The 229,184-nt window shown below is 72.2% G+C and carries 199 protein-coding genes, 1 tRNA gene, 4 pseudogenes and 1 riboswitch (1 of these 205 running past the window's edge); of the genes and pseudogenes, 76 read left to right on the forward strand and 128 right to left on the reverse strand.

Annotation, left to right across the window (positions count from 1 at the left end):
• Positions 1-143: 143 nt before the first annotated feature.
• The 5 genes from ACFYMU_RS12305 to ACFYMU_RS12325 all read right to left on the reverse strand — a co-directional run bounded on the left by ACFYMU_RS12305 (position 144) and on the right by ACFYMU_RS12325 (position 6,830).
• Positions 144-983: a carbohydrate ABC transporter permease gene (locus ACFYMU_RS12305; RefSeq protein WP_388371837.1), complete on the reverse strand. Its 840-nt coding sequence runs from the start codon at positions 981-983 to the stop codon at positions 144-146.
• A complete protein-coding gene (locus ACFYMU_RS12310) occupies positions 980-2,341 on the reverse strand; it encodes an ABC transporter permease subunit (RefSeq protein ID WP_388371839.1) in 1,362 nt (453 codons plus the stop codon). The genes ACFYMU_RS12305 and ACFYMU_RS12310 overlap by 4 nt, the downstream gene beginning before the upstream one ends.
• 6 nt (positions 2,342-2,347) lie before the next feature.
• Complete coding sequence (locus tag ACFYMU_RS12315) at positions 2,348-3,676, reverse strand: ABC transporter substrate-binding protein (protein WP_388371840.1); 1,329 nt, start codon at positions 3,674-3,676, stop codon at positions 2,348-2,350.
• 50 nt (positions 3,677-3,726) lie between these two features.
• On the reverse strand, positions 3,727-5,373 hold the full coding sequence (locus ACFYMU_RS12320) for a glycoside hydrolase family 13 protein (RefSeq protein ID WP_388371842.1): 1,647 nt from the start codon (positions 5,371-5,373) through the stop codon (positions 3,727-3,729).
• Positions 5,374-5,558: 185 nt separating this feature from the next.
• The gene (locus ACFYMU_RS12325; protein WP_388371843.1) at positions 5,559-6,830 is read right to left on the reverse strand and encodes an ABC transporter substrate-binding protein; all 1,272 of its coding nucleotides are present in this window, start codon (positions 6,828-6,830) and stop codon (positions 5,559-5,561) included.
• 122 nt (positions 6,831-6,952) lie between these two features.
• On the opposite strand from ACFYMU_RS12325, the gene ACFYMU_RS12330 reads away from it, so the two are divergent.
• The 3 genes from ACFYMU_RS12330 to ACFYMU_RS12340 all read left to right on the forward strand — a co-directional run bounded on the left by ACFYMU_RS12330 (position 6,953) and on the right by ACFYMU_RS12340 (position 10,840).
• On the forward strand, positions 6,953-7,468 hold the full coding sequence (locus ACFYMU_RS12330; RefSeq protein WP_388371844.1) for a PadR family transcriptional regulator: 516 nt from the start codon (positions 6,953-6,955) through the stop codon (positions 7,466-7,468).
• Entirely contained in the window at positions 7,465-8,214 is a 750-nt protein-coding gene (locus ACFYMU_RS12335) for an ABC transporter ATP-binding protein (RefSeq protein ID WP_388371845.1), read from the forward strand. Before ACFYMU_RS12330 ends, ACFYMU_RS12335 begins: the two co-directional genes overlap by 4 nt.
• 343 nt (positions 8,215-8,557) lie before the next feature.
• Positions 8,558-10,840: an ABC transporter permease gene (locus ACFYMU_RS12340; RefSeq protein WP_388371847.1), complete on the forward strand. Its 2,283-nt coding sequence runs from the start codon at positions 8,558-8,560 to the stop codon at positions 10,838-10,840.
• 169 nt (positions 10,841-11,009) lie between these two features.
• Here the strand turns inward: ACFYMU_RS12340 and pgi are convergent, their stop codons facing one another.
• The 11 genes from pgi to uvrC form a co-directional block, all read right to left on the reverse strand.
• Positions 11,010-12,659 (reverse strand): glucose-6-phosphate isomerase, encoded by a 1,650-nt coding sequence (pgi, locus tag ACFYMU_RS12345; RefSeq protein WP_388371848.1) that lies wholly within the window; start codon positions 12,657-12,659, stop codon positions 11,010-11,012.
• A 554-nt stretch (positions 12,660-13,213) separates the two neighbouring features.
• On the reverse strand, positions 13,214-13,549 hold the full coding sequence (locus ACFYMU_RS12350; protein WP_079083975.1) for an RNA polymerase-binding protein RbpA: 336 nt from the start codon (positions 13,547-13,549) through the stop codon (positions 13,214-13,216).
• Positions 13,550-13,762: 213 nt separating this feature from the next.
• Positions 13,763-13,999 (reverse strand): preprotein translocase subunit SecG, encoded by a 237-nt coding sequence (gene secG / locus ACFYMU_RS12355; RefSeq protein ID WP_388371851.1) that lies wholly within the window; start codon positions 13,997-13,999, stop codon positions 13,763-13,765.
• 120 nt (positions 14,000-14,119) lie between these two features.
• Positions 14,120-14,896, reverse strand: coding sequence for a triose-phosphate isomerase (tpiA, locus tag ACFYMU_RS12360; RefSeq protein WP_388371853.1), 777 nt, complete (start codon positions 14,894-14,896; stop codon positions 14,120-14,122).
• A gap of 6 nt (positions 14,897-14,902) precedes the next feature.
• Positions 14,903-16,114, reverse strand: coding sequence for a phosphoglycerate kinase (locus ACFYMU_RS12365; RefSeq protein ID WP_388371855.1), 1,212 nt, complete (start codon positions 16,112-16,114; stop codon positions 14,903-14,905).
• 153 nt (positions 16,115-16,267) lie between these two features.
• Positions 16,268-17,275: a type I glyceraldehyde-3-phosphate dehydrogenase gene (gene gap / locus ACFYMU_RS12370; RefSeq protein WP_388371857.1), complete on the reverse strand. Its 1,008-nt coding sequence runs from the start codon at positions 17,273-17,275 to the stop codon at positions 16,268-16,270.
• Positions 17,276-17,501: 226 nt separating this feature from the next.
• Complete coding sequence (locus ACFYMU_RS12375; protein ID WP_388371859.1) at positions 17,502-20,465, reverse strand: M14 family zinc carboxypeptidase; 2,964 nt, start codon at positions 20,463-20,465, stop codon at positions 17,502-17,504.
• 148 nt (positions 20,466-20,613) lie between these two features.
• The gene (whiA, locus tag ACFYMU_RS12380) at positions 20,614-21,603 is read right to left on the reverse strand and encodes a DNA-binding protein WhiA (protein WP_381083360.1); all 990 of its coding nucleotides are present in this window, start codon (positions 21,601-21,603) and stop codon (positions 20,614-20,616) included.
• Positions 21,594-22,637, reverse strand: coding sequence for a uridine diphosphate-N-acetylglucosamine-binding protein YvcK (gene yvcK, locus ACFYMU_RS12385; RefSeq protein ID WP_388371861.1), 1,044 nt, complete (start codon positions 22,635-22,637; stop codon positions 21,594-21,596). Before yvcK ends, whiA begins: the two co-directional genes overlap by 10 nt.
• The gene (gene rapZ, locus ACFYMU_RS12390; RefSeq protein ID WP_388371863.1) at positions 22,634-23,647 is read right to left on the reverse strand and encodes an RNase adapter RapZ; all 1,014 of its coding nucleotides are present in this window, start codon (positions 23,645-23,647) and stop codon (positions 22,634-22,636) included. The genes yvcK and rapZ overlap by 4 nt, the downstream gene beginning before the upstream one ends.
• Positions 23,644-25,677 (reverse strand): excinuclease ABC subunit UvrC, encoded by a 2,034-nt coding sequence (uvrC, locus tag ACFYMU_RS12395; RefSeq protein WP_388371865.1) that lies wholly within the window; start codon positions 25,675-25,677, stop codon positions 23,644-23,646. Before uvrC ends, rapZ begins: the two co-directional genes overlap by 4 nt.
• Positions 25,678-26,201: 524 nt before the next feature.
• On the opposite strand from uvrC, the gene ACFYMU_RS12400 reads away from it, so the two are divergent.
• A complete protein-coding gene (locus tag ACFYMU_RS12400) occupies positions 26,202-27,149 on the forward strand; it encodes a hypothetical protein (protein WP_388371867.1) in 948 nt (315 codons plus the stop codon).
• Between the two features lie 18 nt (positions 27,150-27,167).
• Here the strand turns inward: ACFYMU_RS12400 and ACFYMU_RS12405 are convergent, their stop codons facing one another.
• A complete protein-coding gene (locus ACFYMU_RS12405) occupies positions 27,168-27,593 on the reverse strand; it encodes a Rieske (2Fe-2S) protein (protein ID WP_388371869.1) in 426 nt (141 codons plus the stop codon).
• A gap of 192 nt (positions 27,594-27,785) precedes the next feature.
• Here ACFYMU_RS12405 and ACFYMU_RS12410 point away from each other — a divergent pair, with 192 nt between their 5' ends.
• Both ACFYMU_RS12410 and ACFYMU_RS12415 read left to right on the forward strand, forming a co-directional pair.
• Positions 27,786-28,901: a LacI family DNA-binding transcriptional regulator gene (locus tag ACFYMU_RS12410; RefSeq protein WP_388371871.1), complete on the forward strand. Its 1,116-nt coding sequence runs from the start codon at positions 27,786-27,788 to the stop codon at positions 28,899-28,901.
• On the forward strand, positions 28,898-29,809 hold the full coding sequence (locus ACFYMU_RS12415) for a carbohydrate kinase (protein ID WP_388371872.1): 912 nt from the start codon (positions 28,898-28,900) through the stop codon (positions 29,807-29,809). The genes ACFYMU_RS12410 and ACFYMU_RS12415 overlap by 4 nt, the downstream gene beginning before the upstream one ends.
• A 109-nt stretch (positions 29,810-29,918) precedes the next feature.
• Here the strand turns inward: ACFYMU_RS12415 and uvrA are convergent, their stop codons facing one another.
• Positions 29,919-32,957 (reverse strand): excinuclease ABC subunit UvrA, encoded by a 3,039-nt coding sequence (gene uvrA / locus ACFYMU_RS12420; RefSeq protein ID WP_388371874.1) that lies wholly within the window; start codon positions 32,955-32,957, stop codon positions 29,919-29,921.
• Between the two features lie 222 nt (positions 32,958-33,179).
• Between uvrA and ACFYMU_RS12425 the strand changes: the two genes are divergently transcribed.
• From ACFYMU_RS12425 to ACFYMU_RS12435, 3 genes are all read left to right on the forward strand, one after another.
• Positions 33,180-33,866: a maleylpyruvate isomerase family mycothiol-dependent enzyme gene (locus ACFYMU_RS12425; protein ID WP_388371876.1), complete on the forward strand. Its 687-nt coding sequence runs from the start codon at positions 33,180-33,182 to the stop codon at positions 33,864-33,866.
• 43 nt (positions 33,867-33,909) lie between these two features.
• A complete protein-coding gene (locus tag ACFYMU_RS12430) occupies positions 33,910-34,563 on the forward strand; it encodes an MBL fold metallo-hydrolase (RefSeq protein ID WP_388371878.1) in 654 nt (217 codons plus the stop codon).
• A gap of 140 nt (positions 34,564-34,703) precedes the next feature.
• A complete protein-coding gene (locus tag ACFYMU_RS12435; RefSeq protein ID WP_388371880.1) occupies positions 34,704-35,663 on the forward strand; it encodes an SDR family oxidoreductase in 960 nt (319 codons plus the stop codon).
• On the opposite strand, the gene ACFYMU_RS12440 is transcribed toward ACFYMU_RS12435, so the two are convergent.
• Entirely contained in the window at positions 35,654-35,905 is a 252-nt protein-coding gene (locus ACFYMU_RS12440) for a WYL domain-containing protein (RefSeq protein ID WP_388371882.1), read from the reverse strand. The two genes, ACFYMU_RS12435 and ACFYMU_RS12440, sit on opposite strands and share 10 nt — an antisense overlap.
• A 173-nt stretch (positions 35,906-36,078) precedes the next feature.
• Between ACFYMU_RS12440 and ACFYMU_RS12445 the strand changes: the two are divergent.
• Positions 36,079-36,402, forward strand: a pseudogene (locus tag ACFYMU_RS12445) (recombinase family protein); the annotation flags it as partial.
• Between the two features lie 89 nt (positions 36,403-36,491).
• Here ACFYMU_RS12445 and aroQ read toward each other — a convergent pair.
• On the reverse strand, positions 36,492-36,965 hold the full coding sequence (gene aroQ / locus ACFYMU_RS12450) for a type II 3-dehydroquinate dehydratase (protein WP_388371884.1): 474 nt from the start codon (positions 36,963-36,965) through the stop codon (positions 36,492-36,494).
• Between the two features lie 100 nt (positions 36,966-37,065).
• Here aroQ and ACFYMU_RS12455 point away from each other — a divergent pair, with 100 nt between their 5' ends.
• Both ACFYMU_RS12455 and ACFYMU_RS12460 read left to right on the forward strand, forming a co-directional pair.
• On the forward strand, positions 37,066-37,218 hold the full coding sequence (locus tag ACFYMU_RS12455) for a hypothetical protein (RefSeq protein WP_388371886.1): 153 nt from the start codon (positions 37,066-37,068) through the stop codon (positions 37,216-37,218).
• A gap of 124 nt (positions 37,219-37,342) precedes the next feature.
• Entirely contained in the window at positions 37,343-38,617 is a 1,275-nt protein-coding gene (locus ACFYMU_RS12460) for an MFS transporter (RefSeq protein WP_388371888.1), read from the forward strand.
• A gap of 27 nt (positions 38,618-38,644) precedes the next feature.
• On the opposite strand, the gene ACFYMU_RS12465 is transcribed toward ACFYMU_RS12460, so the two are convergent.
• The 6 genes from ACFYMU_RS12465 to ACFYMU_RS12490 form a co-directional block, all read right to left on the reverse strand.
• The gene (locus tag ACFYMU_RS12465; RefSeq protein ID WP_388371890.1) at positions 38,645-39,751 is read right to left on the reverse strand and encodes a calcium:proton antiporter; all 1,107 of its coding nucleotides are present in this window, start codon (positions 39,749-39,751) and stop codon (positions 38,645-38,647) included.
• A gap of 124 nt (positions 39,752-39,875) precedes the next feature.
• Positions 39,876-40,934, reverse strand: coding sequence for a TerC family protein (locus ACFYMU_RS12470; protein WP_388371892.1), 1,059 nt, complete (start codon positions 40,932-40,934; stop codon positions 39,876-39,878).
• Positions 40,935-41,216: 282 nt separating this feature from the next.
• Positions 41,217-43,181: a TerD family protein gene (locus tag ACFYMU_RS12475; protein WP_388371894.1), complete on the reverse strand. Its 1,965-nt coding sequence runs from the start codon at positions 43,179-43,181 to the stop codon at positions 41,217-41,219.
• A 46-nt stretch (positions 43,182-43,227) separates the two neighbouring features.
• Positions 43,228-43,806 carry a TerD family protein gene (locus ACFYMU_RS12480; RefSeq protein ID WP_388371896.1) on the reverse strand — a complete coding sequence of 193 codons (579 nt, stop codon included), beginning with the start codon at positions 43,804-43,806 and terminating at the stop codon, positions 43,228-43,230.
• A 159-nt stretch (positions 43,807-43,965) separates the two neighbouring features.
• Positions 43,966-46,104 carry an excinuclease ABC subunit UvrB gene (gene uvrB / locus ACFYMU_RS12485; RefSeq protein WP_388371898.1) on the reverse strand — a complete coding sequence of 713 codons (2,139 nt, stop codon included), beginning with the start codon at positions 46,102-46,104 and terminating at the stop codon, positions 43,966-43,968.
• Between the two features lie 40 nt (positions 46,105-46,144).
• Positions 46,145-46,999: an MHYT domain-containing protein gene (locus ACFYMU_RS12490; RefSeq protein WP_388371900.1), complete on the reverse strand. Its 855-nt coding sequence runs from the start codon at positions 46,997-46,999 to the stop codon at positions 46,145-46,147.
• A gap of 276 nt (positions 47,000-47,275) precedes the next feature.
• Between ACFYMU_RS12490 and ACFYMU_RS12495 the strand changes: the two genes are divergently transcribed.
• Positions 47,276-48,148 carry a glycerophosphodiester phosphodiesterase gene (locus tag ACFYMU_RS12495; protein ID WP_388371901.1) on the forward strand — a complete coding sequence of 291 codons (873 nt, stop codon included), beginning with the start codon at positions 47,276-47,278 and terminating at the stop codon, positions 48,146-48,148.
• A 170-nt stretch (positions 48,149-48,318) separates the two neighbouring features.
• Positions 48,319-48,873: a methylated-DNA--[protein]-cysteine S-methyltransferase gene (locus tag ACFYMU_RS12500; RefSeq protein WP_388371903.1), complete on the forward strand. Its 555-nt coding sequence runs from the start codon at positions 48,319-48,321 to the stop codon at positions 48,871-48,873.
• 14 nt (positions 48,874-48,887) lie between these two features.
• On the opposite strand, the gene ACFYMU_RS12505 is transcribed toward ACFYMU_RS12500, so the two are convergent.
• Positions 48,888-49,316 (reverse strand): VOC family protein, encoded by a 429-nt coding sequence (locus ACFYMU_RS12505; RefSeq protein WP_388371904.1) that lies wholly within the window; start codon positions 49,314-49,316, stop codon positions 48,888-48,890.
• Between the two features lie 97 nt (positions 49,317-49,413).
• Between ACFYMU_RS12505 and ACFYMU_RS12510 the strand changes: the two genes are divergently transcribed.
• The 3 genes from ACFYMU_RS12510 to corA all read left to right on the forward strand — a co-directional run bounded on the left by ACFYMU_RS12510 (position 49,414) and on the right by corA (position 52,525).
• Positions 49,414-50,319 carry a pseudouridine-5'-phosphate glycosidase gene (locus tag ACFYMU_RS12510; RefSeq protein ID WP_388371906.1) on the forward strand — a complete coding sequence of 302 codons (906 nt, stop codon included), beginning with the start codon at positions 49,414-49,416 and terminating at the stop codon, positions 50,317-50,319.
• The gene (locus ACFYMU_RS12515) at positions 50,316-51,206 is read left to right on the forward strand and encodes a carbohydrate kinase family protein (protein WP_388371908.1); all 891 of its coding nucleotides are present in this window, start codon (positions 50,316-50,318) and stop codon (positions 51,204-51,206) included. The genes ACFYMU_RS12510 and ACFYMU_RS12515 overlap by 4 nt, the downstream gene beginning before the upstream one ends.
• A gap of 191 nt (positions 51,207-51,397) precedes the next feature.
• A complete protein-coding gene (gene corA, locus ACFYMU_RS12520) occupies positions 51,398-52,525 on the forward strand; it encodes a magnesium/cobalt transporter CorA (protein ID WP_388371910.1) in 1,128 nt (375 codons plus the stop codon).
• Between the two features lie 61 nt (positions 52,526-52,586).
• Here the strand turns inward: corA and ACFYMU_RS12525 are convergent, their stop codons facing one another.
• The 3 genes from ACFYMU_RS12525 to ACFYMU_RS12535 form a co-directional block, all read right to left on the reverse strand.
• Complete coding sequence (locus tag ACFYMU_RS12525; protein WP_388371912.1) at positions 52,587-53,015, reverse strand: CBS domain-containing protein; 429 nt, start codon at positions 53,013-53,015, stop codon at positions 52,587-52,589.
• A gap of 126 nt (positions 53,016-53,141) precedes the next feature.
• Positions 53,142-53,582 carry a PPOX class F420-dependent oxidoreductase gene (locus ACFYMU_RS12530; protein WP_388371914.1) on the reverse strand — a complete coding sequence of 147 codons (441 nt, stop codon included), beginning with the start codon at positions 53,580-53,582 and terminating at the stop codon, positions 53,142-53,144.
• Positions 53,583-53,642: 60 nt separating this feature from the next.
• Entirely contained in the window at positions 53,643-54,284 is a 642-nt protein-coding gene (locus tag ACFYMU_RS12535) for a uridine kinase (protein WP_388371916.1), read from the reverse strand.
• Between the two features lie 333 nt (positions 54,285-54,617).
• Here ACFYMU_RS12535 and ACFYMU_RS12540 point away from each other — a divergent pair, with 333 nt between their 5' ends.
• Positions 54,618-55,097: a DUF1772 domain-containing protein gene (locus ACFYMU_RS12540; protein ID WP_388371917.1), complete on the forward strand. Its 480-nt coding sequence runs from the start codon at positions 54,618-54,620 to the stop codon at positions 55,095-55,097.
• Between the two features lie 103 nt (positions 55,098-55,200).
• Complete coding sequence (locus tag ACFYMU_RS12545; protein WP_388371918.1) at positions 55,201-56,691, forward strand: glutamate synthase subunit beta; 1,491 nt, start codon at positions 55,201-55,203, stop codon at positions 56,689-56,691.
• 256 nt (positions 56,692-56,947) lie between these two features.
• Here ACFYMU_RS12545 and ACFYMU_RS12550 read toward each other — a convergent pair whose 3' ends face one another.
• A complete protein-coding gene (locus tag ACFYMU_RS12550) occupies positions 56,948-57,202 on the reverse strand; it encodes a DUF397 domain-containing protein (protein ID WP_388371920.1) in 255 nt (84 codons plus the stop codon).
• Positions 57,203-58,063 (reverse strand): helix-turn-helix domain-containing protein, encoded by an 861-nt coding sequence (locus tag ACFYMU_RS12555; protein WP_388371922.1) that lies wholly within the window; start codon positions 58,061-58,063, stop codon positions 57,203-57,205.
• A gap of 263 nt (positions 58,064-58,326) precedes the next feature.
• On the opposite strand from ACFYMU_RS12555, the gene ACFYMU_RS12560 reads away from it, so the two are divergent.
• Entirely contained in the window at positions 58,327-59,055 is a 729-nt protein-coding gene (locus ACFYMU_RS12560) for an ATP-binding protein (protein WP_388371923.1), read from the forward strand.
• Complete coding sequence (locus ACFYMU_RS12565) at positions 59,046-59,504, forward strand: hypothetical protein (RefSeq protein ID WP_388371925.1); 459 nt, start codon at positions 59,046-59,048, stop codon at positions 59,502-59,504. The genes ACFYMU_RS12560 and ACFYMU_RS12565 overlap by 10 nt, the downstream gene beginning before the upstream one ends.
• 217 nt (positions 59,505-59,721) lie before the next feature.
• On the opposite strand, the gene ACFYMU_RS12570 is transcribed toward ACFYMU_RS12565, so the two are convergent.
• The 8 genes from ACFYMU_RS12570 to ACFYMU_RS12605 all read right to left on the reverse strand — a co-directional run bounded on the left by ACFYMU_RS12570 (position 59,722) and on the right by ACFYMU_RS12605 (position 66,073).
• Positions 59,722-59,895 carry a hypothetical protein gene (locus ACFYMU_RS12570; RefSeq protein WP_388371927.1) on the reverse strand — a complete coding sequence of 58 codons (174 nt, stop codon included), beginning with the start codon at positions 59,893-59,895 and terminating at the stop codon, positions 59,722-59,724.
• Positions 59,896-60,098: 203 nt separating this feature from the next.
• Positions 60,099-60,698, reverse strand: a complete 600-nt coding sequence (locus ACFYMU_RS12575; RefSeq protein WP_388371929.1) for a TetR/AcrR family transcriptional regulator — start codon at positions 60,696-60,698, stop codon at positions 60,099-60,101.
• Positions 60,699-60,726: 28 nt separating this feature from the next.
• Positions 60,727-61,446 carry an ABC transporter ATP-binding protein gene (locus tag ACFYMU_RS12580; protein WP_388371930.1) on the reverse strand — a complete coding sequence of 240 codons (720 nt, stop codon included), beginning with the start codon at positions 61,444-61,446 and terminating at the stop codon, positions 60,727-60,729.
• Positions 61,443-62,567, reverse strand: a complete 1,125-nt coding sequence (locus tag ACFYMU_RS12585) for an ABC transporter permease (RefSeq protein ID WP_388371932.1) — start codon at positions 62,565-62,567, stop codon at positions 61,443-61,445. The genes ACFYMU_RS12580 and ACFYMU_RS12585 overlap by 4 nt, the downstream gene beginning before the upstream one ends.
• Positions 62,568-62,587: 20 nt before the next feature.
• Positions 62,588-62,899 (reverse strand): antibiotic biosynthesis monooxygenase family protein, encoded by a 312-nt coding sequence (locus ACFYMU_RS12590; protein WP_388371934.1) that lies wholly within the window; start codon positions 62,897-62,899, stop codon positions 62,588-62,590.
• A 120-nt stretch (positions 62,900-63,019) separates the two neighbouring features.
• A complete protein-coding gene (locus tag ACFYMU_RS12595; RefSeq protein ID WP_388371936.1) occupies positions 63,020-64,414 on the reverse strand; it encodes an amidohydrolase in 1,395 nt (464 codons plus the stop codon).
• A 53-nt stretch (positions 64,415-64,467) separates the two neighbouring features.
• Positions 64,468-65,250 (reverse strand): nucleotidyltransferase domain-containing protein, encoded by a 783-nt coding sequence (locus ACFYMU_RS12600; protein WP_388371937.1) that lies wholly within the window; start codon positions 65,248-65,250, stop codon positions 64,468-64,470.
• A gap of 121 nt (positions 65,251-65,371) precedes the next feature.
• Entirely contained in the window at positions 65,372-66,073 is a 702-nt protein-coding gene (locus ACFYMU_RS12605; protein ID WP_388371939.1) for a uracil-DNA glycosylase, read from the reverse strand.
• A 339-nt stretch (positions 66,074-66,412) separates the two neighbouring features.
• On the opposite strand from ACFYMU_RS12605, the gene ACFYMU_RS12610 reads away from it, so the two are divergent.
• The gene (locus tag ACFYMU_RS12610) at positions 66,413-67,051 is read left to right on the forward strand and encodes an RNA-binding S4 domain-containing protein (RefSeq protein WP_388372233.1); all 639 of its coding nucleotides are present in this window, start codon (positions 66,413-66,415) and stop codon (positions 67,049-67,051) included.
• Between the two features lie 67 nt (positions 67,052-67,118).
• Here ACFYMU_RS12610 and ACFYMU_RS12615 read toward each other — a convergent pair whose 3' ends face one another.
• From ACFYMU_RS12615 to ACFYMU_RS12625, 3 genes are all read right to left on the reverse strand, one after another.
• Entirely contained in the window at positions 67,119-67,565 is a 447-nt protein-coding gene (locus tag ACFYMU_RS12615; RefSeq protein ID WP_388371941.1) for a DoxX family protein, read from the reverse strand.
• 135 nt (positions 67,566-67,700) lie between these two features.
• Positions 67,701-68,381 carry a class I SAM-dependent methyltransferase gene (locus tag ACFYMU_RS12620; protein WP_388371943.1) on the reverse strand — a complete coding sequence of 227 codons (681 nt, stop codon included), beginning with the start codon at positions 68,379-68,381 and terminating at the stop codon, positions 67,701-67,703.
• Between the two features lie 137 nt (positions 68,382-68,518).
• Complete coding sequence (locus ACFYMU_RS12625) at positions 68,519-69,505, reverse strand: acyltransferase domain-containing protein (RefSeq protein ID WP_388371945.1); 987 nt, start codon at positions 69,503-69,505, stop codon at positions 68,519-68,521.
• 111 nt (positions 69,506-69,616) lie between these two features.
• Between ACFYMU_RS12625 and ACFYMU_RS12630 the strand changes: the two genes are divergently transcribed.
• Positions 69,617-69,886 (forward strand): DUF6343 family protein, encoded by a 270-nt coding sequence (locus ACFYMU_RS12630; RefSeq protein ID WP_388371947.1) that lies wholly within the window; start codon positions 69,617-69,619, stop codon positions 69,884-69,886.
• 54 nt (positions 69,887-69,940) lie between these two features.
• Here the strand turns inward: ACFYMU_RS12630 and ACFYMU_RS12635 are convergent, their stop codons facing one another.
• From ACFYMU_RS12635 to rpsA, 5 genes and pseudogenes are all read right to left on the reverse strand, one after another.
• A complete protein-coding gene (locus tag ACFYMU_RS12635; RefSeq protein WP_388371949.1) occupies positions 69,941-70,324 on the reverse strand; it encodes a tetratricopeptide repeat protein in 384 nt (127 codons plus the stop codon).
• A gap of 50 nt (positions 70,325-70,374) precedes the next feature.
• Positions 70,375-70,983, reverse strand: a complete 609-nt coding sequence (gene coaE, locus ACFYMU_RS12640) for a dephospho-CoA kinase (RefSeq protein ID WP_388371951.1) — start codon at positions 70,981-70,983, stop codon at positions 70,375-70,377.
• A 91-nt stretch (positions 70,984-71,074) separates the two neighbouring features.
• Positions 71,075-72,013 carry a PAC2 family protein gene (locus tag ACFYMU_RS12645; RefSeq protein WP_388371953.1) on the reverse strand — a complete coding sequence of 313 codons (939 nt, stop codon included), beginning with the start codon at positions 72,011-72,013 and terminating at the stop codon, positions 71,075-71,077.
• 217 nt (positions 72,014-72,230) lie between these two features.
• Positions 72,231-72,402: pseudogene (locus ACFYMU_RS12650) on the reverse strand (amino acid oxidase); the annotation flags it as partial.
• A gap of 212 nt (positions 72,403-72,614) precedes the next feature.
• Positions 72,615-74,105, reverse strand: coding sequence for a 30S ribosomal protein S1 (gene rpsA, locus ACFYMU_RS12655; protein WP_388371955.1), 1,491 nt, complete (start codon positions 74,103-74,105; stop codon positions 72,615-72,617).
• Positions 74,106-74,454: 349 nt separating this feature from the next.
• On the opposite strand from rpsA, the gene ACFYMU_RS12660 reads away from it, so the two are divergent.
• Together ACFYMU_RS12660 and hrpB are read left to right on the forward strand one after the other, a co-directional pair.
• Positions 74,455-75,315: a class I SAM-dependent methyltransferase gene (locus tag ACFYMU_RS12660; protein ID WP_388371957.1), complete on the forward strand. Its 861-nt coding sequence runs from the start codon at positions 74,455-74,457 to the stop codon at positions 75,313-75,315.
• 175 nt (positions 75,316-75,490) lie between these two features.
• Positions 75,491-77,998, forward strand: coding sequence for an ATP-dependent helicase HrpB (hrpB, locus tag ACFYMU_RS12665; protein ID WP_388371958.1), 2,508 nt, complete (start codon positions 75,491-75,493; stop codon positions 77,996-77,998).
• Here the strand turns inward: hrpB and ACFYMU_RS12670 are convergent.
• The 3 genes from ACFYMU_RS12670 to ACFYMU_RS12680 form a co-directional block, all read right to left on the reverse strand.
• Positions 77,988-78,980, reverse strand: coding sequence for a DUF3068 domain-containing protein (locus ACFYMU_RS12670; protein ID WP_388371960.1), 993 nt, complete (start codon positions 78,978-78,980; stop codon positions 77,988-77,990). The two genes, hrpB and ACFYMU_RS12670, sit on opposite strands and share 11 nt — an antisense overlap.
• Positions 78,981-79,050: 70 nt before the next feature.
• Entirely contained in the window at positions 79,051-79,185 is a 135-nt protein-coding gene (locus tag ACFYMU_RS12675; RefSeq protein ID WP_388372235.1) for an SPW_0924 family protein, read from the reverse strand.
• Positions 79,186-79,354: 169 nt separating this feature from the next.
• Entirely contained in the window at positions 79,355-81,073 is a 1,719-nt protein-coding gene (locus ACFYMU_RS12680) for a lytic transglycosylase domain-containing protein (RefSeq protein ID WP_388371962.1), read from the reverse strand.
• Between the two features lie 270 nt (positions 81,074-81,343).
• Between ACFYMU_RS12680 and ACFYMU_RS12685 the strand changes: the two genes are divergently transcribed.
• Complete coding sequence (locus ACFYMU_RS12685; RefSeq protein WP_388371964.1) at positions 81,344-82,201, forward strand: DUF4184 family protein; 858 nt, start codon at positions 81,344-81,346, stop codon at positions 82,199-82,201.
• Positions 82,202-82,352: 151 nt separating this feature from the next.
• Here ACFYMU_RS12685 and polA read toward each other — a convergent pair whose 3' ends face one another.
• Positions 82,353-85,079 (reverse strand): DNA polymerase I, encoded by a 2,727-nt coding sequence (gene polA / locus ACFYMU_RS12690; protein ID WP_388371965.1) that lies wholly within the window; start codon positions 85,077-85,079, stop codon positions 82,353-82,355.
• 134 nt (positions 85,080-85,213) lie between these two features.
• On the opposite strand from polA, the gene ACFYMU_RS12695 reads away from it, so the two are divergent.
• The 8 genes from ACFYMU_RS12695 to ACFYMU_RS12730 all read left to right on the forward strand — a co-directional run bounded on the left by ACFYMU_RS12695 (position 85,214) and on the right by ACFYMU_RS12730 (position 94,803).
• A complete protein-coding gene (locus ACFYMU_RS12695) occupies positions 85,214-87,493 on the forward strand; it encodes an FdhF/YdeP family oxidoreductase (protein WP_388371967.1) in 2,280 nt (759 codons plus the stop codon).
• 53 nt (positions 87,494-87,546) lie between these two features.
• Positions 87,547-88,035 carry a PaaI family thioesterase gene (locus tag ACFYMU_RS12700; RefSeq protein ID WP_388371968.1) on the forward strand — a complete coding sequence of 163 codons (489 nt, stop codon included), beginning with the start codon at positions 87,547-87,549 and terminating at the stop codon, positions 88,033-88,035.
• Positions 88,036-88,217: 182 nt separating this feature from the next.
• Positions 88,218-89,009, forward strand: coding sequence for a hypothetical protein (locus ACFYMU_RS12705; protein ID WP_388371970.1), 792 nt, complete (start codon positions 88,218-88,220; stop codon positions 89,007-89,009).
• Between the two features lie 112 nt (positions 89,010-89,121).
• Positions 89,122-90,345, forward strand: coding sequence for a branched-chain amino acid ABC transporter substrate-binding protein (locus ACFYMU_RS12710; RefSeq protein ID WP_388372237.1), 1,224 nt, complete (start codon positions 89,122-89,124; stop codon positions 90,343-90,345).
• A 129-nt stretch (positions 90,346-90,474) separates the two neighbouring features.
• Complete coding sequence (locus ACFYMU_RS12715) at positions 90,475-91,401, forward strand: branched-chain amino acid ABC transporter permease (protein WP_388371971.1); 927 nt, start codon at positions 90,475-90,477, stop codon at positions 91,399-91,401.
• A gap of 5 nt (positions 91,402-91,406) precedes the next feature.
• The gene (locus ACFYMU_RS12720) at positions 91,407-93,212 is read left to right on the forward strand and encodes a branched-chain amino acid ABC transporter permease (RefSeq protein WP_388371973.1); all 1,806 of its coding nucleotides are present in this window, start codon (positions 91,407-91,409) and stop codon (positions 93,210-93,212) included.
• Positions 93,213-93,220: 8 nt separating this feature from the next.
• Positions 93,221-94,090 carry an ABC transporter ATP-binding protein gene (locus ACFYMU_RS12725; protein WP_388372239.1) on the forward strand — a complete coding sequence of 290 codons (870 nt, stop codon included), beginning with the start codon at positions 93,221-93,223 and terminating at the stop codon, positions 94,088-94,090.
• Positions 94,087-94,803: an ABC transporter ATP-binding protein gene (locus ACFYMU_RS12730; RefSeq protein ID WP_388371974.1), complete on the forward strand. Its 717-nt coding sequence runs from the start codon at positions 94,087-94,089 to the stop codon at positions 94,801-94,803. The genes ACFYMU_RS12725 and ACFYMU_RS12730 overlap by 4 nt, the downstream gene beginning before the upstream one ends.
• Before the next feature lie 89 nt (positions 94,804-94,892).
• Here the strand turns inward: ACFYMU_RS12730 and ACFYMU_RS12735 are convergent, their stop codons facing one another.
• On the reverse strand, positions 94,893-95,543 hold the full coding sequence (locus ACFYMU_RS12735) for an ANTAR domain-containing response regulator (RefSeq protein WP_388371976.1): 651 nt from the start codon (positions 95,541-95,543) through the stop codon (positions 94,893-94,895).
• A gap of 99 nt (positions 95,544-95,642) precedes the next feature.
• On the opposite strand from ACFYMU_RS12735, the gene ACFYMU_RS12740 reads away from it, so the two are divergent.
• Positions 95,643-95,725 (forward strand) — tRNA-Leu (locus ACFYMU_RS12740).
• Between the two features lie 56 nt (positions 95,726-95,781).
• Here the strand turns inward: ACFYMU_RS12740 and pyk are convergent.
• Both pyk and ACFYMU_RS12750 read right to left on the reverse strand, forming a co-directional pair.
• Entirely contained in the window at positions 95,782-97,218 is a 1,437-nt protein-coding gene (gene pyk, locus ACFYMU_RS12745) for a pyruvate kinase (RefSeq protein ID WP_388371977.1), read from the reverse strand.
• A gap of 226 nt (positions 97,219-97,444) precedes the next feature.
• Positions 97,445-98,161 carry an SIMPL domain-containing protein gene (locus tag ACFYMU_RS12750; RefSeq protein ID WP_388371979.1) on the reverse strand — a complete coding sequence of 239 codons (717 nt, stop codon included), beginning with the start codon at positions 98,159-98,161 and terminating at the stop codon, positions 97,445-97,447.
• Positions 98,162-98,299: 138 nt separating this feature from the next.
• On the opposite strand from ACFYMU_RS12750, the gene ACFYMU_RS12755 reads away from it, so the two are divergent.
• Positions 98,300-100,105, forward strand: coding sequence for a bifunctional metallophosphatase/5'-nucleotidase (locus ACFYMU_RS12755; protein WP_388371981.1), 1,806 nt, complete (start codon positions 98,300-98,302; stop codon positions 100,103-100,105).
• 77 nt (positions 100,106-100,182) lie between these two features.
• Here ACFYMU_RS12755 and ACFYMU_RS12760 read toward each other — a convergent pair whose 3' ends face one another.
• The 5 genes from ACFYMU_RS12760 to ACFYMU_RS12780 all read right to left on the reverse strand — a co-directional run bounded on the left by ACFYMU_RS12760 (position 100,183) and on the right by ACFYMU_RS12780 (position 107,536).
• The gene (locus ACFYMU_RS12760) at positions 100,183-101,592 is read right to left on the reverse strand and encodes a lysine N(6)-hydroxylase/L-ornithine N(5)-oxygenase family protein (RefSeq protein ID WP_388371983.1); all 1,410 of its coding nucleotides are present in this window, start codon (positions 101,590-101,592) and stop codon (positions 100,183-100,185) included.
• The gene (locus ACFYMU_RS12765) at positions 101,589-102,944 is read right to left on the reverse strand and encodes a pyridoxal phosphate-dependent decarboxylase family protein (RefSeq protein WP_388371985.1); all 1,356 of its coding nucleotides are present in this window, start codon (positions 102,942-102,944) and stop codon (positions 101,589-101,591) included. Before ACFYMU_RS12765 ends, ACFYMU_RS12760 begins: the two co-directional genes overlap by 4 nt.
• A gap of 337 nt (positions 102,945-103,281) precedes the next feature.
• Positions 103,282-105,786 carry an aminopeptidase N gene (gene pepN, locus ACFYMU_RS12770; RefSeq protein WP_388371987.1) on the reverse strand — a complete coding sequence of 835 codons (2,505 nt, stop codon included), beginning with the start codon at positions 105,784-105,786 and terminating at the stop codon, positions 103,282-103,284.
• Positions 105,787-106,038: 252 nt separating this feature from the next.
• Positions 106,039-106,389 (reverse strand): chorismate mutase, encoded by a 351-nt coding sequence (locus ACFYMU_RS12775; protein ID WP_388371988.1) that lies wholly within the window; start codon positions 106,387-106,389, stop codon positions 106,039-106,041.
• Positions 106,390-106,765: 376 nt separating this feature from the next.
• Entirely contained in the window at positions 106,766-107,536 is a 771-nt protein-coding gene (locus ACFYMU_RS12780; protein WP_388372240.1) for a S1 family peptidase, read from the reverse strand.
• Between the two features lie 238 nt (positions 107,537-107,774).
• Between ACFYMU_RS12780 and ACFYMU_RS12785 the strand changes: the two genes are divergently transcribed.
• Positions 107,775-108,671 carry a hypothetical protein gene (locus ACFYMU_RS12785; RefSeq protein WP_388372242.1) on the forward strand — a complete coding sequence of 299 codons (897 nt, stop codon included), beginning with the start codon at positions 107,775-107,777 and terminating at the stop codon, positions 108,669-108,671.
• A gap of 263 nt (positions 108,672-108,934) precedes the next feature.
• On the opposite strand, the gene ACFYMU_RS12790 is transcribed toward ACFYMU_RS12785, so the two are convergent.
• On the reverse strand, positions 108,935-109,843 hold the full coding sequence (locus tag ACFYMU_RS12790) for an SDR family oxidoreductase (RefSeq protein ID WP_388371990.1): 909 nt from the start codon (positions 109,841-109,843) through the stop codon (positions 108,935-108,937).
• Positions 109,844-109,956: 113 nt separating this feature from the next.
• Positions 109,957-110,691 carry an SDR family oxidoreductase gene (locus ACFYMU_RS12795; RefSeq protein ID WP_388372243.1) on the reverse strand — a complete coding sequence of 245 codons (735 nt, stop codon included), beginning with the start codon at positions 110,689-110,691 and terminating at the stop codon, positions 109,957-109,959.
• A 160-nt stretch (positions 110,692-110,851) separates the two neighbouring features.
• Here ACFYMU_RS12795 and ACFYMU_RS12800 point away from each other — a divergent pair, with 160 nt between their 5' ends.
• Genes ACFYMU_RS12800 through ACFYMU_RS12815 form a run of 4 tightly spaced genes read left to right on the forward strand, consistent with a single transcriptional unit; the run spans position 110,852 to position 114,332 of the window.
• Positions 110,852-111,595, forward strand: a complete 744-nt coding sequence (locus ACFYMU_RS12800) for an enoyl-CoA hydratase family protein (protein WP_388371992.1) — start codon at positions 110,852-110,854, stop codon at positions 111,593-111,595.
• The gene (locus ACFYMU_RS12805) at positions 111,596-112,522 is read left to right on the forward strand and encodes a CoA transferase subunit A (protein ID WP_388371994.1); all 927 of its coding nucleotides are present in this window, start codon (positions 111,596-111,598) and stop codon (positions 112,520-112,522) included.
• Positions 112,519-113,274, forward strand: coding sequence for a CoA-transferase subunit beta (locus ACFYMU_RS12810; protein ID WP_388371996.1), 756 nt, complete (start codon positions 112,519-112,521; stop codon positions 113,272-113,274). The genes ACFYMU_RS12805 and ACFYMU_RS12810 overlap by 4 nt, the downstream gene beginning before the upstream one ends.
• On the forward strand, positions 113,274-114,332 hold the full coding sequence (locus ACFYMU_RS12815; protein ID WP_388371998.1) for an NAD(P)H-dependent flavin oxidoreductase: 1,059 nt from the start codon (positions 113,274-113,276) through the stop codon (positions 114,330-114,332). The genes ACFYMU_RS12810 and ACFYMU_RS12815 overlap by 1 nt, the downstream gene beginning before the upstream one ends.
• On the opposite strand, the gene ACFYMU_RS12820 is transcribed toward ACFYMU_RS12815, so the two are convergent.
• The 3 genes from ACFYMU_RS12820 to ACFYMU_RS12830 are packed head-to-tail and all read right to left on the reverse strand — an operon-like array spanning position 114,316 to position 116,929.
• Positions 114,316-115,473, reverse strand: a complete 1,158-nt coding sequence (locus ACFYMU_RS12820) for an acetyl-CoA C-acetyltransferase (RefSeq protein WP_388372000.1) — start codon at positions 115,471-115,473, stop codon at positions 114,316-114,318. The genes ACFYMU_RS12815 and ACFYMU_RS12820 overlap by 17 nt on opposite strands.
• A 10-nt stretch (positions 115,474-115,483) precedes the next feature.
• Entirely contained in the window at positions 115,484-116,122 is a 639-nt protein-coding gene (locus tag ACFYMU_RS12825) for a TetR/AcrR family transcriptional regulator (RefSeq protein WP_388372002.1), read from the reverse strand.
• Between the two features lie 15 nt (positions 116,123-116,137).
• Positions 116,138-116,929, reverse strand: coding sequence for an SDR family oxidoreductase (locus ACFYMU_RS12830; protein ID WP_388372004.1), 792 nt, complete (start codon positions 116,927-116,929; stop codon positions 116,138-116,140).
• Between the two features lie 47 nt (positions 116,930-116,976).
• On the opposite strand from ACFYMU_RS12830, the gene ACFYMU_RS12835 reads away from it, so the two are divergent.
• Positions 116,977-118,116, forward strand: coding sequence for an acyl-CoA dehydrogenase family protein (locus ACFYMU_RS12835; RefSeq protein ID WP_388372006.1), 1,140 nt, complete (start codon positions 116,977-116,979; stop codon positions 118,114-118,116).
• Positions 118,116-119,072 carry an acyl-CoA dehydrogenase family protein gene (locus ACFYMU_RS12840; RefSeq protein ID WP_388372008.1) on the forward strand — a complete coding sequence of 319 codons (957 nt, stop codon included), beginning with the start codon at positions 118,116-118,118 and terminating at the stop codon, positions 119,070-119,072. The genes ACFYMU_RS12835 and ACFYMU_RS12840 overlap by 1 nt, the downstream gene beginning before the upstream one ends.
• 28 nt (positions 119,073-119,100) lie before the next feature.
• Here the strand turns inward: ACFYMU_RS12840 and ACFYMU_RS12845 are convergent, their stop codons facing one another.
• From ACFYMU_RS12845 to ACFYMU_RS12860, 4 genes are all read right to left on the reverse strand, one after another.
• Positions 119,101-119,826, reverse strand: coding sequence for a VWA domain-containing protein (locus ACFYMU_RS12845; protein ID WP_388372010.1), 726 nt, complete (start codon positions 119,824-119,826; stop codon positions 119,101-119,103).
• 237 nt (positions 119,827-120,063) lie between these two features.
• The gene (locus ACFYMU_RS12850) at positions 120,064-121,527 is read right to left on the reverse strand and encodes a glutamate synthase subunit beta (RefSeq protein WP_388372012.1); all 1,464 of its coding nucleotides are present in this window, start codon (positions 121,525-121,527) and stop codon (positions 120,064-120,066) included.
• The gene (gltB, locus tag ACFYMU_RS12855; RefSeq protein ID WP_388372013.1) at positions 121,520-126,112 is read right to left on the reverse strand and encodes a glutamate synthase large subunit; all 4,593 of its coding nucleotides are present in this window, start codon (positions 126,110-126,112) and stop codon (positions 121,520-121,522) included. The genes ACFYMU_RS12850 and gltB overlap by 8 nt, the downstream gene beginning before the upstream one ends.
• 374 nt (positions 126,113-126,486) lie before the next feature.
• Complete coding sequence (locus ACFYMU_RS12860; RefSeq protein WP_388372015.1) at positions 126,487-127,218, reverse strand: VIT1/CCC1 transporter family protein; 732 nt, start codon at positions 127,216-127,218, stop codon at positions 126,487-126,489.
• Between the two features lie 272 nt (positions 127,219-127,490).
• Between ACFYMU_RS12860 and ACFYMU_RS12865 the strand changes: the two genes are divergently transcribed.
• From ACFYMU_RS12865 to ACFYMU_RS12890, 6 genes are read left to right on the forward strand one after another with little or no spacing between them, the layout of a single operon-like run.
• On the forward strand, positions 127,491-128,729 hold the full coding sequence (locus ACFYMU_RS12865) for an ADP-ribosylglycohydrolase family protein (protein ID WP_388372017.1): 1,239 nt from the start codon (positions 127,491-127,493) through the stop codon (positions 128,727-128,729).
• Entirely contained in the window at positions 128,690-129,856 is a 1,167-nt protein-coding gene (locus tag ACFYMU_RS12870) for an ADP-ribosylglycohydrolase family protein (protein WP_388372019.1), read from the forward strand. The genes ACFYMU_RS12865 and ACFYMU_RS12870 overlap by 40 nt, the downstream gene beginning before the upstream one ends.
• A gap of 7 nt (positions 129,857-129,863) precedes the next feature.
• Positions 129,864-131,180: an ADP-ribosylglycohydrolase family protein gene (locus ACFYMU_RS12875; RefSeq protein ID WP_388372021.1), complete on the forward strand. Its 1,317-nt coding sequence runs from the start codon at positions 129,864-129,866 to the stop codon at positions 131,178-131,180.
• 1 nt (position 131,181) lies between these two features.
• Positions 131,182-132,570: an ADP-ribosylglycohydrolase family protein gene (locus tag ACFYMU_RS12880; protein ID WP_388372023.1), complete on the forward strand. Its 1,389-nt coding sequence runs from the start codon at positions 131,182-131,184 to the stop codon at positions 132,568-132,570.
• Positions 132,567-133,757, forward strand: a complete 1,191-nt coding sequence (locus ACFYMU_RS12885; RefSeq protein WP_388372024.1) for a CaiB/BaiF CoA transferase family protein — start codon at positions 132,567-132,569, stop codon at positions 133,755-133,757. The genes ACFYMU_RS12880 and ACFYMU_RS12885 overlap by 4 nt, the downstream gene beginning before the upstream one ends.
• Positions 133,754-134,602 (forward strand): HpcH/HpaI aldolase/citrate lyase family protein, encoded by an 849-nt coding sequence (locus ACFYMU_RS12890; protein ID WP_388372026.1) that lies wholly within the window; start codon positions 133,754-133,756, stop codon positions 134,600-134,602. Before ACFYMU_RS12885 ends, ACFYMU_RS12890 begins: the two co-directional genes overlap by 4 nt.
• Positions 134,603-135,099: 497 nt before the next feature.
• Here the strand turns inward: ACFYMU_RS12890 and lgt are convergent.
• The 11 genes and pseudogenes from lgt to hisI all read right to left on the reverse strand — a co-directional run.
• Positions 135,100-135,916, reverse strand: a pseudogene (gene lgt / locus ACFYMU_RS12895) (prolipoprotein diacylglyceryl transferase); the annotation flags it as partial.
• Between the two features lie 112 nt (positions 135,917-136,028).
• Entirely contained in the window at positions 136,029-136,808 is a 780-nt protein-coding gene (locus ACFYMU_RS12900) for a DsbA family protein (protein WP_388372028.1), read from the reverse strand.
• Positions 136,809-136,904: 96 nt separating this feature from the next.
• Positions 136,905-137,720, reverse strand: coding sequence for a tryptophan synthase subunit alpha (trpA, locus tag ACFYMU_RS12905; RefSeq protein WP_388372030.1), 816 nt, complete (start codon positions 137,718-137,720; stop codon positions 136,905-136,907).
• Positions 137,717-139,003 carry a tryptophan synthase subunit beta gene (gene trpB, locus ACFYMU_RS12910; RefSeq protein ID WP_388372032.1) on the reverse strand — a complete coding sequence of 429 codons (1,287 nt, stop codon included), beginning with the start codon at positions 139,001-139,003 and terminating at the stop codon, positions 137,717-137,719. The genes trpA and trpB overlap by 4 nt, the downstream gene beginning before the upstream one ends.
• A gap of 188 nt (positions 139,004-139,191) precedes the next feature.
• Entirely contained in the window at positions 139,192-139,386 is a 195-nt protein-coding gene (gene trpM / locus ACFYMU_RS12915; RefSeq protein ID WP_388372244.1) for a tryptophan biosynthesis modulator TrpM, read from the reverse strand.
• A gap of 25 nt (positions 139,387-139,411) precedes the next feature.
• The gene (trpC, locus tag ACFYMU_RS12920) at positions 139,412-140,221 is read right to left on the reverse strand and encodes an indole-3-glycerol phosphate synthase TrpC (RefSeq protein WP_388372034.1); all 810 of its coding nucleotides are present in this window, start codon (positions 140,219-140,221) and stop codon (positions 139,412-139,414) included.
• Between the two features lie 222 nt (positions 140,222-140,443).
• On the reverse strand, positions 140,444-140,893 hold the full coding sequence (locus ACFYMU_RS12925) for a DUF2752 domain-containing protein (protein WP_388372036.1): 450 nt from the start codon (positions 140,891-140,893) through the stop codon (positions 140,444-140,446).
• A gap of 111 nt (positions 140,894-141,004) precedes the next feature.
• Positions 141,005-141,244 carry an HGxxPAAW family protein gene (locus tag ACFYMU_RS12930; RefSeq protein WP_388372037.1) on the reverse strand — a complete coding sequence of 80 codons (240 nt, stop codon included), beginning with the start codon at positions 141,242-141,244 and terminating at the stop codon, positions 141,005-141,007.
• 113 nt (positions 141,245-141,357) lie between these two features.
• Positions 141,358-141,996, reverse strand: a complete 639-nt coding sequence (locus ACFYMU_RS12935) for a TIGR02234 family membrane protein (protein WP_388372039.1) — start codon at positions 141,994-141,996, stop codon at positions 141,358-141,360.
• A gap of 62 nt (positions 141,997-142,058) precedes the next feature.
• Positions 142,059-143,546 carry an anthranilate synthase component I gene (locus tag ACFYMU_RS12940; RefSeq protein ID WP_388372041.1) on the reverse strand — a complete coding sequence of 496 codons (1,488 nt, stop codon included), beginning with the start codon at positions 143,544-143,546 and terminating at the stop codon, positions 142,059-142,061.
• Positions 143,547-143,557: 11 nt separating this feature from the next.
• Positions 143,558-143,959 (reverse strand): phosphoribosyl-AMP cyclohydrolase, encoded by a 402-nt coding sequence (gene hisI / locus ACFYMU_RS12945; RefSeq protein ID WP_388372043.1) that lies wholly within the window; start codon positions 143,957-143,959, stop codon positions 143,558-143,560.
• An 82-nt stretch (positions 143,960-144,041) separates the two neighbouring features.
• Between hisI and ACFYMU_RS12950 the strand changes: the two genes are divergently transcribed.
• Positions 144,042-144,677 carry a TIGR03085 family metal-binding protein gene (locus tag ACFYMU_RS12950; RefSeq protein ID WP_388372045.1) on the forward strand — a complete coding sequence of 212 codons (636 nt, stop codon included), beginning with the start codon at positions 144,042-144,044 and terminating at the stop codon, positions 144,675-144,677.
• A gap of 9 nt (positions 144,678-144,686) precedes the next feature.
• Here ACFYMU_RS12950 and ACFYMU_RS12955 read toward each other — a convergent pair whose 3' ends face one another.
• The 10 genes from ACFYMU_RS12955 to hisD form a co-directional block, all read right to left on the reverse strand.
• Positions 144,687-145,937 carry an MFS transporter gene (locus tag ACFYMU_RS12955; RefSeq protein ID WP_388372046.1) on the reverse strand — a complete coding sequence of 417 codons (1,251 nt, stop codon included), beginning with the start codon at positions 145,935-145,937 and terminating at the stop codon, positions 144,687-144,689.
• A gap of 14 nt (positions 145,938-145,951) precedes the next feature.
• The gene (locus ACFYMU_RS12960; RefSeq protein ID WP_388372048.1) at positions 145,952-146,539 is read right to left on the reverse strand and encodes an ArsR/SmtB family transcription factor; all 588 of its coding nucleotides are present in this window, start codon (positions 146,537-146,539) and stop codon (positions 145,952-145,954) included.
• Between the two features lie 130 nt (positions 146,540-146,669).
• Complete coding sequence (gene hisF, locus ACFYMU_RS12965; RefSeq protein WP_388372050.1) at positions 146,670-147,425, reverse strand: imidazole glycerol phosphate synthase subunit HisF; 756 nt, start codon at positions 147,423-147,425, stop codon at positions 146,670-146,672.
• Positions 147,426-147,530: 105 nt separating this feature from the next.
• Entirely contained in the window at positions 147,531-147,923 is a 393-nt protein-coding gene (locus ACFYMU_RS12970) for a RidA family protein (RefSeq protein WP_388372052.1), read from the reverse strand.
• Positions 147,920-148,645 (reverse strand): bifunctional 1-(5-phosphoribosyl)-5-((5-phosphoribosylamino)methylideneamino)imidazole-4-carboxamide isomerase/phosphoribosylanthranilate isomerase PriA, encoded by a 726-nt coding sequence (gene priA, locus ACFYMU_RS12975; RefSeq protein WP_388372054.1) that lies wholly within the window; start codon positions 148,643-148,645, stop codon positions 147,920-147,922. The genes ACFYMU_RS12970 and priA overlap by 4 nt, the downstream gene beginning before the upstream one ends.
• Before the next feature lie 3 nt (positions 148,646-148,648).
• Positions 148,649-149,296, reverse strand: a complete 648-nt coding sequence (gene hisH / locus ACFYMU_RS12980; RefSeq protein WP_388372055.1) for an imidazole glycerol phosphate synthase subunit HisH — start codon at positions 149,294-149,296, stop codon at positions 148,649-148,651.
• The gene (locus ACFYMU_RS12985; protein WP_388372057.1) at positions 149,287-149,451 is read right to left on the reverse strand and encodes a hypothetical protein; all 165 of its coding nucleotides are present in this window, start codon (positions 149,449-149,451) and stop codon (positions 149,287-149,289) included. Before ACFYMU_RS12985 ends, hisH begins: the two co-directional genes overlap by 10 nt.
• 4 nt (positions 149,452-149,455) lie before the next feature.
• The gene (gene hisB / locus ACFYMU_RS12990) at positions 149,456-150,049 is read right to left on the reverse strand and encodes an imidazoleglycerol-phosphate dehydratase HisB (protein ID WP_388372059.1); all 594 of its coding nucleotides are present in this window, start codon (positions 150,047-150,049) and stop codon (positions 149,456-149,458) included.
• Positions 150,046-151,152, reverse strand: coding sequence for a histidinol-phosphate transaminase (locus ACFYMU_RS12995; protein WP_388372060.1), 1,107 nt, complete (start codon positions 151,150-151,152; stop codon positions 150,046-150,048). The genes hisB and ACFYMU_RS12995 overlap by 4 nt, the downstream gene beginning before the upstream one ends.
• Entirely contained in the window at positions 151,149-152,474 is a 1,326-nt protein-coding gene (gene hisD / locus ACFYMU_RS13000) for a histidinol dehydrogenase (protein WP_388372062.1), read from the reverse strand. Before hisD ends, ACFYMU_RS12995 begins: the two co-directional genes overlap by 4 nt.
• Before the next feature lie 817 nt (positions 152,475-153,291).
• Here hisD and ACFYMU_RS13005 point away from each other — a divergent pair.
• The 4 genes from ACFYMU_RS13005 (at position 153,292) to ybaK (ending at position 157,447) form a co-directional block, all read left to right on the forward strand.
• Complete coding sequence (locus tag ACFYMU_RS13005; protein WP_388372064.1) at positions 153,292-154,872, forward strand: oxidoreductase; 1,581 nt, start codon at positions 153,292-153,294, stop codon at positions 154,870-154,872.
• A gap of 139 nt (positions 154,873-155,011) precedes the next feature.
• Positions 155,012-156,169, forward strand: coding sequence for a hypothetical protein (locus ACFYMU_RS13010; protein ID WP_388372066.1), 1,158 nt, complete (start codon positions 155,012-155,014; stop codon positions 156,167-156,169).
• 11 nt (positions 156,170-156,180) lie between these two features.
• Positions 156,181-156,921 carry an LON peptidase substrate-binding domain-containing protein gene (locus tag ACFYMU_RS13015; RefSeq protein ID WP_388372068.1) on the forward strand — a complete coding sequence of 247 codons (741 nt, stop codon included), beginning with the start codon at positions 156,181-156,183 and terminating at the stop codon, positions 156,919-156,921.
• A 25-nt stretch (positions 156,922-156,946) separates the two neighbouring features.
• Complete coding sequence (gene ybaK, locus ACFYMU_RS13020; protein WP_388372069.1) at positions 156,947-157,447, forward strand: Cys-tRNA(Pro) deacylase; 501 nt, start codon at positions 156,947-156,949, stop codon at positions 157,445-157,447.
• 371 nt (positions 157,448-157,818) lie between these two features.
• On the opposite strand, the gene ACFYMU_RS13025 is transcribed toward ybaK, so the two are convergent.
• From ACFYMU_RS13025 to ACFYMU_RS13040, 4 genes are all read right to left on the reverse strand, one after another.
• Positions 157,819-158,508 carry an AAA family ATPase gene (locus tag ACFYMU_RS13025; protein WP_388372070.1) on the reverse strand — a complete coding sequence of 230 codons (690 nt, stop codon included), beginning with the start codon at positions 158,506-158,508 and terminating at the stop codon, positions 157,819-157,821.
• A 34-nt stretch (positions 158,509-158,542) separates the two neighbouring features.
• Positions 158,543-159,361: an ABC transporter permease gene (locus ACFYMU_RS13030; RefSeq protein WP_388372071.1), complete on the reverse strand. Its 819-nt coding sequence runs from the start codon at positions 159,359-159,361 to the stop codon at positions 158,543-158,545.
• 91 nt (positions 159,362-159,452) lie between these two features.
• The gene (locus ACFYMU_RS13035; protein ID WP_388372072.1) at positions 159,453-160,472 is read right to left on the reverse strand and encodes an ABC transporter ATP-binding protein; all 1,020 of its coding nucleotides are present in this window, start codon (positions 160,470-160,472) and stop codon (positions 159,453-159,455) included.
• 156 nt (positions 160,473-160,628) lie between these two features.
• A complete protein-coding gene (locus ACFYMU_RS13040; protein ID WP_388372074.1) occupies positions 160,629-161,840 on the reverse strand; it encodes an NYN domain-containing protein in 1,212 nt (403 codons plus the stop codon).
• Between the two features lie 224 nt (positions 161,841-162,064).
• On the opposite strand from ACFYMU_RS13040, the gene ACFYMU_RS13045 reads away from it, so the two are divergent.
• Positions 162,065-162,262 (forward strand): hypothetical protein, encoded by a 198-nt coding sequence (locus tag ACFYMU_RS13045; RefSeq protein WP_388372076.1) that lies wholly within the window; start codon positions 162,065-162,067, stop codon positions 162,260-162,262.
• A gap of 70 nt (positions 162,263-162,332) precedes the next feature.
• Here ACFYMU_RS13045 and dnaE read toward each other — a convergent pair whose 3' ends face one another.
• Positions 162,333-165,869, reverse strand: coding sequence for a DNA polymerase III subunit alpha (dnaE, locus tag ACFYMU_RS13050; RefSeq protein ID WP_388372078.1), 3,537 nt, complete (start codon positions 165,867-165,869; stop codon positions 162,333-162,335).
• A gap of 375 nt (positions 165,870-166,244) precedes the next feature.
• Here dnaE and ACFYMU_RS13055 point away from each other — a divergent pair, with 375 nt between their 5' ends.
• The 4 genes from ACFYMU_RS13055 to ACFYMU_RS13070 all read left to right on the forward strand — a co-directional run bounded on the left by ACFYMU_RS13055 (position 166,245) and on the right by ACFYMU_RS13070 (position 171,000).
• Positions 166,245-167,570, forward strand: a complete 1,326-nt coding sequence (locus tag ACFYMU_RS13055) for a DUF2252 domain-containing protein (protein WP_388372080.1) — start codon at positions 166,245-166,247, stop codon at positions 167,568-167,570.
• Positions 167,571-167,661: 91 nt separating this feature from the next.
• On the forward strand, positions 167,662-168,348 hold the full coding sequence (locus tag ACFYMU_RS13060) for a hypothetical protein (protein WP_388372082.1): 687 nt from the start codon (positions 167,662-167,664) through the stop codon (positions 168,346-168,348).
• Between the two features lie 74 nt (positions 168,349-168,422).
• A complete protein-coding gene (locus ACFYMU_RS13065) occupies positions 168,423-169,235 on the forward strand; it encodes a thioredoxin domain-containing protein (protein WP_388372083.1) in 813 nt (270 codons plus the stop codon).
• 103 nt (positions 169,236-169,338) lie between these two features.
• Entirely contained in the window at positions 169,339-171,000 is a 1,662-nt protein-coding gene (locus ACFYMU_RS13070) for an alkaline phosphatase D family protein (protein WP_388372085.1), read from the forward strand.
• A gap of 7 nt (positions 171,001-171,007) precedes the next feature.
• Here ACFYMU_RS13070 and ACFYMU_RS13075 read toward each other — a convergent pair whose 3' ends face one another.
• The gene (locus ACFYMU_RS13075) at positions 171,008-171,577 is read right to left on the reverse strand and encodes a dienelactone hydrolase family protein (RefSeq protein WP_388372087.1); all 570 of its coding nucleotides are present in this window, start codon (positions 171,575-171,577) and stop codon (positions 171,008-171,010) included.
• 105 nt (positions 171,578-171,682) lie between these two features.
• On the opposite strand from ACFYMU_RS13075, the gene ACFYMU_RS13080 reads away from it, so the two are divergent.
• Positions 171,683-172,792: a mechanosensitive ion channel family protein gene (locus ACFYMU_RS13080; protein WP_388372089.1), complete on the forward strand. Its 1,110-nt coding sequence runs from the start codon at positions 171,683-171,685 to the stop codon at positions 172,790-172,792.
• Positions 172,793-172,805: 13 nt separating this feature from the next.
• Here the strand turns inward: ACFYMU_RS13080 and ACFYMU_RS13085 are convergent.
• The 5 genes and pseudogenes from ACFYMU_RS13085 to ACFYMU_RS13105 all read right to left on the reverse strand — a co-directional run.
• A pseudogene (locus ACFYMU_RS13085) lies at positions 172,806-173,543 on the reverse strand (SDR family NAD(P)-dependent oxidoreductase); the annotation flags it as partial.
• A gap of 74 nt (positions 173,544-173,617) precedes the next feature.
• Complete coding sequence (locus ACFYMU_RS13090; RefSeq protein ID WP_388372090.1) at positions 173,618-174,085, reverse strand: GNAT family N-acetyltransferase; 468 nt, start codon at positions 174,083-174,085, stop codon at positions 173,618-173,620.
• Positions 174,082-175,026 carry an RluA family pseudouridine synthase gene (locus ACFYMU_RS13095; protein WP_388372092.1) on the reverse strand — a complete coding sequence of 315 codons (945 nt, stop codon included), beginning with the start codon at positions 175,024-175,026 and terminating at the stop codon, positions 174,082-174,084. Before ACFYMU_RS13095 ends, ACFYMU_RS13090 begins: the two co-directional genes overlap by 4 nt.
• Positions 175,027-175,076: 50 nt before the next feature.
• On the reverse strand, positions 175,077-175,697 hold the full coding sequence (gene lspA, locus ACFYMU_RS13100) for a signal peptidase II (protein WP_388372093.1): 621 nt from the start codon (positions 175,695-175,697) through the stop codon (positions 175,077-175,079).
• A gap of 78 nt (positions 175,698-175,775) precedes the next feature.
• Positions 175,776-177,197 (reverse strand): TraR/DksA C4-type zinc finger protein, encoded by a 1,422-nt coding sequence (locus tag ACFYMU_RS13105; RefSeq protein WP_388372095.1) that lies wholly within the window; start codon positions 177,195-177,197, stop codon positions 175,776-175,778.
• Between the two features lie 601 nt (positions 177,198-177,798).
• Here ACFYMU_RS13105 and ileS point away from each other — a divergent pair.
• Positions 177,799-180,930, forward strand: a complete 3,132-nt coding sequence (gene ileS, locus ACFYMU_RS13110; RefSeq protein WP_388372097.1) for an isoleucine--tRNA ligase — start codon at positions 177,799-177,801, stop codon at positions 180,928-180,930.
• Between the two features lie 196 nt (positions 180,931-181,126).
• Here ileS and ACFYMU_RS13115 read toward each other — a convergent pair whose 3' ends face one another.
• The 16 genes from ACFYMU_RS13115 to rsmH form a co-directional block, all read right to left on the reverse strand.
• Positions 181,127-182,353, reverse strand: coding sequence for a DivIVA domain-containing protein (locus tag ACFYMU_RS13115; protein WP_388372099.1), 1,227 nt, complete (start codon positions 182,351-182,353; stop codon positions 181,127-181,129).
• A gap of 52 nt (positions 182,354-182,405) precedes the next feature.
• Positions 182,406-182,696 (reverse strand): YggT family protein, encoded by a 291-nt coding sequence (locus ACFYMU_RS13120; protein WP_388372101.1) that lies wholly within the window; start codon positions 182,694-182,696, stop codon positions 182,406-182,408.
• 50 nt (positions 182,697-182,746) lie between these two features.
• Positions 182,747-183,388: a cell division protein SepF gene (locus tag ACFYMU_RS13125; RefSeq protein WP_388372103.1), complete on the reverse strand. Its 642-nt coding sequence runs from the start codon at positions 183,386-183,388 to the stop codon at positions 182,747-182,749.
• Positions 183,389-183,517: 129 nt separating this feature from the next.
• A complete protein-coding gene (locus ACFYMU_RS13130; RefSeq protein ID WP_388372105.1) occupies positions 183,518-184,237 on the reverse strand; it encodes a YggS family pyridoxal phosphate-dependent enzyme in 720 nt (239 codons plus the stop codon).
• Positions 184,238-184,243: 6 nt separating this feature from the next.
• On the reverse strand, positions 184,244-184,972 hold the full coding sequence (gene pgeF, locus ACFYMU_RS13135) for a peptidoglycan editing factor PgeF (protein WP_388372107.1): 729 nt from the start codon (positions 184,970-184,972) through the stop codon (positions 184,244-184,246).
• Positions 184,969-186,156, reverse strand: coding sequence for a cell division protein FtsZ (ftsZ, locus tag ACFYMU_RS13140; protein WP_388372108.1), 1,188 nt, complete (start codon positions 186,154-186,156; stop codon positions 184,969-184,971). Before ftsZ ends, pgeF begins: the two co-directional genes overlap by 4 nt.
• A gap of 279 nt (positions 186,157-186,435) precedes the next feature.
• Positions 186,436-187,221, reverse strand: a complete 786-nt coding sequence (locus ACFYMU_RS13145) for a cell division protein FtsQ/DivIB (RefSeq protein ID WP_388372110.1) — start codon at positions 187,219-187,221, stop codon at positions 186,436-186,438.
• A gap of 134 nt (positions 187,222-187,355) precedes the next feature.
• Positions 187,356-188,450, reverse strand: coding sequence for an undecaprenyldiphospho-muramoylpentapeptide beta-N-acetylglucosaminyltransferase (murG, locus tag ACFYMU_RS13150; RefSeq protein WP_388372112.1), 1,095 nt, complete (start codon positions 188,448-188,450; stop codon positions 187,356-187,358).
• Between the two features lie 6 nt (positions 188,451-188,456).
• Entirely contained in the window at positions 188,457-189,806 is a 1,350-nt protein-coding gene (gene ftsW, locus ACFYMU_RS13155; protein WP_388372114.1) for a putative lipid II flippase FtsW, read from the reverse strand.
• Positions 189,807-189,941: 135 nt separating this feature from the next.
• Positions 189,942-191,366 carry a UDP-N-acetylmuramoyl-L-alanine--D-glutamate ligase gene (gene murD, locus ACFYMU_RS13160; protein WP_388372115.1) on the reverse strand — a complete coding sequence of 475 codons (1,425 nt, stop codon included), beginning with the start codon at positions 191,364-191,366 and terminating at the stop codon, positions 189,942-189,944.
• Positions 191,348-192,421: a phospho-N-acetylmuramoyl-pentapeptide-transferase gene (gene mraY / locus ACFYMU_RS13165; RefSeq protein ID WP_388372117.1), complete on the reverse strand. Its 1,074-nt coding sequence runs from the start codon at positions 192,419-192,421 to the stop codon at positions 191,348-191,350. Before mraY ends, murD begins: the two co-directional genes overlap by 19 nt.
• Positions 192,418-193,848 carry a UDP-N-acetylmuramoyl-tripeptide--D-alanyl-D-alanine ligase gene (gene murF / locus ACFYMU_RS13170; protein WP_388372119.1) on the reverse strand — a complete coding sequence of 477 codons (1,431 nt, stop codon included), beginning with the start codon at positions 193,846-193,848 and terminating at the stop codon, positions 192,418-192,420. Before murF ends, mraY begins: the two co-directional genes overlap by 4 nt.
• Positions 193,849-193,852: 4 nt before the next feature.
• Entirely contained in the window at positions 193,853-195,559 is a 1,707-nt protein-coding gene (locus ACFYMU_RS13175; RefSeq protein ID WP_388372121.1) for a UDP-N-acetylmuramoyl-L-alanyl-D-glutamate--2,6-diaminopimelate ligase, read from the reverse strand.
• Between the two features lie 36 nt (positions 195,560-195,595).
• A complete protein-coding gene (locus tag ACFYMU_RS13180; protein ID WP_388372122.1) occupies positions 195,596-197,548 on the reverse strand; it encodes a peptidoglycan D,D-transpeptidase FtsI family protein in 1,953 nt (650 codons plus the stop codon).
• Between the two features lie 5 nt (positions 197,549-197,553).
• Positions 197,554-198,225 (reverse strand): septum formation initiator family protein, encoded by a 672-nt coding sequence (locus ACFYMU_RS13185; RefSeq protein WP_388372124.1) that lies wholly within the window; start codon positions 198,223-198,225, stop codon positions 197,554-197,556.
• A 158-nt stretch (positions 198,226-198,383) separates the two neighbouring features.
• Positions 198,384-199,379 carry a 16S rRNA (cytosine(1402)-N(4))-methyltransferase RsmH gene (rsmH, locus tag ACFYMU_RS13190; protein ID WP_388372125.1) on the reverse strand — a complete coding sequence of 332 codons (996 nt, stop codon included), beginning with the start codon at positions 199,377-199,379 and terminating at the stop codon, positions 198,384-198,386.
• A gap of 445 nt (positions 199,380-199,824) precedes the next feature.
• Here rsmH and ACFYMU_RS13195 point away from each other — a divergent pair, with 445 nt between their 5' ends.
• The 4 genes from ACFYMU_RS13195 to ACFYMU_RS13210 all read left to right on the forward strand — a co-directional run bounded on the left by ACFYMU_RS13195 (position 199,825) and on the right by ACFYMU_RS13210 (position 205,526).
• Positions 199,825-200,370 carry a beta-class carbonic anhydrase gene (locus ACFYMU_RS13195; protein ID WP_388372126.1) on the forward strand — a complete coding sequence of 182 codons (546 nt, stop codon included), beginning with the start codon at positions 199,825-199,827 and terminating at the stop codon, positions 200,368-200,370.
• 271 nt (positions 200,371-200,641) lie between these two features.
• Positions 200,642-201,670, forward strand: a complete 1,029-nt coding sequence (locus tag ACFYMU_RS13200; protein WP_388372127.1) for an AAA family ATPase — start codon at positions 200,642-200,644, stop codon at positions 201,668-201,670.
• Entirely contained in the window at positions 201,670-203,028 is a 1,359-nt protein-coding gene (locus ACFYMU_RS13205; protein ID WP_388372128.1) for a DUF58 domain-containing protein, read from the forward strand. Before ACFYMU_RS13200 ends, ACFYMU_RS13205 begins: the two co-directional genes overlap by 1 nt.
• Positions 203,025-205,526 (forward strand): DUF3488 and DUF4129 domain-containing transglutaminase family protein, encoded by a 2,502-nt coding sequence (locus tag ACFYMU_RS13210; protein WP_388372129.1) that lies wholly within the window; start codon positions 203,025-203,027, stop codon positions 205,524-205,526. Before ACFYMU_RS13205 ends, ACFYMU_RS13210 begins: the two co-directional genes overlap by 4 nt.
• A 246-nt stretch (positions 205,527-205,772) precedes the next feature.
• Here ACFYMU_RS13210 and ACFYMU_RS13215 read toward each other — a convergent pair whose 3' ends face one another.
• From ACFYMU_RS13215 to ACFYMU_RS13225, 3 genes are all read right to left on the reverse strand, one after another.
• Positions 205,773-206,156: a DUF3040 domain-containing protein gene (locus tag ACFYMU_RS13215; protein ID WP_388372130.1), complete on the reverse strand. Its 384-nt coding sequence runs from the start codon at positions 206,154-206,156 to the stop codon at positions 205,773-205,775.
• A 275-nt stretch (positions 206,157-206,431) separates the two neighbouring features.
• A complete protein-coding gene (locus tag ACFYMU_RS13220) occupies positions 206,432-207,256 on the reverse strand; it encodes a methyltransferase (RefSeq protein WP_388372132.1) in 825 nt (274 codons plus the stop codon).
• A 244-nt stretch (positions 207,257-207,500) separates the two neighbouring features.
• Positions 207,501-208,085 (reverse strand): SAV_6107 family HEPN domain-containing protein, encoded by a 585-nt coding sequence (locus ACFYMU_RS13225; protein ID WP_388372134.1) that lies wholly within the window; start codon positions 208,083-208,085, stop codon positions 207,501-207,503.
• A 247-nt stretch (positions 208,086-208,332) separates the two neighbouring features.
• On the opposite strand from ACFYMU_RS13225, the gene ACFYMU_RS13230 reads away from it, so the two are divergent.
• The 4 genes from ACFYMU_RS13230 to ACFYMU_RS13245 all read left to right on the forward strand — a co-directional run bounded on the left by ACFYMU_RS13230 (position 208,333) and on the right by ACFYMU_RS13245 (position 213,904).
• Positions 208,333-209,193: an ATP-binding cassette domain-containing protein gene (locus tag ACFYMU_RS13230; RefSeq protein ID WP_388372136.1), complete on the forward strand. Its 861-nt coding sequence runs from the start codon at positions 208,333-208,335 to the stop codon at positions 209,191-209,193.
• Entirely contained in the window at positions 209,165-211,249 is a 2,085-nt protein-coding gene (locus ACFYMU_RS13235; protein ID WP_388372138.1) for a YhgE/Pip family protein, read from the forward strand. Before ACFYMU_RS13230 ends, ACFYMU_RS13235 begins: the two co-directional genes overlap by 29 nt.
• 56 nt (positions 211,250-211,305) lie before the next feature.
• The gene (locus ACFYMU_RS13240; RefSeq protein ID WP_388372140.1) at positions 211,306-211,938 is read left to right on the forward strand and encodes a TetR/AcrR family transcriptional regulator; all 633 of its coding nucleotides are present in this window, start codon (positions 211,306-211,308) and stop codon (positions 211,936-211,938) included.
• 454 nt (positions 211,939-212,392) lie between these two features.
• A complete protein-coding gene (locus ACFYMU_RS13245) occupies positions 212,393-213,904 on the forward strand; it encodes a phytoene desaturase family protein (RefSeq protein ID WP_388372142.1) in 1,512 nt (503 codons plus the stop codon).
• 46 nt (positions 213,905-213,950) lie between these two features.
• On the opposite strand, the gene ACFYMU_RS13250 is transcribed toward ACFYMU_RS13245, so the two are convergent.
• The 5 genes from ACFYMU_RS13250 to ACFYMU_RS13270 form a co-directional block, all read right to left on the reverse strand.
• The gene (locus tag ACFYMU_RS13250; protein ID WP_388372144.1) at positions 213,951-214,910 is read right to left on the reverse strand and encodes a hypothetical protein; all 960 of its coding nucleotides are present in this window, start codon (positions 214,908-214,910) and stop codon (positions 213,951-213,953) included.
• 56 nt (positions 214,911-214,966) lie between these two features.
• The gene (metF, locus tag ACFYMU_RS13255) at positions 214,967-215,890 is read right to left on the reverse strand and encodes a methylenetetrahydrofolate reductase [NAD(P)H] (protein ID WP_388372146.1); all 924 of its coding nucleotides are present in this window, start codon (positions 215,888-215,890) and stop codon (positions 214,967-214,969) included.
• 131 nt (positions 215,891-216,021) lie between these two features.
• Entirely contained in the window at positions 216,022-216,681 is a 660-nt protein-coding gene (gene thiE / locus ACFYMU_RS13260) for a thiamine phosphate synthase (RefSeq protein ID WP_388372148.1), read from the reverse strand.
• Between the two features lie 105 nt (positions 216,682-216,786).
• The gene (locus ACFYMU_RS13265; protein ID WP_388372150.1) at positions 216,787-217,152 is read right to left on the reverse strand and encodes an Rv2175c family DNA-binding protein; all 366 of its coding nucleotides are present in this window, start codon (positions 217,150-217,152) and stop codon (positions 216,787-216,789) included.
• Between the two features lie 98 nt (positions 217,153-217,250).
• The gene (locus tag ACFYMU_RS13270; protein ID WP_388372152.1) at positions 217,251-218,477 is read right to left on the reverse strand and encodes an NAD(P)/FAD-dependent oxidoreductase; all 1,227 of its coding nucleotides are present in this window, start codon (positions 218,475-218,477) and stop codon (positions 217,251-217,253) included.
• A gap of 137 nt (positions 218,478-218,614) precedes the next feature.
• Positions 218,615-218,727: riboswitch (TPP riboswitch) on the forward strand.
• On the opposite strand from ACFYMU_RS13270, the gene thiO reads away from it, so the two are divergent.
• From thiO to ACFYMU_RS13295, 5 genes are all read left to right on the forward strand, one after another.
• The gene (gene thiO / locus ACFYMU_RS13275) at positions 218,725-219,903 is read left to right on the forward strand and encodes a glycine oxidase ThiO (RefSeq protein WP_388372153.1); all 1,179 of its coding nucleotides are present in this window, start codon (positions 218,725-218,727) and stop codon (positions 219,901-219,903) included. (Overlaps the previous riboswitch by 3 nt.)
• Positions 219,900-220,100, forward strand: a complete 201-nt coding sequence (gene thiS / locus ACFYMU_RS13280) for a sulfur carrier protein ThiS (protein ID WP_388372155.1) — start codon at positions 219,900-219,902, stop codon at positions 220,098-220,100. Before thiO ends, thiS begins: the two co-directional genes overlap by 4 nt.
• 3 nt (positions 220,101-220,103) lie before the next feature.
• Positions 220,104-220,898: a thiazole synthase gene (locus ACFYMU_RS13285; RefSeq protein ID WP_388372157.1), complete on the forward strand. Its 795-nt coding sequence runs from the start codon at positions 220,104-220,106 to the stop codon at positions 220,896-220,898.
• A 186-nt stretch (positions 220,899-221,084) separates the two neighbouring features.
• On the forward strand, positions 221,085-222,998 hold the full coding sequence (pknB, locus tag ACFYMU_RS13290; protein WP_388372159.1) for a Stk1 family PASTA domain-containing Ser/Thr kinase: 1,914 nt from the start codon (positions 221,085-221,087) through the stop codon (positions 222,996-222,998).
• A 60-nt stretch (positions 222,999-223,058) separates the two neighbouring features.
• Positions 223,059-224,000, forward strand: coding sequence for a deoxyribonuclease IV (locus ACFYMU_RS13295; protein ID WP_388372161.1), 942 nt, complete (start codon positions 223,059-223,061; stop codon positions 223,998-224,000).
• A gap of 18 nt (positions 224,001-224,018) precedes the next feature.
• Here the strand turns inward: ACFYMU_RS13295 and ACFYMU_RS13300 are convergent, their stop codons facing one another.
• Complete coding sequence (locus tag ACFYMU_RS13300; RefSeq protein WP_388372163.1) at positions 224,019-224,651, reverse strand: sulfite oxidase-like oxidoreductase; 633 nt, start codon at positions 224,649-224,651, stop codon at positions 224,019-224,021.
• A gap of 153 nt (positions 224,652-224,804) precedes the next feature.
• On the opposite strand from ACFYMU_RS13300, the gene bfr reads away from it, so the two are divergent.
• The gene (bfr, locus tag ACFYMU_RS13305; RefSeq protein ID WP_388372165.1) at positions 224,805-225,290 is read left to right on the forward strand and encodes a bacterioferritin; all 486 of its coding nucleotides are present in this window, start codon (positions 224,805-224,807) and stop codon (positions 225,288-225,290) included.
• Positions 225,291-225,416: 126 nt separating this feature from the next.
• Here bfr and ACFYMU_RS13310 read toward each other — a convergent pair whose 3' ends face one another.
• Both ACFYMU_RS13310 and ACFYMU_RS13315 read right to left on the reverse strand, forming a co-directional pair.
• Positions 225,417-225,677 carry a bacterioferritin-associated ferredoxin gene (locus tag ACFYMU_RS13310; protein ID WP_388372167.1) on the reverse strand — a complete coding sequence of 87 codons (261 nt, stop codon included), beginning with the start codon at positions 225,675-225,677 and terminating at the stop codon, positions 225,417-225,419.
• A 162-nt stretch (positions 225,678-225,839) separates the two neighbouring features.
• A complete protein-coding gene (locus tag ACFYMU_RS13315; RefSeq protein ID WP_388372169.1) occupies positions 225,840-227,192 on the reverse strand; it encodes a class II 3-deoxy-7-phosphoheptulonate synthase in 1,353 nt (450 codons plus the stop codon).
• A gap of 276 nt (positions 227,193-227,468) precedes the next feature.
• On the opposite strand from ACFYMU_RS13315, the gene ACFYMU_RS13320 reads away from it, so the two are divergent.
• A protein-coding gene (locus ACFYMU_RS13320) for an anthranilate synthase family protein (protein WP_388372171.1) crosses the window boundary here: on the forward strand, positions 227,469-229,184 show its 5' portion. The gene runs 231 nt beyond the window's last position; only the first 1,716 of its 1,947 coding nucleotides appear in the window; it begins with the start codon at positions 227,469-227,471; its stop codon lies off the right edge, out of view.

Raw genomic sequence — 229,184 nt, forward strand, 5'->3', positions numbered from 1 at the left:
CGGCACAGTGGTCGGCTCCCTCGCCGGCCTGCTGATCTACACCCTGTCGCGGGCGCTCGGAGCGTAGTGGGGTGGGGGGGGGGGGGGGGGGGGGCGGCGCGCGCCCCCCCCCCCCCCCCCCCCCCCCCCCCCCCACGACGGGGTCACTTCACCGATCCGGCCATGACCCCCTGGACGAAGTGCCGCTGGAACGCGAAGAACACCACCACCGGCACGATCAGCGACAGGAACGCCCCGGGCGCCAGCACATCGATGTTGCTGCCGAACTGCCTGATCTGGGACTGCAGCTCCACGGTCAGCGGCTGCGAGGAACTGTCGGCGAACAGCAGCGCCACCAGCATGTCGTTCCACACCCACAGGAACTGGAAGATGGCGAGGCTGGCGATGGCGGGCCGTCCCACGGGCAGCACCAGCTGGACGAAGATGCGCCACTCGCTCCCGCCGTCCATCCGCGCCGCCTCCAGCATCTCCCGCGGCATCTCCGCGAAGTAGTTGCGCAGCAGGAAGACGGCGAAGGGCAGACCGTACGCCACGTGGAAGAGCACGACACCGGGGATCGTGCCGAACAGCCCGAGCTGCCCGAAGAGTTTGGCGACCGGCAGCAGCCCGATCTGCACGGGTACCACCAGCAGGGCCACCACCAGCAGGAAGATCGGCTCGCGCGCCGGGAAGTCCAGCCACGCGAAGGCGTATCCGGCGAGGGCCGCGATGACGACGACGAGCACCGTCGCCGGCACCGAGATCAGCACGGTGTTCCAGAACGCCTGGGTGATCCCCGCGTTCTTCAGTAGCGCCGAGTAGTTGTCGAAGGACAGCTGCCCGGGACTGGCCAGCGCCGTCCACCAGCCGCCCTTGGCGGTGTCCTGGGTGGAGCGCAGCGAGGACAGGAACAGCCCCGCCAGCGGCGTGAGCCAGACCAGGCCGATCACCACGAGGAAGGCCTGTACCACCCCGTTGCCCAGACCGCGCCTGACCGCGTTCATCGCTGACTCCTTCGGAAACGGCGGACGTTGAAGGCCATCGCGGGGATCACCAGCAGCAGGAGCAGCACGCCGAGGGCGCTGCCGAGCCCCTGGTTGTTCCCACCGCCGAAGGACACCAGCCACATCTGCGTGGCGAGCACGGTGGCGTCCTCCTGCACCGGCCCGGGCGCGATGATGTAGACGAGGTCGAAGACCTTCATCACGTTGATCACCAGCGTCACGAACACCACGGTCAGCACGGGTGCCAGCAGCGGCACGGTGATCCGCCGGAAGATCTGCCACTCGTTGGCGCCGTCCATCCGTGCCGCCTCCAGGGCGTCCCGCGGCAGGGTGGACAGCCCGGCGCCGATGAGCACCATCGCGAAGCCGGTCCAGATCCACAGGTACGCCCCGATGACGGCCGGGGTGACCAGTGTCGGCCCGAGCCAGGAGATGCCCTGGTAGGGCGGCGCGAAGTTCGACGCCGGGAGCTGCACCGTGTACGCCCCGGAGCCGAGTTGCCCGAAGCGGAAGGAGCCGTCGGACGCGGTCGCCGTGCGCGCGACGGTGCGCCCGTCGCGGACCGCCTCGACCTTCATCCCCGGCAGCCCGCTCTCCCGCCGGTCGACCTTCCCCTGCCGCCCTCCACCGCCGGGCGCGAAGTCCAGGTAGACCACACCGCGCAGTTCACCGGCGGCGGCGTGGCGTCCGGCCGCCGCGTAGGCGGGCTCGGCGCCCGCGGGCAGGTCCTTGGGCAGGACGCCGACGAGCCCGAGGGTCACGGTGTCGCCCGGCGACACGGTGGCGCTCGTCCGGTACGAGCCGTCCCCGGCCCGGGTGAGGCCCTGGCCGTCACGGGCCCGTGCGGCCGGGTACGACGACGTGCCGGTGAAGGCGTCGTGGACGGAGACCGCGGCGGCGTTGAGCACGCCCTTGTCCGGGTCCTCGTCGTAGGCGAGCCGGAAGATGATGCCGGCGGCGAGGAAGGACACCGCCATCGGCATGAACAGCAGCAGTTTGAACGCCGTGGCCCAGCGGACCTTCTCCACCAGGACGGCCAGGACCAGGCCCAGGCCGGTCAGCAGCGTCGGAGCGACGACCACCCAGATGGTGGTGTTGCGGATGGCCTTGAGCGTCGTGGGGTCACGGAACATCTCCGTGTAGTTGTCGCCCCCCACGAAGCGGGTGCCGGACGCGTCGAAGAAGCTGCGGCCGATCGAGAACAGCACCGGGTAGACGACGAGGGCGCCGAGCAGGAGCAGCGCGGGGAAGACGAACAGCAGGGCGATCAACCGCCCGCGCCGCCGCAGGCGCCGCGAGCGGGCGGCGAGTGCGACGGGCGGTGGACTCGCCTCTTTCACGAGCGTGGTGGCGGTCACGGCAGGTCAGCCCTGGTACGCCTTGGCCGCCGCGGCCTCGAGCTTCGCCGCGGTCGCCTGCGGGTCGGACGGGTCGCGCAGGAAGTCCTGCAGCAGCTTCCACTCGCCCGCGCCCTTGGTGCCGCCGAAGGCCGCCGGCGCCTGGTCGGACATGTCGAAGCGGACCGAGTCGCCCGCCGTGACGAGGGACTTGGCGGTCGCACGGGTGACGTCGTCGCCGTAGGAGGAGAGGTCGAGGTGCTTGTTCGGGGACAGGAAGCCGCCCGCCTTCGCCCACACGGCCGCGGCCTCGGGGGTCGCGAGGTACTCCAGGAGCTTCATGCCGGCCTTGGCGTTCTTGCCGTCCTTGAGGACGACCGCCGCGTCGCCGCCGCTGACCACGGGTGCGGTGCCGCCGTCGACCGCGGGGAACGGGAAGAAGTTCGCGTCCTTCCCGATGCTCTTGGCGAACTGGTCATGGGCGACCCCGGCGACGAAGTCGCCCTCGTAGACCATGCCGGCCTCCGGCTTGGGCCCGAAGACCTTCTCGACGGAGCCGGGGAAGTCGGTGTTGAGGGCCTCCTTCTGGCCACCCGCGATCAGCTGCTTGTCCTTGAAGAGCTTGCCGAGCGTGCCGAGCGCCTTGACCACGCTCGCGTCGGTCCACTTCAGCTTGTGCGTGGCGAGGGCGTCGTACTTCTCGGGTCCGGCCTGGGAGAGGTAGACGTTCTCGAACCAGTCGGTGAGCGTCCAGCCGTCCTGCCCGGCGACGGAGAAGGCGGCGAGGCCCGAGTCGGAGACCGTGTGCCCGGCCTTCAGCATGTCGTCGTACGTCGTCGGAGGCTTGACGCCGGCCTGCGTGAGGGCGTCGGGGCTGTACCAGACGGTCGACTTGTGGGCGGCCTTGAAGTACAGGCCGTAGAGGGTGCCGTCGACGCTGCCGTACGTCTTCCACACGCTCGCGTAGTCGGCGTCCACGGTCTTCCGGGCGGTCGGGGACAGCGGGGTGAGCCAGCCCTTCTTCGCGAACTGCTGGAGCACGCCGACCTGCGGAACCATCACGACGTCGGGGGCGTTGCCGCCCTCGATCTTGCTGCCGACGACGGTGGAGACGTTGTCGCCGGTGGAGACGAACTGGGTCTTGGCGCCGGTCTTCTCGGCGAAGGCGTCCAGCACCTTCTGGAAGTTCTTCTGCTCACTGCCGGACCAGACACCGGCCACGGTGACCGTCTGGCCGCTGAGCGCCTTGTCCCCGCCGCCGGCGGAGACCGGGCCGCTGCCGCCGCAGGCGGTCGCCCCGAGTGCCAGGGCGAGGGTGGTGCAGCCGGTGAGCAGGGTGGTACGTCGTCTCATCATCGTTGATGTCCCTTCGGGTTGGGGAGGTGACGGGGAGGGAGGTGACGGGATCAGAGGCCGGTGCCGTCGCTGATCCACCAGGCGGCCGTGGAGCCTGGGAGCACTCCGGCCGGGCAGGGTCCGCTGGACAGCAGGGGCGTGCCGGCGACCGGCGCGGGCGTGGGCGCGGTGGTGAAGTTGACGGCGCAGACGAGGTCGTCGCCGCGGACGAAGGCGAGGACACCGGGCGGGGTGTCCAGCCAGCGCAGCGTGCCTTCTCCCAACTGATCCAGCGCGGCACGCAGTTGGAGGCCGTCGCGGTAGAGATGCCAGAAGGAGCGGGTGTCGGCCAGGGCGCGGTCGGTGGCGTGCTCGGCGAACCACTCCGGCTGCGGCAGCCACGGCTTGGCGCCCTCGGCACCGGAGGTGAAGCCGAACGGGGAGGCCGTGCCCGACCACGGCAGCGGCACCCGGCAGCCGTCGCGGATGCGGGCGCGGCTGCCGGTGCGGCGGAAGATCGGGTCGGTGAGCACGTCGTCGGGCAGGTCGACGACCTCGGGCAGGCCCAGTTCCTCGCCCTGGTAGATGTAGGCGGCCCCGGGCAGCGCCAGCATCAGCAGCGCGGCGGCGCGGGCGCGGGCGGCGCCGAGGCCGCTGCCGCCGGTCGTGGGCTCGCCGTAGCGGGTGACGGTGCGGACCTGGTCGTGGTTGTTGAGGACCCAGGTGACCGTGGAGCCGGTGCCGGCTATGTCCTGCATCGCCTCGGAGATGACCTTGCGGAAGGCGTCGGCGTTCCAGGGGGCGCTGAGCAGGTCGAAGAAGAACGCCTGGTGCAGTTCGTCGGGCCGGACGTACCGCGCGTGTTCCCGGGCGGTCGGCACGGAGACCTCGCCGACCAGGAGGCGCTCGCGGCCGTCGCCCGCCGAGTACTCCTCGCACACCGCCCGCCAGTGCCGCCACACCTCGTGCACCTCGGGCTGGTTCCAGGCGAGCGGGTTGACGGAGTCGCGGGTGCGGGCGTCGGCCTCGGGGTCCGGGGAGTCGGGCAGCGCGGGGTGCTTGAAGAGGCCGGCGGCGACATCGATGCGGAAGCCGTCCACGCCCCGCTCGAGCCAGAAGCGGAGCACATGGTCGAAGTGGTCGGCGACGTCGGGGGTGCGCCAGTTCCAGTCGGGCTGCTCGGGCGTGAACATGTGCAGGTACCACTGGCCGGGGCGGCCGTCCGCCTCGGTGACGCGGCTCCAGGCCGGTCCGCCGAACATGGCGTGCCAGTTGTTGGGCGGCTCGGAGCCGTCCGGGCCGCGGCCGTCGGCGAAGTGGAAGCGGGCCCGGGCGGGGCTGCCGGGGGCGGCGGCGAGGGCTTCGCGGAACCACGGGTGCTCGTGGGAGCAGTGGTTGGGGACGATGTCGAGCAGCACCCTGACGCCGAGCCGCCGGGCGGCCGCCACGAGCAGGTCGAACTCGGCGAGGTCGCCGAAGACGGGGTCGACGCCGCAGTAGTCGGCCACGTCGTAGCCGTGGTCGTGCTGCGGCGAGGGGTAGAAGGGGCTCAGCCAGATCCCGTCGACGCCGAGCTTCTTGAGATACGGGAGTCCGGCCCGGACTCCGGCCAGATCACCGATGCCGTCGCCGGTGCTGTCCAGGAAGCTGCGGACGTACACCTGGTAGATCACTGCGTCGCGCCACCAGCGGTGGGTGCGGATGCGCTTGAGACTCACCCCGTCGACCTGTCTGTGCGTGCTTACGGTTATGCATGCATGTTAAGTAGGCGTGACATTGGAGTGTCAATGAAAAGCGGTAAACTACTGGACAGTTGACCTTACAAATGCGGACGTATCGGCTTACTTCGAAGCGAAGAGAGACGTCCGCGTTACCTAACAAGTAACTAGGAGAGGGGTGACGGTCAGCGGTGGGAGATCGACGCGAGCTCGCGCGCCAGCCGGCGCACCGCCGACTCGGGCGTCTCGTGCCCGGTCAGCGCGTCGTGCATGACCGCCTGCACCGCCAGGCTGACCTGGTCGTAGCGCGGGCTCTTCGGACGCGGGGCGGCCGCGCGGACGCTCGCCCGCAGCGTCGGCAGATACGGGAACTCCCGCACCAGCTCGGGGTCGTCGTACAGCGCGGCCCGTACGGGCGGCAGCGCGCCGCGGGTGAGCACCTGGCGCTGGACGCGCTCGCTGGTGAGGTACGCGATCAGCCGCGCGGCCGAATCGGGGTGCCGCGCGTGGGTGTTGACGGCCAGATTGGAGCCGCCCAGGACACTGGTCCCCGGCCCGCTGGGGCCCGGCAGCGGCACGGCGCCGACCTTGCCGGCGACCGCGGATCCCCTGGCGGAGGCGACGACGTACGCATAGGGCCAGTTGCGCAGGAAGAGCAGATGGCCGTCCTGGAACGCCTGCTTGGACTCCTCCTCCTTGTACGTCAGCGCCGCCTTGGGTATCCAGCCCTCGCGCACACCCCGGGCGAGGAACCCGATGCCCTCGCGGGCCGCCGCCGAGTTCACCGTGACGCGTTCGCCCTCGTCGCCGAGGATCGTGCCGCCCGCCGAGTACACCGCCTCCGCCGCGTTGACGGTGAGGCCCTCGTACGGCAGGAACTGGCCCGCGTAGCCGTCGAGTCCGTACTTCGGGGCGATGGTTCTCGCGTCCCGCTCCAGTTCGGCCCAGGTGCGCGGTGGCCGCACGCCCTCCTCGGCGAGGATGTCCTTGCGGTAGAGCAGCAGACCGGCGTTGGTCACGTACGGCACGGCGTACAGCCGGCCGTCGTAGGTCGCCGTGCCCACGACCGGCGGCAGGAAGCTCGCCAGCGGGAAGCGGTCGCGCGGCAGCGGCCGGATCCAGCCCGCCGCCGCGAACTCGGAGGTCCACGCGACGTCGATGTTGAGGACGTCGAAGCGGCCGCGGTCCCCGCCCCGGAGATCGGTGGTCATCTGCGCGTGGGTCTCGTCGGCCGAGTCCGGGAGCTCGACGAGGGTGACGCGCTCGCCGGGATGGGTGCGGTTCCAGCCTTCCAGCAGCGGGCCGAGGTAGCCGGTGAGGTCGCCCGCGGTCGCCAGGGTGAGCGGGCCACGGCCGTGCGCGGCCCCCTCGTCGGCCCGGGCGCCCGGGGTGATGTAACCGGTCATGACCACAGCAAGGACAAGAAGGCCCCTACCGGCGGCGCGCATCCACCGCATAGGTTCCTCCCTGTACACCGGCACCGGGCACCCTCGCCCGAGTCAGGGCCATGTATACCTGTTAGGTATGGGCGATACTAGGGCCTGGAGCACATGACGAGCACGCGAGGAGGACAGCACGAGTGCGCCTGGCTCTCCTGGCTCTCCTCTCGCGCGGCCCGGCCCACGGCTACGAGCTCAAGCAGGACCTTGAGCAACTGCTGGGCTCCGCGTACCCTCAGCCCAACGTCGGCCAGATCTACGTCACCCTCGGCCGTCTGGAGAAGTCCGGACTGATCGAGGGCGAGGAGATCGAGCAGTCCAGCCGACCCAACAAGAAGATCTACCACCTCACCGACGCCGGGCGGGAGGCGCTGCGCGCCTGGTTCGAGGAGACGGCGGACGAGCCCCGGGTGCGCGACGAGTTCTTCATGAAGCTGGCCCTCGCCCCGCAGACCGGTCTCGCCGACCAGATCGCCCTGATCAACAAGCAGCGGCGCCAATACCTCACCACCATGCGCAACCTGTCGAGACTGGCCGCCGCCGAAGACCGCGACAACCGGATCGCCCACCTGCTGATCGAGGGCGCGATGCTGCATCTGCAGGCCGACCTCGACTGGCTGGAGCGGTGCCAGGAGGAACTGGAGGAGCTGGAGTGAGCGACAGCCCCGCTCCTCTGCTGCGGGCCGAGGGCCTCGTCAAGACCCACTACGGCGAGGGCGCGCCGGCGCACGCCGTGCGCGGCGTCGATCTGCGCGTGCGGCAGGGCGAGTTCGTGGCCGTCACCGGCCCGTCGGGGGCCGGAAAGTCGACGCTGCTGCACCTGCTGGGCGGGCTGCAGCGGCCGGACCGCGGCAGCATCTGGCTCGACGGCGAGTGCACCGACTCCTACACCGAGGCGCGCTGGGCCGTGGAGCGCAGGAAGCGCATCGGGATCGTCTTCCAGTTCTTCAACCTGGTGTCCAACCTGTCGGTCGCGGACAACGTCGAACTGCCGGCACTGCTCGCCGGCCGGTCGCCCAGGCAGGCGCGGTCCGAGCGGCAGGAGCTGCTGGCCGAGCTGGGCCTCGAGGGCAAACAGCGCGGCATGCCGGGCGAGCTGTCCGGCGGCGAGCAGCAGCGGGTGGCGCTGGCCCGGGCCCTGGTGAACCATCCGCCGCTGCTGCTCGCCGACGAGCCCGCGGGCAGCCTCGACAGCAAGGGCACCCGCGAGGTGATGCGGCTGCTCTCGCGCTTCCACCAGCGCGGCCAGACCATCCTGCTGGTCACCCACGACGCCCGGCTGGCGAGCGCCGCGGACCGGGTGATCAGCTTCTTCGACGGCCGCATCGCCGACGACGCGGAGCTGGACGGCACGCCGTCGCGGCGTCCGGGGATCTCGGGTGTGCTGGAGCTGAAGGACTGACTGCGGTGGACGACCAGCTGCCGAGGGACGGCCGTGCGGGGCGGCCGGCACACGCGCCGGGCCCCCGCCGCGCCCCGCACGGGCCCAGGCCCTGTCGTCACATTCCCGTCTGCCGTGCGACGCCATGCACGCTCCCCCAAGCTCTTCGAGCAGGGGGCACCCCCACTCGCCGCCCCTGGCCCGGACCCAAGTACATCCAGTACGTGGGTCAGAGCCCGGCACGCCGAGAGCACGCTCCCCCACTCTCGGCTCCGCTCGAGCGGGGGGACCCCCACGACGCCGCGCGGCCCGCCCTTCGGGCGGACGACGCGAATGTGACGACAGGGCCGAGGGGCTGAGGCCGGTGCGAGCCACCCTGCGCTGGGCGCACTCCGATCTGCGGACGCACCGCGGCGAGGCGCTGTTCCTCGTGCTCGCCACCGCCGGCGTCGTCGCCTCGCTCCTGCTGGCCACGGCCCTGTTCGGCTATGCGACCAACCCCTGGCAGCGGATCTTCACGCAGGCACACGGCGCCCATGTCTGGATCCACACCGCCCCCTCGGCCGACGCCCGCCGGCTCACAGTCCTGGACGGCGTCGAGGCCGTCACCGGCCCGTACCCCACCGAGTCCACCACGGTCGTCTCACGGGGCACCCGCGCCTCCGTCGAACTGCGCGGCACCCCCCGGCTGCCCTCCGTGGGCCGCCCGCTGCTCACCTCCGGCCGCTGGCTCGACCCCGCCCACCCCGACGGCGTGGTGCTGGAGAGCCGCCTCGCCCGGGCGCTGCTGGCCGAGCCCGGTGACACGCTCACCCTGCCCGGCACGACCCGGACCCTGACCGTCCTCGGCATCGCCGACAGCGCCGAACCCCGCTACAGCCCCGGGGAGGAGCCGGGGCTCGTCTGGGCGCCGCCGTCCGCCGTGCGCAACCCCGGCGGCCAGGTGACCGGGCTGCGCCTGACCGACCCCGGTGACACGGACTACGCCGTCCAGCGGGCCGTCACCGTGCTGGGCGCCGGCGCGGTCGACGAGGTCTCCACCTGGCGGCAGGCCCGGTCCGAGGCGCAGGGCGACAACCGGCTGCTGGGCCAGGTACTGGGCCTGTTCGGCCTGGGCTCGCTGATCGCCGCCGGGTTCGCGGTGCACGGGGCGATCGGCACCCGCATCCGCGGCCATCTGCGGGACATCTCGGTGCTGAAGGCGATCGGCTTCACACCCGGCCAGGTCGTACGGATCTTCCTGCTCCAGCACGTGGCCTACGCGCTGCTGGGCGCGCTGGCCGCCGCGGCCCTGACCCAGGGCCTGGGCCGGAGGATCCCGGGCCGGCTCGGCGACGCGATCGGTGTGTGGCAGGGGCTGCCCGACCACACGGTGGCGCTGTTCACGGTGCCGGTGGGAGCCGTGCTGTTCATCGCCGCGACCACGGGGCTGGCGGCCTGGCGGGCGGGGCGGGTGCCTCCGGTGCCGGTGCCGCGGCCCGCGGCACCGGCCGGCGGGCGGCTGTCGGGCGTGGCGCGCAGGGCCCTCGGACTGCGGCTGCCGCCCGCGCTGGTCCTGGGCTGGCACCAGGCGTTCACGCGTCGTCCCCGGTCGCTGGCCACGATCGCCCGGCTGGCGCTGCCGCTGCTGCTGATGGTGGTGGCGATGAGCGCGTGGACCACCATCGACCGCTTCCACAGCAGCCCCGAGCAGGTCGGTCTCCCGGCCGCCCTCACCGTGCGCCCCGACGGCGGTCTCGGGGACACGGCGGCCCGTTCCCTGCTGAACGGCAGCTCGCAGGTCGCCACGGCCTACCCGGGGGTGGAGGTCGCGGCCCTCGTGCCGGGCCAGACGGCCACCATCGCCCTGCGCGGCCTGGGCACCCGGCAGGACCCCTACCCCTACGCCCTGGCCGACGGGCGCCCCCCGCGGGGTCCCGACGAGGCGGTGGCCGGCCAGGGTCTGCTCGACCTGCTGCAGGTGCGCGTCGGCGACTGGGTGCGGATGACGGTGGGCGACCAGCCGCAGATCCTGCACATCGTGGGCCGCAGCATCGAGCCGGAGAACGCCGGGCGGGTCATCTCCACCTCGCTCGACACCCTCCGCGACAACGACCCGCGGCTGCGTCCCACCCTCTACCAGCTCCGGCTCCGACCGGGCGCCGATCCGCACGAGGTCGCCGGCCGGCTGGCCGCGGCCGCCCACGGGCGCCTGGACGTGCATCCGGTGGTGAATCCGGCGGACGGGCTGTCGCCGCTGCGAGGAGTCGTCGCCGGGCTGATCGCCGTCCTCGCGCTCATCGGGCTGATCGAGCTGCTGACCGCGATCGGCGGCACCGTCCGCGAGGGCGAGCGGGACCTGCTCGCCCTGAAGGCGATCGGCCTCTCCCCGCGGCAGATCACCGCGATCACCGTCACGTCCACCGCCTGCACCGCGCTGGCCTCGGTCGCCGTCGGCACGGCGCTCGGGATCCCGCTCGCCCACTGGCTGATCGACGCCCAGGGCCGCTCCAGCGGGATCGGTGCGGGGCTGGCCCAGGGGCCGTCCCCGGTGCTGCTCCTGTTGTTCGGTGCGGCCGCCGTGCTGGGCGCGGCCGCCCTGGCCGCCCTGCCCGCGGCCCGCGCGGCACGACGGCGGCTCGCGGACACCCTGAGCGCGGTGGCCTGAGCGCGGTGGCCCGAGCGCGGGGGCCCGACCCCGATGGCCCGAGCCCGGTGGCCCGAGCCCGGTGGCCCGAGCCCGGTGGCCCGAGCGGTGATCCGGCGGCCTTGGACCGCCGTCCGCCCGCGTCGAGGCGGACGGCCCCGCGCCGCCCGCCCCCCGTGCCGCGTGACCGCTAACGACCGCGCAGGGCGCGGTACTTGGCGACGAGCGCCTTGGTGGATTCGTCGAGGCCCGGGATGTCGGCGCCGTCGGTCAGCGCGGGCTCGACCCGCTTGGCGAGGACCTTGCCGAGCTCCACGCCCCACTGGTCGAAGGAGTCGATGTGCCAGATCGCGCCCTGGACGAACACCTTGTGCTCGTACAGGGCGATGAGCTGGCCGAGGACCGACGGGGTCAGCTCGGTGGCCAGGATCGTCGTCGTCGGGTGGTCGCCCTTGAACGTCTTGTGCGCCACCAGTTCCTCAGGCACCCCCTCGGCACGCACCTCGTCCGGGGTCCTGCCGAAGGCCAGCGCCTGGGTCTGGGCGAAGAAGTTGGCCATCAGCAGGTCGTGCTGGGCGACCAGTCCGGGGGCGAGGCCGGCGACCGGTTCCGCGAAGCCGATGAAGTCGGCCGGGATCAGCTTGGTGCCCTGGTGGAGCAACTGGTAGTAGGCGTGCTGCCCGTTGGTGCCGGGCGTGCCCCACACCACCGGGCCCGTCTGCCAGTCCACCGGCTGCCCGTCGCGGTCCACGGACTTGCCGTTGGACTCCATGTCCAACTGCTGGAGATAGGCGGTGAACTTGGACAGGTAGTGCGAGTACGGCAGCACCGCGTGCGACTGGGCGCCGAGGAAATTGCCGTACCAGACACCCAGCAGGCCCAGCAGCAGCGGCACATTGGACCCGGCGGGCGCGGTACGGAAGTGCTCGTCGACGATGCGGAAGCCCTCGAGCATCTCCCGGAAACGCTCCGGCCCGACGGCGATCATCAGGGACAGGCCGATCGCCGAGTCGTAGGAGTAGCGGCCGCCGACCCAGTCCCAGAACTCGAACATGTTGTCCGGGTCGATGCCGAACTCGGCGACCTTCCCGGCGTTCGTCGACAGCGCCACGAAGTGCCGGGCGACCGCCTTCTCCTCGCCGAGCCCCTCCACCAGCCAGGAACGGGCCGAGGCCGCGTTCGTGATCGTCTCGACGGTGGTGAAGGTCTTGGACGCCACGACGAACAACGTCTGCGCCGGGTCCAGGTCCCGGATCGCCTCGTGCAGGTCCGCGCCGTCCACGTTGGAGACGAACCGGACGTCCAGCGAGCGGTCGGTCCAGGCGCGCAGCGCCTCGTAGGCCATCGCCGGGCCCAGGTCCGAGCCGCCGATGCCGATGTTGACCACCGTGCGGATCCGCCTGCCGGTGTGCCCCGTCCACCCGCCCGAGCGGACCTTGTCCGCGAAGGCGGCCATCTTGTCGAGCACCGCGTGCACCCGCGGCACCACGTTCTCACCGTCCACCTCCACCACCGCCCCCCGCGGGGCGCGCAGCGCGGTGTGCAGGACCGCACGGCCCTCGGTCGTATTGATCCTCTCGCCGCGGAACATGGCATCGCGCAACCCGAACACATCCGCTGCGGTGGCCAGCTCGCGCAGCAGCCGCAGCGTCTCGTCGGTGACCAGGTGCTTGGAGTAGTCGACGTGGAGGTCCCCGACCTGGAGGACGTACCCGCTGCCGCGCCCGGGGTCAGCCGCGAACAGGTCGCGCAGGTGCACCTCGCCGAGTTCCTCGCGGTGCTCGGCCAGAGCGATCCACTCGGGCGTCCGGTCGAGCCTGGTACGGCTGTCTGCGTTCATCTCGGACTTCAGCCTTCTTCCTCGCTGTACTGCTGCGTACCTCGCCCCGCTGCCGACTCAACCTAGTTGATCAGGGCGTGGGGCGACCCGTCGTCGCGCCGTCCCGCGGCGCACCCACAGGTACGTACGTCAGGTGGACGGTGGTCAACGAGGTGGACGGCGAGTACGAAGAGGACGGCCGTCAGCAGCGTGGGCACCTTCAGCCCGTACGTCCGCGCACGCGGGCGCGCGCACGCCCACAGCCTCGATCGTCGCCACGGCTCCCCCCTCACGATGCGCGATGCGCACACCGTGAGAGGCAGCACCGACCAGCGGCGCGAAGGCGACCGCCACCGGGCCCAGGAAGCAGCTCCGGCCGGCCACCCTTCGGTGCCCGGCCGGACCACGATGTCTAGTGCTGTGGCCGGGAAGGTTTGCCGGAAGCTCGCGGCGTCCGGTGCGGTGCATCGCAAGGCGGAGTGTCGCCCGCGTACTGGATGTACGCGGGCGATGCGACAACGCGGCGAGGTGCCGTGCCGGGCGTCGCGAGCCGGTGAACCTTCCCGGTCACAGCACTAGATCTCGCCCCGCAGCTTGGCGAGCGCCTCGGCGAGGATCGCCTCGCCGTCCGCGTCGCTGCGCCGCTCCCGCACATAGGCGAGGTGCGTCTTGTAGGGCTCGGTGCGCGGCGGGTCGGGCGGGTTGTCTTGGTCCTGTCCGGCCGGAAAGCCGCAGCGCGGGCAGTCCCAGGTGTCGGGAACCTGCGCGTCGCTGGCGAAGCTCGGCTGCGTCTCGTGCCCGTTGGAGCACCAGAAGGAGACGCGCAGACGCGGCGCGGACTCGCCGCGCTCGGCCTCGCCCATCGGCCCCGCCCCGACCCGGCTTCCTCGGATCGCGTTGCCACTTGCCACGGTCGTAACTCCCTGCGTGATGGTGCCGCGAAGCGAGTCGGCGTTTCGCTTCGCTGCGAGCGCCTCAGTCTACGTAAGGCCCAACGCGCGTCCAGTGATGGGAGTTACCCCCGCCCCAGGACGCACGCCCCATGATAGGCCGCGTCCGAAGACCCGCACCGAACATGGGGCGTTACGTACTCAATGTGACGTTTGCCGGATGAACGGCAGACGCTAATTGTTGATCTTCATCAGGATGCCGAGCACCACGATGCACGCGAACCAGAGCAGAGCGATCACGATGGTGATCCGGTCGAGGTTGCGCTCGGCGACTGAGGAGCCGCCGACGGAGGACTGCATGCCGCCACCGAACATGTCGGAGAGGCCGCCGCCCTTCCCCTTGTGCATCAGCACCAGCAGCATCAGCAGCAGGCTGAAGACGATCAGGGCGATCGAGAACCCCAAAACCACGGCTGGACCAACTTCCTCGGAGTCGGATGGACGACGGGGCCGGACCTCTTGTTGAAACCTCACGTTCCACGGCTGAGTCCCGGCCCCGCAAGAGTACGACGGATCGCGCCTACGGCACACTCACTGATCGCGGAAGCGGACGATCCTGACGAACTCGTCCGCATCCAGCGAGGCGCCGCCGACCAGGGCACCGTCGATGTCCGGCTTCGCCATGATCTCGGCGACGTTGCCGCCCTTCACCGAGCCGCCGTACTGGATCCGGACCTTGTCGGCCACGTCCTGCGTGTACAGCTCGGCGATCTTGCCGCGGACGGCCGCGCAGACCTCCTGCGCGTCGTCGGCGCCGCAGACCTTGCCGGTACCGATGGCCCAGACGGGCTCGTACGCGATCACGATCGACTCGACCTGCTCGGCCGGCAGGTCCTTCAGACCGCCCTCGACCTGGGCGAGCGTGTGCGTGACGTGGTTGCCCGCGTCGCGGACCTCCAGCTCCTCGCCCACGCACATGATCGGGGTCAGACCGTGCTTGAAGGCGGCCTTGACCTTGGCGTTCACCAGGTCGTCGGTCTCCTGGTGGTACTGCCGTCGCTCGGAGTGGCCGATCACCACGTAGGTGCACTTCAGCTTGGCCAGCATCGGGCCGGAGACCTCGCCGGTGTAGGCGCCGGAGTCGTGCGCCGAGATGTCCTGGGCGCCGTACTTGATCCTCAGCTTGTCGCCCTCGACCACGGTCTGCACGGAGCGCAGGTCGGTGAACGGCGGCAGGACGGCGACCTCGACGGCCTCGTAGTCCTTGTCCGCCAGGGCGAAGGCGAGCTTCTGGACGTGTGCGATGGCCTCGAGGTGGTTGAGGTTCATCTTCCAGTTGCCCGCCATCAGCGGCATGCGGGTGCTCATCGAGCTTCAGTCCTCCAGTGCGGCGAGGCCGGGGAGCGTCTTGCCCTCGAGGTACTCGAGGGAGGCGCCGCCGCCGGTCGAGATGTGGCCGAATGCCGACTCGTCGAAGCCCAGGATGCGGACGGCAGCGGCGGAGTCGCCGCCACCGACCACGGTGTAGCCCGGGGATTCGACGAGCGCCTGGGCGACGGCCTTGGTGCCCTCGGCGTAGTCGGGGTGCTCAAAGACGCCCATGGGGCCGTTCCAGAAGACGGTGGCCGCGTCGGCGAGCTTCGAGGCGTACAGCTTGCGGGTCTCCGGACCGATGTCCAGGCCCTCCTGGTCGGCAGGAATGGAGTCCGCGGCCACCACCGTCGGGTGGGCCGGGGCCTTCGTCTTCAGGTCCGGGAAGTCGGTCGCGACCAGCGCGTCGACGGGCAGCACCAGCTCGACGCCGGTCTTCTCGGCCCGCGCGATGTACTCGGTGACGGCCGGGAGCTGGTCCTCCTGGAGGAGGGACTTGCCGACCTCGTAGCCCTTGGCCTTCAGGAAGGTGTAGGCCATGCCGCCGCCGATGAGCAGCCGGTCCGCCTTGCCGAGCAGCTCGTCGATGACGGCCAGCTTGTCGGAGACCTTGGCGCCGCCCAGCGCGACGACATACGGCCGCCGGACGTCGTCGGTGAGCTTCTTCAGGACGCCGACCTCGGTGGCGATGAGGTAGCCGGCGTAGTGCGGCAGACGGGCCGGGAGGTCGTACACAGAAGCGTGCTTGCGGTGCACGGCGCCGAAGCCGTCGCCCACGTACACGTCGGCGAGGCCGGCGAGCCGGTCGGCGAACTCACCGCGCTCGGCGTCGTCCTTGGCGGTCTCGCCGGGGTTGAAGCGCAGGTTCTCGATGACCGCGACCTGGCCGGGCCGCAGGCCGTCCACGGCGTCGTGGGCGGCGGGGCCGACGGTGTCCTGGGCGAACGCCACGGGCGCGCCCAGCAGTTCGCCGAGGCGCTCGGCGGCGGGCCGCAGCGAGAAGGCCGGGTCCGGGGCGCCCTTGGGGCGGCCCAGGTGCGAGGCGACGACCACCCTGGCGCCCGCGTCGCAGAGGGCCTTCACCGTGGGCAGGACGGCGCGGATGCGGCCGTCGTCGGTGATGGCGCCCTCGGCCAGCGGGACGTTCAGGTCGGCGCGGACGAAGACCCGCTTGGTGTCCACTCCTTCGGAGAGGAGTTCGTCGATCGTCTTCATAAGGGGTTACTCCTGGGGAAGGGCTCTTGATCGTACGAGGGCCGATCGATCGGCACGCGAGCCGGGGGCTCGCCGTACGCGAGTCAGGGCCCGGGCGGCGCGACGCTGCGCTGCCCGAGCCCTGTTCTCACATCGATGTGCCTGTTGCGGTGATCAGAGCTGGTTGCCGACGAAGACCGTCAGGTCGACGAGGCGGTTGGAGTAGCCCCACTCGTTGTCGTACCAGCCGATGACCTTCACGTTCTTGCCCTCCTGGACCATGGTCAGGGAGGAGTCGAAGGTGCAGGACGCGGGGGCGTTCACGATGTCCGAGGACACGATCGGGTCCTCGGTGTAGTCCAGGAGGCCCTTGAGCTCGCCCTCGGCGGCCTTCTGGAAGGCGGCGTTGACCTCTTCCTTGGTGACCTCACGGCCGAGCTCGACGACCAGGTCGGTGACCGAGCCGGTCGGGACCGGCACGCGCATGGCGATGCCGTCCAACTTGCCCTTGAGCTGCGGCAGCACCAGCGCGGTGGCCTTCGCGGCGCCGGTCGTGGTCGGGATGATGTTCTCGGCGGCGGCACGCGCCCGGCGCAGGTCCTTGTGCGGGAAGTCCAGGATGCGCTGGTCGTTCGTGTACGCGTGCACCGTGGTCATCAGGCCCTTGACGATGCCGAAGTTCTCGTCGAGCACCTTCGCCATCGGCGCCACGCAGTTGGTGGTGCAGGAGGCGTTGGAGATGACGTGGTGGTTCGCCGGGTCGTACTGGTCCTGGTTGACGCCCATGACGATGGTGACGTCCTCGTCCTTGGCCGGAGCCGAGATGATGACCTTCTTCGCACCGCCGGCGAGGTGCTTGGCGGCGTCGGCCTTCTTCGTGAAGATGCCCGTCGACTCGATGACGATGTCGACGCCCAGCTCACCCCAGGGGATGTCGGAGGGGTTGCGCTCGGAGAGGACCTTGATGGTCTTGCCGTCGACGGTGATCGTGTCGGCGGTGTGGGAGACCTCCTGCTTGAGGCGGCCAAGGATCGTGTCGTACTTCAGCAGGTGAGCGGTGGTCGCGGTGTCACCGAGGTCGTTGACAGCCACGATCTCGATGTCTGCACCCTGTTCCAGCAGCGCGCGGAAGTAGTTACGCCCGATACGGCCGAAGCCGTTGATGCCTACGCGGATCGTCACGAACCGATCTCCTCGTTGGTACGCCGGCTGTCGACGCCGGCGAGCTGGATGTGATGTCCCCGACCGCCTACGACCCTACCCCGCTGAGGCCCGCGAAGTGACATCCGTACGGCCCGTACCCGGCAGGGCGGCCCGTACCCGTCGGTAGAGGTACGGACCGCCCGGGTCCAACGGCCCCATCACTCCTTCCGGCGACAGGGGACCATCTGCGGTTGACCACCCACGGTCAGCCGCCGAGTGCGGCGAGCGCCTTCCGGACCAGCGTCGACCGGTCGGCCGCCGAGGCGACCTGCTCCAGGCCGAAGCCCAGCAGCACGGTGCGTTTCGTGGTGACCGCCCCGTACGTCGTGAACAACTCGCTTGTGCGTGCCCAGTCCTTGAGGACGGCCGGGCTGCCCGCGGGCGGTCCGGCCACGCTCCAGGCACCCAGGGACGCCTCGAAGCCCTCGGTCTCGGTGGCCGTGCCGCCGACGACGAGCGAGGCGTCGTCGACCAGCAGGCCATGGCCTCCGGTACTCGGGTCGGTGATGTAGCTCAGCGAGACCTCGACCGTCCTGCCCGCGTAGGCGCTCAGATCGAAGTTCACCTGCTGCCAGCCGTCCGAGGCGCCGGTGAGGCTGTGCCACGCGCCGGTGGTGCCGGTCGCGGCGCAGCCGCTCGCCGCCACGGTCAGATAGTGCTTGAGCCAGGGGTGTTCGCCCACGAGGAACCCGGCCTCGCAGTCCGTCGGCACGGCGTCCCGGGTGGCGCCGCCGGCCTCCGGCAGCGTCGTCCAGTCGTCGCCCCCGGCCGTGTGGGCCTCCACCAGGGCGTGGTCGTAGCCCGGCTCGGTGTCCCACAGCAGCTGCGTGCGCAGCATGGGCTTGTCCGCCGCGCTCACCCGGGTGAGGTCGATGGTGCGGGTGAGCCGTTTGTAGGCGTTGTCGGTGTGCGAGGCCGCGGCCATGTACGAGCCCGCGTAGGGTTCGTACGGGTTGGCCGTCCCGGTGAACCGTCCCGCCCCCGCGCTCGCGAACTGGGGGTACGTGCCGACGGCCAGCTCGTCCGAGGTGACCCCGTACGAGCCCGCCCTGTCCAGCGGATCGCCGGGCGCGTCGGTCAGCGCCGCGCTCACGCCGTCGAGCCGGCCCGAGCCGCTGAAGCCGGTGGCCCCCGGGGTCGACGTGCGCGAGTAGGCGCCCAGGTAGTACTGGCTGAAGTCGTCCGAGGGGGTGCCGTCGCCGAGGTCGACGCTGCCGCCTGCCTGCTCACCCGCCTCGATCAACCTGCCGCCCTCGTTGAGGAAGGCGCGCAACTGGAGCTGGGTGGCGTTGCCGGGACCGTTCGCGCCCGAGTAGTGGACGACGGTCCTGAAGTGGTCGAGCACGCCGAGCGCGTCGGGCGCGCCCCGGGTGGCGACGTCCCAGACGACGGGCCTGCGGCCGGCCGCCTTCAGCGCGTCGGCGTAGGTCTGCGCCCGGGTGGCCTCGGCGCCCTCCTCGGCGACCACCAGGGTGTCGGCCGCGGGCCGCTCGGCGACGGTGTAGGTGAAGTGCCCGCTGGAGGTCCGCCCGCCGCTGCGGGTGCGGCCCGTGAACCACACCTCCACCCTGTCACCCGGACGGGCTCCCTCGACCGCGGCCCGGTACTCGTCGAAGTAGAGGTTGTCGCCGCCGCCGTAGGTCGTGCCGCCCTTCCAGGGCCTGAGCGTCCGCTCCTCGACGCGGCCGCCGTTGACCCGGTACCGGAGCCTCTTGTGGCGCACCGACCTGCGCGCGACGGCCGAGACCTCCTGGTCCGCGCCGCGCGCCCACGACGTCGGGAACGCGGCAGGGGTGAAGTCCGGCGCGTCGATGCCGACCGAGGAGGACGGCCGGTCGGGGTGGGAGGCCGTCTCGGCGACGGACAGGGCGAACGGAATGTTCTTCTCGAACTCCCGCTTGATCAGCTGCTCGTCGTCGGGGAAGTTGAAGATCGACCGGCAGTCGTCCGCGTTCCAGGCGTCGTCGGGGTCACTGTCCGAGGCGGTCTCGCAGGTCGACATCTCGGGCGTGAACATCGCCATGCCGTTGACGTTCGAGGCGTGGCCGTCGGCCTCGCCGTTGGTGGTGTACAGCTCCGAGGAGACCTGGGAGTGGTAACCCGGAACGGCCGGACGGTCGGGGGTGCCGGCGAGCGCCTTGTAGAGCACGTCGTCCGGGGTCGGCGTGGCGACCTGCCAGCCGACGCCGTAGAGGAGGAGTTCGGCGGCGGAGTGGTAGTTGATGCCGTAGGCGAACCCGATGCGTTTCTCGAAGCCGTCGAGCGCCCGGGTCTCCGGCTCGGACTCCGGGCTCGGCCCCCGATACGTCTCGCTGGTGGGGAGGGGGGACGAACCCTCGTCGTCGTAGCCCCACTTGTAGGCGAAGTTGCGGTTGAGGTCGACGCCGTCGCCGACGGTGATGGCGCCGTCGCCGTCGACGTCGCGCAGGTTCTTGCGCCACAGACGCGTGTCGGAGTCCTTGAAGGTGTAGTCGTAGCCGTCGGGGTTCGCGGAGAGGACGAACCACAGCTCGGTCGAGTCGACGATCTTCCTGATGCGCTTGTCGGTGGCGTAGTGGTCCAGGTAGTGGTGCATCAGCCGGCGGGTCATCTCCGGCGTGATCCATTCGCGCGCGTGCTGGTTGGACACGTACAGCACGGAGGGCTTGGAGCCGTCCCCGGACGTCCGCGCGTTCCTGGTCAGTTTGAGCGCGAGGATGTCCTGGCCGTCGACGGTCCTGCCGATGGAGACGACCTTGGTGAGGCCCGGGTGGGCCCTGCCGGTCCGGACGATCTCCTCCTTCAGGCCGCCCTTTCCGCCGTACGGACGGAACACTCCCTCGGCGGCGTTCGTGACCCGTGCCGCGGCCCTGTCCGACAGGGTGTGCTCGGTGAGGGTGACGCCCTGCTTCCGGAGCCTCTTGGCCTGCGCTCCGGTCAGATAGACCTCGACGGCGGTCCGGCCGCGCCCGGCGACCTGCGCGCCGAGTTCGGCGGCGTCCTGTCCGGCCTCCCACAGCAGGGGTAACTGCTTGCGGGTGACCTCGGCACGGAAGACCTTGACCTCCGTGTCCCTGTCCGCGGCAGGCCGGGTGCCACCACCCGTCTGCGCCTGGGCGGCGGGCAGCGAGCCCGCCCCGCCGAGCAGGAGCGCGCCGACAGCGAGGACCGATCTCACTCTGTGTCTCATGAACCCCCCTAGCGGAGATTCGCCACGACGGCGAACAAATGCCAGGTTCATGACGGTTCATGATCGAGTCAAGGTGGCCCGACGGGCGGCACAACGCCGGTGCGATGCTCCATATGGGCGCCGGCACCGGCGTATTGAGTGGTCGTCATCACCCCGCCAGGTTGTCGGCCATCTCCTCCGTGAGGTTGGACTCCGTGCCCGGGATGCCGAGGTCCGCGGCGCGCTTGTCCGCCATCGCCAGCAGGCGGCGGATGCGGCCCGCGACCGCGTCCTTGGTCAGCGGCGGGTCGGCGAGGGCGCCCAGCTCCTCCAGGGATGCCTGCTTGTGCTCCATCCGCAGGCGCCCCGCCGCCGCGAGGTGCTCGGGCACCTCGTCGCCGAGAATCTCCAGGGCGCGGGCCACCCGCGCGCCGGCGGCGACGGCCGCCCGCGCGGAGCGGCGCAGGTTGGCGTCGTCGAAATTGGCGAGGCGGTTGGCCGTGGCGCGGACCTCGCGGCGCATCCGCCGCTCCTCCCAGGCCAGCACGGACTCGTGCGCGCCGAGACGGGTGAGCAGGGCACCGATCGCGTCCCCGTCCCGTACCACCACCCGGTCCACACCCCGCACCTCGCGCGCCTTCGCCGCGATCGACAGGCGGCGGGCGGCCCCGACGAGGGCGAGCGCCGCCTCCGGGCCCGGGCAGGTCACCTCCAGGGAGGAGGAGCGGCCCGGCTCCGTCAGCGAGCCGTGCGCGAGGAACGCGCCGCGCCAGGCCGCCTCGGCGTCGCAGGTGGCCCCCGAGACCACCTGCGGCGGCAGGCCGCGGATCGGGCGGCCCCGCCCGTCGACGAGGCCCGTCTGGCGGGCCAGCTGGTCACCGCCCGCGACCACGCGCACCACATAGCGCGAGCCGCGGCGCAGACCGCCGGGCGCCATCACGATCAGCTCGGACCCGTGCCCGAAGATCTCCAGGATGTCCCGCTTGAGACGCCGCGCCGCCATCGCCGTGTCCAGTTCCGCCTCGATCACGATGCGGCCGCTCACCAGGTGCAGCCCGCCCGCGAACCGCAGGATCGCCGAGACCTCCGACTTTCTGCAGCAGGTCCGGGTGACGGGTAGCCGGGAGATCTCGTCCTTCACCGCTGCCGTCATCGCCATGGGCCGATCCTTCCATGCATCCGAAAAATACGGTCGTACGCGGCGGCCAACAGCTCCGGGTCGTGCCGCGGGGTTCCGTCGGTGCGGGCCACCGGCGCCAGCTCGACCGCGGCGCCGAACCGCTGGGCGGCCTCCTTGAGCAAGGCGCGATCGGGCACGGCGGCCTCGTCGGCCAGCACCACGTCCAGGGCGAGTTTAGGGGCGTGTCGCCCCAAAACCTCCAAATGACGCTGCGGGGAGAAGCCGTCGGTCTCTCCGGGCTGCGGGGCGAGGTTCAGGGAGAGTACCCGGCGTGCCTTCGTCTCCGTGAGCGCGTCCAGCAGTTCGGGCACGAGCAGGTGCGGAATGACCGAGGAGAACCAGGACCCCGGGCCGAGCACCACCCAGTCGGCGTCCAGGACCGCGGCGACGGCCTCGGGGACGGCGGGCGGGTCGCTGGGCACCAGGTGGACCGACTGCACCTCGCCGGGGGTGAGGGCGACCGTCGCCTGCCCCCGTACCGTGCCGATCTCGTCCGGGTGCTCCGGGTCATGGCCCTTGACGAGGGCCTGGAGCTCCAGGGGGACGGCGGACATGGGCAGGACGCGGCCGTGGGCGCCCAGGAGCCTGCCGACCAGATCGAGGGCCTGCACATGGTCGCCGAGCTGCTCCCACAGGGCCACGATCAGCAGATTGCCGACCGCATGGTCGTGCAGGTCGCCCTGGGACTGGAAGCGGTGCTGGATGACCCGGGACCAGGTCTGGCCCCAGTCGTCGTCCCCGCACAGCGCGGCCAGCGCCTTGCGCAGGTCGCCGGGCGGGAGCACGCCCAGTTCGTCGCGCAGCCGGCCGCTGGAGCCTCCGTCGTCGGCGACGGTGACGACCGCGGTGAGGTCGCCGGTGATCCGGCGCAGCGCGGCGAGCGAGGCGGACAGGCCCATCCCGCCCCCGAGGGCGACCACCTTCGGCTGGGCTCCGCGGCGCCGCGCCCGGCCGCCGCGTCCGTCGGACACCGCCCGGCGCAGCCTGCTCAGCCGCAGAGTACGTCCGGTCACTCGCGCCCCATGTCCCGGTGCACGACCACGGTCTCCACACCCTCGGCGGCCAGGCGGGCGGCGAGCTTCTCGGACATGGCGACGGAGCGGTGCTTGCCGCCGGTGCAGCCCACCGCGATGGTCACATAGCGCTTGCCCTCGCGGCGGTAGCCCGCGGCGACGAGCTGGAGCAGTTCGGCGTAGCGGTCGAGGAACTCCTTGGCGCCCGGCTGGTTGAAGACGTACGCCGCGACCTCGTCGTTGAGCCCGGTGTAGGGGCGCAGCTCCGGGACCCAGTGCGGGTTCGGCAGGAAGCGCATGTCCACGACGAGGTCGGCGTCGACGGGGAGGCCGTACTTGAAGCCGAAGGACATGACGGTGGCCCTCAGCTCCGGCTCCTCCTCGCCGGCGAACTGGGCGTCCATCTTGGCGCGCAGCTCGTGCACGTTGAGGCTGGAGGTGTCGATGACGAGGTCGGCGTCGCCGCGCAGCTCGCGCAGCAGTTCGCGCTCGGCGGCGATGCCGTCGACGATGCGGCCGTCGCCCTGGAGCGGGTGCGGCCGGCGGACGGACTCGAAACGGCGCACCAGGGCCTCGTCGGAGGACTCCAGGAAGACGATCCGCCGGGTGACGTTCTTCGCCTCCAGATCGGCCAGGGACTCCCGGAGGTTGTCGAAGAAGCGCCGGCCGCGGACGTCGACGACGACCGCGATCCGGGCGACGTTGCCCTGGGAGCGCGCGCCCAGCTCCACCATGGTGGGGATCAGGGCGGGCGGCAGGTTGTCGACGACGAACCAGCCGAGGTCCTCCAGGCACTTCGCGGCCGTCGAACGGCCGGCACCGGACATGCCGGAGATGATCACCAGCTCGGGGATGGCCGCCTCGGGGACCCCGGCTGTTTCGATACCCGTACTCACCTGTGCTCCGTCTTCCCGGACCGCCTCCCGGTGCGCCCGGTCCTGGCCCGTCTCCGCGCCGGAGGGCCCCTCCTGCGCCGGGCGTTCTTCCGCGTGCTGGTCGTGCTCTGTCATGGCTCCTGCCCCCGTCGTTCGTCCGGGGCCCCCGCGGACACGGACTCCCCGGGGAAACCCGCCGTCGTCACGGGTTCCTCTTCTTCCATGATCTCTCCAGTCGCCGTGTTCACGGCGGGGGCGGCCGGGGCCGCCCGGGCGAGGGCCACGGCAATCGTCTCGGCCGTCTTGCGGCCGATGCCGGGCACCTCCTGAATCTGGTCGACGGTCGCGGACCGCAGCTTCCTCACCGAGCCGAAGTGCTTGATCAACGCCTGTTTGCGGGTGTCACCGAGTCCCGGCACCTCGTCCAGCGGGCTGGACCTCAGGCGCCTGGCCCGCTTGGTGCGCTGATAGGTGATCGCGAAGCGGTGGGCCTCGTCCCGGACGCGCTGCAGCAGGTAGAGGCCCTCGCTGGTGCGGGGCAGCACCACCGGGTCGTCCTCGCCCGGCAGCCAGACCTCCTCCAGGCGCTTGGCGAGGCCGCAGACGGCGATGTCGTCGATGCCGAGCTCGTCCAGGGCCCGTCGGGCGGCCGTGACCTGCGGCTGCCCGCCGTCGACGACGACGAGCTGCGGCGGGTAGGCGAACCGCTTCGGCCGTCCGTCGTCCTCCGCGGGCTGCTCGCCGTCGGCCCACTCCCCCGTCCTCTCCTTCTCGGCGAGGTAGCGCCTGAAGCGGCGGGTGATCACCTCGTGCATGGACCGGACGTCGTCCTGGCCCTCGAAGCCCTTGATCTGGAAGCGGCGGTACTCGCTCTTGCGCTGCAGCCCGTCCTCGAAGACGACCATGGAGGCCACGACGTCCTCACCCTGGAGGTGTGAGATGTCGTAGCACTCGATCCTGAGCGGGGCGCTGTCCAGGTCGAGGGCCTCCGCGATCTCCTCCAGGGCACGCGAGCGGGTGGTCAGGTCGGAGGCGCGCTTGGTCTTGTGGAGCGCGAGCGCCTGCTGGGCGTTGCGCTGCACCGTCTCCATCAGGGCCTTCTTGTCGCCGCGCTGCGGGATGCGCAGCGACACGTTCGCCCCGCGGCGGCCGGTGAGCCAGTCCTGGACGGGTTCTATGGGGTCGGGCAGCGCCGGTACGAGGACCTCCTTGGGCACGGAGTCGCCCGTCTCCTCGCCGTACAGCTGCTGGAGGGCGTGCTCGACGAGGGCGGCGGTGGTGACGTCCTCCACCTTGTCCGTGACCCAGCCGCGCTGGCCGCGCACGCGTCCGCCCCGCACGTGGAAGATCTGCACGGCCGCCTCCAGCTCGTCCTCGGCGACGGCGACGAGGTCGGCGTCCGTCGCGTCGGTGAGGACGACCGCGTTCTTCTCCATGGCCTTCTTCAGCGCCTCGATGTCGTCGCGCAGGCGGGCGGCCCGCTCGTACTCCATCTCCTCGGCCGCCTCCATCATCCGCCGCTCGAGACGGCGGAGGTAGGTGCCGGTGCGGCCCGCCATGAAGTCGCAGAACTCCTCGGCCAGTTCGCGGTGGTCCTCGGGCGGGATCCGGCCGACACAGGGCGCGGAGCACTTGTCGATGTAACCGAGCAGGCAGGGGCGGCCGGTACGCGCGGCGTTCTTGAAGACGCCGGCCGAGCAGGTGCGCACCGGGAAGACCCGCAGCAGCAGGTCGACCGTGTCGCGGATGGCCCAGGCGTGCCCGTACGGCCCGAAGTAGCGCACGCCCTTGCGCTTCTGGCCGCGCATCACCTGGACGCGCGGGAACTCCTCGTTCATCGTCACCGCGAGGTACGGGTAGCTCTTGTCGTCGCGGTACTTGACGTTGAACCGGGGGTCGAACTCCTTGATCCAGGTGTACTCCAGCTGCAGGGCCTCGACCTCCGTGGACACGACCGTCCACTCCACGGACGCGGCGGTGGTGACCATGGTGCGGGTGCGCGGGTGGAGGTTCGCCAGGTCCTGGAAGTAGTTCGCCAGGCGCTGGCGCAGGCTCTTCGCCTTTCCGACGTAGATCACCCGACGGTGCTCGTCCCGGAACCTGTAGACCCCGGGCGAGTCCGGGATCTCTCCCGGCCTGGGGCGGTAGCTGGAGGGGTCGGCCATGTCTCACACCCTACTGTCGGGAACCGACAGCGCGGCGCGTGCGCGGACACGGCCCGGCGGGGTCCACGGGAGAGGACGAAGGCGGCGTGGGCCGCGGGCCGCGGGCCGACCGGGCCGGGCGGACAGGCGGACAGGCCGGGCAGGGCGGGGCGGGGCGGGCAGGCCGGGCGATCGGGCAGGGCAGGGTGGACGGGGCCGGCAGGGCGGACGGGCCCGGCAGGCCGGCGCCCGACGAGCGGCGTTCGGCGGCGTTCGGCGGCGGGCGTCGCGCACGACCGTGCCCGTACGGCTCCGCGCGCGGTCGTGGGCCGGTGGCCCGCGGCGGCGATCACCGGGCGTGAAGTCAGGAGGTTGGGCACCAGGTGTTGTCCGGGCTTGGTCAACACGCTTCAATGCGGTGGAACTTCGGGCCGTGACCGGCGAGGTTCGTTTGTGAACGACCCCGTACCCCCCTCGACCGAACCGGAGACACCCTGTACCAACGGTCTGACCAGCCGTCGCGAAGATCACAGAAAGGCCCCTGTATGCGGCACGGCACACAGCATGCGGACGTCGTCCCCGCGGAACTGGAGGAGGCGCTGCGCGGCGGCCCCTTCCATGTCGCGCTGCGCGCCGCCATCGCCGCCCGCGGTCTGCCGCTGCAGCGTGTGCAGCACCATCTGTCGCGGTACGGGGTGAGGGTCGGTGTGACGAGCCTGAGCTACTGGCAGCAGGGTGCGCGCCGCCCGCAGCGGCCGGAGTCCCTGCGCGCCGTACGCGCCCTGGAGGAGATCCTCCAGCTTCCGGACGAATCCCTCATCCGGCTGCTCGCCAGGGCCGACGAGCATCCTGGATCCGACCGTCCCCCGGGCCGCTCGTACCGCTCCCTGGTGGAGGCGTCGGGGGTGCTGGAACAGCTCCTCGCCGAGTTGGGGGCCGGGCTCGACGGTGGACTGCACACGATCGGCCACCACGAGCAGGTCCGTATCGGGGCGCGCCGCGAGCTGCTGGCTCACGAGTCGCACCACATTGTGCGCGCGCACAGGGACGGCGTGGACCGCTATGTGGCCGTCCACCACGGTGATCCGGGGTGCGTCCCGGAGCGGATCACCGTGCACGCGACGGAGAACTGCCGCACGGGGCGCGTGCGGTGGCACCACGAGACCGGCATCCTGGTCGCCGAACTCCTCTTCGACACATGGTTGCGCACCGGAGACACCTTCCTCTTCCGCTACGGCTTCGAGGACGGCACCGCGGGCGCGTCGTGCGAGTACGTCCGCGGGTTCGGCTTCGCGGGCGGCCAGTACGCGCTCCAGGTGCGCTTCGACGCGAACGCGCTGCCGATGCGCTGCCACCGGTTCACCCAGCACTCCGCGGCCGCCCCGCGCAGTGGCCGGCAGGAGCTGGCGCTGAGCGGGCAGCACCGCTCGGTGCACCTGGTGGAGCCGCGCGTGCGGTCGGGGATCGTCGGGATCGGCTGGGAGTGGGAGTGAGAGGACCCCGCGGAACCGTCAGACCGCCGGAGGGCCCGCCACGATCCTGCCGTCCTTCACCTCGACGGACAGCTCCTGCAGCGGCGCGACGGCCGGAGACTGCGTGACCTTGCCCGTGGCGGCGTCGAACCGGCTGCCGTGACAGGGGCAGACGAGTGTCGTGCCCGAGAGCTTGTTGATGGCGCACCCGGCGTGCGTGCAGAGCGAGCTGTACGCCTTCAGGGAACCGTCCTCGGCGCGGCTGACCACGATGTTCTGGTCCTGGTACAGCTTCGCGCCGCCCTTGGGGACCTCGCTCTCCGTCCCCAGCGTGACCGGCGCGGTGGGCGTGGCGGGCCTCGTGCCGCCTCCCGGCGAACAGGCCGCGACGCCCAGCGCGGCGACCGGGGTGACAGCCGCCCCGCGAAGGATGGTACGACGGGTCGCTGAGGGGCGGGTGGACATGAGATCTCCACAGGTCAGAGCCGTGCTCGCCGCCACGGCGGGCACGTAGCACGATACCGGCGCCGGTCGTTGGCCCTTCGGCCGGGGTGGGGACGGGGAGCTCGCGCAGGCGCGTAAACGCTTGCGCAAGCGTTTACGCGCCGCCCCGGCATGAGATACGGTCCCGGCCGGGAGACCCCAGGGGGAGACGCGATGGCAACCATGGCCGATGTCGCACGGAGCGCCGGTGTGTCCGTCGCGACCGTCTCGCACGTGCTGAACGACACCCGCCCGGTGCTGCCCCGCACCCGGCAGGCGGTGCTCGACGCCGTCGACGCACTGGGCTACACACCGAACACCCTCGCCCGTTCCCTGGTGACCTCCCGCACCCGGTCCATCGGGCTCGCGGTGTCGGCGATCAGCAATCCGTACTTCACGGAGATCCTCCAGGGTGTCGAGGCCGGCGCCCTGGAACACGGCTACGGCCTGCTCATCGCCGATCCGCACGACGACCCGGAGCACGAGCGCAAGGTGGCCCGGCTGCTGCACGAGCGCCGCGTCGACGGCATGATCGTCGCCCCCTCCGCGGATCCGCGCGGACTCCTCGCCCAGCTCGGGCGGCACGGCGTACCGACCGTGTTCCTCGACCGCCTGGTGGACGGCGCGGTCACCGGCGCGGCGACCGGCGCGCCCCCACGGCGGACGCCGCCGCACGACGGGGCCGAGCGGGACGCCGGCCCCGGCGCCGGCTTCCGCTTCGACCAGGTCTGCGCGGAGAACGCCGAGCCCATGGCCGGCCTGGTCACACATCTCGCCGGTCTGGGGCACGGGCGCATCGGCCTTGTCGCGGGTCTGCCCGGGCTCAGCACCACCACCGAGCGGATCAGCGGCTACCGGCGCGGCCTGGCGGCCGCCGGTCTCCCCTACGACGAGCGGCTGGTGTCCCGTGGGGACTCCGCGACGCCGGGCGCCGAACGCGCCACCGCCGCCCTGCTGGATCTCGCGGCACCGCCCACGGCCCTGGTCACCGCCAACAACGCGATGACCATCGGCGCGCTGCGCGCCCTGCGCGACCGCGGGCTGTCCGTGCCGGACGACCTGGCGCTGTGCTGCTTCGACGACTTCGCGTGGGCAGATCTCTTCTCGCCCCGGCTCACCGCGATCTCCCAGCCGAGCAGGGAGATCGGTGCCCGGGCCGTGCGGCTCCTCCTGGAGCGGCTGGAGGCACCGGACCGTCCCTCCCGCACCGTGCGGCTCCCCTGCGCCTTCGTCCACCGCACCTCCTGCGGTTGTCCCGACACCCCCTCCCGGAAGGGAACCGCCTCGTGATCGTCGTCGCCGGTGAGGCCCTGATCGACCTGGTGCCGCAGGGCACGGGTGCCCTCGCACCGTTGAGGCCGGCGCTCGGCGGCGGCCCGTACAACACCGCCGTCGCGCTGGGCCGTCTCGGCTCCCCGACGGCGTTCTGCTCCCGCGCCTCCCACGACGCCTTCGGAGAGGCCCTGCTCGACGGCCTGCGCGAGGCCGGGGTGGACGTCTCGACCGTGCAGCGCGGCACCGAGCCCACCACGCTGGCGGTCGCGACGATCGACGAGAACGGCTCGGCCGCGTACTCCTTCTACGTCCAGGGCACCGCCGACCGGTTGTTCACGGCACCGGAGCGCCTGCCGCGGGGCACCCGCGCGGTGTCCTTCGGCACCTGCTCGCTCGTCCTCGAACCGGGGGCGAGCGCCTACGAGAAGCTGATGCGCGACGCCGCCGCACAGGGCGTGTTCACCGCGCTCGACCCGAACGTCCGCCCGGGGCTGATCCCGGACGCCGACGCCTACCGGGCCCGTTTCAAGAGCTGGCTGCCGTCGGTGTCGCTGCTCAAGCTCTCCGCGGAGGACGCGGAGTGGCTGGGCGGCACGCCGCGTGAGTGGCTGGCTTCCGGTCCCTCGGCCGTCGTGATCACCCATGGCGGCGACGGACTCACGGCCGTCACCCGCGACGGAGCGGAGTACTCGGTGCCGGGGGTGCGGGTCGACGTCGTGGACACCATCGGCGCGGGCGACACCGTCAACGCGGCCCTGCTGCACGGCCTGGCCTCCCGCGACGCGCTCTCCCCGGCGGCGCTGGCCGGCCTGGGCGCCGACGGCTGGGAGGAACTGCTGCACTTCGCGGCCCGGGCCGCGGCGATCACCTGCTCCCGCGCCGGCGCGGAGCCGCCGTACGCGTCCGAGCTCGGGGACCGGTAGCCGGCCCGTCGCCCGGGCGGGGCGGCCGACCGTGCGACGGGCCGCGCCCCGCGGGGGCTTCCCGCGGGGCGCAGCCCGTCCGGTCTTCCGGCCCCGTCCGGGCCGTGGGTCATGCCTTGCGGGCCCGCGTCGCCTTCTTCGCCGGGGCCGCCTTCTTGGTGACGCCGGCCGCCTTCCGGGTCGCGGTGGTGTCCGCGTCCTTCACCGTCCTGGCCGTCGCCGTCCTCTTCGCCCTCGACACGGCCGGGACCGTCCTGGCGGCCGTCGCCTTGCGCGGGGTCGTCACCGAGGCCGCGTCGCTGATGCGGTCGGCGTCGAGGATCTCGCGCAGGAACTTGCCGGTGTGGCTGGCCGGAACCCCGGCCACCTCCTCCGGTGTGCCCTCGGCGACCACGAGGCCGCCGCCCGCCCCGCCCTCGGGTCCCATGTCGACGATCCAGTCGGCGGTCTTGATGACGTCGAGGTTGTGCTCGATGACGATGACCGTGTTGCCCTTGTCCACCAGTCCGCCGAGGACCTGGAGCAGCTTGCTGATGTCTTCGAAGTGCAGACCGGTGGTCGGCTCGTCCAGAACGTAGACCGTGCGCCCGGTGGAGCGCTTCTGCAGTTCGCTGGCGAGCTTCACGCGCTGGGCCTCGCCGCCGGACAGGGTGGTCGCGGACTGGCCGAGCCGGACGTAGCCGAGACCGACGTCGTTCAGGGTCCTCAGGTGGCGGGCGATCGCGGGGACGGCCTCGAAGAAGTGGAGGGCCTCCTCGATCGGCATGTTCAGGACGTCGGCGATCGACTTGCCCTTGTAGTGGACCTCCAGGGTCTCCCGGTTGTAGCGGGCACCGTGGCAGACCTCGCACGGGACGTACACGTCCGGGAGGAAGTTCATCTCGATCTTGATGGTGCCGTCGCCCGCGCAGTTCTCGCAGCGGCCGCCCTTGACGTTGAAGGAGAAGCGGCCGGGCTGGTAGCCGCGGACCTTCGCCTCGGTGGTCTCGGCGAACAGTTTGCGGATGTGGTCGAAGACACCGGTGTACGTCGCCGGGTTCGACCGCGGGGTGCGGCCGATGGGCGACTGGTCGACGTGCACGACCTTGTCGACGAGGTCGTCGCCGTCCACCCGCGTGTGCCGCCCGGGGACGTTGCGCGCGCCGTTCAGTTCGCGGGCCAGGTGCGTGTACAGGATGTCGTTGACCAGCGTCGACTTTCCGGAACCGGACACGCCGGTGACCGCCGTGAACACGCCCAGCGGGAACGACACGTCGATGTCCTGGAGGTTGTTCTCCCGGGCACCGCGCACCGTGAGCCGACGGGACGGGTCGTGCGGGCGCCGGATGTCGGGCAGCGGGATCGACTTCCTGCCCGACAGGTACTGCCCGGTCTGCGACTCCTCGTTGGCGAGCAGGTCCTTCAGGGAGCCGCTGTGCACCACCTTGCCGCCGTGCTCGCCCGCCCCCGGGCCGATGTCGACGACCCAGTCGGCGACCTTGATGGTGTCCTCGTCGTGCTCGACGACGATGAGGGTGTTGCCCATGTCGCGCAGCCGGACCAGGGTCTCGATCAGCCGGTGGTTGTCGCGCTGGTGCAGGCCGATGGACGGCTCGTCGAGAACGTACAGGACGCCGACGAGTCCGGAGCCGATCTGGGTGGCCAGGCGGATGCGCTGGGCCTCGCCACCGGAGAGCGTGCCGGCCGCGCGGTTCAGCGACAGGTAGTCCAGGCCGACGTCGACCAGGAACCGCAGTCGTTCGTTGACCTCCTTCAGGACCCGCTCGGCGATCTTCTTGTCGCGGGCGTCGAGCCTCAGCTCGCCCAGGAAGTCCGCGCAGTCGCTGATGGACATCGCGGAGACCTCGGCGATCGACCTGCCCATGATCGTGACCGCGAGGACGACCGGCTTGAGGCGGGTGCCCTCACAGCTGGGGCAGGGCACCTCGCGCATGTAGCCCTCGAAGCGCTCACGGCTGGCGTCGCTCTCGGCCTCGCTGTGTCGGCGCCTCACGAAGGGGACGGCGCCTTCGAAGGGCGTCGTGTACACGCGTTCGCGCCCGTACCGGTTGCGGTACCGGACCTCGATCTGTGTCTTGTGGCCGTGGAGCAGGGCCTTCCTGGCGCGCTGCGGCAGGCCCGCGAAGGGGATGTCCGTCCGGAATCCCAGCGCGTCCGCGAGAGCACCGACGAGCCGGCCGAAGTAGTCCTTGGTGTGCCCGTGCGACCAGGGGTGGATGGCGCCCTCGTCGAGGGTCTTCTCCTCGTCCGGGACGATCAGCTCGGGATCGACCTCCATGCGTGTGCCGATGCCGGTGCACTCGGGGCAGGCGCCGAAGGGCGAGTTGAAGGAGAAGGAGCGGGGCTCCAGTTCCTCGAAGGACAGGTCGTCGTACGGGCAGTACAGGTGCTCCGAGTACATCCGCTCGCGCTCGGGGTCGTCCTCCGCGAGATCGACGAAGTCGAGCACGACCATGCCGCCGGACAGACCGAGGGCGGTCTCGACGGAGTCGGTGAGCCGGCGCTTGGCGGAGTCCTTCACCGTGAGGCGGTCGACGACCACCTCGATGGTGTGCTTCTCCTGCTTCTTCAACGTGGGCGGGCTGGACAGCTGGATCGTCTCGCCGTCCACACGTGCCCGGCTGTACCCCTTGGTCTGGAGGTCGGCGAAGAGGTCGACGAACTCTCCCTTGCGCTCGCGCACCAGCGGCGACAGCACCTGGAACCGGCTTCCCTCGGGCAGTTCCAGGACCCGGTCGACGATCGCCTGCGGCGACTGGCGCGAGATCGGGCGGCCGCATTCGGGGCAGTGCGGCTTGCCGATGCGCGCGAAGAGCAGACGCAGGTAGTCGTAGACCTCGGTGATCGTGCCGACCGTCGAGCGCGGATTGCGCGAGGTCGACTTCTGGTCGATGGAGACCGCCGGCGAGAGGCCCTCGATGAAGTCGACGTCCGGCTTGTCCATCTGGCCGAGGAACTGCCGGGCGTACGAGGACAGCGACTCCACGTAACGCCGCTGGCCCTCGGCGAAGATCGTGTCGAAGGCCAGCGAGGACTTGCCCGACCCCGACAGGCCCGTGAACACGATGAGCGAGTCACGCGGCAGGTCGAGCGAGACATTCTTGAGGTTGTGCTCGCGCGCGCCACGGACGATGAGACGGTCGGCCACGCCGGTCCGCACCTTTCTTGAGAGAAGCGACAGGGGCGGGGCCCCCGTCATTGCCAGACTAGGGGGAGCCACTGACAACGCCGGTCGGATTCCACGGTTCACAACAATCCCGGGCCATCCAGCATGCCCGACGCCACACTTGACCATATAGCACGTGCATTCGATTCGCGGGCCCGGTCAGCCACCTTCACCCGAAGGAGTGGCGAGGTTAGGGTCGGACCCATGATTGATCACGCGCACGACCTGGCGTCTGTACGCGACGCTACCGAGCGGCTGCTCAACGCAGTCGCTCTCCTGGACAACGCCGCCGTGGCCGAGCCGTCACGGCTGCCCGGCTGGACCCGCGGCCACGTCCTGGCCCACCTCGCCCGCAACGCCGACGCACTCGTGAACGTCCTGGAGGGGCGTCCGATGTACGCGTCGGCGCAGGCCCGGGACGCCGACATCGAGCGGGACGCCCCGCGCCCCCCGGCCGTCCAGCTGGCCGACCTGCGCGAGAGCGCGGCCCGGTTCCAGAAGGCGGGCGAGGCACCGGCGGACTGGTCGCGCACGGTCGAGCTGCGCAACGGCGTCACCGACTCCGCGGCCCGGGTGCCGTTCCGGAGGTGGATCGAGGTCGAACTGCACCATGTCGACCTCGGGGTCGGCTACGAGCTGGAGGACCTGCCGGCCGAGTTCGTGGAGCGGGAGATCGACTTCCTGGCCGAGCGGTTCGGCGGGCACAAGGAGGTGCCCTCGACGGCGCTGGAGGCCGGCGGCCGGGTCTGGACGACCGGTGGCGGCGCCGAGGGCGGGCCGGTCTCCGTCCGCGGTCCCGCACCGGACCTGCTCGGCTGGCTCTCCGGCCGCCGGGACGGATCCGAGTTGAGCGTCGAGGGCGGAAAGCTGCCGGCGCTTCCCCCGCTGTAGCTCCCGGACGGCCGTGCCCCCTGCCCCGCTATAGGCTGCCGCCATGACGTACAGCGGAGCGGTGAAGGTCGGCGGCCCCGCCGATGTGCACGAGCTGCAGGACCTGATGATCACGAAGATCGCGGTCGGCCCCATGGACAACAACTGCTATCTGTTGCGCTGCCGGGCCACCGACGAGCAACTGCTGATCGACGCGGCCAACGACGCGCACACCCTGCTCGGCATGATCGGTGACGACGGCATCGCGTCCGTCGTCACCACCCATCGGCACGGCGACCACTGGCAGGCGCTCGCCGAGGTCGTGGCGGCCACGGGCGCGCGTACCCACGCCGGGCGCCACGACGCCGAAGGCATCCCCGTACCGACCGATGTCCTCGTCGACGACGGCGACACGATCCGCGTGGGGCGCGTGGAGCTCACCGCGCGCCACCTCGTGGGTCACACACCGGGCTCGATCGCCCTCGTCTACGACGACCCGCACGGACATCCGCACGTCTTCACCGGGGACTGCCTCTTCCCGGGCGGTCCTGGACGGACGACACGGCCGGAGGATTTCAACTCCTTGATGGACGGCCTGGAGACCAAGGTATTCGACGTCCTGCCCGATGAGACCTGGGTCTACCCCGGCCACGGCAATGACACCACCCTCGGCACTGAGCGGCCCCACCTCGCGGAGTGGCGAGCACGAGGCTGGTGACCGCCCGACGACGACTGCTTCTGTAGGCACCCGATCTTCTCGATGTCCGCCCAGGAGAAGCCTTCGCGGCGGTACCGGTTCCGCTGCTTGACGAGAAAATGGTGACGCAGGCTGTCACCTTTGGCGTGCACCGTGGCGACATGGACAAGGACTTCAACACCCAGCACGTCGGCCGGGTAGGCTCGCTGGCCGGCCGGACGGCGCTCGTCGCCGGAGCCACCCGCGGTGCCGGACGGGCCCTCGCCGTCGAACTCGGCCGCGCCGGCGCCACCGTCTACGTCACCGGTCGCACCACCCGCGAGCGCGCCAGCGAGGTCGGCCGGACCACGGAGACCATCGACGAGACCGCTGAGCTGGTCACGGCGGTCGGCGGTACCGGCATCGCCGTCCCCACCGATCATCTGGACGCGGACCAGGTACGCGTCCTCGTCGAGCGGATCGACTGCGAACAGGGGCGACTCGACATCCTCGTCAACGACCTCTGGGGCGGCGAGCACCTGCTCGTCGACTCCGTCTTCGGCAAGAAGAGCTGGGAGACACCGCTCGCGGACGGCCTTCGCATCCTGGAACTCGGGGTGCGCTCACACGTGATCACCGCGGCACTCGCTCTCCCGCTGCTGATCCGCTCGGACGCGCCGCTGCACGTGGAGGTCACCGACGGCACGGCGGTCTCCAACCGCCGTTACCGCGAGAACCTCTACTACGACCTCGCCAAGAACGCCCCGATCCGGATCGCCTTCGGGTTGGGCGAGGAACTGGCCGAGTACGGGGGCACAGCGGTCGCCGTCACACCGGGCTTCCTGCGCTCGGAACAGATGCTCAGCCATTTCGGCGTGACCGAGGAGAACTGGCGCGACGCCGTCGCCCAGGAACCGGACTTCGCGATCGCCGAGTCGCCGTACTACCTCGCCCGCGCGGTCGCTGCGCTCGCCACCGACCCGGGCCGGGCGGCCCGCTGGAACGGGAAGTCCGCCTCCAGTGCGGAGCTTGCCAGGACCTACGGGGTACGGGATGTGGACGGTAGCCGGCCGGACGCCTGGGGGTACTTCGAGGACGTCAGGTATGGCGGGAAGGACGGCTCGCCGGACGACTACCGCTGATCCACCGACTCCGCGCCGTACAGGGTGGCGAGGCCCCGCGCGTGCTCGCGGAAGCGGGCGCGCAGGCCCTCCGGGGCCAGCACCTCCGCGTCCGCGCCGAGCCCGGTCGGCCGGGCGAAGGCGACGTCCTCCGACTCCGCCGGCAGGTCGAGCGTGACGCGCCCGGCGGCGTCCGGCGCGGTCGCGGACGCCAGCGCCTCGCCGCCCCCGGCCGCGTCCGCCACATCTGGCAGGCCGAGCAAGCCGCACTCGGTCGGGCGCACGGTGACGGTCGTGCGCAGCAGTGTCCGGGCGAACCCGGCGGCGTGGTCCTGCGGCGGCGTGCCCTCCCGGCCCGGTCGCGCGGGGCCAGCTCGACAGTGCGGTCGGCCCACACGGCAGTGCGGTCGGCCCACACGGCGCGGGCCAGGCCCGGGTGTCGACGGGCGGGCAGAAGCTCGAACGGCAGATCGATGCCTTCGCCGCCGCCGAATGCCGGAAGATCTTCGCTGACAAGAAGTCCGGCAAGACCGACCTGCGCCCGGAGCTGAAGGCGTGCCACGCCTTCCTCGAGGCCGGCGACACCCTCGTCGTCCCGAGCCTGGACCGCTACGGCCGCAGCCTCCAGGACCTCATCACCATGGTCGCCGCCCGGCGCGAGCGCGGCATCGGCTTCACCTCGCTGCACGAGAGCCTCGACACCACCACCCCCGGCGGCCGGCTCGTCTTCCACGTCTTCGCCGCCCTGGCGGAGTTCATCCGCGAACTCATCGTCCAGGGCACCCGCGAGGGCCTGGCCGCCGCCCGCGCCCGCGGCCGTGCGCCCGCGCCCGGCGCGCGCTCCCGGGGTCACACGTCCGTCCGCCTCGCCCCCGCCAGCGTCGCGACCCGCTCCACGGCGAACACGTACCCCTGTACCCCGCACCCCGCGATGACGCCGTCGGCGCGCAGGGAGACATACGAGTGGTGCCGGAACTGTTCGCGCTGGTGGATGTTGGAGATGTGGACCTCCACCACGGGTAGCCCGTCACAGGTGTTGAGCGCATCGAGGATCGCGACGGACGTGTGCGAGTAGGCGGCCGGGTTGATGACGATCCCGGCGTGGTTCAGCCGCGCCTCCTGGATCCACTCCACCAGTTCGCCCTCGTGGTTGGACTGCCGGAAGTCGACTGTGCCTCCGTACGCGGCCGCCGTCTTCACGCACAGGGCCTCGACGTCCGCCAGGGTGTCGGAGCCGTAGATCTCCGGCTGACGCTGCCCCAGGAGATTCAGATTGGGGCCGTTCAGGATCATGATCGGGGCGTCGGCGAGGGTACGGGGCACGGTTCCTCCGGTCCTTTCAGGTCTGCCGGCCCAGCAAGGACCGCTGCTCGGCCCCCGGTCTATCACGATGCGTGGGACGGGCGCCCCGTGCCCTCCGGCCATGGCGCAACGGACGTACCCGCCCGAGCCGGTGCCCGGCGACCGGGTCGCCGCCGTCTCGCCGTGCCGGGGCCGGGGCGCGTCGCACGGCGCACCGGCGGGAGGCACCGTACGCGTGGACGGTGCCGCCCGGCGCATCACCGTGACCTCCTGACCCGGCTGCCGCACCGGGCGCACTCACACCGAGCGAGCCGAGCCACCGCACGCCCCCGTAACACCCGATCACGGTGGGTAGTTGACGCGGCATGCACGACGTACGCAGAGTAAAGGGCCCGAGCATGCTCCGGCTCGCGACCGCCTCGCTCGCGGGGACGGCCGTCGAGTTCTACGACTTCTTCGTCTACGGGACCGCGGCCGCCCTGGTCCTCGGCCCCCTGTTCTTCCCGACGTTCTCGCCCTTGGCGGGCACGCTGGCAGCGTTCGGGACCTTCGGTGCCGGCTTCCTGGCGCGCCCGCTCGGCTCGGTGCTGTTCGGTCACATCGGGGACCGGCGCGGCCGACGCCCGGTCCTCCTCGTCTCCCTGTTGCTCACCGGAACCGCGACCGTGGCGGTCGGCTGCCTCCCGACGTACGGCTCCATCGGTACGGCCGCTCCCGTCCTCCTCCTCGTTCTGCGCTTTCTGCAGGGACTGGGGCTCGGCGGGGAGTGGGGCGGGGCCGTGCTGCTGACCACGGAGCACGCGCCGGCCGGGCGGCGCGTCTTGTGGTCCAGCTTTCCGCAGGTCGGCCCGTCGCTGGGATTCCTCCTGGCCAACGGCGTGATGCTGGGGCTGTCGGCCACGCTGTCGGACGCGCAGTTCGCCTCCTGGGGGTGGCGGATCCCGTTCTGGGCGGCGGGTGTCCTCGCCGGGGCGGGCCTGTGGCTGCGCCGTTCGCTCTCCGAGAGTCCGCTCTTCCTCGAGATCGACGACCACGCGCGCGTGCCGCTCGCCGAGGTCGTACGCGACCACTGGCGGCTCGTCCTGCTGACGGCCGGCGCGCTCGCGGTCGGGTATGCGGTCTTCTACACCGTGACGACCTGGTCCCTGGCGTACGCGACGGAACGGCTCGGGGTGAGCCGCACGGTCATGCTGGTGTGCGTCATGGCCACCGTCCTGGTGCAGGGCCTCCTGACCCCGCTGCTGGCGCTCGCGGGTGACCGCTACGGGCGGCGGCCGCTGTGCCTGGCGGGCTGCGCCGGTGTGACCCTGTGGATGTTCCCCATGGTCGCTCTTCTGTCGACGGGTGTGCCGCTGCTGATCTTCCTGGGCTTCCTGGGGGCGATGGCGTCCTTCATCACGATGTTCGCGGTGATCGCCGCGTATCTGCCGGAGCTGTACGAGCCCCGGGTGCGCTGTACGGGCGCCGCGGTGGGCTACAACCTCGGCGGGGTGCTCGGCGGCGCGCTCACTCCGGTCGTGGCCACCGCACTGGCCGAGCACGGAGGCAGGGTCCCTTGGGGCGTCGGCGCCTATCTGACGGGGCTGGCCCTGCTCAGCCTCGGATGCTTCGCGCTGCTGCCGGAGACCCGCCCGCTGCCGGTGGCGGCGGTGGCGGAACCGGCTCCCGGGTGAGGGGGCGGTGCGCGGCACGGCGGGTGGCTACGGGTTGACCGCCAGTTCCAGGTACGCCACGAACACCACCAGATGGACGCCTCCTTGGAGCGGTGTGGCCCGGCCCGGTACCACCGTCAGGGAGCTCACGGCCACGGTCAGCGCGAGCAGCACCATGTGGACGGGGCCGAGGCCGAGCACGAGGGGACCGGAGAGCCATACGGTCGCCACGGCGACGGCGGGGATGGTCAGGCCGATGCTGGCCATCGCGGAGCCGAGGGCGAGGTTGAGGCTCGTCTGGACCCGGTCGCGGCCCGCCGAGCGCAGCGCGGCGATGGTCTCGGGCAGCAGCACGAGCAGCGCGATGACGACACCGACGACAGCCTGCGGCATCCCCGCCGCCGCAACACCGGACTCGATCGTGGGCGACACGCCCTTGGCGAGTCCCACGACCCCGACGAGAGCGAGGGCGAGCAGGCCCAGGCTGAGGGCCGCGGCCCGGGAGGAGGGCGCGTCGGCGTGGCTGTCCGCGCGGATCACCTCGCCCTGCCGGGTGATCGGAAGGAAGTAGTCGCGGTGGCGCACGGTCTGGGTCGCCACGAACACGGCGTACAGGACGAGCGAGGAGAACGCGGCGATGGTGAGCTGGGCCGTGGAGAACTCCGGGCCTGGCTTGCTCGTCGTGAAGGTGGGCAGCACCAGGCTGAGGGTGGCCAGGGTCGCGACGGTGGCCAGCGCGGCACCGGTCCCCTCCGGGTTGAAGAGCGCGGTTCCGTGGCGCAGCGAGGTCACCAGGAGACTCAGGCCCACGACGCCGTTGCAGGTGATCATCACGGCGGCGAAGACGGTGTCGCGGGCCAGGGTCGCGCTCTTGTCGCCGCCGTCCGCCATCAGGGCGACGATGAGGGCGACCTCGATGATCGTGACGGCGACGGCGAGAACGAGGGAACCGAAGGGCTCGCCGACCCGGTGCGCGATCACTTCCGCATGATGGACCGCGGCCAGCACGGATCCGGCGAGGACCAGCGTCATCAGGGCGACCACCGCTCCGGGCATGTCGCGGCCCCAGGTGAAGGCCAGCAGCACCACCGCGGCCACCGGCAGGACGGTCACTGCCGTCCACCGCGTCGCGAGTGACCGGCCCCGGACGATCATGCAGTGATCGTCGCAGAATCGCCTGAGCCGCGCATGCCAGGGGCGTACGTCCCGCGGATCGCGACCGCGCACGCCCGCGAACCGCGGTGCCGCACCGTTGGGCGACGGGCCCGTCGGGCGCTCGTCACTCGTGTGAGCCGCTCACGCATCCCGTCGACCTGGCTCCGACACGGTCATGTGGCGGCGCTGTCCCAGGCCTTCGGCCTCCGCCGGCGACGGCCTCCCCCGGCGACTCTTCGGCCCGCTGTTTCCTGGAGGCGATCAGGCTGGTGATCGTCGTGACGGTCAGGACGCTGCATATCACGCCGAGGGAGACCGGGACGGAGATCTCGGGAACGTGGACCCCGGATTCGTGCAGCGCGTGCAGCACCAGCTTGACGCCGATGAAGCCGAGGATGACCGACAGACCGTAGGAGAGATGGACCAGCCGCTGGAGCAGGCCGCCGATGAGGAAGTACAGCTGCCTCAGGCCCATGAGCGCGAACGCGTTGGCCGTGAAGACGATGTACGGGTCCTGGGTGAGGCCGAAGATCGCAGGGATGGAGTCGAGGGCGAAGAGGACGTCGGTGGTACCGATGGCCAGCATCACGACCAGCATGGGCGTCATGACGCGCTTGCCGTTGTCCCGTATCCACAGCTTGGTGCCGTGGTACCGGTCGGCGACCGCGAAGCGCCGCTCGACGGCTTTCAGGAGCTTGTTCTCCTCGTACTCCTCGTCCTCCCCGCTGGTCCTGGCCTCCTGGACGAGCTTCCACGCGGTCCAGATCAGGAACGCGCCGAAGAGGTAGAAGACCCAGGAGAAGCTCGCGATGATCGCGGCACCCGCGGCGATGAACACGGCCCGCAGGACCAGGGCTATGAGCACACCCACGAGGAGCACTCGCTGCTGGTACCGCGAGGGCACCGCGAACTTTGCCATGATCAGGACGAAGACGAAGAGGTTGTCGACGCTGAGCGACTTCTCGGTGATGAAGCCGGCGAAGAACTCTCCGGCGGGCTGCCCGCCGCCGAAGACGAGCAGGCCGACCCCGAACAGCGCGGCGAGGGCGATCCAGACGATCGTCCAGATGCCGGCTTCCTTGATCGAGACGTCGTGCGGCTTGCGGCCGATGAAGAAGTCGACCGCGATCAGGGCGACAAGGCCCAGGACAGTCAGGACCCACAGGGTCGGAGAAACGTTCATTGCGCCTCCGGCAGTACGTCAGTCATGGCATGTCAGCGTCGCTACCGGAGGTCTCTTCCGCCCGCCGCCGCCGGGCGCGTCACGCGCCGTGCGCCTGCGAGCCGGCGCCCCGGGATCCGGACGGATCCGTATTGACGGGTACGCCGCAGGCAGATCGGGAGTACTCCCCTCCGTGGGAAAGAGACTACCCGAACACCAAGGAAAGGTAAAGAAATAGGTAAAGTAACAGTCAAACCCCCTGGTCAAAACCTCTTTACTTACAATTGACGTTAAGGGATGACATCAGTGGTCCCAGGAGCGGCGGGCCTGGGCCACCTGGTTAAGGACGTGCTCCAGCACCTGGCTCCCCTGCGGGACACGTGGTGGCTCGTACGTCCAGGCATGGCCGACCCAGGGGTCCGCGAGATGGTCGTCGGGCACGGGGGTGAGCCGCAGGAGTGAGCGCCAGAGCGGGTCGAGCAGCGGTCCGTAGGCGGCCGCGTCCTCCCGGTCGGCGACCATCATCAAGTGGACGCCGACTGCCGGGCCCTCGTCCGCGAGATAGCGCAACTGGTTCACCGCCCGGTCGTCGAAACCGTGCGGGAAGTCGTTGACGACCAGCAGGTGCTCGGCCGTGTCGAGGCCGGGCGGCAGGGAGTCCGACGCGCCGCCGCGCACCGCCATCTGCACCAGGTCGACCCGTTGGGCGAGCCGGGTCAGCACATCCGCCACGCCCGCGGCACCGGTGGCGGGCGGCGCGGCGAGCACCCCGGACCGCACCAGGGGCGCGAGCGCCGAGCTGCCCGATCCGGCCGGGTCGATGACGTGCACCGTGAACTCGCCGGGCGGATAGACCGCGAGCAGTCGTGCCGCGTGTGTCACCGCAGTCTCCATCGCGAGCCGGCGCAGATCACCGGAATCGGCGACGGGGTCGAGGGATCCGGAGCGGCCGCTGTCGATCCACAGCCCGCGCTCCAGCGGCAGCCGGACCAGCATGGGGATGCGCAGGCTCTCGCTCTCGGGCAGGTGGAGGTCGCCGAGGCGCACCGCCATGGGGATCTCCATCGGCACCCGGTAGCCGTGCCAGACCGGGTTGTCCCAGCCCGCGAACGCCGGAGGCAGCGCGGGCTCGACGACGCCGGACTCGGCGATGAGCTGGGTGAGATCACGGTCCAGGGCGGCCCGGGCCTGGTTGACGAGGTCGGTGTGCTTGGCCTGAGCCGCCTCCCGTACGGGGTCGCCCTGCCCCCCGAGGCGGCTGCGCGGGTCGGACAGTACCCGGTCCAGCTCCTGCTCCATGCGCGCGTCGGCGAAGTCGACGGCGCTGCGGTACGCGGCCGCCGTGCGCGCAAGGTCCTCGAACATGCCCCACACCTGGTTGTACAGCCGCTCCTCCATGGACCAGCCGGTCGCGTCGCCCGCCACGGGCTGGGCGGGCTGCCCGGGCGGGGCAGGCGGTGCGACGGGCGGGGGCGGGGGCGGCGTGGTGGTCTGCCGACCCGGGTGGGTGTAGTTGACCGGGCCGCCGGAAGCGGGCTGCGGGACGGGGTCCGGAGAGCCGGTGACGTCGTACGGAGATCCCTGCTGCGGTACGTCGGGCGCGCCCTGCTGCGGGGGGACCGCACCGGAGCCGCCCGGGGGTGCCGCCGGGGCGGCCGTCTGACGCGTGCGGTCGCTCTCCGGCAGACGCGGTGGGGGTGGTGCCACCGAGCGAGCGAGGCCCTGGGTCACCGCCTCGTTGATGCCGGCCGCGAGCTGCCGGGCCTCGGGCAGGCCCTGGTCGGTCAACAGCGCGGCGAGCCCGCCCGCGTACCCCTGGCCGACCGCGCGGACCTTCCACCCGCCCTGCCGGCGGTAGAGCTCCAGTGCGATCACGGCGGACTCGGCGTCCAGACCCGTGACGGTGTAGCTCGCGACCTCGGAGCCGTCGAGACCGGTGACCGCGACGAAGGGGGCGGCGAGGGCTCCGAACCGCACCGGGCCGCCGATGCCCGTCGGCAGCGCGAGCAGCACGGTGACGCAGTGCACGCTCTCCGGAAGGGCGTCCAGGTCGAAGGCGAGGCGATGGTCGGCCGCCGCCTGCTTGGAGACCTCGAGACCGGGCAGCGTGGGCGCGCCCGGGTGGGCCACCCAGTCGACGCCGCGCACCTTGCCCTGCGCGTCGCTGAGTGTGGCCCCGGCCACGATCGGCTTGCCGGCCGACACCCGTACCTCAAGTCGGACCTGGGGCAGCGGATGGTTCTGCCCCCGGACCAGCTCGGCCGTCATCGCTTCGTCCCCCTACGTCGCTTCGTGTGCCCCGGTGTTCGGCCGCCTACAGGTGCGGCAGGATCGTCGGCATCAGGTCCTGGAAGGTGCGGCCGTTGGCCGGAGTGCCGAGGGCGGTCATCGCCCAGCCCGTGCCCGAGCGGTGCACCTTCGCCATGATCTGCGCCGTGTACGCGCCGCCGCCCGCCAGCGTGTAGCGGGCCAGCTCCTGGCCGTTGGTCTCGTCGACGAGGCGGCAGAACGCGTTCTGCACCTCCTGGAACGTCTGGCCCGTGAACGAGTTCACGGTGAAGACGATCTGGTCGATGTGGACCGGGACGCGCTGCAGGTCGACGAGGATCGCCTCGTCGTCGCCGCCCTGGCCCACGCCGCCGACGAGGTTGTCACCGGTGTGGCGCACGGAACCGTCGTCGCTGACGAGGTGACGGAAGAACACCACGTCCACCGGCTGCTTGTCCGCGAACAGCACCGCGGACGCGTCGAGGTCGATCTCCCGGGTGCGTGAGCCGAACAGCCCGCGCCGGGGAGCGGCCTGCCAGCCGAGCCCCATGCGCACCGCGGTCAGCGTGCCCCCGTCGTTCTTCTGCAGACTGATGGCCTGACCCTTGGTCAAGTTGACGGTCACGCGCTGGTCCTCTCTCGATCTGTCCCCTGTTGGCCGCGGACTCCGCGGATGTCAGAACCCTACGGTTCGGCACTGACAGAGCCGAACCCCGGGCCGTGCTTTGTGTCGGTCTTGCAACACACTGCGCAGCCACCGGGGTCCGGGACGGGCGGGCCGATGTCAGGCCAGGCCCGCCTCCCTCATCTGTCGCAGTTCCTTCTTCATCTCGGAGACCTCGTCGCGCAGCCGGGCCGCGATCTCGAACTGCAGGTCCGCGGCGGCGGCCCGCATCCGTTCGGTCAGTTCCTCGATCTGCTCGGCGAGTTCGGCCGCGGGGCGGTCGGTGGGCACCGTCTCCTTGGCCTTGCCCTTGGCGGACTTGGCGCCCTTGGCCGCCTGGCTGCCGAGCGCGGGGACGGGGCTCCTGGTGGCCCGGCCGTCCTTCCCCTTGCGGTAGCCCGTGCCGAGCAGCTGCTCCGTGTCGACGTCCTCGCGGGCGATCTGCGCCACGATGTCGTTGATCTTCTTCCGCAGCGGCTGCGGGTCGATGCCACGCGCCGTGTTGTAGGCGATCTGCTTCTCCCGGCGGCGGTTCGTCTCCTCGATGGCCTTCTCCATCGCCGGGGTGATCTTGTCGGCGTACATGTGGACCTGACCGGAGACGTTGCGCGCGGCCCGGCCGATGGTCTGGATGAGCGAGGTGCCCGAGCGCAGGAAGCCCTCCTTGTCGGCGTCCAGGATCGCCACCAGGGAGACCTCGGGCAGGTCGAGGCCCTCCCGGAGGAGGTTGATGCCGACCAGCACGTCGAACTCGCCGGACCTCAGCTCGCGCAGCAGCTCGACGCGGCGCAGGGTGTCCACGTCGCTGTGCAGATACCGCACCTGGATGCCGAGTTCGAGGAAGTAGTCGGTGAGGTCCTCGGCCATCTTCTTGGTGAGCGTCGTGACCAGGACGCGCTCGTCCTTCTCGGTGCGCTTACGGATCTCGTGCACCAGGTCGTCGATCTGGCCCTCGGTGGGCTTGACCACGACCTCGGGGTCGACGAGGCCGGTGGGACGGATGATCTGCTCGACGAATCCGTCCGCACGCGAGAGCTCGTACTTGCCGGGAGTCGCCGACAGGTACACGGTCTGTCCGATGCGCTCCTGGAACTCCTCCCACTTCAGGGGCCGGTTGTCCAGGGCGGACGGGAGCCGGAAGCCGTGCTCGACGAGGGTGCGCTTGCGGGAGGCGTCTCCCTCGTACATGGCACCGATCTGCGGAACGGTGTTGTGCGACTCGTCGATGACGAGCAGGAAGTCGTCCGGGAAGTAGTCCAGCAGCGTGTTGGGCGGGGAACCGGGCTCACGCGCGTCGAAGTGCATCGAGTAGTTCTCCACGCCGGAGCAGGTGCCGATCTGGCGGAGCATCTCGATGTCGTACGTCGTGCGCATGCGCAGTCGCTGCGCCTCCAGGAGCTTGCCCTGCTTCTCCAGCTCTGCCAGCCGCTCCTCGAGCTCCTTCTCGATGCCGTTGACGGCCCGCTCCATGCGCTCGGGCCCCGCGATGTAGTGGGAGGCGGGGAAGACGTACAGCTGTCGGTCGTCGCTGATGACCTCGCCGGTGAGCGGGTGGAGGGTGGAGAGGGCCTCGATCTCGTCGCCGAACATCTCGATCCGGACGGCCAGCTCCTCGTACACCGGGAAGATCTCGATGGTGTCGCCGCGCACGCGGAAGGTGCCGCGCGCGAACGCCATGTCGTTGCGCGTGTACTGGATGTCGACGAAGCGGCGCAGCAGCTCGTCGCGGTCGATCTCGTCGCCGACCCTGAGGGTGACCATGCGGTCCACGTACTCCTGGGGCGTACCGAGGCCGTAGATGCAGGAGACCGACGCGACGACGATGACGTCGCGTCGGGTGAGCAAGGAGTTGGTCGCGGAGTGGCGCAGGCGCTCCACCTCCTCGTTGATCGAGGAGTCCTTCTCGATGTACGTGTCCGACTGCGGGACGTACGCCTCCGGCTGGTAGTAGTCGTAGTACGAGACGAAGTACTCGACCGCGTTGTTCGGCAGGAGCTCCCGGAACTCGTTGGCCAGCTGGGCGGCCAGCGTCTTGTTCGGCGCCATCACCAGGGTGGGGCGCTGGAGCCTCTCGATCATCCACGCGGTGGTGGCGGACTTGCCGGTGCCGGTCGCGCCCAGCAGGACGACGTTCTTCTCACCTGCGCGGATGCGCTTCTCCAGCTCGGCGATGGCCGCGGGCTGGTCACCGCTGGGCTGGTAGGGGCTGACGACCTCGAAGGGTGCCACCGTGCGTTCGATCTGGGAAACGGGCCGCATGCCATCCACCGTACGACCCCGCACTGACAACGGGGCCCGGTCACCGGCTCTGCGGGCTGCGGGAGCTCCCCTGGCCGGCGCGGGGCAGGGGGCTCCGGCCGGCGCGGGCGGCCTCGGGATGGGCCGGGACCCCGGGCTTGCGCTCCGCCGGGACCCGGCTGGATCTGCCCATGACCATCAACGGGTCGAACAGCACGACGACGCCGGCCAGGCACAGGAAGACGAGCGGGCCGATCATCATCGGGGCGAGCAGGGCCGCGGACGATTCACCGGCAGGGGGACCGGCCGCCCCGTGCAGATGGACACGGAGAGCCGCCATGCCCGTGTAGTGCATGCCGGTGACCCCGAATCCCAGGATCAGGCTCGCGCCGACGCTCCACAGGAGTCCACGGACCCGTCCGGCCGCCCAGAGGGCCGCGGTCGCGGCGACGACCGCTATGACGACGGAGGCGGCGACGGTGAGGGTGTTGTACCGGAGCACACCGTTGAGGCGCATCCCGGCCATGCCCAGGTAGTGCATGGTGGCGATGCCCAGGCCGGTGATCGTGCCTCCGGTGAAGAGCGCCACCCCGGTCGCTCCCCGATAGCCCACGATGAAGACGCCGAGGCCGACCATGACGATGCCGAGGGCGAGGCTCGCGAAGGTGATCGCCTTGTCGTAGTGGACGGGGGTCTCCTTGACGGTGAACCCCATCATCGCGATGAAGTGCATGGTCCATATGCCGGACCCGATCGCGGCGGATCCCAGGGCCAGCCAGCCGGCCCTCCAGGAGTGGACGGCGAGCATCGATCTCGTGGTGCAGCGCAGCCCGAGCGCGCCGCCGAGGCAGGCCATGAGGTACGCCACCACCGGTGTGACGAGGCCGTAGCTGAAGCCGTCGACGGTGCCCTGCATACGCGGCTGCCCTTCCCACCCTGAAGCGTCCCTGAACTTCGGAAATGTCACCGTCCTCAGGACCGTGACGACGGTCAGGACTGCAGCAGAGCGTATGACCCCCACCGGAACGATCGAACGATTATCCGGCAAAGAATCACGGCGCTGCCGCACTTGTGCCGCGCCTGTGAGCAGTTTCGGGCAACTCCCGTCAATCTGTGGCCTTCTCGCATGCACGCCATGTTTACTCTCTGCTGCCAGAATGGCGCTTTGTGTAGTCGACCGCGAGGAGTAGGTATGCACGTGCGCGTTGCCGCCGCCACGACCGTCGCGCTCTTCGGGCTCGGCGTCGCCATACTGCCCGCCGGGCAGGCCGGTGCGACCGTCGGTGACCGCCTGGTCGTCGTCTGCCACCGCGGCGCCTCGGCGTACGCCCCCGAGAACACCCTGGCCGCCATCGACCGGGCGTCCGCCCTCGGCTTCGACTGGGTGGAGAACGACGTGCAGCGCACCAAGGACGGGCGCCTCGTCGTCATCCACGACGCCACGCTGGACCGCACGACCAACGTCGAGCAGGTGTTCCCGAACCGGGCGCCCTGGAGGGTGAAGGACTTCACCGCCGGGGAGATCGCCCGCCTGGACGCGGGCAGCTGGTTCGGCCCCGGATACGCGGGCGTGCATGTGCCGACGTTGAAGCAGTACATGGACCGCGTGTCGCACAACCGTCAGAAGCTGGTGCTGGAGGTCAAGAACCCGCAGCTGTATCCGGGGATCGAGCGCCAGATCCTCGGGCTGCTGGGCACGGAAGGCTGGCTCGACCGCGGCCACCTCGGAAACCGCCTGATTGTCCAGAGCTTCAGCGCGGACAGCGTGCGGACCGTGCACGAGCTGAGGCCGGGGATCAGAACCGCGTACCTGGGCACCCCACCGGTGGCGGAGCTGCCGTCGTACGCGCGGTTCGCCGACCAGATCAATTCGGCCCACGCGCCGCTCTCCGCCGGCTACGTCTCCGCGGTCCACACGTTCCAGGGACCGCATGCCAAGCCGATGAAGGTCTTCGCCTGGACCGTCAACCGCGCGGAGGACGCCCGCCGCGTGGCCGGCTTCGGCGTGGACGGCATCATCACGAACGTGCCCGACGTGGTCCGGCGAGCGGTGAGCGGCTCCTGAGCGGCCGGGGACCGAGTGTGCCGAGGCGCGCCCCGGGCCGCCGCCCGGTGCGGGGCCGGTCGCCCGGTCCGCTGCCGGTCGGGGCGCCCGGCCCCCGCCGGCCCGCGGCCCGGAGCGTGGGCCCGTGCCTGGCCCGGTGCGTTGTCAGTGGTGCGCCGTACGGTGGGCGCATGGACAGTCATGGGCAGAGCGAGCAGCAGGTGGCGTGGACCGTCGTCGTCACGGACATCGGTCCGCTGCTGCTGGCCGCGACGCGGGACGGCCTGGTGAACGTGGTGTTCCACGCGACGGACGCCGTGCGTGACAAGGCGCTGGACAGGCTCGCGGCCCGGCTCGGCGCCCGTCCGGTGGAGGATCCGGACTCCCCGCTCCTCGCGGAGGCGATACGCCAGGTGGCGGCATACTTCGCGGGTGAGCGCCACGACTTCGAGCTTCCCCTCGACTGGTCCCTGATCACCGGCTTCAACCGTCAGGTGCTGCGCGAGCTGGCGTCGGGCGTGCCGTTCGGGACGGTGGTGGGGTACGGCGACCTGGCCGGACGGGTCGGCCAGCCCGGCGCGGCCCAGGCCGTGGGAATGGCGATGGGCTCGAACCCGCTGCCGGTGGTCGTGCCGTGCCACCGCGTGGTCGAGAGCGACGGCGGCATCGGCGGTTTCGGCGGCGGGCTGGAGACCAAGCGGAAGCTGCTCGCGCTGGAAGGAGTGCTGCCGGAGCCGCTGTTCTGAGTGGCTCCGGGGAGCTACTCGTAGTGACGTGCCTCGAAGACGTTCCCGTCCGGGTCGCGGAAGTAGAAACTGCGCCGTGCCGCGCCCCGGGCACCGAAGGCGTCGTACGAGTAGTCCGAGACGGGTACGGACCGCTCCTCCAGGCGTGCTCTCAGTGCCTCGAAATCGACCCCCCTCAGGGAGAGGCATACGTGGTTGACCGGATGACCCGCGCTCTCGGCGGCCCCCGGCACCATCGTCATACGCTCCGCGAGGGAGAACGGGGCGAGGTCGAAGACGGTCTCGTCATTGAGCCGTACGGAGGGGAACGACACCTTTCCCGCGGCGAATTCGTCGAGCCTCAGCGGCTCCAGCCCGACCGCCTCCTCGTAGAAGCCTGCGGCAGCGACCGGGTCCCGGACCCAGAGGACGACGTGGTCGAGGCGTGGGGAGTTGTCCGTCATGCTCCCAGGCTGGTGCGGGGGACGTCGCCCCGCAAGGGTTTGACCGGACGCGTCGCCCGCCAGAGATGAGGGAGGGCCGACAGACAGGAGGCAGCGCGTGCTGGTGGTGTCCGAAGAGGTGCGGGAGGCGCTCGAAGAGCGCCGCCCGGTGGTGGCTCTGGAGTCGACGATCATCGCGCACGGGCTGCCGCGTCCGCGCAACTTCCAGGTGGCCCTGGAACTGGAGGGCGCCGTACGGCAGGAGGGTGCCGTACCGGCGACGATCGCCGTGCTGGACGGCCGGGCCCATGTCGGGCTGGACAAGGAGCAGGTGGAGAGGGTCGCGAACGAGGACGGTATCCGCAAGCTGGGGCACCGTGATCTGCCGCTCGCGGTGGCGACGGGGGCGAGCGGGGCGACGACCGTGTCCGCGACGGCGCTGCTGGCCTCCCTCGCGGGCGTAAGGGTGTTCGCGACGGGCGGGCTCGGCGGGGTCCACCGGGAGTGGACGGTGAGTCAGGACGAGTCCGCCGACCTGGGCCTGCTGGCACGGACCAGGATCACGGTGGTGTGCGCGGGCGTGAAGTCGATCCTGGACGTGCCGGCGACGCTGCAGCGCCTGGAGACCCTGGGCGTGGCGGTGGCCGGATACCGCACGGCGCGCTTTCCGGGCTTCTACCTCGCCGACTCCGGGCATCCGGTCGACTGGACGCTGGGGTCGCCGGGACAGGTCGCACAGGTCATGCGCGCCCAGGACGCGCTGCACGGTCCGGAGTCGGCGCTCATCGTCGCGAATCCGGTCCCGGAGGACGAGCAGCTCGATCCGGAGCTCCACGCACGCGTGCTCACCGACGCGCTGGCCGCCTGCCGGGAAGCCGGTGTCACCGGTCAGGCGGTCACACCGTTCCTGCTCGACCATCTGGTCCGGCACACCGACGGGGCCTCGTTGAGGGCCAATCTGGCGGCTGTCCGCGGCAATGTGCGGCTGGCGGCGCGGATCGCGGTGGCCTGGGCAGAGGCGTGAGCGGCGCACTGCTCGTCGTCGGGGACGTCGTCACGGATGTCGTCGCCCGCCATCTGGGGCCGCTGGCGGCGGGCACGGACACGGCCGCCGTCGTCCGGACGCTGCCCGGTGGCGCGGGTGCGAACGTGGCCTGCTGGGCGGCCCAAGGGGGCTGCCCGGACGTGCGGCTGCTGGGACGCGTCGGGTCCGAGGCGGCCGCCTGGCACGAGCGGGAGCTGACGGCGGCGGGGGTCACGGCACGGCTCGTCGTCGACGCGGAGGCGCCCACGGGGACGGTGATCTGCCTGGTGGACGCGGGCGCCGCGGCGGAGCGGACCTTCCTGACGGACAGCGGTGCGTCGCTGCGGCTGGCCCCCGGCGACTGGTCCGACACGCTGCTCGACGGCGTCGCACGCCTGCATCTGTCCGGCTATCTCTTCTTCTCCGAACCGAGCCGGGCGCTTGTCACGGTGGCCGTCGAGGCCGCCCGTGCACGCGCGGTGCCGGTGAGTGTGGACCCGGCATCGGCGGGATTCCTCGCCGAGTTGGGCGTCGACCGGTTCCTGGCCTTCGCCGACGGCATCGACGTCCTGCTGCCCAGCCGGGACGAGGCGCATCTGCTGACCGGGCTGCCCGACCCGGCGGACGCCGCGGCCAAGTTGAGTCGCCACGTTCCGCTGGTGGTGGTCAAGCAGGGCGCGGAGGGGGCGCTGGTGGCCGTGTCGGGGGAGGTCAAGGCACGTATCCCCGCGGTTGCCGCCGTTCCGCGGGACACGACGGGCGCGGGCGACGCGTTCACCGGAGCGTTCCTGGCGGCGCTGCTCGCAGGGGCAGGGCCGGAGGAGGCCGCGGCGGCCGGGTGCAGGGCTGGGGCCAGGGCGGTGCAGAAGGTGGGAGGGAGGCCGTGACAGGCGGGTGGGACGCGATGATGCCGGGACGCGCCATGCGTGATGCGCGGCATCGCGCTCGCTCCGCCGAACTCCAGAACCAGAACGGACCATTCCCTGTCCACAGGCTTCTCCGGCGATCGGCGCCGACTGGCAGACTGGCTCGCGAAGGCGCGGTGCTGCGCGAGGGAGATGCAGGCGGGGAGCTCCAGATGTCCATGGCAGGGAATCTGCGGAAGGTCACGGGCCTCAGCAAGGTCGGCGGCTTCCGCAAGGTGGCACGGCTGGCGCGGCGTCGTCCGCGCGTCGATCTGAGTCACCCCGCCCGGTCGCCGCTGGGCTCCGCGGTGGTCAACTGCGTGACGTACAAGGACGGCGTGCGTGTCCCCGGCAGTGGCGATCTGTTCGAGACCGTCGAGCGGATCCGCAGGAGCGACCACGGTTTCGTCTGGCTCGGGCTGCACGAACCGACGGTCGAGGAGTTCGCGGGCGTGGCCGAGCTGTTCGACCTGCACCCGCTGGCGGTCGAGGACGCGGTCGAGGCCCATCAGCGCCCGAAGCTGGAGCGGTACGGGGACACGCTGTTCGCGGTCTTCAAGACGGTGTGTTACGTGGAGCACCAGGAACTGACCTCGACGAGCGAGGTGGTGGACACCGGGGAGATCATGGTGTTCGTCGGACCCGCCTTCGTCATCACGGTCCGGCACGGCCGGCACGGTTCACTCGGCCCGCTGCGCGAAGAGCTGGAGACCGATCCGGACCAGCTCGCCAAGGGTCCCGGTGCGGTCCTGCATGCCGTCGCGGACCAAGTGGTGGACGAGTATCTGAACGTCATCGACGCGGTTCAGGAAGACATCGACCGTGTCGAGACCGAGGTGTTCGCGGAGAGCGGCGCGCGGGCCGATCCCGGGCGCATCTACCAGCTCAAGCGTGAGCTGCTGGAGCTGAGGCGGGCCGTGGCTCCGCTGGACCGTCCCGTCCAGGAGCTGGCCACCCGGCCGATCCGCGTGATCGACCCGGAGATACAGGCGTACTTCCGGGACGTCTCCGACCATCTGCTGCGCGTCACCGAGCAGATAGCCGCCTCGGACGAGCTGCTCAACTCGATCCTGCAGGCGCATCTCGCACAGGTCAGCGTCGCGCAGAACGAGGACATGCGCAGGATCACGGCCTGGGCCGCGCTGATCGCGGTGCCGACCATGGTCACCGGCATGTACGGCATGAACTTCACCTTCATGCCGGAGTTGCGCTGGAGGTTCGGCTATCCGATGGTCCTGGTCGTGATCGTCGTCGCCTGCGTCGTCCTGTACCGGGCGTTCAAGCGCAACGGCTGGCTGTGATTCCGGCGCGCTCCTCGCCCGGTGCATCCGGCCGGACGAGGAGCGGCGGCGAACGGGCCGGTCAGTGTGACGGGCTCCGCGCGTAGACGGTCTCGACCCATGTGGCGAGTTGGTCGTCCGTCAGGTGCTGGGCGAGGTCCGACTCGCTGATCATGCCGACGAGACGCTTGTTCTCGATGACGGGAAGCCGACGGATCTGGTGCTCCTCCATCTCGTGGAGTACGTCGCTGATGTCGGCGTCGGCGTTGATCCAGCGCGGCGTTCCCTTCGCCATCTGGCCCGCTGTCACGCGTGCGGGGTCGTGCCCCATGGCCACGCAGCCGACGACGATGTCGCGGTCGGTGAGGATGCCGCAGAGCCGTTCGTTCTCGTCGCTGATGGGCAGCGCTCCGACGTTGAGTTCGCGCATCAGCTGTGCAGCGCGGTCCAGGGTCTCGTGGGCGGGGATCCACTGGGCACCACGATGCATGATGTCTCCGGCGGTGGTCATGAAGTACCTCCCGATGCCGGACGGCCGGCGCGGCACGGGACGCACCGCATGTCCCGGCGTCCTCAATTCTCGCCGGGTCCCCGGGGAAACGCACCCGGAACGCCGTGATCGCGACCGCGTCCGCGCTCAGGCCGAGAAACGCACGATCTTCCGCGGGACGACACGGACGATCACCCGGACCTCCTCGTCCTTCTCCGCAGGAGGGTCGATGCCCAGGTACTTGTGCGAGAGCTCGTGCGGGAGGCGTTTGTCCGGGTCGGGCAGGATCTCGGCGACGCCGCGGATCTCGACCGAGGTGTAGGGGTTGGCCAGGTCGAAGACGGAGAGGCTGACGCGGGGGTCGTGGCGCAGGTTGCGCACCTTCTGACGGCGGTCGGTCGAGGAGAAGAGGACGGCGTCGCCCTCGCGCTTGATCCAGACCACGGAGTTCTGCGGGGCGCCGTCCGGACCCAGGGTGGCGACTCCGGCGAAGTTCTTGGCGTCGAGGAGGGCACGGACCGAGTCGTCGAAGGACACCGGGGAGGCGGGGGGCTCTCCGGGGCCGGAAGGACTGGAGGAGGGCTTCATGGGATCATCGTAGTTGTATGCATGCGCATGTAAAGCGATATGGGGGAACCGGATCCGCAATCAGCCGGTCCATGCCGGGTGGCGCGGGTCGTCCGCGCGGACGACCACGTCGGCGGCGGCGCCCGGGTCCGTCTCCGCCTCGTAGCGCTCGAAGGCGGGGAGGGTCCAGCGCTCGGGCTCGGGGGTGCGGCGGCGGAGCGCGCCGGGCGAGAGGAGTACGTGGACGGTCAGGTCGAAGGGGAACCAGTGCCGAAGAAGGAGGGAACCATGGAGCAACAGGACTGCGCCGGCCGGGAGTCGGACGTACGGGCTGCGGGTGGCACGGTCGGTGGCCGGGTCCCACAGGTCGGGCAGGACACGGCCGTCGCCACCGGGCTCGAGAGGGCCGAAGACCTCGCGCCACAGGGCCCCGGTGTCGAGCCAGCCGTCGTAGTAGGAATCGGGGTCCCGGTGTCCGTGCTCCAGGCGGAGGGACGCGGGTCGCAGGAAGCCCTCCGTACCCACGACGAGCGAGGGCCGGCCGCGCATCCGCAACGCGTCGGACACACGGTGGGCGAGGTCGCCGGGCCGGGCGGCCGGGGCACCGTCGAACGCGATGCGCGGCCAGGGGCTGCCGTCGACCGGCTTCACGTCGAGCAGGCGGTCGGCGAGGAGGTCCCCGAGCCGTTCCCAGGTGATCGCTTGGAGTCGCACAGTGCCCATGATGCCGCGCCGCCGGGGGCGGGACCCCGGCCCGGCGGCCGCCGCACCCGACCCACCGCACGCCTTCCGCCCACCGCGGCCCCCGGGCCCGTCGCGATCACCCGATCCCTCGCGGTCGCCGCGGTCGCCGCGGTCGCCGCGGTCGCCGCGGTCGCCGCGGTCGCCGCGGTCGCCGCGGTCGCCGCGGTCGGCGCGGTTCGGGCCTGGTGGACGCTCGCGCATGCAGCCGCGCCGGCCGCGCATGGTCACCGATCCGATACCGGGCTTCACTTGTGGTGACAGGCCGGAGCGGGCAGTATCTCCGGGTTCCGGGGGATCGATGCGGGAGTCGACGTGATCGATGGGCCGTACTTCGCGCTGACCGTGCTGGGGGTGCTCGGCACCGGGCTGGCGGCGGGGGTGTTCTGCGGGTTCTCGACGTTCGTGATGAAGGGGCTCGGTTCGCTGCCGCCGGCCCAGGGTGTGGCCGCGATGAACGCGATCAACAGGGCCGCCGTGTCACCGGCGTTCATGATCGTGTTCGTGGGGTCGGCCGTGGTCTGCGCCGTCCTGGCCGTGGTGACGTTCGTGCTGTGGCCCGACGACGGCACGGTGGAGCTGCTGACGGGCAGCGCCCTGTATCTGATCGGCGGGTTCGGCGTGACGGCGGTCGCGAACGTGCCCCGCAACGAGGCGCTCCTGAGAATGGATCCCGGGTCCCCGGAGGCGGCAGTGTACTGGCGCACCTATCTGAGCGAGTGGACCCTGTGGAACCACGTCCGCACGGTCGCGTCGGCCGGAGCGGCGGTGTCCTACGCTCTCGCTCTCGGTTAGGCCCGAGGCCCGAGCCCTGCCCGGGTGACGAGGGCGCAACCGGTGCGAAGGCGTCGTATCGTGGCACGAGACGGTCCCGTATGCGTACGCAAGGGGGACGGCCATGGCCGATCCCAAGGGTTTCCTGACCACGCCCCGGGAGGAATGGCCCCGCAGGCCCGTCGAGGAGCGGGTGCGGGACTGGAACGAGGTGTACGTCCCGGGTGCGCTGCTGCCCCTCATCAGCAGGCAGGCGAATCGCTGCATGGACTGCGGGATTCCCTTCTGCCACGAAGCCTGCCCGCTCGGGAATCTCATCCCCGAGTGGAACGACCTGGTCTCGCGCGAGGACTGGCGGGCGGCGAGCGACCGGCTGCACGCCACGAACAACTTCCCCGAGTTCACCGGGCGGTTGTGTCCGGCGCCGTGCGAGGCGGGGTGTGTGCTCGCCATCAACCAGCCCGCGGTCACCATCAAGAATGTGGAGGTGGCCATCGCGGACCGCGCCTGGGAGGAGGGGTTCGCGCCGCCGTGCCCACCGGAGCGGTTGTCGGGACGGACGGTCGCGGTGGTCGGTTCGGGACCCGCCGGCCTCGCTTGTGCCCAGCAGCTCACGCGGGCCGGGCACACGGTGGCGGTGTACGAGCGGGCGGACCGCGCCGGGGGGCTGCTGCGGTACGGGATACCGGCCTTCAAGATGGAGAAGCGGCATCTCGACCGGCGGCTGGAGCAGATGCGTGCCGAGGGGACGAAGTTCCGTACGTCGACGGCCGTGGGGAAGGAGATCGGGGCGGCCGAGTTGCGGGCGCGGTACGACGCCGTGGTGATCGCGACCGGCGCCACCGCCTGGCGGGAACTGGAGGTGCCCGGACGGGAGTTGGCCGGGATCCATCAAGCGATGGAGTATCTGCCGCTGGCCGACCGGGTGTGCGAGGGGGACCTCGAGGTCTCGCCGCTGTCGGCGGCGGGCAAGCGTGTCGTGATCGTGGGCGGCGGTGACACGGGCGCGGACTGCCTGGGTACGGCGGTGCGCGAGGGCGCTGCGTCCGTGACCCAGCTCGACATCTATCCGCAGCCGGAGCCGCAGCGGAACGAGGACACCGAGCCGTGGCCGACGTATCCGAAGATCTACCGGTTGTCCGCGGCGCACGAGGAGGCCCGAGATCTGCGGTCGGCGGACGCGGCGGACGCGGACGCGCGGCTCTTCGCCGCGTCCACGCTCCGCTTCACGGGAGATGCCGACGGGCATGTGCGGGCACTGCACCTGGTCGCGGTGGACGAGCGGCGGCGTCCGCTGCCGGGCAGCGGACGCACGCTCCGCGCCGATGTCGTGCTGCTCGCGCTGGGCTTCGCCGGGCCCGACCGGGAGGACGGGCTCATCGAACAGCTCGGGCTCGCGCTCGACGAGCGCGGCAGGATCGCGCGGGACCCGGACTTCGCGACCAACGTGCCCGAGGTGTACGCCGCGGGGGACGCCGCGCGCGGGCAGTCGCTGATCGTCTGGGCGATCGCCGAGGGGCGGGCCGTCGCGGCGGCGGTGGACCGGCGGCTGACGGGCGGTGCGTCGCGCCTGCCGGCGCCGATCGGTCCGTACGACCGGCCGATGGCGGTGTAGCGGGCTCGGCGGGCCGCCGGTGACCGTCGGTGCGGGAAGTGCCGTACGCCGTTGTGGGGCAGTTGCCCTCCCCGCCGGGGTACCGGTCGTCCATGCGGGCGGGGTCGGGTCGGCTGGTGTCGATGGCCGCGGTGTCCCGGGCGGGGTCCTGCCCGGTCATGAGGAACTCCGTGCGGGTGCAGGGGAATCAGTGCTCAAGTGAATGCCAAGTTAGCGGTGGGAATATCAGTTCGCGCGGGCCGTGCAGGGCAGCGCGTCAGGAGAGAAGGAAGTCCGCCTCCCCGGCCTTGGCCCCCTCGATGAACGCGGTCATCTCGTCGGAGGTGTAGATCAGCGCGGGCCCGTCCGGGTCGGTGGACTGGCGGACGGCTATCCGGCCGTCGGCGAGCTTCATCGCCTCCAGGCAGTTGCCGCCGTTGCCTCCGCTCCACGGCTTGTGCCAGCCGTCGCTGCCCAGTTCGCGGGCGGGCATGCCGTTGTAGACGCGCTTGCGCGGCGTGATGCGTTCCATTCACAGCTCCTTGCGGAGATCCTGGAGGATCTCCTTCGTGCGTTGTGCCGTGGCGGCCTGAGCCGCCATGCGGTCCATGACCTCGAGGTGGGTCGCCACCTCGGAACGCGCGTCCAGGTAGACGGCACCGGTCAGGTACTCGCTGTAGACCATGTCCGGCAGTTCTGACATGGCAAATCGGAACAGCACGAAGGGCCCGTACGTGCCGGGGTGCGGGCCCGAGGAGAACTCGAGCACCTGCAGCGTCACATGGGGCAGCTTCGTGATCTCCAGCAGCCTGTCGACCTGAGCGCGCATGACGTCCGGGCCGATGACGGGACGGCGCAGCGCGGTCTCGTCCATCACGACCCAGATATGGGGTGCGTCGTCACGCGTGAGGAGCTCCTGGCGCTGCATGCGCAACGCCACGTGGCCCTCGATGTCCTCGGGTCTTGTCTGCCCGACGGCGCCTGATCTCAGGACGCCTCGGGCATACTCCTCGGTCTGCATGATGCCGGGCACGAAGTGGGGTTCGTACTGGCGGATGAGTGCGGCCGCACCCTCCAGGCTGACGTACATCGAGAACCAGCCCGGCAGGATGTCGTGGAACCGCTGCCACCAGCCCGGCCGGTTGGCCTCCTCCGCCAACTGGACGAAGGCCTCGGCCTCCTCGTCGCCCACCCCGTACGCCTTGAGCAGCAACTGGAGGTACGGGATCTTGAGACCGACCTCCGCGGTCTCCATACGGCGAACGGTGGCGGGTGCGACGCGGAGGATGGCCGCGGCCTCCTCCCTCTTGAGGCCCGCACGCTCGCGCAGGTCCGACAGGCGCCGCCCGAGGACCACCTGACCCACCGTCGGCGCCGATCGCGGCTCGCTCACCTCACACCCCCTCCGGTCCTCACGTGTTCCCGGCACCCTGGGGGCGCCGTTCCCAGCCCTCTTCTCACCGCCTCCGCACCCCGGTTCGCTGCGGTCCCGCGAGGGCTTTGCGCGAACGCGGGGCTTCACGGCCCCTACTTGAGACCTCAACTGCCGTCGTCGGGCGCATTGTTGCGAGCAGTGTGCCACGGTCTTCCACGGAGTCACACCACACTCTGCATTTTTCAGAGTGGCCCTTGCCAAGTGTTCACGCCAGGGAGATAGTGGCAAGCGTGATTCCGTCCGCGCCATTAGGAACAGACGCCGCCGAGGACCGGCTCGCGCCGGCCCGTGGCCCAGGGTCGCGCCCCGGCGCGGCCGCCGAGCGCCGGTTCCGCTTCGAACTGGCCGCGCACCCGCGCTCCGTCGCACGGGCCCGCCGGCTGACGCGTGCCCGGCTGTCCGGCTGGGAGGTGTGCGAGGACACGTGCGACACGGCCGCCTTGGTGGTGTCCGAACTGGTCACCAATGCGATCGTGCACACCGCCGGGGAGTATGTGGTCTGCGAACTGCACGACGAGGACGGCCTGGTGCGCATAGCCGTGCGCGACGAGGGCTGCGCTCCGGGCGAGCCGCGCCCTGCCTCGCAGCGCCCCGAGGAGGAGCACGGAAGGGGACTGCTCCTCGTCTCGTCCCTGTGCCGGGCGTGGGGGGCGCAGGAGGCCGGCCCCGGGCTCGTGGTCTGGGCCGAGCTGGCCCGGGAGGCCGAGCAGCCGGCGTCCGGCGAACGGCCTTGCGCCGCGCAGCCGTCCCGGGACCTGTCGTGTTCCGGCGACAGGACCCGGGCGACCGAGGACACCGCAGCGCGGTCCGACCTCGGCTGGAGCGCGAAGAAACCGCCGGCGGGCGGAGGGGCCCGCTCGGACCTGGGCTGGAGTGCCAGGAAGCCTCCGGCGGGCAACCGTGGTTCCGGGGTGGAGACGCCCCGCGGAACGGGGACCGCATGGGTGTGAGGGGTACGCAGGCCGCAGGCCCCGGAACCGTGCGGGTCCTGACCCTGGACTCGCTGGCCCGCCTCCGGCGGGCGCAGCGGAGGTCCGCGGCGGTGCCCAGGCGCCTGTCCCTGCCCGAGGACATGACGGTGCCGCTCGGCTGCGACGCGGTGGCCGTGCCCGCCCGCTACGGTCCCCTGCTGCTGCCCCGGCTGCCACGGGTGGGCTGCGTGTACGCCGACCCGGCCGACTGGTGGTGGATCGTGCCGTCGGACTCCGACGTCGCACTGGAGTGGCCGGCGCCCGCGCGGTACGCCACGGGAGCGCTCGTCCCGCACATGCCGGGCGCCCCCGGGCTCATCCACCGGCCGGACGACACCGTCCCCTACACCCCGCCGATCCCCCTCTACCTGGCGCTGTGCCGCCTCACCGGCACGACGCCGACGTGGTCGCGCCCGCTCAGCGCATGACGGCGGGGCCGTCCGTCCGACGCGCGCGACCGCGCGTGCGCCCCGCGCTTCCCCAGATCGGGGCACTGGCGGACTCGGGCCGGCGGTGATCCTCGTCACGCACCGGCCGGCGTCGGCACGCCACCCCCAACCGGTGCGCGTCCTGGCCCGGGAGCGCCTCGTCGAGTCCGGCACCCGAGCAGAGGACCACGGAGAACGGCGGAGCCCGGCGGACGGCTCACTCGGTGGCGTCGGCTCCCCGGACGATCACCAAGAACGCGTCGGTCGCGAGGTCCATGACGACCTCGGCGGGCTGCCCCTCCAAGCGGCGCGCCTGCGCGAACTCCTCCGCCGGCCAGGAGCCGCGCGGCCCGCCGGCGGGAAAGCGCGCCAGCACCGTTCGCCCGTTCACCCTGTGCCTCCTTGCGCCGTCGCTCCCGGTCCGCCGACCGGTTCCTGATCGGCTCGTAGAGTTAAACGCCTCCCCCCGGGTGAACGGCTCGTGACGTGACGGTACTGAGACGTATTCGACACCGGCTGTGCGCCCCGGGCCGGCCCCGGTCGGGCGAAGGCTCTCAGGCCCTCCCGGGCGACCGCTCGGCAGCGGGCGTGCCGTCAGCCGCCGGCCGGACTGGCGGCCTCGGACCCGATGCCGTGGTGGATCAGATCGAGGGTGCGGTCGATGACGTCGGCGGGCCGGGCGCCCTGCTCGACGGCGCCCATGGCGGCCTGGAGGAGGCCGCCGATCAGCCGCGCGGTCAGTTCGGGATCCGCCGGGTTCCTCTCGGCGATCGCGGTCAGGAGGGGGGCGGCGTGCTCCCGGTGGAGTTCGTGGACGCGGTTGCGGCACTCGGGGGGCAGATCGGCCTGCATCAGAGCGGTGGCCGGCCGGTGCAATCCTGTGGCGGCGAGGCGCAGTTCGGCGGTGATGTAGGCGTCGATGCGCGCGAGCGGGTCCTCGATCCCGTCGAGGGCCTTGCCGACGGCGGCATCGGCCTCGGTGAAGGAGTCCTCGACGATGGCGGCGATGAGCGCCGCGCCGGACGGGAAGTACTGGTAGAAACTGGAGCGGGCGAGACCGGCGCGGGCGCCGACCGCCGCCGGTGTGACACCGGCGGCGCCCTGCTCGACGAGGATGTCGACGGCGGCCCGGACCAGCGCGGCACGTTGCCGGGCGCGGTGCTCGGCGACGGTGGCGGCGCTGATCTTGGGCATCGTGCGGCACTCCTTACGGGGAAACGGTTCAGCTCAGACGGCCGTCACGGAGGGTCAGGACCCGGTCGGCCGCGTCCATTATCTCGGTGTCGTGGGTGACCATGACCGTCGCGGTGCGGTGGGCTCGGGTCTGCTCGGCGAGCAGGTCGACGACGCCCCTGGCGCGGGCCCGGTCGAGCGCGGAGGTCGGCTCGTCGACGAGCAGGACGGCCGGTGCCGGCATCAGGGCGCGGGCCAGCCCGACGCGCTGGCGCTCGCCTCCGGAGAGCTGGTGCGGACGGTGACCGGCGCGTTCGGCCATCCCCACCGCGGCCAGGAGTTCGTCCGCCCGCGCGCGGGCCGCCGCGTCGAGGCGCCCGCCGAGGTGCGCCGGGAGCAGCAGTTGCTCTCGGGCGGTGAGCGAGGCGAGGAGATTGGCGTGCTGGAAGACGTACCCGATGTGGCGGCGCCGGTGGGCGGTGCGCTGCTTCTCCTTGAGCGTGGTCAGATCGGCTCCGGCGACGTGGACCCGGCCCCGGGTGGGGACCTGGAGTCCGCCGGTGACGGCCAGCAGGGTCGACTTGCCGGAGCCCGAGGGACCGACCACGGCCACGAACTCGCCGGGCTGCACCTCCAGGGTGACCTCGTCGAGGGCGGTGACCTGCTGATCGCCGCTGCCCAGGATGACGGTGACGTCGGCCAGTTGCAGCGCAGCGGTCCCGCCGGGGTCCGGTTCGGTGCTGACGGTGTCGGTTGCGGGCGTGTTCATCGGTGTGCTCCGAGCGCGGTCAGGGCTTCGACGCGGGTGATGCGGCGTACGGCGACGGCGGCGCCGGCGAGGCCGAGGACGATGAGCAGGGCGGCCGCGGCGGCGACCTGCGGGGCGCGCAGGGAGAACGGCGCGGAGCCGCTCATGGCGCTGCCCAGGGCCACGCCCACCGCGGTGCCGGCGGCGGTCGCGACGACGAGGACGACGGCGGCCTGGGTCAGTGCGTCGCGCAGGATGTACCCGGTGCTGCCCCCGATCGCCTTCAGCAGGGCGATCTCCTGGCCCCGCTGGATGGTCCAGACCGTGAAGAACGAGCCCACGACCAGGGCGGAGATGGCGTAGAGGAAGCCGCGGATCAGGGTCATGGTGCTGGACTCGGCGGCATACCCAGGAGAGGCGTTGTAGGTGCCGGCCTTGTCCACGGTGTGGGTGCCGAGCCGGCGGTCGATCGCCTGGATGTCCGCACCGGGGGCCAGTTGCAGCGCCACCGTGGTCGCCTGCCGGGTGGCCGCTTCCGGAAGGGGGCCGGAGAGCCCGTAGTGGAGCCGCTGCCACAGGGGCAGGGGCGCGTAGACGACGCCGACGTGTCCGAAGGAGGCGTGGCCGACGGTGCCGACGACGGTCAGGGGGGTGCCCGCCTGCCCGGCTATCAGCCGGTCGCCGATCTTGACGCCTTCCTTGGCGGTCTCCTGGCTGATGAGGATGCCGTCGGCGCGGGCGGTCAGCGGCTTGCCGGTCAGCGGGGAGGGCGCCAGGAATCCGTCCGGCTCCACACCGAAGACCGCGAGGTCCAGTTGCTTGGCGCCGTCCGGGTCGCCGGCCGTCCGGGCGTGGACGAGCTGGTTGCCGAAGGGCTCGGCCCGGGTGACGCCGCGCTGGGTCGCCCATGTCCGCCATGTGCGTGCGGTGACGGTGGAACGGGAGAACAGTTCACCGGTGGCGGACTTGTCGAACGCCATGTGTGTCACCGGGAGCGTGCGCAGCCCGGAGACTCCGGCGTCGGCCAGGCCGCTGGCCAGACCCGAGAGGATCACCCCCAGCACGGCGATCAACGCGACGACGGCACCGACGAGGGCGAAACGACCGCGGGCGAACCGCAGGTCGCGCAGAGCGAGGAACATCGAATCACTCCGTCTTCGGCTCAGGCGCCGACGGCAGCGACGGTGTCGAACGCCTCGACCACGCCGGACGCGCCCTGGCCGGCTCCGCCGGATGCCCCGCCGTGCGCCGCACGGAAGGACTCCGACTCCCTCCAGGCCACGAAGGCGTCCTCCGACGTGAACTCCATGACCGCGACATACGGGGTACCGGCCGTGCGCGGGCGCAGCAGCCGTGCGCCGACGAGGCCCACCACGCCGTGCAGCGTCTGGTCCATGCTCCGGGTGAAACGCTCCTCGAACGCCGCCGCCCCTTCGGCCGGGACGTCGATCCGGTTCATCACCGTGTACACCACGGGTAACCACCACCTCATGACTCGCAGCCGCCGACATCTTGCCGACGGTGGTGTCAGCATCATAGACCGTTTTCCAGACACCCCTGTCGGCAAGATGGCTCCCGGCCGGCGCCGGGGCGCTCAGGTGTCGTACTCCTGGATCCGCGTGCCGTGGCCGCGGTCGACGAGCGCGGGCAGCCGCTGCCCCAGCTCCCGCACGGTGGCCGGGACGTCGATGGTCAGCAGCTCGCGGTCGCGCATGAGGACGCGTCCGTCGACGACGGTGGTGCGGACGTCCGCCGCGCGGGCGCTGTGCACGAGGGTGGCGGCGAGGTCGTGGACGGGCTGGGTGTGCGGTCCGGTGAGGTCGACCAGCACGATGTCCGCGCGGTGTCCCGGCGCGATGCTGCCGATGCGCCCGCCGAGCCCGACGGCTCGGGCGCTCTGCAGCGTGGCATGGTGCAGCGCCTGACGTGACGTCAGCCAACGGGGGTCGCCCTCGGCGGACTTCTGTGCCAGCGAGGTCAGCGCCATGGACTCCCAGACGTCCAGCGAGTTGTTGGAGGCGGCGCCGTCCGTGGCGAGTCCCACCGGGACACCGAGCTCGCGCAGGGCCCGTACCGGGGTCGTGGTCGGCCAGGCGAACTTGAGGTAGCCACGGGGCGCGGTCGCCACGGCCACGTGCCCGGCCGCCCGTTCCAGCACGGGCAGGTCCCGCTCGACGATGCCGGTGCCGTGCGCGAGGAGCACGTCCGTGTCGAGGAGTCCGGCGGCCTCCAGGACCTCGATCGGTGTACGGCCGTGCCGGGCCAGGCTGGTGTCGGTCTGTTCGCGGTTCTCGGCGGCGTGGATGTGCACCGGCAGGCCGTGCTCGCGGGCGAGCGCGGCGGTGGCGGCCAGGTCCGCGTCGTGCACGGTGTACGGGGCGTGCGGGGCGAGCGCGGTGGTGATGCGGCCGCCGGCGGCGCCCCGATGGCGCAGCGCGAACTCCAGTGATCTCTCGCGCCCTTGCGGCCCCTGCGACGAGAAGTACGCCTGGCCCAGGTGGGCGCGCAGTCCGCTGTCGGCCACCACGGCGGCGACGGCGTCCATGGCGAAGTAGTGGTCGGCGAAGCAGGTGACGCCCCCGAGGATCATCTCCGCGCAGGCGAGCCGGGCCCCCAGTGCCACGTCCCCGGCGGTGAGGTTGGCCTCCATGGGCCAGATGTGGTCGTTGAACCACTCCCCCACGGGCAGGTCCTCGGCGATCCCGCGCAGGGCGACCATCGGGGAGTGGGTGTGGCAGTTGATCAGTCCGGGCAGCGCCACCTGACCGTGTGCGTCGATGCGTTCGGCCGCGGGACGGTCCCGGACGTCCGCGGCAGGCGTCACCGATTCCACGGCCCCGTCCCGCACGACGATCGCGGCGTTCTCCGCGAAGCCGATCGCTTCGTGGTCGTCGTGCACGAGGACGGTGCAGCCGCTGATGACGAGGTCGGCGGGAGCGGGCGGCGGGTCGGGGGGAGCAGGTGGCGGGTCGGCGGGGGTCGGCGTCATGCACCTCACCGTACGATGCCCGCCGGCGCCGACGGACGGATCCTTTCGACGGATCACCGGCCGCCGGTCTCCCGCGCGCAGGCGAGGACGTTCCCGAAGAGCTCCTCTCCCGACACCAGGGCCCGGGCGAGCGTGTCCGGGTCGGCGCTCAGCCCCGCCACGATCGCATCGGTCTCCCGCAGCCCGGCCCGCTCCAGCAGTCTCTTCTCGTTCGTCACCCATTCCCCGCGTGCCGCCAGCACCGCGTGTCCGGTCTGCACGGCCGCGGTGGCGAGGGCGCCGGCGACCTCGGTGAGGCGGGACTTCGGGGCGTGGTTGGCCCTGGCGTAGTCGAGCGTGGCGCGGGCCGTTCCCCACCAGCGTTCGGCCGCCGAGGCGCGCAGCTTTTGCGGGTACGCCTCCGGGCGCGGGAGCACGCCCCGCAGCGTGCGGTTGACCGCCAGCTCGGCGACGAGCAGGTAGCTGGGGATGCCGGCGAGATGGAAGAGCAGCGGCTCCACGTGGAAGCGGCCCTCCTCGGCCTCCGCGAGCAGACGTTCCACGACGTCGAGATCGCGGTAGTGGACGTCCACCCTTCGGCCCTGGACGGTCAGCCAGGCACCGCCGTTGAACACGCCGCCGCCCCAGCCGCCGATCTCGGAGACCTCGCCGGGCCAGCCGACGGCCCGGAGGTCGGCGGGGTCGAAGGCCGGCCCCCGGTAGTAGACGGCGAGGTCCCAGTCGCTGTCCGGGCGGTGGGTGCCCTCGGCCCGGGAGCCGCCCAGAGCGACGGCCCCCACCCCGGGGAGGGCGGCGAGGCGGTCGGCCACCCCGTCCAGGAACGCCTCGTCGTTCATCGTGATCCACCGTCCTTCCATCCGCCCCCGGTGACGGTGTGCACGATCCCGCCGGCGTCATGGTGTGTGCGAACGCTCCCACCGTAGCCCGCGGGCGCCTGCGCGTCGCCGGGGTTCTGCGCTACGGCTCGACCGGCAGCGCCGCCGCCTCGGCCGCCGTGCGCAGCACGTCCCGGAGCATCGCGGGGGTGAGCCGCCCCGTGAAGGTGTTGCGCTGGCTGACATGGAAGCAGCCGAACAGCTCCAGCCCGTCCAGTGTCGCCCGGGCCCCGTGCCCGAACGCGGGCCGCGGCCGGGGCACCGTCCGGCCCGCCTCGGCGAGCGCGGTCAGCACGGACTGCCAGCCGAACGCGCCCAGCGCGACCACCGACCGCAGGGACGGCCACAGCAGCCGAAGCTCCTGCACGAGCCACGGCCTGCAGGTGTCCCGCTCCAGGGGCGTCGGCTTGTTGGCGGGCGGGGCGCAGTGCACGGGCGAGGTGACGCGCACGCCGCACAGTTCGAGGCCGTCGTCCCGTGCCACCGAGTCGGGCTGCGATGCCAGTCCCACGGCGTGCAGGGCCGCGTACAGCACATCACCGGACCGGTCCCCGGTGAACATCCGCCCGGTTCGGTTGCCGCCGTGGGCCGCGGGCGCCAGACCGACGACGAGCAGCCTGGCGTCGGGCGGCCCGAAGCCCGGCACCGGCCGCCCCCAGTAGGTCCAGTCGGCGAACGCGGCGCGCTTGGTACGGGCCACCTCCTCGCGCCATGCGACCAGGCGCGGGCAGGCCCGGCATCCGGTGATCCGCTCGTCCAGCGCGGCGAGGCTGCTGCCGTCCATGGCTCCACGGTACGTCCCGCGTCGCAGTCCTCGGTGGGGTCGCGCGCCCAGGGGTCCGGGCCGGCCGGCTCCGAGGGCGAGGGGCCTGTTCGGGGCGCAGGCGGGGAACTCGGAACAGGCCCTAAGGTCGGAGGCATGGCTGCTGAAGCTGCGAACGAGGACAAGACGGCCGGGGCCGGCGGGACCCGGGCGACCGCGACGGGCCGGGGGGCCGGAGCGCACCGGGGCGGGGAGACGGATCGCCGGGAGGCCGGCGCGGGCGGCGAGGGACGCGGGACGGGCGCGGGCGGCGAGGAACGGGAGACCGGCGCACGTGGCACGGTCGGCCCGCAGGCCGGCATCCCGCGGAGCGGCGGGCCCGCGTCCGAGGACACCGAGACCGCCGAGCCCGGGGCGGAGGACGCGAAGATCGCCGCCGCTGCGGCAGCCGCGGCGGCGGCCGGGCCGTCGAACGGCGAGAGCGTGCGCATCGACAGCTGGATCTGGGCCGTGCGGCTGGTGAAGACGCGCTCGATCGGCGCCACCGCGTGCCGGGGCGGGCATGTGCGGGTGAACGGCGAGCGTGTGAAGCCCGCGTACTCCGTGCGGGTCGGGGACGAGGTGCGGCTGCGGCACGAGGGCCGGGAGCGGGTCGTCGTGGTCAAGCGGCTGATCCGCAAGCGGGTGGGGGCTCCCGTGGCCGTTCAGTGCTACATCGACAACAGCCCGCCCCCGCCGCCCCGCGAGGCCGTGGCCCCGGCGGGCATCCGCGATCGCGGCCTGGGCCGCCCCACCAAGCGGGACCGCCGTGAGATGGAGCGTCTCCGCGGTCTGGGAGCGGCCCCGGGCAGCCCGTCCGGTGGCCTCGGTGGCGGCCACGGCGCTCCCTCGGGGCCGACGGGCCAGGGCCGTTCGGGCGGGCAGGGACGGCCGGGAAGGCAGGGGCGGCCGGGAGGGCGGGGCCGGTCGGACGGCCGGAACGGTCCCGGCGGGTTCTGACCGCGGGCGGCCGCAACCAGGCCGGGGCGGGAGACCGGGCGCCGGAGCGCCGGGCCCCGGTGCCCGGCTATGCCCGGCGGCGCAGCAGGCGCACCAGGTCGGCGGTGCGGTGCCGTCGGGCCCACGCGATCACGGCCAGCGGAACGATGAGGATCAGCGGGGTCGCCGCGTACTGACCGTCGAAGACGGTGAGCTGGACGACGAACGCGCCCACCATCAGCGCGGACAGCGCCACCGCCGCGACCGACGCCAGCAGCGGGATCACCAGCGCGACGGCGCCGGCCAGTTCGAGCGCGCCGATGGTGTACATCCCCGCGCTCCCCCAGCCGATCTTGTCGAAGGACTCGGCGGCGGACGGGTTCGCGATCAGTTTGGGCAGTGCGCTGGCGACGCCGTAGAAGAGTGCGAGGACGATCTGCAGGGCGCGCAGCCAGATCTCGGCTCGCCGGCCGCGGCTGTGGCCGTGGGGCACCGACGGCGTGGCGGGGGTGATGCGCGGGGTGGTCTCGGACATGGGGCTCTCCTGGGGGAAGCAGGTGCTCGGTGCTGTCACAGAGGCAGACCCGCCGGCACGCCTCGACTCATCGCCTGCGCGCCGTTTTCTTTCCACGGGTTCGCCCGCCCCGGGGTCCCTGCCCCGCCGGCGCGATCACGTTCGCGGCACCGCCCTCACCCAGATCCGGTCCTCCGTGAGATACCGGTCCACCACGAGCCCGGCCTCCGCGAGCGCCTCCTCGAACTCTTCCCTGCTCAGCGCTCGGGACAGGAACGTCTGCGTCCAGGTCGCGTCCGGGAACTCGTACTCGACGTGCACCGAGTCGACCCCGTCCCCCACCGGTTCCCCGGACAGGATCCGTATCGTGAGGCCGCTCGGGTCGACCCGCTCGCGCGGTACGTTCGTGTGGTAGTCCTCCCCCTCGCGCTGGATCAGCACGCACCCGCCGTCCGCCACGTGCCGGGCGCACGCCCGCAGCAGGCCCCGCCGCACCTCGATGTCCCCCGCGTGCACGAGGAACGACGCGAGCATCACCACGTCGAACGTCTCACCGAGGTCGAGGACCTCGATCGGGCTGCATATCGTGCGTGCCCCGCGCACGTGCTCCAGCATCTCCGGCGACTCGTCCACCGCCGTGACCGTGAAGCCGCGCTCCAGCAGTGGGCGGGTCATCCGCCCGACCCCGCTGCCCAGCTCCAGAATGCGCGCGCCGGCGGGCACGGCCGCGGCGACGATGTCCGGCTCGTCCCCGACCGGTAGCCGCGTGTACAGCTCGACCGCGCAGCCGTCGGGCGTGATGGGGCCGGGCCCCGTCCCCTCGTGTCCTTCTCGCATGTTCGGGCTCATGTCCGTCCAACGGGCCGCCCGCAGCGCTCCGTTCCCCCTCCGTACTCACCCGATGGGGTGAAAACCGCAGGGAGGAGGGCACGCGGGGAACGGTCACGCGGAGGAACGGTCACGCGGGGGAACGGTCACAGCGCGAACCAGCCGTGTCCTCCGTACCAGTGCCCGCCCGCGCGCAGATGGTCCACCACGGCCCGCTCGACACCGCTCCGCCGGGGCAGCTCCGCCACCGCCAGATCCGGGTCGCCGAAGACGAACCCGACCGGTGCCCCGTCGTCGGGGGTGGTCTCCACATGGGCGAGTTCGAAGCGGTCCTGGAAGCGGATGATGTTGGAGTCGGCCGGCAGGTACCGCCTCAGCTGCGGATCCAGCAGCCAGGAGTGGCAGACGGCGATCTCGTGGCGCTCACCGGGATAGTGCCGGGCGAAGAACTCCCGGGCCAGCGCCAGGGACCGCTCGCAGGCGGACGGCGACAGCGGGCCCCGGAAGTCGGGAATGTGCAGGCTCAGACAGGCGTCACCGGGTCCCGACCCGTGGCCCGCGGCGGCGACCGCCCGCCCGGTGCGCCGCCCCAGCCGAGCGCGCTGGAACTGCAGCCGCCCCAGCTGGAACAGCTCCCCGTGGAACGGCAGCGCGATCCACCAGGGGAACAGCAGCCCAGGGGTGCCGCACCGCCGGCGGTGCACCGCGACGTGCCGTCCGAGATCGGCGAGCGTGCGCCGGGACACCGCGTCGGACACTCCGCGCTCCCGGTGGTAGGCGCGCACGTGCGGCAGCGCCGCGACGAAGAGGTACACGTGGAAGAGCCGCCCGAGCTCCCCCGCCGACTCGGGGAACGGCGGCGGCTCCCAGCTCCGTCCGATCTCCCCCATGTCCCGCACGAAGCGGGTGAGGCACCGCGCCAGCAGCGTCATCGCCTCGGTGTCCCGCCCCAACCGGGCGCGCAGCGCGACGAGCTCGTTGATGTCCTCGTGGGGCACGGACAGGTCGAGCAGGACGTCGGGGAGCTCGTCCGCGTCGGGCAGGACGGCCTCCGCGGGCGCCTCCCCCTCGCTCTCGAGGTCCCTCAGCCATGCGGCGACCCTCGCGTCCGCCCGCAGCGCCTCCAGCAGCACCCTCGCCTCCCCCGTGGGTCCGGCCGCCGCCCTGTGTGCGGTGCACGGATCCCGTCGCCGTGTCGTGGTGAACCTGCACCCCGAAGAGTACGTTTGCCCGTAGGAGCGGTGATGGCGATGCGCACCGGCAGTGAACCGACGACCGCGCGCAGTGCCCTGCGGGCGCGGATGTGGCTGAGCGTGTGGGGACTGCTCTGGGCGGCCTTCGGAACGGTCGTGTTCTCGCTCGTCGGACGGCCCGGCTGGGCCGCGGCGTGCGGCGTGCTGTGGCTGGTCGTCGCCACGGACATGACCATGATCGTGCGGCATCTCCGTCAGGGCCCCCACTGGCAGCCGGGCCCCGACATCCCGCCGTACCCGCCGCCGGATCGCCGCCCCTAGTCCTGGTCGGGACACGTGTGCGTGTGCGGCACCCAGCCGTGGCCCGGGCACGGCCTACCGGGCGTCGAAGCGCGCCGCCTTCAGGTACCGGGGATTCGGATCGAGCGCGGCGGCCAGCCGGAAGTGCCGTCTGGCCTGCTCCGGCCGCGCCTGGCGCTCGTAGGTGCGGCCCAGCGCGAAGTGCGCGAAGGCGTTGTCCGGCTCGCGCTCCAGCACGATGCTGAACTCCAGTTCCGCGGGACGCAGTTGCGCCGCGGCGAAGAAGGCACGCGCGCGCAGCAGCCGCGCGGCCGTGTTCTCGGGGTGGGCCGCTATCACTCCGTCGAGCAGTTTCACCGCACCCCGCGGGTCTCGTGCGGCGAGCAGCTGCTCCGCGGCACGGAAGTCGATGACATGCGTCTCCGGCGTACGTCCGGTCGAATCGCTGGTCTCGGCCACGGCAGAGTCCTTCCCTTGCTGCGGGGATTCAACGCCCCCGGCCGCCACCGCTATTCCTGTGCCCGGTGGGCTCTTCGCGCGAGATCCGCCCATACGTCCCTCACGCGCCGCTCCAACTGCTCCAAGGGCACGTCGTTGTCGATGACGATGTCCGCGATCGCCAGGCGCTTCTCGCGTGCCGCCTGCGCGGCCATGCGCGCGCGTGCGTCCTCCTCGGTCATACCGCGCAGGCGGACGAGCCGGTCGAGCCGGGTGGCGGGGCTCGCGTCGACGACGACCACGACGTCGTAGAGGGGGGCGAGTCCGTTCTCGGCGAGCAGGGGGACGTCGTGGACGACCACCGCGTCCTCGGCCGCGGCGGATTCCAGTTCACGGGAGCGGGCGCCCACCAGGGGGTGCACGATCGCGTTCAGGGTGGCGAGCTTCCCGGGGTCGGAGAAGACCAGGGAGCCCAGCCTGGGGCGGTCGAGGCTGCCGTCCGGCGCGAGGACGTCCTCCCCGAAGGCCTCGACGACCGCCGCGAGCCCGGCTGTTCCGGGCGCGACGACCTCGCGCGCGATGCGGTCCGCGTCGATCAGCACGGCTCCGCACTCCACGAGCAGCCGTGACACCTCGCTCTTGCCGGCACCGATACCGCCGGTCAGGCCCACCTTCAGCATGACGGGAAGCCTACGGCCTGCCACCGGCACCGCGGCAGGCCGTGCGTCAGGCGGACCGCTCGCCCGGCCCGGGCGAGCGGTCCTCGGGCGGTCAGCCCTCGCCCTCGCGTTCCGCCAGGAAGCGCTCGAATTCCTGCCCGATCTCGTCCGCGGACGGGATCTCGAGGGGCTCGGCGAGCATGTTGCCCCGCGTCTCGGCGCCCGCGGCGGCGTCGTACTGGTGCTCCAGACCCTGCACGAGCGCCACGAGTTCCTCGTCGCCCTCCCTGATCTGCCGGTCGATCTCCGTCTGTGTGCGGTACGCCTGCGTGCGCAGCGCGTGCGCGGCGTCCGGCAGCACCAGTCCCGTGGCGGCCGTGACGGCCTCCAGGACCGTCAGCGCGGCGTCCGGGTACGCGGAGCGGGCGATGTAGTGCGGGACGTGCGCGGCGACGCCCAGGACGTCGTGTCCGGCCTCCATGAGCCGGTACTCGACCAGGGCCTCGGCGCTGCCGGGGACCTGCGCCTCCTCGAAGGGGCTGCGGTGCCCGGGAACGAGGTCGCTGCGGTTGCCGTGCGGGGTGAGGCCCACCGGGCGGGTGTGGGGCACGCCCATCGGGATGCCGTGGAAGTTCACGGCCAGGCGGACGCCGAGCCGCTCCACGATCTGCCGGACGGCCACGGCGAAGCGCTCCCACTCCACGTCCGGCTCGGGGCCGGACAGCAGCAGGAAGGGCGCCCCCGTGGCGTCCTGGACCACGCGTACGTCGAGGCTGGGCTCCTCGTAGCCGGTCCAGCGGTCGCGCCGGAAGGTGAGCAGGGGGCGCCGGGCGCGGTAGTCCACGAGCCGGTCGTGGTCGAAGCGGGCCACGACCTGCTGGGGAAGTGCGTCGAGGAGCCGGTCCACGATCTGGTCGCCGGTCTCGCCTGCGTCGATGTATCCGTCGAAGTGGTAGAGCATGACAAGGCCGGCCGACTCCTGGGCGAGCGCCATGTCGACGACGGCCAGGCCCTTCGGCTCCCATGCGTACAAACCCTGCGGATCAAGCACTGTGACCGCTCCTCCTCGTGTCCGTACTGCTCAACAGGCCCCGGACCGCGGGCATTCCCCGCCGCGCCCCGCGCGCAGGACCGATGCCACGCTCGGCCCGGCGGGCGGTGCACCGATGCCTACGACGCCGGCACGCGCGCGTGGAGCGCGGTCACCGCCTTACGGGCGGAGGCGAACGCGCCGTGCTGCCAGGCGTCGGTCGGCACGTCGCCAGGGGGATACCGCCCCCGATGACGACGACCTTCGCTGCGGCGCGGCCGGTGAGCGTGAAGTCGCTCGGCTTCGGTGCGCGGAAAGGCGGTTCGCGCCGGGCCGCCTCGTCGGCGGGGGCGAGGCCGAGCGCGGGGAAGCCTGTCAACTGCCTGTTGCGCACCGCCCGTTGTTCGCATGTCGCCCGTGTTTCCCTCCCCGCACACCAGGGTGCGGGCAGCCGCCTCGACGCCCCTCCGGCGCGCACCACGGCACCACGGCACCACCGCCCGGGACACGACTGCGGGCCCGCACCCCGAAGGGTGCGGGCCCGCAGTCATCGGCTCACACAGCGGCGGTGAGACTCCCGGAGGGAGACCTCAGCTCGCGATGAGGCTCCCGGCGGGGGACCTCAGCTCTGGCCGCCGGCCAGCTTCTCGCGCAGGGCCGCCAGGGCCTCGTCCGAGGCGAGCGCACCGGAGTTGTCGCCACCCTCGGAGGAGTACGAACCGCCGGACGCGGCCGGAGCGGCGGCCTCGCCACCCTCGGCGGCCGCGGCGGCGTCCGCCTCGCGGGACTTGATGACCTGCTGCTGGTGCTGCTCGAAGCGGGTCTGCGCCTCGGCGTACTGGTGCTCCCACTCCTCGCGCTGCTTCTCGTAGCCCGGCAGCCAGTCGTTGGTCTCCGGGTCGAAGCCCTCGGGGTAGATGTAGTTGCCCTGGTCGTCGTAGGACGCGGCCATGCCGTACAGGGTCGGGTCGAACTCGACCGAGGCCGGGTCGGCACCGAAGGACTCGTTGGCCTGCTTCAGGGACAGCGAGATCCGGCGACGCTCCAGGTCGATGTCGATGACCTTGACGAAGATCTCGTCGTTGACCTGGACGACCTGCTCCGGGATCTCCACGTGGCGCTCGGCCAGCTCGGAGATGTGGACCAGACCCTCGATGCCCTCGTCCACGCGGACGAACGCACCGAACGGCACGAGCTTGGTGACCTTGCCCGGCACGACCTGACCGATCTGGTGGGTGCGCGCGAACTGCTGCCACGGGTCTTCCTGGGTCGCCTTCAGCGACAGGGAGACGCGCTCGCGGTCCATGTCGACGTCGAGGACCTCGACGGTGACCTCCTGGCCGACCTCGACGACCTCGGAGGGGTGGTCGATGTGCTTCCAGGACAGCTCGGAGACGTGGACCAGACCGTCGACGCCACCCAGGTCCACGAAGGCACCGAAGTTGACGATCGAGGAGACCACACCGGAGCGGACCTGACCCTTCTGCAGGGTCGTGAGGAACGTCTGGCGGACCTCGGACTGGGTCTGCTCCAGCCAGGCACGGCGGGACAGGACCACGTTGTTGCGGTTCTTGTCCAGCTCGATGATCTTGGCCTCGAGCTCCTTGCCGACGTACGGCTGAAGGTCGCGGACGCGGCGCATCTCGACGAGGGAGGCCGGAAGGAAGCCACGGAGGCCGATGTCGAGGATGAGACCACCCTTGACGACCTCGATGACGGTACCGGTGACGATGCCGTCCTCTTCCTTGATCTTCTCGATCGTGCCCCAGGCACGCTCGTACTGGGCGCGCTTCTTCGAGAGGATCAGGCGGCCTTCCTTGTCCTCCTTCTGGAGGACGAGGGCCTCGATCTCGTCGCCGACGGCAACGACCTCGTTCGGGTCGACGTCGTGCTTGATCGAGAGCTCGCGGCTCGGGATGACACCTTCGGTCTTGTAACCGATGTCGAGCAGGACCTCGTCCCGGTCGACCTTCACGATGACGCCGTCGACGATGTCGCCGTCGTTGAAGTACTTGATCGTCTCGTCGATCGCCGCGAGGAAGGCTTCCTCGTTACCGATGTCGTTGACCGCTACCTGCGGGGTGGTGGCGGTGGTCTCGGTGCTGCTCGTCATGTGGGAAAGGGCTCCGGTACGGACATTGAAGTCGTAGGCACTGCTTACGCCGGGAGCCCGTTTCGCTCTGCAGAAGCCGGACAGCCAAGGAAGCGCCACTTTGGGACACCGTGCCCGATGGCGCCTCGACAACCGAGGGGACATACAACAGATGCGAGCGCAGCCTGCTACGTCTGAGGTGCGCAGGCCCGCAGCGCAACTTGTAGCATACGGGGGCAGCCGGACAGGGTCAATGCGCGAAGAGGCACAGCAGGGGCGGATCGCCGCATTCCCGGCACAAGACCTTACGCGGCACCACCCGTTCACCGGACAACGGTACGGGGCGGCGCCGGTCCGCGACACCTGTTCCGTGACACCGCCGAGACGGTTCGGACGGAAGATTACGACGAGGGAGCCGATCATCCAAGAGCCCGAACAGTTCGAACCGGAAGCCACCCGGCGTCCGGCCGACGTCACGGAGAGTTCCCGGGCCAGCCGGGGATGGTGGGACCGGAACGCGGACGAGTACCAGACCGAGCACGGCACGTTCCTCGGGGACGACCGCTTCGTATGGTGCCCCGAGGGCCTCGACGAGGTCGAGGCCGAACTGCTCGGCCCGCCGGAGGAGCTCAAGGGCAAGGACGTGCTGGAGATCGGCGCCGGCGCGGCGCAGTGCTCGCGCTGGCTGGCCGGCCAGGGAGCCCGCCCGGTGGCCCTGGACCTCTCCCACCGGCAGCTCCAGCACGCGCTCCGCATCGGCGGTGCGTTCCCCCTGGTCCAGGCCGACGCCGGTGCGCTGCCCTTCCCGGACGGCTCCTTCGACCTGGCGTGTTCCGCGTACGGGGCGCTGCCGTTCGTCGCCGACCCGGTCCTGGTGCTGCGGGAGGTGCACCGGGTGCTGCGGCCGGGGGGCCGCTTCGTGTTCTCGGTGACGCATCCCGTCAGGTGGGCCTTCCCGGACGAGCCGGGGCCCGAGGGGCTGTCGGTGTCCGCCTCCTACTTCGACCGCACGCCCTACGTCGAGCAGGACGAGCGGGGCGGGGCCGTCTACGTCGAACACCACCGGACGCTCGGCGACCGGGTCCGGGACATCGTGGCGTCGGGTTTCCGGCTCGTGGACCTGGTCGAGCCGGAATGGCCCGACTGGAACACGTCGGAGTGGGGCGGGTGGTCACCCCTGCGCGGCGGGCTGATCCCGGGCACGGCGATCTTCGTGTGCGAGCGGGACTGAGACGGATGCGAGCGGGCTGAGACGGACGGCCGCACGCGGGCCCGGGCGGTGACGGCCGCACACAGGGGCGAGACGGTGCACGGCCGCACACGGGCCGGAGCGGTGCACGCCCGCACACGGGGGCGAGGCGGTCGCGGCGGGCCGGCGGCCGGGGGGCGCCTGGAACACTGGTGCGGTGATCCGCCACGACGACCTCGGCCGCCTTCCCGTCCGCACCGCCGTCCCCGCTCTCCGGAGCGCCCTGGACGAGCGGGGTGTCGCGGTGCTGTGCGCGCCGCCCGGTACCGGCAAGACCACGCTCGTGCCGCTGGTCCTCGCCGGACTCGTCGGCGGCGGACCGGCACGGCGTGTGGTGGTCGCCGAGCCGCGCCGGATCGCCGCGCGGGCCGCGGCGCGCCGGATGGCGTGGCTGCTCGGGGAGAGGCCGGGCGGCAGCGTCGGGTACACCGTGCGCGGCGAGCGGGTGACCGGGCCCCACGCGCGCGTGGAGGTCGTCACGACGGGTGTGCTGCTGCAGCGCCTCCAGCGGGACCAGGAGCTGACGGCCGTCGACGTGGTCGTGCTCGACGAGTGCCACGAGCGGCACCTGGACGCCGACACGGTCGCCGCCTTCCTCCTCGACGTGCGGGAGACCCTGCGGCCGGAGCTGCGGCTGGTGGCGGCCTCCGCGACGACGGACGCCGACGGCTGGGCGCGGCTGCTGGGCGGGGCACCGGTCGTCGAGGCGGACGGCGTCCCGCACCCCGTCGAGGTGGTGTGGGCGCCGCCCGCCCGTCCCCTGCGGCCGCCCCACGGGTTGCGGGTGGACCCGGCGCTGCCGGCGCATGTGGCGGCGGTGGTGCGGCGGGCCCTGGCCGAGTGCGAGGGGGACGTGCTGTGCTTCCTGCCCGGGGTCGGGGAGATCGCCCGGGTGGCGGAGCGGCTCGGGGACCTGGGCGGCGTCGAGGTGCTCCAGGTGCACGGGCGGGCGTCGGCGGCCGCGCAGGACGCGGTGCTGTCCCCCGCCGCCGCGCGGCGCGTGGTGCTGTCGACGGCCGTCGCGGAGTCGTCGCTGACCGTGCCCGGGGTACGGGTGGTCGTCGACTCCGGGCTGGCACGCGAGCCGCGGGTGGATCATGCGCGGGGGCTGAGCGCCCTGACGACGGTACGGGCCTCGCAGGCGACGGGGCGGCAGCGCGCGGGCCGGGCCGGTCGTGAGGCGCCGGGCCGGGTGTACCGCTGCTGGTCCGAGGCGGAGGACTCCCGGCTGCCCCGCTTCCCGGCGCCGGAGATCCGGCTGGCCGATCTGACGGCGTTCGCCCTGCAGGCGGCGTGCTGGGGCGACCCGGACGCGTCCGGCCTTGCGCTCCTGGACGCGCCGCCGGGCGGGGCGATGGCGGCGGCGCGGTCGGTGCTGACGGCGATCGGTGCGGTGGACGCGGCGGGCCGTGCCACCGGGCGGGGCACGCGGATGGCCCGGCTCGGCCTGCATCCACGGCTGGCCCGGGCGCTGCTGGACGCGGCCCCCGAGGTCGGCACCGAGCGGGCCGCCGAGGTGGTCGCCCTGCTCAGCGAGGAGCCGCCGCGGGAGTACGGGGACGATCTGGCGGCGGCGTGGCGGGCGGCCCGGCGCGGGGGCGACGCGTACGCGGCCCGCTGGCGGCAGGAGGTGCGACGGCTGCGGACGGCGGGCGGCCCGTCCCGCGACGCGGTGGGGGGCCTCCGGGCCCCGGACGACCAGGTCGCGGGGCTCGTCGCCGCCCTGGCCTTCCCCGAGCGGCTGGCGCGGGCCGACGGGGGTTCGTACCTCATGGTGAACGGCACCCGCGCCGAACCGGGGGCCGGGTCGGGCCTGCGCGGCGCGTCCTGGCTCGCCGTCGCGGTCGCCGACCGGCCCGTCGGGGCGGGGCACGCGCGCGTGCGGCTCGCGGCGACCGTGGACGAGGGCGTGGCACGCCGGGCCGGCGCGGCGCTGCACTCCGAGGCGGACGAGGTCCGCTGGAGCGGAGGGGACGTCGTGGCCCGGCGCGTGGAACGGCTCGGGGCCGTGGAGCTGGCGGTGCGGCCGCTGCGGGCTCCCGCGCCCGCACGCATGCGGGAGGCGCTTCTCGACGGGCTGCGGCAGGAGGGGTTCGGGTTGCTGCGGTGGTCCCCTGAGACCCGCGTGCTGCGTCAGCGCCTGGCCTTTCTCCGGCTGCGTCTGGGCGAGCCGTGGCCGGACGTCTCCGACGACGCGCTGCACGCACGCGTGGACGGATGGCTGGAGCCCGAGCTGAGCCGCGCCCGGCGGCGCGCCGATCTCGCACGGATCGACGCCGGAGAGGCCCTGAGCCGGCTGCTTCCCTGGGCCTCCGGGGACGCCGTCCGCCTCGACGGACTCGCCCCCGAGCGGATCACCGTGCCCAGCGGGTCCAGGATCCGGATCGACTACGCCGACCCCGAGCGGCCCGTCCTCGCCGTCAAGCTCCAGGAGATGTTCGGGCTCCAGGAGTCACCCCGCGTCGCCGGTGTGCCCGTCCTGGTGCATCTGCTCTCTCCCGCCGGACGGCCGGCCGCCGTCACGGCCGATCTCGCGTCCTTCTGGCGGGACGGCTACCGGGCCGTGCGGGCCGAGCTGCGGGGCCGGTACCCCAAGCACCCCTGGCCCGAGGACCCGGCCGGCGCGGAGCCGACCCGGCACACCGCCGCGCGCCTCAGGCGGTGACCGGCTCCGGCTCCACGGCATCGGCGGGTGCCGGATCGCCGGGACGGCGGCCGCGTGCCTCCAGCCAGAGGGACAGGGACAGCAGGCAGGCGCCCAGCACGAGGAAGCCCCACGGGAGGTAGGACGTCAGCATGAGGATCAGCAGGCGGTTGTGCTCGACGAGCGCGACCGTCGACCGGATGTAGTCCTCGCGCATCTTCACGTGTCCGGCGAACGCCGTGACCCGGTCGCGGTCCCCCAGGAGGGTGCCGCCGCGCAGCTCCTCCTTGTGGATCTCCTCGCCGTAGACGGGCGCGCCGGTCACGGGTTCGACCCAGAACCTGCGGACCGTGGTGTACCAGCGGGTGGTGCCCGTCCTGGCGACCGACTCGGGGGTGATGCCCTGGACGGGCATGGTCCTGGGGAAGGGGACCTTGGTCCAGGGCACGGTCTGCTCGAAGTAGTAGACCTTCACACCGCGGAAGGTCCGTGTGCCCCGGTAGTGGATCGGGGACGTGGTGCGCGTCTGCGCGTCGAAGTACTCGTAGTCCCTCTTCTGCGTCAGGAACGGCCACTTGAACTCGATGCCGGCGCGGCGGACCGGGTCGCCGTCGACCATCTCGCCGGTGGCGTGGACGGGGTCCTGGCTGTGGGCGTCGAAGATGTAGCGCTCGGGGATGCGGGAGACCATCTTGCCGTCCGGCCCCTGGACGTAGGACAGGCCGTCCCAGACGACGACGTCCCGGCCGGCCGTCTTCTCGATCTTCTCCGATGCCTCCACGTCGCCCTTGAGGGTCTGCACGATGGTGACCCCGGGGACCGTGCGTGCCTTCATGGTGCCGTAGTCGAGCAGGGTGGCGTCCTTCGCCTCCAGGACCACCGCCTGGTACTGGTTCGCGGGGATCTTGGCCAGGCGCGGGAAGGCGTACCAGCGCAGCAGCGGGGACAGCGCCGTGAAGAACACGGCGAAGGCGAGCAGGATCAGGCTGGCCTTGCGGCGCATCTCGGCGTCCTCCCTGTGCGTACGGTACGAATGCCCGGCCCCCTGCGGCGCGTCTTCCGGACCTGGTGGGTCACGGATGGCTGGGGACCGTCGTCAGCAGCGGTTTCGGGGAGGTCGTGCCGGACGGTGAGCCCATGGCCGTCATGGTGAACACCAGGGCGAGCGCCACCGCGAGACCGATCGCGGCTGCGACGAGGGCGCGCATACGGGCCTCCCCGGGCCGGAGCCAATGCATCTGATACATCGTCAGGTCCGGCACCGTAGCAACGGGCGCGCGAGATGAGAACACGTCGTACGCACAGTCGCACACACGACGGCGGCGCCCCTCCGGCGTGGAGGGGCGCCGCCGTCGTGTGCGGGCGGGTGGACAGGGCCTAGGAGGTGGAGCCCGCCGAGGGTGCGGGTGACGGCGTGGTGGTGGCCGCGGCCACCGTCAGTTCGACCGTCAGGGTGGCGCCGCCCGCGGTGCTGACACGCAGCAGGAACGTGCCCGTCGCGTCGTCGGCGTACAGCTTCGGGAGCTTCAGCAGCCCGTCGGCGTCGGTCGTCAGGCCCGTGAGGGTGCGCACGGTCTTGCCGTCGGCGTCCTTGAAGTAGGGGCCCTTGTCGTTCTCGGTCGGATCGTCGGCCGACTTGACGAGGGTCGCCGTGGCCGCGACGCCGTCCGCGACGGCGCCCTTGTACGTCGCCTTCACCTCGACCTGGTCGGCGAACTCACCGCCCGGAGTGCAGGTCAGCGGGGTGTCACCGGTGCGCGCGAGGGCGTCGGCCCGGCGCTCGGTGACGGTCGCCGTGTAGGCGACGCCGCTGACCGTACGGCCCACCACGAGGGCGCGGACCGTGAAGGTGCCGGTCTTCTCGCCGGCGACGAGCGCGGGCGCGGTCGCCTTGCCCGTGCTGTCGGTGACGACCGCCGCCACCTTCTCGCCGCCGGTGAAGGCGGCGTCCGTGTCGCCGCTGATCACGAATCGGACGCGGACCTTCGGCACGACCTTGCCGGCCTCGGTCACGGCCTTCACCACGATGTCGTGGTCGAACGTGTCACCCGCCATGGCCGAGAGCCTGCCGGTGCCGCCGTCCGCCAGGTGGTCCACGGTGTCGGTGCCGGTGGGGGGCGGCGTCGGCGGTTTGGTGGGCTTGTCGGGCGAGGACGGGGGCGGGCTCGGCTCGGCGGGTCCGCCGGTGCCGGGCTTCGCGGGCTTCCTCGGCGGCCGGGTGGGCCGGGGTTCCGGGACGGAGGTGTCGTCGCTGCGGTGCGAGGGCAGCGCGCCCGTGCCGTCCGGGATCGAGTGGGAGCCCTTGCGGTAGTACTCGTACCAGGACAGAACGGTGTTCAGGTACGCCTGCGAGTTGTTGTAGCCCAGGACGGCCGCGTTCATGTCGGCCTGGACCGACAGGTCGCGGCCCGCGCGGCACAGGTAGTGGGCGGCGGCGAGGGCCGCGTCGTAGACGTTGTTGGGGTCCTTGATGCCGTCGCCGTTGCCGTCGCGGCCCGCCCAGGACCAGGTCGAGGGGATGAACTGCATGGGGCCGACCGCTCGGTCGTGGGTGCTGTCGCCGTCGTAGGCACCGTGGTCGGTGTCCTTGATGTCGGCGAAGCCGTTGCCGTCGAGGACCGGGCCGAGGATCTTCGAGTAGGTCGTGCCGTTCGCGTCGACCCGCCCGCCACGGGCCTGGCCGGACTCCACCTTGCCGATGGCGGCGAGCAGTTCCCAGGGCAGGTTGCAGCCCGGCTTGGACTGCCGGATCTCGGCCGCGGCCTTCTTGTAGGCGTCGAGGACGGTGGCGGGTATGCCGCCCTCACCGGGGGCGCCGGTGGTGGGGCCCGTGCTCGCACGGGGCGGGTCGGTGGGGCTGTTGAGCGGGGGGAGATCGGTGTAGTAGCCGCCGTTTCCGGTGGCGGTGTCCTCGCCGCCCCCGCCCGTGCCGTTGTCGTCGGCGCCGGGCGTGGCCTCCGCGCCGGTGGTCCGTCTGCCCTGGTCGTCGGTGGTCACTCCCGGAGCCTGGGACGCGGCCAGAGCCGCGACCGCAGCCGCGGCCACCGCTGTGGTTGCCGCCCCCTTGCGCAGCCTCCTGCCGAAATGCGCCGCCATTGAGCGAATCCCTCCCGTCGACGACCCTGCGTGTGCGGTTGTGCTGTGCTCTCCGTCCGGCCGTTCCCGGCGCGGCGACCAAGTGACCCTACGACAACTTCCGTTGGCCGGGCACCCGCGGGTGCCCGGTTTTCACCAGGTGGCCATGTGGCCTTGGCCGGGACGTGGAGCCGAATGGAGCGCCTCACCCTTTTCCTGCGTCCCTCATACTGAGACGTCTGTGATCGCCGGGCGGTTGTACCCGGTCAGTTTCCGCCGCGGGGGGCCGACTTGCCGTTCACTCTCAGTCATGCCGCAGCCGTGCTCCCGGCCGTACGCCGGGACGGGTCGGGCCGCGGGCGACTGGTGCCCGCGGTCCTCGTCGCGGGTTCGTTCGCGCCCGACATGACCTACTTCGCGGCGAGCGTGGTGTCCGGGGCGATGGAGTTCGGCACGGTCACGCACTCCTTCGCCGGGGTGTTCACGGTCGATGTGCTCATCGCGTGGGCCCTGGCCGGGGCGTGGCTGGTGCTGCGGGAGCCGCTGGTGGCGCTGGTGCCGCGAGCGGTGCGGGGGCGGGTCGCGGTCCTGGTGCGCTGTGGCGCACCGCGGCGACGGCTCTCGCCTTCGCTGGCCGTCCGATGGTACGTCTCGGCGGCGCTGGGCGCGCTGACGCATGTCGTGTGGGACGCGTTCACACATCACGACCGCTGGGGGATGCGGCTGTTCCCCGTGCTGGGGCGGGAGTTCGCCGGCGCGCCGCTGTTCTGGTACCTGCAGTACGGGAGTTCGGCCGGGGCGGCCGTGGGGATCGCGGTGTTCGTGACGCTCGCACTGCGGCGGACACCGGCCGGCTCGACCGGGGCGCCGGGGGTGCCGGTGCTGTCGCGGGCCGACCGGTGGCTGGCGGGCGCGGTGATCGCCGGATGTGCGGTGGTGGGGGCGGTGCAGCGGGCGTCGCGCTGGTGGGAGTACTGGGGTGCGACCGCGAAGCCGTGGGAACTGATCCCGACGGTGTGCTTCGGCTCGGGCGCGGGTCTCGTCGTCGGGCTGGCGCTGTACTCGGCCGGGGTCAGGGGGTGGCGTCCGACCACGGCCGGCCATGACCGGGCGGACACCGAACCACGTCGGCCGGTGCCTCGCCGCTGACCCGCCACCCCCGCTGACCGCTCAGGCGGCGCGCCCCCGGAGGACACCGCTGTCGTGCCCTCCCGCCCCGATCCGTGTCGTCCGGGGCCCGCCACCGAGCGCCTGTCCGGAGCGGGCCGGAAGGCGACGGCGGCCTGACGGTGCGGAGGCCCTAGTGCGCCGCCGATTCCCAGTCCTCGCCGGCGCCCACCGAGACGTCCAGCGGTGCCCTGAGGCGGACGGCGTCCGCCATCTCGCGGCGGACCACGTCCTCCGTCCTCTCGCGCTCGCCCGGGGCGATCTCCAGGACGATCTCGTCATGGACCTGGAGGAGGATGCGGGACCTGAGGCCGGCCTCGCGCAGGGCCCGGTCCACGTGCAGCATGGCGATCTTGACGATGTCCGCTGCCGTGCCCTGGATCGGTGCGTTCAACGCCATGCGTTCCGCCATCTCGCGGCGCTGGCGGTTGTCGCTGTTGAGGTCGGGCAGGTAGCGGCGGCGGCCGAAGAGGGTCTCCGTGTACCCCGTCGCCCTCGCCTCGTCCACCACGCGGCGCAGATAGTCCCGTACTCCGCCGAACCGCTCGAAGTACGTGTCCATCAGGGCACGGGCCTCCACCGCCTCGATGTTCAGCTGCTGGGACAGGCCGAACGCCGACAGGCCGTACGCCAGTCCGTACGACATGGCCTTGATCTTGCGCCGCATCTCCGCGTCGACCGCAGAGCGCCCGACGCCGAACACCTGGGAGGCGACCGTGGTGTGCAGGTCCTCGCCGGAGGTGAACGCCTCGATCAGGCCGTCGTCCTCCGACAGGTGTGCCATCACCCGCAGTTCGATCTGGCTGTAGTCGGCCGTCATCAGGGATTCGAAGCCGTCGCCCACCACGAAGCCGCGCCGGATCGCCCTGCCCTCGTCCGTCCGCACCGGGATGTTCTGCAGGTTCGGGTCCGTCGACGACAGTCGGCCGGTCGCCGCGACCGTCTGGTTGAACGTGGTGTGGATCCGGCCGTCCGCGGCGATCGTCTTGATCAGGCCCTCGACCGTGACCCGCAGCTTCGCCTGCTCCCGGTGGCGCAGCATGATCACCGGCAGCTCGTTGTCCGTCTGGGTCGCCAGCCACGCCAGCGCGTCGGCGTCCGTCGTGTAACCCGTCTTGGTCTTCTTCGTCCTGGGCAGGCCCAGCTCGCCGAAGAGGACCTCCTGGAGCTGCTTGGGCGAGCCCAGGTTGAACTCGTGCCCGGCCGCCGCGTACGCCTCCTTCACCGCCTGCTGGACGGCGCCCGCGAACATCTGCTCCATGGCCTCCAGATGCGCCCGGTCCGCCGCGATGCCGTGCCGCTCCATGCGGGCGAGCAGCGCGGAGACGGGCAGCTCCATGTCACGCAGCAGGTCCGCCGCGCCGACCTCCCGCAGCCTCTCCTCGAACGCCTGGCCGAGGTCGAGGATGGTGCGGGCCTGGATCATCAGCGCCTCGGACTCGGCGCCCTCGTCCGTCCCGAAGGCGAGCTGCCCGTCGGCCGTGGCCGCCGGCGCCAGCTCCCGGCCCAGGTACTCCAGCGACAGCGTGTCCAGTGCGAAGGTGCGCCGGCCCGGCTTGACCAGGTACGCGGCCAGTGCCGTGTCCATGGTCACGCCCTCGACGGACCAGCCGTGCTCGGGGAAGACCCGCATCGCGCCCTTGGCGTTGTGCAGCACCTTCGGCCTGGCGGGATCGGCGAGCCACTCCGTGAACGCCCTCTCGTCCGCCTCGTCCAGCTGCGTCGGGTCGAACCAGGCCGCCGCCCCGTCGGCCGCGGCGAGCGCCACCTCGGCGACCGCGCCCGTGCCCAGCGCCCATGCGTCGACCGTGGCCAGGCCCAGGACCTGCAGGCCGTGCTCGGCGAGCCACGGCTTCAGTTCGCCGGCGCCCAGCACCGCCCCGTCCAGCTCGACGCCGTCGAGCACCGGACCCGCCGTCTCGGCCTCCTCCGTGCCCGGGTCGACGGCCATCAGCCGCTCCCGCAGCGACGGATTGCGGATCTCCAGGGTGTCCAGGACCACCGCGACGGCCTTGCGGTCGTAGGCCGCGCGCTCGAGGTCCGTCACCGTCCTCGGCAGCTCGACGGTGCGCACCAGTTCCGTCAGCCGGCGGTTCATCTTCACCGACTCCAGGTGGTCGCGCAGGTTCTGCCCGGCCTTGCCCTTCACCTCGTCGACGCGCTCCACCAGGTCCGCGAACGAACCGAACTGGTTGATCCACTTCGCGGCCGTCTTCTCCCCCACCCCGGGGATGCCCGGCAGGTTGTCCGAGGGGTCGCCGCGCAGCGCCGCGAAGTCCGGGTACTGCGCCGGCGTCAGCCCGTACTTCTCGAGGACCTTCTCCGGGGTGAAGCGGGTCAGCTCCGAGACGCCCTTCGTCGGGTACAGCACCGTCGTGTTCTCGGTGACCAGTTGGAAGGAGTCGCGGTCCCCGGTGACGATCAGCACCTCGAAGCCCTCGGCCTCGGCCTGGGTGGCGAGCGTGGCGATGACGTCGTCGGCCTCGAACCCCTCGACCGCGAAGCGCGGGGCGTGCATGGCGTCCAACAGCTCGCCGATCAGCTCCACCTGGCCCTTGAACTCGTCCGGGGCCTTCGAGCGGTTCGCCTTGTACTCCGTGAACTCCTCGGAGCGCCAGGTCCGGCGCGAGACGTCGAACGCCACCGCGAAGTGCGTGGGCGCCTCGTCGCGCAGCGTGTTCGCCAGCATCGACGCGAAGCCGTAGATCGCGTTCGTCGGCTGGCCCGTCGCGGTCGTGAAATTCTCCGCGGGCAGCGCGAAGAACGCGCGGTACGCCAGTGAGTGCCCGTCCATGAGCATCAGCCGGGGACGGCCGCCGCCTGAGGTCTGCTCGGTCTTCTTCGATGCTGTCTCTGCCACGCCCCCGATCCTGCCACGCCCCACTGACAGCGGGAGCCGCCCGCGAGCGGCGGGACCGGGCGGGGGGCATCGACGGTGGCCCGTGCGAGGATCGGAGACGCAGCTCACACGTGCACGCGAAGGGGAGAGCCGACATGGCCAGCAAGCCGCCCAAGGGTGACCCGGTCCAGGACGCTCCGCAGGTCGCCGAACCCCGGCACGCGGCCGCGGGCCTGCCCGCCGTCGGGCACACCCTGCGCGTCGCCCGGCAGCAGATGGGCGTGCGCCGTACCGCGCTCACCCTCCTGCGCGTCAATCAGAAGGACGGCTTCGACTGCCCGGGCTGCGCCTGGCCCGAGCCCGAGCACCGGCACACGGCGGAGTTCTGTGAGAACGGCGCGAAGGCGGTCGCCGAGGAGGCCACCCTGCGCCGGGTCACCCCCGAGTTCTTCGCCGCGCACCCCGTGGCCGATCTCGCCACCCGCAGCGGCTACTGGCTCGGCCAGCAGGGCCGTCTGACCCGTCCCATGCACCTCCCGGAGGGCGGCACGCACTACGAGCCCGTCACCTGGGAGCGCGCCTTCGACATCATCGCCGAGGAGATCGCCGCGCTCGGTTCCCCCGACGAGGCGGTCTTCTACACCTCGGGCCGCACGAGCAACGAGGCGGCGTTCCTCTACCAGCTCTTCGCCCGCGAGCTGGGCACCAACAACCTGCCCGACTGCTCGAACATGTGCCACGAGTCCTCCGGCTCCGCGCTCTCCGAGACGATCGGCGTCGGCAAGGGCAGCGTCCTCCTGGAGGACCTCCACAAGGCGGACCTGATCATCGTGGCCGGGCAGAACCCGGGCACCAACCACCCGCGCATGCTGGCGGCCCTGGAGAAGGCCAAGGGGAACGGCGCGAAGATCATCAGTGTCAACCCGCTGCCCGAGGCGGGCCTGGAGCGCTTCAAGAACCCGCAGACCCCCCGGGGCATGCTCAAGGGCGCGGCCCTGACCGACCTGTTCCTGCAGATCCGCCTCGGCGGGGACCAGGCCCTCTTCCGTCTCCTGAACAAGCTGGTCCTCGAGACGGAGGGCGCGGTCGACGAGGAGTTCGTGCGCGAGCACACGCACGGCTTCGAGGAGTTCGCCGAGGCGGCCCGCGCCGCCGACTGGGACGAGACCCTCGCCGCGACGGGACTCACCCGCGCGCGGATCGAGGAGGCCCTCGGCATGGTCCTGGCCTCCCGCCGCACCATCGTGTGCTGGGCCATGGGCCTCACCCAGCACAAGCACTCCGTCCCCACGATCCGCGAAGTCGTCAACTTCCTCCTGCTGCGCGGCGACATCGGCCGCCCCGGCGCGGGCGTGTGCCCCGTGCGCGGTCACTCGAACGTGCAGGGCGACCGCACCATGGGCATCGTCGAGCGCCCCGCGCCCGCGTTCCTGGACGCCCTGGAGAAGGAGTTCGGGTTCGCGCCGCCGCGCGAGCACGGCTACGACGTCGTACGGGCCATCCGCGCCCTGCGCGACGGCGAGGCGAAGGTCTTCTTCGCGATGGGCGGCAACTTCGTGTCCGCCTCCCCCGACACCGAGGTGACCGAGGCCGCCATGCGCCGCGCCCGCCTCACCGTGCACGTCTCGACCAAGCTGAACCGCTCGCACGCGGTCACCGGCGCGCGTGCCCTGATCCTGCCCACCCTCGGCCGCACCGAGCGCGACCTCCAGGGCGGCGGCGAGCAGTTCGTGACGGTCGAGGACTCCATGGGCATGGTGCACGCCTCACGGGGCCGGCTGGAGCCCGCGAGCCCCCACCTGCTGTCCGAGCCGGCCATCGTGTGCCGTCTGGCCCGCCGCGTGCTCGGCGCGGGCAGCACGGTGCCCTGGGAAGAGTTCGAGAAGGACTACGCGACCGTCCGCGACCGCATCGCACGGGTGGTCCCCGGCTTCGAGGACTTCAACGCGCGCGTGGCCCGCCCCGGCGGCTTCGCGCTCCCTCACGCCCCCCGGGACGAGCGCCGCTTCCCGACGGCCACCGGCAAGGCCAACTTCACGGCGGCCCCCGTGGAGTACCCGAAGCTGCCGGAGGGCCGGCTGCTGCTGCAGACCCTGCGCTCGCACGACCAGTACAACACCACGATCTACGGCCTGGACGACCGCTACCGCGGCATCAGGAACGGCCGCCGCGTCGTCCTCGTCCACCCCGAGGACGCCCGCGCGCTGAACGTCGCGGACGGCTCGTACGTCGACCTGGTCAGCGAGTGGCACGACGGCGTCGAGCGCCGGGCGCCCGGCTTCCGTGTCGTGCACTACCCCACCGCCCGCGGCTGCGCCGCCGCCTACTACCCCGAGACCAACGTCCTGGTCCCGCTCGACGCCACCGCCGAGACCAGCAACACCCCCGCCAGCAAGTCCGTCGTGGTCCGCCTGGAACAATCGGCCACCGACTGAGCGTTTGCTCAGCGACCAGCCGAGTGACCGATCATATGAACGGAGCCGTACCCATGGGCGAGCAGCACACCGTGAAGTTCCCGCAGGACGTCGTCGACGAGTACGCCGCGCTCGGTGTCGACCTGCCCGCTCTGTTCTCCGCCGGGCACCTCGGCACCCGCATGGGCGTCCAGATCGTCGAGGCGTCCGCGGACCGGGTCGTCGGCACCATGCCGGTGGAGGGCAACACCCAGCCGTACGGGCTGCTGCACGGCGGTGCCTCCGCCGTCCTCGCCGAGACCCTCGGCTCCGTCGGCACCATGCTGCACGGCGGCAGCTCCAAGATCGCCGTCGGGGTCGACCTGAACTGCACCCACCACCGCGGGGTGCGCTCGGGCCTGGTCACCGGTGTCGCCACACCCGTCCACCGAGGGCGCTCGACCGCGACGTACGAGATCGTGATCACCGGCGAGGACGGCAAGCGGGTGTGCACCGCCCGCCTCACCTGCCTGCTGCGGGACGTGCGGCCGGGCGACGCGGAGCAGGTCCCGGCGACGGACTGACCCCTGAAGGGTGACCGAGCACCCAGGCCCCCACCGGCCCCCTGCCCCGGTCACCCTCCGAAGCACTCCCCCCTCCCCCGGCCCGCACCCGGCCCCGCGCGAGCCCCCTCGACTCCCCCCGCGTCACTCCCACTTCCCGGGCGGGCCCGGCACCCCTACCGTTGCCCCATGAGGCCCCGGCCATGAGCGGCGTCGGACCGGTCGAACCCGTCGAATCGGCCGAACCCGAGCCCGGTCACGATGTCATCGGCAGCGACCCGCCCCGCCTGTCCGACCGCTGGACGCGGCTGCCGGCACGTACCCGCGCCGCCGTCCTGGGCGCCGCCGCCCTGGCCGTCACGGGCGCCCTCCTGTTCCTGTCCGCACCGCCCGTCACACCGCCCCCGCGGCCGGACCTGCCGCCGGAGCTGCCGCCCTGGCCCGTGAACGTGACCCGGTTCAGCTACGCGGGGGTCGCCCGCCGTGCCACCGCCGCCTCCCCCACCGGCACCTTCCGCTTCGACATCTCCGTCCGCGGCGGCTCGCCCGTGACCGTCTCCGACATCAGGGCCGGGTTGACCGGACTCCGCGCCCGGGCCACACCGGGTCCGTCCGTCAGCGTGCCCGCAGGGACCACCCGCCGCATCGGGCTGGAGATAGCCGTGGCGGACTGCGCCGGGCTGTCGCTGGATCCGGACCTCCCTTTCCTGGATGTAACGCTGCGTAACACGCGCGCAATGCAACAGCACAGTTTCATCTTCGGCGGCGCCTTCTCCCGCGACCTTTCGGAGCTCCTCCACACGGTCTGCGGCGCGTCCGGACGCCGGGCCCGCCCATGGCCGACGGGAAGTGCGCGTTCTCAGACTGCGGATCACAGGAAAATTCCGCCAGGCCGTCTGGGAACCGCCCTCCCCGATACCCACCAACCGGCACGTCATAACAAGAAAGTCACAAGCCAGCGCTCGGCGATGCCCATCCTGTCAGACCGGGCTTAGAGTCACGGCCAGTCACCGCTCCATCGGGAGTTCGGTACCAGCGCGGCACTCGCGCCGCCCCACAGGACGGCGGCCACGCCTGCGGAAAGGACTGATTGTGCGACAGCGTTCTATGGTGATCCTCACCTCAGTGCTCACCACCGGAGCTCTGACCCTCACCGCGTGCGGCTCCCGCGACAACGACAGCGACAAGGGCGGCGACAGCGGCTCCACCACGATCACCATCGGTGTGGACGCCCCGCTCTCGGGCGAGAACTCGACCACGGGCCTCGGCATCCAGTACGGCGTCCAGATCGCCGTCGACGACGCCAACAAGAAGAACACCGTTCCCGGCGTCAAATTCGCGGTCAAGGCCCTGGACGACAAGGCCCAGCCCGCCAACGGCCAGCAGAACGCCACGGCCCTGGTCGGCGACAAGACCGTCGTCGGTGCCGTCGGCCCGCTGAACTCCGGCGTCGCCCAGTCGATGCAGCAGGTGTTCGCGTCCGCCAACATGGTCCAGATCTCGCCGTCGAACACCAACCCGACGCTGACCCAGGGCAAGGACTGGCAGACCAAGAAGACGCGTCCCTACAAGACGTACTTCCGCACCGCCACCACCGACGCACTCCAGGGTGGCTTCGCCGCCGACTACGCCTACAACGGCCTCAAGAAGAAGAAGGCCTTCGTCGTCGACGACAAGCAGACCTACGGCGCCGGCCTCGCCAAGATCTTCAACGACACGTTCAAGAAGGTCGGGGGCAAGATCGCCGGTACCGACCACGTCAACACCGGCGACAAGGACTTCGGCTCCCTCGTCACCAAGATCAAGAACTCGGGCGCCGACATCCTGTACTACGGCGGCCAGTACGACGAGTCCGAGCTGATCACCAAGCAGCTCAAGGACGCGGGCGTCAAGATCCCGCTGATGGGCGGTGACGGCATGTACGCCACCACCTACATCCAGACCGCCGGCAAGGCGGCCGAGGGCGACCTCGCCACCGCCGTCGGTGTCCCCGTCGACACCCTGCCCGCCGCCAAGACCTTCGTCGAGACGTACAAGGCCAAGGGCTACAAGGGCGACTACGGCGCCTACGGCGCCTACGCCTACGACGCCGCCACCGCCATCATCAACGCGGTCAAGGCCGCCAAGGAGGCCAACGGCGGCAAGCTGCCCAGCGGCAACGACCTGCGTGCCAAGGTCGTCGAGGGCGTCCAGAAGATCGACTTCGAGGGCATCTCCGGCCACATCTCGTTCGACGAGTTCGGCGACACGACCAACAAGCAGCTCACCGTCTACCAGGTCGAGAAGGGCGCCTGGAAGGCCGTGAAGACCGGCACGTACAACGCCAGCTGACCTTTCACCCCAGCAGTGCACCGACGGGCCGCGCGGAAGGAGGACCCCGACCGCGCGGCCCGTCTCCTTACATCCCGTCCTGCACATGACAGTGCACAACACGACCACCAGTGACATGGAGGCCATGCGGTGAACACCCTGCCGCAGCAGCTGGCCAACGGGCTGCTCCTAGGCTCGATGTACGGGCTGATCGCCATCGGCTACACGATGGTGTACGGCATCGTCCAGCTCATCAACTTCGCACACGGCGAGATCTTCATGACCGGGGCCTTCGGCGCGCTCACGGTCTCCTTGATCCTGCCCTCCGGCACTCCGATGTGGGCCCTCGTCCCCCTGATGCTGATAGGCGGTGGCATCGTTGCCATCCTCATCGCCGTGGGAGCCGAACGGTTCGCCTACCGGCCACTTCGCGGAGCCCCGAGGCTGGCGCCACTCATCACCGCCATCGGTCTCTCCCTGGCTCTCCAGGAAGTCGTCCGCAACTTCTACCCCCAGGCGGACCGCGCCCGCCCCTTCCCCGGTCTCGACACCACGCACGACCTCGGCTCCGTCACCATCAAGGACGCCGACATCTTCCTGATCATCGCGGCCGCGGTCTGCATGGCGGCACTCGCCGTGTTCGTCCGCCGCAGCCGCACCGGCCGTGCCATGCAGGCCACCGCCCAGGACCCCGACACGGCACAGCTCATGGGCATCGACACCAACCGCATCATCGTCGTCGCCTTCGCCATCGGCGGCTTCTTCGCCGCCGTCGCCGCGGTCGCCTACGGCCTCAAGTACGGCAGCATCGAGTACCGCATGGGCTTCCTCATGGGCCTCAAGGCGTTCACCGCGGCCGTCCTCGGCGGCATCGGCAACATCTACGGCGCCATGCTCGGCGGCGTCGTCCTCGGCATCGCCGAGACCCTGGCCTCCGCCTACATCACCAACATCCCCGGTATGCAACAGCTCGGCGGCTCCAGCTGGGCCAATGTGTGGGCCTTCTGTCTCCTCATCCTCGTACTGCTGCTGCGGCCCCAGGGCCTCCTCGGCGAGCGCGTCGCGGACAGGGCGTGATCACCATGACCGACACGAAAACCCCGGAGATCCCCGAGACGCCCGTGGCCACCGGACGCGGCCTCGTCCCGATGCCGTCCGCCGCCGCCCGCGCCCTCACCCTCGTCGGCGGCATAGGCACCACGGCCTCCGCCTTCCTCGCCTGGACCTGGACCGCCGACTTCCCCGGCGACCTCACCGTCTACGGCTACCCGGGCGGCCTGCAGTGGCTGACCTTCACCGCCGGCATCCTCGTCGCCCTCTTCGCCCTCGCCGGCCACGGCGTCAAGGGCCTCGGCTGGCTCGTCCCGGCCGGCAACAACGCCCCCGCGGTGCTCACCGCCCTCGGCGCCTTCGGCACCACCTGGTTCACCGTCATCGCCATCGCCGCCAAACTCGGCGGACTGGTCAACCTCGAACCAGGCGGCTACGTCGCCGCCGTCGCCTCCCTCCTCGCCCTCCTCGGCGCCCTCGCCCTCCCCCAGCCCGGAGCCGGCGAAGAGTCCGCCAAGGACACCCTGCGCGCGTCCGTCGCGAAGCCCGACCGCATCCCGCCGGCCGCCGCCACCGCCCCCTGGATCCAGCGCGCCGTCGTCACCGCCGTCACCGCCATCGGCCTGTTCGCCTTCGCCTACGGCATCGACACCGAGTACGGTGAGCTCTTCATCGGCTACCTCGTCGTCGTCGTCTTCGCCGTCTGGGCGGCGCACACCGCCGGCCTGCTCGACCGCTTCTCGCACATCGTCGCCGGCAACCGCAGCTTCACCCTCGCGATGGGCTTCGTCGCCGCCATCGCCTTCCCCCTCACCCAGACCGACGACCACTACGCCAACATCGGCGTCAACATCCTGATCTTCGGAACGGTCGCCCTCGGCCTCAACATCGTCGTCGGCCTCGCGGGCCTCCTCGACCTCGGCTACGTCGCCTTCCTCGGCGTCGGCGCGTACACCGCGGCCCTGGTCTCCGGCTCCGAGTTCTCCCGCTTCTCCGGCGTCCAGTTCCCCTTCTGGGCCGCCGCCCTCTCCGGCGCCGCCGCGTCCCTCGTCTTCGGCGTCCTCATCGGCGCCCCGACCCTGCGACTGCGCGGCGACTACCTCGCCATCGTCACCCTCGGCTTCGGAGAGATCTTCCGCATCGCCGTCAAGAACATGGACGGCGACTCCGGCCCGAACATCACCAACGGCCCCAACGGCATCCCCTCCATCCCGGACCTGAAGCTCTTCGGGTTCGACTTCGGGCAGGCGCACGACCTGGGCAGCTTCACCATCGGCCGGTTCGCGAACTACTACCTGCTGATGGTCCTCGTCATGGCCATCGTCGTCCTCGTCTACACCCGCGCCACCGACTCCCGCATCGGCCGCTCCTGGATCGCCATCCGCGAGGACGAGACCGCCGCCACCGCCATGGGCATCAACGGCTTCCGGGTCAAGCTCATCGCCTTCGCCCTCGGCGCCTCCCTGGCCGGTCTGGCGGGCACCGTCAGCGCCCACGTCACCTACAGCGTGGTCCCCGACCCCTACCAGTTCGCGGGATCCACGCCCCCCAACTCGGCCTTCATCTTGGCCGCTGTCGTCCTCGGCGGCATGGGCACCGTCGCGGGCCCGCTGCTGGGCGCCGCCCTGCTGTACCTGATCCCGGAGAAGCTGGTCTTCCTCCAGGACAAGTCGCTCCTCGCCTTCGGCGTCGCCCTGGTCCTGCTGATGCGCTTCCGGCCGGAGGGCATCATCGCCAACCGCCGCCGCCAGCTCGAATTCCACGAGACCGGCCAACTCGACGTACCAGCACAAGAAACACTCGCCGACGAACCGGCCGTCACCAAGGCGGGGGCGTGACCACCACCATGACCACACCAGTACTCGAAGCCCGCGCCGTCACCATGCGCTTCGGCGGTCTCACCGCCGTACGCTCCGTCGACTTCACCGTCAACAGCGGCGAGATCGTCGGCCTCATCGGCCCCAACGGCGCCGGCAAGACCACCTTCTTCAACTGCCTCACCGGCCTGTACATACCGACCGAAGGCACCGTCTCGTACAAGGGCACGGTCCTGCCGCCCAAGCCCCACCTCGTCACCCAGGCCGGCATCGCCCGCACCTTCCAGAACATCCGGCTCTTCGCCAACATGACCGTCCTGGAGAACGTCCTCGTCGGACGCCACACACGGACGAAGGAGGGCCTCTGGTCCGCCCTGCTGCGCGGCCCCGGCTTCAGGAAGGCCGAGCGGGAGTCCGAGGAGCGGGCCATGGAACTCCTCGACTTCGTCGGGCTCGCCCCCAAGCGCGACCACCTCGCGCGCAACCTCCCCTACGGCGAACAGCGCAAGCTGGAGATCGCCCGGGCACTGGCGAGCGAGCCGGGACTCCTCCTGCTGGACGAACCCACCGCCGGCATGAACCCCCAGGAGACCCGCGCCACCGAGGAGCTCGTCTTCGCCATCCGCGACAAGGGCATCGCCGTCCTCGTCATCGAGCACGACATGCGCTTCATCTTCAACCTCTGCGACCGCGTCGCCGTCCTCGTCCAAGGCGAAAAACTCGTCGAGGGCACCTCCGAGGTCGTCCAGGCCGACGAACGCGTCGTGGCCGCCTACCTCGGCACCCCCTTCGAAGGCGAACCCGGAGAAGAGGAGGCCGCCGAGGTCGCGGCGGCCGAAGCCGTCGCCGAGGCGCCCGCAGACAGCACCACCGGCAGCACCAAGGGAGAGACCCAGTGACCGCACTGCTCGAGGTCGAAGACCTCAGGGTGGCCTACGGCAAGATCGAAGCCGTCAAGGGCATCTCCTTCACCGTCGAGGCCGGCCAGGTCGTCACCCTCATCGGCACCAACGGCGCCGGCAAGACGACGACCCTGCGCACCCTGTCGGGCCTGCTCAAGCCCACCGGCGGCAAGATCGTCTTCGATGGCAAGCCGCTCGCCAGCGTCCCCGCGCACAAGATCGTCGCCCTCGGACTCGCCCACTCCCCCGAGGGCCGGCACATCTTCCCCCGTCTGACGATCGCGGAGAACCTCCATCTCGGCGCCTTCCTGCGCAAGGACAAGGAAGGCATCGAGAAGGACATCCAGCGCGCCTACGAGCTCTTCCCGATCCTGGGCGAGCGCCGCAAGCAGGCCGCGGGCACCCTCTCGGGCGGCGAGCAGCAGATGCTGGCCATGGGCCGTGCCCTGATGTCCCAGCCCAAGCTGCTCATGCTCGACGAGCCCTCCATGGGCCTCTCGCCGATCATGATGCAGAAGATCATGGCGACCATCGCCGAACTGAAGTCCCAGGGCACCACCATCCTGCTGGTGGAGCAGAACGCCCAGGCGGCCCTGTCGCTCGCCGACCAGGGCCATGTGATGGAGGTCGGGAACATCGTCCTGTCGGGCTCCGGACAGGACCTGCTGCACGACGAATCCGTGCGGAAGGCGTACCTCGGCGAGGACTGAGCGACTCCTCGCGGCGCCGCCGTACACATCGAGGCCCGCACCCCGGCGTCAGGGGGGTGCGGGCCTCGTCGTACGCGCCGTCGCGGGCGTCAGTCCTTCGCGGCCTTCTTCTCCTCGGCGTCCTGGATGACGGCCTCGGCGACCTGCTGCATCGACATGCGGCGGTCCATGGACGTCTTCTGGATCCAGCGGAAGGCGGCCGGCTCCGTCAGCCCGTACTCGGTCTGCAGGACCGACTTCGCCCGGTCGACCAGCTTGCGGGTCTCCAGCCGCTGGGAGAGGTCGGCGACCTCCTTCTCCAGCGTCTTCAGCTCGTTGAACCGCGAGACGGCCATCTCGATCGCCGGTACGACGTCGCTCTTGCTGAACGGCTTCACGAGATACGCCATGGCACCGGCGTCACGCGCCCGCTCGACGAGGTCGCGCTGCGAGAAGGCGGTCAGCATCAGCACCGGGGCGATGCTCTCCTCCGCGATCTTCTCGGCGGCGGAGATGCCGTCGAGCTTGGGCATCTTCACATCCAGGATCACCAGGTCGGGCCGGTGCTCACGGGCCAGCTCGACGGCCTGCTCGCCGTCCCCGGCCTCACCGACGACGTGGTAGCCCTCCTCCTCGAGCATCTCTTTGAGGTCGAGCCGGATGAGTGCCTCGTCCTCGGCGATGACGACACGGGTCGTCAGCGGAGGCACGTGCGACTTGTCGTCGTCGGCGACGGGCTGGGGCGACTCGGGGGAGGTCACGGGGGCTCCTCGGTACGGGCCGGGCAGGTAGTGCTGCTCATGCAGCCTACCCAGAGGCGGTGAGCGGCGGTGACCCGGTACACTCACGGCAGTGCTGTGGCCGGGTTGGTGGAATGGCATACACGGATGTCTCAAACACATCTGCCCGAGAGGGCTTGCGGGTTCGAATCCCGCACCCGGCACCGTTGATCGAGGAACGCCCCCGGCATGAGGGGATCGCGGGAAGGGCCACGCCCCCCTACCTGGGCCCGTCCTCCTCGCCGATGCGGTGCACCCTCACCATGTTCGTCGAGCCCGACACCCCGGGCGGCGAGCCCGCCGTGATCACCACGATGTCGCCCTTCCGGCAGCGGCCGTACTTGAGCAGCAGCTCGTCCACCTGGTCGACCATCGCGTCCGTGGAGTCGACGTGCGGGCCCAGGAACGTCTCCACGCCCCAGGTGAGGTTGAGCTGGGAGCGGGTGGCCGGAGCGGGGGTGAAGGCCAGGAGGGGGATCGGGGAGCGGTAGCGGGACAGCCGGCGGGCGGTGTCGCCGGACTGGGTGAAGGCGACGAGGAACTTCGCGCCGAGGAAGTCGCCCATCTCGGCGGCCGCGCGGGCGACCGCGCCGCCCTGGGTGCGTGGCTTGCTGCTCTCCGTCAGCGGGGGCAGGCCCTTGGCGAGGATGTCCTCCTCCGCCGCTTCCACGATGCGGGCCATCGTCCTGACCGTCTCGGTGGCGTACTTGCCGACGCTGGTCTCGCCCGACAGCATGACCGCGTCCGTACCGTCGATCACCGCGTTGGCCACGTCCGACGCCTCGGCCCTCGTCGGGCGGGAGTTGTCGACCATGGAGTCGAGCATCTGGGTGGCGACGATGACGGGCTTGGCGTTGCGCTTGGCGAGCTTGACGGCACGCTTCTGGACGATGGGCACCTGTTCGAGGGGCATTTCGACGCCCAGGTCGCCGCGGGCGACCATGATGCCGTCGAAGGCGGCCACGATGTCGTCGATGTTCTCGACGGCCTGGGGCTTCTCGACCTTGGCGATGACGGGGAGGCGGCGGCCTTCCTCGTCCATGATGCGGTGGACATCCGTGATGTCCCGGCCGCTGCGGACGAAGGAGAGGGCGATGACGTCGAAGCCGGTGCGCAGGGCCCAGCGGAGGTCGTCCTGGTCCTTCTTGGAGAGAGCGGGGACGGAGACGGCGACGCCGGGGAGGTTGAGGCCCTTGTGGTCGGAGACCATGCCGCCTTCGACGACGGTGGTGCGGACGCGGGGGCCGTCGACGGAGGTGACTTCGAGGGCGACCTTGCCGTCGTCGACGAGGACGCGCTCACCGGGGGTGACGTCGGCGGCCAGTCCGGCGTAGGTGGTTCCGCAGCTGTGGCGGTCGCCTTCGACGCCTTCCTCGACGCTGATCGTGAAGGTGTCGCCGCGTTCAAGGAGTACCGGGCCTTCGGCGAACCGGCCGAGTCGGATCTTCGGACCCTGAAGGTCGGCGAGGATTCCGACGCTGCGGCCGGTCTCGTCGGCGGCCTTCCGCACGCGCTGGTAGCGCTCCTCGTGTTCGGCGTAGCTGCCGTGGCTGAGATTGAAGCGGGCGACGTCCATTCCGGCTTCGACCAGTGCCTTGATCTGCTCGTACGAGTCGGTGGCGGGTCCCAGGGTACAGACGATCTTTGCTCGGCGCATGGTTCGAGCCTAGGGCTTACCCGCGGGTAGAGAATTGGTCGGGCGTGACTACTCAACAACCTTTAGGTGAAGCGTTATTGACAAGTGTTGAATTGTGCGGCGGTCCGCTCCGATGAGCATTCCGGGAATGGCCGCGGGAATTCCCCGGCGCGCCATCCTGCCCCTTCCGGCCCGCCCGACCGCGGTCTTCCCGGGGCACGCCCCGCACCGTGGTGGCTCCGGGTGACTACAGCCGCGGGGGCGCCATGGTGAAGCGGGCGTTGACGCGGGCGTAGACGTGCTGGCGCTCGGGTTCGAGGTCGAGGGGGGCGGCCTCCTCGGGGGCCGCGGCGCCGTACGCCATGGACCGCATGGCGGGGGCGGGGGCGAACGGGACGGGGCGGGCGTCCTCGGCACCGACGTCGGCGAGTTCGACGAGGGCGGTGAGGGTGGTGTCGAGGGCCTCGGCGTACTCACGGGCGCGCTGCACCGCCTCGCGTACCGCTTGCTGACGGGCCGTGCGGTGGACGGGCGAGTCGGGGCGCAGGGACCACCAGGGGCCGTCGACCCGGGTGAGTTCGAGGTCGGCGAGGCGGGTGGCGAGTTCGCCGAGCGCGGTGAAGTCGGTGAGTTCGGCGGTGAGGTGCACGCGGCCGTGGTAGGCGCGGACGCGTTCGCCGCGGCCGTGCCTGGTCAGCTCGGGGCTGAGGGAGAAGGCTCCGGTCTCCAGCTTCTCGACCGCCTGCCCGTAGGACTTGATGAGCTCGAGGGCCGCGGCGTTGCGGCGTGTGAGGTCGTCGAGCGCGGTGCGGCGGTCCGTGCCGCGGGCGCTGACGGTGACGCCGATGCGGGCGATCTCGGGGTCGGCCTCGAGGTGGGCCTCTCCGCGGACGGCGATGCGGGGTGCGTCGGGCGTGCCGTAGGGGACGGATGCCGGCGCGGCCGGCGCGGGGCTGGAGTTCATACGCCCCACTCTGTCACCGATGCTCCGCCCGGGTGCACGGACCGGTCATCAGATCGCAACCTCCCGGGTCTGTTGCGCCTCGTCATGAACAAGCCAGAATCTACGCGCGTCATGACCGTTTCCCGAGGAGTCGCAGACATGCCGTTGAACCGCCGGAAGTTCCTGAAGAGATCCGCCGCGACCGGGGCGGGGGTGGCGCTGACGGGCGCCGCGACGGCTCCGGCGGCCCATGCGGCGGCGGCCGCCCCGTCGGGCGGACGACGCAAGCGGTACTCCTTGACGGTGATGGGCACGACGGACCTGCACGGGCACGTCTTCAACTGGGACTACTTCAAGGACGCGGAGTACACGGACAAGGCGGGCAACGCCCAGGGGCTGTCGCGGATCGCGACCCTGGTCGAACAGGTCAGGCAGGAGAAGGGCCGCTGCAACACCCTGCTGCTGGACGCGGGCGACACGATCCAGGGCACCCCGCTGGCGTACTACTACGCGAAGGTCGACCCGATCACCGCCGAGGGCGGTCCGGTGCATCCGATGGCCCAGGCGATGAACGCGATCGGGTACGACGCGGTGGCGCTCGGGAACCACGAGTTCAACTACGGCATCGAGACGCTGCGCGCGTTCGAGAAGCAGTGCCGCTTCCCGTTGCTCGGCGCGAACGCGCTGGACGCGAAGACGTCGAAGCCCGCCTTCCCGCCGTACGTCATGAAGCGGTTCCGGGTCCCGGGCGCCCCGCCGGTGAAGGTGGCGGTGCTGGGTCTGACCAACCCGGGCATCGCGATCTGGGACAAGGCCTATGTGCAGGGCCGGCTGACGTTCCCGGGCCTGGAGGAGCAGGCGGCGAAGTGGGTGCCGAAGCTCCGGTCGATGGGCGCGGACGTGGTGGTGGTGTCGGCGCACTCGGGCGCGTCGGGCACGTCGTCCTACGGGGACCAGGTGCCGTACGTGGAGAACGCGGCGGCCAACGTGGCCAGGCTGGTTCCGGGCATCGACGCGATCCTCGTCGGGCATGCGCACGTGGAGATCCCGGAGCTGAAGGTCACCAACGAGCAGACGGGCCGGACCGTGGTGCTGTCCGAGCCGCTGTGCTACGCGGAGCGGCTGACGCTGTTCGACATCGAGTTGGTGTTCGAGAAGGGCAGGTGGGAGGTCGAGTCGGTCGCGGCGTCCCTGCGCAACTCCAACACCGTCGCCGACGACCCGGAGATCACCAGGCTGCTGTCCGACGAGCACGCGGCCGTGGTGGCGTACGTGAACCAGGTCGTGGGCACGGCGACGCAGACGCTGACGACGGTCGACGCGCGCTACAAGGACGCCCCGATCATCGACCTGATCACCAGGGTGCAGGAGGACGTGGTCAGGGCCGCGCTGGCGGGCACGGAGTACGCGTCGCTGCCGGTGATCGCGCAGGCGTCGCCGTTCTCGCGGACGTCCGAGATCCCGGCCGGGGACGTGACGATCCGGGATCTGTCGAGTCTGTACGTCTACGACAACACCCTGGTCGCCAAGCTGCTGACGGGCGCCCAGGTGCGGGCGTACCTGGAGTACTCGGCGGCGTACTACGTGCAGACGGCGGCGGACGCCGCGGTCGACGTGGACAAGATCACCAACGCCGACAACCGTCCCGACTACAACTACGACTACGTGTCGGGCCTCCGGTACGAGATCGACATCGCGCAGCCGGCGGGCTCGCGGATCAGGAACCTGACGTTCAACGGCGCGGCGCTGGACGACGCGCAGCAGTTCGTGCTCGCGGTGAACAACTACCGCGCGAACGGCGGTGGCGCCTTCCCCCATGTCGCGACGGCGCGGGAGGTGTGGTCGGAGTCGACGGAGATCCGGACCCGGATCGCGGAGTGGGTGACGGCGAAGAAGGTCCTGGATCCGCAGGACTTCGCGTCGGTGGACTGGCAGCTGACCCGGAACGGCACACCGGTGTTCTAGGGGCGCGGGCCGGGTGGAGCCGCGGGCGACGGCGCCCCGTGAGGGCGCCGTCGCTGCCGAGCGGTTCCGGGGGTCGCTCAGCGTCCGTCGGCGAGCGGGGCGAGGGGCTCGGCCCGCCGGGCGGAGGGGATCTGGGCCGGTTCCTGGAGGCCGAAGGTCGTGAAGGCGGTTCGCCGGGGCAGCGGATACGGGTCCTTGCCGGTCAGCGAGTTGAGAATGGTGGCGCTGCGCCAGGCGGCGAGCCCGAGGTCGGGCGTGCCGACGCCATGGGTGTGGAGCTCCGCGTTCTGGACGTACACCGAGCCGGTGACCGCGCGGTCGAGGACCATGCGGAACTGGCCGTCGATGCGGGGACGTCCGCCGGTGTCGCGGCTGAGGTGGCGGTCGAGCCCGGCGAGGATGCGGTCCAGGGGGCGCTCGCGGTAGCCGGTGGCCAGCACGACGGCGTTGGTGGTGAGGCGCGAGCGGGTGCCCTGCTGGACGTGCTCCAGGTGCAGTTCGACCATGGTGGTGGCGACGCGTCCGGCGGTGCGGACGTGGACGCCGGGGGTGAGCACGGCGTCGGGCCAGCCGCCGTGGAGGCTGCGCCGGTAGAGCTCGTCGTGGACGGCCGCGATGGTGTCGGTGTCGATGCCCTTGTGGAGCTGCCACTGGGCGCAGATGAGGCGGTCGCGCACGGGCTCGGCAAGGCCGTGGAAGTAGCGGGTGTAGTCGGGGGTGAAGTGCTCCAGGCCGAGCTTGGAGTACTCCATGGGGGCGAACGCCTCGGTGCGGGCGAGCCAGTGGATCCGCTCCCGGCCGGCGGGGCGGTGGCGCAGGAGGTCGAGGAAGACCTCGGCACCCGACTGGCCCGCGCCGATGACGGTGATGTGCTCGGCGGCGAGGAACGCCTCGCGGTGCCGGAGGTAGTCCGCGGCGTGGATGACGGGCACGCCGGGGGCCTCGACCAGGGGTTCCAGGGTTTCGGGCACGTACGGTGCGGTGCCGACGCCCACCACGATGTTGCGCGCGCAGGTGCGGCCGGTCGAGGTGCCCGCGCCGTCCTCGCCGAGGAGCAGGAAGTCCACCTCGAAGACCTCGCGTGCGGGGTTCCAGCGGACGGCGTCGACCTGGTGGCCGAAGTGGAGTCCGGGGAGGTTGCCGGCGACCCAGCGGCAGTAGGCGTCGTACTCGGCGCGCTGGATGTGGAAGCGCTCGGCGAAGTAGAAGGGGAAGAGGCGGTCGCGTGCCTTGAGGTAGCCGAGGAAGGACCACGGGCTGGTCGGGTCGGCGAGGGTCACCAGGTCGGCGAGGAAGGGCACCTGGAGGGTGGTGCCGTCGATGAGCAGGCCCGGGTGCCAGTCGAATCCGGGGCGCTGCTCGTAGAAGGCGGTGTCGAGTTCGGCCAGGGGGTGGGCGAGGGCGGCGAGGGAGAGGTTGAACGGGCCGATGCCGATGCCGACCAGGTCGCGGGGGCTTTCGGGCTCGTGGTGTCGGGGGTGGGTCATCGGGGCGTGCTTCCTTCCACCAGGTTCAGGAGCGCGGCCAGGTCGCCGGGCCGGGTGTGGGGGTTGAGGAGGGTGGCCTTCAGCCAGAGGCGGCCGTCGAGCCGGGCGCGGCCGAGGACGGCACGGCCGTCGTGCAGCAGGGTGCGGCGGACAGTGGCGACGGTCTCGTCGGACGCCGCCGCGGGCCGGAACAGGACGGTGCTGAGGGTGGGCCGGGCGTGGAGTTCGAAGGCGGGGTGCGCCAGGACGAGGTCGGCGAACTCCTGTGCGCGGGCGCAGACCTGGTCGACGAGGGAGCCGAGTCCGGTGCGCCCGAGGGCCTTGAGGGTGACGGCGATCTTGAGGATGTCGGGACGGCGGGTGGTGCGCAGGGAGCGTCCGAGGAGGTCGGGGAGGCCGGCTTCGGTGTCGTCGTCGGCGTTGAGGTAGTCGGCGCGGTGCCGCAGGACGTCCAGGTCGTGGGGGTCGTGGACGGCGAGGAGGCCGGCGGCGACGGGCTGCCAGCCGAGTTTGTGCAGGTCGAGGGTGACGGTGTGGGCGCGGTCCAGGCCGGTGAGCAGGGCGCGGTGTCGCTCGCTGAAGAGGAGCCCGCCTCCGTAGGCCGCGTCGATGTGGAGGCGGGCGCCGTGGCGGGCGCTGAGATCGGCGATGTCGGGCAGCGGGTCGATGAGCCCGGCGTCGGTGGTGCCGGCGGTGGCGGCGACGAGGAGGGGGCCGGTGAGGCCGGCGAGGGCGGTGGCCAGGGCCGCGGGGTCGAGCATGCCGCAGGGGGCGGCGACGACGACGGGTTCGGGCAGGCCGAGGAGCCAGGCGGCACGCGTCAGGGAGTGGTGGGCGTTGGATCCGCAGACGAGCCGGACACCGCCGAGGGCCTCGCGGGCGAGGAGGAGGGCGAGCTGGTTGGACTCCGTGCCGCCGGTGGTGACGAGGGCGTCGGCGGCGCCGGCCTCGGCGGCCAGGGCCCGGGTGACGAGCGCCTCGAGTTCCGAGGCGGCGGGCGCCTGGTCCCAGGAGTCGAGGGAGGGGTTGAGGGCGCAGGCGGCGAGGTCGGCGGCGGTGGCGACGGCGAGGGGCGGGCAGTGCAGATGGGCGGCGCACAGCGGGTCGGCGGGGTCGGCGGAGCCCTCGGCGAGGACGTGCACGAGGATTCGAAGGGCCTCCGGGTCGCCCTCCGGCGGCAGGACGTCGCCGACGGTGGCGCGCACCCGTGCGGCGACCGCCTCGGGCCCGCCTGCGGGCAGCGGGCCGCCGCGTGCCCGTGTGCCCTCCCGCAGGGCGTGGAGGACGGTGTCCAGCAACGGCCTCAGCGCGACGGGGCCTTCGGGTCCGGAGGCGAGGGGCGGCAGGCTCATGGGACGTCCTCCAGGCGCTCGGCGGGCGAGTCGGGCCTGCGCACGAGGGTCCGGCCCGCCCGATGGGGACAACGATCCGACCCGGATGGGGGTACTGCCGGGGGACGGAATGGCGTGCGCTGTGGTAAGGACGCCCTGACGCCCTGGGAGCGTGCTGTGACTGCGGCACCGCCTGGGAGCGGTTTTCCGACGACGAGTGACCCGGTCCTGGGGCACCACGGTTCCCCCGCCGTCGGCCGGAGTCCCTCGCCGAGCTGCTCCTCCAGTCGCTGCGTCTCGGGGCGATCGGCCGACCGGCCCGGCCGTCGGCCCGGGCCGGTCGGCCGATTCCCGAACCTCACACGGCAGCCTCGCGGATGCGCAGGGCGCGCGCCAGGTCGTCGAGTTCGTCGACGAGCGTACGGTGCAGGGCCGGGGTGAGGTCCGCCTCGCGCAGGCACCGCTCGCCCCGGCGCAGGGTGTCCTCGGAGACTGGGTGGCGGGGGAAGGCCCAGCGGCCGGCGGCGATGGCGATGGCGGGGCCTCGTCGGGCGGCGACCGCGGGTGCGTCGGTCCAGTAGCGGTCGGCGTACGTGCCGAGCAGGTCGGCCTGTTCGGGCTGCCAGAAGCCCTGGGCGGTGGCGGTGAACAGGTAGTTGGAGAGGTCGTCGGTGGCGAACATCGCCTCCCAGGCGCGCCGTTTGGCGTCCGCGTCCGGCAGGGCGGCGCGACAGCGGGCGGCGCCCTCCCGGCCGGTGGCGCTCGGGTCGCGGTCGAGTTCCTCGGCGATGGTGGACTCGTCGACGGCACCGAGGACGGCGAGCCGGCCGAGGACGCGCCAGCGCAGCCCGGGGTCGAGTTCGGGTCCGCCGGGCACGGTGCCGTCGGCGAGCCAGGCGGCGATGGTGTCCGGGTGGGCGGCGGCGTCGATGAAGTGGCGTACGGCCGTCAGCCGCAGGCCGGGGTGCGAACCGTCCTCGGTGCGGCGGATGAGGTCCCGGCACAGGCTGGTGAGGGTGGTGAGCGCGGCGGGCCGGTCGGCCGCGGGCAGATAGCGGTCGGCGACGTGGACGGAGCCGAAGGCGAGGACGCCTTCGGCGAGGGCCAGGTCGGTCTCGTGCGGCAGATGGGCGCGCGCGGTCTCCAGGTAGGCGGCGGCGGGGAGGTGGCCGTCGCGCACGGCGTCGCGCAGGGCGTTCCAGACGACGGCCCGGGTGAGCGGTTCGGGCAGTCCTGACAGGGACTCCCGCAGGGTCTCGAAGGACTCGGAGTCGAAGCGGACCTTGGCGTAGGTGAGGTCGCCGTCGTTGAGCAGGAGCAGGGCGGGGCGTTTGCCGAGGGGCTGCGGCGCGCTCTGCGGGACGTCCAGGGCGAGGCGCTCGCGCAGGGTGAGGCCGCCGTTGCCGGCGAGGTCCTGGTCGTAGAGGCCGACGGCGATGCGGTGCGGGCGGCTGCCGTGGTGGTCGACGGCCAGGGAGCAGGTGCCCTCGGCATGCGTGAGCCGGGGGGTGAGGATGTCGACGCCGCTGGTGCGCAGCCAGGCGTCGGCCCAGGCGTGCACGTCGCGTTCGGTGGCGCTCGCGAGGGAGTCGATGAAGTCGGCCAGGGAGGCGTTGCCGAAGCGGTGGCGGGCGATGTGGGTGTTGATGCCGGCGAGGAAGTCCTTCTCGCCGAGCCAGGCGACCAGCTGCCGCAGCGCGGAGGCACCCTTGGCGTAGGAGATGCCGTCGAAGTTGAGGAGCGCGGAGGCGGTGTCGTCGACGGCTTCCGGGGCCACGGGGTGGGTGGAGGGGCGCTGGTCGGCGTCGTACCCCCAGGGCTTGCGGGCGACGCCGAAGTGGATCCACGTGTCGGTGAAGCGGGTGGCTTCGGTGAGGGTCTGGTAGCCCATGTACTCGGCGAAGGACTCGTTCAGCCAGATGTCGTCCCACCAGCGCAGGGTGACGAGGTCGCCGAACCACATGTGGGCCATCTCGTGGGCGATGACCATGGCGCGGGTCTGCCGCTCGGTGTCGGTGACGGCGGAGCGGTAGACCAAGTCGTCGCGGAAGGTGACGAGCCCGGGGTTCTCCATGGCGCCGGCGTTGAACTCGGGGACGAACGCCTGGTCGTAGGAGTCGAAGGGGTAGGGCTCCTCGAACTTCTCGTGGTAGCGGTCGTAGCACTGGCGGGTGATCTCGAAGAGTTCGTCCGCGTCGGTGTCGAGGTGGGGGGCGAGGGAGCGGCGGCAGTGGATGCCGAAGGGCAGCCCACGGTGTTCGGTGCGCACGGAGTGCCAGGGTCCGGCGGCGACGGCGACCAGGTAGGTGGAGATGAGGGGGGTGGTGGCGGCCCGCCAGGTGCCGTCCCCGTCATGTGCGGTGGTGCCGTTGGCGAGGACGCTCCATCCGTCGGGCGCGGTGACCGCGAGGTCGAAGACGGCCTTGAGGTCGGGCTGGTCGAAGGCGGCGAAGACGCGCTGGACGTCGTCCAGGAACAGCTGGGTGTAGACGTAGGTCTCGCCGTCGGTGGGGTCGGTGAAGCGGTGCATGCCCTCGCCGGTGCGCGAGTAGCGCATGAGGGCGTCGACGCGCAGTTCGTGCTCGCCCGCGGGGAGGTCCTTCAGCGGCAGCCGGTTCTCGACGAGGGTCCCGGGGTCCAGGGGCTGTCCGTCGAGGGTGGCGGAGCGCAGTTCGGCAGGCTTGAGCTCGACGAAGGTGTCCGCGCCGTCGTGGTCCGGGCGCACCGTGAAGCGGATGACGGTACGGGAGTCGAAGGTCTCCTCGCCACGGGTCAGGTCGAGTGCGATCTCGTAGCGGTGGACGTCGAGGAGCCTGGCACGGGTCTGCGCTTCGTCGCGCGTCAGTACGGACATGAGGGACATGCTGCCCGATGCCGAGGACAGCGCACAGGGGCGGTCCGGTACACGTTCTATGTCCGCCTTCAAGGGCGCACGCGCGGGAACAGGGCGCTGGTCACGCGCCCCCGTGCGCCCGCTCATCCGGGTGACGCACCGCCTCGCGGAGCCGGCGGCCGACGCCGGTGCCGGCCTCGCACGCCCGGCGCGCACGGGCTCGTGCCGCGGCATCGCGTGCCCGGCCGGCCCGGTCCATCGTGATCGGACGATCCCCGCCGGTCACTCCCCCGGAGCGGCGGCGGTGCCCGTGACGTTCTCGGCGATGCGTTCGTGGTGGCGGATGACCTCGGCGACGATGAAGTTCAGGAGTTTCTCCGCGAACGCCGGGTCGAGTTTGGCGCTCTCGGCGAGCCGACGCAGCCGGGCGATCTGGGCGGCCTCCCGCGCCGGGTCGGCGGGCGGCAGTTGGTGCGCCGCCTTGAGGTGGCCGACCTGCTGGGTGCACTTGAAGCGTTCGGCGAGCATGTGGACGACGGCGGCGTCGATGTTGTCGATGCTGTCGCGGAGCCGGGCGAGTTCGGCGCGCACGGCCGGGTCGACTTCGCCGTTGGCGGTGTGGCGGGTGGTCATGGGCGACCAGCCTACGGGGCGGGCGGGACCTCGATCGCCGTCGCCTCGGTGCCCGATCGTGCCCGCACGGTGCGCGGACCACCGCCGGCACGCGGATCCCCGGGCATGCCGTGCGGCCCTCGGGGCCCCTGCGGAGGTGCCTTGCGGGTGCGCGCCCCTGCCGGGCGCCACGCGATCGACTGCCGGGCGCCGCACGGCCGACTGCACGGCGCCACACGGTCGGCCGCACGGCGCCACGGGGGATGCCTGCCAGGCGCCGCCCGGTCGAGTGGCGACGCGGCGGCGGGCCGGCACGCGAGGGTCGTCGGGAGGGCGCCCGCGGCCGGGGCGGGCCGCGGGCGCCCCCTTGCTCACGAGGGGTGTGCGCAGGGTGCGGTCAGAGGCTCGAGGCGGCCGCGGCTATGTCGGACGCGAACGTGGAGACCTCGGTGTAGACACCCGGGTAGTCGGGCCGGGCGCAGCCCTGGCCCCAGCTGACGATGCCGACCTGGATGTAGGCGCCCGTGTCGTCCTTGCGGAACATGGGCCCGCCGGAGTCGCCCTGGCAGGTGTCGACGCCGCCCTGCGGGAAGCCGGCGCAGATCTCCTCGCCCGGCACCAGATCGCTGCCGTACGCCTGCTCGCAGGTGGCGTCGTCGACGAAGGGGACCGTGGCCTTGAGCAGGTAACGCTGCTGGCCGCCGCCCTCGCGGGCCGCGCCCCAGCCGGCGACGGTGAAGTCGCCGCTGTTGTACGCGGTGGTGTCGGCGATCTTCAGGGTGGGCAGGTCGATGGGCCGGGCGAGCTTGATCAGGGCCCAGTCCCTGCCCGTGCCGTTGTAGCCGGGGGCCTGCAGCACCTTGGTCGACTTCACCTTGATCGCGCTGCTGCTCTGGAGGTCGACGACGCCCGCCGTGGCGGTGATCGACGTGTTGGAACCGGATCCGCTCACACAGTGCGCGGCGGTCAGGACGATGTCCTTGGCGTACAGGGCACCGCCGCAGCCCATGGAGAGCCGGACCATGAACGGGAACTCGCCCTGCGCGGCCCGCGTCCCGCCGACGACGGGCTGGGGAGCCGCATGGGCGGACAGGGGCTGGAGGGAGACGGCGGCGAGCGCGACGGCGACCGTCGCGAAGGCTCTGTCGAGGCGGCCGATCTTCTTCAGGAGCTTCAACGTGCTTCCTTCCGTGGGGGGTTGACCGCATGGCGGCAGCACACGAAGAGCATTGATGACATGCTCCCGCCAAGGTTGTGCAAATTATTTGAACAGCTGAGCGGGACGACAAGAAGCTCTTTCCGGCCACACGGACGGCGGCGCGACATCCTCGTGCGCGCATGCCCGCCACCAGCAGGAAGCGCGCCTACAGTGGAAGGCAGTGCTGGCGTTCTCAGGGGGTGCGGCCGTGGCGAACGGCGGACCGGTGGAGCACGGCTATCCGCACCTGGAGACGGTACGGGCGGCCATCACCGCGCTGTACAAACGGCTCTCGTACGACACCGTCCACACCTTCTCGACCAGCGTGAGCCCCGCCGACGTCGCCTTCTGCGACCAGGACGACCTGCACCTGGGCGCACAGCGCGTGGCGCGCGAGCTGGTGCGGCACTTCCGGCTGCCCGATGCCCGGGTCATCGTCAGCTTCCGCGAGATGACGCACGCGGCGAACGTCGAACTGGCCGCGGGTCCGGAATACTTCGTGGAGCTCAACGACCGGTTCCGCACCCACCGCCGGGACATCGGTGCGGCCCTCGCGCACGAGGTGATGCACGTCTACCTGCACCGTCTCGGCCTGTCCTTCCCCGGCACCCGTGACAACGAGATCCTCACCGACACGGCGACGACCTACCTGGGCGCCGGCTGGCTCCTCCTCGACGCCTTCCGCGAGGACGGGATGTCGTCGCAGAAGCTCGGCTATCTCACCCCCGAGGAGTTCGGCTACGTCCTCGCCAAGCGGGCACTGCTGTTCGGCGAGGACCCCGCCGTCTGGTTCACCAGCCCGCAGGCGTACACGGCGTACACCAAGGGTCTGGCGCAGGCCCGCCACGACGAGCAGCAGCCGCCGCTGACCGCCGCCGGCTGGGCGGGCCGCCGCCGCTACGCCAAGGACCGCCGCTACGCCCAGGACCACCCCTCCGCCGGACCGAATCCGGGAGTCCCGTACTCCTTCGCCCCCTCCGGTCACGGCCCGCTGCGCGTGTCGTTCCCGTGCCCGACCTGCCGGCAGCGCATCAGGGTGCCGGTGCAGGGGCGGGTGCGGGCACGCTGCGCGCTGTGCCGGACGGTGCTGGAGTGCGACACATGAGGCGCAGCACGCCAAACCGCGCGGGGAGCAGGCCCGGAGCGGACGGCCCGGGCCCCGCTCCCCGCGCGGCACTCGACCCCCGCTCCCCGCGGGCACTCGACCCCCGCGCGCCGACCCCAGCCGAACAGGTCGGCGTCGGTGAGCACACCGCCCGCCGGCGGCCCGATCCCGGAGGCGAACCCGGCGCCGGCGCCGCACAGGGTGACGCGTTCCGTCTCACCGGGTGACGCGCCGACCGGAGGGGTCCCGGGCACCCGTGGCGGCTACCGCGTCCCGTACACCGCCCCCGGAGCCTCGGCCTCCGCCAGCAGCTTCCGTGCCGTCTCCCCCGCCTCGGCCGGGCTCCAGCGCGCTCCCTTGTCGGCGGTCGGGCCCGGCCGCCACCCCTCCATGACGGTGATCCGGCCGCCCTCGGCCTCGAAGACCCGCCCGGTGACCCCGTCGCTCGCGGCGGAGCCGAGCCAGACGACCAGGGGCGAGACGTTCTCGGGGGCCATCGCGTCGAAACCGGCGTCCGGCGCGGCCATCTCCTCGGCGAACGTGCGCTCCGTCATCCGGGTGCGGGCAGCGGGCGCGACGGCGTTGACCTGGACGCCGTAGCGCCCGAGTTCCGCCGCCGCGACCAGCGTCAGCGCGACGATCCCGGCCTTGGCCGCGCTGTAGTTCCCCTGCCCCACCGAGCCCAGCAGTCCCGCCCCGCTGCTGGTGTTGACGACACGGGCGCGGGGGGTGCGTCCCGCCTTCGCCTCGGCCCGCCAGTGCGCCGCCGCGTGCCGCAGCGTCAGGAAGTGGCCCTTGAGGTGGACCCGCAGCACGGCGTCCCAGGCGTCCTCGTCGAGGTTGACCAGCATCCGGTCGCGCAGGAAACCGGCGTTGTTGACGAGGGCGTCGAGGCGCCCGTACGTCTCCAGGGCCGTCTCCACGAGGGAGGCGGCCCCCGCCTCCGTCGCGATGTCGCCGCCGTGGGCGACCGCCTCTCCGCCGGCCGCGCGGATCTCGTCGGCGGCCCGGCCGGCCGGGCTGTCCGCGCCGGGCGTGCCGTCGAGACCGACCCCGAGGTCGTTGACGACGACCTTCGCGCCCTCGGCGGCGAACGCGAGCGCGTGGGCACGGCCCAGACCACGGCCCGCACCGGTCACGATCACTACCCGGCCCTCGGCGATACCCGTCACTTCCGTCCCCTTGTCGTCGTGTCGATGGATCGATCTACCGATGTGCGTGCGCCCATCTCCGTGCGATGCGCCTGCCTCCGTGCGACGCGCCTGCCTCCGTGCGGTGCGCCGCCTCATGGACGCCGGTTGACGGTCGCCGCGTCGAGGAACGCCGGGCGTTCCCCTCCCCCGTGGACGAGCAGGCTCGCGCCGGTGATGTACGCGGCCTCGTCCGAGGCGAGGAAGACGGCGGCCTCTCCGACGTCGGACGGCTCGGCGAGCCGCCCGAGCGGCACCGTGCGGGAGACGGCCGCGATGCCGTCCTCGCCCCCGTAGTGGAGGTGGGACAGCTCGGTGCGGACCATCCCGACGACCAGCGTGTTGACCCGCACCCGCGGCGCCCACTCCACCGCCATGGAGCGGGCGAGGCTCTCCAGCCCGGCCTTGGCCGCCCCGTACGCGGCCGTGCCCGGTGAGGGCCGGCCGCCGCTGACGCTCCCGATCATCACGACCGCCCCGCCGGCACGCCTGAGGTGGGGGTACGCCGCGAGGGACACGGTGAGCGGGGCGAGGAGGTTGAGCTCGACGACCCGGGCGTGCCGTTCGGGCGCGGCGTCGGCGAGGAGCCGGTACGGGGCGCCGCCCGCGTTGTTGACCAGCACGTCGACGCGGGGCAGCGCATCGAAGAAGTCCCGTACGGCGGTGGCGTCGCAGACGTCGAGCGCGACGAACCGTGTGCCGGGCAGCGGGACTCGGGGAGGGCGGCGGGCGCACACCACGACCTCCGCACCGGCCGCGGCGAACGCCCGGGCGATCCCGGCCCCGACGCCGCGGGTGCCGCCGGTGACGACGGCGGTCCTGCCGTGCAGGCCGCGGGAGCTCCCGCCGGGAGCTCCGCGCGACGGCCCGTCGCCCGATGCCGGGGACGGAACGGCTGAGTCGTCCACAGGGCCTCCCGCCGGAATGCGATGGCTGCTAGCGTCGAATCGCGCCTAACAAACGTTTGGTGGAAAGGTAGCTGATGTGCCCATGGGTGTCTCCACCTCGTGCCCGGAAAAAGGGATCGCCGTCGTCACGGTCGCCTTCCCGCCGGTGAACGCACTGCCGGTGGGCGGCTGGTTCGCCCTGGCCGACGCCGTGCGGTCGGCGGGCCGCGACCGGGAGGTCCGCTGTGTGGTGCTGACCGCGGAGGGGCGCGGTTTCAACGCGGGCGTGGACATCAAGGAGATACAGGCCCGGGGCAGCGAGGCGCTCATCGGGGCCAACCGCGGATGCTTCGAGGCGTTCGCGGCGGTCTACGAGTGCGAGGTGCCGGTCGTGGCGGCCGTGCACGGCTTCTGCCTGGGCGGCGGGATAGGACTGGCCGGCAACGCGGACGCGATCGTGGCGAGCGAGGACGCCGTCTTCGGGCTGCCCGAGCTGGACCGCGGCGCCCTGGGCGCGGCCACGCACCTGGCGCGGCTGGTCCCCCCGCACCTGATGCGCGCCCTGTACTACACCGCGCGGACGGCGACGGCGGCCGAACTGCACGCGCACGGCTCGGTGTGGCGGGTCGTGCCGCGGGAGGGGCTGCGCGCGGCCGCCCTGGAGCTGGCCCGGGAGATCGCCGCCAAGGACGGCGAGCTGCTCCGGCTCGCCAAGGCCGCCATCAACGGCATCGACCCGGTCGACGTGCGCCGCAGTTACCGCTTCGAGCAGGGCTTCACCTTCGAGGCGAACCTGAGCGGCGTGGCCGACCGCGTCCGGGACACCTTCGGGACGGAGGAGGCATAGATGGGGGACAAGACGATGACCGCCGAGGAGGTCGTCTCCCGGCTGGAGAGCGGCATGACCCTCGGCATCGGCGGCTGGGGCTCGCGCCGCAAACCGATGGCGCTGGTGCGGGCGCTGCTCCGCTCGGGGATCACCGATCTGACGGTCGTCTCCTACGGCGGCCCGGACGTCGGCATGCTGGCGGCCGCCGGGCGGATCCGCACCCTGGTCGCCGCCTTCACGACCCTCGACACGATCCCGCTGGAGCCGCATGTCCGGGCGGCACGTGAGAGCGGCGCGTTCGAACTGGTGGAGATCGACGAGGCGATGTTCATGTGGGGGCTGCACGCGGCGGCCAACCGGCTGCCGTTCCTGCCGGTGCGGGCGGGCGTCGGCTCGGATGTGATGCGGGTCAACCCCGGCCTGCGGACGGTCACCTCGCCGTACGAGGACGGGGGGCCGTTCGCCCGCCCGGCCCGGCCCGGCACGCCCGGGGATGCCGTCGGTGCGGGCGCGGGCGGGCCCGGAGGCCGCGAGGAGTTCGTCGCCATGCCCGCGCTGCGGCTGGATGCGGCCCTGGTCCATGTCCACCGCGCCGACCGGCTGGGCAACGGCCAGTGTCTGGGCCCGGATCCCTACTTCGACGACCTGTTCTGCGAGGCCGCCGACGCCGCGTACGTCTCGTGCGAGCGGATCGTGGACACCGCGGAGCTGACGAAGGAGGCGGCGCCGCACACCCTGCTCGTCAAGCGGCACACCGTGACCGGCGTCGTGGAGACGCCGAACGGCGCGCACTTCACCTCCTGCGCACCCGACCACGACCGGGACGAGCCGTTCCAGAAGCACTACGCGACCACGGCGTGGCCCCGGTTCGCCGAGCGGTTCCTCGCCGGGGACGAACAGGCGTATCAGTCGGCCGTCCGGGCCTGGCACAAGGAGCGGTCATGAGCGGAGCGACCCGCGCCGAGTACTGCGTGATCGCCTGTGCCGAGGCGTGGCGCGGCGCGGGGGAGATCCTGGCCAGCCCCATGGGCCCGGTCCCGTCCGTCGGGGCGCGCCTCGCCCGGCACACCTTCTCCCCGGACCTGCTGCTCACCGACGGCGAGGCGATGCTCGTGGGCCTCGACGGCACGGTGGAGGGCTGGCTGCCGTACCGACAGCATCTGGCCCTCGTCACCGGCGGCCGGCGGCACGTGATGATGGGCGCGAGCCAGATCGACCGCTTCGGCAACCAGAACATCTCGTGCATCGGCGACTGGGCACGGCCCCGGCGGCAGTTGCTCGGGGTGCGCGGGGCACCGGTCAACACCTTGAACCACCCGACCAGTTACTGGATACCGCGGCACTCGCGGCGGGTGTTCGTCGAGCGGGTCGACATGGTGTGCGGGGTGGGGTACGACCGGGCGGCCCGGCACCCTGCCACCGCCCGCTTCCACTGCATCCCGCGCGTGGTGTCCGACCTCGGAGTCTTCGACTTCGCCACCCCCGACCGGTCGATGCGGCTGGCCTCGCTGCACCCCGGGGTGACGGTGCAGGAGGTGCGCGAGGCGACGGGCTTCGAGCTGACGGTGCCGCAGGAGGTGCCGTACACGCGGGAGCCCACGCCGGAGGAGCTGCGGCTGATCCGCGAGGTGATCGATCCGCAGGCCGTACGGGAGCGCGAGGTTCCCGGTCGGGCCGCGGGGGACGGAGGACGCTGATGGACACCGCGCTCACCCGGCTCGTCGGCATCCGGCATCCGGTCGTCCAGACGGGCATGGGCTGGGTGGCCGGGCCGCGCCTGGTCTCCGCCACGGCGAACGCGGGCGCGCTGGGCGTCCTGGCCTCCGCGACCATGACGCCCGACCGGTTGCGGGACGCGATACGGGAGGTCCGCTCGCGTACGGACGCGCCGTTCGGGGTGAATCTGCGCGCGGACGCCTCGGACGCGGCCGACCGGGTGCGGATCCTCGTCGAGGAGGGGGTGCGGGTGGCGTCCTTCGCGCTGGCCCCCTCGCGTGAGCTGATCGCCGAGTTGAAGGCGGCGGGCGTGATCGTGGTCCCCTCCGTGGGCGCCCGGCGGCATGCGGAGAAGGTGGCCGCCTGGGGTGCGGACGCGGTGATCGTGCAGGGCGGCGAGGGCGGCGGCCACACCGGCGAGGTGGCGACGACCGTGCTGCTGCCGCAGGTGGTGGACGCGGTGGACATCCCGGTGGTGGCAGCCGGCGGTTTCCACGACGGACGGGGGCTGGTCGCGGCGCTGGCCTACGGGGCGTCGGGGGTGGCGATGGGCACGCGATTCCTGCTGACGTCGGACTCGACGGTCCCGGACGCGGTGAAGGCGAGGTATCTGGCCGCGACCGTGAAGGACGTCACGGTGACGACGGCGGTCGACGGCCTGCCCCACCGTATGCTGCGCACGCCGCTCGTCGACGCACTGGAGCGAGCGGGCCGAGCGCGGGCGCTGCTGCATGCGGTGCGCCGGGCGTCCGGCTTCCGGAAGCTGTCGGGCCTGACGTGGCGGAGGGTGATCCGCGACGGTCTGGCGCTGAAGCACGGCAAGGAGCTGACCTGGAGCCAGGTCCTGCTGGCCGCGAACACGCCGATGCTGCTCAGGGCCGCCATGGTGGAGGGGCGGACGGATCTCGGGGTGATGGCGTCCGGGCAGGTCGCCGGGGTGATCGACGACCTGCCCTCGTGCGCGGAGCTGGTGGGGCGGATCATGGCGGAGGCGGAGGAGGCACTGGCGGCGCTGGAATCCCTCAGAGCCGCTCGATGATCGTCACGTTCGCCTGGCCGCCGCCCTCGCACATCGTCTGCAGTCCGTAGCGGCCTCCGGTGCGCTCCAGTTCGTGCAGCAGGGTGGTCATCAGTTTGGCGCCCGTCGCGCCCAGGGGGTGGCCGAGGGCGATGGCGCCGCCGTTGACGTTGACCCTCTCCGGGTCGGCACCCGTCTCCTTCAGCCAGGCGAGGACGACCGGGGCGAACGCCTCGTTGATCTCGACGAGGTCGATGTCGTCGATGGTGAGGCCGGTCTTCTTCAGCGCGTGCGCGGTGGCGGGGATCGGCGCCGACAGCATGCGGATGGGGTCCTCGCCGCGCACCGAGAGATGGTGGACCCGGGCGCGCGGCGTCAGTCCGTGTTCCCGTACCGCCCGCTCCGAGGCCAGCAGCAGGGCCGCCGCACCGTCGGAGACCTGCGAGGAGCAGGCGGCGGTGATGGTGCCGCCGTCGAGGACCGGCTTCAGCGCGGCCATCTTCTCCGGCGAGGTGTCGCGGCGCGGGCCCTCGTCGACCGTGACGTCCCGGTGGGCGACGATCTCACGCTCGAAGCGGCCCTCGTCGATCGCCCTCAGGGCCCGCCGGTGGGAGCGCAGCGCGAACTCCTCCTGGTCGCGCCGGCTGATGCCCCACTTGGCGGCGATCAGTTCGGCACCGTGGAACTGGTTGACGGGCCGGTCGCCGTAGCGGGCGCGCCACCCCTCGCTGCCCGCGAACGGCCCCTGGGCGAGCCCCAGCGGTTCGGCGGCCTGGCGGGAGGCGAAGGCGATGGGGATCTGCGACATGTTCTGGACACCGCCCGCGACCACCAGGTCCTGAGTGCCGGAGAGCACGGCCTGCGCCGCGAAGTGCACGGCCTGCTGCGAGGAGCCGCACTGACGGTCCACCGTCACGCCCGGCACCTCCTCGGGCAGCCCGGCCGCCAGCCAGCAGGTGCGGGCGATGTCGCCGGCCTGCGGCCCCACCGTGTCCAGGCAGCCGAAGACGACGTCCTCCACGGCGGCCGGGTCGATGCCGGAGCGCGCCACCAGGGCCCTCAGCACATGCGCCCCCAGGTCGGCCGGATGCACCCCGCTCAGGCCACCACCGCGCCGCCCGACGGGCGTGCGGACCGCTTCGACGACGTATGCCTCGGCCATGGTCAACTCCTCACACGGGACGGCTGTTCGGATGTGGCGGGGTACGCACGGCGATTCCGTCGAGCACCATCGACAGGTACTGCCGGGCGATCTCCTCCGGGCTGTGCTGTCCGCCGGGCCGGTACCAGGACGCCGCGACCCACACGGTGTCGCGCACGAACCGGTAGGTGAGCCGGACGTCGAGGTCGGAGCGGAACACCCGGTCGGCGACCCCGCGCTCCAGCGTGGACAGCCAGGTCTTCTCGAACCTGCGCTGCGACGCGGCGAGGAACGCGAACCGTTCCTGCGCCGCCAGATGCTTGGACTCCTTCTGGTAGATCGCGACGGCCGCGCGGTGCCGGTCGATCTCCCGGAAGGACTCGGTGACCAGCGCCTCGAGCGTCTCCCGCGGACCGAGTTCGGCCTCCAGGACGGTGTCGTAGCCGCTCCACAGCTCGTCCAGGAACGTGCGCAGGATCTCCTCCAGCATCGACTCCTTGGAGTCGAAGTGGTAGTAGAGGCTGCCCGCGAGCATCCCGGCGTGGTCCGCGATCGTGCGGACGGTGGTGGCGTTGTAGCCCTGGTCGGCGAACACCTCGGCGGCGGTGTCGAGGAGTTCACGGCGGCGGGCGGGCGCGGCGGTCACCTGGGGCTTCTTCTTGGTCGGCACGGGTCCATTGTGGTCCTAGGCGTGCTGGCTGCTGACGGGGACCACCTCACCGGTCATGTACGAGGAGTAGCCGGACGCCAGGAAGACGATCACGTTGGCGACCTCCCACGGCTGTGCGTAGCGCCCGAACGCCTCCCGCGCGGTCAGCTCCTCCAGGAGTTCGGGAGTCGTCACCTTGACGAGGTGCGGGTGCATGGCGAGGCTCGGCGCGACGGCGTTCACCCGCACCCCGTACGGGGCCGCCTCGATCGCCGCGCACCGGGTCAGGGCCATCACGCCGGCCTTCGCGGCGGCGTAGTGGGCCTGGCCGGCCTGGGCGCGCCAGCCGATCACCGAGGCGTTGTTGACGATCACACCGCCGCCCGTCCCCTTCATCTTCATCGCGCGCAGGGCCGCGCGCGTGCACCGGAACGTGCCGTTCAGGGTCACGTCCAGCACCGTCGACCATTGCTCGTCGGTCATGTCGACGAGCGGGGCCGTGCCGCCGAGGCCGGCGTTGTTCACGACGATGTCGAGGCGCCCGTGCTCCCGGACGGCCGTGTCGAACAGGGTCCGCACCTGGCTCTCGTCGGTGACGTCGCAGGGGACCGCCGCCACCGCGCCCTCGAACCGGCGGCCCAGCTCCGCCTCGTACTCCTTGAGCCGGCGCACATGGGTGTCGCTGATCACCACCCGCGCGCCCTCCTCCAGGAACCGGCGCGCGGTGGCTCCTCCGATCCCCGCCCCGGCCGCCGCGGTGATGACGGCGGTGCGGCCCTCCAGCAGCCCGTGGCCGGCGACGTACGACGGACTCTCGACGTCTGTCATGGGTCCACGCTAACCTACCAAACACTTGTTAGGGAAGGACGGTGACCGTGGACCTCACCCACTCCCCCGCCGACGAGGACTTCCGCGCGCAGGCCCGGGCCTGGCTCTCCGCCCACGTGCCCGCCGTCCCGCTGCCCTCCCTGGAGACCGAGGAGGGCTTCGCGGCGCACCGCGCGTGGGAGGCCGAACTCGCCGCGGACCGCTGGTCGGTGGTGTCCTGGCCGGCCGCGTACGGCGGACGGGACGCGGGGCTGGTGCGATGGCTGATCTTCGAGGAGGAGTACTACGCGGCGGGCGCGCCGGGCCGCGTCAGCCAGAACGGCATCAGTCTGCTGGCGCCGACCCTCCTCGAGCACGGGACTCCGGAGCAGCGGACGCGCGTCCTGCCGCCGATGGCGTCGGGCGAGGTGGTCTGGGCGCAGGCGTGGTCCGAGCCGGAGGCGGGCTCGGACCTGGCGTCGCTGACGTCGAAGGCGGTGCGCACGGACGGCGGGTGGCTGCTGCGCGGCCAGAAGACGTGGTCGTCGCGGGCGGCGTTCGCGGATCGCGCGTTCGGGCTGTTCCGCAGCGACCCGGCGGCGCCCAGGCCGCACCAGGGCCTCACCTACCTCATGTTCGACCTGCGCGCGCCTGGGGTCACGGTCCGGCCGATCGGCCGTCTCGACGGCAAGCCGGCCTTCGCCGAGCTGTTCCTGGACGACGTCTTCGTGCCCGACGAGGACGTGATCGGCGAGCCGGGCCGGGGCTGGCGGATCGCCATGTCGACGGCGGGCAACGAACGCGGGCTGACGCTGCGCTCCCCCGGCCGTTTCCTGGCCGCCGCCGACCGGCTGGTCGAGCTGTGGCACGCGCGCGGCTGCCCCGGGGAGGCGGGCGACCGGGTGGCCGACGCGGTGATCGGGGCCCGGGCGTACCAGCTGTTCACCTACGCGGGCGCGTCCCGCTTCCTCGACGGCGGGTCCCTCGGTCCGGAGTCCAGCATGAACAAGGTGTTCTGGTCCCAGTACGACATCGCGCTGCACGAGACGGCGCTCGAACTGCTGGCCGCGGAGGGCGAGGCCGCCGACACCGACTGGGCGGAGGGCTACGTCTTCTCCCTCGCGGGCCCCATCTACGCCGGCACCAACGAGATCCAGCGCGACATCATCGCCGAGCGCCTGCTCGGCCTGCCGAAGGGCCGACGCTGATGCGTTTCCTGCTCACGGACGAACAGCGCGCCTTCGCCCGCTCGCTGGACGGCCTGCTGACCGCCGCGGACACACCGGCGGTCGTACGGTCGTGGGGGGCCGGCGACCACACCGCCGGGCGGGCCCTGTGGTCCCGGCTCGGCGAGGCGGGCGTCTTCGCGCTGGCGGTCCCCGAGGCGTACGGGGGGATGGGCCCGCTGCCCGTGGAACTCGCCGTGGCCTTCGTGGAGCTGGGCCGCCACGCGGTGCCGGGCCCGGTGGTGGAGACGGTGCTCGCCGCGGCCCTGCTCGCGGAGGCGCCCGATCAGGCCGAGCGGCTGCTGCCCGGGGTGGCCGCGGGCCGGACGATGGTCACGGTCGGCGCGCCGTACGCGCTCGACGGTGACGCGGCCGACGCCGTACTCGCCCTCGCCGACGGGGAGGTGCGGCTCTCCCCCGGCTGCCGGCCGGGGCCCAGACCCTCGCTGGACCCGGCCCGCAGGCTCGCCACTCCGCTCCCCGGCGGTGAGCTCCTGTCCCCCGGTGTCCCGCCCGGCGCCCTCGACCGGGCCCGTCTGGCCACCGCCGCCCAGGCACTGGGCGTCGGTCTCGCCCTGCTGGACCGAACCGTCGCCTACGTCAAGCAGCGGGTCCAGTTCGGGGTCCCCATAGGCTCGTTCCAGGCGGTCGGGCATCGGCTGGCCGACGCGAAGACCGCCCTGGAGTTCGCGCGGCCGCTGCTCTTCGGCGCCGCCCTGTCGATGAGCCCGCAGGACGTGGCCGCCGCCAAGGTCACGGCCTGCGAGGCGGCGTACGCCACCGCCCGGACCGCACTCCAGTTGCACGGGGCGATCGGCTACACCGCCGAGTACGACCTGTCCCTGTGGCTGACCAAGTCCCGTGCCCTGCTCGCCGCGTGGGGCACGCCCGCGCAGTGCCGTGCAGCCGTCCTCGCCGGTGTCGGCTCCGGCCCGTGAGGGCGCGCCGCCCGTCCGTCCCGCCGGCTCACCCCGGTGCCGCGATCCCCTGCGCCCGCGCCGCCGCGAGCCACTGCGGGAACTCGCCCACCAGACGGTCGTACAACGCGTCGTCGGACGCCTCCCGCGGGTCCGCACCCGCATGGAAGAAACCGGCGTTGTCGACGACGCGCTGATGCGGCACGGCCAGTTCGTCCAGCCTGCGCAGGAAGTCGAACTGCTTGCCGGTGGGGTCCCCGAACCCTATGAACTGCCAGAACATGGGCAGCCGGGCCGCCTTGCACAGATAGCGCTCCGCGGCGAGCTTGTTGACGGGGCCGCCGTCGGTCTGGAAGACGACGAGCGCCGGTTCCCTGGACCCGCTGTCGAGGTAGTGGTCGATGACGGCGTCCATGGCCAGGTGGTAGCTGGTCCTGCCCATGTGCCCGAGCCCGGCCACGATCCGGTCGATCCGGCCCCGGTGGTCGGCCAGGGAGATGTCGGTGACCGCGTCGACGTCCGTGGAGAAGAAGACGACGGGCACGCTCCCGTCGTCGTCGAGGTGTGCGGACAGCCCGAGCACGCGGTCGGCGAGTGCCTGCACACTGCCGTCCCTGTAGTACGGCTTCATGGACCCCGAGTAGTCGACCACCAGGTAGACGGCGGCTCGCTGCCCGCCCAGACCGTGCTTGCGCAGTGACACCCCGGCGCTCTTGTAGAGGTCGACGAGCGTGGGCGCGGCCTCCTCCACCTCGGCGAGGCTGATGGCGGCCATGGGACTCCCTTCGCGCACGGGGACGGGGACGGGGACGGGTGCCGAGGCTACGCCACCGCCCTCCCGCGGCGCGGGGCGCCCGGGCCCCGGTGGGTCCGGCCCCGGCCCGGACGTGCGACGGCGCCCACCCCGTCGTCCGGCAGGGGACGTCGGGGCGGGCGCCGTCCGTGTTCCGTACGCCGTTGGACGGGACGCGGATGAGTGACCGTCAGGTCACACCTGGGGGCCGTCAGACCGTCAGACCGTCAGCGAGCGGTCCGTCGGGCGGATCGGGGCCGGCAGGTCGCTGGCACCCGTGAGGTGGCGGTCGACGCCGCGCGCCGCCGAGCGGCCCTCGGCGATCGCCCACACGATGAGCGACTGGCCGCGGCCCGCGTCACCGGCCACGAACACGCCCGGGAGGTTGGTCTGGAAGTCGGCGTCGCGCGCGATGTTGCCGCGCTCGTCCAGCTCCAGGCCGAACTGCTCCACCAGGCCGTTGTCCTGGTCGGTGCCGGTGAAGCCCATCGCCAGCGTCACCAGCTGCGCGGGGATCTTCCGCTCCGTGCCCGGCTTCTGCGTCAGCCTGCCGTCCACGAACTCGACCTCGATCAGATGCAGCCACTGCACGTTGCCGTCCTCGTCGCCCTCGAAGTGGGTCGTCGAGACGGAGTAGACCCGCTCGCCGCCCTCCTCGTGCGCGGAGGTGACCTTGTAGAGCATCGGGAAGGTCGGCCACGGCTGGGAGACCGGGTTCCGCTCGTCGCCCGGGCGGGGCATGATCTCCAGCTGTGTGACGGAGGCCGCACCCTGCCGGTGGGCCGTGCCCACGCAGTCCGCGCCCGTGTCACCGCCGCCGATCACGACCACGTGCTTGCCCTCGGCCGAGATCGGCGAGGTGATGTAGTCGCCCTCCTGGACCTTGTTGGCCAGGGGCAGGTACTCCATGGCCTGGTACACGCCCGTGAGCTCGCGGCCGGGCACCTGCAGGTCACGGGCGGTCGTGGCGCCCGCCGCGATCACCACCGCGTCGTACCGCTTGCGCAGGTCCGTCGCCTTGAGGTCACGGCCGATCTCGACGCCCGTGCGGAAGCGGGTGCCCTCCGCGCGCATCTGCTCGATACGGCGGTTGATGTGCCGCTTCTCCATCTTGAACTCGGGGATGCCGTAGCGCAGCAGGCCGCCGATGCGGTCCGCGCGCTCGTACACCGCGACCGTGTGGCCGGCCCGGGTCAGCTGCTGGGCGGCGGCCAGACCCGCGGGCCCGGAGCCGATGACGGCCACGGTCTTGCCCGACAGGCGCTCGGGGATCTGCGGCTTCACGGTGCCGCCGTCCCACGCCTTGTCGATGATCGAGACCTCGACGTTCTTGATGGTGACCGGCGGCTGGTTGATGCCGAGCACGCACGCCGACTCGCACGGGGCGGGGCACAGCCGGCCCGTGAACTCCGGGAAGTTGTTCGTGGCGTGCAGCCGCTCCGACGCCTCGGCCCAGTCCTCGCGGTACGCGTAGTCGTTCCACTCGGGGATCAGGTTCCCCAGCGGACAGCCGTTGTGGCAGAACGGGATGCCGCAGTCCATGCACCGGCTGGCCTGCGTGCTGATGATCGGCAGCAGCGAGCCGGGAACGTAGACCTCGTTCCAGTCCTTGAGGCGCTCGTCCACCGGACGGGACGTGGCGACCTCACGGCCGTGCGTCAGGAAGCCCTTGGGATCAGCCATTGGTCGCCGCCTCCATCATCTTCTCGGTGATCTCGGCCTCGGAGAGACCGGCTCGCTCGGCGGCGTCCTTGGCGGCGAGCACTGCCTTGTACGTGCTGGGGATGATCTTGCTGAAGCGCTCGACGGCGACGGACCAGTCGGCGAGGAGCTTCCCGGCGACCGTGGAGCCGGTCTCCTCCGCGTGGCGGCGCACCACGTCGTGCAGCCACTGCCGGTCGGCGTCGTCGAGGGCTTCGACGGCGCCGAGGTTGCCGGCGTTGACGTTGTCGCGGTTCAGGTCGATGACGTAGGCGACCCCGCCCGACATGCCGGCCGCGAAGTTGCGGCCGGTCTCGCCGAGAACGACCGCCCGGCCGCCGGTCATGTACTCGCAGCCGTGGTCGCCCACGCCCTCCGAGACCACGAGCGCACCGGAGTTGCGGACGCAGAACCGCTCACCGGTACGGCCGCGCAGGAACAGCTCGCCGCCGGTCGCGCCGTAGGCGAGGGTGTTGCCGGCGATCGTGGAGTACTCGGCGAGGTGGTCGGCCGCACGGTCGGGCCGTACGATCACGCGGCCGCCGGACAGGCCCTTGCCGACGTAGTCGTTGGCGTCGCCCTCCAGGCGCAGCGTGACACCGCGCGGCAGGAACGCGCCGAAGGACTGGCCCGCCGAGCCGGTGAAGGTGATGTCGATGGTGTCGTCGGGCAGGCCCGCGCCACCGAACTTCTTCGTCACCTCGTGGCCGAGCATGGTGCCGACCGTGCGGTTGATGTTGCGGATGGCGACCTGGGCGCGCACCGGCTGGGCCTCGTCGGCCGAGTCCGCGGCGAGGGCGTCGGCGGCGAGCTTGATCAGCTCGTTGTCGAGCGCCTTCTCCAGGCCGTGGTCCTGCGCGACGAACTGGTGGCGCACGGCGCCCTCGGGCAGCTCGGGCACGTGGAACAGCGGCTCCAGGTCCAGGCCCTGCGCCTTCCAGTGGCTGACGGCCCGTGTCACGTCGAGGACCTCGGCACGGCCGACGGCCTCCTCGATGGAGCGGAAGCCCAGCTCCGCGAGCAGCTCGCGGACCTCCTGCGCGATGAACTCGAAGAAGTTCACGATGAACTCGGGCCTGCCGGAGAAGCGCTCGCGCAGCACCGGGTTCTGGGTGGCGATACCGACCGGGCAGGTGTCCAGGTGGCAGACGCGCATCATGACGCAGCCGGAGACGACGAGCGGCGCGGTCGCGAAACCGAACTCCTCGGCGCCGAGCAGCGCGGCGATGACCACGTCGCGGCCGGTCTTGAGCTGACCGTCGGTCTGCACGACGATGCGGTCGCGCAGGCCGTTGAGCAGCAGCGTCTGCTGGGTCTCGGCGAGGCCGAGCTCCCAGGGGCCGCCGGCGTGCTTCAGCGACGTCAGCGGGGAGGCGCCCGTACCGCCGTCGTGACCCGAGATCAGGACCACGTCCGCGTGCGCCTTGGAGACACCCGCGGCGACCGTGCCGACGCCGACCTCCGACACCAGCTTCACGTGGATCCGCGCCTGCGGATTCGCGTTCTTCAGGTCGTGGATCAGCTGGGCCAGGTCCTCGATGGAGTAGATGTCGTGGTGCGGCGGCGGCGAGATCAGCCCGACGCCCGGCGTCGAGTGACGGGTCTTGGCCACCCACGGGTACACCTTGTGGCCGGGCAGCTGACCGCCCTCGCCGGGCTTGGCGCCCTGGGCCATCTTGATCTGGATGTCGTCCGCGTTGACCAGGTACTCGGAGGTCACGCCGAAGCGCCCGGAGGCCACCTGCTTGATCGCGGAGCGGCGCGCCGGGTCGTACAGGCGCTCCGGGTCCTCGCCGCCCTCACCGGTGTTGGACTTGGCGCCCAGCCGGTTCATGGCGATGGCGAGCGTCTCGTGCGCCTCCTTGGAGATGGAGCCGTACGACATGGCGCCCGTGGAGAAGCGCTTGACGATCTCGGAGACCGGCTCGACCTCGTCGACGGGGATCGGCGTCCGGTCGGACTGGAGGCCGAACAGGCCGCGCAGCGTCATCAGACGCTCGGACTGCTCGTTCACCCGGTCCGTGTACTTCTTGAAGACGTCGTAGCGGGCCGTGCGCGTGGAGTGCTGGAGGCGGAAGATCGTCTCCGGGTCGAACAGGTGCGGCTCGCCCTCGCGGCGCCACTGGTACTCGCCGCCGATCTCCAGCGCGCGGTGTGCGGGAGCGATGCCGGAGGCGGGGTACGCCTTGGCGTGCCGGGCGGCGACCTCCTTGGCGACGACGTCGATGCCGACGCCGCCGATCTTGGTGGCCGTGCCGTTGAAGTACTTCTCGACGAAGGCGTCGTCGAGGCCGACGGCCTCGAAGACCTGGGCGCCGCGGTAGGAGGCGACGGTCGAGATGCCCATCTTGGACATGACCTTCAGGACGCCCTTGCCGAGGGCGTAGATCAGGTTGCGGAGGGCCTTCTCGGGCTCGACGTCCGGCAGGAACGTTCCGGCCCGGACCAGGTCCTCGACGGACTCCATCGCCAGGTACGGGTTCACGGCCGCGGCGCCGTAGCCGATGAGCAGGGCGACGTGGTGGACCTCGCGGACGTCGCCGGCCTCGACCAGCAGGCCCACCTGCGTGCGCTGCTTGGTGCGGATGAGGTGGTGGTGGACGGCCGCGGTGAGCAGCAGCGACGGGATCGGCGCGTGCTCGGCGTCCGAGTGGCGGTCCGAGAGGACGATCAGGCGGGCGCCGTTGTCGATCGCGGCGTCGGCCTCGGCGCAGATCTCCTCGATGCGTGCCGCGAGGGCGTCACCGCCGCCGCTGACCCGGTACAGGCCGGACAGCGTGGCGGCCTTCATGCCCGGCATGTCGCCGTCGGCGTTGATGTGGATGAGCTTGGCCAGCTCGTCGTTGTCGATCACCGGGAAGGGCAGCACGACGCTGCGGCAGGAGGCCGCGGTCGGCTCCAGCAGGTTGCCCTGCGGGCCCAGCGACGAACGCAGGGAGGTGACCAGCTCCTCGCGGATCGCGTCCAGCGGCGGGTTGGTGACCTGTGCGAACAGCTGGGTGAAGTAGTCGAAGAGCAGACGCGGACGCTCGCTCAGCGCGGCGATCGGCGAGTCGGTGCCCATCGAGCCGATCGGCTCGGCGCCCGTCTTGGCCATCGGCGCGAGGATGACGCGCAGCTCCTCCTCGGTGTAGCCGAAGGTCTGCTGACGGCGGGTGACGGAGGCGTGGGTGTGCACGATGTGCTCGCGCTCGGGCAGGTCGCCCAGCTCGATCTCGCCGGCCTCCAGCCACTCCTGGTACGGCTGCTCGGCGGCGAGGGTCGCCTTGATCTCGTCGTCCTCGATGATGCGGTGCTCGGCGGTGTCCACGAGGAACATGCGGCCGGGCTGCAGACGGCCCTTGCGGACCACCTTGGCGGGGTCGATGTCGAGGACGCCGACCTCGGAGGCGAGGACGACGAGGCCGTCCTCGGTGACCCAGTAGCGGCCCGGGCGCAGACCGTTGCGGTCGAGCACCGCGCCGACCTGGACGCCGTCGGTGAAGGTGACGCAGGCCGGGCCGTCCCAGGGCTCCATCAGCGTGGAGTGGAACTCGTAGAAGGCGCGCCGGGCCGGGTCCATGGCGTCGTGGTTCTCCCACGCCTCCGGGATCATCATCAGCACGGAGTGCGGGAGAGAGCGGCCGCCGAGGTGCAGCAGTTCGAGCACCTCGTCGAAGGAGGCGGAGTCGGACGCGTCGGGCGTGCAGATCGGGAAGATCCGCTCCAGGTTCTCCTGGGCACCGAACAGGTCGGAGACCAGCTGGGACTCGCGGGCGCGCATCCAGTTGCGGTTGCCCTTGACGGTGTTGATCTCACCGTTGTGCGCGACGAAGCGGTACGGGTGGGCGAGCGGCCAGCTCGGGAAGGTGTTCGTGGAGAAGCGCGAGTGGACCAGGGCGATCGCGGTGGCGAAACGGCGGTCGGACAGGTCCGGGAAGAAGGGCTCCAGCTGGCCGGTGGTCAGCATGCCCTTGTAGACGATGGTGCGCGCGGACAGCGACGGGAAGTAGACGCCGGCCTCGCGCTCGGCGCGCTTGCGCAGCACGAACGCCGTGCGGTCGAGCTCGATGCCCCTGCCGGCGCCGGTCACGAAGAGCTGGCGGAAGACGGGCATCGTGGCGCGGGCGGTCGCGCCGAGCAGCTCGGGGGCGACGGGTACCTCGCGCCAGCCGAGGACGGTCAGGCCCTCCTCCGCGGCGATCGCGTCGATCCGGGCGACGGCCTCGGCGGTGCCGTCCTCGGGCAGGAAGGCGATACCGACGGCGTACGCGCCCGCCTCGGGCAGTTCGAATCCGGCCACCTCGCGGAAGAAGGCGTCGGGGACCTGGGCGAGAATGCCCGCGCCGTCGCCCGAGTCGGGCTCGGAGCCGGTGGCACCGCGGTGCTCCAGGTTGGTCAGAACCGTCAGCGCCTGCTCGACCAGCGCATGGCTCGCCTCACCGGTGAGGGTGGCCACAAAGCCGACGCCACAGGCGTCGTGCTCGTTGCGGGGGTCGTACATACCCTGCGCAGCAGGGCGAGCATCCATGAATGACCAGTTCTGGCCATTCTCGGAGTGCTGGGACGGCTGGCGCGGTGTACGCATCGGCTCTCCCGTCGTCGTCGTGGCATGTGCAAGTGCCGAGGGACGACGTTGGCCCTCTGCGCAAAATTTCGTGCAGGTTACATGATGGAGCGATTCTCGTGAACCGGATAACTCGTTCCAGCATGCGGACATCGCCGGGGCGTGGTAGGGATGTCACGCGGGACGGCGATGGGATCAAGGCGGCATGAACGGACAGATCGGTGTCCGTCGACCCGGGTGCGGTGGACGTCGTCGCCCACCGCGACAGTGTGCGGCGCAGGCGTCATTGCCTGCGGCGCGTACGGCTCATGCCCAGTGGTCATGCGGTCGAAACCGCCGAGTAACAACTACTTGTGCGGTCCCTCGCACCGGTAGAACACACGTGGCAGTGCTTGTCATCCTACGGCGGTACCGAACAAAGTACCCAGGACGTACGTCACACCCGCCGCGGCACCGCCCAGGGCCAGCTGCCGCAGACCGCTGAACCACCAGGTGCGCGCCGTCACCTTGGCCACGACCGCGCCGCACGCGAACAGCCCGATCAGGGCGACCAGCAGGGCCGGCCACAGGGCCTGGGCGCCGAGCAGGTACGGCAGGACCGGCAGGATGGCGCCGAGCGCGAACGCCCCGAAGCTGGAGACCGCCGCGACCATCGGGGAGGGCAGTTCGCCGGGGTCGACGCCGAGCTCCTCGCGTGCGTGTATCTCCAGCGCCTGCTCGGGGTCGTGGGAGAGCTGCTTGGCGACCTCACGGGCCAGTTCCGGGTCCACGCCGCGCGCCTCGTAGAGCGCCGCCAGCTCCTCCTCCTCGTCCTCGGGGTGCTTCCTGAGCTCCCGGCGTTCCACTTCGAGCTCCGCCTCGACGAGCTCGCGCTGCGAGGCGACGGAGGTGTACTCGCCGGCGGCCATGGAGAAGGCCCCGGCGGCCAGTCCCGCGAGCCCCGTGATGATGATGGTCTCCCGGCTGACGGCTCCGCCGGCGACGCCCGTGATCAGGGCCAGGTTGGAGACCAGCCCGTCCATTGCGCCGAAGACGGCCGGGCGCAGCCAGCCACCGTTCACATCACGGTGCGTGTGGTTGTCGCGATGCGCCTCGTGCAGTGTCGCTTCGGTGTCGATGATGGCCATGGCCGGCCCCCCAGGGTGCTTGATTGGACTGTTTCCACTTTTCGACGGATACCAAAGTACGCCGGGATTTTCTGGCCCGCCAGCAAGGAAAGGCTGGGCTAACCTGCGCGTTTGTCCGTGGAGGCCCACTCGTGAGGGTACCGGTATCCCGGCGTCGGACGGGTGATGCTGTGGTCTCGCAGGCTCTGAGGGACCGCTCCGGTGGGACAGATCCGCACAGGGGCTCCGTTCGCCCCGGGACGAGGGGGGTGCCCTGAGAGGAGTGGCACCGCATGGGTTCCGTCGCCCGCATTCCCCCGGCCCCCGCACCCGATGACGTCACCGGCCTGCGCGAACGGGCGCGCGGCGCGCTGCTCGGCCTCGCCGTCGGGGACGCGATGGGTGCGCCCGCCGAGAACATGAAGCCGTCGGAGATCCGCGCCCGCTGGGGCCGCATCACGGGCTACGTGGCCGAACAGCCCTCCGGCACGGACGACACCGAGTACGCGATCTTCTCGGGGCTGCTGCTGGCCAGGCACGGCTCGGCACTCACCGTCGCGCACGTCGAGTCGGCCTGGCACGAGTGGATCGCGGACCGCGACGAGGGGCCCTTCCGCGGGGCGGGGTTCAGCGAGCGGGGCACGCTGGAGAACCTCCGGCGGGGCCTTGCGGCGCCCATCTCGGCCCAGCACCGGCACGCCTGGAGCGACGGCCTGGCCATGCGCGCGGCCCCCTTCGGCGTCTTCGCCGCGGGGCGTCCGGCGGAGGCGGCCCGGCTGGTGGCGATCGACGGCTCGGTGAGCCACGAGGGGGAGGGCATCTACGGGGGTCAGGCCGTCGCGGCCGGGGTCGCGGCGGCGATGGCCGGCGCGCCGACGAGCACCGTGGTCGCCTCGGCCCTCGCGGTCGTCCCCGAGGACTCGTGGACGGCCCGCTCCCTGCGCCGCGCGGTGGCGGTGGCCCACCGCGGGGCCCGGGCCGTCCGCTCCGCGGTGGTGATCGGCGGCTATCCCTGGACGGACCTGGCCCCCGAGGCGGTGGCCCTGGCCTTCGGCGCGTACGCGGCGGCGGACGGCGACTTCCCCGAGTCGGTGCTCACGGCGGTCAACATGGGCCGCGACGCCGACACCACGGCCGCGGTCGCGGGGGCCCTGGCCGGTGCGACGCGCGGTGTCTCGGCGGTCCCGGCCGAGTGGGCTGCGGCGATCGGCCCGGCGCGCGGTCGCTGCCTGCCGTCCATGGAGGGGCACCACGTGCTGGACGTGGCGGAGCTGCTGACGCCGGGCGAGGGCGGGAAGTGGGGGGCGGGGATCGCCGTGGTGTGGGGGGCGGGGAGCACCGGGGTGGGGGGCGCGGGGAACACCGGAGTGGGGGGCGCCGGGGTGAGGGGCGCCGTGGGGCGCGGCCGCCCCGTGGAGCACGGTGAGCCGGCACGGCGCGGGCAGGGCCCTCCCGCGCGGGGCGGTGGCCGGAGGAGTCCGGGGCCCGCCGGGTGCTCGCCGGTGGGCGGCAGGGAGCAGGCGGGACCGTGAACGCGTCCGCCGGCCCACGGCGTGTCGAAGGGCTCCTGCTCGGGCTCGCCGCGGGCGACGCCGCCGGGTGGCCCGCGGCCCGGCACCGGGCCGCCCGGATGCCCGAGTGGACGCGACGGCTGACCCGGGAACTGGACACCTTCGCCGAGCAGAACGCGACCACCACCCTGCCCGTGCCGATCGCGCTCAACCAGCCGCCGGAACCGCTCAGGCTGGGGCCGTCGGACGACGCCGAGTGGGCGGCGTTCGCGGCGGAGGCCGTACTGCGGGCCGGGGACGACAGCGCGCTCGGCGACCTCGGACGGCAGCGTCGGATGCGCGCGGCCATCGATCTGTCCTGGAACGCCGTGGCCAGTGAGGTCGCCGCCGCGGCCGACCGCGCGCCCGAGGTCGAGTCGGCACTCCTGCCGCTGCGCGCCCGTATCTCCGTGCGCGCGGGACTCGGCAACCTCGCCGCCGGTCTGCGCCCGCCCGCCACCGGTCACGACAACCCGCACTACTTCGACGACGCGGCCTGCGTGCGGGCCTGCGTCCTCGCGGTGGCGCATCCGGGCGATCCCCGAAGCGCCGCGGAACTGGCGGAGTTCGACGCCCGCTACACGCAGGACGGCGACGGGGTGCACGGCGCGCGCGCCATGGCCGCGGCCCTGTCGCTCGCCCTGTCCGGGGAGGCCGTGGACACCTGCGTGGCGGCCGCCCTGGCGGAACTGCCGGAGTCCACCGAGATCGGCCGCAACGCCCGGCACGCGCTGCTGCTGGCCCGCGACGGCGACGGAACGTTCTCCGTCGTGCCGCTGCTGGAGCACCAGATCGTGGACCACGTCTACAGCTACGGCATCGCGGCGGCGGAGACCGTCCCGGTGGCGCTCGCGCTGGCGACGGCGGCGCGCGGCCGGATCGCGGAGGCGGTTCCCGCCGCGGCCTGCCTGTCACGGGTCGCCGACTCGGCCCCGGCGCTGACGGGCGCTCTCACGGGCGCCCTGGGCGGCGGCGAGGCGATCCCGCCCGCCTGGCGCGACGCCTGCCGCACCCTCTCGGGCTGCGCCCTGCCCCGCCTGACCGGCACCGACCTCGTACACCTCGCCGAACTCCTGGAGGCTACGGAACTTGCCGCTCCAGGTGGATGATTCGGGCATGACGCCCACTCCTGACGAGACGCCCTCTCCCGGCGAGACGCACACTTCCGGTGATACGCGTACATACATCGAGACGCACACTTCACACGAAACGCGTCTTTCCGGTGAGGCGCGCGCTTCCGCCGAGGCGTACGCTCCCGGCGACGCGCACCTGTCCGGCGCGACGCCGCCACCCGGCGCGACGCCCACGCTCGACGAACGCATCACCGGCGCCCTCGTCGGCGCCGCCGTCGGCGACGCCCTCGGCGGCCCCGTCGAGGGCCGCTCCCCCGAGGAGATCGTCGAGCGGCACGGCGGCCGCGTGCACGGGATCGTCGGCCCCTGGCACGGCGACGCCTGGCGCACCGCCCGCCCCATCGCCCCGTACCACAAGGGCGACGGCCACGTCACCGACGACACGTTGATGACCCATGCGCTGGTCCGCGTGTACGCGGCCGTCCGCGACCATCTCGACGCCTACGCGATCGCCGAGCACCTGGTCCCCGACCTGATGGCCAACCCCCGCTGGATTCCCGAACTGGAGGCGGAGGCGATCCCCCTCCAGCGGGTCTTTCTCGCGGAGAAGTGGCTGGTGGCCCGGCTGCACTACGGCCACGCCGACCCCCGCGAGGCCGGTGTCGGCAACATCGTCAACTGCGGTGCCACGATGTACATGGCGCCGGTCGGCCTGGTCAACGCGGCCCATCCGGCGGGCGCGTACGCCGAGGCGCTGGACGTCGCGGGCGCGCACCAGTCGTCGTACGGCAGGGAGGCCGCGGGCGTCTTCGCGGCGGCGGTCGCCGCGGCCTGCGCCCCCGGCGCGAGCCCCGACTCGATCGTGGCGGCGTGCCTGTCCCTGGCCGAGGACGGGACGCGGGCGGCCATCGAGACGGTCTGCGAGACGGCCTCCCGCTACTCGGACTTCGAGTCGGCGCTGCGCCCGCTGCGGGAGGCGGTGGCGCCCTACGACACGGTGGGCCCCGACTACCGGTCGCCGTCCCTGGGGGCCCGGCGCCCGTCCCGGCTGCACACCATCGAGGAACTCCCCGTGGCGCTGGGCATGGTGGTGGTGGCCCGCGGCGACTACCGCCACGCGGTGCTCGGTTCGGTGAACTACGGACGGGACTGCGACTCCATCGCGACGATGGCGGGCGCCATCACGGGAGCGCTGGGCTCGGAGGTCCCCTCGTACTGGGCGAAGACGGTCGCCGAGGCGAGCCGCCTCGACCTGCACGCACCGGCACGGACGCTCGGGGAGGTCGCGCGGGAGATCTTCGCCCGGGACGTGCGCCGCCGCCGCGCCCACGAGGCGGCGTTCACCGGGATCGGGGGCTGAGGTGCTCCGACTGACCTGGGTGCAGCCGGAGGACCTGCTCGGCCACGAACTGCGCCAGGCGGAACAGGACGGCCGGGAGCCGTCGGCGATCGCGGCGCGGTGGACGGCGGCGGGCGGCCCGCCGGCGCCGGACCGCGCCGGGGCGTCACCGGCGCCGGTGTCCCCGTACCTGCGGCTGCTGGCCCAGGACCTGCTGGACGAACTGGCCGATCTGCCGAGCCGTCTGACGGAGCGTGAACCGACGGACCTGGAGCGTGTCAAGGCGCTGTGCCCCGACTGGCCGGCCCGCGGACCCGCCCCGGGGGCCGCGGACCCCTCTCGTGCGTCCGGGACCCCGGCCGAGGCGCGTCTGGAGGCCGCCTGGCTCGGCCGGGCCGCCGGCTGCGTCCTCGGCAAACCCGTCGAGAAGCTCCCCCTGGACGGCATCCGCCGGCTCGCGCGGTCCGTCGGCAACTGGCCGCTGAGGACCTGGTTCACGGCGCGCGGGGTGCCCCCGGAACTGACGGCGGCGTACCCCTGGAACCGCCGCTCCGCGGCGACCTCCCTCGCCGAGAACATCGACGGCACACCCGAGGACGACGACCTCAACTACCCACTGCTGAACCTGCTGTTGCTCCAGCGCCACGGCAGGGGCTTCAGCACCGCCGACGTGGCACGGCTCTGGCTCGACGAGCTCCCCGCCGGCCGCACCTTCACCGCCGAACGCGTCGCCTACCGCAATCTCCTCTCCGGCGTCGAACCCCCGCGCACCGCCCGCCACCGCAACCCGTTCCGCGAGTGGATCGGCGCCCTGATCCGCGCCGACGTGCACGGCTGGACGAATCCCGGCGACCCGGCAGCCGCGGCCGAACAGGCCCATCGCGACGCGGCCCTCACCCATACCGCGAACGGCGTCTACGCGGCGATGTTCACGGCCGCCACCATCGCCGAAGCGGCCACCGGCGCCCACGACGTCCACCACTGTCTGCGCACCGGCCTCTCCGTCGTCCCGCCCGGATCCCGGCTCGCCCGCGCCGTGCGCCATGCGATCCGGCTCGCCCGCCGCACGGAGGACTTCGACCCGGTCGTCGACGAACTCCACGCCGCGCACCACGCTCACCACTGGGTCCACGCGGTCCCCAACACCGCGCTGATCGCGGCGGCCCTCACCCATGCCGACGGCGACTTCACGGGCTCCATCTGCCGTGCGGTGGCCGGGGGCTGGGACACCGACTCGGCCGGCGCGACGGCCGGCAGCATCGCGGGGCTGCTGGCCGGACACCCCCGGGCGCTGCCCGACCGCTGGACGACCCCGCTCAAGAACCGGCTGGCCACGTCCGTCGGCGACTTCAACGGCATCGGTTTCGACACCTTGGCCCACCTCACCCACCGGGAAGCCCTTCGCTCATGACCCCTCCCCTCACCGGTCTGCGTGTCCTCGATCTCGCGACCCTCTTCGCCGGTCCCCTCGCCGCCACACTGCTCGGTGACTTCGGCGCCGAAGTCATCAAGGTCGAACATCCGGCCCGGCCCGACCCCTCGCGCGGGCACGGCCCGGCGAAGAACGGGGTGGGCCTGTGGTGGAAGCTGCTGGGCCGCAACAAGCGCGCGATGACACTGGACCTGTCGAGGCCCGGCGGCCGCACGACGCTGCTGCGTCTCGCCGCGGGCGCCGACGTGGTCATCGAGAACTTCCGCCCGGGCACCCTGGAGAAGTGGGGCCTGGGCTGGGAGGAACTGTCGGCCGCCAACCCGCGTCTGGTGCTGGCCCGGGTGACCGCCTTCGGGCAGTTCGGCCCGTACGCGCACCGCCCCGGCTTCGGGACGCTCGCCGAGGCGATGAGCGGGTTCGCCGCGATCACCGGGGAGCCGGACGCGCCCCCGACGCTCCCGCCGTTCGGGCTGGCCGACTCGATCGCGGGCCTGGCCACGGCATACGCGGTCATGACGGCCCTCGCGGCCCGTGACCGCACCGGCGCGGGCCAGGTGGTGGACATGGCGATCATCGAACCGATCCTCACGGTCCTCGGTCCGCAGCCGACCTGGTACGACCAGCTGGGCCATGTGCAGCCGCGCACCGGCAACCGCTCCCAGAACAACGCCCCGCGCAACACCTACCGCACCGCGGACGGCCACTGGGTCGCCGTCTCCACCTCCGCGCAGTCCGTCGCCGAGCGGCTGATGCGCCTGGTCGGCCGCCCGGACCTGGTCGACGAGCCGTGGTTCGCGACGGGGACCGGGCGCGCCCGGCACGCGGACGTGCTCGACGCGGCGGTCGGCGGGTGGATCGCCCGCCGCACCCGCGCCGAGGTCCTGGAGGTGTTCGAGAAGGCGGAGGCCGCGGTGGCTCCGGTGCAGGACGTACGGGACGTGATGACCGACCCGCAGTACGCGGCCCTGGAGACGATCACCACGATCCCCGACGACCCCGAACTGGGCCGGCTGCGCATGCAGAACGTCCTCTTCCGTCTCTCGGCCACACCCGGCACGATCCGCTGGGCGGGCCGTCCGCACGGAGCCGACACGGCGGCGATCCTGACCGAGCTCGGGCTGACGGGCGCGGAGATCGCCGCGCTCGAGGCGGAGGGGGCCCTGTGACCGCGCGAGGGGCCGCCTTCCCTCCCCTCACCCTGCTGTACGCGCCCGGGGACCGCCCGGAGGTGGTCGGCAAGGCCCTGGTGTCCGGTGCGGACGTGGTGCTGATCGACCTGGAGGACGCGGTCGCCCCCGACCGCAAGGAGTACGCGCGGACGGCGACCGCGGAACGGCTCTCGCAGCGCCCTCCGGTGCCGGTGCACGTCCGGGTGAACGCACTGGACAGTCCCTGGGCGGAGGCGGACCTCGCGGCCCTGACGGCCCTGCCGGGACTGTCCGGGCTGCGCCTGCCGAAGGTGACGTCTCCGTCGGACGTGGTCCGCGTCGCGGAGCGGGCCGTCCCGGCGCGGGGCGGCGTGGTCCCCCTCTACGCCCTCCTGGAGACCGCCCTGGGCGTGGAGCGGGCGTTCGCGATCGCCTCGGCGCATCCGGCCGTCCGGGGCATCGCTCTGGGGGAGGCGGACCTGCGGGCGGACCTGGGCGTGCGGGGGGACGCGGGTCTCGACTGGTCGCGGTCGCGCGTGGTGGTGGCGGCGCGCGCGGCGGCGCTGCCTCCGCCTGCGCAGTCGATCCACCCGGACATCCGCGACCTGGAGGGCCTGGCGGCCTCCTGCGCCCATGGCCGCACCCTGGGCTTCCTGGGCCGGGCCGCCATCCATCCCCGTCAGCTGCCCGTCATCGAGCGGGCCTACGCGCCCTCCGCGCGGGAGATCTCCCGCGCGGAGGAGATCCTAAAGGCCGCGGCCAGGGAGCGGGGCGCCCAGGCCCTCCCCGACGGGCGGTTCGTCGACACGGCGGTGGTGCGGGAGGCCCAGCTGACGCTGTCCCTGGCCCGACGGCGGCGATGAGCGCCCGGCCTGCGCGGCCAGGGGTTCTTCCCCGGTCAGGTGCGTGCGGTCTCAGAGCCCGCACACAGGCTCTCAGGCCCTCTTGGCCGACTCGGCCTCGTCCTGTGCGGACCCGACCGCCTCCGTCTCGGCGGCCTCGGTGACCTCCGCGGCCTCGACCGGCTCAGCGGTACCGGCAGCGTCAGCGGTTTCGGCGGCGGCATCGGTCCCGGTGGTTCCGACGGCATCGGCGGCTGCGGCGGCCGCGGCGGCCGCGGCGGTCTTGCCGGAGTCGGCGGCTTCCGCGGCCTCTGTGGTCTGCCCGGCCTCCGTGGTCTGCCCGGCCTCCGTGGTGTCCGTGGCCTTGGGAGCGGCCGCGGTCTTCGGAGCGGCCGAGGCCTTCACGGACGCCTGCTTCTCGTCCGCGGCCCGGGACGTCGGCGTCTGCTCCTGCTCGACCGCCTCGCCGTCCACCGCCTCGGCAGCGGAGGCGTCGGCGTCGCCGGCCGGGGCATCGGAGTCGCCCGGTTCGACCACTGCCTCCCGGCCGGGCCGCAGCCGGGCCGACACCACGATGTAGATCACGGCGAGCAGGAACACCCCGAGCGCGGTCCAGTCGTTCAGCCGCAGACCGAGGATGTGGTGCGCGTCGTCGACCCGCATGTACTCGATCCAGCCGCGGCCCACGCAGTACGCCGCGACGTACAGCGCGAACGCCCGCCCGTGCCCCAGCGCGAAGCGGCGGTCCGCCCAGATCACCAGCAGCGCGACACCGATGCACCACAGCGATTCGTACAGGAACGTCGGGTGGTAGTAGCCCGGCACCCGCCCGTCGGCCGAGGAGGTGATGTGCAGCGCCCACGGGACATCCGTCGCCCGTCCGTACAGCTCCTGGTTGAACCAGTTGCCCCAGCGGCCGATCGCCTGGGCGAAGGCGATGCCGGGCGCGACGGCGTCGGCGTACGCGGGCAGCGGGATGCCGCGGCGACGGCAGCCGATCCACGCGCCGACCGCCCCGAGCGCCACCGCGCCCCAGATGCCGAGCCCGCCCTGCCAGATCTTGAAGGCGTCCACCCAGTCACGGCCCTCGCTGAAGTACAGCTCGTAGTCCGTGATCACGTGGTAGAGCCGCCCGCCGACGAGGCCGAACGGCACCGCCCAGACAGCGATGTCGGCCACCGTGCCGGCTCGACCGCCCCGGGCGATCCAGCGCTTGTTGCCGAGCCACACGGCCACGAAGACACCGATGATGATGCAGAACGCGTAGCCGCGCAGCGGGATGGGGCCGAGATGCAGCACCCCGCGCGACGGGCTGGGAATGTAGGCAAGTTCCATGGCAGGACCGACGCTACCGTGCCGGGCATGCACGGTGGCAACCCACCTGGCTACGGCTCCATAACGTACGCTGCCCCGCGCCCCTGGGCCGGGGCACCGCTCGGCGCGCGCCTCAGCGCTTGCTGGCCTCCTCCACCAACAGCTTCAGTCTCGCCGGTGTCATGGTCCGGTCGGTGTAGATGTTCTTGCCGCCGAGCAGCACGGTCGGCGTGCCGGGGAAGCCTCCGCTCTGGAACGCGGCGTTCGACTTCACCACCCAGCTGTTGTGCTTGCCGTCCTGGACGCACTTCTGGAACGCGGGCGTGTCCAGACCGGGCACCTTGCCCGCCAGGGCGATGAGCCTGTCGTCGCTCCCGAAGGCGTCCTGGGTCTCCTTGGGCTGGTTCCGGTACAGCGTGTCGTGGTAGCTCACGAACTTGCCGGCGTCCTGGGCGCACGCCGCCGCGTTGGCCGCGCGGCGGGAGCCGCTGCCGCCCATGTTTCCGTCGATGAGCGTGACCAGGTGGTACTCGACCTTGAGCTTTCCGGCGTCGACCAGCTGGTGGATCGTCGGGCGGTAGGTGGCCTCGAACACCTGGCAGGCCGGGCAGCGGAAGTCCTCCCACACCGTGAGGGTCGACTTGGCGGAGTCCCGGCCGACGGGGATCGCGAGGCCGTCCTTGCCCACCGCTCCGGAGGGCGCCACGGCGGGCCCTGCGGAGTCGCTCTCCTTGCCGCCCTTGCCGGCGTTCGCCGCAAGGACGCCCACCACCGTCGCCAGGGCCAGGACGCAGACGACCGAGGCGCCCACGATCAGCGCCCGGCGGCGCTTGTCCGCGGCCCGCTGCTTCTCTCGCTCGATCGCCATCCGCTCACGGGCGGTGCGCTTTCCGTCACGGTTCTTCTCGCTCACATCCGGCAGAACGAACCGGGGAGACGCAGCGCGCCTCCCCGGCTCCAGGTCCACCCCTTCGAGTGAGCGGATGGCCCTCCGGCCGCCTCCGCCGCGTCAGCCGGCCCGGCGCACGCCTTCGGCCAGGTCGCCCGCCAGGGCCCGCACGGCCGCCAGGGCCGCCGCCTCGTCCTCGGCGTCCAGGATCCGCTTCACGAACGCCGAACCCACGATGACGCCGTCGGCGAACCCGGCCACCTGAGCCGCCTGCCCGGCATCGGAGACGCCGAGACCGACGCAGACCGGCAGCTCGGTGGTCGCCCGGGTACGGCGGACCAGGTCCTGGGCCTGCGCGCCGACGCTCTCACGGGTGCCGGTGACGCCCATGAGCGAGGCCGCGTAGACGAAGCCGGAACCCGCCGCGGTGATCTCGGCGAGCCGCTCGTCCCTGCTGCTCGGCGCGACCACGAAGACCGTGGCGAGCCCGTGCTTCTCGGCGTGCTCCCGCCACAGGGCCGACTCCTGCACGGGCAGGTCCGGCAGGATGCAGCCGGCGCCGCCCGCCTCGGCCAGCTCGGCGGTGAAGCGCTCCACGCCGTAGCGGTCGATCGGGTTCCAGTACGTCATCACGAGCACCGGCTTGCCGGTCGCCGCGTACGCCTCGCGGACCGTGCGCATGACGTCGGCGATCTTGACGCCGCCGCGCAGGGCGATGTCGTCGGCGGTCTGGATGACGGGCCCGTCGAGCACCGGGTCGCTGTGCGGCAGGCCCACCTCGACGACGTCGGCGCCGCCGTCGAAGACCGCCTTGATCGCCGCGATGCCGCCGTCGACGGTCGGGAAGCCGGCCGGCAGATAGGCGATGAGCGCGGACCGTCCCTCCGCCTTCGCGGCGGCGAGGGTGTCGGACAGCAGCTGGATGTTTCCGCTCACTTGACGTCCCCCTCGATCTCCGCGGTGTCGCTGTCGGCGTCCGCGGCGACGGACGCGTCGGTGTCGTACAGGCCGAAGTAGCGGGCGGCCGTGTCCATGTCCTTGTCGCCACGGCCGGACAGGTTGACCACGATCAGCCCGTCCTTCCCCAGCTCCCTGCCGACCTCCAGGGCACCGGCGAGCGCGTGGGCGCTCTCGATGGCCGGGATGATGCCCTCGGTGCGGGACAGCAGGCGCAGGGCCTGCATCGCCGCGTCGTCGGTGACGGCGCGGTACTCGCCGCGGCCGCTGTCCTTGAGGTAGGCGTGCTCGGGGCCGATCCCCGGATAGTCGAGACCCGCCGAGATCGAGTAGGGCTCGGTGATCTGGCCCTCCTCGTCCTGGAGCACATAGGACCGGGAGCCGTGCAGGATGCCCGGCTCGCCGGCGCTGAGGGTCGCGGCGTGTTCGCCGGTCCCGATGCCGTGGCCGGCGGGCTCGCAGCCGATGAGGCGCACGGACGGGTCGGGGATGAACGCGTGGAAGAGCCCGATGGCGTTGGAGCCGCCGCCCACGCAGGCGACGGCGGCGTCGGGCAGGCGCCCGGCGCGCTCCAGGAGCTGCCTCCGGGCCTCCACCCCGATGACCCGGTGGAAGTCGCGGACCATGGCGGGGAAGGGGTGGGGACCGGCGACGGTGCCGAAGAGGTAGTGGGTGTGGTCGACGTTGGCGACCCAGTCGCGGAACGCCTCGTTGATGGCGTCCTTCAGGGTGCGCGAGCCGGACTTCACGGCGATGACCTCGGCGCCGAGCATCCGCATGCGGGCCACGTTGAGTGCCTGGCGCCGGGTGTCGATCTCACCCATGTAGATGGTGCAGTCCAGGCCGAACAGGGCGCAGGCGGTCGCCGTCGCGACGCCGTGCTGGCCGGCGCCGGTCTCCGCGATCACCCGGGTCTTGCCCATGCGCCTGGTGAGCAGGGCCTGGCCGAGCACATTGTTGATCTTGTGGGACCCGGTGTGGTTGAGGTCCTCGCGCTTGAGGAACATCCGGGCACCACCGGCGTGTTCGGCGAACCGCGGCACCTCGGTGAGGGCGCTGGGCCGGCCGGTGTAGTTGACGAGCAGGTCGTCGAGCTCGCGGGCGAACTCGGGGTCGGCCTTCGCCTTGTCGTACTCGACGGCGACCTCGTCCACGGCGGCGACGAGGGCCTCCGGGATGAACTTTCCGCCGTAGGCGCCGAAGTAGCCCTCGGCACTGGGGACCCGGCCCTCGGGGTCGGGAATGAAGAACTCGCTGGGCATGCGGTTACCTCGCAGGGGCGTGCTGCCCCGGATCGGTCGGACGGGAGTCACGTGGGTGGCGTGCGCGCGTCGTCCCCCGCGGCCGCCGCCGTCCGCCGCCCGGCGTCACCGGGAGGCGGGAGGAGGCGGCGGGGCGGTCCGGCCGTGTGGCGGACGGCGTCCGGCTCAGAGCCCGTGCACACGGGCTCTCAGGCCGGTCGCGGACGACCGGCGCGCACGCATGAGCGCCATCGCATGCCGTTCACCTGACCCGGCTCGTCACCGATGACGTACCGCACCCGTCGCCCGTGCACGCGCCGCGCGGGCGCCCGGCAGCCGCGCGGCCGGCACCCGCGGGCGAGGCGGGCATACGGATCCCTGGTCGCCACGGTGATCAGAAGCATCATCAGCGCCAACCCTACCGGGGTGTCAGCCCCGCCCGTGCCGCAGCGCCGGGTGCGCACCCGCCGCCACCAGGTCGGCGACCGCCGTCCTCGGATCGCGCCCGGTCACCAGCGACTCGCCCACGAGCACCGCGTCGGCGCCCGCGTTGGCGTACGCGATCAGGTCGTGCGGCCCGCGGACGCCGGACTCGGCGACCTTCAGGATCCCCGCGGGGACCTCGGGGGCGACCCGCTCGAACGTGGAGCGGTCGACCTCCAGGGTCTTGAGGTTGCGTGCGTTGACGCCGATCACCTTCGCGCCGGCGTCCACGGCCCGCTCGACCTCCTCCTCGTCGTGCACCTCGACGAGCGGCGTGAGCCCGATGGACTCGGCGCGCTCGATGAGGGATTCGAGGGCGGGCTGGTCGAGGGCGGCGACGATCAGCAGCGCGAGGTCGGCGCCGTACACCCGCGCCTCCCACAGCTGGTAGGAGGTGACGATGAAGTCCTTGCGCAGCACCGGGATGTCGACCCGGGCCCGCACGGCCTCCAGGTCGGCCAGCGAGCCGCCGAAGCGGCGCTGCTCGGTGAGCACGGAGATGACGGCGGCGCCGCCCGCCTCGTAGTCCGCCGCGAGACCCGCCGGGTCGGCGATCGCGGCGAGCGCTCCCTTGGACGGGCTGGACCGCTTCACCTCGCAGATCACCTTGACGCCGTCACCGCGCAGGGCGGCGAGGCCGTCCCTGGCCGCGGGTGCCTTCGCCGCGCGCTCCTTGAGCTCGTCGAGGCTGACGCGCGCCTGCCGCTCCGCGAGGTCGGCACGGACTCCGTCGATGATCTCGTCGAGCACACTCACGCGAGCGGCCCCCTTCCTGGCGGTTGACGCTTCAAGCGGCTCAACCGGGTTGAGCCTCGGCCCACCGGGGCCGCTGGACGGACGAAACCGATGGTCACTGTGATGGTATCCGGAGGAAGGCGTAGCCCTCGCATCCGGTTGACGCCGGTCCCTGCCCCGCCCTCGAACCAGCTTCGCACGGCTCGGGCGAAAGGGGCTCTTTACTGGACGTTCACCAGTTGATCAAGGATGCAGCCAGCCACCGAACGGCAGGTTCCGGACAACCGTGAAGACCAGCAGCAATGCTCCCAGGCTCCACAGGTGCACCGGCCTCGGGTCGACCCGCAGCGGCCGTCCCCGCACCGCACGGATCACCCACACGGCCCACAGCACGGCGAAGACCGGATAGCCGACGGCGGCCAGGGCGTTGTCCTGGAGCGCCGTCAGGAGGTCTCCGTGCACGAAGGCGTGCGCACTGCGCAGTCCGCCGCAGCCGGGGCAGTACACGCCGGTGAGGCGCAGCAGCGGACAGACCGGGTAGTGCCCGGGTTCGTTCGGGTCCACGGCCCCGACGTACACGAAGGCCGCGACGACACTCGTGAGCACCCCGGCGGGGACGGCGGCGCGCCGGAGCGCGGCGGCCGGCCCGGGGCCGCCGCGGGCCGCGGTCGCAGGGGCGGATTCGGCGTTCACACTCGCATTCTGCCCGTCCCGCGCCCGGTACGCCCACCGCACCCGGACACGCGAGAGGCGGCCCCCGCGCTCAGGGCGGGGGCCGCCTCTCGTGCACAGACCGCGGAGGGCTCAGCGCTCCGTCGCGCTCGCCGGCTGGGGCGCCGAGTGCACCGGCGTCTTCGGCTGGCCGAGGCCCATCTGCCGCATGATGCCGCCGACGACGGCGCCGGCGCCGCACAGCGCGATGCCCGCCCAGAAGCCGACGGGCTGGTTCATCACGGTGAAAGCGCCCGCGACGCAGAAACCGATGAAGGCGATGATGACGCCGGTCCAGGCGGCCGGGGTGTGACCGTGGCTGCTGCCCGCCATGACTTGCTCCTCGTTAGCTGAATGTGCTCGTGTGAGTCGGACGCTCGGCGACCATTGTCGCGTACCCGCGCGTCCGAGGTGAGCCGGGGTCACCCTCGCGCGGCGCCGGCGTTTCAGACGCCGGTGGGGTCCTCGCCCCGGTCGAGTGCCTTCCACAGGTCCTCGGGGCGCTCCGGGTCGGCCGGCCGTGCCCTGCGCGGGCCGGGCGCGCCGCCGCGCTCGTAGCGGCCGGACATCGCCGGCCACAGCCGGCCGTGGCGCAGGGCCAGCAGCCCGGCGAGGAGGATGAGCGCCCCGCCGGCCGCCGCGACGTAGGGCCAGGCGGTGTGGGTGAGCGCGGCGGCGGTCGCGGAGGTGTCACCGGCCGCCTGGGCCGCCTTCTCGTCCAGCGCGGAGCTGTCGGTGGCGCCGAGGAGCGCCGCGGCGACGGTGCCCGCGCCGGAGAGCGCGAGCAGCCCGGAGACGAGCAGCCGTCCGGCCCTGCGGACGGCGAAGACGGCGACGAGCGCGGCGAGGCCCACGACGGCGAGGGCCGCGGGCACACCCGTGACGTCGCTCCCCTTGGCGGTCAGCGGGAAGTCGGCGCCGGCCACCGACACGGTCCCCGCCGACCACTCCTGCCGGGAGGACAGCAGCACCACGGCCGCGCCGGCCGCCCCGCACAGCAGGGCCGGGGCGAGGGCGCGGCGGCCGGAGCGCGGGGGCGCGGCGGCCTCGGATCGGGGGTCAGGTACGGCAGTCACGTACTCCACTATCGCCTGCCGCCCGGGCGAACCGTCACCCGGGACCCCTCGTCGGCCGTCGGCCCGCCGGCTCACCCGCCCAGCCGGTTCGCCGTGTGGACCGCCCGCAGCACCGCCGCCGCCTTGTTGCGGCACTCGGTGTCCTCGGCGACCGGGTCGGAGTCGGCGACGATGCCCGCGCCCGCCTGGACGTAGGCGGTGCCGTCGCGCAGCAGGGCCGTGCGGATGGCGATGGCGGTGTCGGAGTCGCCGGCGAAGTCGAGATAGCCGACGCAGCCGCCGTACAGCCCCCGCCGGGACGGCTCGAGCTCGTCGATGATCTGCATCGCGCGCGGCTTGGGCGCGCCGGAGAGCGTGCCGGCCGGGAAGCACGCAGTCAGGACGTCGAACGCCGTGCGGCCCCGGGCGACCCGGCCGGTCACGGTGGAGACGATGTGCATCACGTGCGAGTACCGCTCGACGGACATGAAGTCGACGACCTCCACCGAGCCGGGCTCGCAGACCCGGCCCAGGTCGTTGCGGCCCAGGTCGACGAGCATCAGATGCTCGGCGCGCTCCTTGGGGTCGGCCAGCAGTTCCTCGGCGAGGGCCTGGTCCTCCTGCGGGGTGGCGCCGCGGTGCCGGGTGCCGGCGATCGGGTGGACCATCGCACGGCCGTCCTCGACCTTGACCAGTGCCTCCGGGCTGGACCCGACGACATCGAAACCGTCGAAGCGGAACAGGTACATGTACGGCGACGGGTTGGTGGCACGCAGCACCCGGTACACGTCCAACGCGCGGGCCGTGCAGGGGGTCTCGAAGCGCTGCGAGGGGACCACCTGGAACGCCTCGCCCGCGCGGATGCGCTCCTTGATGTCCTCGACGGCGTCCTGGAAGTCGGCACCGCCCCACCGGGCCGTGTAGGCGGGCAGCTCGGAGGGCGGGAGGGCGGCGGGCGGCTGGGCCACCGGGCGGGACAGGTCGGCCTCCATCGCGTCGAGGCGGGCCACGGCGTCCGCGTACGCCTCGTCGACGCCGGTGTCGAGGTCGTTGTGGTTGATCGCGTTGGCGATCAGCAGGACCGAGCCCTCCCAGTGGTCCATGACGGCAAGGTCGCTGGTCAGCAGCATGGTCAGCTCGGGGAGTCCGAGATCGTCGCGTTCGCCGGGCCCGATCCGCTCCAGGCGGCGCACGATGTCGTAGCCCAGATAGCCGACCATGCCGCCCGTGAAGGGCGGCAGACCGTCCTGGTGGGGCGTGTGCAGCGCCTCGATGGTGGCCCGGAGGGCGGCCAGCGGGTCGCCGTCGAGGGGGACCCCGACGGGCGGCGCGCCGAGCCAGTGGGCCTGGCCGTCCCTGGTCGTGAGGGTGGCCGCGCTGCGGACGCCCACGAAGGAGTAGCGGGACCACTGGTACGCGGCACGGCCGTTCTCCGCGGACTCCAGCAGGAAGGTGCCGGGACGCTCGGCGGCGAGCTTGCGGTAGAGCGCCACCGGCGTGTCGCCGTCGGCCAGGAGCTTGCGCGTGACGGGGATGACGCGGCGGTCGACGGCCTGCTTGCGGAACGTCTCGAGGTCCATGGCGGCCGACCTTACTGATCCGCGGAGGGTGCGCCGGAACCGGCGTCCCCGAGCAGCACATCGGCGTCGAAGCACGTGCGGTCGCCGGTGTGGCAGGCGCCGCCGACCTGGTCGACCCTGACGAGCACCGCGTCGGCGTCGCAGTCGAGGGCGACCGACTTCACGTGCTGGAGGTGGCCGGACGTGTCGCCCTTGACCCAGTACTCCCGGCGGCTGCGCGACCAGTACGTGCACCGGCCGGTCGTCAGCGTGCGGTGCAGCGCCTCGTCGTCCATCCAGCCGAGCATCAGCACCTCACCGGTGTCGTACTGCTGGGCGATGGCGGGGAGCAACCCGTCCGCGCTGCGCTTGAGACGCGCCGCGATCTCGGGGTCCAGGCCGCTGGTCCTGCTGGGCGGAGGCGTGCTGGTCATGCCGCCCATTGTGCCGCGCCGGGCCGACATGCCCGGCCGGCGTCCAGTGGGCGGACCGCGCACCGGGTCGTACGCTGACTGCATGTCGACCCATGCCAAGCGTGAACGACTTCTTTTCGCCGATCTGTTGGAGGCCACGGGCCCGGACGCGCCCACCCTGTGCGAGGGCTGGACCACCCGCGACCTGGCCGCGCATGTCGTGGTGCGCGAGCGCCGTCCGGACGCGGCCGGGGGCGTCCTCGTCAAACAGCTCGCCCCCCGTCTGGGCCGCGTCATGGCGGAGTACACCGACAAGCCGTACGAGGAACTGATCCAGCTCATCCGTACGGGTCCGCCGCGGTTCTCGCCGTTCTCGCTGAAGCAGATCGACGAGATGGCGAACATCGTCGAGTTCTACGTCCACACGGAGGACGTGCGCCGTGCGCAGCCCGACTGGACGCCGCGCGAGCTGGACCCGGTCTTCCAGGACGCGCTGTGGTCACGGCTGGAGCGCACGGCGCGCCTGACGGGCCGCGGCGCGCCCACGGGCCTGGTGCTGCGCCGCCCCGACGGGCGGACGGCGGTCGCGCACCGGGGCACGCCGGTCGTGACGGTCACGGGCGAGCCCTCCGAACTCCTGATGTTCGTGCTGGGGCGGCAGCGGGTGGCGGACGTGCAGCTGGAGGGCGACAAGGACGCCGTCGCGAAGATGCAGGTCGCGAAGGAGCTGGGGATCTGAGGCGGGTGGTCAGCGGGGGAGTTCGGCGCGACGGAGAGCGCGGGAGCAGAGGCCGCAGATCCCCGCGAGACCGCAGATCCCCGCGCTCGCGGTGAACACGGGGCCGGTGCCCCACAGACCGATGGCGGCACCGGTCAGCGGGAAGGTGAGCGGGGCGACTCCCAGGCTGAAGAAGCTCGACACGGACGTGACGCGGCCTACGTAGGCCCGGTCGGACTCGGCCTGCAGCAGCGCCCCGCACAGGACGCCGCTCAGCCCGGAGATCAGTCCGACGGCGAGCGCCACGCCGACGACGAGCGCGAGGTGGGTCGTGCAGGTGAGGGCGGCGATCGCGACGGCGCTGGCCACGCCAGTCATGGACAGGACGAGCCCGGCACGCGGTAAGCGTCCCCGGACGGTCAGCAGCAGCGATGCCGCCCCCGCGCCCGTCCCGAACCCGGCGATCACCCAGCCCACCCCGGAGGCGCCCCAGCCGCGCTCGTCCGCGAGCAGGATCAGGCCCGTATTCAGCGGGCCGACGAAGCCGAGGTCGCTGAGCGCGATGACGACGATCAGCGGGCGCAGCACCCGGTGGCCGCGTATGTAGCGCAGGCCGTCGGCCAGATCGCTCCACGTGGTGCGCCCGGCGCGCGTGTCGTCCGCGGGCGGCTCCCCCAGGCGCACGGCGAGCAGCAGCGGCAGGGAGGATCCGAACAGCAGCCCGGCCATGCCGAACGCCGCCGCCGGGCCCCCGAGTGCCAGGCCGAGGCCGCCGAGCGGGGCCCCGGTGACGTTGGCCAGCCGGATCACGAGTCCGCGCATGCCCTGCACCCGAGCTAGCTGTCCGCGCCCCGTGATACGGGTCGGGAGAGCACCCAGCGCGGGCATCATGAGGGCGTCGACGGTACCGAAGACCAGGGCCAGCGCGGCCAACGGCCACAGTCCCGAACGGCCCATGAGCAGCAGCCCGGCCACCGCGACGACCACCACGCAGCGCACGCCGTCGCTGCCGATCAGGACCCTGCGCGGGCCGAACCGGTCCGCGACCACGCCCCCGCCCAGCATCAGCAGGGCACGCGGCGCGGCGCTGAGCGCGGTGACGAGGCCCGCCTGCGCGGGCGTGCCGGCCTGGACCGCCGCCCAGGACAGGGCGAGGTAGTAGACGTTGTCACCGACCGTCGACGAGGCGTACGCGCCGAGCCAGCGCAGCACGTTGGGGTCGCGGTGGGCGGGGCGTTCGGCGGAGTGCCGCCCCTCGGATATCGCGGACGCGGTGGTCAAGGAGGTCGCCTCGCTCAGACTCGGAAGGGAAAGGCGTACGAGTGCACCGCGACGTGCTCGCGGCCCGTGGTGTCTCCGGCGGCCTCCAGGGCGCGCCCCCGCTCGTCGTACTTCTTGAGCAGGTCCTGCAGTTCCCTCTTCAGATCCGCCAGTTCGGGGGCCGTCAGCCGCAGCAGCGACTCCGAGTCGTGAGCGGCCTCGTTCCACTCCGGTCCCCAGCGGGTGCGGGTGTCGAGGTAGGTGCGGTACATCTCGGCGCGCTGTTCCAGGAAGAGCCGCGATGCCGCCAGATGCGCCGCCACCTTCTCGGGCGCGTCCCGGAAGTCCTCGTCGCGCACGGAGATGCCGTCCGAGGCCGGCTGCCACCAGCGCTCGCGCGCGTCCCCGCTCCGCGGCCCCGCCTCCTCGATCAGCCCGTGCCCGGCGAGTTTGCGCAGGTGGTAGCTGACCAGCGAGACGGCCTCGTCCACCTGCTCGGCCAGCTGCGAGGCGGTCGCCGCCTCGGCCACGAACAGCAGTCGGTAGAGCTTGAGGCGGAGCGGGTGGGCCAGTGCCTTCAGCGTGCCGAGGTCGGTGATCCGGCGGTTCTCCTTGCGTGCCATGCCCCCACGCTAGACAGGAAAGAAAAGTTGCACAATATATTTTGCGCAATTTATCTTTCGCATCTGCCCGGACGAAACCCCGGCCACCCATCAGGTGACCGGGGTTCGACCGCTCGATCCGGGCGCCGTGTCAGCGGACCGGGTGGCCCGCCTTCCGCAGGGTCTCCTTCACCTCGGCGATCCGCAGGTCCCCGAAGTGGAACACCGACGCCGCCAGCACCGCGTCCGCGCCCGCGGCGACGGCCGGCGGGAAGTCGGCCGGTTTGCCCGCGCCGCCGGAGGCGATGAGGGGGACGGTCACGTGCTTGCGCACGGCCGCGATCATCTCCAGGTCGTAGCCGTCCTTGGTGCCGTCCGCGTCCATCGAGTTGAGCAGGATCTCCCCCGCGCCCAGCTCGGCGGCGCGGTGCGCCCACTCCACCGCGTCGATGCCGGTGCCGCGACGACCGCCGTGGGTCGTCACCTCGAAGCTCCCCGAGGGAGTGCGCCGTGCGTCCACGGACAGCACCAGCACCTGCCGGCCGAAGCGCTCGGCGATCTCGCGGATCAGGTCCGGGCGGGCGATCGCGGCCGTGTTCACGCCCACCTTGTCGGCGCCCGCCCGCAGCAGCCTGTCCACGTCCTCGGCCGAGCGCACGCCGCCGCCGACCGTGAGCGGGATGAACACCTGCTCGGCGGTGCGGCGCACCACGTCGTACGTCGTCTCGCGATTGCCCGAGGACGCGGTGATGTCCAGGAACGTCAGCTCGTCGGCGCCCTCGGCGTCGTACACCTTGGCCATCTCGACGGGGTCGCCCGCGTCGCGCAGGTTCTGGAAATTGACGCCCTTGACGACCCGGCCGCCGTCCACGTCCAGGCAGGGAATGACTCGGACCGCCAGGGTCATGAATCCACGGCTCCTCTTGCTGTTTCCGGCCTTCGGAAAGGCTTCTTCCAGCCTCCGAAGGCTCCTTCCAGCCCCCGAAGGCTTCTTCCGGCCCCGAAGGCTCCTTCAGCCTCGGAAGGCTTCCAGTTCCACTTCGACCAGGATGCGCGGGTCGACGAAGCCCTCCACGACCAGCAGGGTCGTGATCGGGCGCACCGGGTCGAACAGCTCCTTGTGGGCGCGGCCCACCTCGTCGACGTCCCGCAGGTGCGCGAGATATATCCGGGTCCGGAGCACGGACTCGATGCCCAGCCCGAACTCGCCGATCGCTTCGACCGCGCTGGCGAAGGCCACCTTGGCCTGCTCGTACGGGTCGCCCTCCCCGTACAGCACAGGGCCCTGGAAGGCCGTCGTGCCCCCGACCAGCACACGGTCGCCCGCCGCGACGGCGCGTGCGAAACCGAAGGTCTCTTCCCAAGGACTTCCGCTCTGCACACGCCGCACGGCCTCGGACGTCATGACGACACAGCCTCCAGTGCCTCTTCCAGGGTGAACGCCTTCGCGTACAGGGCCTTCCCGACGATCGCGCCTTCGACACCGAGGGGCACGAGGCCGGCGATCGCGCGCAGGTCGTCCAGGGACGACACGCCGCCGGAGGCCACCACCGGGCGGTCGGTGGCGGCGCAGACGTTCTTCAGGAGCTCCAGGTTGGGACCCTGGAGGGTGCCGTCCTTGGCGATGTCGGTGACGACGTACCGCGCGCAGCCCTCCTTGTCCAGGCGCTCCAGCGTCTCGTAGAGGTCACCGCCGTCGCGGGTCCAGCCGCGGCCGCGCAGGGTGGTCCCGCGCACGTCGAGGCCGACCGCGATCCTGTCACCGTGCTCGGCGATGACCTCGGCGACCCACTCGGGGGTCTCCAGGGCGGCGGTGCCCAGGTTCACGCGTGTGCAGCCGGTGGCCAGAGCGGCGGCCAGGGTGTCGTCGTCGCGGATGCCGCCGGACAGCTCCACCTTGATGTCCATGGCCTTCGTGACCTCGCCGATCAGCGCGCGGTTGTCGCCGGTGCCGAACGCGGCGTCCAGGTCGACCAGGTGCAGCCACTCGGCGCCCGCCCGCTGCCAGGCGAGGGCGGCCTCCAGGGGAGAGCCGTACGAGGTCTCCGTGCCGGACTCGCCGTGCACGAGGCGGACGGCCTGGCCGTCGCGGACGTCGACGGCGGGGAGCAGTTCGAGCTTGGCCATGGTCTACAGGGTTCCGATCCAGTTGGTGAGCAGCTGTGCACCGGCGTCGCCGGACTTCTCGGGGTGGAACTGCGTGGCCCACAGGGCGCCGTTCTCGACGGCCGCCACAAAGGGCTTGCCGTGCGTCGACCAGGTGACCTTGGGGGGCCGCAGCGCCGGGCTGAGCGTCTCCAACCGCCAGTCGTGGACGGCGTAGGAGTGCACGAAGTAGTAACGCGCGTCCGCGTCCAGACCCGCGAACAGCTCCGAGTCGGCCGGCGCCTCGACGGTGTTCCAGCCCATGTGGGGCACGATGTCCGCCTGCAGCGGCTCGACCGTGCCGGGCCACTCGTCCAGGCCCTCGGTCTCCACCCCGTGTTCGATGCCGCGAGCGAACAGGATCTGCATGCCGACGCAGATGCCCATCACGGGGCGCCCCCCGGCCAGCCGCCGGCCGATGATCCAGTCTCCGCGCGCCCCGCGCAGGCCCTGCATGCAGGCGGCGAAGGCGCCGACGCCCGGCACCAGCAGGCCGTCGGCGTTCATGGCCCTGTCGAAGTCACGGGTGATCTCGACGTCGGCCCCGGCGCGGGCGAGGGCACGCTCGGCGGAGCGGACGTTGCCGAAGCCGTAGTCGAAGACGACGACGCTCCTGGGCGAGCTCAATTCCACACCTCCAGACGCATGACGCCCGTGACGAGGCACAGGGCCGCGCCGATCGAGAGCAGCACGATGAGGCTCTTCGGCATCTTCTGCCGGACGAAGGAGATGATCCCGCCGACGAGGAAGAGGCCGACGACGATCAGGACGGTCGAGGTACCGTTCATGGCTCTACAGCGCACCCTTCGTGGACGGGAGAATGCCGGCCGCGCGCGGGTCGCGCTCGCTGGCGTACCGCAGCGCCCGCGCCAGCGCCTTGAACTGGCACTCCACGATGTGGTGCGCGTTGCGCCCGTAGGGCACGTGGACGTGCAGTGCGATCTGTGCCTGGGCCACGAAGGACTCCAGGATGTGCCGGGTCATCGTGGTGTCGTAGGCGCCGATCATCGGCGCCATGTTCTCGGGCTCGGTGTGCACCAGGTAGGGGCGGCCGGACAGGTCGACGGTCACCTGTGCGAGCGACTCGTCCAGCGGGACGGTGCAGTTCCCGAAGCGGTAGATGCCCACCTTGTCGCCGAGGGCCTGCCGGAAGGCGGCGCCGAGGGCGAGGGCGCTGTCCTCGATGGTGTGGTGGGAGTCGATGTGCAGGTCGCCCTCGGTCTTCACGGTCAGGTCGAACAGACCGTGCCGGCCGAGTTGGTCGAGCATGTGGTCGTAGAAGCCGACGCCCGTCGTGATGTCGGTCCTGCCGGTGCCGTCGAGGTCGATCTCGACGACCACGGAGGTCTCCTTGGTGGTCCGCTCCACGCGGCCTACCCGGCTCATGCGCTCTGCTCCTTCTTCAGCTCACGTGCCGCGTCCAGGAACGCGTCGTTCTCCTGCGGTGTTCCGGCGCTGACGCGCAGCCGTCCCGGCACGCCGTTGTCCCGGACCAGGACGCCCCGGTCGAGGATCTTCCGCCAGGCCTCGTGGGCGTCGGCGAACCGCCCGAACTGCACGAAGTTCGCGTCGGACTCCGTGACCTCGTAGCCGAGCGCGCGCAGCTCGGTGACCAGCCGGTCCCGCTCGGACTTCAGCTGCTCGACGTACTTGAGCAGCGTGTCGGTGTGCTCCAGCGCGGCCAGGGCGGTCGCCTGGGTGACCGCCGACAGGTGGTAGGGCAGCCGGACGAGCTGGACGGCGTCCACGACCGCCGGGTGCGCGGCGAGGTAGCCGAGACGCAGTCCGGCCGCGCCGAACGCCTTCGACATGGTCCGCGAGACGACGAGATTCGGCCGACCTTCGATGAGCGGCAGCAGCGAACGGCCGTGGCTGAACTCGATGTACGCCTCGTCCACGACGACCATCGACGGCTTCGCCGCCTGTGCGGCGTCGTACAGGGCGAGGACCGTCTCGCCGGGCACCGCGTTGCCGGTGGGGTTGTTGGGGGAGGTGACGAAGACGACGTCCGGCCGGTTCTCGGCGATCGCCCGCTCGGCGGCCGGGAGGTCGATCGTGAAGTCCTCGGTGCGGGGGCCGGAGATCCAGCCGGTGCCCGTGCCGCGCGCGATGAGCGCGTGCATCGAGTACGACGGCTCGAAGCCGATGGCGCTGCGGCCCGGTCCGCCGAAGGTCTGCAGCAGTTGCTGGATGACCTCGTTGGAGCCGTTGGCCGCCCAGACGTTCTCCAGGCCCACCCGGTACCCGCCGGTCGTCGTCAGGTACTCGGCGAGCCTGGTGCGCAGTTCGACGGCGTCCCGGTCCGGATAGCGGTTGAGGCCGCGGGCGGCCTCGCGCACGCGCTCGGCGATCCGCTCGACCAGCGGCTCGGGCAGCGGATACGGGTTCTCGTTGGTGTTCAGCCGTACGGGGACGTCCAGTTGGGGCGCTCCGTAGGGGGACTTGCCGCGCAGTTCGTCCCGTACGGGAAGATCGTCGATTCCAGTCACTTGCTTTCCGGCACCTTCCAACCGAACCGGGCCTTGATGGCGGCGCCGTGCGCCGGCAGGTCCTCCGCCTCCGCCAGCGTCACCACGTGGTGTGCGACCTCGGCCAGCGCGTCCTTCGTGTAGTCGACGACGTGGATGCCGCGCAGGAAGGACTGGACGGACAGGCCCGAGGAGTGACAGGCGCAGCCGCCCGTCGGCAGGACGTGGTTGGACCCGGCCGCGTAGTCGCCGAGCGAGACGGGCGCCCAGGGCCCGACGAAGATCGCGCCCGCGTTGCGCACCCGGTCCGCGACGGCGGCGGCGTCGGCGGTCTGGATCTCCAGGTGCTCGGCGCCGTACGCGTCGACCACCCTGAGCCCCTCGTCGATGCCGTCGACCAGGACGACGGCGGACTGCCTGCCGGCGAGCGCCGGGCGGATCCGGTCCTCGACATGCCGGGTGGCCTCGACCTGCGGCCCGAGTTCCTTCTCCACCGCCTCGGCCAGCTCGACCGAGTCGGTGACCAGGACGGCGGCCGCCAGCGGGTCGTGCTCCGCCTGGCTGATCAGGTCCGAGGCGACGTGCACCGGGTCGGCGGTCTCGTCCGCGAGGATCGCGATCTCGGTGGGGCCGGCCTCCGTGTCGATGCCGATCCGGCCGGTGAAGTAGCGCTTGGCCGCGGCGACCCAGATGTTGCCGGGGCCGGTGACCATGGTGGCGGGCGGGCAGGACTCGGTGCCGTACGCGAACATCGCGACCGCGGTCGCGCCGCCCGCGGCGTAGACCTCGTCGACGCCGAGCAGCGCGCAGGCGGCGAGGATCGTCGGGTGCGGCAGGCCCCCGAACTCGGCCTGGGGCGGGGAGGCGAGGGCGATCGACTCGACACCGGCCTCCTGCGCGGGCACGGCGTTCATGACCACGGACGACGGGTAGACGGACCTGCCGCCGGGCGCGTACAGCCCGACGCGGTCCACCGGCACCCACTTCTCGGTGACCGAGCCGCCGGGCACGACCTGGGTGGTGTGCGTGGTGCGGCGCTGGGCGCGGTGGACGAGGCGGGCGCGGTGGATGGACTCCTCCAGGGCCGCGCGCACGGCCGGGTCGAGCCGGTCGAGGGCCTCGGCGAGCGCCGCGGCCGGAACCCGCACCGACTCCAGGCGTACGCCGTCGAACTTCTCGGCGAAGTCGATCAGCGCCGCGTCGCCCCGATGATGCACGGCCTCGCAGATCGGACGCACCTTCTCCAGGGCGGCCTGAACATCGAAGTCGGCTCGGGGCAGCAGGTCGCGCAGGGCGGGACCCTCGGGGAGGGCGTCGCCGCGCAGATCGATTCGGGAGATCACGGGGCCAATTCTCGCAGACGGCGACGAGGCGCCGGACGACCGTATCAATGGCTGATACAGAGTGTGGGCGGACGGACGGTCCGCTTGGCGGGGTGCCCGATCCCGGCCCTCGCGGGCGCGGTCCGCGGCGCGGCAGGGCCACGGGCGGCGCGGGATCGCGGGGCCCGCGGGGCCCGCGGGGTGGGCACGGCGCGGCGGGCCGCGCGGGTCCGCGCAGCACGCCGGGGTCGACCCGGAGCCGGGTGGGCGGAGCCGGGGGGCGAGGCGCGGGGTGGGCGGAGCCGGGTGGGCGAGGCGCCGGGAGGGCGGAGCCGGGAGGGCGGAGCCGGGAGGGCGGAGCCGGGAGGACGGAGCCGGGAGGACGGGGCGCCGGCTGGCCGGAGCCGGGAGGGCGAGGCGCCAGGCAGGCGCGGCGCCGTGCCGGCGGCGCGTCGGCTGGGCGGTCCCGAACCGGCCGGGCGCGGCGCCGTCTCGGCCGGGCGCGGAGCGCCGCCGCCGTCGACAGATGGCGGCGGGTGTCGCCGCGCGGGGAACGGGCTCCGGTTCAGCGGGCGTGCGGTGGGACCCGGGCGTGTCCGGCCGGGCGTGTCGCGGGCGGGGTGCCCTGCCGGACACGCTTGGGCCGTGGGCCGTGCGCGGCGGGCGCCGGGCACCTCGGCGAGCCGCCGGGCGGGGCCCGGTCCGCACCGGCGCGGTGGCCGGATCCGGTGGCTGACACCGGACCCGGAAGATCACCTTCACCGGTAGCGTTCGGGCCGTCACTCAGCGGGCATCACGGTCGTACGAACCCGCGAGAGCCGGGGAGGAAGGAACAGCCGTGACCGAGGGTGCCGGCTTGCGCGCCGGAGACCTGCCGGAGGAACTGACCGCCACCGAGGCCGGGATGTGGCAGGCGTTCCGCAACGGCAGCCCGTACGACCTGCGGACCGGGGACACCGTCGTGGACGATCCGCACGGCGGCCATCCGTGGGGCCCCGAGCGCAGTGTGCGGGCGCGGGTCGTGGCGTGGCTGCTGCTGGACGGGCCGACCGCACTGGCCGGCCGGGTCTCGTCGCTGAAACTGAGCGGTGTGCAGATCACCGGCACCCTGGATCTGGCGGGCGGCACGATCGTGCCGTACGTGGAGCTGAAGGGCTGCCGGTTCGAGCAGGAGATCCTGCTGCCGGAGGCCCGCTGCACCACCCTGCGGCTGGTGGACTGCTCCGTGCCGCGGCTCGAGGCGGCACGCGTGCACACCGAGGGCGACCTGCATCTCCCGCGCTGCCGCTTCCACAACGGGGTACGGCTCACCGACGCCCACATCGGCACCGACCTGCTGCTCAACCAGGCCGTCGTCTACCGGGACCGGCGCGGCCGGTCGATCACCGCGGACGGGATGACGGTCGGCCAGGACCTCCAGGCCGAGATGCTGGAGTCGCACGGCGAGCTGAGCCTGCGCGGCGCCAAGGTCGGGGTGTCGCTGAGCCTGCGCGGCGCCCGGCTGAACAACCCCTACACGCCGCTGGCGCTCAACGCGCCCCAGCTGACGGTCGAACGGACGCTGTACCTGACCCCGGCGGGCCTCGGCAATCCGCTGCTGACCAGCGGGACCACGCCCGCGCGTGGTACACGGGTGCAGCGGTTCGAGTGCCGGGGCGGGATCCGGCTGGACGACGGGCGGTTCGGGGACGCGGTCGACCTGGAGCAGGCCCGGTTCGTGCTGGACGAGGACCACGAACTGTCCCTGCGCCGGGTGCAGACCCCCGAGCTGCGTTTCCTGGGCGAGCGCCCCGAGCGCGGCAAGGTGACCCTTTCGGGGGCGCGCGTGGTGAACCTGGTCGACCGGTGGGCGAGCTGGCCGGGTCTCGGCGATCTGCACATGGGCGGCTTCAGCTACGAGAACCTCGTCCCGCAGGACGCCTTCCCGCTCACCCGGCGCCTGGAGTGGGTCGCGGCGGCGACGGCGGAGTACAACCCGGAGCCGTACGAGCGTCTCGCGGCCGTGCTGCGGACCTCGGGGGAGGACGAGGACGCGCGCGAGGTGCTGCTCGCCAAGCATCGGCGGCGCCGGGAGACGCTGCCGCTCGCGGCGAAACTGTGGGGTTACGTGCAGGACTGGACCGTCGCCTACGGGTACCGGCCCGGCCGCGCGGCGGTGTGGATGGCGGTCCTCTGGGCCGCGGCGTCGCTCGCGTTCTCGCACGCGAGCCATCCTCCGGTCAGCAAGGACGCGCATCCGCCGTGGAACCCCTCGCTGCTCGCCCTGGACCTGCTGCTGCCGGTGATCGACCTCGGTCAGGCCGGCCAGTGGCAGCTGAGCGGGGGCTGGCAGTGGCTGTCGGCGGTGGTGATCCTGCTCGGGTGGATCCTGGCGACCACGATCGCGGCGGGAGCCACCAGACTGCTGCGGCGCGGCTGAGGTCACCGGCCCGGACCGGACGGCACGCGGCTCCCGGCGGCGGCGCGCGCATCGCTCTTTGCCTATTCTTGACCTTGGGGAGTACAACCAAAATCGGGTTGCCCCTGCGGCTGGCGCCGCCCCGACCTGCGCCTTTTCAATGGTCGACACCATGTCACTGCTGCGCGCGTTCCTCCGTTCGGCCTCGGGGTGCCTCCGGGGTTCCTCGGCGCTGGGGGAGGCAGGGGACTCCTCGCGGCCGGCCGTCGGGCTGCCCCCGGACGGCGAGGTTCTGCTCGACGCGCCCGACGAGCGGCTGGCGCCCGCCCTGGTCGCGGCGGCCCGCGGCGACCACGGCCCGGCGGCCGCGCTGCTCGCGACCACGCGGGAGGCCGCCGACTGGGAGGACCGCGACCGGTATGTGACGCGGCTCGCCGCCTTCGCGCGCTCGCGCGACGAGTGGCTCCTGGACTGGTGCGCCGCCGCTCCGCGGGATCCGGACGCCCTGCTGGTCGAGGCGGAACTGGCGGTCCGGCGCGGCTGGGAGTCGCCCGCCCGGGCCGAAGTCCTGCGCCGGGTCGCCCCGTTGGTCGCGGAGGCGGCCGAGTGCGCTGCGGGCGATCCGGTGCCGTGGCGGGTGGCGCTCGATCATGCGCGCGGCACCGCCGCGCGGCCCGCGGAGTTCGAGCGGCTGTGGGCCGAGGCCGTACGCCGCTGCCCGCACCACTACGGCTGTCATGTGGCGGCCCTGCGCTATCTGTCGGCCGCCTGCCGCGCCCGGACCGGGAGCAGCCCCCACGCCCTTCTCAGCCCCCGGGCCCCTCACGCCCCTCACGCCTCGCGCGGCTCACGCGGTTCGCGCCGCGAGTGCCTCGACTTCGCCGAGACCGCCGCGCAGGAGGCCCCGCCGGGCTCCCTGATGCAGGCGCTGCCGCTGCGCGCGGCCTTCGCCTGTCTGACGGCGGGCGACGGGGCCGCCGTGGCGGCCGGCCGGCTTCACGCGGCGGCGGACCGGGCGATCGCGCTGTCGTCCCGGCAGGCGGCCGCCGCGCCGGAGCCCGCGGAGGTCCGCAACCTCCTCACGTACGTCCTGGTCGAACTGGGGCGCTGGGAGGACGCGTTGACGCAACTTCGGATGACCGGCCCGTACGCCACGTCGTTCCCCTGGGACCGGATCTCGGACGATCCGCTCGGCGCGTTCCTCACCGTGCGGGACGGAGTCCGGCTGAATGCCGTGTCGCCGGGACCGCCGCCTTCCGTGCGGCTTCTCCTCGCCCACGGGGGTCACGCCGGACGCACGCGCTTCCGAGCCCATTAGGCTGTCCCGTCGTGACCACCGTCCGGCTCCCGCTCTTCCCGCTGAACTCGGTACTGTTCCCGGGGCTCGTGCTCCCGCTGAACGTCTTCGAGGAGCGCTACCGCGCCCTGATGCGCGACCTGCTGAAGATCCCCGAGGACGAACCGCGCCGCTTCGCCGTCCTGGCCATCCGCGACGGCCACGAGGTGGCGCCGAGCGCGCCCGGGATGCCGGACCCGACGGCCCTGCCGGCGCGCGGTCCCGCGGCGGGCTTCGGGCCCGATCCGGCCAAGGCGTTCCACGCGGTGGGGTGCATCGCGGACGCGGCGACGATCCGGGAGCGGGCCGACGGCTCGTTCGAGGTGCTGGCCACGGGCACGACACGCGTCCGGATGCTGTCCGTCGACGCGTCGGGCGCGTATCTGACCGCCGAGCTGGAGGAACTGCCGGAGCAGCAGGGCGACGAGGCCGGCGCGCTCGCCGAGGGGGTGCTGCGGGCGTTCCGCCAGTACCAGAAGCGGCTGGCGGGCGCGCGGGAGAGGTCCCTGTCGACGGGTGCGGAGCTGCCGGACGAACCGGCCGTGGTGTCGTACCTGGTCGCGGCCGCGGTCATGCTGGACACGCCGACCAAGCAGCGGCTGCTGCAGGCCCCGGACACCGCGTCCCGCCTGCGTGACGAGCTGAAACTGCTTCGCTCGGAGACGGCGATCATCCGTAGTCTGCCGTCGTTGCCCGCGTCGGAGCTGACGCGGGGTCCGACGAGCCTGAACTGAAGCGCGACCTGTGGGGAACGGCCGGATGGCGAAGAAATCGAAGAAGCAGCAGCCGGGGGGCACCCCGGCGACGGTGGCGCTGACGGCGGCCGGGGTGGACTTCACGGTCCACTCCTACGACCACGATCCGTCGCACCCCTCCTACGGCGAGGAGGCGGCGGAGGCGATGGGGGTGTCCGCGGAGCGGGTCTTCAAGACCCTGGTGGCGGACGTGGACGGCGCGCTGGTGGTCGGGGTGGTCCCGGTGGCGGGCTCGCTGGACCTGAAGGCGCTGGCGACGGCGGTGGGCGGCAAGCGGGCGGCGATGGCGGACCCGACGCTCGCCGAGCGCACGACGGGCTACGTGCGCGGCGGCATCTCCCCGCTCGGCCAGCGCAGAAGGCTGCGGACGGTGCTGGACGCGTCGGCGTCGTCGCACGGCACGATCTGCGTCTCGGCGGGCCGCCGGGGCCTGGAGGTGGAGCTGGCCCCCGAGGACCTGGCGAAGCTGACGGACGCGACGCTCGCCCCGATCGCCCGCGCCTGACCACCTCCCCGCGCCTGACCACCTCGGCGAACCGCAGCCCGAGCACACCCGGCGAACCGCAGCCCGAGCACACCCGGTGAACGGCCGCCGCCGAGCACGCCCGGTGAACGGCCGCCGCCGAGCACCCGGCGAGCGGCGGCGTCCCAGCACTCGACGAACGGCCCGTCCTCGGCTAATACGGAAATATGTCGAAGAGGACACGCAAGCGCAAATGGCGCATGAAGAAGGGCCATGCGAACCACGGCCACCGTCCGGCGTGACCACGCCCCTCACCGCGGCGCCGGGCAGCCTCGCATCGGCTGTCCCGGCGCTCAGGAGGTCTCCGGGGCACGCGCGGGCACAACCCCACGCGGGTGTCCACGCGGCCGGTCCTACGCCGGCGGCGCGGCGGGCCCCCCGTAGGGCGTCGCGTAGGGGTCCGGATCCCTGGGCCCGAACAACGCCGTCAGCCCGAGGTGCACCACCAGCGCGCCCACCGACCACGCGAGCAACGCCCCCTTCGCGCCGAGCTTCAGCGGCGCGGGGAACGTCACCCCCTTGCCCACGGCCTGAGCGTGCGCGATCACGTCCTGGGCGGGGCCCAGCCAGACACCCACACGCCACGCGATCAGGGACCCGAGCACCCCGCCCACGGCGAGCGCCACCACCAGCGGCACCCCGCCCCGCTTGCGCGCCAGGAAGACGACCAGCGCGCTGAGCACCCCGAACCCGAGCGCGAGCAGGGTGAACGTTCCGTCCACCCCGATGGCCTGCTCCCCCTCGGTGTCCTTCAGGTACACGACCCAGTTCTTGTCGACCAGGTCGCCCACCAGCGGCACATGGGGGGCCAGCCGCGACCACAGCACGCCGAGCAGCACACCGGCGAGCGCCACGCCCACCGTGACCACGGCCGCCTCGCGCAGCTCGGTCTTCATGCCGGGCCCGTCCTCCCCGTACACGGCGGTGGCGCCGTGCGGGGCGGGCCCCATCGACGGAGGGGCGGGCGCGGTCTCCCACGCGGGGTGCGGAGAGCGCGGGGAGGGTTCGTGCGGCGGCGGAGGCGGAGTCAACGGAGCGGTCACCTTCACATCCTGCCAGGCGTGTCCATCGGCCGCGTCATCGCTGGGCGGCCCGGCGGTAGGCCCAGGTCGCCAGGGTCAGCGAGGCCACCCCGACGACGGCGCAGACGGCCAGGTCACCCAGGACCAGCGCCCAGTCCGGATGCCCACCGAAGGTCCGCGCAAACGCCTCGACGCCGTACGTCGACGGCAGCAGGTCCCGTACGACCTGTACGGCCTCCGGCATCCGATGGGCCGGCAGCACCCCCAGCAGCAGTGCGGCCGACATGCCCAACTGCCCAAGCAGCGTCGCCAGTTCGGGTCGCGGTGCGAGCAGCCCGAGCGCGGCGCCGAGCCCGGACAGCGCGGCCCCGGAGAGCGGGATCACCGCGATCAGCACCCAGAGGTGGGCGAGGGGCAGCCCGAAGAGCACACACCCGAAGACGGCGGTCACCACCGTCCCGGGCACGGTGAAGGACGCGTAGGCCCCCGCCGCCCCCAGCACCACCGCGGCCGCCGGCACCGGGAGGGTGGCGTAGTGGTCGAGCCCGCCGCTGCCCCGCAGCTGGCCGAAGTACTGGGCCAGCAGGTTCAGGCCGACGTAGGCGACCACCAGCACGGAGGACCCGGAGACCACGGACCACGCGTCGCGGCCGCCGTCCACCACGCCGCGCATCATGATCATGATCCCGATCGACTGGAACGTCGCCACGAACAGCAGCGGGATCCGTGCGACCCGCGCGCGGGACAGCTGCGCCCGGTACACCGCGGCGAGCGACGGCCACAGCCGCGCCCGGGGCCCCAGCGCGGCGACGCTCCCGGCGCCGCCCTCCGCCGCCCCGGCACCGCGCAGAACCTCGGCGGGTACGACACTCACGTCGCGCTGCTCCTCTTCGCTCCTGCGGCCGCCGCGTCCCCCACGGACGCGGCGCCCCCTGCGCACCTTACGGACACGGTGGCCCGCGCGCTCATGCCTTCACCAGCCCCTGCTGGGTACTGCCGCCGAGCGCCAGATAGACGTCCTCCAGGCTCGGCGTGGCCAGTGTGAAGTCGTCGAGGGCGGCGAAGGCGGCGCCCCCGGTCACGGTGGCGACGGCCGCGCGCGCCTCCTCGGGCGCCATCCGCAGCGACCAGCGGCGCCCGGACTCGGCGGCGCGGGCACGCAGGGCCGCCACCTCGGGCACGTCCAGCGGCGCCCGCTCGCGCCACACGAGCTCGACGCGCACCTCGCCCGCGACCCGCTCCTTGAGCCCGGCCGGGGTGTCACAGGCGATGACGCGGCCCCGGTCGAGGACCGCGACCCGGTCCAGGACGGTCTCCGCCTCGATGACGTTGTGGGTGACCAGCAGGACGGTCGTCCCGCGCTCGGCCCGCCGCCGGTCGACGGCGGCCCACACGGCACGCCGGGCCACCGGGTCCATGCCGGTGGTCGGCTCGTCGAGCACGAGCAGCGGCCGCTCCCCGACCAGGGTTGCGGCCAGGCAGGCGAGCCGGCGCTGACCGCCGGACAGCTTCTTCAGCGGCCGCGAGGCGATCGGTGCGAGCCCGAGTTCGTCGAGGACGGCGTCCCGCTCCTGGCGCGCCTGCCGCAGGCCGAGCCCGCGCAGCCGCCCGGTCGTCTCGGCGGCGAGCGAGACGGTCAGTTCGTCGAGCGCGCTGGACTCCTGGCCGAGGTAGGCGAGGAGGCGGGCGGCCCGCTCGGGACGGCGCACGATGTCGTGGCCGAGGACCGTGACGCTGCCGCGGTCGGGCCGCATCAGCCCCGTCAGCTGCCGGACGAAGGTGGACTTCCCGGCGCCGTTGGGCCCGAGCAGCCCGAAGATCTCCCCGCGCCGGATGTCCAGCCGTACGTCGTCGGTGGCCCGCACCTCGGGGGTCGGCGGCGTGCCGCGCCGGCCCCGCAGCGCCGGATAGGTCTTGGTCAGCCCGCGCACGGCGCATACGACATCGCTGCCCTGCGGATGTGCCGATGCGGTGCGCGTGTTCACAAAGGACGAGGGTACGTGGTGCCACGCCGAAAGCCACGCTCGGGTCGGCCCGTGCGGGCGAGTCCGCCGGGTGCCACCGCCGCCCACCGCGGCACGCTGCCACGGCGGCATCACCCGGCCTCCGGCCGTCCCCCGGCCTGCCCGGGCGCTCCCGGACTACTCCGCGGCGGGGGCGCGCTCCGTGCCCGTCCGCTGGTCGATCTCGCGCCAGAATCCCGCCCGGATCGCGTACCGGTCGTGCTCGTCGATCTGGTCGTCCTTGTGCGCGAGCAGCCCGAAGCGTGCCGCGTACCGCAACAGCTCCCCGTCGATGCGGTGCGGCACCCGCGGATACATGCCCGCCAGCTTCTGCAGAGGCGACTGGTCGGCGAGCCGCCCGATCCAGCGCCGCGCGAACACCTGCCCCACCTCGTACGGATCGCCGCCGACCGTGGTGATGTCCTCCTCGCGGTCGGCCCAGCGCTGCTCGGCGGTGGTCAGCTGCGCCAGCGTCGGCAGCAGGGCGGCGTCCGGCGACTCGCCGGCGACCGGCCGGTCCACCCAGCCCTTGTCGGACGACCACCTCAGCGTCGCCCCGGCGGGCTGCTGCACGGGCTGGGTGCCGGGCGCCCGCAGTGCCGCCAGGTCCTTCGGCGTCGGTACGCCCTTGGCCGTCGGCAGCCGCTCCTGGCCGCCGTTCTGCGCGGTGGCCGCCGCGACGTGCTCCGGCCGGGCGGCGGCCCGGTCCGCCGCCGCGAGCGCGGACTCGGGCAGCGGCGCCGACAGGATCGCGGCGATCTCCGGCCGAGGGACCGGTGGGGGCGCGCAGAGCCCGCCCAGGTCCTTGGCCCGTACGGCCCGGGTGATCCATGCCCGGTCCAGCACCCGCCGCTCGTCGGCCTCGGCGACGAGGTCCTCGGACTGGTTGTAGTCGCCGTCCGCGGCCTGCACGGCCCACAGGTGCACGGCGACCCCGTGCTCCTTGGCGGCCATCATGCCCGGCAGCAGATCCCCGTCCCCGGTGACGAGCACGACGTCCGAGCAGGCGCCGTTGCGGGCCAGCTCCGTCAACTCGGCGTGCATCGCGGCGTCCACGCCCTTCTGCGCCCACCGTCCGTCGCTGCGGGTCAGGGCGCCCAGGCGCACGGTCACCCGCGGCATCACGCGCAGCCTGCGGTGTTCCGGCTGCGGTACGCGGTCGGGGGCGCCGTCGAACCAGTAGATGCGCAGCAGCGGCCGTTCCGTGTCGGACTCGGCGCGCTCCCGCAGCCCCTGGATGAGGGCGGCGTGATCGACGGTGATCCGGGACCTGGAAGGCTCCCCTGCGAGCAGGCTGGCGGCAGCCCCGAGCAGGTACCCGGCGTCCACCAGGACGATGCAGCGGTCCACGCGATCCACCCTCTTTCCGGGAGGTTTGCTTCGGGCTTCCTTCGAGTCTGCCCGACCACGGGGAGGTTAACGGCCCGAACTCGATCTTCGGCGTGGCGTATCGGGGTACGGACCGCCGTCGAGCCTTGTCACGCACGGTAATTGTTCGACATGCAGCTGTGGTCGGCCTGTGTGAATCTGGATCCGGCCCTGGCCCCTAGATCCCCCACAGGAGGCAGATCACCATGGCCAAGAACAAGAACCGCAAGCAGGCCGGCCCGCAGAACCGCTCCTCGCAGGCCACGCAGGCCCCCCACGCCGCGCACGCCCAGGAGCAGGCTCAGGTGTCCGTGGCGGAGGCGCAGCCGTCTCCCGCCGCGCACGCCCAGGGCAGCCCCGCGGCTGCTGCCCGTAAGCAGCAGAAGCGCTTCGGCCACAACTGAGGGCCCGGGCGGACATCGAGGGGCGCACCCGTGACCGGGTGCGCCCCTCGCAGGTGTGGCCCGCCGGTGGTCAGCCGGCCAGACAGGACGGGCCGAGCAGCACCTTCAAGTCGCCGTAGAGCGCCGGGTCCGGCTTCACCCGGTGCCGGTCCAGCCGCAGCACGGTCGTCTTGCGCGGGCCCTGGAGCTTGATGCGCACCTCGCTGTCGCCCTTGTGCTGGCTGAGGATCTCACCGAGCCGGCTCACCATCGGCGGGGTCACCTTCACCGCCGGGATGGTGAGCACCACGGGCGCGTTGGCGCCGGCGGCCGACAGGTCGGGGACCATCAGCTCCATCGCGACCAGCCGCGGCACGTCCTCACGCTTGTCGAGGCGGCCCTTGACGAACACCACGGCGTCCTCGACGAGTTGGGTGGACACCAGCTGGTAGGTCGCCGGGAAGAACATGCACTCGATCGAGCCGGCGAGGTCCTCGACCGTGGCGATGGCCCAGGCGTTGCCCTGCTTGGTCATCTTGCGTTGCAGGCCCGAGATGATGCCGCCGATGGTGACGACCGCGCCGTCCGCGTGCTCGCCTCCGGTGAGCTGGGCGATGCCCGCGTCGGCCTTGTCGGACAGCACGTGCTCCAGGCCGAAGAGCGGGTGGTCCGAGACGTACAGACCGAGCATCTCCCGCTCCTGGGCGAGCAGGTACGTCTTGTCCCACTCCTCGTCGGTGAAGATCACGTCGAGGCCGAAGCCGGGCTCGCCGCTGTCCTCCTCCGCGCCGCCGAAGAGGTCGAACTGTCCCTCGGCCTCCTTGCGCTTGACCGCGACCACGTTGTCGATCATCGGCTCGTACTGCGCGGTGAGGCCCTTGCGGGTGTGTCCCATCGAGTCGAAGGCGCCCGCCTTGATCAGCGATTCGGTGGTGCGCTTGTTGCAGACCACCGCCTCGACCTTGTCGAGGTAGTCCGGGAAGGACGCGTACTTCCCCTTGGCCTTGCGGGTCTTGATGATCGACTCGACGACGTTGGTGCCCACGTTGCGGACGGCGGAGAGGCCGAAGAGGATCACGTCGTCGCCCTGCGCGGCGAAGTTCGACTCCGACTCGTTGACGTTGGGCGGGAGCACCCTGATGCCCATGCGGCGGCACTCGTTGAGGTAGACGGCCGACTTGTCCTTGTCGTCCTTCACGGAGGTCAGCAGCCCGGCCATGTACTCGGCGGGGTGGTTCGCCTTCAGGTAGGCGGTCCAGTACGAGACCAGGCCGTACGCGGCGGAGTGTGCCTTGTTGAAGGCGTAGCCGGCGAACGGGACCAGCACGTCCCACAGGGCCTGGACGGCCTCGTCGCTGTAGCCGTTCCTGCGGGCGCCCTCCTGGAAGATGGTGAAGTTCTTCGCCAGTTCCTCGGGCTTCTTCTTGCCCATCACGCGGCGGAGGATGTCCGCCTCGCCGAGCGAGTAGCCCGCGATGATCTGGGCGGCCTTCTGCACCTGCTCCTGGTAGACGATCAGGCCGTAGGTGACGTCAAGGACCTCCTTGAGCGGCTCCTCCAGCTCCGGGTGGATGGGCGTGATCTCCTGCTGCCCGTTCTTGCGCAGCGCGTAGTTGGTGTGAGAGTTCATGCCCATCGGGCCCGGCCGGTACAGGGCCGACACGGCGGAGATGTCTTCGAAGTTGTCCGGCTTCATCAGCCGCAGCAGCGAGCGCATGGGGCCGCCGTCGAACTGGAAGACGCCGAGGGTGTCGCCGCGCTGGAGCAGGTCGAAGGTCGTGGGGTCGTCCAGCGGGAGACTCAGCAGGTCGATGTCGACGCCCTTGTTGGACTTCACCATCTTGACGGCGTCGTCCATGATCGTCAGGTTGCGCAGGCCGAGGAAGTCCATCTTCAGCAGGCCGAGCGACTCACAGCTCGGGTAGTCCCACTGGGTGATGGTCACGCCGTCGGTGTGGCGGACCCAGACGGGCACGTGCTCGGTGATGGTCTCGCTGGACATGATCACGCCGGCGGCGTGCACGCCCATCTGCCGGACCAGGCCCTCCACACCGCGCGCGGTGTCGATGACCTTCTTCACGTCCGGCTCGTTCTCGTACATCCCGCGGACCTCGCCCGCCTCCGAGTAGCGGGGGTGGTTCGGGTCGGTGATGCCGGACAGCGGGATGCCCTTGCCGAGGACGTCGGCGGGCATGGCCTTGGTGATGCGGTCGCCCATCGCGTACGGGTAGCCCAGCACGCGCGCGGAGTCCTTGATCGCGTTCTTGGCCTTGATGGTGCCGTAGGTGCCGATCATGGCGACCTTGTCGGCGCCGTACTTCTCGGTCACGTACCTGATCACCTCGACGCGCCTGCGCTCGTCGAAGTCGATGTCGACGTCGGGCATCGAGATGCGCTCGGGGTTGAGGAACCGCTCGAAGATCAGGCCGTGCGGGATCGGGTCGAGGTCGGTGATGCCGAGGGCGTAGGCGACGATCGAGCCGGCGGCGGAACCCCGTCCGGGGCCGACGGCGATGCCCTGGTTCTTGGCCCACATGATGAAGTCGGCGACCACGAGGAAGTAGCCCGGGAACCCCATCTGGATGATGACGTCCATCTCGTACTCGGCCTGCTTCTGGCGGTCCTCGGGGATGCCGCCCGGGTAGCGGCGCTCCATGCCGCGGCGGACCTCCTCCTGGAACCAGGTGACCTCGGTGTAGCCCTCGGGGATGTCGAACTTGGGCATGAGGTCGCGCTTCTCGAACATGCCCGTGGTGTCGATCTGCTCCGCCACCAGGAGGGTGTTGCGGCAGCCCTCCTGCCAGGCGTCCGAGGAGTCGATGGCGTACATCTCCTCCGTGGACTTCAGGTAGTAGCCGGTGCCGTCGAACTTGAAGCGGTCCGGGTCGGAGAGGTTCTTGCCGGTCTGGATGCACAGCAGGGCGTCGTGGGCGCCCGCCTCGTGCGCGTACGTGTAGTGCGAGTCGTTCGTGACCAGCGGGGGGATGCCGAGCTTCCTGCCGATCTCCAGCAGGCCGTCGCGGACCCGGTGCTCGATGTCGATGCCGTGGTCCATCAGCTCCAGGAAGTAGCGGTCCTTGCCGAAGATGTCCTGGTAGTCGGCTGCCGCCTTCAGCGCCTCGTCGAACTGGCCGAGCCGCAGCCGGGTCTGCAGCTCGCCGGAGGGGCAGCCGGTGGAGGCGATCAGCCCGTCGGCCCACTGGGCGATGGTCTCCTTGTCCATGCGCGGCCACTTCTGCAGCCAGCCCTCGGCGTACGCGTCCGAGGAGAGCCGGAAGAGGTTGTGCAGGCCCGTCCTGTTCGCCGCCCAGATCGTCTTGTGGGTGTAGCCGCCGGAGCCGGAGACGTCGTCCCGCTTCTGGTGCGGCTGACCCCACGTGATCTTGCGCTTGTTGCGCCGCGACTCCGGGGCGACGTACGCCTCGATACCGATGATCGGAGTGATCCCGGCCTTCTTCGCCGAGTGGAAGAAGTCGTACGCCCCGTGGAGGTTGCCGTGGTCGGACATGGCGATGTGCGTCATGCCCATCTCGTTGCACGCGTTGAACATGTCCTTCAGCCGCGCGGCACCGTCCAGCAGCGAGTACTGGGTGTGGACGTGCAGGTGCGTGAACGGCGGCTTCGACACGGTTTCGGCCTCCAGGTGAGCGGGCGGGTGGCGCACGGGCGGACGGACGTCGACGGGAGTCCGACAGGCTGCGGGCAGTCCGGGGGACAGCGTCGAAGTCTATGCCCCCGGCACCGACACCGGAGGCGGATACTGTGGCGCGCAGCCCCCGACGGGGGGGGTGGCTGTCGGGTGACGGACGGGCGGCTTCCACGCCTGCCTTCATCCGGAGGCCACGGGACGCTCGCCCGTGTCCTCGCGCGACGGACACGGGACCCTGCATCCGTGTCCGCGAGCGGGGAGCGAGGGCACTCCCGCGTACCGTCGTCCGTTGGAAGGGAACGGGCGATCCGTCCCCACACACCATGCATCACCTGCACCTGGAGGCACCCAGCGATGTCGGTTCCGCAGCTCAGCGCCGAGCAACGCGGCGAGGAGATCCTCGCCGTCTTCGACACCGCCTTCGGCGAGCTGCTCGCCGCCGACCCGGCCGCGTTCCGCGTGAAGTTCCGCAAGATGGCGGCCTCCGCCTTCGCGTTCTACCGGGGCACGGCGTGCCTCTTCTACCACGACCTCGACACCGAGAAGCGGGGCGGTCCGTACCTGGACGACCGCACCTCGCGCGTGTGGATCCACGGCGACCTGCACGCCGAGAACTTCGGCACGTACATGGACTCCACGGGCCGCCTGATCTTCAACGTGAACGACTTCGACGAGGCGTACGTCGGCCCCTTCACCTGGGACCTGAAGCGCTTCGCCGCCTCCGTGGCGCTGATCGGGTACGCGAAGGCGCTGAGCGACGGGCAGATCACCGAGCTGGTCCGGGTCTACGCGGCCGCCTACCGGGAGCGCGTGCACGCCCTGGCGACCGGCGCCAAGAGCGACGAGGTGCCGCCCTTCACCCTGGACACCGCCCAGGGCCCGCTCCTGGACGCGCTGCGCGACGCCCGCTCGCTGACCCGCTTCGGGCTGCTGGACTCGATGACGGAGATCCGCGACTTCGAGCGCCGCTTCGCACCGGGCGGCGGCGCCATCGAGCTGGACGCGGCCACCCGGTACAAGGTCCTCGCCGCCTTCGACGGCTACCTGGAGACGCTGCCCGAGTCCTCCCTGGCCCGCCCGGACTCCTACCGGGTCAAGGACGTGGTCGGCCGCCGCGGCATCGGCATCGGCTCGGCGGGCCTGCCGTCGTACAACATCCTCCTCGAGGGCCACAGCGACGCCCTGGAGAACGATGTGGTCATCTACGTCAAGCAGGCCCAGACCCCGGCCGTCTCCCGGCACATCACGGACCCGGCGATCCGCGAGTACTTCCAGCACGAGGGCCATCGCACGGTGATCTCCCAGCGTGCCCTGCAGGCGCACGCCGACCCGTGGCTGGGCTGGACGGAGCTGGACGGCGCGGGCCAGCTGGTGGCCGAGGTGTCGCCGTACGCGGTGGACCTGGACTGGCGCGACATCGACGACCTGGAGGAGATCGCGGCGGTCGTCGCCGACCTGGGCCGCGCCACGGCCACGATGCACGGGGCGGCGGACGACCAGTCCGGCGAGTCCCTGGTGCCCTTCTCCACGGAGCGGGCCATCGACGCGGCGATCGCGGCCGACGAGGCCGGCTTCGCGGACCTGCTGGTGGACTTCGCCCACGAGTACGGGGCGCGCGCACGCGGCGACCACCAGATCTTCGTGGACCTGTTCCGCAACGGGCGGATCCCCGGTCTGTGAGCCGCCCCGACCGCTCCCGCACAACGCTCCCGTAACGCGTGGCCCCCTTTAGGGGGCCCTTACGGGAGCGCGTGGGACACTCTCCCCTGCTATGGACATATCCGGGACCCAGCTCAGAGCCGTGCGCGCGGCGCTGTTCACGGCGATGGTCGTGACGCTCAGCACCGCCTCGCACGTGCTGCTGTCCGAGGTCCCGCTCCCGATGGGCACGGTGGCGGCGATCGCCGCCACCGTCTTCGCCGTCGCCTACGCGCTGGCGGGCCGCGAGCGTGGTTTCGGGAAGATCGCCGCCCTGCTGGTTCCGCTCGAGCTGACCGCGGACACCGTGTTCACCACGGGCCAGCACGCCTGCTACGGGAAGGCGGGCGGCCCGGTCACCGGTCCCCTGCGTTCGGTCGGCCTGGACGTCCTGTGCAGCGGCGGCAGCGTGGGCACCCCGCTCAGCCGGGTCACCGGCACCGGCACCGACCGGGTCGCGGCGCTCCTCGCGCACGCCGACCCGGCGAGCGCCTGGCTGCTGCTCGCCGCCCACGTGGGCGTGGGCCTCCTCGCGGCGGCCTGGCTGCGCCGGGGCGAGCGGGCGCTGGGCCAACTGCTGGGCGCGGTGGTCGCGACCACGTTCCGGCCCCTGCTGATCGCGGTCGCGGCGGTGACGGGGCGGCTCGCCCCGGTCCGCCGGGCGCCGCGTCCGGTACGGCACGTCACCACGACCCGTACCCGTCTGTTCGTGCACTCCCTGGGGCGGCGGGGTCCGCCGCGCTCGGCCGCCTTCGTCTGAAGCGCCCGAGCACCAAGAGCCCCCACGTACATCCCGCGTACCGTGCGTACGCGTGTCCCCATGGAGATCACCCAATGAGCAAGCGGAACAGTCAGGCGGCGAAGACGGCGGCCCGTGAGCGGCTTCGCCTGGAGCGCGAGCGGCAGGCCAAGCGCGACAAGGTCAAGCGGCAGCTGATCGTCGCCGCCTCGATCGTGGCCGTCCTCGCCGCCGCCGGCGGCATCGGCTACGCCGTCGTGCAGAACAACAAGCCCGGTTACTGGGAGGCGGCGAAGGACGACAAGCTCGTCAAGCCGGCCAACACGACCGGCGCGAACGGCACCACCGTCGTCATCGGCAAGAGCAGCGCCAAGAAGACCCTGGTGATGTACGAGGACCCGCGCTGCCCGATCTGCGCCCAGTTCGAGCAGTCGGTCGGCACGACCCTGAAGAAGGACCTCGACGACGGCAAGTTCAAGCTGCAGTACGTCGGCGCGTCGTTCATCGACACCAACACGCAGGGCGAGGGTTCCAGGAACGCGCTGAGCGCGATGGGCGCCGCGCTGAACGTCGGCCCCGAGGCGTTCCTGGAGTACAAGTCCGCGCTGTACTCGGCGAAGTGGCACCCCGAGGAGACCGAGGACGAGTTCAAGGACGACAGCTACCTGATCAAGGTCGCGGATACGGTGGCCGCGCTGAAGGGCAACGCGGCGTTCCAGAAGGCCGTGAAGGACGGCACCTACGACAAGTGGGCCCTGGAGATGTCCGCCCAGTTCGGCAAGAGCGGGGTCCAGGGCACGCCGACCCTGAAGATGGACGGCAAGACGATCACCGGGTCCGACGGCAAGAACGCGCCCATGACGGTGCCCGAGTTCAACACGGCGATCGGCAACGCGCTCAAGGCCTGATCCGGCGGCGGCCGGGACGCCCGGGAGACCCCGGGACGAAGAGCGGGCGAACTTTCCGCGTTCGCCCGCTCTTAGCGTGTACGCGTCAGTAATGTGATCGGCTGTGACCAGTCGATACAGATCACCAGAGAGCGCGGACACCCCCTTCCCGCGCCGTCGTACGGTCGTCAAGGCCGCAGCCGCCACCGCCGTACTCGGCGCCCCGCTCGCGGCCGCCTTCCCGGCCCGTGCCGCCGCCGACACCCCGGCCTTCCTGCACGGCGTCGCCTCCGGGGACCCGCTGCCCGACGGCGTCCTGCTGTGGACGCGGGTGACGCCCACCGCCGAGGCCGTACCCGGCTCCGGGGTCGGCCCGGACACCGAGGTGAGGTGGACCGTCGCCCGGGACAGGACCCTGACGGACGTCGTCGCCACCGGGTCCCTCACCGCCACCGCCGCGTCCGACCACACCGTCAAGGCGGACATACGGGGCCTGGAACCGGCCACCGACTACTGGTTCCGCTTCTCCGCCGGCGGCACCGACTCCCCCGTCGCCCGCACCCGTACGGCCCCGGCCACCGACGCGGCCGTCACCGGCCTCCGGTTCGGCGTCGTCTCCTGCGCCAACTGGGAGGCGGGCTACTTCGCGTCGTACCGCCATCTCGCGGCCCGCGGCGACCTGGACGCCTGGCTCCACCTGGGCGACTACATCTACGAGTACAAGAGCGGCGACTACGGGACCCGGGGCACGGTCGTCCGGCCCCACTCCCCGGCGAACGAGATCCTCACGCTCGCCGACTACCGCACCCGGCACGGGCGGTACAAGACGGACCCCGACCTGCAGGCCCTGCACGCGAAGGCCCCGGTCGTCGCGATCTGGGACGACCACGAGTTCGCCAACGACGCCTGGTCGGGCGGCGCCGAGAACCACACCGAGGGCGCGGAGGGAAGCTGGGCCGCGCGCCAGGCCGCGGCACGGCAGGCGTACTTCGAGTGGATGCCGGTCCGCCCTGCGACCGAGGGCACCACCTACCGCCGACTGCGCTTCGGCAAACTCGCCGATCTCTCCCTGCTGGACCTGCGCTCCTTCCGCTCGCAGCAGGCGTCCATGGCCAGCGGGTCGGTCGACGACCCGGACCGGACGATCACCGGTCGTGCCCAACTCGACTGGCTGAAGGCGGGCTTGAAGGCGTCCGACACCTCGTGGCGGCTGGTCGGCAACTCGGTGATGATCTCGCCCTTCGCCGTGGGCTCGCTCACCGCCGATCTGCTGGCGCCGCTGGCGGAGCTGCTGGGCCTGCCGAAGGGCGGCCTCGCCCTCAACACCGACCAGTGGGACGGCTACACCGACGACCGCCGGGAACTGCTGGCCCATCTGCGCTCGAACGCCATCCGCAACACCGTCTTCCTCACCGGGGACATCCACATGGCCTGGGCCAACGACGTCCCGGTGGACGCCGGCACGTACCCGCTCTCCGCGTCGGCCGCCACCGAGTTCGTGGTCACCTCGGTGACCTCCGACAACCTCGACGACATCGTCAAGGTCCCCGAGGGCACGGTCTCGGCGCTGGCCTCGCCGCTGATCCGCGCGGCCAACCGGCACGTCCACTGGGTCGACACCGACCGCCACGGCTACGGCGTCCTGGACATCACCGCCGACCGCGCGCAGATGGACTACTACGTGCTGTCCGACCGCACGGATCCCGCCGCGACCTCCGCATGGGCCCGTTCGTACCGCACGCGCAGCGGCACGCAGAAGGTGGAGCGCACCTACGACCCCGTGTAGCCGCCGGCTACAGGCTGTCGAGGAAGCCGAGCGCCACCCGCCAGGTGGCCTCGGCCGCCTCCTCGTCGTGGTCCGGCAGGCCGGGATCGGTGTAGAGGTGGCCGGCGCCCGCGTAGCGGTGCACCTCCACGTCGGCGCCCGCCCTGCCCATCTGCAGATACCAGGCGTTCAGCCAGTCGTCCGGCTCGAACGGGTCGGGCTCGGCCACGTGCAGCTGCACCGGCAGCCCGTCCGTCGAGGCGTTCGCCGCGATGTCCGACGTACCGTGCAGCAGCAGGAGCCCGCGGGCCTTCTTGTCGCCGAGCGCCAAGGTCTGCGCGATGGCCGCGCCGAGCGAGAACCCCGCGTACACCAGCCCCCGCTCCGAGTAGGGAGCGGCGGCCAGGACGGCCCGTCTGATCAGCTCCTCCTTGCCCGTCTCGTCCTTGAAGGCCATGCCCTCCTCGACCGTCTCGAAGGTGCGCCCGTCGAACAGGTCCGGGGTCCACACCTCATGTCCGGCGGCGCGGAGCCGGTCGGCGGCGGCCCGGACGGCCGGCCGCAGACCGTACGTCGAGTGGAACAGCATGATGTTCATGAGGTCATGGTGCCAGCCACCACCGACATCGGTGGGCGCGGTCGGCTCCCGGGGCGGACCCGGGACGGGCGTTCATCCTGCCGTCGACTGGTTACGTTCCAGGGCATGGAGAACGTACTGCGCCCGTTGATCGTCGTCGGTGGCTCGGTCGCGCTCACCCTGCTCATGGGATGGGCCACGGACCTCCTGCTGCACAAGGCGAACGGCACGCACCCCGAGACACCCCTGTGGGGCCTGCTCCGGCGCGGCCGCATCCCCTACCAGTTCCTGCTGTGCGCCGCCCTGCTGAGAGGCTCGTACGACCAGGCGGAGATCCTCCAGGCGCACCGCACCGGGGTGGGGCGGGCCCTGACGCTGGTGCTGATCGGTGCCGCCGCCTGGCTGGTGGTCCGTATCGCGGCAGCGGTCGTCGAGACGACCTACACCCGCTACGCCCGCGCCCACCACGATCCGGCCCGGGTCAGGCGCGTGCGCACCCAGGTGACGCTGATCATGCGGGTGGTGGCGGCGGTCGTCGGAGTGGTGGCGGTCGCCGCCATGCTGCTGACGTTCCCGGCGATGCGGGCGGCCGGCGCCTCGCTGCTGGCCTCCGCCGGCATCCTCGGCATCGTCGCCGGTGTCGCCGCCCAGTCCACGCTGTCGAACCTCTTCGCCGGGCTGCAGATCGCCTTCGGCGACATGGTCCGGCTCGGCGACACGGTCGTCGTGGACGGCGAGTGGGGCACCGTCGACGAGATCACGCTGACGTTCCTCACGGTGCGCACCTGGGACGAGCGCCGGATCACCATGCCGGTGTCGTACTTCACCTCGAAGCCGTTCGAGAACTGGTCCCGCGGCGGCGCCCAGATGACCGGCATCGTCTACTTCCACGTCGACCACTCCGCACCCGTGCAGGCCATGCGCGACCGGCTCCGCGACATCCTGCGCGCGTGCCCGGCCTGGGACGGCCGCGCCTACGGCCTCCAGGTCACCGACTCGACGCCCACCACCATGGAGGTGCGGGCGCTGGTGACCGCCAAGGACGCGGACGACATCTGGACGGTCCGCGTCACGGTCCGCGAGCAGATGATCCGCTGGCTGACCGAGGAGCATCCTTACGCGCTGCCGCGGGTCAACACGGCCGACGCGGTCCGGCCGCCCGGCGTGGACGGCCGCCTCCGGCACGACCCGGCGGTGCGCCGGGCGCACGAACCGCCGCGGGCGGGCCGGGGCTGAGCCGCTGCCGTCGGTGTCCGCGCTCCGCCCCGCCGTTGACCTGGATCACCTGCGCGGTGATGTGACGGGCGCCGGGGGACGCCGGCCAGTGCAGGGTCCGGGCGATGTCACCGGGCGTGCCGGCCCGACCGGTCGACGTCTCCGCGACGAGCCGCTCGCGTCGCGCCGGGTCCATCGTGTCGCCGAAGAACCCGGTGTCCTCCACGTAGCCCGGCGCGACCACGTTCACCGTGATGCCCCGCGGCCCCAGCTGCCGGGCCAGATCGAAGGCGTACGGGTGCAGCGCCGCCTTGGCCGCGGCGTAGGCGCCGCTGCCCGATCCGCGGTAGGCGGCGATGGAGCTGATGAACAGCACACGCCCGCCGGGCGAGGCGAGCCGCTCCCGCAGCGCCTCGGTGAGCAGGGCCGCGGTGAGCACGTTCAGCCGGAAGTTGACGGTCCAGGTGTGCGCGACGGCTTCGAGCCGGTCGTCGGTGTCGGCGGCGGGTTCCAGGTTCCCGGCGCCGCCCGCGCCGTTGACGAGGACGTCCACGGTCCCGAACCCCTCGGCCACGAACCGGGCGGCTCGGCCCACCGCGCGGGGATCGCTCAGATCGGCCGCGTGGGTCAGCGCCCCGGGCACCGGAGCCCTCTCCAGCACCTCCGCCCGCCGCCCGAGGAGCAGCACCCGGTCCCCGTCCGCGGCGAAGGCCCGTGCGGCCGCGAGCCCGATTCCCGTACCGCCACCGCTGATCACCACGTTGCGCGCCATGATCCGATCGTACAAAGGCCGTTGACCGTCCGTGCGGCGCTCGACGGCGCATGTCGGCCGTGCGGCGCCCCCGCCTACAGGGGACGGCGCATCGCCCGGTGCGGCATCCCGGCGTCGGGGAACTCCGGTCCGTACGCCTCGTAGCCCAGCCGCTCGTAGAACCCGAGCGCATGCGTCTGCGCATGCAGGTCGACCGCGGCCAGCCCACGCGCGCGTGCCGCGTCCTCGACCGCCGCCACCAGTGCGGCCCCGACGCCCAGCCCCCGCGACTGACGGGTCACCGCGAGCCGCCCCAGCGAGCCCACGGCCGGGTCGCCGCCGTTCTTGGCCGCGGCCGCCTCGCCGTGCAGCAGCCGGCCCGTCCCGAGCGGCACGCCGTCCGCGCGCACCGCCAGGACATGCACGGCACCGGCGTCGTACGCGTCGTACTCGACGTCCTCCGGGACGCCCTGCTCGCCGACGAAGACCTCCTTGCGGACCGCGAAGCACGCCTCCCGGTCGGCGAGGTCCTCGGCGACCCGCACCACGTACGGGGCGCTCACGCCCAGCTCTCCTCGCGCACCTTGTCCAGTGCCTTCTGCAGGTCGGCCGGGTAGCCGCTCTCGAACTCCACCCACCGACCGTCCGCGGGGTGCTCGAAGCCCAGGCGTACGGCGTGCAGCCACTGGCGGGTCAGGCCGAGCCGCTTGGCGAGCGTGGGGTCCGCGCCGTACGTCAGGTCGCCGACGCACGGGTGGCGGTGGGCGGCCATGTGGACGCGGATCTGGTGGGTGCGCCCGGTCTCCAGCTTGACCTCCAGCAGGGAGGCCGAGCGGAACGCCTCGATCAGGTCGTAGTGCGTGACGGAGGGCTTGCCGTCGGCCGTGACCGCCCACTTGTAGTCGTGGTTCGGATGGCGGCCGATGGGCGCGTCGATGGTGCCGCTGGTCGGGTCGGGGTGGCCCTGCACGAGCGTGTGGTAGCGCTTGTCGACCGTGCGCTCCTTGAACTGGCGCTTGAGGGAGGTGTACGCGTACTCCGACTTCGCGACGACCATGAGACCGGACGTGCCCACGTCGAGGCGGTGCACGATGCCCTGGCGCTCGGCGGCGCCGGAGGTCGAGATGCGGTAGCCGGCGGCGGCGAGACCGCCGATCACGGTGGGGCCCGACCAGCCGGGCGACGGGTGCGCGGCCACGCCCACCGGCTTGGCGATCACGACCACGTCGTCGTCGTCGTGCACGATCTCCATGCCCTCGACCGGCTCGGCGACCACCTGCACCGGCGCGGGCGCCTGCGGCATCTCCACCTCGAGCCAGGCGCCGCCGCGCACCCGCTCGGACTTGCCGACCACCGCGCCGTCGACCAGCACCTTGCCCGCCGCGGCCAGCTCCGCCGCCTTGGTACGGGAGAAGCCGAACATGCGGGAGATGGCGGCGTCGACGCGCTCGCCCTCCAAGCCGTCGGGCACGGGCAGGATACGGATCTCGGGAAGGCTGCTCACCCGTCGAGTATGCCGGACTCCCCGGACGGCGCCGCAGCGGAGTCCCGGGCTCAGTCCCGGTGGACGGTCCCGTCGGGGTCGAGGCCGCGGAAGGAGAGCAGCACGATCAGGATGCCGCCGCAGACGATCGCCGAGTCTGCCAGGTTGAAGACGGCGAAGTGCTTGGGCGCGATGAAGTCGACGACCGCGCCCTCGAAGACGCCCGGCGAGCGGAAGATCCGGTCGGTGAGGTTGCCCAGGGCGCCGCCGAGCAGCAGGCCCAGGGCGATCGCCCAGGGCAGGCTGTAGAGCTTGCGGGCCAGCCGGGCGATCACCACGATCACGGCGGCCGCGATCACCGTGAAGATCACGGTGAACGCCTCGCCGAAGCCGAAGGCGGCGCCCGCGTTGCGGATCGCCTCGAGCTGCAGCCAGTCCCCGATGACCCGGATCGGCGCGTGGTGCTCCAGCTTCGCGACCACGATCAGCTTGCTGGCCAGGTCGAGGGCGTAGGCGAAGGCGGCGACCGCGAACAGGACTGCGATCCGCCGCCTGCCGCGGGCCGGGGGCGCGGCGGCGGAGTCCGGGGCGGTTCGCTCGCCGGAGGGGGCCTGCCCGCCGGATTCCTCCGGCCCGGCCCCCGCCGCTCCTGGGGTTCCCGGCGTACCGATGATGCGCTCCGCCTCTGCCACGTGAGTCCCTCGACCTAGGTTCCTGACTGAGGACGAGACTACGACACGACCCCGCCGGTCCATGCGTTCAGGACGGGATCATTGACGGCGTTCCTGTTTCTGCTTGCACTCCACGCACAGCGTGGCGCGCGGAAACGCCTGCATACGGGCCTTGCCGATGGGGTCCCCGCAGTTCTCGCACAGACCGTAGGTGCCGGCGTCGAGGCGGTCCAGGGCGCGCTCGGTCTGTTCGAGCATCTCGCGGGCGTTGGCGGCGAGCGCCATCTCGTGCTCGCGGGTGATGTTCTTGGTGCCGGTGTCCGCCTGGTCGTCGCCGGCCCCGTCCCCGGAGTCCCGCATCAAGCCGACCAGCGCCCGCTCCGACGCGTCGATCTCACCGCGCAGCCGCGTCGCCTCGGCCTGGAGTTCCGTGCGCGCCTCGGCCACCTCTTGGGGCGTCCACGGCTCCTCGCCGGGGCGCACCGCCAGCTCGCCCGGCTCCACGGCGGCGACCCGTGCCTTGGGGACCGCGGTGGAGTTGTCCTCTGCTGTGGCCGTGCCAGGAGTCTTCTTCGCAACCACCGTCGTGGCTCCCGTCTTCTTCGCGGCCTCGACCGTGCCCGCCGTGGCGGTGCCCTTCTCGGCCGCAGGATGTGTGGGGGTGCTCTTGGTGCCGCCCTTCGCGGCGCCGCTCTGTCCGGCGGCCCCGGCTGGGGCCGCCTTCCTGGCGACGGCCTTCTTCGGCGCCGCCTTGCGGGGGACGGCCTCCTTCGCCGCCGTCTTGCGGGGGACGGCCTTCTTCGCCGCCGTCTTCCCGGCGACGGGCTCGGCCGCCGCCTTGTCGGCAGCGGGGCCGGTCGCCGCCGCCTTCCTGCCGGCCGCCGCCTTCCGCGCCGCCGGTCGCTCGGGGCCGCCTTTCTCTTCGGCCGCCTTCTTCGCGGGGGCCGCCTTCCCGGCCGCCTCCTTCACGGGGGTCGCCTTCCCGGCCGCCTCCTTCACGGGGGCCGCCTTCCCGGCCGCCTCCTTCACAGGGGCCGTCCGGGACGCCGCCGCCTTCTTGGGGGTGGGCTTCCCGCCGGCCGGCGCCCTGGCCGCGGACGCGGCGGACGCCGGCTTCGCGGTGGCCGCCTTCGCGGTTCCCTTCCTCCGGGTGGCGGCCTCGGCGGGCTCCTCGCAGGCCGCCTTCTCGGCGGCCGACGTCGCGCCGGCCCGCTTCGCGGCCGACGTCTCCTTCGCCGCCGTCTCCTTCGCCGCCGTCTTCTTCGCCGCCGTCTTCTTGGCCGCCGTCCTCTTCCCGGCGGGCCCCGGGTTCGCCGACGCGGAGCCGCCCCCGGCCGCACGCCGTCCCGCGCCGGCGGCGCCCGTCCGCCGTGCCTCGACCGGGCGGGTCGCACGCTTGGCCGATGCCGCGACGGTGCTCTTCGTGCCGTTCACGTCCTTGGCCGCCACGCCGCCGGAGGCAGCCGCACCCGTGGATCTGCCGGACGCCGACTGCTGTACGGCGGTCTTTTTCGCCACCATGGCCGCGGCCCCTTCACATATTGTGATCTTGCGCGCGAATCGTGCTGGGACGATAAATCGACTTCTGGCCCGCGGCAACGGGGCCCGCCAACGAATCGCCCGCCGCACGGGCACCGCACGGTGAGCCTGCATCCGTTGTGCCCAGCTCTCCGCCCGGTAATCCGCCAGACCCCGTGTCCCGGGATCCGGACGCCGCGACCCTCGCCATTCGGGTCACCCTCCGCCCCCGGGAACCCGCCGCCGGGGGACCGGGAAAACTGGTCGGCCGCGGTCCGTGCGGCGCCGTACACTGGGCGGAGCGAAAAGCGTGGATGGGGACGAGTAGCGTCGTACGCAGCAGTGAGCGACCCGGGGACGGTGGAAGCCCGGGGGCGAGCGCGACGCGAAGATCACCCCGGAGCCGCCGGAGGAACGCCCGTCCAGGGTCAGTAGAACCGGCATCGCGACCCCAATGAGGGGGCTCACCGGCGCACAGGACGCGCCGGAGGGCCAAGGAGGGTGGTACCGCGGGAGCGCGCCGCACACGGCGTCCGGAGAATTGTCGCAATTCCCGGCTCTCGTCCCTCCGACGGAAGGCAGCACGTCCGCCGGAGGAAGATCCATGACGCAGTACCGCCAGGTGCCCGCCCAGATCGACCTGCCCGCACTCGAGCACGCCGTGCTCGACTTCTGGCGCGAGCAGAAGATCTTCGCCAAGAGCCTGGAGCAGTCCGAGGGCCGCCCCGAATGGGTGTTCTACGAGGGCCCGCCCACGGCCAACGGCATGCCGGGCGCCCACCACATCGAGGCCCGAGTCTTCAAGGACGTCTTCCCGCGCTTCCGCACCATGCGGGGGTACCACGTGGCGCGCAAGGCCGGCTGGGACTGCCACGGCCTGCCGGTCGAGCTGGCGGTCGAGAAGGAGCTCGGCTTCGACGGCAAGAAGGACATCGAGGCGTACGGCATCGCCGAGTTCAACGCCAAGTGCCGCGAGTCGGTGACCCGGCACACCGACGCCTTCTCCGACCTGACGACCCGCATGGGCTACTGGGTCGACCTCGACGACGCCTACCGCACCATGGACCCCGAGTACGTGGAGTCCGTGTGGTGGTCGCTCAAGGAGATCTTCGGCAAGGGTCTGCTCGTCCAGGACTACCGCGTGGCCCCCTGGTGCCCGCGCGACGAGACGGGCCTGTCGGACCACGAGCTGGCGCAGGGCTACGAGACCATCGTGGACCCGTCCGTGTACGTCCGCTTCCCGCTCACCTCCGGCCCGCTGGCCGGCGAGGCCGCGCTCCTGGTGTGGACGACCACCCCGTGGACGCTCGTCTCCAACACCGCGGTCGCCGCACACCCCGAGGTCACCTATGTGGTCGCGACCGACGGCGAGGAGAAGCTCGTCGTCGCGGAACCGCTGGTCGACAAGGCGCTCGGCGAGGGCTGGGAACGGACGGGCCGGACCTTCACCGGCGCCGAGATGGAGCGCTGGACCTACCGGCGTCCGTTCGAGCTCGTCCCGTTCCCCGCCGAGGCCCACTACGTGGTCAACGCCGAGTACGTGACGACCGAGGACGGTACGGGTCTGGTCCACCAGTCCCCCGCCTTCGGTGAGGACGACCTCAAGGTGTGCCGCGCGTACGGCCTGCCCGTGGTCAACCCGGTGCGTCCCGACGGCACCTTCGAGGAGGACGTCCCGCTGGTCGGCGGGGTCTTCTTCAAGAAGGCGGACGAGAAGCTCACCGAGGACCTCCAGCACCGGGGTCTGCTCTTCAAGCACCTCCCCTACGAGCACAGCTACCCGCACTGCTGGCGCTGCCACACCGCGCTCCTCTACTACGCACAGCCGTCCTGGTACATCCGCACCACGGCCGTCAAGGACCGGCTGCTGGAGGAGAACGAGAAGACCAACTGGTACCCGGAGACCGTCAAGCACGGCCGGTACGGCGACTGGCTGAACAACAACATCGACTGGGCCCTGTCCCGCAGCCGCTACTGGGGCACGCCGCTGCCGATCTGGCGCTGCGAGGAAGGCCACCTCACCTGTGTCGGCTCCCGCGCGGAGCTGACCGAGCTGACCGGCACGGACCAGTCGGGGCTCGACCCGCACCGCCCGTTCATCGACGAGGTCACCTTCGCCTGCCCGCAGTGCGGAGAGACGGCCACGCGCGTGCCCGAGGTCATCGACGCCTGGTACGACTCGGGCTCGATGCCGTTCGCACAGTGGGGCTACCCGTACAAGAACAAGGAACTGTTCGAGTCCCGCTACCCGGCACAGTTCATCTCCGAGGCCATCGACCAGACCCGCGGCTGGTTCTACACGCTGATGGCGGTCGGCACGCTCGTCTTCGACAAGTCGTCGTACGAGAACGTGGTGTGCCTGGGCCACATCCTCGCCGAGGACGGCCGCAAGATGTCCAAGCACCTGGGCAACATCCTGCAGCCCATCCCGCTCATGGACCAGCACGGCGCGGACGCGGTCCGCTGGTTCATGGCGGCCGGCGGCTCCCCGTGGGCCGCCCGCCGCGTCGGCCACGGCACCATCCAGGAAGTCGTCCGCAAGACGCTCCTGACGTACTGGAACACGGTCGCCTTCCAGGCGCTGTACGCGCGCACGTCGAACTGGGCGCCGAGCGGGGCCGACCCCGCCCCGGCCGACCGCCCCGTCCTCGACCGCTGGCTGCTGTCGGAGCTCCACGCGCTCACCGACCAGGTGACCGAGGCGCTGGAGTCGTACGACACCCAGCGTGCCGGCAAGCTCCTGTCGGCGTTCGTCGACGACCTGTCGAACTGGTACGTCCGCCGCTCGCGGCGCCGCTTCTGGCAGGGCGACAAGGCGGCGCTGCGCACGCTGCACGAGGTCCTCGAGACGGTCACGAAGCTGATGGCGCCCATCACCCCGTTCATCACCGAGCGGGTCTGGCAGGACCTGGTCGCGCCGGTGACCCCGGGCACCCCCGAATCGGTGCATCTGGCAGCGTGGCCGCAGGCCGACCTGTCGGCGATCGACCCGGAGCTGTCGAAGCAGATGGTGCTGGTGCGCCGACTCGTCGAGCTGGGCCGCGCCACGCGTGCGGAGTCGGGCGTCAAGACCCGCCAGCCGCTGCGGCGCGCGCTGGTCGCGGCGACCGGCTTCGAGACGCTGGATCCCGAGCTGCACGCCCAGATCACGGAGGAACTGAACGTCGAGGCGATCGCCTCGCTGAGCGAGGTGGGGGGCTCGCTGGTCGACACGACCGCGAAGGCGAACTTCCGCGCGCTGGGCAAGCGTTTCGGCAAGCGCGTCCAGGAGGTGGCGAAGGCCGTCGCGAACGCCGACGCGGCGGCGCTGTCCCTGGCGCTGCGCGAGGGCACCGCCTCGGTGGAGGTCGACGGGGAGACGATCACCCTCGCCCCCGACGAGGTGATCATCACCGAGACGCCGCGCGAGGGCTGGTCGGTGGCCTCCGACTCCGGCGCGACGGTCGCCCTGGACCTGGAGATCACCGAACGGCTGCGGCAGGCGGGCCTGGCCCGTGACGCGATCCGGCTGATCCAGGAGGCTCGCAAGAACAGCGGCCTGGACGTCGCCGACCGCATCGCGCTCCGCTGGACCGCGACGGACCCGGCGCTGATCGCGGCCCTGACCGAGCACTCCGGCCTGATCGCCGACGAGGTCCTGGCCACGGACTTCGCCCAGGGGGAGGCGGACGGCACGTACGGTGACGCGTTCACCGACGAGCCGCTGACCCTGACGTTCCGCCTGCGCAAGGCCTGACGGCACACACGAGGGCCCGGCCCGCCGAAAAATCTTGGCGGGCCGGGCCCTCGGCGTTGCGTGCGCACGTACAACCGCGCCCCCGTCCGAACACACGGTGCACCGGCCGGACCCGCACAGCACAAGGGCGGGGCCCCGGATCACATCCGGGGCCCCGCCCTTGAGACTGCCGACGCCTACGACGTAGGCGCCACCGTCAGTTGTCGTCCTCGTCGATGAGGAACCCGCGCATCGGCGAGGGCGCCTGACCCATCGGCGACGGGCCCTGCGGGCGCACCGGCGCCATCGGCTGCGTCATCGCCGGGGACATCTGCTGACCGCCGTAGGACGGGGCGGCAGGACCCGGGCCACCGCCCATGGTCTGGTTGCCTCCGTACGACGGGGCGCCCGCGCCCGCGGGAGCCATCGACGGCGCCGACGGCGACGGCAGGGAGGCCGTGGCCGGGGTGCGCGGCGGGGCCAGCGAGTCGTCCGCCTGCGTCTCCAGCTGGCGCAACTGGGACTCGAGGTAGGACTTCAGCCGCGTGCGGTACTCGCGCTCGAAGCCGCGCAGGTCCTCGACCTTGCGCTCCAGCGTGGCGCGGGCGGACTCCAGGGAGCCCATCGCGACACGGTGCTTCTCCTGCGCGTCCCGCTCCAGGGCGTCGGCCTTGGCCCGGGCGTCGCGCTCCAGACCCTCGGCGCGGCTGCGAGCCTCACCGACGATCTTGTTCGCCTCGGCACGGGCCTCGGCGATCGCCTGGTCGGCGGTCTGCTGGGCCAGCGAGAGGACACGCGCGGCGCTGTCGCCACCGGGACCCTGACCGGGCATCCCCGGACCGCCCATGGGGCCGCCCATAGGACCGCCCATGGGGCCGCCCATCTGCTGCATCGGGGGCTGGCCCATCGGACCGTGCCCCTGCCCCATCGGGCCGTGACCCTGACCCATCGGGCCGTGACCCTGACCCATCTGTCCAGGGCCCTGCCCCATCTGTCCCGGGCCCTGCCCCATCTGTCCGGGGCCCTGGCCCATCGGACCGTGACCCTGACCCATCGGGCCGGGACCCTGAGGACCGCCCTGTCCGCTGGGGCCGGCGGGCAGCTGCGGGGCACCGCTCGGCAGCTGGGGCGGGCCACCCATGGGGCCACCCATCTGCTGCTGCGGCGGGCCCGATATCCCGGCGGGCACGGGGGCGCCCGGACCTCGCATGCCCTGCTGCTGGTCCTGGGGCTCCGGGGGTTTGCGCATGTTCTGCTGGTTCTGCGCGGCGGCACGCGTGGCGGCGGCCAGCTTGGCCCGCAGATCCTCGTTCTCCCGGAGCAGACGGGTCAGTTCGGCTTCGACCTCGTCGAGGAAGGCATCGACCTCGTCCTCGTCATAGCCTTCTCGGAGGCGGACGGTCGTGAACTGCTTGTTCCGCACGTCCTCGGGGGTCAACGGCATCTCTTCACCTCAACGTAGTCATCGGCAGTCGGCAAGACCGTATCGTCCACAGTCACCTCGCGAGGTTGCCCACGACGGAGATCAGGATGTAGACGATGATCATCAGTACGAAGAAGGACAGGTCGAGCGCCACGCCCCCGAGACGCAGCGGCGGAATGAACCGCCGCAGAAGCTTCAGCGGTGGATCGGTGACAGTGTAGGTGGCCTCCAGAACGACCACCATCGCCTTGCCGGGTTGCCATGAGCGGGCGAACTGGAAGACATAGTCCATGACCAACCGAAAAATCAGCACGATGAGGAAGCACATCAGCGCGATGTAGAGAACCTCCAAGACCACGCCCATGATCCGTGCTTCCCTCTCCCCTGTGTCGTGTGGCTTTCCGGTGGTGCGTCTCAGCTCTGGTTGAAGAACCCGCCCTCTGCGATGCGGGCCTTGTCCTCCGCCGTGACATCGACGTTAGCAGGAGACAGCAGGAACACCTTCTGCGTCACCCGCTCGATACTGCCGTGAAGACCAAACACCAAACCGGCCGCAAAGTCGACAAGTCGCTTCGCATCTGTGTCATCCATCTCAGTCAGATTCATGATCACCGGGGTGCCCTCGCGGAAGTGTTCCCCGATGGTACGGGCCTCGTTGTACGTCCGGGGGTGCAGCGTGGTGATCCGGTACGGCTCTCGTTCGGACACGACCTTGGGCATGATCACCGGTGCGTTCTTCTCCAGACTCTGACGTTCTTGTGTGATGGACGCCACGGGCGCGATGCGCGCCGGACGTCCGGATTCCGCGGCCGGCGAAACCGAACGGGACACCGGATCACGCTGCGCCGGCGGCTGCACCACTCGCACCGATTCGTCCCTTTGGGACTGAAGCGCCTGGTGCGACTGACGGGACAGCTCGTGCCGCCTGCGGTCCCGCTCCGGCTCCGGGTCGAGCTCGGGCTCGAAGTCGTCATCGGGGTCGAACCCCCTGCCGTCGTACCCATCGTCCTCCACGAGGCCGAGGTAGACCGCCATCTTGCGCATCGCGCCGGCCATGCTCTGAGTCCTCCGCTCTGTGGTGGATCGGCTGACGACTGCCAAGTGCCCGCGATCCACGAGGTCGTTATGCCCGCCTTTCGGCGGTAATGACCATATTTTCTGCTGTGGTCCGACTTCTTGGCGACGTTACCCGAGCCTGGGGCGGACTCCGAGTACCGCGGTGCCGACGCGTACATGTGTCGCTCCGGCGGCCACGGCCTGTTCGAGATCCGCACTCATCCCTGCCGAGACCATGGTTGCAGCCGGATGGGCTCGGCGCAGGTCGGTCGACAAATCCATCAACCGCTCGAAGGCCGCCTGTTGACGCCCCGCGTACACCCCGGTGAGCGGCGCCACGGTCATCAGACCGTCCAGCCGCAGCCCGGGGGCCTCCGCGACGAGGTCGCCCAACTCTTCGATTCCCTCGGGCGCCACGCCCCCGCGCGCCCCTCGCCCGCCCTCGCTCGCGTCGAGCGCGACCTGGAGGAGACAGCCCACCTCGCGCCCGGCCCGCACGGCCTCCTTCGACAGCGCCGCCACGAGCCCGGGACGATCGACGGACTGCACGAGATCCGCATAACCGACCACCGAGCGCACCTTGTTGGTCTGCAATTGACCGACGAAATGCCAGGTGAGCGGCAGATCCGAGCAGGCGGCCGCCTTGGGCGCCGCGTCCTGGTCCCGGTTCTCGGCGACGTCACGCACACCGAGTTCCGACAGAATCCGCACGTCACTCGCGGGATAGGTCTTGGTGACCACGATCAGGGTCACCTCCCCCCGCTTCCGCCCCGCGGCCCGGCACGCCGCCGCGATGCGCTCCTCCACCTTCGCCATGTTTTCGGCGATTTGCTGCTTACGGTCCGTCATGCCCCATCAGTCCAGCCAGACATAGCCCGCGAGCCGTCCGGTGGTCCGGTCGCGGCGGTACGAGAAGTGGTCACGCGATTCGAGCGTGCACACCGGTGACTGTGCCCGGTCGCGCACCCCGAGCCGTTCGAGCTGGGCGTGCACGCCGGCGGTCACGTCGACCGAGGGAGTGCCCCAGCTCGTCTCGGCGTGCGCCGCCGGTTCGACGGCGGACACCTCGGCGCGCATCGCCTCCGGCACCTCGTAGCACCGGCCGCAGACGGCCGGTCCCGTGCGGACGACGATCCGGGACGGTTCGGCGCCCAGTTCCGTCATCGCGCGGACCGCGGCGGGAACGACCCCGGCGATCATGCCGGGGCGGCCCGCATGGGCGGCGGCCGCGATCCCGGCGGCCGGGTCGGCGAGCAGGACCGGCGTGCAGTCGGCCGTGAGCACGGCGAGGGCGAGACCGCGCCGCGCGGTGACGATCGCGTCCACCCCGGGCACGGTCCCGGCAGCCCACGGTCCGTCGACGACGGCCACGTCCGCCCCGTGCACCTGGTTCATCCAGACCACGCGGGCCGGGTCGAGGCCCAGTGCCCCGGCCGCAAGTTCCCGGTTGGCCCGTACCGCGGCGGGGTCGTCGCCGACCGCTCCGCCGAGATTGAGCTCCTCGTACGGAGCGGCGCTCACCCCGCCCCACCGGTCGGTGAAGGCGAAGTGCGCGCCGCTCACGGTGTCGCGCTGTCCTATCACTTCAGGAAGTCCGGCACGTCCAGCTCCTCGGCCGCGCTGTCCGAGTAGGTTCGCGACGGCGGCACCGACGGGGTGACCGGGAGGTCGCCCACCGGCTCCGGGGCCGGCTCCGGGGCCGCCTCCTTCGGCGTGACGCTGCCGAGCGAGCCGAAGGAGGGGCGGCTGTCCGCGGGGCGGACCGGCTCCTCGCGCTTGACCGAGGACGAGCCGAGGACGTTGTCCCGCTTGGCGGGGGGCTGACCGCCGTCGAAGCCCGCCGCGATCACCGTGACCCGCACCTCGTCGCCGAGGGCGTCGTCGATGACCGCGCCGAAGATGATGTTGGCCTCGGGGTGCGCGGCCTCGCTCACCAGCTGGGCGGCCTCGTTGATCTCGAAGAGGCCGAGGTCCGAGCCGCCGGAGATGGACAGCAGCACGCCCCGGGCGCCGTCGATGGACGCCTCGAGCAGCGGGGAGGAGATCGCCATCTCGGCCGCGGCCACCGCCCGGTCGTCGCCGCGGGCCGAGCCGATGCCCATGAGGGCCGAACCGGCCTCGGACATGACGGACTTGACGTCGGCGAAGTCGAGGTTGATCAGGCCGGGAGTGGTGATGAGGTCGGTGATGCCCTGAACACCGGAGAGCAGGACCTGGTCCGCCGACTTGAAGGCGTCGAGGACGGAGACCTGGCGGTCCGAGATGGACAGCAGCCGGTCGTTCGGGATGACGATGAGGGTGTCGACCTCTTCGCGCAGCTCGGCGATGCCGTCCTCGGCCTGGTTGGCGCGGCGGCGTCCCTCGAAGGTGAAGGGCCGCGTGACCACGCCGATGGTGAGGGCGCCCAGCGAGCGCGCGATGTTGGCCACGACGGGCGCGCCGCCGGTGCCGGTGCCGCCGCCTTCACCGGCCGTCACGAAGACCATGTCGGCCCCCTTGAGGACCTCCTCGATCTCCTCGCGGTGGTCCTCGGCGGCCTTGCGGCCCACGGCCGGATTGGCGCCCGCGCCGAGTCCGCGGGTGAGTTCGCGGCCGACGTCGAGCTTGACGTCGGCGTCGCTCATCAACAGAGCTTGCGCGTCGGTGTTGATGGCGATGAACTCGACGCCCTTGAGACCGACCTCGATCATCCGGTTGATGGCATTGACACCACCGCCGCCGACACCGATGACCTTGATGACTGCGAGGTAGTTCTGCGGTGCTGCCACGTCGAAGGCCTCTCGCCTCGAATTACGTCGCCGTCGTCTCGCGGGTGCCCCGCGATCCGACGGCTGATGCCGAATGGGACGGTCCGAACGCCGACCCGAACCCTAACCCTGAAGTTTAGGGTTACCAGTGTGCCTGTTCCTTGGACTCTTCCGAACAGGACACTAAGTCGACAAGTGGCGCCCGTTCAACGAACACGCCGAACCTCCCGTTTTTCTTTTCACCCTATGTGATCAGCCATAGCGCTGCCCAACCAGGGTGCTGGCCTGCGCTGATGTGCGTCAACCGGCCGATGACGCAGGGGCGGTGGGGACACTCACGTCGAAGTGCCGGGCACGGGGCGCGGCTTTCATCAGCGCGGTCAGCGCGGCCGCCTTGGCCCGGCCCTTCTCCCCGCTGCCCCACAACACATTGCGGCCGCCCGTCAACTCCAGCGTGATGGAGTCGTAGGAACGGACCTTGACGGTCCGGGTGTCACGGGCGACGGCGGCCGGAACGTCCCGGGCGACGCGCACCGCCCCGCGGATCAGCCGGTCGGTGCCGAAGCGGCGCGTGCCGGACGACGGGGACAGCGTCAATTCCAGTACGGGGACCGCCCTGGGGGGCTCCGAAACCGTGGCGAACCGTACACCCTCCTTGTCCACTTCGTCGAACTTTCCCCCGTTTCCGATCAACAGAACCGGAACCCGTTCGGTCACCTTCAACCGGATTCCACGGGGCCAGGAACGGACGACGTCGACCGTCGCAATTCGGGGCAGTTTCCGGCGCACACGCGCCGCGATCGCATCGGTGTCGAGGGAAATCAGGGGCGATCCGAGCGACACATCGGCCGCCTCGCGCACCTGTGCCCCCGTCAGGACCCGCGTCCCGGAGACGGAGACGCGCTTCACGCGCAGATACGGTGAGCCGTACAGCAGCCACACCGAGCCGCCGATCGCCAACAGCGTTGCCAGCAAAAGGATGATGAGCATATGAGGGCGGCGGAGTCGCCCGCGACGCGGCGGCCGGGGCGGGCCGGACTCCTGCTGCTGCCGCTTGCCTCGCTCGGCGGTCGTCGGTCCGGCCACGCGCACTTCCCTTCCCTGGCCCGGTTCGCCTCCGGGGCGCGCCGGCCGGCGGCCCGACCGTGCTCAGCCCTTCGGGCCTGCGCGCGCTCGGCCTCGCGGCACCGGCACGCCCCTGCGGCGCACTCGCCGATGCGTCACTGGTGGTGGCGCGAGGCGATCGCCTCGTACACCATGCCGACGAGCAGGTCGTCGGCGTCCCTGCGGCCGAACTCCGCGGCGGCCCGGGACATCTCGTACAGCCGGTGCGGATCGCCGAGCACGGGCAGGATGTTGCGCTGGATCCACTCGGGCGTCAGCTCCGCGTCGTCGACCAGCAGGCCACCGCCGGCCTTGACCACCGGCTGGGCGTTCAGCCGCTGTTCGCCGTTGCCGATGGGCAGCGGGACATAGGCGGCCGGAAGCCCGACGGCGGACAGTTCGGCGACGGTCATCGCGCCCGCGCGGCAGAGCATCATGTCGGCCGCGGCGTACGCGAGATCCATCCGGTCCAGATACGGTACCGGCACATAGGGGGGCATTCCCGGCATTTGGTGGACTTGCGGCAGTTCGTTCTTCGGGCCCACCGCGTGCAGGATCTGGATCCCGGACTGCTGAAGGTACGGGGCGACCTGCTGGATCACCTCGTTGAGCCGGCGCGCGCCCTGCGAGCCGCCGGTGACCAGCAGCGTCGGCAGGTTCGGGTCCAGCCCGAAGGCGGCCCGGCCCTCGGGACGCATGGCGGCGCGGTCCAGGGTGGCGATGGAGCGGCGCAGCGGGATGCCGATGTAGCGGGCGCCCCGCAGCTTGCTGTCCGGGGTGGAGACGGCGACCTGGGCCGCGTACCGCGAGCCGATCTTGTTGGCGAGGCCGGGGCGGGCGTTTGCCTCGTGGATGACGATCGGCACGCCGAGGCGCTTGGCGGCCAGATAGCCGGGCAGGGCGACATAGCCGCCGAAGCCGACGACCACATCCGCCTTGGTGCGCTCGAGGATCTGCTCGGCCGCCTTGATCGTGCCGCGCAGCCGCCCGGGGACCGTGATCAGTTCGGGGGTGGGTTTCCTCGGCAGCGGGACGGCGGGGATCAACGCGAGTTCATAGCCGCGCTCGGGTACGAGCCGGGTCTCCAGTCCGCGCTCCGTGCCCAGGGCCGTGATCCCCACGGTCGGGTCCTGCCTGCGCAGGGCGTCCGCGAGGGCGAGCGCGGGCTCGATGTGGCCGGCGGTCCCCCCACCGGCGAGTACGACATGCACCGAAATTCACCGCTCTCCGGACGAACGCGCCGCCGAGGCACGCCGTCGCATCGTGTTCCATCTCCGAGGTCCCGGAGGGCCTCCCGCCCGCTTTCTACCAAAGCGAGGTTGCCGCATCGCAAGCGCCGCCCGCGCAGCGGGCTCGTCGCGCGCGAAGGCGATCAGCAGCCCGATGGCGAACATGGTCGGCAGCAGGGCGGATCCCCCGTAGGAGAACAGCGGGAGGGGGACGCCGGCGATCGGCAGCAGGCCGAGCACCGCACCGATGTTGATCATCGCCTGAGCGGTGATCCAGGTCGTCACGCCTCCCGCGGCGTACCTCACGAAGGGGTCCTCCGTGCGTCCGGCCACGCGGATACCCGCATAGCCTAGAGCCGCGAAGAGGGCGAGCACCGACAGAGTGCCCGCGAGACCCAGTTCCTCACCGGTGACGGCGAAGATGAAGTCGGTGTGCGCTTCGGGGAGTTGCCCCCATTTCTCCACGCTCGCGCCGAGGCCCGAACCGAACAGTCCGCCGGACGCCAGTGCGTAGATGCCGTGCACGGCCTGCCAGCACTGGTCGTTCGGACCCGGATCGGCCGCGCCGATGCAGGCGAGGCGGGCCATGCGGTTCGGGCTGGTCTTGATCAGGACGACGCCGATGGTCGCGGCGAAGGCCAGCACCCCGACGAACATCCTGGTCGGGGCCCCGGCCAGCCACAGCAGCCCGAACAGGATCGCGGTCAGGATGATCGCCGTGCCCATGTCGCCGCCCAGCATGATCAGCCCGAGCAGCAGGAACGCCACCGGAACGAGCGGCACCAGCATGTGCTTCCACTGCGTGAGCAGCCGCTTCTCCTGCTTGCGCGCGATCAGGTCGGCGCCCCACAGCACGAGCGCGAGCTTGCCGAACTCGCTGGGCTGGATCTGGAAGGAGCCGCCCAGGGCGATCCAGTTCTGGTTGCCGTTGACCGCCATCCCTATCCCCGGCACCTGCACCAGGACCATCAGGAAGACGGCGCCCGCCAGGATCGGGTACGCCAGCGCCCGGTGCAGCTTCACGGGCATCCGCGAGGCCACGAGCAGCAGCAGGGTCCCGATCGAGGCCGCGAGGAACTGCTTGCGGAAGAAGAACGACCCGGGCAGCGACATCTGCAGCGCGGTGATCTGGGAGGCCGAGTAGACCATCACCAGACCGAGCACGGTGATCAGCAGACTGCCGCCGAGGACCAGGTAGTACGCGGTGAGGGGCCGGTCCCACGCCCGGCGGGTGCGCGTGAGCAGCCGTGCGACGGGGTTGTCGCGCGGGGAGCGGAACACGGCGGGCCGCTTCGGGGCCCGCTGGACGGGAGGACGGCCTGTACGGCTACCGGGCACGACGCTCACCCCGCCACGAAGCGCCGGCGCGGCGCCGTGCCACCGGCGGAAAGCCGCCGACGAGACACCGACCACATCCCTGTCACGCGTCCCTCCCAGGGGTCCGGGCGCGCCCGGACTGACCGAGACCCGCCGTCAGGCGTCCGCGCCGAGTTCGCGAACCGCTTCCGCGAAGGCGTCGCCGCGCTTGTTGTAGTTCGCGAACATGTCCATGGAGGCACAGGCCGGCGCCAGCAGCACCGTGTCGCCCGCGCGAGCGAGCCTCCGCGCCTCCCGCACAGCCGCGGGCATCGCCCCAGTGTCGGTCCGTTCCAGGTCGACGACGGGCACTTCCGGCGCGTGTCGCGCAAGGGCTTCACGGATCAGCGCCCGATCCGCCCCGATGAGCACCACGCCCCGCAGCCGCGGTGCCGACCTGGCGACCAGTTCGTCGAAGGTCGCGCCCTTGGCGAGACCGCCCGCGATCCACACGATCGACTCGTACGCCGCCAACGACGCTTCCGCGGCGTGGGTGTTGGTGGCCTTGGAGTCGTCGATGTACGCGACCCCGTCCACGTCCGCCACGTGCGCGATGCGATGGGCGTCCGGTGTGAAGGCCCGCAGCCCGTCCCGCACGGCCCTGGGGGGTACCCCGAAGGCGCGCGCGAGGGCCGCCGCGGCAAGGGCGTTGGCGATGTTGTGCGGAGCCGGCGGGGTGACGTCGGACACCTCCGCCAGTTCCTGGGCACTGTGCTGCCGGTTCTCGACGAAGGCGCGGTCGACCAGGATGCCGTCCACCACACCGAGTTGGGAGGGCCCGGGGGCGCCCAGCGTGAACCCGACGGCCCGGCAGCCCTCCTCCACGTCCGCCTCGCGCACCAGGTCCTCGGTGGCCTTGTCGGCGACGTTGTAGACGCAGGCGACCCGATTGCCCTCGTAGACACGGCCCTTGTCGGCGGCGTACGCCTCCATGGAGCCGTGCCAGTCGAGGTGGTCGGGTGCCAGGTTGAGCACGGCGGCCGAGTGGGCGCGCACCGACGGCGCCCAGTGGAGCTGATAGCTCGACAACTCGACCGCCAGGACGTCGTACCGCTCCTCGCCGAGGACGGCGTCCAGCAGCGAGACCCCGATGTTCCCGACGGCGGCCGTGCGCAGGCCCGCCGCCCTCAGGATGGAGGCGAGCATCTGCACGGTCGTGGTCTTGCCGTTGGTGCCGGTCACGGCGAGCCAGTCGGCCGCGTCGGGGCCCCGCAGGTGCCAGGCCAGCTCGACGTCGCCCCAGACCGGGACGCCCGCCTCGGCCGCGGCGGCGAACAGCGGCTTGTCGGGCCGCCAGCCGGGCGCGGTGACGATCAGCTCGGTGCCCTCCGGCAGGGAAGCCCCGTCGCCGAGCCGGACCGTGACGCCGAGCGCCTCCAGCTCCGCGGCCTGCTCCCGGGCGCGCTCGTCGTCGCCGTCGTTGACGACCGTCACGACGGCGCCGAGGCCGTGCAGCACCTTGGCCGCCGGGACGCCCGAGACGCCGAGGCCGGCGACGGTGACGTGCTTGCCCTGCCAGTCGGTCACTTTTCCGCTGCCCATCCGGCGTAGAAGATGCCCAGTCCCACGATGACGCAGATTCCCTGGATGATCCAGAAACGGACCACGACGAGGACCTCTGACCAGCCCTTGAGTTCGAAGTGGTGCTGGAGCGGCGCCATCCGGAAGACGCGCTTGCCGGTGAGGCGGAAGGAGCCCACCTGGATCACGACGGACAGGGTGATCAGGACGAAGAGACCGCCGAGCAGCGCGAGCAGCATCTCCGTGCGGGAGCAGATCGCGAGGCCGGCGAGCGCGCCGCCCAGGGCCAGCGAACCGGTGTCACCCATGAAGATCTTGGCGGGCGAGGTGTTCCACCACAGGAAGCCGATGCAGGCGCCCATCAGCGCGGAGGAGACGACGGCCAGGTCGAGCGGGTCGCGCACCTCGTAGCAGGCGGCCGGGTTGGTCAGGGTCTGCGCGTTGGCGCAGGACTCCTGGAACTGCCAGACGCCGATGAACGTGTAGGCGGCGAAGACCAGCACGGAGGCGCCGGTGGCGAGGCCGTCGAGACCGTCGGTGAGGTTCACGCCGTTCGACATCGCCAGGATCATGAACAGCGCCCAGATCACGAACAGCACCGGGCCGATGGTCCAGCCGAAGTCCTGCACGAAGGAGAGCTTGGTGGAGGCCGGGGTGTTGCCCCGGGCGTCGGCGAACTGCAGCGCCAGCACGGCGAAGGCGATGCCGACGATCAGCTGGCCGGCCATCTTCGCCTTGGCCCGCAGGCCGAGCGAGCGGCGCTTGACGATCTTGATGTAGTCGTCCAGGAAGCCGACCAGGCCCATGCCGCCCATCAGGCCGAGCACCAGCAGCCCGGAGAAGGTCGGCGGCTTGCCCGTGATCACCTTGGACAGGAAGTAGGCGGCGATCGTCGCCAGGATGAAGGCGATGCCACCCATGGTCGGCGTACCGCGCTTGCTGTGGTGCTCGCGCGGGCCGTCGTCGCGGATGTACTGCCCGTAGCCCTTGCGGGCCAGCAGCTTGATCAGCAGCGGGGTGCCGATCAGGGTCAGGAAGAGGCCGATGACTCCTGCGAACAGGATCTGCTTCATCATCGGGCAGCCACCTCACCCTCGGCCCCGGCCTCGAGCAGCGCCTGGGCCACGCTCTCGAGCCCGACCGACCGGGACGCCTTCACGAGTACGACGTCTCCCGGGCGCAATTCGCTGCGCAACAGGTCGACCGCCGACTGTGCGTCGGACACGTGCACCGACTCCTCACCCCACGAACCCTCGTTATATGCGCCCAGTTGCAGCCAGGACGCTTCCCTGCCCCCGACCGCGACGAGCTTGCTGACGTTGAGCCGGACGGCGAGCCGTCCGACGGCGTCGTGCTCGGCGAGCGCCTCGTCCCCGAGCTCGGCCATCTTGCCGAGCACCGCCCACGTACGCCCCCCTTGTGCCCGTGCGGCCTTGCCCATCGCCGCGAGCGCGCGCAGTGCGGCCCTCATGGACTCGGGGTTCGCGTTGTAGGCGTCGTTGACGACGGTCACGCCGTCCGGGCGCTCGGTGACCTCCATCCGCCAGTGGGAGAGGGAGCCCGCCTCGGAGAGCGCAACGGCGATCTCGTCTGCGGACATGCCCAGCTCATGGGCGACGGCGGCCGCGGCGAGCGCGTTCGACACGTGGTGCTCACCGTACAGGCGCATGGTCACATCGCTGCACCCGGAGGGTGTGTGAAGGATGAAAGAGGGCTGTCCGCTGTCCGTGAGTCTCACGTTCTCGGCGCGTACGTCCGCTTCGCCGGACTCTCCGAAAAGGAGGACCTTCGCCTGTGTACGGGAGGCCATGGCGCGTACGAGCGGATCGTCGGCGTTGAGGACCGCGACGCCGCCGGCGTCCGCGGGCGGCAGGCTCTCGACGAGTTCGCCCTTCGCCTGTGCGATCTGCTCGCGGCTGCCGAACTCGCCGATGTGGGCGGTGCCGACGTTGAGCACGAGACCGATCCTCGGCGGGGTCAGGCCAGCGAGGTAGCGGATGTGGCCGATGCCGCGAGCGCCCATCTCCAGGACGAGGAACCTCGTGTCCTCGGTGGCGCTGAGCGCGGTGAGCGGCAGCCCGATCTCGTTGTTGAGCGAGCCGGGCGTCCACACGGTCGGCGCCCTGCGCTGGAGCACCTGCGCGATGAGGTCCTTGGTGCTGGTCTTGCCCGCGGAGCCGGTGAGGGCGACGAGGGTGGCTCCCAGCCTCCCGACGACGTGCCGGGCGAGGGCGCCGAGGGCCGCCTGGACGTCGTCCACGACGATCGCGGGCACGCCGACGGGGCGGGACGCCAGTACGGCGGCGGCACCCGCCTCCACGACCGCTGGTGCGAAGTCGTGTCCGTCCACGCGCTCGCCGACGAAGGCGACGAAGAGGCTGCCGGGCTCCACTTCGCGGGAGTCCCGGACGACCGGTCCGGTCACTTGGACGGACGGGTCCGGTATGTCGTGCGTCTGCCCGCCGACGACTGTGGCGATCTCGGCGAGAGAGAGGGCGATCACAAGTTCATCCCTGGGTCTTCTGGATAGCTTCGCGGAGCACCTGGCGGTCGTCGAAGGGACGGACCACTCCGGCGATGTCCTGGCCCTGCTCGTGGCCCTTGCCCGCGACCAGGACGGTGTCCCCGGGCCGCGCACGGGCGACGGCCGCGGCGACGGCGGCGGCCCGGTCCTCGAAGACCTGCACCTCGCCGCGTTCGTGCGCGGGCACGGAGGCCGCGCCTTCGAGCATGGTCGCGAGGATCGCGAGGGGATCCTCGGAGCGGGGGTTGTCGGAGGTCAGTACGGCCGTGTCGGCGAGCCGGGCCGCGGCGGCGCCCATCGGCGCGCGCTTGGTCCGGTCGCGGTCGCCGCCGCAGCCGAGCACCACGTGCAGCCTGCCCTCGGTGACCTTGCGCAGGGCACGCAGCACCGACTCGACCGCGTCGGTCTTGTGCGCGTAGTCGACGACCGCGAGGTACGGCTGCCCGGCGTCCACGCGCTCCAGGCGTCCCGGTACGCCCGGCACGGCGGCGACGCCGTCGGCGGCGGTCTGCGGGTCGAGACCGGCGGCGGCCAGGGCGACGATCGCGGCGAGGGTGTTGGCGACGTTGAAGGGGCCGGGCAGCGGCGACCTGGCGGTGATGCGCTCCCCCTCGGGGCCGGTCACGGTGAACGTCGCGTCCACCGGGCCGACGCGGACGTCCTCGGCGCGCCAGTCGGCGTCGGGGCTGCCCTCGGCGGAGAAGGTGACGACGGGCACGCCGGCCTCCTTCACGAGCCTGCGGCCGTATTCGTCGTCGAGGTTGACGACACCGGCCCGGCTGCGTTTCTCCGTGAACAGCTGCGCCTTGGCCCGGTAGTAGTCCTCCATGTCGGAGTGGAACTCCATGTGCTCCGGGCTCAGGTTGGTGAAGACCGCGACGTCGAAGACGCAGCCGTCGACCCGGCCCAGGACCAGGGCGTGGCTGGAGACCTCCATGGCGACCGCGTCGACCCCGCGCTCGCGCATGACGGCGAACAGGGCCTGCAGATCGGTGGCTTCGGGGGTGGTGCGCTCGGACTTGACGCGCTCGTCACCGATCCGCGTCTCGACGGTGCCGACGAGCCCGGTGCTGTGGGAGGTCCGCAGGCCCCCCTCGACGAGGTACGCGGTCGTGGTCTTGCCGGAGGTGCCGGTGATGCCGATCTGGAGCAGGTCGCGCCCGGGGTGGCCGTAGACCCCGGCGGCCAGCTCGCCCATCCGCCCGCGCGGGTCGTCCACCACGAGGACCGGGAGCCCGGTCGCGGCGGCGCGTTCGGCGCCCGTGGGGTCGGTCAGCACGGCGACGGCGCCGAGGCCGGCCGCCTGGGCCGCGAAGTCGGCGCCGTGCAGCCGGGCGCCGGGCAGGGCGGCGTACAGGTCACCGGGGCGGACGGCCCGCGAGTCGTGGGTGATGCCCGTGACCTCGGCCGCGCTCTCCGGCGGGGTGACACCCAGCTGGACGGCGAGCTCCGCAAGGGGTACGGCGGAGACGTGGACCGGTCGCGGCGGTCCCGGACTGGTCACGGGAGCGCCCTTGGGGGTGCTGGGGGACTGATCGGCGTGTGACACGGCGGTGAGCGTACCGGGCCGACCCCCGCCCGGGCTAAAAGGGAGCCCTGGGGCGGGGTCCGCCGGGGACGCGGGTGGGCGAGGGGCGGGCGAGGGCGAGGGCGGGTTCTGGTCCCCGGGATCGGGGCTGATCGTTGTCACGAGCTGGTTCCTCGTCGGTCTTTCCCGTAGTGCTGATCATGGCGTGAACGTGACGGGGAGGTTCGCCGCCCCGGCACCGGTGGGCGGCACCTGGAGGGTCTTCAGGGCGAACTCCATGACCTGCTTGAAGATCGGACCGCAGATCTGGCCGCCGAAGTAGTTGCCCTTGGTGGCGTTCTGGATCGCGCAGTAGACGGTGACCCGGGGCTTGTCCGCGGGCGCGAATCCGGCGAAGGAGGACGTGTAGCCGCGATACCTGCCGGTGGCCGGATCCACGCGGTTGGCCGTACCCGTCTTCCCCGCGACCCGGTAGCCGGGGATGCGCGCCTTGGCGCCCGTCCCCTGCTCGTCGTCCACGACGGACTCCAGCATCCGGGCGAGGGTCTTCGCCGTCTTCTCGCTGACGACCCGGGTCTCCTCGGGCTTCGGGGCGGGTGTGAAGCGCCCGTCCGCGCCCTTGGTGCCGCGCACGAGCGTGGGCTCGACGCGGACACCCCCGTTGGCGACGGTCGAGTAGACCGACGCCGCCTGCACCGCGTTGATCGACACGCCCTGGCCGAAAGGAATCGTGTACTGCTGCGACGTCGACCAGGTGCCGGGGGGCGCGAGGATGCCCCTCGTCTCGCCGGGGAACCCGAGCCCGGTCGGCCGGCCGATGCCGAACTTGCGCAGGTAGGAGTAGAGGACCCGGTTGGCCTCCGCCTGGGTCTTGCCCAGCTGGCCGGCCGCCAGGATGGTGCCGATGTTGCTGGACTTGGCGAGGACGCCGTTGAGCGTCAGGTACCAGGTCTCGTGGTCGATGTCGTCCTGGAAGATCCGGTCGCCGCGGTGCAGCCGGTTGGGCACGGTGACGTGCGTCATCGGCGTGGCGACGTTCTCCTGGAGCACCGCCGCCATCGACATGACCTTGGCGGTGGAGCCGGGCTCGTACGCGTCCTGGAGGGCCGCGTTGCCCAGGGCCGCCGGATCGGCCTTCGTCAGGTCGTTGGGGTCGAAGCCGGGCGAGTTCGCCATGGCCAGGATCTGGCCGGTCCGCGTGTCCTGCACGACCACGTAGCCGCGGTCGGCCTTCGACTTCTTCACCTGCTCGGTGATCGCGTTCTGGGCGGCCCACTGGATGTCGCGGTCGATGGTCAGCTCGACGTCGGATCCGGCCACGGCGGGCGTCTCGGCGGAGCCCGCGGTCGGCACCAGACGGCCCCCGGACTGGGCGTAGCGGATCCTGCCGTCCTGACCGGCCAGCTCCTTGTTCAGCTGCTGCTCGACACCGCCGCCGCCCCTGCCCTCGGCGTTGACCCAGCCCAGTATCCCGGCGGCGAGGCCGCCGTTGGGGTAGACGCGCTTGCTCGTGGGCTCGGCGAGGACGCCCGCGAGGACGCTGACCCCGTCCTTCTCGCTCTCGGCCTTGGCCGCGAGCGTGTTCTTCAGGTCCTTGATCTGCTTCCAGACCTGGGGGGTCCGGCGGCGCGCCAGCAGGACGTAGCGGGTGTGCGGGGTCCTGAGCTTCTTGGCGATCGCGGCGGTGTCCCGGCCGAGGATCGGGGCGAGGAGCTCGGCCGCCTGCTCGGGGGCGTCCGACGTCTTGGTGATCTCCTGGGTGAAGAGCGTGGGGTCGGCCGTGATGTCGTACGCGTCCACGCTGGTCGCCAGCTCGTTGCCGTTGCGGTCCGTGATCTCGCCCCGTACGGCGGCCAGGGTGCGGCCGACATACCGGTTCTGGTCGGCCTTGGCGGCGTATGCGCTCGCGTCCACGGCCTGCACCTGCAGCAGCCGCGCGACGAAGGCGAGCATGACCAGGGTCAGGGCGAGGCCGACCATGCGCAGCCGGGGACGCGGGCTGCCGAGCCGGATGGTCCGGGGCGCGGGCCCGCGCCCCGGGGCCGGGCGGCGGGCGGGGCGGGTGCCCGGGGCCGGGCGGCGCCGGGCGTCGGGGCGTGCGGGCCGGGCGGGGCCGGGCACGCGGCGGCGCGGCGGTTCCCTGTCGGACACTTCCGTCACCTGCCGGGGGTCGTGGAAGGGGCTGCGGGCGGGGTGGCGGGCTCCGTCGTGGGGCGGGCCGCCGAGAGGGCGTCCGGCGACAGTGACGGCGGCGACATGGCGGACAGCGGGGCCGTCGCACCCCCGGACGGTGGCGGGGAGGCCGTCGCACCCCCGGACGGGAGCGGGGAGGCCGTCGCACCCCCGGACGGTGGCGGGGAGGCCGTCGCACCCCCGGACGGTGGCGGGGAGGCCGTCGCACTCGCGTCGGGGCCTGATGCCTCGGGCGGGCCCTCGGTCCCGGTGCTCGCCGCGGCCTGCGGGGCGGCGGCTTCGGGGACGCCCCTGACGGTGCCGTCGGGGTTGAGGAAGGCGGGGTCGCCGCCGGGGACCATGCCGAGTTCGCGGGCGCGGCGCTGCAGGGCGTCGGGGGCCGAGTAGGCGTCCACGTCCCGCTGGAGCGCCTGCTCCTCGTCGGTGAGGTTCTTGGTCTCCCGGTGCAGGTCGTCGAGTTTGAACGCGCCCTCGCTGAGCGCGGAGTTCAGCACGAGGAGCCCGATGAGCCCGCCGCCGAGCAGCAGCACGACGAGCAGCACGAAGGGGGTACGGGCGGCGGCGCGGGCGCCGCGCACGGGGATCAGCCGCGCCAGCCGGGCGGCCCGCCCCCTGAGTTCGGGTCTTCTGCTCACACGCCCTCCCGTCGCGCGTACGTCCCGGGTCCGCAGTTCACTCGACCACCCCTTCCGCCCGGCTCACCCGGCGCGCTCCCGTCCGGCCCACTCGACGTCCTCCCGTCCCGCTCACAGGTGTCCTGGCGGCCGGCTCACCCGGCGTCCTGGCGGCCGGCTCACCCGATGTCCTCGCGGATGCGCTCGGCGCCGCGCAGGCGTGCCGGGGCCGCGCGTCGGTTCTCGGCCACCTCGTCCTCGGTGGGAAGTTCGGCACCGCGGGTGAGGAGCTTGAGCCGGGGCTGGTGGTGCTCGGGCACGACCGGCAGCCCGGGCGGCGCGGTGCTCGCGGCGCCGGCCGCGAGCACCTGCTTGACGAGACGGTCCTCGAGCGAGTGATAGGAGAGGACGGCGATCCGGCCACCGACGGCGAGCGCCTTCACGGCCGCGGGGATCGCCCTCTCCAGGACGGAGAGTTCGCCGTTGACCTCGATGCGGAGCGCCTGGAAGGTGCGCTTGGCGGGGTTGCCGCCGGTCCGCTTGGCCGCCTGCGGCAGCGCGTCACGGATCAGCTCCACGAGCCGCGCGCTGTTCGTGAACGGCTCCTTCTGGCGCTCGCGCACGATCGCGGACACGATCCGCTTGGCCTGCTTCTCCTCGCCGTAGGCCCGCAGGATCCGCACGAGTTCGCCCGGAGGGTAGGTGTTGAGGACCTCGGCGGCACCGATGCCCGTCGTCTGGTCCATGCGCATGTCGAGCGGGGCGTCCTGCGCGTACGCGAAACCGCGCTCCGCCTCGTCGAGTTGCATCGAGGAGACGCCCAGGTCGAACAGCACGCCCTGGACGCGCGGAACACCGAGCCGTTCGAGCACTTCGGGGAGTTCGTCGTAGACCGCGTGCACCAGCGTGGCGCGCTCCCCGAAGGGGGCCAGCCGCTGCCCGGACAGACGCAGCGCCTCCTTGTCACGGTCGAGCCCCACGAGCCGGACCTCGGGAAACCGGCTCAGCAGCGCCTCGCTGTGCCCGCCGAGCCCGAGGGTGCAGTCGACGACGACGGCCCCCGGCGCGGTGAGGGCCGGAGCCAGCATGTCCAGGCACTGCCGGAGCATGACGGGCACATGGCGGCCGGCCGGTCGCCCGCCGCCGTTGTCGGGAAGCGCTTCGCGCCCTGTCACTTCGGGGCCTCTCGGATCCGGCGCGGCCGGTGCGCACCGCCGGGTCCCCGCCCTCTCCCGGGCTGACGCCGGGGTCCCCCCGGTGAAGAGGTCGCCCGCCGGCGCCGGAAGCGCCGGCCGACCGGGAGCGGGAGGAGGCCGAGCCGTACGTACGCGCCGCGCACGTGGGGAGAAACCGGCGTACTGCCGGGGTCTCCGGGTGAACAGTCCGCAGGGAGAGCGTCTCGCCTCCCGCTTCGCGTCACTTTAGTCCACCGAGTCTTGCGGTCAATCAACCGGCCTGCGCGTCGCGCACCGGCTCGTCGCCGCGGCCCGCTGTGCGCCGATTCACCCGTCCAGCGGCGTTTCACTGTCCGTGTGGGTTGCGTCACAACAAGCCCCGACGACGTTCTTTGTCCCCTCTCACAGCAGGCTCGGACCGTCTGTGACCAGTACCGTCATGGGTATGACCACTACTGCATCCGTTCCCCCCAGCCCCGAAGGCGCCATACTCGGCGGCACCGTCACGGACCGTCTCGTAGAGGCCAACGGGCGCTATGCCGCCGCATTCAGCGACCCCGGGATGGACGCCCGTCCCATCCTCCACGTCGCGGTCGTGGCCTGCATGGACGCCCGGCTCGACCTGCACGCCGCGCTCGGCCTCGAGCTCGGCGACTGTCACACCATCCGCAACGCGGGCGGCGTCGTCACCGACGACGTGATCCGCTCCCTCACCATCAGCCAGCGGGCGCTCGGCACCCGCAGCATCGTGCTCATCCACCACACGGGCTGCGGCCTGGAGTCCCTCACCGAGGACTTCCGGCACGAGCTGGAGATGGAGGTCGGCCAGCGGCCCGCCTGGGCGGTCGAGGCGTTCCGCGACGTCGACCAGGACGTGCGGCAGTCGATGCAGCGCGTGCGCACCTCCCCGTTCCTCGTGCACACGGACGACGTGCGCGGCTTCGTCTTCGACGTGAAGACGGGGCTGCTGCGCGAGATCGACCCCGCCTGACGACGCGGTTCCCACCCCGCCCGTCACCCCGAACCTGCCCCACCGAACAGGTATTCGGGCAAAAATCCCGGCCCCACTGCGCCGAAAAGGCCGTAAGGCCGACATCTCGCAGCCAGTTATCCACAGGCGAGTGACACGAACCGGTAACGGCCACAAGAATGCGGGTGTGGCGTCACGCAGAGCATTTCCCGCGTGGCGTCCGTAATCCGGGGTGGGCCGGTCCGCATCGCAGAGCGTCGGCCCGGAGAAAGAACGGGCCGAGGAGGGCCGGGTGACGACCTATGACGATCGAGCGAGCCTTACAGATCTGACCGCCACTGTGGAGCGTGTCCGCAGTTCGGTGGAAGGAGTGATCGAGGGCAAGCCAGAGGTCGTACGGCTCTCGCTGACCGTGCTGCTCGCCGAGGGACATCTTCTGATCGAGGATGTCCCCGGCGTCGGCAAGACCATGCTCGCCAAAGCGCTGGCACGCTCCATCGACTGTTCGGTGCGACGCATCCAGTTCACCCCCGACCTGCTGCCCTCGGACATCACGGGCGTGTCCATCTGGGACCAGCAGCGCCGGGACTTCGAGTTCAAGCCGGGCGCGATCTTCGCCCAGATCGTGATCGGCGACGAGATCAACCGCGCCTCGCCCAAGACGCAGTCCGCGCTGCTGGAGTCGATGGAGGAGCGCCAGGTCACCATCGACGGCCAGACGTACACCCTGCCCAGCCCCTTCATGGTGGTCGCCACCCAGAACCCGGTCGAGATGGAGGGCACCTACCCGCTGCCCGAGGCCCAGCGCGACCGCTTCATGGCCCGTGTCTCCATCGGCTACCCCAGTCCGGAGGCCGAGCTGCAGATGCTCGACGTCCACGGCGGAGTGAACCCCCTGGACGATCTCCAGCCGGTCGCGCACGCGCACGAGATCGTGAAGCTGGTCGAGGCCGTCCGGGGCGTCCACGTCGCGGATGCCGTGCGGCGCTACGCGGTGGACCTGGTCACGGCCACGCGGACGCATCCCGACCTCAGACTCGGCGCCTCGCCGCGCGCCACGCTGCACCTGCTGCGCGCGGCGAAGGCCGCCGCCGCCCTCGGCGGCCGGGAGTACGCGCTGCCCGACGACGTGCAGTCCCTCGCCGTGGCGGTCCTGGCGCACCGTCTGCTGCCCACCGCTCAGGCCCAGCTCAACCGGCGGACCGCGGAGCAGGTCGTCGAGGAGATCCTGCAGCGCACCCCGGTGCCCGCAGCACCCCAGCAGCAGTCCGGCCTGGCCATGGGCCGGGGCTACGACCAGCAGCCTCCCCGGAGGCTGTGATGGCCTCCGGGGGGACGGCGCGCCCCGCGGAGCGCGCCGGGGGCGGACTGCGCACCGTGTTCGCCGGACTGACCACGCGCGGGCGCTCCTTCCTGGCCGCCGGCATCGCCGCCGCCGTCTGCGCCTACGTCCTCGGCCAGAGCGATCTGCTCCGGGTCGGGCTCCTGCTGGCGGTGCTGCCGCTGGTGTGCGCGACCGTGCTGTACCGCACGCGCTACCGGGTCGCGGGCAGCCGGCGCCTCTCCCCCGCCCGCGTTCCCGCGGGTTCGGAGGCCCGGGTGCATCTGCGCGTGGACAACGTCTCGCGGCTGCCCACCGGACTGCTGATGCTCCAGGACCGGGTGCCCTACGTCCTGGGGCCGCGCCCCCGGTTCGTCCTGGACCGGGTGGAGGCGGGCGGCCGCCGCGAGGTGTCGTACCGGGTGCGCTCCGACCTGCGCGGCCGCTATCCGCTCGGCCCGCTCCAGCTGCGCCTCGCCGACCCCTTCGGAATGTGCGAACTGACCCGCTCCTTCTCGACGTACGACACGCTGACGGTCGTCCCGCGCGTGGAGCCGCTGCCGCCTACCCGGCTCACGGGCGAGGCGAAGGGGTACGGGGACGGGCGGCAGCGCTCGCTGGCGCTGGCCGGCGAGGACGACGTGATCCCGCGCGGCTACCGGCACGGCGACGACCTGCGCCGGGTGCACTGGCGCTCCACCGCGCGCTACGGCGAGCTGATGGTGCGCCGGGAGGAACAGCCGCAGCGGGCCCGGTGCACGGTGCTGCTCGACACCCGCGGCATCGCCTTCCACGGCGCGGGACCCGACTCGGCCTTCGAATGGGCGGTCGCGGGCGCGGCGTCCGCGCTGGTGAACCTGCTGGAACGAGGCTTCTCCGTGCGGCTGTTGACCGACACGGGCAACTCGGTGCCCGGTGAGGGCGCGGACGGGTTCGCGGGCGCGAGCCAGGGGTCCGCGGACGCGGCCGGGCTGATGATGGACACGCTCGCCGTGATCGACCACTCGGACGGCACGGGTCTGTCACGCGCGTACGACGTGCTGCGTGGCGGGAACGAGGGCCTGCTGGTGGCCTTCTTCGGCGACCTCGACGAGGAGCAGGCGGCCGTGGCCGCCAAGATGAGCAGGCGCAGCGGCGGCGCGCTCGCCTTCCTGCTGGACAGCGACTCCTGGGGACGCGAACCGGCCGATGTGCCCGGCCCCGTGGACCGGAGCGAGGAGCGGCTGCGGATGCTGCGCGACGCGGGCTGGACCGCACTGACGGCGCCCCGGGGCGTCTCGCTGGCGGAGCTGTGGCGCGAGGCGGACCGACAGCGCACGGGCGTCGGTGCCGTCGGCGGCCCGGAGGGACGGTCATGAGCGGACGAGCCCGCCTGGCGCTGTGCGCCGCGGCGGCGACGCTGATGACGTCGTGCGCCCTGCTGCCGCTGGTGACGCTGGCGACCTGGTTCTTCCAGGCGGCCTTCCTGGTGGCGGTGCAGACGGGGGTGGGCGCGCTGACCCGGCGGGTGCCGCTGGCCCGTCCGCTGACCGTCGCCTGCCAGGTGGTGGCCGACCTGATGCTGCTCACGCTGACCTTCGCCCGCGACCGGGCCATCGCCGGGTTCCTCCCCGGCCCGGACGCCTTCCACCACTTCGGGCAGCTGCTGCGGTCGGGCGCTGAGGACGTCGGGCGGTATGCGATCCCGGCGCCGCTGACCCCCGGGATCCGGCTGCTGATCGTCGGCGGGGTCCTGGTGATCGGGCTCCTGGTGGACACGCTGGCGGTGACGTTCCGCGCGGCGGCCCCGGCCGGGCTGCCGCTGCTGGCGCTGTACGCGGTGGCCGCGGGCCTGTCCGACGGCGGCACCGACTGGCTGTGGTTCCTCGTCGCCGCGGGCGGCTATCTGCTGCTGCTGCTGGCCGAGGGCCGCGACCGGCTCTCCCAGTGGGGCCGGGTCTTCAGCGGCGGGCCCCGGACTCCCGGCACGGACTCAGGCGTCGTCGCCCCCGTCCGCACCGGGCGCCGCATCGGCGCGGTGGCGCTGGGGATCGCCCTGGTGGTGCCGCTCGCCCTGCCCTCGCTCGACGGCGGGCTGCTGGACGGTGCCCGCACGGGCGTGGGGGCGGGCATCGGCGACGGCGGCACCATCTCCGCGGTCAACCCCCTGGTGTCGCTGCGCGACAGCCTGAACGTGGACCAGGACCGCCAGGTCATGGCCTACCGCACCGACACTCGGGACACGCAGGACATGTATCTGCGGATCGTCGCCCTGGACGATTTCGACGGCACGAGCTGGAAGCCGGCCCAGCGGCGCATCACCGCCGTCCCCGACCGGCTTCCCACGCCGGCCGGTCTCGCGGGCGACGTGCGGCGGACCGAGATCGAGACCAGGATCTCGGCGGCCGACTGGTACGCACAGGACTGGCTGCCCATGCCCTACCCCGCGACGGGGGTGAAGGTCGGCGGCAACTGGCGGTACGAACCGGTCGGCCGCACGCTCGTCGGGGACCACGGGCAGAACACGCGGGGCGTGCAGTACGAGGTCAAGAGCCTGATCGTGCAGCCGACCGCGGCGCAGCTGGCCACGGCGCCGGCACCGCCGGCACCGCTGCAGCGCGAGTTCACCAAGGTGCCCTCGTCGCTGCCGTCGGCGGTGGCCCGGACGGCACGCCGGGTGACCGCCGGGTCGTCGAACCACTACGAGGAAGCGGTCAAGCTCCAGGAGTACTTCGCGGTGGACGGCGGGTTCACCTACGACACCCAGGTGCAGGTCGGCACCGGACCGGGTGCGATCGCCCGGTTCCTCAAGGAGAAGCAGGGCTTCTGCGTGCACTTCTCCTTCGCGATGGCCGCGATGGCGCGCACGCTGGGCATACCGGCACGGGTGGCGGTGGGCTTCACCCCTGGCTCCGTGCAGACGGACGGTTCGATGTCGGTGGGGCTGCGGGACGCCCACGCATGGCCGGAGCTGTACTTCGAGGGCGTGGGCTGGACCCGCTTCGAGCCGACTCCGAACCGGGGCTCGCCACCCTCGTACACCCAGGCGGACACGCCGAGCGGCACCGACCCGGTCGCGCCGCGGCCGTCGCTGTCGTCGTCCACGGCACCGTCCGCCGCGCCGTCGGCGAGCGAGAGCTGCACGCCCGCGATGCGCAAGCTCGAGGCCTGCCCGAGCCGGTCCGCGCAGGCCGTGGCGGTCTCCGGGGACGGCGGACCGCCCTGGTACCAGATCCTGGCGTGGACGCTGCTCGGGCTGGTCCTGCTCGCGGTGCCGCTGGCGCCGATGCTGTGGCGGCTCAGGAGCCGGTCGCTGCGGCTGGCCTCCGCGCAGCACGCGCCGTCCGCTCCCTCGCCGGCTCGCGCACGCCGCGGGGAACGCGGGGCCGGCGAGTCGTACACGTCCGAGATCGGGATGACCGTCCTGCCGGGCGAGGCCGCTCCGGACCCGGTCGCCGAGGCCGTCGTGGGACACGCCCTGGCCGTGTGGCGCGAACTCATCGACACGGCGTGGGACTACGGCATGGCGCCGGACGACGCACTGACCCCGCGGAAGGCCGCCGAGCGGATCGTGCGGCTCGGCCGGCTGGACACGGCGACGGCCGAGGCCGTGCACCGGGTGGCCGGCGCGGTGGAGCAGGCGCTCTTCGCCCCGCAGCCGCGCTTTGCACCCGGGCTGGTCGAGGATGTGCGCAGGCTGCGGGCGGCCCTGCGGTCCTCGGCCGGGCGGCGGACGCGGCTGCGTGCGGTCCTGGCGCCGCGCTCGGCCGTGCGCGCGGTGTGGGCCCTCAGCGACCGCTGGGGGAAGCTCGGGGCCCGCTGGTCGGCGCGCTGGGTCGCCCTGACACGGCGCCCGTCCGGACAGCGCAGCGGGTGACGCGCGGCGCCGCCCGCTCCGGTCCCCGGGGAGCGGGCGGGCGCCGCCGCGTCCCTCCGGTACCGGGACCGCCTCGGACCTCGGCACGCCGCCGCGGGCCGGGCATCCGTGACGGACCGGCCGGGCGGCCGAGCCGGGCGGGCGGCGGGGCGGGAGGCTCCGTGCGCCGTCCGGGGACGGCAACAGGGGGCGACCACCTCGTCGGTGGCCGCCCCCTGTCGGTTGTCCTCGAGTGCCGTGGGAGGGTTACTGACCCTGCTCGTCCCGGCGCCGCTGCCAGCGCTGCTCGATCCGGTCCATCATGGAGCGTCGCTGCCGCGCCTGCCTGCGGGCGCCCGGCGCCCCCTGCTCGCCCGGCTTGGGAGCCCGTCGCCACCCGGTCACGGCGAGCACGGCGCAGCCCAGCATGACGAGGAATCCCACCACGCTGATCCAGATCTGCTGTGCGACCATTCCGGCCATGAGGAGCGCGATACCCACCAGGAAGCCTGCGACCGCCTGGTAGACCCGTCGCCGGGTGTACGTACGCAGCCCGCTTCCCTCAAGCGCTGTCGCGAACTTGGGATCTTCGGCGTACAGCGCTCGCTCCATCTGCTCGAGCATTCGCTGCTCGTGCTCCGAGAGCGGCACGGAGTCCTCCTCATCGTGCAGTCGCCGGGGCGACCGGGGGTCCCCTTCAGGATAGGCAGGGAATCGCCCCCTTGAAACCCGCCCCTCTACGCCAATTGGCCAACCGGAACCCGCCATGGGTGTCCCGGCTGCTGAGGCTTCCATTCCCCAGCGGCCGAGCCGTCATGCCGGGCGGTCTCCTTCGATCATACGGCGCGGATCGCCCGATCGGGTGGCCTGTGGCTTACTCCATCCGCCGCCGAGCCCCTGATCAGGGGCTCGTCAGGGGAAGCGGCTCAGGCCCCGGCGGCCCCCTGGGTCTCGGCGAGGACGTGCAGCTGCGTGGCCACGGAGTGGAACGCGGGAAGCTCGGCGGCCGCGGCCTCCAGCTCGAGCAGCGCCTCCAGGGCGCCCGGCTCGGTGTCCACCAGCACCCCCGGCACGAGGTCCGCGAAGACCCGGACACCGTGCACGGCGCCGACGCGCAGGCCCGCGTCCTCGACGAGCCCGGTGAGCTGCTCGGCGGTGAACCGGTGCGGCACCGGGTCGCCCACGCCCCAGCGGCCGTTCGGATCCTCCAGCGCCTGCTTGGCCTCCTTGAAGTGCCCGGCGAGGGCCCGCGCGAGCACGGCACCGCCGAGGCCGGCGGCGAGCAGGCTGAGGACGCCGTCGGGGCGCAGCGCGGCGACCACGTTGCGGACGCCCTCGGCGGGGTCGTCCACGTACTCCAGGACGCCATGGCACAGCACCGCGTCGTAGCCGCCGCGCTCGACCACGTCGAAGAGGCCGTGGGCGTCGCCCTGGACGCCCAGCACCCGGTCCGCGACACCGGCCTCGGCGGCCCGGCGTTCCAGCGCGAACAGTGCGTTGGGACTGGGGTCCACGACGGTGACGCGATGGCCGAGGCGGGCGACGGGCACGGCGAACTTGCCGCTGCCTCCGCCGGTGTCGAGGACGTCCAGCACGTCCCGTCCCGTGGCCTTGGCGCGGCGGTCGAGGGCGTCCTTGAGAACCTCCCAGACCACGGCGGTACGGAGGGACGCGCGGGGGGAGGGGTCCGCGCGTAGCGACGTCGTTCGAGCGTGGTGGTGGGAGACGGGCGGGCGCATCGGGTCCGACACGGCAGTTGACTCCTCGGCGCGGCACCGCCTGGTGTACGGCGGAGCGATCGGGCTGCCTTCCGCCCCCGGTACCAGGGCGAAGGCTTCATGCGCCTCCACCCTATTGCCTCCGGAGCCCCGAGCCCCATTGCCTCCGGAGCCCCGGGCGGCGGCCTGTCCGCCCGCCGGACACCGCACCGCCCCCGGCGGCGGTGGGCCGGCGTGCGAGCGGCCCGCTCGGACGCCCCTCCGCCCTTGCCCATGCTCATCCGGCGTCCGGCATCCGCCGATCCGGCATCCGCCGATCCGGGAGCTGCCGATCCGGGAGCTGCCGGTCCCGCTCCGGCCTCGGCTGCGGCAGCACCGGCTGGAGCACCAGCATCCGCTCGACCAGGCGCAGGAACATCGCCACGTCGCGTATCAGGTCGTCCGCCTCCCGGGCACCGGCCGCGCCCTTGATGCCGGCCTCGGCACGGGCGCGACGCGGGGCTCCGGCGGCGAACAGCGCGCACCACTCGGTCAGTTCGGGCGCGATCTCGGGGAGCACCTCCCAGGCGCTTCTGATCCTGGCGCGGCGCCGCGCCGTCGGCTCCGGGCGTCCCCGCGCGGCGAGCACGGCGGCGGCGATGCGCAGGGCGGCCAGATGGGCCGTCGCATAGCGCTCGTTGGGCGTCTCGAGAACGGCCGCCTCCTCGAGTCCGGCACGGGCCTGGGCGAGCAGGTCCAGTGCGGCGGGCGGCGCCGTGGCCCGGCGCAGCACGGGGTGCACATCGCTCGCCGGGCCGGTCAGTGAGGGGGCAGGGCCGGTGCCGCGCCGCCGGTGTGCGGCGGCTGCGTGGTGGCTGGCCATGACGAACCTCCTGTCGTCTGCGTGACGGCCCTGTGGCCGTATGTGCCCATCGTGAGGTATGCCACTGACAATCCGTTCTGACCTGGGCCGATGCCTCTCCTTGGCGGGTGGGCGGGTGCAGCGCGGCCGCCTTTCCTGCGGGCGACCGACATGCGCTTTTGCTTCGCTTCCAGGTTCACGGTAGCTTTTGAACTGACTGGTCAGTTCAAAACGGGGGCGTCGGCGCCTCATGGGATCCAGGAGGGACATGGACGTGCCAGGGGCAGCGGACGGGACAGCCGTCAGCGCCGCGGACCTCGGCCTGAAGGGACCGCGCGGCTGGGCGTTCCGGGGCGTCGGCCTCGACGCGGAACCCGGCTCGCTCATCGCCGTCGAGGGGCCCTCGGGCTCGGGCCGGACCTGTCTGCTGCTCACGCTCACCGGCCGGATGAAGCCGACCGAGGGGCGGGCCACGGTGGGCGGGCACCGGCTGCCCAGGGAGATGGCCGCGGTGCGCCGGACCAGCGCGCTCGCGCACGTGCCCGGAGTCACCGACCTCGACCCGGCGCTGACCGTCGGGGAGCATCTGCGGGAACGGGCGCTGCTGCACAGCCGGTTCGGCGCGCCCCTGCGCGCGCTGCTGCGGCCGGGTGCCGAGAAGTCGGCCGAGGCGGGAGAGCGGATCGAGGCCGCCCTCGCCGCCGCCGGGCTCGACTGCGACGCGCTGCCCAAGGGCTCCAGGACCGCCGTACGCGACCTGGAGCGCCTGGAGGCCCTGCGGCTGTCCGTGGCACTGGCCCTGATCGTCCGTCCGCGCCTGCTGGCCGTGGACGACACGGACCTCAAGCTCTCCGCAGCCGAATGGGCCGCGGTCTGGGGCCTGTTGAAGTCGATCGCCGAGTCGGGCACCACGGTCCTCGCGGTGTGCGCCGAGGCCCCCGAGGGCGCCGTCGTGGTCTCGACGGCCCGCGGCGGCGACCGGCCGGACGGCGGCGGCGAAGGCCCGCGGGACGCCGTGCCCGGCGAGCAGGGCGTTCAGCCGGAAGGCACCCCCGACGAGCCGTCCGAGGACGGCGCAGACGACGAGAAGGAGACGGCGGATGCGCTCGCCGAGACTGGCCGCGCTTGAGCTCAGGCGGTTCGGCAGGGGACGGCTGCCGCGCGCCGCGCTGGCCGCGCTCCTGCTGCTGCCGCTGCTGTACGGAGCCCTGTACCTGTGGTCGTTCTGGGACCCCTACGGGCGGCTCGACCGCATCCCCGTGGCGCTCGTCAACGACGACAAGGGAGCCACGGCGGCCGGCCGGCACGTCACCGCGGGCGACGACCTCGTCGAGGGCCTGCTGAAGAGCGACACCTTCGAGTGGCACCGGGTGAGCGCCGCCGAGGCCCGCAAGGGCGTCGAGGACGGCACCTACTACCTGTCGCTGACCATGCCCTCCGACTTCAGTGCGCGGATCGCCTCCAGTTCCGGGAGCTCCCCCGAGACGGGCGCCCTCCAGGTGCGCACGAACGACGCGAACAACTACATCGTCGGGCAGATCTCCAGGACGGTGTTCAACGAGGTGCGCACGGCGGCCTCCACCAAGGCGTCGCGGTCGTTCCTCGACAGGATCTTCATCTCGTTCTCGGACATCCACGGGGCGACCGTGAAGGCCGCCGAGGGTGCCGACCGGCTCAACGGCGGGATCGGCAAGGCGGAGAAGGGGTCCAAGGACCTCGCCGACGGGCTCAAGCAGGCCAAGAAGGGCAGCGGACGGCTCTCGAGCGGCGTGAAGAAGCTCGACAAGGGTGCGGGCGACCTCCAGGACGGTACGCAGCAGGTCGCCGACGGCACCCAGGCGCTTGCCGACCGGGTCGACGGCGCGGCCGACCAGGTGCGGCCCTTCCTGAAGAAGAACGGCAGGCAGATCGCCGACACCGCGACCCTGGTGGCCGATTCGGCCGGCGTGATCGGCGACCGTCTCGACACGTTCGTCGCCACCGCGCCGCTCGCGGAGAGCGGCACCCGCACCGCGTCCGAGGCGCTGGACGCCGTCTACGCGAAGCGCTGCGCGAAAGCACTCCTGCCCGACCCCGCGTGCGGCGACCTCAAGAAGGCGAAGGACGCCGCGGCGGACGCGGCGCGGCTCGCCAAGGACGTGAACACCGTGGTGCAGGACTACGACGGCGACACCAAGGCGCTGAAGAAGGACCTCAAGACCCTCCAGCGGCAGGCCCGGGCGCTCGCCAAGGCGGCGCCGCACCTCTCGGAGGACCTCGACGACGCGGTCGCCAAGGTGGACGCGCTCAACAAGGGCGCCGCCCAGGTCGCCAAGGGCGCCAAGAGACTGCACACCGGTCTCGGCACCGCCACGACGGGCGCGGCGGACCTCGACTCGGGCGTCGGCGAGCTGAAGACGGGCGCGATCGACCTCAACGGCGGCATGTACAAGCTCGTGGACGGCTCCGGGAAGCTCGCCGGCGGACTGCACGACGGTGCGGGCAGGATCCCCGACTACGACGAGGCGGACCGCGACCGGCGCACCCAGGTCATGTCCGACCCGGTGCAGCTGGCCTCCAGGGACCTGCACAAGGCGCCCAACTACGGCACCGGCTTCGCCCCGTACTTCATCCCGTTGTCCCTGTGGGTGGGCTCCATGGTGGCGTACATGCTGATCCCGCCGCTGAACCGGCGCGCGCTCGCGGCGGGCGCCTCGGCCTGGCGGATCTCGCTGGCGGGCTGGCTGCCGGTGGCCGCCGTGGGTGTGCTGCAGACGGCCGCCCTCATGGCGGTGCTGCACTGGGCGATCGGACTGGAGATGGTGCACACGGCCGGCACGATCGGCTTCCTGTTCCTGGTGACGGCGTGCTTCGCGGCGCTCGTCCAGTGGCTGAACGCGCGCTTCGGAGCGGCGGGCCGCATCCTCGTCCTGGCCCTCCTGATGCTTCAGCTGACGTCCGCCGGCGGCACGTACCCCGTGCAGACCAGTCCCGGCTTCTTCAACGCGATCCACCCGTTCCTGCCGATGAGTTACGTCGTCGAGGCCCTCAGGAGGCTCGTCACGGGCGGCGGTCTCGGACCCGTGTGGCAGGCCTGCGCGGTGCTGGCGGCGTTCACCGCGGGCGCCCTGGTGCTCACCGCCCTGGCGGCGCGCCGCATGCAGGTGTGGACGCTCGACCGGCTGCACCCGGAGCTGAGCCTGTGACGCCGGGAACCGAGTCCATGCCCTCTCACAGGGCCGTTCCTGTGAGAATCAGGACCATGGAACGCAGCAGCGCCGCCGCGGGAGGCGGCTCGAGCCGCCGCGAGGCGACCCGGCAGAAGCTCTACGAGGCAGCCGTCACCCTGATCGCGGAGCAGGGGTTCTCCGCCACCACCGTCGACGAGATCGCCGAGCGGGCCGGGGTCGCGAAGGGCACGGTCTACTACAACTTCGCGAGCAAGTCCGTCCTCTTCGAGGAACTGCTGCGGCACGGGGTGGGACTCCTCACCGCCTCCCTCCGGGAGGCGCGCGAGAAGACCGGTCTCGCCGGCGGCACCAGGGTGGACGCACTGGACGCGATGATCCGCTCGGGACTCGGCTTCATCGCCCGCTACCCGGCCTTCACCCAACTGTTCGTGGCGGAGCTGTGGCGCACCAACCGGGCCTGGCAGTCCACGCTCATGGTGGTCAGGCAGCAGGTCGTCGCGGTCATCGAGGACGTACTGCGCGAGGGCGTGGCCAACGGCGAGTTCAGCGAGGAGATCGATGTGCCGCTGACGGCGGCCGCGCTGGTCGGCATGGTCCTGGTGGCGGCTCTCGACTGGCAGTCGTTCCAGCCGGAGCGGTCCTTGGACGACGTCCACGCGTCGCTGTCACGGCTGCTCCAGGGACGCGTGAGCGGCAGCCGCTAGTGCTGTGACCGGGAAGGTTCGCCGGCCACAGCACCAGGAATACGCGAAAGCGCCGGTCCGGTGTGTCCGTGTTGCCGCGGACCGCCCCGGACCGGCGCTCTGCCGTGCCCCCGTTCCCCCCGTGGGTCTCCCGTTCGGTCGTTCCCCCGGACCCCCGTGCCCCGCTTCCGCCGAGGCGTGCCGGCGGAAGGAGCGGAGAAGGGCGCGGCTCCGTTCCGCCGCCCCGTGTCGGCGGTACGGAGCCGCGCCCTTCTCCGTGCCTCCACTCTTCCGTCCGCGCAGGTCGGAGCCCATCCGCCCCGGTACTCATCTCACCGGATAGGTACGGATACTCAGCCCTGGGCGCTCACCCTCAGGGCGCCGCCCCGGAGTGCCGCGCGCCGCCGGACGCCTCGCGCGAGCCGGTCACCGCCCCGCGTCCGAAGGGTCGGCGAGGGCCGATAAAGTCGAGGTCATGGCACGGATTGCGGTGATCGGCGCCGGGATGGGCGCGATGGCGGCCGCCGCCCGGCTGGCCGTCGCGGGCCACCGGGTGGTGGTGTACGAGCGCACGGAGACGTACGGCGGCGCGGTGCGCCGTTTCGCCCGGGACGGCTTCTCCTTCGACACCGGGCCGGGCCTGCTCCCGCTGCCCGCGGTCTATCGCGACCTGTTCGTCAAGACCGGCAAGCAGCCCCTGGAGGAGTGCGTCGAACTGGTCCAGGTGGACCCCTCCGCGCGGCACGTCTTCCCGGACGGCACGGAGGTGTCGCTGCCGAACGCGTCGCGCGCCGGTGTGGTGGCCGCCCTGGACGGAGCGCTCGGCGGCGGGGCGGGCGGGCGCTGGGGCGACTTCCTGGTGCGGGCCCGCGAGGCATGGGACCGCACGCGCAGGCCGCTCCTGGAGGAGCCGCTGTGGCCGAACTGGCAGGTGCTCGCCGAGCGGGAGCCGTACCCGGCGGTGCCGCACAGGCGGCTGCTGCGCACCCGGCGGGCCGGCACGCTCGCCGAGGTCGGCGCCTGGGAACTGCGCGACCCGCGGCTGACGGCCCTCCTGGAGAGCCATGCGCTCGCCCACGGCCTGGACCCCCGCACCGCTCCCGCGGGCGCGGCCGTGCTGCCGTACATGGAGCACGCGTTCGGCACCTGGCGGGTGAGCGGCGGGATGCGGGAGCTGGCACGTGCCGTGTACGAGCGGTGCGTGGCCCGGAAGGTGGAGTTCGTCTTCGGTGCCGAGGTCACCGGGATCGTCGAGAAGGACGGCCGGGCGGCGGGGGTCGAGCTGGCCGGGGACGCCTCCGGGAGAGGTTCGGTGGTGGAGGCCGACCTGGTGGTCTCCGGGGTGGCGCCCGCCGTTCTGGACCGCGTGCTGCCGGGTACGGCGGGCGCGCGGGGCGCGGACGAGGTCGGCCCGCGGCGGGGGATGCCCAGCCGGCTGACGGTGCTGCTGGCGCTGCGCGGTGCCCGGCCGGAGGGAACCGCGCACCGCACGGTGGTCCACACGGCGGACCGCGAGGGCGAGTTGGAGCGCCTCTTCGGCGCGGGCGCCGGGCCGGCGTCCGCGCCGACGGTGACCGTGCTGCGGCCGGACGACCCGGCGCTGGTGCCGGACCCCGGGCACGAGGCGGTCACCCTGACGGCCGCGGTGCCCGCGGGCGCGAGCGTGTCCGAGGCCGAGGTCGACCGCGTCCTCGATGCCGCCGGGCGTGCGGTACCCGCTCTCCGCGACCGCGTCCTGTGGCACGAGGTGCGCACCCCGGCCGACATCGCCGGGGACACCGGCGCGCCCGGTGGCGCCGTCCCCGCGCCGGCGCTCGCCGCGGCCGACGGCCGTCTGCTGCACCCGTCCAACAGCACGCGCGTGCCCGGTCTGTTCACGGTCGGCGGCTGGTCCCACCCCGGTGGCGGTCTTCCGCACGCCGGCATGTCGGGCGCCCTGGTGGCCGGGCTCATCGTGGAGGGGCCGGACTTCCGCGGCTCGCAGTGAGGGAACAGGCGCCGCGGCTCGTGGTCGGTCAGAAGCGGTACTGCTCTCAGAAGCGGTACTGCTCGTCGTAGCCGTTCCCCTGCGGCGTGCCGTCGCCCTGCGGCGTGCCGTCGCCCTGGTAGGGGTAGGGCTGCTCCGGCGGCAGTTCGCCGCCGGAGTCGCCGTCGGCGGTGCGCTGCTGGGGGACCCAGACGCCACCGGGCGGGGTCTCGCCGTACGTGCCCGTGGCGTACTGGTCCTGGCCGTACGCCTGCTGCCCGTACTGCTGCTGGCCGCCGTACGTGCCGTCGTAGGAGCCGCCGTAGGTCTGTGTGCCGGTGTACGGGTCGGAGTAGCCGGCGTACTGCTGCTGGCCGTTGTCGTAGCCGTACTGCTGCTGGCCGTAGGCGGAGTAGCCGTCGTACGCGTACGCCTGCTGGTCCTGGCTCTGGCCGGACGCCGCGTACGAGGGGTCGGCGGACGCGGCGTAGGGCGCGTCGGCGGAGGCCGCGTACGCCGCGTCGCTGTAGACGCCGTAGGAACCGGTGTCCTCGGGCATCGGCTGGGGCTCGTACACGGCGGTGGCCTCGGCCGCGTTCTCCGCGGCCGCCTGCGGGCGGGTGAAGACGTCGTCGCGGTCGTCGTCGTACCCGTCGTCCTGGCGGTACGTTCCGGCGGCCGTGGACCCGGGGTCCTGGGCACCCAGCACGGGATCCTGGCGGGCGGCCTCGCCACGGCGGCGCTTGCTGCCGCCGTCGCCGTCCTCGCGCGGGCGGTTGCCGACGGCCCAGCCGGCCGCGAAGCCGCGCCGGAACGACAGCGTGACGTAGGTCTGCCCGACCGCGAACGCGGCCGCGCCCAGGCCGATGACCACCACCGAGGGGATCAGCACACCGAGCACGACGACGAGGAAGCCCACGAACGCGAGCAGCCGCCAGCGAAGGCGAGCCTTGTACTGCAGCAGCACTTCACCGAGCAGCCACAGTGCGACGATGCCGAACGCGATGTAGAGGACCGTCCAGCCCATGTACGCCCCTCTCCCAGTGACCGCTACGCAGTGTGTCGTACGGCGGTGCGGCCGGTCTAGGCCCGCTGCGGATGGTGCAGACCTAGATTTTCGTAGATTTCCAGTGTCGCCGTGGAGTTGTTGAGTGTAATGAAGTGAAGTCCGGGGACTCCCTCGGCCAGCAGTCTCGCGCAGAACTCCGTGGCGAACTCGATCCCGATCGAGCGTACAGCGGCCGGATCGTCCTTCGCCGCGAGGATCCGCTCTTTCAGACGGGACGGAATGGCCGCGTTGCCGAGCTGCGGCAGCCGCTCCAGCATCCGCACGCTGGTGACGGGCATGACCTCGGGGATGACCGGGGTGGCGCAGCCGGCCGCCTCGACCCGGTCGCGCAGCCGCAGATACGACTCCGGCTGGAAGAACATCTGCGTGATCGCGTAGTCGGCTCCGGCCCGGCACTTGTCGACGAAGTGCTCGACGTCGGTCTCCCAGTCGCTGGAGCGTGGATGCATCTCGGGGAAGGCCGCGACACCCACACAGAAGTCGCCGGACTCCTTGATGAGCCGGACGAGTTCGGCCGCGTAGGTCAGGCCCTTGGGATGCGGCACCCACTCGCCCATGGGGTCGCCGGGCGGGTCCCCGCGCACGGCCAGCATGTTGCGGATCCCGGCGTCGGCGTACTGGCCGATGATGTTGCGCAGTTCGGCGACGGAGTGGTTCACGGCGGTGAGGTGGGCGACCGGCGTGAGCGTCGTGTCGGCGACGATCTGCTGGGTCTCCTTGACCGTGCCCGCGCGGGTGGAGCCGCCCGCGCCGTAGGTCACGGAGACGAAGTCCGGGGCCACGGCCTCGACCCTCCGAAGCGCGCTCCACAGGTTCCGCACGCCCTTGGGGGTCTTCGGGGCGGAGAACTCGAAGGAGTACGTCGCCTTGCCGGCGGCGAGGATGTCCCGCACCGTCCGTGCGCGATCAGTCCTGGTGGATGCGGTTCCGAGGGCCATACTCGCAGGTTAACCAGGGGGCGGCGGTCCCCCAACCAGGCGCAGGAAATTTGCCCGAATTGTCGATTTGTTGTCCACCTGTCGGACACTTCGGCCCTCTCGGGCCGCCCCGGAGGGTTCCCGCGGCGATGTCACAGCGCGCGCAGCCGCTCGGCGAATTCGGCCGCCGCCGCGCCCGGGTCGTCCGCCTCGGTGATCGCGCGCACCACGACCACACGGCGGGCACCGGCCTCCAGGACCTCGTCGAGGTTCCCGAGGTCGATGCCGCCGATGGCGAACCAGGGCCGGTCCGTGCCGAGGGCGGCGGTGTGGCGGACCAAGCCGAGTCCGGGGGCCGGGCGGCCCGGTTTGGTGGGGGTGGGCCAGCAGGGGCCCGTGCAGAAGTAGTCCACGCCCTCCTGGACGGCGGCGGCCTCGGCCTCCGCCTCCGAGTGCGTGGAGCGGCCTATGAGGACGTCGTCGCCCAGGACGGCACGGGCCGCGGGGACGGGGAGGTCGCCCTGGCCGAGGTGCAGGACGTCGGAGGCGGCGGCGTGGGCGACGTCCGCGCGGTCGTTCACGGCCAGCAGTCTGCCGTGGCGGGCGCAGGCGTCGGCGAAGACCCGGAGGTGCTCCAGCTCTTCCGCGGCCTCCATGCCCTTGTCGCGCAGCTGCACGATGTCGACGCCGCCGGCGAGCACCGCGTCCAGGAACGCGGCGAGGTCGCCCTGGCGCCTGCGGGCGTCCGTGCACAGGTAGACACGGGCGTCGGTGAGCCGGGACGTGCGGGCGGTGCGGACGGTCTCGGGCACGGTGGGGTCCCCCCGTGGTCGGTGGCGTACGGGCCGCGGCGGGCACGGTCGGCCCGGGGCCGTGGCCCTGGACCGCGGCCCGTACGCCGGATGGTCGTTCTTTGCTCAGACGGCGAGCGCCTGCGCGCGGCGCTTCACCTCCGTGCCGCGATTCTCGCTGAGCGCCTGCGCGGGGGTGCCGGGCAGGGTCGGGTCGGGGGTGAAGAGCCACTCCAGCATCTCTTCGACCGTGAAACCGTCGTCCCGCAGGAGCGTCAGGGTGCCGGACAGGCCCTTGACGACCTTGTCCCCGTCGATGAAGGCGGCGGGGACGTGCAGTGCGCGGTTCTCACCACGGCGCACGGCGATCAGCTGGCCCTCCTTGACCAGCTGCCGGACGCGGGTCACCTCGACGCCGAGCGCATCGGCGATGTCGGGGACGGTGAGCCAGGCGGGGACGAGAGCATCGATCTTTGCGTCAATCTCGGTCACGGGACAAGCGTGCCATCCCGGACTGACAGTCGGAAGCGGGGCTCCTCCGGCCGGGGGCCGGTTGCCTCCTGCGGAGGAACACGGCGCGTCCCCGCGACCTACGCCGTGGCCTCCTTCAAGGGGCGGGACGGGTCCGCCAGCAGGTCCGGGTCCATCCGCGCGCCCGACTCGATCAGGCGGCGGCCCTGGGCGAGATCCCGGGGCCGGCCCACCGCCAGGAGGCCCACCAGGCGGCCGGACCGCAGCCAGCACACCGTCCACGCGGCGCCCCCCGGGTCCCCGCGCCACACCAGCGTGTCGGCGGACGCGTGGTGGCCCACGTACTGGACGAAGCGGCCGAACTGCTCCGACCAGAAGTACGGCACCGGGTCGTAGGCCACCGGGGCCTGCCCGATGATGTTCGCGGCGACCGCGCGCGGTCCCTGGAGGGCGTTGTCCCAGTGGTGCACGAGGAGCCGCTCCTCGTACCGCCCCGAGGGGAAGGACGCGCAGTCGCCGACCGCGTACACGTCCGGCGCCGACGCGCGCAGGTGCCGGTCGGCCAGCACCTCGCCGTGCACGCCCAGGGTGATGCCCGACCCGGCGAGCCACGCGGTGGCGGGACGCGCCCCGATGCCCACGACCACGGCGTCCGCGGGCACCCTGGAGCCGTCGTCGAGCACCACGGCCCCCGGCTCGACGCGCTCCACGCGCGCGCCCGTGCGCAGCTCGGCCCCGCTGTCGGCGTACCAGGCCGTCATCGGGGCGGACACCTCGGCGGGCAGCACCCCCGCGAGCGGCCGGTCCGCCGCCTCCACCACGGTCACCGCGCAGCCCGCCTCGCGCGCGGCGGTGGCGAACTCGGCGCCGATCCAGCCCGCGCCCACGACGACGACGTCGTGCTGCCGCGCGAGGACCGGCCGCAGCCGCTCGGCGTCGTCCAGGGTGCGCAGCAGATGCACCCCGGGGACACCCTCCGCGCCCGGCAGCCGGATCGGCTCCGCTCCGGTCGCGATGACCAGGACGTCGTACGGGACGGGGCCCTGCGCGGTGTCCAGCTCGTGGTCGCCGGGGCGTACGCCGAGCACCTCGCTGCCCAGCCGGAGCTCGATGCCGAGGGCCTCGAAGTCGATGTCGAAGGCGGAGCCCTCCGCCTTGCCGAGCAGGACGGCCTTGGACAGCGGCGGCCGGTCGTAGGGTTGGTGCGGCTCCGCGCCGATCAGCTTCACGTCGCCGGTGAAGCCCTGTTCCCGCAGGGCGACCGCGGTCTGCACCCCGGCCATGCCCGCGCCCACGACGACGACGTGCCGGACCGCACCACCCTGTTGCTGCCTCTGCTCGCTCACCTGATCACCATAGACACCTGACGATTTGTCAGTCAGCCTGCGTGCCGGGTGATGTGTTCCACAGCCTCCGCACACGCCGCGGCCACCGGGGCGGAGGCTCCCTTACCGCGCTGTACGGCACGGGCTAGGGTGGCACCGTAAGCACTCGCGGGAGCCCGGACGCACCGGGCTGAGAGGGAGGCTGGACGGCCTCCGACCGTACGAACCTGATCCGGGTCATGCCGGCGAAGGGAGGGGCTGGACGCCCATGTCGCGTACATCGGACGACGTGTCGACCACGTCGGACGTCCTCGTCATCGGGGGCGGGATCATCGGGCTCGTGACCGCCTGGCGGGCGGCGCAGCGCGGGTTCGGCACGGCGGTGGTGGATCCCGGACCGGGCGGTGGAGCCGCCCAGGTGGCCGCCGGGATGCTCGCCGCCGTCACCGAACTGCACTACGGCGAGCAGACGCTGCTCGGCCTCAATCTGGAGTCCGCGCGCCGCTACCCGGACTTCGCCGCCGAGCTGACCGAGGCCGCCGGCCTGGACCTCGGCTACCGGCGCTGCGGCACGCTCGCCGTCGCGCTCGACGCCGACGACCGCGCCCAGCTGCGCGAACTGCACGCCCTGCAGCAGCAGTCCGGCCTGGAGTCGGAGTGGCTGAGCGGGCGGGAGTGCCGTCGGCTGGAGCCCATGCTCGCGCCGGGCGTGCGCGGAGGGCTCAGGGTCGACGGCGACCACCAGATCGACCCGCGCCGGCTCGCCGCGGCCCTGGTGACGGCCTGCGAGCGCGCCGGGGTGGTCTTCCACCGGACGAGGGCGGAGCGGCTCTCGGTGGTACGGGAGCGGGCCGCCGGGGTCACGACCGCCGACGGCACCGACCTCACCGCGGGGCAGGTCGTCCTGGCCGCGGGCAGCCTCAGCGGACGGCTCGCGGGCGTCCCCGACGAGGTGGTGCCGCCCGTGCGACCCGTGAAGGGCCAGGTGGTGCGGCTGACCGTGCCGGAGCCGTACGCGCCCTTCCTGAGCCGCACCGTGCGGGCCGTCGTCCGCGGCGGCCCGCTGTACCTCGTGCCGCGCGAGAACGGCGAACTGGTCATCGGGGCGACCAGCGAGGAACTGGGCTGGGACACGACGGTCACCGCGGGCGGGGTGTACGAGCTGCTGCGGGACGCGCACGAGCTGATGCCGGGGATCACCGAGCTGCCGCTCACCGAGACCCGGGCGGGGCTGCGCCCCGGTTCTCCGGACAACGCGCCGATGCTCGGCCCCAGCGGCCTGGAGGGCCTGCTGCTCGCCACCGGCCACCACCGCAACGGCGTCCTGCTCACGCCGGTCACCGGCGACGTCATGGCGCACGTCCTGACCACCGGCGACCTTCCGGACGAGGCCCGCCCCTTCACCCCCAGGCGCTTCGCCGCCGCGCTCACGGAGCAGCCCGCATGAACATCTCGGTCAACGGGGAGCCCCGGCAGGTGGCTCCCGGCACCGCGCTCGACGCGGTCGTGCGGACCCTCTCGGCGGCGCCCTCCGGCGTGGCCGCCGCCGTCAACGAAACCGTCGTCCCGCGCGGCCAGTGGTCGTCGACGTCCCTCCGCGAGGGGGACCGCGTCGAGGTCCTCACCGCCGTCCAAGGAGGCTGACCCATGGCCGACGATCCCTTCGTCCTCGGTGGTACGACCTTCTCGTCCCGGCTGATCATGGGGACCGGGGGCGCGCCCAGCCTCGATGTGCTGGAGCGGGCCCTGGTGGCGTCCGGCACGGAGCTGACGACCGTGGCGATGCGCCGCGTGGACGCCACGGTGCACGGTTCCGTGCTGTCCGTGCTCGACAGGCTGGGCATCAGGGTGCTGCCGAACACGGCGGGCTGCTTCACCGCGGGCGAGGCCGTGCTCACCGCCCGCCTCGCGCGCGAGGCGCTCGGCACGGACCTCGTCAAGCTGGAGGTCATCGCCGACGAGCGGACCCTGCTGCCCGACCCGGTGGAGCTGCTGGACGCGGCCGAGACCCTGGTCGACGAGGGCTTCACGGTGCTGCCGTACACGAACGACGACCCCGTGCTCGCCCGCAGGCTGGAGGACGTGGGCTGCGCCGCGGTCATGCCGCTGGGCTCGCCGATCGGCTCGGGGCTCGGCATCCGCAACCCGCACAACTTCCAGCTGATCGTCGAGCGCGCGCGCGTGCCGGTCATCCTGGACGCGGGCGCGGGGACGGCGTCGGACGTGGCGCTGGCGATGGAGCTGGGCTGCGCCGGCGTGATGCTCGCCTCGGCGGTGACCCGGGCGCAGGAGCCGGTGCTGATGGCGGAAGCCGTGCGGCACGCGGTGGAGGCGGGCCGGCTCGCGCGGCGGGCGGGCCGCATCCCACGGCGCCACTTCGCGCAGGCGTCGTCACCGGCGGAGGGCATGGCCCGTCTGGACCCGGAGCGGCCCGCCTTCTGAACCGGCCGGGCCCGCACACGCCTCCCGCGCGCCCGCCGGACGCGCGGGGCGCGGGCGCGGGGGCGCGGACACACGGGGCGCGGGGCACGTGCGCGCGGCACGGTGTGCGTCACAGGTCGGCTGCAGTCGTGCCCCGGTTCGACGGAACGGCTGGGGCCGACAGTGGGTCCTCGTACACTCACCTGCGTGGATACGACCCTTCAGGACCCTCTCGTCGGGCGGGTGCTCGACGGCCGTTATCGCGTCGACGCGCGGATCGCGGTCGGCGGGATGGCCACGGTCTACCGGGCCCTGGACACCCGCCTCGACCGTGTCCTCGCGCTCAAGGTGATGCACCCGGCGCTGGCCGCCGACGGCTCGTTCGTGGAGCGCTTCATACGCGAGGCCAAGTCCGTGGCCCGCCTCGCCCACCCGAACGTGGTCCAGGTCTTCGACCAGGGCACCGACGGGTCGTACGTCTATCTCGCCATGGAGTACGTCGCCGGGTGCACCCTGCGTGACGTGCTGCGGGAGCGCGGGGCGCTGCAGCCGCGCGCCGCCCTGGACATCCTGGAGCCGGTGCTGGCCGCGCTGGGCGCCGCGCACCGTGCCGGGTTCGTGCACCGTGACATGAAGCCGGAGAACGTCCTGATAGGGGACGACGGCCGGGTGAAGGTGGCCGACTTCGGTCTCGTCCGGGCCGTGGACACGGTCACGAGCACGACGGGCGCCGTCCTCGGCACGGTCTCGTACCTCGCCCCGGAGCAGTTGGAGCACGGCACGGCGGACCCCCGGGTCGACGTGTACGCGTGCGGGGTCGTCCTCCACGAGATGCTCACCGGCGCCAAGCCGCACCAGGGCGACACCCCCGCCCAGGTGCTCTACCGGCATCTGCACGAGGACGTGCCACCGCCGTCGGCCGCGGTGCCGGGGCTGGCCTGGGAGCTCGACGAGCTGGTCGCCTCGGCGACCGCGCGCGACCCGCGGCTGCGCCCGCAGGACGCGGTGGCCCTGCTCGGCCAGGTGCTCCAGGCCCGCAGCGCGCTCACCGCCGAGCAGTTGGACGCGGTGCCGCCGCAGGCCGTCGCCTCGGACCACGCCGGCGCCGAGGACCGCACGAGCGTGATCCCGCGTCTGCTGCCGGTCGACCCGGTCGGCGAGCCCGGGGACGCCCTGCTCCACCGGACCAGCCGGCTGGAGACGTCACCGCCCGAGCCGCCGGCGCGCCCCGGACGTCCCCGGCGGGGGCTGCTCGCGATCGTCCTGGCCGTGCTGGTGGTGTTCGGCGTCGGGGCGGGCGTCTGGTACATCAACTCGGGCCAGTTCACCGAGGTCCCGCCGCTGCTCGCGAAGACCGAGGCGCAGGCGCGGGCGCGGCTGGCGCAGGCGGGACTGGACGTCAAGCGGGTCGAGCACGCCTACAGCGACACGGTGAAGCGCGGCACGGTCATCGGCAGCGACCCGGCGGCGGGCGCCCGGATCCGCTCCCACGACGGGGTGACGCTGACCGTCTCGGACGGCCCCGAGACCGTGAAGGTGCCCGATCTGAAGGGCTACCGGCTGGACAAGGCGCGGGCCCTGCTGAAGCGGGACGGCCTGGTCGCGGGCATGGTCACGCGGGCGTTCAGCGAGGATGTGCCCAGGGGCTTCGTGATCGGCACGGACCCGGGCGCGGGGACCGAGCGCCACAGCGGTTCGGCCATCGCGCTCACGGTCAGCAAGGGCAGCCCCGTGGAGGTGCCCGACGTCACCGGCACGTCCGTGGACGACGCCACGGCGGAGCTGCGGGACGCGGGCCTGAAGGTGAAGATCGCCGACACGCAGATCACGTCGGAGTTCGACGCCGGGCAGGTCGCCCTGCAGTCGCCCGACGCGGGCAAGCAGGCCGCCGAGGGCGACACGGTGACGCTGACGGTCTCCAAGGGCCGCGAGATGGTCGAGGTGCCGGACGTGACCGGCGACAAGGTCGGCGACGCGAAGAAGGCCCTGCAGGACGCGGGCTTCGCGGTCGAGGAGGACCGGGGCCTGCTGGGCCTGTTCGGCGACACGGTGAAGAGCCAGTCGGTGAAGGGCGGCGAGAAGGCGCCGAAGGGCTCGACGATCACGATCGAGATCCGCTGACGGGAGCGGCACCGCGGACCGGCCGGCGGGGTGCCCGGGACCGCGTGCCACCCTTGGGGGGTGAGCACCCAGCGGTCCCGCACCCCCCGCGGCGCGTCCGGCGTCCCGCGCAACCCCGTCGGCAGCCATGTCCCGGTGGCCGGCGGCCTCCACTCCGTCGGGCTCGCCTACGCCCGCGACATCGAGGCCGAGGCCGTGCAGGTCTTCGTCGCCAATCCGCGCGGCTGGGCGACGCCCGCCGGCAATCCGCGGCAGGACGAGGCGTTCCGCGCCGCGTGTGCCGCCGAGTCCGTCCCGGTGTACGTCCACGCGCCGTATCTGATCAACTTCGGCTCGCACACCGAGGCGACCGCCGAGCTGTCGGTGGAGTCCCTGCGGCACTCGCTGCGGCGGGGCCGGGCGATCGGGGCGCTGGGCGTGGTCGTGCACACCGGCAGCGCCACCGGCGGCCGGACGCGGGCGGTGGCGCTCGAACAGGTGCGCGAGCGTGTGCTGCCGCTGCTGGACGAGCTGACGCACGACGACGACCCCCGCCTGCTGCTGGAGTCGACCGCGGGTCAGGGTGCCTCGCTGTGCTCGCGCACCTGGGACTTCGGGCCCTACTTCGAGGCGCTGGACGCGCACCCCAAGCTCGGCGTGTGCCTCGACACCTGCCATGTCTTCGCCGCCGGGCACGACCTGACCGGTCCGGACGGGATGCACCGGACGCTGGACCTGCTGGTGGACACCGTCGGCGAGGGGCGGCTCGGGCTGATCCACGCGAACGACTCCCAGGACGTGGTGGGCGCCCACCGGGACCGCCACGCGAACATCGGCTCCGGCCACATCGGCGAGGCCCCGTTCCGCGCGCTGATGACCCACCCGGCCACCGAGGGCATACCGCTGATCATCGAGACGCCCGGCAGAAAGGAAGGGCATGCGGCGGACGTGAAGCGGCTGAAGGAGCTCAGGGACGGCCGACGTGGGACCGGCGAGTCGCTCCTCCCTCTCGTGCACCGGTAGCACCACCGATCGCGGGGCTCAGAGCTCGGGACCGTCCCCGGGCTCCTCCTGGTACGAGTAGCGCTGCTCCTTCCACGGGTCGCCGACGTTGTGGTACCCGCGCTCCTCCCAGAAGCCGCGGCGGTCGGCGGTCATGTACTCGACGCCGCGCACCCACTTGGGCCCCTTCCAGGCGTAGAGGTGCGGAACGATCAGGCGCAGCGGAAAGCCGTGTTCCGCGGTGAGCAGCTCGCCGTCCTTGTGGGTGGCGAAGATCGTGCGGTCCGAGGCGAAGTCGGCAAGGCGCAGGTTCGAGCTGAATCCGTACTCGGCCCACACCATGACATGCGTGACCTCGGGCGCCGGCGGGGCGATCTCCACGACCGTGCGCGCCGCGATGCCGCCCCATTCTGCGCCGACCATGCTGAACTTCGTGACGCAGTGCAGATCGGCGATGACGCTGGCGTACGGCAGCGCCGTGAACTCCTCGTGGGTCCAACGGTGCCTCTCACCGTCCGCGGTGGCGCCGAAGACCGCGAACTCCCAGCGGTCGGCACGAAACCTGGGGACCGGACCGTAGTGCGTGACCGGCCATCCCCGCTGAAGCCGCTGTCCCGGCGGAAGCTCGGAACGTGCTGCTGCTCCAGACTCTCGCTCCACCGGATGACCCATGCCTCCATCGTGACAGACCGCGGAGGGTGCGCAGGACCCACCCCGAACAAACCGGGACATCATCTACTAAGCGTGAACTTACTGGACGGCTCCGGGCGCCGGTGCGATCATGCGGCGCAACCCGCCAGTCCCCGCCTGGAAGGAGCCCGCGCGATGCAGGGCGACCCCGAGGTCATCGAATTCCTCAACGAGCAGCTCACCGGCGAGCTGACCGCGATCAACCAGTACTTCCTGCACGCGAAGATGCAGGAGAACCTCGGCTGGTACAAGCTCGCGGCGTACACGCGGCGGGAGTCCTTCGACGAGATGAAGCACGCGGAGGTGCTCACCGACCGCATCATCTTCCTGGAGGGGCTCCCCAACTACCAGCGGCTCTTCCATGTGCGGGTGGGCCAGACCGTCAAGGAGATGTTCGAGGCCGACCGGCAGATCGAGGTCGAGGCGATCGACCGGCTCAGGCGCGGGATCCGGCTGATGCGGGAGAAGGACGACATCACGTCCGCCAACATCTTCGAGTCGATCCTCGAGGACGAGGAGCACCACATCGACTACCTCGACACCCAGCTGGACCTGCTGGAGAACCTCGGCGAGGCGCTGTACATCTCCCAGGTCATCGAGCAGCCGGAGAGCCAGACCTGAGCCGGCGCCCCGGGACCAGGCCCTGTCGTCTGGAACGTCCCGGCGTCGCGGGGCCCCGCTCGGGCCGGCCGGAAAGCGCCGGGACCCACAGCCGGCCTGATCCGAACGACAGGGCCCAGGCCTGGCCTAGGCCGCTTCCTCCAGGCCGTCCGGCCCGGCGGCCCGGTCCGAGCCGGAAGGGCGGGGCAGGACCGGGCCGACCCGGACGGCCGGTGCGGGGCGCGGGGCGGCGTCCCTGCCCAGCAGCGCCTGGATCCGCCGTACGCAGGAACCGCAGTCGGTACCCGCCTTGCAGGCCGACGCGATCTGCCGGGGGGTGCGGGCGCCGTCCTCCGCGTGCTGCGCGACCTGGGCCTCGGTCACGGCGAAGCAGTGGCAGACGTACACGCAGTCTCACCTTCCCACCGGAGCGGACGGGTCGCGCCACCCGACCCGGCTGGTCGGTGAGGCAAACCTAACCTTACCTGGCGCGAGCAAGCCGGAGAAGCGCGGTGGGGCGCGGATCGCATGTGATCCGCGCCCCACCGGTGCCGGTGCTCTCGAAGCGGGCTACTGGTCCCGGTACATCTCGGCGACGAGGAACGCCAGGTCGAGGGACTGGCTGCGGTTCAGTCGCGGGTCGCAGGCCGTCTCGTAGCGCTGGTGCAGGTCGTCGACGAAGATCTCGTCGCCGCCGCCCACGCACTCGGTGACGTCGTCACCGGTCAGCTCCATGTGCAGACCGCCCGGGTGGGTGCCCAGCCCCTTGTGGACCTCGAAGAAGCCCTTGACCTCGTCCAGCACGTCGTCGAAGCGGCGGGTCTTGTGCCCGGAGGCCGCCTCGAAGGTGTTGCCGTGCATCGGGTCGGTCACCCAGGCCACCACCGCACCCGACGCCGTGACCTTCTCCACCAGCTCGGGGAGCCGGTCGCGGATCTTGTCGGCGCCCATGCGGACGATGAAGGTCAGCCGGCCCGGCTCACGCTCCGGGTCGAGGCGCTCGATGTACTGCAGCGCCTCCTCGGCCGTCGTCGTCGGGCCGAGCTTGATGCCGATCGGGTTGCGGATCCTCGCGGCGAACTCGATGTGCGCCCCGTCCAGCTGGCGGGTGCGCTCGCCGATCCACACCATGTGCGCGGACACGTCGTACAGCTGCCCGGTGCGCGAGTCGACCCGGGTCAGCGCCGACTCGTAGTCCAGCAGCAGCGCCTCGTGCGAGGAGAAGAACTCGACGGTCCTGAACTCCTCCGGGTCCGCCCCGCAGGCGTGCATGAAGTTCAGCGCGTTGTCGATCTCCCGCGCCAGCTGCTCGTAGCGCTGTCCGGACGGCGACGACTTCACGAAGTCCTGGTTCCAGGCATGCACCTGGCGCAGGTCGGCGTAGCCGCCGGTGGTGAAGGCACGCACCAGGTTGAGCGTCGATGCGGACGCGTGGTACATCCGCTTCAGCCGCTCGGGGTTCGGGATGCGGGCCGCCTCGGTGAACTCGAAGCCGTTGACGGAGTCGCCCCGGTAGCTCGGCAGGGTCACGCCGTCGCGGATCTCCATCGGCTTGGAGCGCGGCTTGGAGTACTGGCCGGCGATCCGGCCGACCTTCACGACGGGCACCGAGGCCGCGTACGTGAGCACGGCACCCATCTGGAGCAGCGTCTTCAGCTTGTTGCGGATCTGGTCGGCGGACACCGCGTCGAAGGCCTCCGCGCAGTCGCCCCCCTGAAGCAGGAACGCCTCGCCCCTGGCGACGGCTCCCATCCGGGCGCGCAGCTGGTCGCACTCACCCGCGAAGACGAGTGGCGGATACGACTCGAGCTCCGCGATCACTTCGCGCAGAGCCTCGGGGTCGGGGTACTCGGGCTGCTGCGCCGCGGGCAGGTCTCGCCAGGTGTTGCCAGCGCTCGCGCTGGACTTAGCGTTCACGGTCACCTTGTCCACATTACGGGGTCCTGCCCCCTGCTTTTCGCCGCGCTCGCCAGATGAGACGGCCCGTCCCGGGTGGCTGCGGCGCTCGTGTAGGGTGCGGGGCATGTTCGCGCACTCGACCCAGAACCAGAACTGGTGGTGGACCGCTCCCCCGGCGGCCCGCTGACTGCGCGTACCCAGACTTCGCGAAGGCCGCCCGAGGGGCGGCCTTCGGCGTTCCCGCGACCGGGCCGTTCCTCTCACGATCCGCAGACGATCCGCAGAAAAGGAACACGCCCCATGACCCTGCTCGACCTGCTGGACGACTCCCGCCCGTTCGCCCTGCTGCGCCGCCGCACGCCCGGGCGCGACCACCGGACCGTCGAGGTGCTGATCGGCCCCGTCGCCGCCTACGAGCGCCTGGCCGACCTGCCCGACGAGGCGCTGGCCCTCGTCCCCTTCCGGCAGATCCGCGAGCGCGGCTTCGACGTCCGTGACGACGGCACGCCGCTGCTGGCGCTGCGGCCCGAGACGTCGTACGAGCTCACGGTGGAGCAGGCCCTGTCCCAGCTGCCCCGGCACGACGTGCACGTCCGGGACGGCGGCTTCGACGTGGGGGACGAGGAGTACGCCCGGATCGTCGCCCGGGTGCTGCGCGAGGAGATCGGCCGGGGGGAGGGCGCGAACTTCGTGATCAGGCGGACGTACCAGGGGCGCATCCCGGGGTTCGGCCGGGCCGACGCCCTCGCGCTGTTCCGCCGGCTGCTGGTCGGTGAGCGCGGTGCGTACTGGACGTTCGTGGTGCACACGGGCGACCGGACGCTGGTGGGGGCCAGCCCCGAGGTGCATGTGCGGATGTCGGGTGGCGGCGGCGGGTGCGCGGCGGGGCCGGCCGAGGGCGGGACCGTCGTGATGAACCCGATCAGCGGCACGTACCGCTATCCCGCGGACGGCCCGACGCCCGAGGACCTGCTCGCCTTCCTCGCCGACGGCAAGGAGATCGAGGAGCTGTCGATGGTCGTCGACGAGGAGCTCAAGATGATGTGCACGGTGGGCGACATGGGCGGGGTGGTCGTCGGGCCGCGGCTGAAGGAGATGGCCCACCTCGCGCACACGGAGTACGAGCTGCGCGGGCGCTCCACCCTCGATGTGCGCGAGGTGCTGAAGGAGACCATGTTCGCGGCGACCGTCACCGGCTCGCCCGTGCAGAACGCCTGCCGGGTGATCGAACGGCACGAGGTCGGGGGCCGCGGCTACTACGCGGGAGCGCTGGCGCTGCTCGGCCGGCGCGCGGGGGCCCAGACCCTCGACTCCCCCATCCTGATCCGGACCGCGGACATCGACGCGCGGGGGCGACTGCGGGTGCCGGTGGGCGCCACGCTGGTGCGGGGCTCGGACCCGGCGGGCGAGGTCGCGGAGACGCACGCCAAGGCGGCCGGGGTGCTGGCGGCGCTCGGGGTGCGTCCCGGCCGGCCGCGCGAGGAGGGGGTACGGCCGCGGCTGGCGGACGACCCGCGGGTGCAGGCCGCGCTCGCCGGGCGGCGGGCCTCGCTGGCGCCGTTCTGGCTGCGGATGCAGGAGCGTGGCCGTGATCTGACCGGGCATGCCTTCGTCGTCGACGGCGAGGACACGTTCACGGCGATGCTCGCGCACGTCCTGCGGTCCTCGGGCCTGGAGGTGACCGTGCGGCGGTACGACGGGCCCGGGCTGCGGGAGGCGGTGCTCGCGCACGAGGGGCCGGTCGTGCTCGGTCCCGGCCCCGGCGACCCGTCCGACCTGGACGACCCCAAGATGCGGTTCCTGCGGGACCTGACCGCCGAGTTGATCCGAGGGCACCGGCACGGCGTGCTGGGCGTCTGCCTCGGGCACGAGCTGATCGCGGCCGAGCTGGGACTGGAGATCGTGCGCAAGGAGGTCCCCCACCAGGGCGCGCAGCTGGAGATCGACCTGTTCGGGCGGCGGGAGACCGTCGGCTTCTACAACAGCTTCGTGGCGCACTGCGACGACGAGACAGCG

Source organism: Streptomyces sp. NPDC007264, from assembly GCF_042869095.1.
In the GTDB taxonomy this organism is placed as follows: Bacteria; Actinomycetota; Actinomycetes; order Streptomycetales; family Streptomycetaceae; genus Streptomyces.

What these genes read in the sequence shown, in the direction of transcription:
- ACFYMU_RS12305 (WP_388371837.1), bottom strand. Translation starts at nt 983, where the DNA reads ATGAACGCGGTCAGGCGCGGTCTGGGCAACGGGGTGGTACAGGCCTTC.
- ACFYMU_RS12315 (WP_388371840.1), bottom strand. Translation starts at nt 3,676, where the DNA reads ATGATGAGACGACGTACCACCCTGCTCACCGGCTGCACCACCCTCGCC.
- ACFYMU_RS12325 (WP_388371843.1), bottom strand. Translation starts at nt 6,830, where the DNA reads ATGCGGTGGATGCGCGCCGCCGGTAGGGGCCTTCTTGTCCTTGCTGTG.
- pgi (WP_388371848.1), bottom strand. Translation starts at nt 12,659, where the DNA reads ATGAACGCAGACAGCCGTACCAGGCTCGACCGGACGCCCGAGTGGATC.
- tpiA (WP_388371853.1), bottom strand. Translation starts at nt 14,896, where the DNA reads ATGAGCACCCGCATGCCGCTGATGGCGGGCAACTGGAAGATGAACCTC.
- ACFYMU_RS12365 (WP_388371855.1), bottom strand. Translation starts at nt 16,114, where the DNA reads ATGAAGACGATCGACGAACTCCTCTCCGAAGGAGTGGACACCAAGCGG.
- ACFYMU_RS12375 (WP_388371859.1), bottom strand. Translation starts at nt 20,465, where the DNA reads ATGAGACACAGAGTGAGATCGGTCCTCGCTGTCGGCGCGCTCCTGCTC.
- whiA (WP_381083360.1), bottom strand. Translation starts at nt 21,603, where the DNA reads ATGGCGATGACGGCAGCGGTGAAGGACGAGATCTCCCGGCTACCCGTC.
- rapZ (WP_388371863.1), bottom strand. Translation starts at nt 23,647, where the DNA reads ATGACAGAGCACGACCAGCACGCGGAAGAACGCCCGGCGCAGGAGGGG.
- uvrC (WP_388371865.1), bottom strand. Translation starts at nt 25,677, where the DNA reads ATGGCCGACCCCTCCAGCTACCGCCCCAGGCCGGGAGAGATCCCGGAC.
- ACFYMU_RS12400 (WP_388371867.1), top strand. Translation starts at nt 26,202, where the DNA reads ATGCGGCACGGCACACAGCATGCGGACGTCGTCCCCGCGGAACTGGAG.
- ACFYMU_RS12405 (WP_388371869.1), bottom strand. Translation starts at nt 27,593, where the DNA reads ATGTCCACCCGCCCCTCAGCGACCCGTCGTACCATCCTTCGCGGGGCG.
- ACFYMU_RS12410 (WP_388371871.1), top strand. Translation starts at nt 27,786, where the DNA reads ATGGCAACCATGGCCGATGTCGCACGGAGCGCCGGTGTGTCCGTCGCG.
- ACFYMU_RS12425 (WP_388371876.1), top strand. Translation starts at nt 33,180, where the DNA reads ATGATTGATCACGCGCACGACCTGGCGTCTGTACGCGACGCTACCGAG.
- ACFYMU_RS12430 (WP_388371878.1), top strand. Translation starts at nt 33,910, where the DNA reads ATGACGTACAGCGGAGCGGTGAAGGTCGGCGGCCCCGCCGATGTGCAC.
- ACFYMU_RS12435 (WP_388371880.1), top strand. Translation starts at nt 34,704, where the DNA reads ATGGACAAGGACTTCAACACCCAGCACGTCGGCCGGGTAGGCTCGCTG.
- ACFYMU_RS12455 (WP_388371886.1), top strand. Translation starts at nt 37,066, where the DNA reads ATGGCGCAACGGACGTACCCGCCCGAGCCGGTGCCCGGCGACCGGGTC.
- ACFYMU_RS12460 (WP_388371888.1), top strand. Translation starts at nt 37,343, where the DNA reads ATGCTCCGGCTCGCGACCGCCTCGCTCGCGGGGACGGCCGTCGAGTTC.
- ACFYMU_RS12465 (WP_388371890.1), bottom strand. Translation starts at nt 39,751, where the DNA reads ATGATCGTCCGGGGCCGGTCACTCGCGACGCGGTGGACGGCAGTGACC.
- ACFYMU_RS12470 (WP_388371892.1), bottom strand. Translation starts at nt 40,934, where the DNA reads ATGAACGTTTCTCCGACCCTGTGGGTCCTGACTGTCCTGGGCCTTGTC.
- ACFYMU_RS12475 (WP_388371894.1), bottom strand. Translation starts at nt 43,181, where the DNA reads ATGACGGCCGAGCTGGTCCGGGGGCAGAACCATCCGCTGCCCCAGGTC.
- uvrB (WP_388371898.1), bottom strand. Translation starts at nt 46,104, where the DNA reads ATGCGGCCCGTTTCCCAGATCGAACGCACGGTGGCACCCTTCGAGGTC.
- ACFYMU_RS12490 (WP_388371900.1), bottom strand. Translation starts at nt 46,999, where the DNA reads ATGCAGGGCACCGTCGACGGCTTCAGCTACGGCCTCGTCACACCGGTG.
- ACFYMU_RS12495 (WP_388371901.1), top strand. Translation starts at nt 47,276, where the DNA reads ATGCACGTGCGCGTTGCCGCCGCCACGACCGTCGCGCTCTTCGGGCTC.
- ACFYMU_RS12500 (WP_388371903.1), top strand. Translation starts at nt 48,319, where the DNA reads ATGGACAGTCATGGGCAGAGCGAGCAGCAGGTGGCGTGGACCGTCGTC.
- ACFYMU_RS12505 (WP_388371904.1), bottom strand. Translation starts at nt 49,316, where the DNA reads ATGACGGACAACTCCCCACGCCTCGACCACGTCGTCCTCTGGGTCCGG.
- corA (WP_388371910.1), top strand. Translation starts at nt 51,398, where the DNA reads ATGTCCATGGCAGGGAATCTGCGGAAGGTCACGGGCCTCAGCAAGGTC.
- ACFYMU_RS12525 (WP_388371912.1), bottom strand. Translation starts at nt 53,015, where the DNA reads ATGACCACCGCCGGAGACATCATGCATCGTGGTGCCCAGTGGATCCCC.
- ACFYMU_RS12530 (WP_388371914.1), bottom strand. Translation starts at nt 53,582, where the DNA reads ATGAAGCCCTCCTCCAGTCCTTCCGGCCCCGGAGAGCCCCCCGCCTCC.
- ACFYMU_RS12535 (WP_388371916.1), bottom strand. Translation starts at nt 54,284, where the DNA reads ATGGGCACTGTGCGACTCCAAGCGATCACCTGGGAACGGCTCGGGGAC.
- ACFYMU_RS12545 (WP_388371918.1), top strand. Translation starts at nt 55,201, where the DNA reads ATGGCCGATCCCAAGGGTTTCCTGACCACGCCCCGGGAGGAATGGCCC.
- ACFYMU_RS12550 (WP_388371920.1), bottom strand. Translation starts at nt 57,202, where the DNA reads ATGGAACGCATCACGCCGCGCAAGCGCGTCTACAACGGCATGCCCGCC.
- ACFYMU_RS12565 (WP_388371925.1), top strand. Translation starts at nt 59,046, where the DNA reads ATGGGTGTGAGGGGTACGCAGGCCGCAGGCCCCGGAACCGTGCGGGTC.
- ACFYMU_RS12575 (WP_388371929.1), bottom strand. Translation starts at nt 60,698, where the DNA reads ATGCCCAAGATCAGCGCCGCCACCGTCGCCGAGCACCGCGCCCGGCAA.
- ACFYMU_RS12580 (WP_388371930.1), bottom strand. Translation starts at nt 61,446, where the DNA reads ATGAACACGCCCGCAACCGACACCGTCAGCACCGAACCGGACCCCGGC.
- ACFYMU_RS12585 (WP_388371932.1), bottom strand. Translation starts at nt 62,567, where the DNA reads ATGTTCCTCGCTCTGCGCGACCTGCGGTTCGCCCGCGGTCGTTTCGCC.
- ACFYMU_RS12595 (WP_388371936.1), bottom strand. Translation starts at nt 64,414, where the DNA reads ATGACGCCGACCCCCGCCGACCCGCCACCTGCTCCCCCCGACCCGCCG.
- ACFYMU_RS12600 (WP_388371937.1), bottom strand. Translation starts at nt 65,250, where the DNA reads ATGAACGACGAGGCGTTCCTGGACGGGGTGGCCGACCGCCTCGCCGCC.
- ACFYMU_RS12605 (WP_388371939.1), bottom strand. Translation starts at nt 66,073, where the DNA reads ATGGACGGCAGCAGCCTCGCCGCGCTGGACGAGCGGATCACCGGATGC.
- ACFYMU_RS12615 (WP_388371941.1), bottom strand. Translation starts at nt 67,565, where the DNA reads ATGTCCGAGACCACCCCGCGCATCACCCCCGCCACGCCGTCGGTGCCC.
- ACFYMU_RS12620 (WP_388371943.1), bottom strand. Translation starts at nt 68,381, where the DNA reads ATGCGAGAAGGACACGAGGGGACGGGGCCCGGCCCCATCACGCCCGAC.
- ACFYMU_RS12630 (WP_388371947.1), top strand. Translation starts at nt 69,617, where the DNA reads ATGGCGATGCGCACCGGCAGTGAACCGACGACCGCGCGCAGTGCCCTG.
- coaE (WP_388371951.1), bottom strand. Translation starts at nt 70,983, where the DNA reads ATGCTGAAGGTGGGCCTGACCGGCGGTATCGGTGCCGGCAAGAGCGAG.
- rpsA (WP_388371955.1), bottom strand. Translation starts at nt 74,105, where the DNA reads ATGACGAGCAGCACCGAGACCACCGCCACCACCCCGCAGGTAGCGGTC.
- ACFYMU_RS12670 (WP_388371960.1), bottom strand. Translation starts at nt 78,980, where the DNA reads ATGCGCCGCAAGGCCAGCCTGATCCTGCTCGCCTTCGCCGTGTTCTTC.
- ACFYMU_RS12675 (WP_388372235.1), bottom strand. Translation starts at nt 79,185, where the DNA reads ATGCGCGCCCTCGTCGCAGCCGCGATCGGTCTCGCGGTGGCGCTCGCC.
- ACFYMU_RS12680 (WP_388371962.1), bottom strand. Translation starts at nt 81,073, where the DNA reads ATGGCGGCGCATTTCGGCAGGAGGCTGCGCAAGGGGGCGGCAACCACA.
- ACFYMU_RS12695 (WP_388371967.1), top strand. Translation starts at nt 85,214, where the DNA reads ATGGCCAGCAAGCCGCCCAAGGGTGACCCGGTCCAGGACGCTCCGCAG.
- ACFYMU_RS12700 (WP_388371968.1), top strand. Translation starts at nt 87,547, where the DNA reads ATGGGCGAGCAGCACACCGTGAAGTTCCCGCAGGACGTCGTCGACGAG.
- ACFYMU_RS12705 (WP_388371970.1), top strand. Translation starts at nt 88,218, where the DNA reads ATGAGCGGCGTCGGACCGGTCGAACCCGTCGAATCGGCCGAACCCGAG.
- ACFYMU_RS12710 (WP_388372237.1), top strand. Translation starts at nt 89,122, where the DNA reads ATGGTGATCCTCACCTCAGTGCTCACCACCGGAGCTCTGACCCTCACC.
- ACFYMU_RS12720 (WP_388371973.1), top strand. Translation starts at nt 91,407, where the DNA reads ATGACCGACACGAAAACCCCGGAGATCCCCGAGACGCCCGTGGCCACC.
- ACFYMU_RS12725 (WP_388372239.1), top strand. Translation starts at nt 93,221, where the DNA reads ATGACCACACCAGTACTCGAAGCCCGCGCCGTCACCATGCGCTTCGGC.
- pyk (WP_388371977.1), bottom strand. Translation starts at nt 97,218, where the DNA reads ATGCGCCGAGCAAAGATCGTCTGTACCCTGGGACCCGCCACCGACTCG.
- ACFYMU_RS12750 (WP_388371979.1), bottom strand. Translation starts at nt 98,161, where the DNA reads ATGAACTCCAGCCCCGCGCCGGCCGCGCCGGCATCCGTCCCCTACGGC.
- ACFYMU_RS12755 (WP_388371981.1), top strand. Translation starts at nt 98,300, where the DNA reads ATGCCGTTGAACCGCCGGAAGTTCCTGAAGAGATCCGCCGCGACCGGG.
- ACFYMU_RS12760 (WP_388371983.1), bottom strand. Translation starts at nt 101,592, where the DNA reads ATGACCCACCCCCGACACCACGAGCCCGAAAGCCCCCGCGACCTGGTC.
- ACFYMU_RS12765 (WP_388371985.1), bottom strand. Translation starts at nt 102,944, where the DNA reads ATGAGCCTGCCGCCCCTCGCCTCCGGACCCGAAGGCCCCGTCGCGCTG.
- pepN (WP_388371987.1), bottom strand. Translation starts at nt 105,786, where the DNA reads ATGTCCCTCATGTCCGTACTGACGCGCGACGAAGCGCAGACCCGTGCC.
- ACFYMU_RS12775 (WP_388371988.1), bottom strand. Translation starts at nt 106,389, where the DNA reads ATGACCACCCGCCACACCGCCAACGGCGAAGTCGACCCGGCCGTGCGC.
- ACFYMU_RS12800 (WP_388371992.1), top strand. Translation starts at nt 110,852, where the DNA reads ATGGGTGTCTCCACCTCGTGCCCGGAAAAAGGGATCGCCGTCGTCACG.
- ACFYMU_RS12805 (WP_388371994.1), top strand. Translation starts at nt 111,596, where the DNA reads ATGGGGGACAAGACGATGACCGCCGAGGAGGTCGTCTCCCGGCTGGAG.
- ACFYMU_RS12810 (WP_388371996.1), top strand. Translation starts at nt 112,519, where the DNA reads ATGAGCGGAGCGACCCGCGCCGAGTACTGCGTGATCGCCTGTGCCGAG.
- ACFYMU_RS12815 (WP_388371998.1), top strand. Translation starts at nt 113,274, where the DNA reads ATGGACACCGCGCTCACCCGGCTCGTCGGCATCCGGCATCCGGTCGTC.
- ACFYMU_RS12820 (WP_388372000.1), bottom strand. Translation starts at nt 115,473, where the DNA reads ATGGCCGAGGCATACGTCGTCGAAGCGGTCCGCACGCCCGTCGGGCGG.
- ACFYMU_RS12830 (WP_388372004.1), bottom strand. Translation starts at nt 116,929, where the DNA reads ATGACAGACGTCGAGAGTCCGTCGTACGTCGCCGGCCACGGGCTGCTG.
- ACFYMU_RS12840 (WP_388372008.1), top strand. Translation starts at nt 118,116, where the DNA reads ATGCGTTTCCTGCTCACGGACGAACAGCGCGCCTTCGCCCGCTCGCTG.
- ACFYMU_RS12845 (WP_388372010.1), bottom strand. Translation starts at nt 119,826, where the DNA reads ATGGCCGCCATCAGCCTCGCCGAGGTGGAGGAGGCCGCGCCCACGCTC.
- ACFYMU_RS12850 (WP_388372012.1), bottom strand. Translation starts at nt 121,527, where the DNA reads ATGGCTGATCCCAAGGGCTTCCTGACGCACGGCCGTGAGGTCGCCACG.
- gltB (WP_388372013.1), bottom strand. Translation starts at nt 126,112, where the DNA reads ATGCGTACACCGCGCCAGCCGTCCCAGCACTCCGAGAATGGCCAGAAC.
- ACFYMU_RS12860 (WP_388372015.1), bottom strand. Translation starts at nt 127,218, where the DNA reads ATGGCCATCATCGACACCGAAGCGACACTGCACGAGGCGCATCGCGAC.
- ACFYMU_RS12865 (WP_388372017.1), top strand. Translation starts at nt 127,491, where the DNA reads ATGGGTTCCGTCGCCCGCATTCCCCCGGCCCCCGCACCCGATGACGTC.
- ACFYMU_RS12875 (WP_388372021.1), top strand. Translation starts at nt 129,864, where the DNA reads ATGACGCCCACTCCTGACGAGACGCCCTCTCCCGGCGAGACGCACACT.
- ACFYMU_RS12885 (WP_388372024.1), top strand. Translation starts at nt 132,567, where the DNA reads ATGACCCCTCCCCTCACCGGTCTGCGTGTCCTCGATCTCGCGACCCTC.
- trpB (WP_388372032.1), bottom strand. Translation starts at nt 139,003, where the DNA reads ATGCCCAGCGAGTTCTTCATTCCCGACCCCGAGGGCCGGGTCCCCAGT.
- trpM (WP_388372244.1), bottom strand. Translation starts at nt 139,386, where the DNA reads ATGCTTCTGATCACCGTGGCGACCAGGGATCCGTATGCCCGCCTCGCC.
- ACFYMU_RS12930 (WP_388372037.1), bottom strand. Translation starts at nt 141,244, where the DNA reads ATGGCGGGCAGCAGCCACGGTCACACCCCGGCCGCCTGGACCGGCGTC.
- ACFYMU_RS12940 (WP_388372041.1), bottom strand. Translation starts at nt 143,546, where the DNA reads ATGGACCTCGAGACGTTCCGCAAGCAGGCCGTCGACCGCCGCGTCATC.
- hisI (WP_388372043.1), bottom strand. Translation starts at nt 143,959, where the DNA reads ATGACCAGCACGCCTCCGCCCAGCAGGACCAGCGGCCTGGACCCCGAG.
- ACFYMU_RS12950 (WP_388372045.1), top strand. Translation starts at nt 144,042, where the DNA reads ATGTCGACCCATGCCAAGCGTGAACGACTTCTTTTCGCCGATCTGTTG.
- ACFYMU_RS12960 (WP_388372048.1), bottom strand. Translation starts at nt 146,539, where the DNA reads ATGGCACGCAAGGAGAACCGCCGGATCACCGACCTCGGCACGCTGAAG.
- hisF (WP_388372050.1), bottom strand. Translation starts at nt 147,425, where the DNA reads ATGACCCTGGCGGTCCGAGTCATTCCCTGCCTGGACGTGGACGGCGGC.
- ACFYMU_RS12970 (WP_388372052.1), bottom strand. Translation starts at nt 147,923, where the DNA reads ATGACGTCCGAGGCCGTGCGGCGTGTGCAGAGCGGAAGTCCTTGGGAA.
- priA (WP_388372054.1), bottom strand. Translation starts at nt 148,645, where the DNA reads ATGGCCAAGCTCGAACTGCTCCCCGCCGTCGACGTCCGCGACGGCCAG.
- ACFYMU_RS12985 (WP_388372057.1), bottom strand. Translation starts at nt 149,451, where the DNA reads ATGAACGGTACCTCGACCGTCCTGATCGTCGTCGGCCTCTTCCTCGTC.
- hisB (WP_388372059.1), bottom strand. Translation starts at nt 150,049, where the DNA reads ATGAGCCGGGTAGGCCGCGTGGAGCGGACCACCAAGGAGACCTCCGTG.
- ACFYMU_RS13010 (WP_388372066.1), top strand. Translation starts at nt 155,012, where the DNA reads ATGGTCGACACCATGTCACTGCTGCGCGCGTTCCTCCGTTCGGCCTCG.
- ybaK (WP_388372069.1), top strand. Translation starts at nt 156,947, where the DNA reads ATGGCGAAGAAATCGAAGAAGCAGCAGCCGGGGGGCACCCCGGCGACG.
- ACFYMU_RS13045 (WP_388372076.1), top strand. Translation starts at nt 162,065, where the DNA reads ATGGCCAAGAACAAGAACCGCAAGCAGGCCGGCCCGCAGAACCGCTCC.
- ACFYMU_RS13055 (WP_388372080.1), top strand. Translation starts at nt 166,245, where the DNA reads ATGTCGGTTCCGCAGCTCAGCGCCGAGCAACGCGGCGAGGAGATCCTC.
- ACFYMU_RS13060 (WP_388372082.1), top strand. Translation starts at nt 167,662, where the DNA reads ATGGACATATCCGGGACCCAGCTCAGAGCCGTGCGCGCGGCGCTGTTC.
- ACFYMU_RS13065 (WP_388372083.1), top strand. Translation starts at nt 168,423, where the DNA reads ATGAGCAAGCGGAACAGTCAGGCGGCGAAGACGGCGGCCCGTGAGCGG.
- ACFYMU_RS13075 (WP_388372087.1), bottom strand. Translation starts at nt 171,577, where the DNA reads ATGAACATCATGCTGTTCCACTCGACGTACGGTCTGCGGCCGGCCGTC.
- ACFYMU_RS13080 (WP_388372089.1), top strand. Translation starts at nt 171,683, where the DNA reads ATGGAGAACGTACTGCGCCCGTTGATCGTCGTCGGTGGCTCGGTCGCG.
- ACFYMU_RS13105 (WP_388372095.1), bottom strand. Translation starts at nt 177,197, where the DNA reads ATGGTGGCGAAAAAGACCGCCGTACAGCAGTCGGCGTCCGGCAGATCC.
- ileS (WP_388372097.1), top strand. Translation starts at nt 177,799, where the DNA reads ATGACGCAGTACCGCCAGGTGCCCGCCCAGATCGACCTGCCCGCACTC.
- ACFYMU_RS13115 (WP_388372099.1), bottom strand. Translation starts at nt 182,353, where the DNA reads ATGCCGTTGACCCCCGAGGACGTGCGGAACAAGCAGTTCACGACCGTC.
- ACFYMU_RS13120 (WP_388372101.1), bottom strand. Translation starts at nt 182,696, where the DNA reads ATGGGCGTGGTCTTGGAGGTTCTCTACATCGCGCTGATGTGCTTCCTC.
- ACFYMU_RS13125 (WP_388372103.1), bottom strand. Translation starts at nt 183,388, where the DNA reads ATGGCCGGCGCGATGCGCAAGATGGCGGTCTACCTCGGCCTCGTGGAG.
- ACFYMU_RS13130 (WP_388372105.1), bottom strand. Translation starts at nt 184,237, where the DNA reads ATGACGGACCGTAAGCAGCAAATCGCCGAAAACATGGCGAAGGTGGAG.
- murD (WP_388372115.1), bottom strand. Translation starts at nt 191,366, where the DNA reads ATGGGCAGCGGAAAAGTGACCGACTGGCAGGGCAAGCACGTCACCGTC.
- mraY (WP_388372117.1), bottom strand. Translation starts at nt 192,421, where the DNA reads ATGATGAAGCAGATCCTGTTCGCAGGAGTCATCGGCCTCTTCCTGACC.
- ACFYMU_RS13195 (WP_388372126.1), top strand. Translation starts at nt 199,825, where the DNA reads ATGACCACTACTGCATCCGTTCCCCCCAGCCCCGAAGGCGCCATACTC.
- ACFYMU_RS13205 (WP_388372128.1), top strand. Translation starts at nt 201,670, where the DNA reads ATGGCCTCCGGGGGGACGGCGCGCCCCGCGGAGCGCGCCGGGGGCGGA.
- ACFYMU_RS13210 (WP_388372129.1), top strand. Translation starts at nt 203,025, where the DNA reads ATGAGCGGACGAGCCCGCCTGGCGCTGTGCGCCGCGGCGGCGACGCTG.
- ACFYMU_RS13225 (WP_388372134.1), bottom strand. Translation starts at nt 208,085, where the DNA reads ATGGCCAGCCACCACGCAGCCGCCGCACACCGGCGGCGCGGCACCGGC.
- ACFYMU_RS13230 (WP_388372136.1), top strand. Translation starts at nt 208,333, where the DNA reads ATGGACGTGCCAGGGGCAGCGGACGGGACAGCCGTCAGCGCCGCGGAC.
- ACFYMU_RS13235 (WP_388372138.1), top strand. Translation starts at nt 209,165, where the DNA reads ATGCGCTCGCCGAGACTGGCCGCGCTTGAGCTCAGGCGGTTCGGCAGG.
- ACFYMU_RS13240 (WP_388372140.1), top strand. Translation starts at nt 211,306, where the DNA reads ATGGAACGCAGCAGCGCCGCCGCGGGAGGCGGCTCGAGCCGCCGCGAG.
- ACFYMU_RS13245 (WP_388372142.1), top strand. Translation starts at nt 212,393, where the DNA reads ATGGCACGGATTGCGGTGATCGGCGCCGGGATGGGCGCGATGGCGGCC.
- ACFYMU_RS13250 (WP_388372144.1), bottom strand. Translation starts at nt 214,910, where the DNA reads ATGGGCTGGACGGTCCTCTACATCGCGTTCGGCATCGTCGCACTGTGG.
- metF (WP_388372146.1), bottom strand. Translation starts at nt 215,890, where the DNA reads ATGGCCCTCGGAACCGCATCCACCAGGACTGATCGCGCACGGACGGTG.
- thiO (WP_388372153.1), top strand. Translation starts at nt 218,725, where the DNA reads ATGTCGCGTACATCGGACGACGTGTCGACCACGTCGGACGTCCTCGTC.
- thiS (WP_388372155.1), top strand. Translation starts at nt 219,900, where the DNA reads ATGAACATCTCGGTCAACGGGGAGCCCCGGCAGGTGGCTCCCGGCACC.
- ACFYMU_RS13285 (WP_388372157.1), top strand. Translation starts at nt 220,104, where the DNA reads ATGGCCGACGATCCCTTCGTCCTCGGTGGTACGACCTTCTCGTCCCGG.
- ACFYMU_RS13300 (WP_388372163.1), bottom strand. Translation starts at nt 224,651, where the DNA reads ATGGGTCATCCGGTGGAGCGAGAGTCTGGAGCAGCAGCACGTTCCGAG.
- bfr (WP_388372165.1), top strand. Translation starts at nt 224,805, where the DNA reads ATGCAGGGCGACCCCGAGGTCATCGAATTCCTCAACGAGCAGCTCACC.